The 230686-nt window shown below is 57.5% G+C and carries 196 protein-coding genes, 2 tRNA genes and 1 pseudogene (1 of these 199 cut by a window edge); 108 read left to right on the top strand and 91 right to left on the bottom strand.

Annotated features, from left to right (window positions below; all coding sequences use genetic code 11):
* From HMJ29_RS13785 to HMJ29_RS13775, 3 genes are all read left to right on the top strand, one after another.
* Nucleotides 1-650: the 3' portion of a glycoside hydrolase family 113 gene (locus HMJ29_RS13785; RefSeq protein ID WP_171592042.1), read on the top strand. It extends 475 nt beyond the left edge of the window; 650 of the gene's 1125 nt are visible here — the last part of the coding sequence; its start codon lies off the left edge, out of view; it ends in the stop codon at nucleotides 648-650.
* 283 nt (nucleotides 651-933) lie between these two features.
* Complete coding sequence (gene sucC, locus HMJ29_RS13780; RefSeq protein ID WP_171592041.1) at nucleotides 934-2136, top strand: ADP-forming succinate--CoA ligase subunit beta; 1203 nt, start codon at nucleotides 934-936, stop codon at nucleotides 2134-2136.
* A gap of 124 nt (nucleotides 2137-2260) precedes the next feature.
* Nucleotides 2261-3142, top strand: coding sequence for a transglutaminase-like domain-containing protein (locus HMJ29_RS13775; RefSeq protein ID WP_171592040.1), 882 nt, complete (start codon nucleotides 2261-2263; stop codon nucleotides 3140-3142).
* 108 nt (nucleotides 3143-3250) lie between these two features.
* On the opposite strand, the gene HMJ29_RS13770 is transcribed toward HMJ29_RS13775, so the two are convergent.
* On the bottom strand, nucleotides 3251-3742 hold the full coding sequence (locus HMJ29_RS13770; protein ID WP_171592039.1) for an Ohr family peroxiredoxin: 492 nt from the start codon (nucleotides 3740-3742) through the stop codon (nucleotides 3251-3253).
* Between the two features lie 149 nt (nucleotides 3743-3891).
* Between HMJ29_RS13770 and HMJ29_RS13765 the strand changes: the two genes are divergently transcribed.
* The 6 genes from HMJ29_RS13765 (at nucleotide 3892) to HMJ29_RS13740 (ending at nucleotide 11210) form a co-directional block, all read left to right on the top strand.
* A tRNA-Arg gene (locus tag HMJ29_RS13765) sits at nucleotides 3892-3966 on the top strand.
* 234 nt (nucleotides 3967-4200) lie between these two features.
* Nucleotides 4201-4707, top strand: a complete 507-nt coding sequence (locus HMJ29_RS13760) for a hypothetical protein (protein WP_171592038.1) — start codon at nucleotides 4201-4203, stop codon at nucleotides 4705-4707.
* Between the two features lie 37 nt (nucleotides 4708-4744).
* Nucleotides 4745-5551, top strand: coding sequence for a hypothetical protein (locus HMJ29_RS13755; protein WP_171592037.1), 807 nt, complete (start codon nucleotides 4745-4747; stop codon nucleotides 5549-5551).
* Nucleotides 5552-5645: 94 nt separating this feature from the next.
* Entirely contained in the window at nucleotides 5646-6668 is a 1023-nt protein-coding gene (locus HMJ29_RS13750; protein WP_317241657.1) for a sensor histidine kinase, read from the top strand.
* 396 nt (nucleotides 6669-7064) lie between these two features.
* Entirely contained in the window at nucleotides 7065-8057 is a 993-nt protein-coding gene (locus HMJ29_RS13745; protein WP_171592035.1) for a YitT family protein, read from the top strand.
* A 60-nt stretch (nucleotides 8058-8117) separates the two neighbouring features.
* Nucleotides 8118-11210, top strand: a complete 3093-nt coding sequence (locus tag HMJ29_RS13740) for a cyclic nucleotide-binding domain-containing protein (protein ID WP_171592034.1) — start codon at nucleotides 8118-8120, stop codon at nucleotides 11208-11210.
* Between the two features lie 24 nt (nucleotides 11211-11234).
* On the opposite strand, the gene HMJ29_RS13735 is transcribed toward HMJ29_RS13740, so the two are convergent.
* The 3 genes from HMJ29_RS13735 to HMJ29_RS13725 are packed head-to-tail and all read right to left on the bottom strand — an operon-like array spanning nucleotide 11235 to nucleotide 14900.
* Complete coding sequence (locus HMJ29_RS13735; RefSeq protein WP_171592033.1) at nucleotides 11235-12281, bottom strand: adenylate/guanylate cyclase domain-containing protein; 1047 nt, start codon at nucleotides 12279-12281, stop codon at nucleotides 11235-11237.
* Nucleotides 12282-12288: 7 nt separating this feature from the next.
* Nucleotides 12289-12672: a response regulator gene (locus HMJ29_RS13730; protein WP_171592032.1), complete on the bottom strand. Its 384-nt coding sequence runs from the start codon at nucleotides 12670-12672 to the stop codon at nucleotides 12289-12291.
* Nucleotides 12669-14900, bottom strand: a complete 2232-nt coding sequence (locus HMJ29_RS13725) for a sensor histidine kinase (protein WP_253805644.1) — start codon at nucleotides 14898-14900, stop codon at nucleotides 12669-12671. Before HMJ29_RS13725 ends, HMJ29_RS13730 begins: the two co-directional genes overlap by 4 nt.
* Nucleotides 14901-15129: 229 nt before the next feature.
* Here HMJ29_RS13725 and HMJ29_RS13720 point away from each other — a divergent pair, with 229 nt between their 5' ends.
* Together HMJ29_RS13720 and HMJ29_RS13715 are read left to right on the top strand one after the other, a co-directional pair.
* The gene (locus HMJ29_RS13720; RefSeq protein ID WP_171592031.1) at nucleotides 15130-16605 is read left to right on the top strand and encodes a sensor histidine kinase; all 1476 of its coding nucleotides are present in this window, start codon (nucleotides 15130-15132) and stop codon (nucleotides 16603-16605) included.
* 386 nt (nucleotides 16606-16991) lie between these two features.
* Nucleotides 16992-17492 carry a fasciclin domain-containing protein gene (locus tag HMJ29_RS13715; RefSeq protein WP_244679338.1) on the top strand — a complete coding sequence of 167 codons (501 nt, stop codon included), beginning with the start codon at nucleotides 16992-16994 and terminating at the stop codon, nucleotides 17490-17492.
* A gap of 123 nt (nucleotides 17493-17615) precedes the next feature.
* Here HMJ29_RS13715 and HMJ29_RS13710 read toward each other — a convergent pair whose 3' ends face one another.
* Nucleotides 17616-17891, bottom strand: a complete 276-nt coding sequence (locus tag HMJ29_RS13710) for a GNAT family N-acetyltransferase (protein ID WP_171592029.1) — start codon at nucleotides 17889-17891, stop codon at nucleotides 17616-17618.
* A 161-nt stretch (nucleotides 17892-18052) separates the two neighbouring features.
* Here HMJ29_RS13710 and HMJ29_RS13705 point away from each other — a divergent pair, with 161 nt between their 5' ends.
* The 3 genes from HMJ29_RS13705 to HMJ29_RS13695 all read left to right on the top strand — a co-directional run bounded on the left by HMJ29_RS13705 (nucleotide 18053) and on the right by HMJ29_RS13695 (nucleotide 19965).
* Nucleotides 18053-18583: a hypothetical protein gene (locus HMJ29_RS13705; protein ID WP_171592028.1), complete on the top strand. Its 531-nt coding sequence runs from the start codon at nucleotides 18053-18055 to the stop codon at nucleotides 18581-18583.
* Between the two features lie 31 nt (nucleotides 18584-18614).
* Complete coding sequence (locus HMJ29_RS13700; RefSeq protein ID WP_171592027.1) at nucleotides 18615-18896, top strand: hypothetical protein; 282 nt, start codon at nucleotides 18615-18617, stop codon at nucleotides 18894-18896.
* A gap of 250 nt (nucleotides 18897-19146) precedes the next feature.
* Nucleotides 19147-19965 carry a universal stress protein gene (locus HMJ29_RS13695; protein WP_171592026.1) on the top strand — a complete coding sequence of 273 codons (819 nt, stop codon included), beginning with the start codon at nucleotides 19147-19149 and terminating at the stop codon, nucleotides 19963-19965.
* 82 nt (nucleotides 19966-20047) lie between these two features.
* On the opposite strand, the gene HMJ29_RS13690 is transcribed toward HMJ29_RS13695, so the two are convergent.
* The 3 genes and pseudogenes from HMJ29_RS13690 to HMJ29_RS13685 form a co-directional block, all read right to left on the bottom strand.
* On the bottom strand, nucleotides 20048-22516 hold the full coding sequence (locus tag HMJ29_RS13690) for a T9SS type A sorting domain-containing protein (protein WP_244679252.1): 2469 nt from the start codon (nucleotides 22514-22516) through the stop codon (nucleotides 20048-20050).
* Between the two features lie 90 nt (nucleotides 22517-22606).
* Nucleotides 22607-23353: pseudogene (locus HMJ29_RS20695) on the bottom strand (SprB repeat-containing protein); the annotation flags it as partial.
* A gap of 638 nt (nucleotides 23354-23991) precedes the next feature.
* On the bottom strand, nucleotides 23992-26112 hold the full coding sequence (locus HMJ29_RS13685; protein WP_171592024.1) for a TonB-dependent receptor family protein: 2121 nt from the start codon (nucleotides 26110-26112) through the stop codon (nucleotides 23992-23994).
* Nucleotides 26113-26425: 313 nt separating this feature from the next.
* Here HMJ29_RS13685 and HMJ29_RS13680 point away from each other — a divergent pair, with 313 nt between their 5' ends.
* The 34 genes from HMJ29_RS13680 to HMJ29_RS13515 all read left to right on the top strand — a co-directional run bounded on the left by HMJ29_RS13680 (nucleotide 26426) and on the right by HMJ29_RS13515 (nucleotide 79826).
* Nucleotides 26426-29263 (top strand): substrate-binding domain-containing protein, encoded by a 2838-nt coding sequence (locus HMJ29_RS13680; protein WP_171592023.1) that lies wholly within the window; start codon nucleotides 26426-26428, stop codon nucleotides 29261-29263.
* A gap of 181 nt (nucleotides 29264-29444) precedes the next feature.
* A complete protein-coding gene (locus tag HMJ29_RS13675) occupies nucleotides 29445-30296 on the top strand; it encodes a carbohydrate kinase family protein (protein WP_171592022.1) in 852 nt (283 codons plus the stop codon).
* Between the two features lie 110 nt (nucleotides 30297-30406).
* Nucleotides 30407-33601, top strand: coding sequence for a SusC/RagA family TonB-linked outer membrane protein (locus HMJ29_RS13670; protein ID WP_171592021.1), 3195 nt, complete (start codon nucleotides 30407-30409; stop codon nucleotides 33599-33601).
* Between the two features lie 19 nt (nucleotides 33602-33620).
* Nucleotides 33621-35102: a RagB/SusD family nutrient uptake outer membrane protein gene (locus HMJ29_RS13665; RefSeq protein WP_171592020.1), complete on the top strand. Its 1482-nt coding sequence runs from the start codon at nucleotides 33621-33623 to the stop codon at nucleotides 35100-35102.
* Nucleotides 35103-35313: 211 nt separating this feature from the next.
* Nucleotides 35314-36579 carry a sugar MFS transporter gene (locus HMJ29_RS13660; RefSeq protein WP_171592019.1) on the top strand — a complete coding sequence of 422 codons (1266 nt, stop codon included), beginning with the start codon at nucleotides 35314-35316 and terminating at the stop codon, nucleotides 36577-36579.
* Nucleotides 36580-36637: 58 nt separating this feature from the next.
* A complete protein-coding gene (locus HMJ29_RS13655; RefSeq protein ID WP_171592018.1) occupies nucleotides 36638-38074 on the top strand; it encodes a glycoside hydrolase family 30 protein in 1437 nt (478 codons plus the stop codon).
* A 208-nt stretch (nucleotides 38075-38282) separates the two neighbouring features.
* Entirely contained in the window at nucleotides 38283-40409 is a 2127-nt protein-coding gene (locus HMJ29_RS13650) for an RICIN domain-containing protein (RefSeq protein WP_171592017.1), read from the top strand.
* A 162-nt stretch (nucleotides 40410-40571) separates the two neighbouring features.
* The gene (locus HMJ29_RS13645; RefSeq protein WP_171592016.1) at nucleotides 40572-42032 is read left to right on the top strand and encodes a glycoside hydrolase family 30 protein; all 1461 of its coding nucleotides are present in this window, start codon (nucleotides 40572-40574) and stop codon (nucleotides 42030-42032) included.
* 19 nt (nucleotides 42033-42051) lie between these two features.
* Nucleotides 42052-43536, top strand: coding sequence for a glycoside hydrolase family 30 protein (locus HMJ29_RS13640; protein WP_171592015.1), 1485 nt, complete (start codon nucleotides 42052-42054; stop codon nucleotides 43534-43536).
* Nucleotides 43537-43678: 142 nt separating this feature from the next.
* On the top strand, nucleotides 43679-44698 hold the full coding sequence (locus HMJ29_RS13635; protein ID WP_171592014.1) for a LacI family DNA-binding transcriptional regulator: 1020 nt from the start codon (nucleotides 43679-43681) through the stop codon (nucleotides 44696-44698).
* Nucleotides 44699-44924: 226 nt separating this feature from the next.
* Nucleotides 44925-47996 (top strand): SusC/RagA family TonB-linked outer membrane protein, encoded by a 3072-nt coding sequence (locus HMJ29_RS13630; protein ID WP_171592013.1) that lies wholly within the window; start codon nucleotides 44925-44927, stop codon nucleotides 47994-47996.
* A 29-nt stretch (nucleotides 47997-48025) separates the two neighbouring features.
* The gene (locus HMJ29_RS13625; protein ID WP_171592012.1) at nucleotides 48026-49447 is read left to right on the top strand and encodes a RagB/SusD family nutrient uptake outer membrane protein; all 1422 of its coding nucleotides are present in this window, start codon (nucleotides 48026-48028) and stop codon (nucleotides 49445-49447) included.
* Between the two features lie 184 nt (nucleotides 49448-49631).
* Entirely contained in the window at nucleotides 49632-52052 is a 2421-nt protein-coding gene (locus tag HMJ29_RS13620; protein WP_171592011.1) for a glycoside hydrolase family 3 N-terminal domain-containing protein, read from the top strand.
* Between the two features lie 114 nt (nucleotides 52053-52166).
* On the top strand, nucleotides 52167-52985 hold the full coding sequence (locus HMJ29_RS13615; protein ID WP_171592010.1) for an SDR family oxidoreductase: 819 nt from the start codon (nucleotides 52167-52169) through the stop codon (nucleotides 52983-52985).
* Nucleotides 52986-52997: 12 nt separating this feature from the next.
* Nucleotides 52998-54194, top strand: coding sequence for a mannonate dehydratase (gene uxuA / locus HMJ29_RS13610; RefSeq protein ID WP_244679259.1), 1197 nt, complete (start codon nucleotides 52998-53000; stop codon nucleotides 54192-54194).
* Nucleotides 54195-54484: 290 nt separating this feature from the next.
* Nucleotides 54485-56947: a glycoside hydrolase family 2 TIM barrel-domain containing protein gene (locus HMJ29_RS13605; protein ID WP_244679260.1), complete on the top strand. Its 2463-nt coding sequence runs from the start codon at nucleotides 54485-54487 to the stop codon at nucleotides 56945-56947.
* Nucleotides 56948-59704, top strand: a complete 2757-nt coding sequence (locus HMJ29_RS13600; protein ID WP_171592008.1) for a glycoside hydrolase family 2 TIM barrel-domain containing protein — start codon at nucleotides 56948-56950, stop codon at nucleotides 59702-59704.
* A 222-nt stretch (nucleotides 59705-59926) separates the two neighbouring features.
* Entirely contained in the window at nucleotides 59927-62173 is a 2247-nt protein-coding gene (gene bglX, locus HMJ29_RS13595; RefSeq protein ID WP_171592007.1) for a beta-glucosidase BglX, read from the top strand.
* Nucleotides 62174-62394: 221 nt separating this feature from the next.
* Nucleotides 62395-63576, top strand: a complete 1182-nt coding sequence (locus HMJ29_RS13590; protein ID WP_253805643.1) for an alginate lyase family protein — start codon at nucleotides 62395-62397, stop codon at nucleotides 63574-63576.
* 237 nt (nucleotides 63577-63813) lie between these two features.
* Nucleotides 63814-65043: a glycoside hydrolase family 88 protein gene (locus HMJ29_RS13585; protein ID WP_253805642.1), complete on the top strand. Its 1230-nt coding sequence runs from the start codon at nucleotides 63814-63816 to the stop codon at nucleotides 65041-65043.
* 382 nt (nucleotides 65044-65425) lie between these two features.
* The gene (locus HMJ29_RS13580; protein ID WP_171592006.1) at nucleotides 65426-66586 is read left to right on the top strand and encodes an alginate lyase family protein; all 1161 of its coding nucleotides are present in this window, start codon (nucleotides 65426-65428) and stop codon (nucleotides 66584-66586) included.
* A 264-nt stretch (nucleotides 66587-66850) separates the two neighbouring features.
* On the top strand, nucleotides 66851-67528 hold the full coding sequence (locus HMJ29_RS13575; protein WP_171592005.1) for a hypothetical protein: 678 nt from the start codon (nucleotides 66851-66853) through the stop codon (nucleotides 67526-67528).
* Nucleotides 67529-67630: 102 nt separating this feature from the next.
* Complete coding sequence (locus HMJ29_RS13570) at nucleotides 67631-68182, top strand: hypothetical protein (RefSeq protein ID WP_171592004.1); 552 nt, start codon at nucleotides 67631-67633, stop codon at nucleotides 68180-68182.
* A gap of 284 nt (nucleotides 68183-68466) precedes the next feature.
* Complete coding sequence (locus HMJ29_RS13565; protein ID WP_171592003.1) at nucleotides 68467-68781, top strand: sll1863 family stress response protein; 315 nt, start codon at nucleotides 68467-68469, stop codon at nucleotides 68779-68781.
* Between the two features lie 276 nt (nucleotides 68782-69057).
* On the top strand, nucleotides 69058-69999 hold the full coding sequence (locus HMJ29_RS13560) for an alpha/beta fold hydrolase (RefSeq protein ID WP_171592002.1): 942 nt from the start codon (nucleotides 69058-69060) through the stop codon (nucleotides 69997-69999).
* Nucleotides 70000-70091: 92 nt separating this feature from the next.
* Nucleotides 70092-70676, top strand: a complete 585-nt coding sequence (locus tag HMJ29_RS13555; protein ID WP_216634056.1) for a DUF7010 family protein — start codon at nucleotides 70092-70094, stop codon at nucleotides 70674-70676.
* Between the two features lie 30 nt (nucleotides 70677-70706).
* Nucleotides 70707-71807, top strand: a complete 1101-nt coding sequence (locus tag HMJ29_RS13550) for a sensor histidine kinase (RefSeq protein WP_171592001.1) — start codon at nucleotides 70707-70709, stop codon at nucleotides 71805-71807.
* Nucleotides 71808-71824: 17 nt separating this feature from the next.
* The gene (locus HMJ29_RS13545; RefSeq protein ID WP_171592000.1) at nucleotides 71825-72571 is read left to right on the top strand and encodes a LytR/AlgR family response regulator transcription factor; all 747 of its coding nucleotides are present in this window, start codon (nucleotides 71825-71827) and stop codon (nucleotides 72569-72571) included.
* A gap of 112 nt (nucleotides 72572-72683) precedes the next feature.
* Complete coding sequence (locus HMJ29_RS13540) at nucleotides 72684-72944, top strand: hypothetical protein (protein WP_171591999.1); 261 nt, start codon at nucleotides 72684-72686, stop codon at nucleotides 72942-72944.
* Between the two features lie 227 nt (nucleotides 72945-73171).
* Nucleotides 73172-76009 (top strand): S8 family peptidase, encoded by a 2838-nt coding sequence (locus HMJ29_RS13535; RefSeq protein WP_171591998.1) that lies wholly within the window; start codon nucleotides 73172-73174, stop codon nucleotides 76007-76009.
* Between the two features lie 160 nt (nucleotides 76010-76169).
* Nucleotides 76170-77642: an aspartate ammonia-lyase gene (gene aspA / locus HMJ29_RS13530; RefSeq protein WP_244679265.1), complete on the top strand. Its 1473-nt coding sequence runs from the start codon at nucleotides 76170-76172 to the stop codon at nucleotides 77640-77642.
* Between the two features lie 242 nt (nucleotides 77643-77884).
* Nucleotides 77885-78580: a ferritin-like domain-containing protein gene (locus tag HMJ29_RS13525; RefSeq protein WP_171591997.1), complete on the top strand. Its 696-nt coding sequence runs from the start codon at nucleotides 77885-77887 to the stop codon at nucleotides 78578-78580.
* A gap of 405 nt (nucleotides 78581-78985) precedes the next feature.
* Nucleotides 78986-79234, top strand: coding sequence for a hypothetical protein (locus HMJ29_RS13520; protein ID WP_171591996.1), 249 nt, complete (start codon nucleotides 78986-78988; stop codon nucleotides 79232-79234).
* A 181-nt stretch (nucleotides 79235-79415) separates the two neighbouring features.
* Entirely contained in the window at nucleotides 79416-79826 is a 411-nt protein-coding gene (locus tag HMJ29_RS13515) for a hypothetical protein (RefSeq protein WP_216634055.1), read from the top strand.
* 4 nt (nucleotides 79827-79830) lie between these two features.
* Here HMJ29_RS13515 and HMJ29_RS13510 read toward each other — a convergent pair whose 3' ends face one another.
* From HMJ29_RS13510 to HMJ29_RS13500, 3 genes are all read right to left on the bottom strand, one after another.
* Entirely contained in the window at nucleotides 79831-80808 is a 978-nt protein-coding gene (locus HMJ29_RS13510; protein WP_171591995.1) for an AAA family ATPase, read from the bottom strand.
* 25 nt (nucleotides 80809-80833) lie between these two features.
* Nucleotides 80834-81793: a DMT family transporter gene (locus HMJ29_RS13505; protein WP_171591994.1), complete on the bottom strand. Its 960-nt coding sequence runs from the start codon at nucleotides 81791-81793 to the stop codon at nucleotides 80834-80836.
* Between the two features lie 134 nt (nucleotides 81794-81927).
* Nucleotides 81928-84222 carry an aconitate hydratase gene (locus HMJ29_RS13500; RefSeq protein WP_171591993.1) on the bottom strand — a complete coding sequence of 765 codons (2295 nt, stop codon included), beginning with the start codon at nucleotides 84220-84222 and terminating at the stop codon, nucleotides 81928-81930.
* A 231-nt stretch (nucleotides 84223-84453) separates the two neighbouring features.
* On the opposite strand from HMJ29_RS13500, the gene HMJ29_RS13495 reads away from it, so the two are divergent.
* Nucleotides 84454-85791, top strand: coding sequence for a peroxiredoxin family protein (locus tag HMJ29_RS13495; protein WP_171591992.1), 1338 nt, complete (start codon nucleotides 84454-84456; stop codon nucleotides 85789-85791).
* Between the two features lie 210 nt (nucleotides 85792-86001).
* On the opposite strand, the gene HMJ29_RS13490 is transcribed toward HMJ29_RS13495, so the two are convergent.
* On the bottom strand, nucleotides 86002-86568 hold the full coding sequence (locus tag HMJ29_RS13490) for a GNAT family N-acetyltransferase (protein WP_171591991.1): 567 nt from the start codon (nucleotides 86566-86568) through the stop codon (nucleotides 86002-86004).
* A 205-nt stretch (nucleotides 86569-86773) separates the two neighbouring features.
* On the opposite strand from HMJ29_RS13490, the gene HMJ29_RS13485 reads away from it, so the two are divergent.
* The gene (locus HMJ29_RS13485; RefSeq protein ID WP_171591990.1) at nucleotides 86774-87235 is read left to right on the top strand and encodes a hypothetical protein; all 462 of its coding nucleotides are present in this window, start codon (nucleotides 86774-86776) and stop codon (nucleotides 87233-87235) included.
* Nucleotides 87236-87476: 241 nt separating this feature from the next.
* Nucleotides 87477-87776, top strand: coding sequence for a hypothetical protein (locus HMJ29_RS13480; protein ID WP_171591989.1), 300 nt, complete (start codon nucleotides 87477-87479; stop codon nucleotides 87774-87776).
* 92 nt (nucleotides 87777-87868) lie between these two features.
* Here HMJ29_RS13480 and HMJ29_RS13475 read toward each other — a convergent pair whose 3' ends face one another.
* Nucleotides 87869-88849, bottom strand: coding sequence for a polyprenyl synthetase family protein (locus HMJ29_RS13475; protein ID WP_171591988.1), 981 nt, complete (start codon nucleotides 88847-88849; stop codon nucleotides 87869-87871).
* Between the two features lie 159 nt (nucleotides 88850-89008).
* Here HMJ29_RS13475 and HMJ29_RS13470 point away from each other — a divergent pair, with 159 nt between their 5' ends.
* Nucleotides 89009-89881, top strand: a complete 873-nt coding sequence (locus HMJ29_RS13470) for an alpha/beta hydrolase family protein (RefSeq protein ID WP_171591987.1) — start codon at nucleotides 89009-89011, stop codon at nucleotides 89879-89881.
* A 4-nt stretch (nucleotides 89882-89885) separates the two neighbouring features.
* Complete coding sequence (gene folK, locus HMJ29_RS13465; RefSeq protein WP_171591986.1) at nucleotides 89886-90377, top strand: 2-amino-4-hydroxy-6-hydroxymethyldihydropteridine diphosphokinase; 492 nt, start codon at nucleotides 89886-89888, stop codon at nucleotides 90375-90377.
* A 71-nt stretch (nucleotides 90378-90448) separates the two neighbouring features.
* Here the strand turns inward: folK and fabD are convergent, their stop codons facing one another.
* From fabD to HMJ29_RS13450, 3 genes are all read right to left on the bottom strand, one after another.
* Entirely contained in the window at nucleotides 90449-91336 is an 888-nt protein-coding gene (fabD, locus tag HMJ29_RS13460) for an ACP S-malonyltransferase (RefSeq protein WP_171591985.1), read from the bottom strand.
* 88 nt (nucleotides 91337-91424) lie between these two features.
* Nucleotides 91425-91733 (bottom strand): hypothetical protein, encoded by a 309-nt coding sequence (locus HMJ29_RS13455; RefSeq protein ID WP_171591984.1) that lies wholly within the window; start codon nucleotides 91731-91733, stop codon nucleotides 91425-91427.
* A 67-nt stretch (nucleotides 91734-91800) separates the two neighbouring features.
* Nucleotides 91801-94689 (bottom strand): T9SS type B sorting domain-containing protein, encoded by a 2889-nt coding sequence (locus tag HMJ29_RS13450; RefSeq protein WP_171591983.1) that lies wholly within the window; start codon nucleotides 94687-94689, stop codon nucleotides 91801-91803.
* 245 nt (nucleotides 94690-94934) lie between these two features.
* On the opposite strand from HMJ29_RS13450, the gene HMJ29_RS13445 reads away from it, so the two are divergent.
* From HMJ29_RS13445 to HMJ29_RS13410, 8 genes are all read left to right on the top strand, one after another.
* Nucleotides 94935-95702 carry a succinate dehydrogenase cytochrome b subunit gene (locus HMJ29_RS13445; RefSeq protein WP_171591982.1) on the top strand — a complete coding sequence of 256 codons (768 nt, stop codon included), beginning with the start codon at nucleotides 94935-94937 and terminating at the stop codon, nucleotides 95700-95702.
* Nucleotides 95703-95727: 25 nt separating this feature from the next.
* Entirely contained in the window at nucleotides 95728-97662 is a 1935-nt protein-coding gene (locus tag HMJ29_RS13440) for a fumarate reductase/succinate dehydrogenase flavoprotein subunit (protein WP_171591981.1), read from the top strand.
* Between the two features lie 102 nt (nucleotides 97663-97764).
* A complete protein-coding gene (locus HMJ29_RS13435) occupies nucleotides 97765-98520 on the top strand; it encodes a succinate dehydrogenase/fumarate reductase iron-sulfur subunit (protein ID WP_171591980.1) in 756 nt (251 codons plus the stop codon).
* Between the two features lie 117 nt (nucleotides 98521-98637).
* Entirely contained in the window at nucleotides 98638-99165 is a 528-nt protein-coding gene (locus HMJ29_RS13430) for an NADPH-dependent FMN reductase (RefSeq protein WP_171591979.1), read from the top strand.
* Nucleotides 99166-99330: 165 nt separating this feature from the next.
* On the top strand, nucleotides 99331-100101 hold the full coding sequence (locus HMJ29_RS13425; RefSeq protein WP_317241667.1) for an MbnP family protein: 771 nt from the start codon (nucleotides 99331-99333) through the stop codon (nucleotides 100099-100101).
* 26 nt (nucleotides 100102-100127) lie between these two features.
* A complete protein-coding gene (locus HMJ29_RS13420) occupies nucleotides 100128-101237 on the top strand; it encodes a cytochrome-c peroxidase (protein WP_171591977.1) in 1110 nt (369 codons plus the stop codon).
* Nucleotides 101238-101256: 19 nt separating this feature from the next.
* On the top strand, nucleotides 101257-102381 hold the full coding sequence (locus HMJ29_RS13415) for a cytochrome-c peroxidase (protein ID WP_171591976.1): 1125 nt from the start codon (nucleotides 101257-101259) through the stop codon (nucleotides 102379-102381).
* A 216-nt stretch (nucleotides 102382-102597) separates the two neighbouring features.
* Nucleotides 102598-103119 carry an acyltransferase family protein gene (locus HMJ29_RS13410; RefSeq protein ID WP_171591975.1) on the top strand — a complete coding sequence of 174 codons (522 nt, stop codon included), beginning with the start codon at nucleotides 102598-102600 and terminating at the stop codon, nucleotides 103117-103119.
* A gap of 385 nt (nucleotides 103120-103504) precedes the next feature.
* On the opposite strand, the gene ftsZ is transcribed toward HMJ29_RS13410, so the two are convergent.
* The 13 genes from ftsZ to mraZ all read right to left on the bottom strand — a co-directional run bounded on the left by ftsZ (nucleotide 103505) and on the right by mraZ (nucleotide 120142).
* On the bottom strand, nucleotides 103505-105022 hold the full coding sequence (gene ftsZ / locus HMJ29_RS13405; RefSeq protein ID WP_171591974.1) for a cell division protein FtsZ: 1518 nt from the start codon (nucleotides 105020-105022) through the stop codon (nucleotides 103505-103507).
* A gap of 119 nt (nucleotides 105023-105141) precedes the next feature.
* The gene (gene ftsA / locus HMJ29_RS13400) at nucleotides 105142-106536 is read right to left on the bottom strand and encodes a cell division protein FtsA (protein ID WP_171591973.1); all 1395 of its coding nucleotides are present in this window, start codon (nucleotides 106534-106536) and stop codon (nucleotides 105142-105144) included.
* An 84-nt stretch (nucleotides 106537-106620) separates the two neighbouring features.
* Complete coding sequence (locus HMJ29_RS13395) at nucleotides 106621-107313, bottom strand: cell division protein FtsQ/DivIB (RefSeq protein ID WP_171591972.1); 693 nt, start codon at nucleotides 107311-107313, stop codon at nucleotides 106621-106623.
* Between the two features lie 54 nt (nucleotides 107314-107367).
* Nucleotides 107368-108837 (bottom strand): UDP-N-acetylmuramate--L-alanine ligase, encoded by a 1470-nt coding sequence (gene murC / locus HMJ29_RS13390; RefSeq protein WP_171591971.1) that lies wholly within the window; start codon nucleotides 108835-108837, stop codon nucleotides 107368-107370.
* Nucleotides 108837-109961, bottom strand: coding sequence for an undecaprenyldiphospho-muramoylpentapeptide beta-N-acetylglucosaminyltransferase (gene murG, locus HMJ29_RS13385; RefSeq protein ID WP_171591970.1), 1125 nt, complete (start codon nucleotides 109959-109961; stop codon nucleotides 108837-108839). Before murG ends, murC begins: the two co-directional genes overlap by 1 nt.
* Before the next feature lie 56 nt (nucleotides 109962-110017).
* A complete protein-coding gene (locus tag HMJ29_RS13380) occupies nucleotides 110018-111196 on the bottom strand; it encodes an FtsW/RodA/SpoVE family cell cycle protein (RefSeq protein ID WP_171591969.1) in 1179 nt (392 codons plus the stop codon).
* Between the two features lie 77 nt (nucleotides 111197-111273).
* Nucleotides 111274-112638, bottom strand: a complete 1365-nt coding sequence (gene murD / locus HMJ29_RS13375; protein ID WP_171591968.1) for a UDP-N-acetylmuramoyl-L-alanine--D-glutamate ligase — start codon at nucleotides 112636-112638, stop codon at nucleotides 111274-111276.
* Nucleotides 112639-112737: 99 nt separating this feature from the next.
* Nucleotides 112738-113958, bottom strand: coding sequence for a phospho-N-acetylmuramoyl-pentapeptide-transferase (gene mraY, locus HMJ29_RS13370; RefSeq protein ID WP_171591967.1), 1221 nt, complete (start codon nucleotides 113956-113958; stop codon nucleotides 112738-112740).
* A 125-nt stretch (nucleotides 113959-114083) separates the two neighbouring features.
* Nucleotides 114084-115559, bottom strand: coding sequence for a UDP-N-acetylmuramoyl-L-alanyl-D-glutamate--2,6-diaminopimelate ligase (locus HMJ29_RS13365; protein WP_171591966.1), 1476 nt, complete (start codon nucleotides 115557-115559; stop codon nucleotides 114084-114086).
* Nucleotides 115560-115613: 54 nt separating this feature from the next.
* On the bottom strand, nucleotides 115614-117953 hold the full coding sequence (locus tag HMJ29_RS13360) for a penicillin-binding protein (protein WP_171591965.1): 2340 nt from the start codon (nucleotides 117951-117953) through the stop codon (nucleotides 115614-115616).
* Nucleotides 117937-118680 (bottom strand): FtsL-like putative cell division protein, encoded by a 744-nt coding sequence (locus HMJ29_RS20355; RefSeq protein WP_216634054.1) that lies wholly within the window; start codon nucleotides 118678-118680, stop codon nucleotides 117937-117939. The genes HMJ29_RS13360 and HMJ29_RS20355 overlap by 17 nt, the downstream gene beginning before the upstream one ends.
* A 59-nt stretch (nucleotides 118681-118739) precedes the next feature.
* Nucleotides 118740-119672: a 16S rRNA (cytosine(1402)-N(4))-methyltransferase RsmH gene (gene rsmH / locus HMJ29_RS13350; protein WP_171591964.1), complete on the bottom strand. Its 933-nt coding sequence runs from the start codon at nucleotides 119670-119672 to the stop codon at nucleotides 118740-118742.
* The gene (gene mraZ, locus HMJ29_RS13345) at nucleotides 119669-120142 is read right to left on the bottom strand and encodes a division/cell wall cluster transcriptional repressor MraZ (RefSeq protein WP_135434042.1); all 474 of its coding nucleotides are present in this window, start codon (nucleotides 120140-120142) and stop codon (nucleotides 119669-119671) included. Before mraZ ends, rsmH begins: the two co-directional genes overlap by 4 nt.
* A gap of 401 nt (nucleotides 120143-120543) precedes the next feature.
* Between mraZ and HMJ29_RS13340 the strand changes: the two genes are divergently transcribed.
* The 3 genes from HMJ29_RS13340 to HMJ29_RS13330 all read left to right on the top strand — a co-directional run bounded on the left by HMJ29_RS13340 (nucleotide 120544) and on the right by HMJ29_RS13330 (nucleotide 123888).
* Nucleotides 120544-120993 carry a hypothetical protein gene (locus tag HMJ29_RS13340; protein WP_171591963.1) on the top strand — a complete coding sequence of 150 codons (450 nt, stop codon included), beginning with the start codon at nucleotides 120544-120546 and terminating at the stop codon, nucleotides 120991-120993.
* A 101-nt stretch (nucleotides 120994-121094) separates the two neighbouring features.
* Nucleotides 121095-123383 carry a TonB-dependent receptor gene (locus HMJ29_RS13335; RefSeq protein WP_171591962.1) on the top strand — a complete coding sequence of 763 codons (2289 nt, stop codon included), beginning with the start codon at nucleotides 121095-121097 and terminating at the stop codon, nucleotides 123381-123383.
* Between the two features lie 115 nt (nucleotides 123384-123498).
* Entirely contained in the window at nucleotides 123499-123888 is a 390-nt protein-coding gene (locus HMJ29_RS13330; protein WP_171591961.1) for a heavy-metal-associated domain-containing protein, read from the top strand.
* Between the two features lie 81 nt (nucleotides 123889-123969).
* Here the strand turns inward: HMJ29_RS13330 and HMJ29_RS13325 are convergent, their stop codons facing one another.
* Nucleotides 123970-124539: a hypothetical protein gene (locus tag HMJ29_RS13325; protein WP_171591960.1), complete on the bottom strand. Its 570-nt coding sequence runs from the start codon at nucleotides 124537-124539 to the stop codon at nucleotides 123970-123972.
* Nucleotides 124540-124802: 263 nt separating this feature from the next.
* Between HMJ29_RS13325 and HMJ29_RS13320 the strand changes: the two genes are divergently transcribed.
* Nucleotides 124803-125537: a LytR/AlgR family response regulator transcription factor gene (locus HMJ29_RS13320; protein WP_171591959.1), complete on the top strand. Its 735-nt coding sequence runs from the start codon at nucleotides 124803-124805 to the stop codon at nucleotides 125535-125537.
* On the opposite strand, the gene HMJ29_RS13315 is transcribed toward HMJ29_RS13320, so the two are convergent.
* From HMJ29_RS13315 to HMJ29_RS13250, 14 genes are all read right to left on the bottom strand, one after another.
* Entirely contained in the window at nucleotides 125521-127482 is a 1962-nt protein-coding gene (locus HMJ29_RS13315) for a tetratricopeptide repeat protein (protein ID WP_171591958.1), read from the bottom strand. The genes HMJ29_RS13320 and HMJ29_RS13315 overlap by 17 nt on opposite strands.
* A 266-nt stretch (nucleotides 127483-127748) precedes the next feature.
* Nucleotides 127749-128495 carry a fatty acid desaturase gene (locus HMJ29_RS13310; protein ID WP_171591957.1) on the bottom strand — a complete coding sequence of 249 codons (747 nt, stop codon included), beginning with the start codon at nucleotides 128493-128495 and terminating at the stop codon, nucleotides 127749-127751.
* A gap of 48 nt (nucleotides 128496-128543) precedes the next feature.
* Nucleotides 128544-129392: a 4-hydroxy-3-methylbut-2-enyl diphosphate reductase gene (locus HMJ29_RS13305; protein ID WP_171591956.1), complete on the bottom strand. Its 849-nt coding sequence runs from the start codon at nucleotides 129390-129392 to the stop codon at nucleotides 128544-128546.
* Between the two features lie 169 nt (nucleotides 129393-129561).
* On the bottom strand, nucleotides 129562-130755 hold the full coding sequence (locus HMJ29_RS13300; RefSeq protein WP_171591955.1) for a carboxypeptidase-like regulatory domain-containing protein: 1194 nt from the start codon (nucleotides 130753-130755) through the stop codon (nucleotides 129562-129564).
* Nucleotides 130756-130939: 184 nt separating this feature from the next.
* Nucleotides 130940-131467, bottom strand: a complete 528-nt coding sequence (locus HMJ29_RS13295) for a hypothetical protein (protein WP_171591954.1) — start codon at nucleotides 131465-131467, stop codon at nucleotides 130940-130942.
* 18 nt (nucleotides 131468-131485) lie between these two features.
* Nucleotides 131486-132328: a phytoene/squalene synthase family protein gene (locus HMJ29_RS13290; protein ID WP_171591953.1), complete on the bottom strand. Its 843-nt coding sequence runs from the start codon at nucleotides 132326-132328 to the stop codon at nucleotides 131486-131488.
* Between the two features lie 113 nt (nucleotides 132329-132441).
* Nucleotides 132442-133914, bottom strand: a complete 1473-nt coding sequence (gene crtID, locus HMJ29_RS13285) for a bifunctional phytoene desaturase/3,4-desaturase (RefSeq protein ID WP_171591952.1) — start codon at nucleotides 133912-133914, stop codon at nucleotides 132442-132444.
* A gap of 357 nt (nucleotides 133915-134271) precedes the next feature.
* Complete coding sequence (locus tag HMJ29_RS13280; protein WP_171591951.1) at nucleotides 134272-134787, bottom strand: sigma-70 family RNA polymerase sigma factor; 516 nt, start codon at nucleotides 134785-134787, stop codon at nucleotides 134272-134274.
* A gap of 279 nt (nucleotides 134788-135066) precedes the next feature.
* Nucleotides 135067-135990 carry a MerR family transcriptional regulator gene (locus tag HMJ29_RS13275; RefSeq protein ID WP_171591950.1) on the bottom strand — a complete coding sequence of 308 codons (924 nt, stop codon included), beginning with the start codon at nucleotides 135988-135990 and terminating at the stop codon, nucleotides 135067-135069.
* Nucleotides 135991-136009: 19 nt separating this feature from the next.
* Nucleotides 136010-136516: a sterol desaturase family protein gene (locus HMJ29_RS13270; protein ID WP_171591949.1), complete on the bottom strand. Its 507-nt coding sequence runs from the start codon at nucleotides 136514-136516 to the stop codon at nucleotides 136010-136012.
* A gap of 197 nt (nucleotides 136517-136713) precedes the next feature.
* On the bottom strand, nucleotides 136714-137517 hold the full coding sequence (locus HMJ29_RS13265) for an enoyl-CoA hydratase/isomerase family protein (RefSeq protein ID WP_410780029.1): 804 nt from the start codon (nucleotides 137515-137517) through the stop codon (nucleotides 136714-136716).
* 189 nt (nucleotides 137518-137706) lie between these two features.
* Complete coding sequence (locus HMJ29_RS13260; RefSeq protein WP_171591948.1) at nucleotides 137707-139938, bottom strand: ComEC/Rec2 family competence protein; 2232 nt, start codon at nucleotides 139936-139938, stop codon at nucleotides 137707-137709.
* A gap of 334 nt (nucleotides 139939-140272) precedes the next feature.
* The gene (locus HMJ29_RS13255; protein ID WP_171591947.1) at nucleotides 140273-140710 is read right to left on the bottom strand and encodes a GNAT family N-acetyltransferase; all 438 of its coding nucleotides are present in this window, start codon (nucleotides 140708-140710) and stop codon (nucleotides 140273-140275) included.
* Between the two features lie 219 nt (nucleotides 140711-140929).
* Entirely contained in the window at nucleotides 140930-142048 is a 1119-nt protein-coding gene (locus HMJ29_RS13250; protein ID WP_171591946.1) for a PhoH family protein, read from the bottom strand.
* A gap of 195 nt (nucleotides 142049-142243) precedes the next feature.
* Here HMJ29_RS13250 and HMJ29_RS13245 point away from each other — a divergent pair, with 195 nt between their 5' ends.
* The 5 genes from HMJ29_RS13245 to HMJ29_RS13225 all read left to right on the top strand — a co-directional run bounded on the left by HMJ29_RS13245 (nucleotide 142244) and on the right by HMJ29_RS13225 (nucleotide 145819).
* Nucleotides 142244-143020: an SAM hydrolase/SAM-dependent halogenase family protein gene (locus tag HMJ29_RS13245; protein ID WP_171591945.1), complete on the top strand. Its 777-nt coding sequence runs from the start codon at nucleotides 142244-142246 to the stop codon at nucleotides 143018-143020.
* A 133-nt stretch (nucleotides 143021-143153) separates the two neighbouring features.
* A complete protein-coding gene (locus HMJ29_RS13240; protein WP_171591944.1) occupies nucleotides 143154-143468 on the top strand; it encodes a putative quinol monooxygenase in 315 nt (104 codons plus the stop codon).
* A gap of 222 nt (nucleotides 143469-143690) precedes the next feature.
* Nucleotides 143691-144227 carry an iron-sulfur cluster co-chaperone HscB C-terminal domain-containing protein gene (locus HMJ29_RS13235; protein WP_244679267.1) on the top strand — a complete coding sequence of 179 codons (537 nt, stop codon included), beginning with the start codon at nucleotides 143691-143693 and terminating at the stop codon, nucleotides 144225-144227.
* A 16-nt stretch (nucleotides 144228-144243) separates the two neighbouring features.
* Nucleotides 144244-144325, top strand: a tRNA-Leu gene (locus tag HMJ29_RS13230).
* A 174-nt stretch (nucleotides 144326-144499) separates the two neighbouring features.
* Nucleotides 144500-145819 (top strand): site-specific integrase, encoded by a 1320-nt coding sequence (locus HMJ29_RS13225; protein WP_171591943.1) that lies wholly within the window; start codon nucleotides 144500-144502, stop codon nucleotides 145817-145819.
* A gap of 154 nt (nucleotides 145820-145973) precedes the next feature.
* On the opposite strand, the gene HMJ29_RS13220 is transcribed toward HMJ29_RS13225, so the two are convergent.
* Nucleotides 145974-146174 carry a hypothetical protein gene (locus tag HMJ29_RS13220; protein ID WP_171591942.1) on the bottom strand — a complete coding sequence of 67 codons (201 nt, stop codon included), beginning with the start codon at nucleotides 146172-146174 and terminating at the stop codon, nucleotides 145974-145976.
* A gap of 167 nt (nucleotides 146175-146341) precedes the next feature.
* Between HMJ29_RS13220 and HMJ29_RS13215 the strand changes: the two genes are divergently transcribed.
* Entirely contained in the window at nucleotides 146342-147088 is a 747-nt protein-coding gene (locus HMJ29_RS13215; protein ID WP_171591941.1) for a hypothetical protein, read from the top strand.
* A gap of 126 nt (nucleotides 147089-147214) precedes the next feature.
* Nucleotides 147215-147661: a hypothetical protein gene (locus HMJ29_RS13210; RefSeq protein WP_253805641.1), complete on the top strand. Its 447-nt coding sequence runs from the start codon at nucleotides 147215-147217 to the stop codon at nucleotides 147659-147661.
* A gap of 90 nt (nucleotides 147662-147751) precedes the next feature.
* On the opposite strand, the gene HMJ29_RS13205 is transcribed toward HMJ29_RS13210, so the two are convergent.
* From HMJ29_RS13205 to HMJ29_RS13170, 9 genes are all read right to left on the bottom strand, one after another.
* Nucleotides 147752-152371 (bottom strand): NACHT domain-containing protein, encoded by a 4620-nt coding sequence (locus HMJ29_RS13205; protein ID WP_171591940.1) that lies wholly within the window; start codon nucleotides 152369-152371, stop codon nucleotides 147752-147754.
* A gap of 186 nt (nucleotides 152372-152557) precedes the next feature.
* A complete protein-coding gene (locus HMJ29_RS20635; RefSeq protein ID WP_301339234.1) occupies nucleotides 152558-152686 on the bottom strand; it encodes a hypothetical protein in 129 nt (42 codons plus the stop codon).
* 37 nt (nucleotides 152687-152723) lie between these two features.
* Complete coding sequence (locus HMJ29_RS13200; protein WP_171591939.1) at nucleotides 152724-153404, bottom strand: PD-(D/E)XK nuclease-like domain-containing protein; 681 nt, start codon at nucleotides 153402-153404, stop codon at nucleotides 152724-152726.
* A 379-nt stretch (nucleotides 153405-153783) separates the two neighbouring features.
* The gene (locus HMJ29_RS13195) at nucleotides 153784-154485 is read right to left on the bottom strand and encodes a hypothetical protein (protein WP_171591938.1); all 702 of its coding nucleotides are present in this window, start codon (nucleotides 154483-154485) and stop codon (nucleotides 153784-153786) included.
* A 42-nt stretch (nucleotides 154486-154527) separates the two neighbouring features.
* The gene (locus HMJ29_RS13190) at nucleotides 154528-154686 is read right to left on the bottom strand and encodes a hypothetical protein (RefSeq protein ID WP_171591937.1); all 159 of its coding nucleotides are present in this window, start codon (nucleotides 154684-154686) and stop codon (nucleotides 154528-154530) included.
* Between the two features lie 122 nt (nucleotides 154687-154808).
* Complete coding sequence (locus HMJ29_RS13185) at nucleotides 154809-155123, bottom strand: DUF3846 domain-containing protein (protein ID WP_171591936.1); 315 nt, start codon at nucleotides 155121-155123, stop codon at nucleotides 154809-154811.
* On the bottom strand, nucleotides 155116-155436 hold the full coding sequence (locus HMJ29_RS13180; protein WP_171591935.1) for a hypothetical protein: 321 nt from the start codon (nucleotides 155434-155436) through the stop codon (nucleotides 155116-155118). The genes HMJ29_RS13185 and HMJ29_RS13180 overlap by 8 nt, the downstream gene beginning before the upstream one ends.
* The gene (locus HMJ29_RS13175) at nucleotides 155433-155756 is read right to left on the bottom strand and encodes a hypothetical protein (RefSeq protein ID WP_171591934.1); all 324 of its coding nucleotides are present in this window, start codon (nucleotides 155754-155756) and stop codon (nucleotides 155433-155435) included. The genes HMJ29_RS13180 and HMJ29_RS13175 overlap by 4 nt, the downstream gene beginning before the upstream one ends.
* Nucleotides 155749-156072 carry a hypothetical protein gene (locus tag HMJ29_RS13170; RefSeq protein ID WP_171591933.1) on the bottom strand — a complete coding sequence of 108 codons (324 nt, stop codon included), beginning with the start codon at nucleotides 156070-156072 and terminating at the stop codon, nucleotides 155749-155751. Before HMJ29_RS13170 ends, HMJ29_RS13175 begins: the two co-directional genes overlap by 8 nt.
* 165 nt (nucleotides 156073-156237) lie before the next feature.
* Between HMJ29_RS13170 and HMJ29_RS20485 the strand changes: the two genes are divergently transcribed.
* The 9 genes from HMJ29_RS20485 to HMJ29_RS13130 all read left to right on the top strand — a co-directional run bounded on the left by HMJ29_RS20485 (nucleotide 156238) and on the right by HMJ29_RS13130 (nucleotide 161259).
* Nucleotides 156238-156447, top strand: a complete 210-nt coding sequence (locus tag HMJ29_RS20485) for an SLOG family protein (protein WP_253805640.1) — start codon at nucleotides 156238-156240, stop codon at nucleotides 156445-156447.
* Nucleotides 156429-156563 carry a hypothetical protein gene (locus tag HMJ29_RS20630; protein WP_301339233.1) on the top strand — a complete coding sequence of 45 codons (135 nt, stop codon included), beginning with the start codon at nucleotides 156429-156431 and terminating at the stop codon, nucleotides 156561-156563. The genes HMJ29_RS20485 and HMJ29_RS20630 overlap by 19 nt, the downstream gene beginning before the upstream one ends.
* An 840-nt stretch (nucleotides 156564-157403) precedes the next feature.
* Nucleotides 157404-157676, top strand: a complete 273-nt coding sequence (locus HMJ29_RS13160; RefSeq protein ID WP_171591932.1) for a hypothetical protein — start codon at nucleotides 157404-157406, stop codon at nucleotides 157674-157676.
* The gene (locus HMJ29_RS13155) at nucleotides 157660-158082 is read left to right on the top strand and encodes a M15 family metallopeptidase (protein ID WP_171591931.1); all 423 of its coding nucleotides are present in this window, start codon (nucleotides 157660-157662) and stop codon (nucleotides 158080-158082) included. The genes HMJ29_RS13160 and HMJ29_RS13155 overlap by 17 nt, the downstream gene beginning before the upstream one ends.
* 188 nt (nucleotides 158083-158270) lie before the next feature.
* Nucleotides 158271-158732: a LexA family protein gene (locus HMJ29_RS13150; RefSeq protein WP_171591930.1), complete on the top strand. Its 462-nt coding sequence runs from the start codon at nucleotides 158271-158273 to the stop codon at nucleotides 158730-158732.
* A gap of 114 nt (nucleotides 158733-158846) precedes the next feature.
* A complete protein-coding gene (locus tag HMJ29_RS13145; RefSeq protein ID WP_171591929.1) occupies nucleotides 158847-160142 on the top strand; it encodes a Y-family DNA polymerase in 1296 nt (431 codons plus the stop codon).
* A 26-nt stretch (nucleotides 160143-160168) separates the two neighbouring features.
* On the top strand, nucleotides 160169-160465 hold the full coding sequence (locus tag HMJ29_RS13140) for a hypothetical protein (protein ID WP_171591928.1): 297 nt from the start codon (nucleotides 160169-160171) through the stop codon (nucleotides 160463-160465).
* 76 nt (nucleotides 160466-160541) lie between these two features.
* Complete coding sequence (locus HMJ29_RS13135; RefSeq protein WP_171591927.1) at nucleotides 160542-160871, top strand: hypothetical protein; 330 nt, start codon at nucleotides 160542-160544, stop codon at nucleotides 160869-160871.
* 127 nt (nucleotides 160872-160998) lie between these two features.
* The gene (locus tag HMJ29_RS13130) at nucleotides 160999-161259 is read left to right on the top strand and encodes a hypothetical protein (protein WP_171591926.1); all 261 of its coding nucleotides are present in this window, start codon (nucleotides 160999-161001) and stop codon (nucleotides 161257-161259) included.
* A 62-nt stretch (nucleotides 161260-161321) separates the two neighbouring features.
* On the opposite strand, the gene HMJ29_RS13125 is transcribed toward HMJ29_RS13130, so the two are convergent.
* The 18 genes from HMJ29_RS13125 to HMJ29_RS13040 form a co-directional block, all read right to left on the bottom strand.
* Nucleotides 161322-162209, bottom strand: coding sequence for a nucleotidyl transferase AbiEii/AbiGii toxin family protein (locus HMJ29_RS13125; protein WP_171591925.1), 888 nt, complete (start codon nucleotides 162207-162209; stop codon nucleotides 161322-161324).
* Nucleotides 162181-163230 (bottom strand): type IV toxin-antitoxin system AbiEi family antitoxin, encoded by a 1050-nt coding sequence (locus HMJ29_RS13120; RefSeq protein WP_171591924.1) that lies wholly within the window; start codon nucleotides 163228-163230, stop codon nucleotides 162181-162183. The genes HMJ29_RS13125 and HMJ29_RS13120 overlap by 29 nt, the downstream gene beginning before the upstream one ends.
* Before the next feature lie 123 nt (nucleotides 163231-163353).
* Nucleotides 163354-164472, bottom strand: a complete 1119-nt coding sequence (locus HMJ29_RS13115; RefSeq protein WP_171591923.1) for a DUF3298 and DUF4163 domain-containing protein — start codon at nucleotides 164470-164472, stop codon at nucleotides 163354-163356.
* Nucleotides 164473-164488: 16 nt separating this feature from the next.
* A complete protein-coding gene (locus tag HMJ29_RS13110) occupies nucleotides 164489-166111 on the bottom strand; it encodes a WG repeat-containing protein (protein ID WP_171591922.1) in 1623 nt (540 codons plus the stop codon).
* A 234-nt stretch (nucleotides 166112-166345) separates the two neighbouring features.
* A complete protein-coding gene (gene grpE, locus HMJ29_RS13105; RefSeq protein ID WP_171591921.1) occupies nucleotides 166346-166933 on the bottom strand; it encodes a nucleotide exchange factor GrpE in 588 nt (195 codons plus the stop codon).
* Complete coding sequence (locus HMJ29_RS13100; RefSeq protein ID WP_171591920.1) at nucleotides 166920-167204, bottom strand: molecular chaperone DnaJ; 285 nt, start codon at nucleotides 167202-167204, stop codon at nucleotides 166920-166922. Before HMJ29_RS13100 ends, grpE begins: the two co-directional genes overlap by 14 nt.
* The gene (locus HMJ29_RS13095; protein WP_171591919.1) at nucleotides 167201-170032 is read right to left on the bottom strand and encodes an ATP-binding protein; all 2832 of its coding nucleotides are present in this window, start codon (nucleotides 170030-170032) and stop codon (nucleotides 167201-167203) included. The genes HMJ29_RS13100 and HMJ29_RS13095 overlap by 4 nt, the downstream gene beginning before the upstream one ends.
* 12 nt (nucleotides 170033-170044) lie before the next feature.
* On the bottom strand, nucleotides 170045-170410 hold the full coding sequence (locus tag HMJ29_RS13090) for a LysM peptidoglycan-binding domain-containing protein (protein WP_171591918.1): 366 nt from the start codon (nucleotides 170408-170410) through the stop codon (nucleotides 170045-170047).
* Between the two features lie 143 nt (nucleotides 170411-170553).
* A complete protein-coding gene (locus HMJ29_RS13085; RefSeq protein ID WP_171591917.1) occupies nucleotides 170554-172824 on the bottom strand; it encodes an Hsp70 family protein in 2271 nt (756 codons plus the stop codon).
* Between the two features lie 139 nt (nucleotides 172825-172963).
* A complete protein-coding gene (locus HMJ29_RS13080; RefSeq protein WP_171591916.1) occupies nucleotides 172964-174121 on the bottom strand; it encodes a cysteine desulfurase family protein in 1158 nt (385 codons plus the stop codon).
* Between the two features lie 5 nt (nucleotides 174122-174126).
* On the bottom strand, nucleotides 174127-175620 hold the full coding sequence (brxL, locus tag HMJ29_RS13075; protein ID WP_171591915.1) for a BREX system Lon protease-like protein BrxL: 1494 nt from the start codon (nucleotides 175618-175620) through the stop codon (nucleotides 174127-174129).
* Between the two features lie 18 nt (nucleotides 175621-175638).
* Nucleotides 175639-177951, bottom strand: coding sequence for an amino acid adenylation domain-containing protein (locus HMJ29_RS13070; protein ID WP_171591914.1), 2313 nt, complete (start codon nucleotides 177949-177951; stop codon nucleotides 175639-175641).
* Nucleotides 177952-177960: 9 nt separating this feature from the next.
* Nucleotides 177961-182298, bottom strand: a complete 4338-nt coding sequence (locus tag HMJ29_RS13065) for a coiled-coil domain-containing protein (protein WP_171591913.1) — start codon at nucleotides 182296-182298, stop codon at nucleotides 177961-177963.
* Between the two features lie 66 nt (nucleotides 182299-182364).
* Complete coding sequence (locus tag HMJ29_RS13060; RefSeq protein ID WP_171591912.1) at nucleotides 182365-182898, bottom strand: hypothetical protein; 534 nt, start codon at nucleotides 182896-182898, stop codon at nucleotides 182365-182367.
* A 30-nt stretch (nucleotides 182899-182928) separates the two neighbouring features.
* Entirely contained in the window at nucleotides 182929-183762 is an 834-nt protein-coding gene (locus HMJ29_RS13055; RefSeq protein ID WP_171591911.1) for a DUF4007 family protein, read from the bottom strand.
* Between the two features lie 12 nt (nucleotides 183763-183774).
* Nucleotides 183775-184605: a phosphoadenosine phosphosulfate reductase family protein gene (locus HMJ29_RS13050; RefSeq protein WP_216634053.1), complete on the bottom strand. Its 831-nt coding sequence runs from the start codon at nucleotides 184603-184605 to the stop codon at nucleotides 183775-183777.
* A gap of 17 nt (nucleotides 184606-184622) precedes the next feature.
* A complete protein-coding gene (locus HMJ29_RS13045; RefSeq protein WP_171591910.1) occupies nucleotides 184623-187973 on the bottom strand; it encodes a DUF6079 family protein in 3351 nt (1116 codons plus the stop codon).
* A gap of 5 nt (nucleotides 187974-187978) precedes the next feature.
* Nucleotides 187979-188956: a DUF4007 family protein gene (locus HMJ29_RS13040; protein ID WP_171591909.1), complete on the bottom strand. Its 978-nt coding sequence runs from the start codon at nucleotides 188954-188956 to the stop codon at nucleotides 187979-187981.
* 327 nt (nucleotides 188957-189283) lie between these two features.
* Between HMJ29_RS13040 and HMJ29_RS13035 the strand changes: the two genes are divergently transcribed.
* The 6 genes from HMJ29_RS13035 to HMJ29_RS13010 all read left to right on the top strand — a co-directional run bounded on the left by HMJ29_RS13035 (nucleotide 189284) and on the right by HMJ29_RS13010 (nucleotide 194662).
* Entirely contained in the window at nucleotides 189284-189682 is a 399-nt protein-coding gene (locus HMJ29_RS13035) for a hypothetical protein (protein WP_171591908.1), read from the top strand.
* A 428-nt stretch (nucleotides 189683-190110) separates the two neighbouring features.
* Nucleotides 190111-190572 carry a hypothetical protein gene (locus HMJ29_RS13030; protein WP_171591907.1) on the top strand — a complete coding sequence of 154 codons (462 nt, stop codon included), beginning with the start codon at nucleotides 190111-190113 and terminating at the stop codon, nucleotides 190570-190572.
* Nucleotides 190573-190622: 50 nt separating this feature from the next.
* Entirely contained in the window at nucleotides 190623-192341 is a 1719-nt protein-coding gene (locus HMJ29_RS13025) for a hypothetical protein (protein ID WP_171591906.1), read from the top strand.
* 27 nt (nucleotides 192342-192368) lie between these two features.
* Nucleotides 192369-192566, top strand: coding sequence for a hypothetical protein (locus HMJ29_RS13020; RefSeq protein WP_138080312.1), 198 nt, complete (start codon nucleotides 192369-192371; stop codon nucleotides 192564-192566).
* Entirely contained in the window at nucleotides 192563-193084 is a 522-nt protein-coding gene (locus tag HMJ29_RS13015) for a hypothetical protein (protein ID WP_171591905.1), read from the top strand. The genes HMJ29_RS13020 and HMJ29_RS13015 overlap by 4 nt, the downstream gene beginning before the upstream one ends.
* A gap of 21 nt (nucleotides 193085-193105) precedes the next feature.
* Complete coding sequence (locus tag HMJ29_RS13010; protein WP_171591904.1) at nucleotides 193106-194662, top strand: ATP-binding protein; 1557 nt, start codon at nucleotides 193106-193108, stop codon at nucleotides 194660-194662.
* 185 nt (nucleotides 194663-194847) lie between these two features.
* Here HMJ29_RS13010 and HMJ29_RS13005 read toward each other — a convergent pair whose 3' ends face one another.
* The 6 genes from HMJ29_RS13005 to HMJ29_RS12980 all read right to left on the bottom strand — a co-directional run bounded on the left by HMJ29_RS13005 (nucleotide 194848) and on the right by HMJ29_RS12980 (nucleotide 199058).
* The gene (locus HMJ29_RS13005) at nucleotides 194848-195528 is read right to left on the bottom strand and encodes an Abi family protein (RefSeq protein WP_171591903.1); all 681 of its coding nucleotides are present in this window, start codon (nucleotides 195526-195528) and stop codon (nucleotides 194848-194850) included.
* 100 nt (nucleotides 195529-195628) lie between these two features.
* Complete coding sequence (dnaB, locus tag HMJ29_RS13000; protein ID WP_301339232.1) at nucleotides 195629-197023, bottom strand: replicative DNA helicase; 1395 nt, start codon at nucleotides 197021-197023, stop codon at nucleotides 195629-195631.
* 6 nt (nucleotides 197024-197029) lie between these two features.
* Complete coding sequence (locus HMJ29_RS12995) at nucleotides 197030-197914, bottom strand: DUF1376 domain-containing protein (RefSeq protein ID WP_171591901.1); 885 nt, start codon at nucleotides 197912-197914, stop codon at nucleotides 197030-197032.
* A gap of 1 nt (nucleotide 197915) precedes the next feature.
* Nucleotides 197916-198488: a hypothetical protein gene (locus HMJ29_RS12990; protein WP_171591900.1), complete on the bottom strand. Its 573-nt coding sequence runs from the start codon at nucleotides 198486-198488 to the stop codon at nucleotides 197916-197918.
* Between the two features lie 15 nt (nucleotides 198489-198503).
* On the bottom strand, nucleotides 198504-198815 hold the full coding sequence (locus tag HMJ29_RS12985) for a helix-turn-helix domain-containing protein (RefSeq protein WP_171591899.1): 312 nt from the start codon (nucleotides 198813-198815) through the stop codon (nucleotides 198504-198506).
* Between the two features lie 3 nt (nucleotides 198816-198818).
* Nucleotides 198819-199058, bottom strand: a complete 240-nt coding sequence (locus tag HMJ29_RS12980) for a hypothetical protein (RefSeq protein ID WP_171591898.1) — start codon at nucleotides 199056-199058, stop codon at nucleotides 198819-198821.
* A gap of 108 nt (nucleotides 199059-199166) precedes the next feature.
* Here HMJ29_RS12980 and HMJ29_RS12975 point away from each other — a divergent pair, with 108 nt between their 5' ends.
* Both HMJ29_RS12975 and HMJ29_RS12970 read left to right on the top strand, forming a co-directional pair.
* On the top strand, nucleotides 199167-200063 hold the full coding sequence (locus HMJ29_RS12975) for a S24 family peptidase (protein ID WP_171591897.1): 897 nt from the start codon (nucleotides 199167-199169) through the stop codon (nucleotides 200061-200063).
* A 664-nt stretch (nucleotides 200064-200727) separates the two neighbouring features.
* On the top strand, nucleotides 200728-201360 hold the full coding sequence (locus HMJ29_RS12970) for a hypothetical protein (RefSeq protein ID WP_171591896.1): 633 nt from the start codon (nucleotides 200728-200730) through the stop codon (nucleotides 201358-201360).
* A gap of 117 nt (nucleotides 201361-201477) precedes the next feature.
* Here HMJ29_RS12970 and HMJ29_RS12965 read toward each other — a convergent pair whose 3' ends face one another.
* A complete protein-coding gene (locus HMJ29_RS12965) occupies nucleotides 201478-201903 on the bottom strand; it encodes a BLUF domain-containing protein (RefSeq protein ID WP_171591895.1) in 426 nt (141 codons plus the stop codon).
* A 148-nt stretch (nucleotides 201904-202051) separates the two neighbouring features.
* On the opposite strand from HMJ29_RS12965, the gene HMJ29_RS12960 reads away from it, so the two are divergent.
* Nucleotides 202052-202207: a hypothetical protein gene (locus HMJ29_RS12960; protein ID WP_171591894.1), complete on the top strand. Its 156-nt coding sequence runs from the start codon at nucleotides 202052-202054 to the stop codon at nucleotides 202205-202207.
* Nucleotides 202137-202763, top strand: a complete 627-nt coding sequence (locus tag HMJ29_RS12955; RefSeq protein ID WP_171591893.1) for a M48 family metallopeptidase — start codon at nucleotides 202137-202139, stop codon at nucleotides 202761-202763. The genes HMJ29_RS12960 and HMJ29_RS12955 overlap by 71 nt, the downstream gene beginning before the upstream one ends.
* A 92-nt stretch (nucleotides 202764-202855) precedes the next feature.
* On the opposite strand, the gene HMJ29_RS12950 is transcribed toward HMJ29_RS12955, so the two are convergent.
* Nucleotides 202856-203164 carry a hypothetical protein gene (locus HMJ29_RS12950; protein ID WP_171591892.1) on the bottom strand — a complete coding sequence of 103 codons (309 nt, stop codon included), beginning with the start codon at nucleotides 203162-203164 and terminating at the stop codon, nucleotides 202856-202858.
* A 673-nt stretch (nucleotides 203165-203837) separates the two neighbouring features.
* On the opposite strand from HMJ29_RS12950, the gene HMJ29_RS12945 reads away from it, so the two are divergent.
* From HMJ29_RS12945 to HMJ29_RS12890, 12 genes are all read left to right on the top strand, one after another.
* On the top strand, nucleotides 203838-204155 hold the full coding sequence (locus HMJ29_RS12945) for an ArsR/SmtB family transcription factor (protein ID WP_244679268.1): 318 nt from the start codon (nucleotides 203838-203840) through the stop codon (nucleotides 204153-204155).
* A gap of 68 nt (nucleotides 204156-204223) precedes the next feature.
* Nucleotides 204224-205039, top strand: coding sequence for a sulfite exporter TauE/SafE family protein (locus HMJ29_RS12940; RefSeq protein WP_171591891.1), 816 nt, complete (start codon nucleotides 204224-204226; stop codon nucleotides 205037-205039).
* Between the two features lie 90 nt (nucleotides 205040-205129).
* Nucleotides 205130-206485 carry an MBL fold metallo-hydrolase gene (locus HMJ29_RS12935; RefSeq protein ID WP_171591890.1) on the top strand — a complete coding sequence of 452 codons (1356 nt, stop codon included), beginning with the start codon at nucleotides 205130-205132 and terminating at the stop codon, nucleotides 206483-206485.
* A gap of 62 nt (nucleotides 206486-206547) precedes the next feature.
* Nucleotides 206548-206886 carry a rhodanese-like domain-containing protein gene (locus HMJ29_RS12930; protein ID WP_171591889.1) on the top strand — a complete coding sequence of 113 codons (339 nt, stop codon included), beginning with the start codon at nucleotides 206548-206550 and terminating at the stop codon, nucleotides 206884-206886.
* Between the two features lie 106 nt (nucleotides 206887-206992).
* Nucleotides 206993-207553: a YeeE/YedE family protein gene (locus tag HMJ29_RS12925; RefSeq protein ID WP_171591888.1), complete on the top strand. Its 561-nt coding sequence runs from the start codon at nucleotides 206993-206995 to the stop codon at nucleotides 207551-207553.
* 25 nt (nucleotides 207554-207578) lie between these two features.
* Nucleotides 207579-208202 (top strand): class I SAM-dependent methyltransferase, encoded by a 624-nt coding sequence (locus HMJ29_RS12920; protein WP_171591887.1) that lies wholly within the window; start codon nucleotides 207579-207581, stop codon nucleotides 208200-208202.
* A gap of 21 nt (nucleotides 208203-208223) precedes the next feature.
* Nucleotides 208224-208634, top strand: a complete 411-nt coding sequence (locus tag HMJ29_RS12915; RefSeq protein ID WP_171591886.1) for a DUF6691 family protein — start codon at nucleotides 208224-208226, stop codon at nucleotides 208632-208634.
* A 46-nt stretch (nucleotides 208635-208680) separates the two neighbouring features.
* Nucleotides 208681-209739 carry a c-type cytochrome gene (locus HMJ29_RS12910; protein WP_171591885.1) on the top strand — a complete coding sequence of 353 codons (1059 nt, stop codon included), beginning with the start codon at nucleotides 208681-208683 and terminating at the stop codon, nucleotides 209737-209739.
* Nucleotides 209708-210544 carry an OprD family porin gene (locus HMJ29_RS12905; RefSeq protein WP_171591884.1) on the top strand — a complete coding sequence of 279 codons (837 nt, stop codon included), beginning with the start codon at nucleotides 209708-209710 and terminating at the stop codon, nucleotides 210542-210544. Before HMJ29_RS12910 ends, HMJ29_RS12905 begins: the two co-directional genes overlap by 32 nt.
* An 81-nt stretch (nucleotides 210545-210625) precedes the next feature.
* A complete protein-coding gene (locus tag HMJ29_RS12900) occupies nucleotides 210626-210931 on the top strand; it encodes a hypothetical protein (RefSeq protein ID WP_171591883.1) in 306 nt (101 codons plus the stop codon).
* 67 nt (nucleotides 210932-210998) lie between these two features.
* Entirely contained in the window at nucleotides 210999-211184 is a 186-nt protein-coding gene (locus HMJ29_RS12895) for a hypothetical protein (RefSeq protein ID WP_171591882.1), read from the top strand.
* A 42-nt stretch (nucleotides 211185-211226) separates the two neighbouring features.
* The gene (locus tag HMJ29_RS12890; RefSeq protein WP_171591881.1) at nucleotides 211227-211751 is read left to right on the top strand and encodes a DsrE family protein; all 525 of its coding nucleotides are present in this window, start codon (nucleotides 211227-211229) and stop codon (nucleotides 211749-211751) included.
* Between the two features lie 518 nt (nucleotides 211752-212269).
* Here HMJ29_RS12890 and HMJ29_RS12885 read toward each other — a convergent pair.
* The 7 genes from HMJ29_RS12885 to HMJ29_RS12855 all read right to left on the bottom strand — a co-directional run bounded on the left by HMJ29_RS12885 (nucleotide 212270) and on the right by HMJ29_RS12855 (nucleotide 221696).
* Entirely contained in the window at nucleotides 212270-212539 is a 270-nt protein-coding gene (locus HMJ29_RS12885) for a YgaP family membrane protein (protein ID WP_171591880.1), read from the bottom strand.
* A 152-nt stretch (nucleotides 212540-212691) separates the two neighbouring features.
* The gene (locus tag HMJ29_RS12880) at nucleotides 212692-212940 is read right to left on the bottom strand and encodes a hypothetical protein (RefSeq protein ID WP_171591879.1); all 249 of its coding nucleotides are present in this window, start codon (nucleotides 212938-212940) and stop codon (nucleotides 212692-212694) included.
* A 345-nt stretch (nucleotides 212941-213285) separates the two neighbouring features.
* Complete coding sequence (locus tag HMJ29_RS12875) at nucleotides 213286-215355, bottom strand: RICIN domain-containing protein (protein WP_171591878.1); 2070 nt, start codon at nucleotides 215353-215355, stop codon at nucleotides 213286-213288.
* Between the two features lie 126 nt (nucleotides 215356-215481).
* Nucleotides 215482-215679, bottom strand: coding sequence for a hypothetical protein (locus HMJ29_RS12870; RefSeq protein ID WP_171591877.1), 198 nt, complete (start codon nucleotides 215677-215679; stop codon nucleotides 215482-215484).
* 544 nt (nucleotides 215680-216223) lie between these two features.
* Nucleotides 216224-216889, bottom strand: a complete 666-nt coding sequence (locus HMJ29_RS12865; RefSeq protein ID WP_171591876.1) for a response regulator — start codon at nucleotides 216887-216889, stop codon at nucleotides 216224-216226.
* A gap of 292 nt (nucleotides 216890-217181) precedes the next feature.
* Nucleotides 217182-218492 (bottom strand): amidohydrolase family protein, encoded by a 1311-nt coding sequence (locus HMJ29_RS12860; RefSeq protein WP_171591875.1) that lies wholly within the window; start codon nucleotides 218490-218492, stop codon nucleotides 217182-217184.
* 144 nt (nucleotides 218493-218636) lie between these two features.
* Nucleotides 218637-221696, bottom strand: coding sequence for an amidohydrolase family protein (locus tag HMJ29_RS12855; protein ID WP_171591874.1), 3060 nt, complete (start codon nucleotides 221694-221696; stop codon nucleotides 218637-218639).
* 185 nt (nucleotides 221697-221881) lie between these two features.
* Here HMJ29_RS12855 and HMJ29_RS12850 point away from each other — a divergent pair, with 185 nt between their 5' ends.
* Nucleotides 221882-222091 (top strand): hypervirulence associated TUDOR domain-containing protein, encoded by a 210-nt coding sequence (locus HMJ29_RS12850; protein ID WP_135433972.1) that lies wholly within the window; start codon nucleotides 221882-221884, stop codon nucleotides 222089-222091.
* Between the two features lie 154 nt (nucleotides 222092-222245).
* Here the strand turns inward: HMJ29_RS12850 and HMJ29_RS12845 are convergent, their stop codons facing one another.
* The gene (locus tag HMJ29_RS12845) at nucleotides 222246-223799 is read right to left on the bottom strand and encodes an amino acid permease (RefSeq protein ID WP_171591873.1); all 1554 of its coding nucleotides are present in this window, start codon (nucleotides 223797-223799) and stop codon (nucleotides 222246-222248) included.
* 221 nt (nucleotides 223800-224020) lie between these two features.
* Between HMJ29_RS12845 and HMJ29_RS12840 the strand changes: the two genes are divergently transcribed.
* From HMJ29_RS12840 to sbcD, 3 genes are all read left to right on the top strand, one after another.
* Nucleotides 224021-224461 carry a DUF4890 domain-containing protein gene (locus HMJ29_RS12840; protein WP_171591872.1) on the top strand — a complete coding sequence of 147 codons (441 nt, stop codon included), beginning with the start codon at nucleotides 224021-224023 and terminating at the stop codon, nucleotides 224459-224461.
* A gap of 287 nt (nucleotides 224462-224748) precedes the next feature.
* Entirely contained in the window at nucleotides 224749-226125 is a 1377-nt protein-coding gene (locus tag HMJ29_RS12835) for an MBL fold metallo-hydrolase (RefSeq protein WP_171591871.1), read from the top strand.
* Nucleotides 226126-226286: 161 nt separating this feature from the next.
* Nucleotides 226287-227513 (top strand): exonuclease subunit SbcD, encoded by a 1227-nt coding sequence (gene sbcD, locus HMJ29_RS12830; protein WP_171591870.1) that lies wholly within the window; start codon nucleotides 226287-226289, stop codon nucleotides 227511-227513.
* A 40-nt stretch (nucleotides 227514-227553) separates the two neighbouring features.
* Here sbcD and HMJ29_RS12825 read toward each other — a convergent pair whose 3' ends face one another.
* Together HMJ29_RS12825 and HMJ29_RS12820 are read right to left on the bottom strand one after the other, a co-directional pair.
* The gene (locus HMJ29_RS12825; RefSeq protein WP_171591869.1) at nucleotides 227554-228057 is read right to left on the bottom strand and encodes a GNAT family N-acetyltransferase; all 504 of its coding nucleotides are present in this window, start codon (nucleotides 228055-228057) and stop codon (nucleotides 227554-227556) included.
* 2 nt (nucleotides 228058-228059) lie between these two features.
* Entirely contained in the window at nucleotides 228060-229337 is a 1278-nt protein-coding gene (locus HMJ29_RS12820; protein ID WP_171591868.1) for a glycoside hydrolase family 2 TIM barrel-domain containing protein, read from the bottom strand.
* Nucleotides 229338-229488: 151 nt separating this feature from the next.
* Here HMJ29_RS12820 and HMJ29_RS12815 point away from each other — a divergent pair, with 151 nt between their 5' ends.
* Nucleotides 229489-229728: a hypothetical protein gene (locus HMJ29_RS12815; protein WP_171591867.1), complete on the top strand. Its 240-nt coding sequence runs from the start codon at nucleotides 229489-229491 to the stop codon at nucleotides 229726-229728.
* 159 nt (nucleotides 229729-229887) lie between these two features.
* On the opposite strand, the gene HMJ29_RS12810 is transcribed toward HMJ29_RS12815, so the two are convergent.
* Nucleotides 229888-230649, bottom strand: a complete 762-nt coding sequence (locus HMJ29_RS12810) for a hypothetical protein (RefSeq protein WP_171591866.1) — start codon at nucleotides 230647-230649, stop codon at nucleotides 229888-229890.
* Nucleotides 230650-230686: the final 37 nt, after the last annotated feature.

The following is a 230686-nucleotide window of genomic DNA, read 5'->3' as shown; positions in this document are numbered from 1 at the left end:
ATTGGCAGGCGTGGTTTGCCAGCTACTCTACCTTTATTCTGCACTACGCTCAGCTAGCCGAAGCTAATGACTTAGAAGCCCTGTGCATCGGGACGGAGCTGGAGCACGCCAGCGTAGGCCACGAGAAGGAATGGCGTGTCCTGATCAAGCAACTTCGGAAGGTGTACCACGGCCCGCTTACTTACGCGGCCAACTGGAGCGGTGAGTTTGAGCAGATCAAGTTCTGGGATGCCCTTGACTACATTGGTATTCAGGCATACTTCCCCCTCAGTAAAACCACGGCCCCGGAGAAAGCGGCGCTGCTGGCTGCCTGGCAAGAACCACTCCGCCGCATTGAAGCCGTGCACAAACGCTTTAAGAAGCCGGTAATTTTCACAGAGGTTGGGTACAAAACCACGCCCGACGCGGCCATTGAGCCGTGGGCCTGGCCCGACCGGATGGCCGTGGTAACCAGCGTTGATGAAGCCACCCAGCGGGTGTGCTACGAGGCCCTCTTTGAAACCTTCTGGACGCGACCTTGGCTGCGCGGCCTGTTTATCTGGAAGTGGTACCCTGGCCTACGGCCCGATGGCCCCGCCCGCCGCCACCTCGACTTCACGCCCCAGCACAAGCCCGCCGAGCGAGTACTGGCGGAGTGGTACGGGCGGTGAGTTGATTAGAGATTATTATACAACAGATAAGTTTGCCGCTTTCGCTACTCAATTGTTGGGCTACGCATGCTGCCAGCTGTATGTATTATTCACCTCATCAAACCGTAGCTTGCCAGGCCAAGGCTGAGCTAAAGCCAACCTGCTGCGCGTAGTTGAAGCCTGGCTCTATGGCCGATCTTACGCATAAGAGTATTTACAATACCACGGCATGACGCTGCACAACCGATTATTACCTACTTTCGCGCCTAGTAAACCACCCCGTAACCCCTCTTAACTGACCTCTATGAATATTCACGAGTATCAGGGCAAAGACATTCTGAAGCGCTACGGCGTACGCGTGCAGGAAGGCATCGTGGCCGATACGGCTGAGGAAGCCGTAGAAGCTGCCAAGAAGCTGAACGCCGAAACCGGTACTAGCTGGTACGTTATCAAAGCCCAGATTCATGCCGGCGGACGCGGCAAAGGGGGCGGGGTGAAACTCGCCAAAAACCTGGAGCAGGTACAGGAAATTGCCGGCCAGATCATTGGCATGCAGCTCGTTACCAAGCAGACCGGCGCCGAAGGCCGTAAAGTGCACAAAGTACTGGTAGCTCAGGACGTGTACTACCCCGGCGAGTCGGAAACCAAAGAATACTACATGAGCGTGCTGCTGGACCGTACCACCGGCCAGAACGTTATCATCTACACCACCGAGGGCGGCATGGACATCGAAGAGGTGGCCGAGTCGCATCCCGACAAGATCCTGAAGGAGCACGTTGATCCTCGCGTAGGCCTGCGCCCCTTCCAGGCGGCTAAAATTGCTTTCAACCTGGGCCTGACCGGCGCAGCGCAAAAGGAAATGGTGAAGTTCGTAATGGCCCTGTACAAAGCCTACGACGAAACCGACTCCAGCATGTTCGAAATCAACCCCGTGTTGAAGACCTCGGACAACAAGATCCTGGCCGTTGACGCCAAAGTAACCCTCGACGAAAACGCCCTCTACCGTCATAAAGACTTCGTAGAGCTGCGCGACACCAACGAGGAAGATCCCCTGGAAGTAGAAGCTTCGGCCTCGAACCTGAACTACGTAAAGCTCGACGGCAACGTAGGCTGCATGGTGAATGGTGCTGGTCTGGCTATGGCTACCATGGACATCATCAAGCTCTCGGGTGGCGAGCCTGCCAACTTCCTCGACGTAGGGGGTGGAGCTAATGCCCAAACCGTCGAGGCTGGTTTCCGCATCATCCTGAAGGACCCGAACGTGAAAGCCATCCTCATCAACATCTTCGGCGGCATCGTTCGTTGCGACCGGGTTGCTAACGGTGTAGTAGAGGCCTACAAAAATATCGGCGACATTAAAGTCCCGATCATCGTTCGTCTGCAGGGCACCAACGCCGAGGAAGGCGCTCGTATCATCGACGAGAGCGGTCTGAAAGTATTCTCGGCTGTATTACTGAAGGACGCTGCCCAGAAAGTGAAAGAAGTACTAGCTTCCCAAGTAGCTTAATTTAGCTTTTACTAAGGTAAAAGAGCCCGTTTGGTTATGCCAAACGGGCTCTTTTGTGTTTATTTCAACCCACATTGTTGCTCTTCCGTTAAGGCTCGAGCAAAGCTTAACGGAAGTCGACGATATGGATAAGAAGTTTACTGTCTTGGTAATAGGTATGGCCCTGGGTATAACGCAGGCAGTAGGCCAAGCGAAAGGAAAAGCTATAGCCGCCGATCCGGAGCATATCACCTACCTCACGTCACCTGATCCAGTAGCTTACGCGTTTCAGTACAGCCCGCCGAGTACTGCTTATCTAAACCGCTTCCGGGAAATGTATGGGCTGGATGCCGTAGTGGCGCAGGAAACCACGGACCTGGGGCGGGCACGGGCCCTCTCGCTGTGGGTGCACAACCGCCTGGAGCACGACGGACACAAGCCGTTTAAATCGACGGACGCATTTGCCATTCTACACGCCGCTATGCTAGGCCACCCCGTGCAATGTGTAGAATATGGCTTAGTGCTAACTACCGCTTTCAATTCCTTGGGCATTCCGGCGAGGCCACTTTACCTAAAGGCGCACAACGTCCAGACGAAAGGCTCTGCTGCTGGCCACGCTCTCACCGAAGCCTGGCTTCCTGACTTAGGAAAGTGGGTGATGGTGGACAGCCAATGGGATATTATCCCCCTGCTCAGCAATAGGCCGCTCAACGCACTGGAGTTGCAACAGGCGTTGGCAAACGACGAACCCACCCTAAGCGCCCTTACCTCTACCGACGCCAAATCCAAGCCCTATTTTCGTTGGTTGAAGCAGTATTTATTCTATTTTGATACGGTAATGGATAACCGTTATGGTGTCAGATCTGCACGTACAGGTTTGATGCTGGTTCCGGTGGGTGCCCATAAGCCTGTACTATTTCAACGGGCAGAAGCTATTCACAACATGCGGTATACTCACTCGGCCGCTACCTTTTACTCCTCCCCAAGTGGAGCTTCCTGGCTGACTGAAGGTATGGCTGGAAAATAAAGGCTTCGGCTTAGTGCCTGCTCTAACCGCTAAAAGCCCCAACGGTAGATACCATTGGGGCTTTTAGCTGCTAACTATTTAGCAATGAGTTGTAGCTATAAGCTACTCCTAGGATACGCCGCCATTAGCCGCAACACCGGCATTTTCTTCCGCTTCTACCGGAACGGCTTCGCCTTGCACACGGAGTTCTACTTCCATGTTGCCGCGGGTGCCTACCGAATAAGGACAGATTTTATGCGCCTGCTTCACCATGTCAATGGTCTTTTCACGGTCAAACGCTTTCAGGTCAACATCAAGAATTGCCGACAGACCGTAGGCCTCCCCTTCCTGAAACAACGATACCGAGCACTTTACCTCGGTTTGAGGGTCTAGCTTATCACCGGCGCGCTGCGCAATTACCAGCAGAGCTTGCTGAAAGCAGGATGAATAGCCCGCTGCAAATAGCTCCTCGGGGTTGGTGGCGCCTTTTTTGCCGCCTAATCCTTCCGGCACCGACATATCCATGTCAATTACCCCGGTTGCGGAACGTACGTGGCCGCTACGACCACCAACGGCCGTAGCATCAGCAGTATACAGAGTCTTTTTTTCAGTGCTTGCCATAAGAGAATAGGTTCAGAGTGTGGTGGTATCATCCGTTAACTGTGCTGAGGCTTCGAAGGTTACTTCTCAGCAGTATAGGATTTTGCTGAAAATGCGGTTTGTGGTTTGGCAGCGCCATATTTTCTGTCTAGTTTTGCCACCCACTACCGGGTCGCGTAGTACAACGGATAGTATGGGAGTCTCCGAAGCTCTTGATCTAGGTTCGATTCCTAGCGCGACCACCATATTCAACCTCTTGCCTTAGTAGGCAAGAGGTTTTATTTTTTCAGTGGTGAACTGTGCCTCTGGTTCTATTAACAACTAGCCATTCCAAGCAGTGTGACCAAGTTCAATTATTTATATTTTACTATTTAAAATAATTTATCTACCATTATATTTCTTTTAAATCCTTCGGTCTGTGCTTTTTACTGTATCACAGGCAATGACTTAGGTATCCTCTCATATCTTTTTGTGCTGATATGAAAAACAAACGACTACTGGTAGCAGCGCTCATGCTGGGAGCAGTGATAGGCCGCTTATCGAGCCCAGGGGCTACTCCTATTGCCGCAGCAAAAGCGGCCATCATGCTACAGGCCAACCCACCGAAACCACCCAGGTACCCAGGCGGGAAAGGGCATACAGATCCGGCAGCAAAGCAGAGGGTAAAGGATGAAGCCCGTAAGTATCAGGCAGTTCGCCGTAGTAACAATGATACTATTCGGGCCTACTACATTAATCGTGAGGTGGTAACCGATATTCTCAAGCAGAAAGGCTGCATAGGCCTCCGCATTTACCCTGCTTATGAGAACACGGTGGCTCCACTTGAGCCCAGTATGATCATCGTGGGAGTAGAGAATACGGGGAAGGTGCCCCGTCAGGATCAAGTCAACAACTACCAGGATATTAGCTCCCTGGCCCTAAAAGAGTACATTGTAGGACAAACAGACGACCGTTGCCCATCGAGCTGCGAAGGCACCGCATTCTAAAGCAGACGAAGAAAAAGTCCTCGGACCGCATTGAGATATGAGCAATTGGTCTGAATTGAATATCATCAACCGAACGCTGGAAGCAGCGCCACTGATACCTTTTGCCTGCGCCTGGGTGCGGCGGCACCACATTCCTTATGTCCTAAGGCCCGTTTACTATTTCGTAGGCATTAAGTCGGTTCTGTACTTCCTGAATATCCTGAGTCGGTTTGCGTTTCGCAACGACGTGTATCTCTACCACCTGGCTACGGTGGTACTGGTGGTGCTGCTGGCCCAGACGTACCGGCGCCTACTTCCTGAGCGCTTTAACAAGCATATTATACTTGGAGTGTGGGCGTTTGCAGCAGTAGCCGTATTAGATGCTGTTTGGCTGGATGGGTTGTTCAAGGATGTCAACGCGTATTCTCAGGCTACGGGCTGCACGTTGCTGGTGCTGCTGGCCATTCTGCACATTACGCACATAACCAGCGCAGTACATGAGCAGCCGCTTGAAAAGCAGCCTGAGTTTTTTCTGAGCTTAGCCGTACTAGCCTATTGCTCATGCTCAGTAGTCAGCTACCTAGCGCTCAGCATTGTGTATAACATGGGCTACAGTACTACCACCACTATCCGGCTTGATAGAATTATTACGAGCCCCGAGATGGTGCTACTGGCCACTCAAATGGGGTTGCTGGCCTGGATGTTCTGTTTTTTTCCGCTGAACGTTGCCCCAACTCAGGCCCTACCCCGGTGGCTGCACTACAGCCATTGGCACCTGCGGCCATTTCGGCTGCTAGGCCAGGCGCTGAGCAGTAAGGCGGGCAAGCTCAAGCCGCGACAAGCGCCAGCCAGGTTACCCCACTAAAGGCTCGGCGCCTGAGAGTAGTAGCCACGGTAAATTACTCATAACCCCCTTTTTCCTGCCAAGCCAGTAGCCAGCCATGCCAGCCCTCCTAAAGATGCTTCTGCTGATTGGCCCAACGCTATTACTGCTGGCCCTGGCAATAGTCATTATTGTGGTACGGGGGCAGCACCGCCGACTTACGCAGGAGCGGGAAAAACAACAGCTGCTGGCCCACCAGAATGAGCTGCTAGAGCAGCAGGTAGCTGCCCGCACCGCCGAGATTGTAGCTCAGCGCAACAGCCTGGAGCAAGCTTTGCTGGAGCTGCGCAACACCCAAACCCAACTCGTGCAACGCGAAAAGATGGCCTCGCTAGGGGAGCTGACGGCTGGTATTGCCCACGAGATTCAAAACCCGCTCAACTTCGTGACCAACTTTGCGGAAGTATCGGGAGAGCTGATCAGTGAGCTGGAAGCTGAACAGCAGCTGACTAACCGTTCAGAAACCGAAACTGAGCTGGTAACGGACCTAAAACAGAACCTGCTGAAAATTACTCAGCACGGGCAGCGCGCCGCCGCCATTGTGCGGGGCATGCTGGAGCACTCGCGGGCCAGCACTGGCACCCGCGCCGCCACCGACCTTAACCTGCTGGCCGAGGAGTACCTGCAACTGGCCTACCAAAGCCTTCGGGCCAAAAACAAAACCTTAAACCTAACCCTCACCACCCACCTCGACCCGGCATTGGAGCCGGTACAGGTAGTTCCGCAGGAAGTGGGCCGGGTGCTGCTAAACCTTATAACTAATGCCTTTTACGCCGTGCAGCAGCGCCAGCAACAAGAGCCCGACAGCTATCAGCCGGAGGTAACCATCAGCACCACGGCACTAACGGGCAGGGCGCTGCTCACCATCACTGACAATGGCGTGGGCATTCCTGAGGTCATCCAGCAGAAAATCTTTCAGCCCTTTTTCACCACTAAGCCCACCGGTGAGGGCACTGGCCTAGGCCTGTCGTTGAGCTACGATATCATTACTAAAGGCCACGGCGGCACGCTCACAGTGCACTCAGAAGAAGGCCGCTTTACAGAGTTCAGCATAATCCTGCCCTACGAGGCCTCAGCGGCTGGAAGGTCAGTTGCTTAGCGCTCATTACTGCGTTTATACAGGGCCCCAAGATTTTATTTCGAGAAAACTCAAGCTCATCGAGTATATAAACTTTTTTATCTTTATTTTTACTTTACAAATAAAGCGAACCATAGAAAGCCGAGTAGAGCTTTGCTTAACGCCCTTTTTCTGGGGGCAAGAAATCGGCTTGTGAGATGAACGGGGGCCGGCCAAAAAGCAGCAGACCGGAGACGAGTTACTACCTATTACCTGTAGTAACGGAGGAAGAATAAGCAGATAGCCCGCTTGCCGCTACAGGCAGCAAAACAGCTTCTGAAGAGCGCGTTACCAGCCTGCCAGCCGTTTTTTTGCGCAACGCAGCTAGTAGCTCGCTCGGTATCAGTAAGCGAATAGTTTCTTAACTGGTTGATTCTGATGCTAATCGAACAACTGCTTTCGCCACGGCTCCGGAACCGGAAGTTTACCAGCCCGGTACTAACGCCGCCCCCAGATGCTTCGCCCGCGGCGGAAGATCCGATAAAGTATAGGCTGCTGTACCGTCTCTCCAGCCGGTGGGTGCGCAACTCCTTGGTAGAGGGGGCACTGCTGCTGGCTGGCATCTTTTCGGCGGCATTAGGTCTGAAAGCGTTTCTGCTACCCAATGATTTCATTGATGGCGGCGTAACGGGCATTTCCATGCTAGTAAGCCACGTTACCGGCATTTCGCTGTCCATTTTAATTGTGGTAATCAACATCCCATTCATTGTGCTCGGCTACTTTCAGATGGGTCGGCAGTTTGCTATCAAAACCCTGCTCACCATCTTGCTGCTGGCCGTAGCACTGCTCGTGGTATCGTTTCCGCCGCTCACTCAAGATAAGCTGCTGATTGCCGTATTTGGAGGGTTCTTTTTAGGGGCGGGCATTGGCCTGGCTATGCGCGGCGGTGCCGTGCTTGATGGCACTGAGATTCTGGCCGTGTATATCAGCCGGAAACTACCGGGCTCCATCGGCGACATTATCCTGATCATCAACATCATCATCTTTGGGGTGGCAGCGTGGGTGCTGTCGGTTGAAACGGCTCTGTACTCGGTGCTGGCGTATCTGTCGGCTGCTAAAACCGTCGATTTTGTGGTGTCGGGCATTGAGGAGTACACGGGTCTCACCATCATCTCGGCGCAAAGTGAGGCCATCCGGCAGCTGATTACCGACAAGCTCCGCCGCGGGGCCACGGTATATGAGTGCACACGCGGCTTTGGCTCACATGGGCACCAGCACATGCGCATGGAAACAATTTACACGGTGGTAACGCGGCTGGAAGTGCTGGCCATCACCGGCGAGGTACACAAGATTGATCCGCATGCCTTCATTGTCATGCAAAGTGTGAGCGACATCCGGGGAGGGCTTATCAAAAAACGGCCACTGCATTAGGCGGCTGTCTTGCGAAAGCTCAGGCAGTTTTCTGCTGAGTACCAAACTTCATTCCTATCTATGGAAACCTGGCAACACTTTCTGGGCATTCGCTCGCGCGAGGTGAAGTCTGTGTGGCTGTTTTTCCTGCACAACTTTCTGCTGGGCATTGGTACCATTCTGGTGTATGTGGTAGCCACAGTGCTGCTGCTCGAGCATGAGCCGGCCCGCAGCCTGCCCCTGGCCTACGGCCTGAGCGCTATATTGCTGATTGGCGGAGGAAAAGTTTACGGCTATTTTGAGCATCAACTGGCTCTTACTACGCTGGCTACGCGCACCCTACTGGTAGTGGCTGGATTTGCGCTGCTTATGGGCCTGCTGCTGGCCGGGGGCCCGGCCGTGGGCACTGCCATTGCCCTTATGCTGGTGTACCGCCTTATTTACCTGCTCACGCACCTGGAGTTCTGGGGCGTATCGGCGGTGGTGTTCGACGTGCGCCAGGGCCGGCGGCTCTTCGGCCTCATCAGCGCCGGCGACTTGCCTGCCAAGGCTCTGGGCGCCGTGCTGGCTATTTTTGTGCACGGCAGAACTGAGCTCCTGAACCTGGTGCTACTAGCCTTTGGCGCCTATGCAGCTGCCCTTTACGTGCAACGGCTCACGTTCCGCTTTCACGTGGTGGAGGCTAGGCCAGTAGCACCGCGGCCCCACCAAACGCTTGGCTCTCCGCTGCTCCGCCAATTGCTGGGCAGCAGCCCCCTCATCCTGACGATGGGCCTCAGTGCGCTGGCCGTAGCCGCGGTGGCCACGAGCGTAGAGTATCTGTTCCTGATTCAGGTGAAGGAAAAGCTGCAAGACCAGAGTAGCATACTGGTGTACGTAAGTAGCGTGCTGGCTTTTCTGTACCTGCTGGCCACGCTGGGCAAGGTGCTGCTCACGCGCCGCGGCCTTGATGTGCTAGGCCTGCACCGCACGCTGCTACTGTTGCCAGCCGTTACGCTGGGGGGCCTGGCCCTTTTTGGAGCGTTGCAGCTTACCTCTTTTGGGCCCGGCACTTACTTAGTATACCTCTGCGGGCTATACCTGGGGCTGGAGGTGTTGCGGCGGGCAGTATTTGAACCCGCGTTTCTGGTGCTGTTTCAGCCTCTCTCGCCTCAGGAGCGCCTGCACGGGCACACCCTGGTGAAGGGTTTTTATGAACCCCTGGGCATGGGCCTTACGGGCTTGCTGCTCTTTGCGCTGTATGACTCTCCCCTGCTAGGCCAGGGCCTGCTGTTCCTCTGGATGGCCCTATTGCTGGTGGGCACGCTGGTAGTGCTGCGGCACACTCACCACCGCTACTTGGCCGAACTGAAAGCCGTGCTTTCCCGGCGCTTTCCAGCTTCTCTGACGCCCGCAGAAACAGTCCCGCCCCCTACTACCTGGCTCACCACTGATTTGCTGCGGGTGCGAGAAGACTTAGATAACCGTGAGGCCCAGGCCGCAGCCGAAGTTGCTCCCCAGGAAGCCGACTCTACGCACACGCCCGCGGTGCCCACCAGCCCCTCAGTGGCCGATGCCCAGTTGCACCACCCCGACCTGGCAGTACGCCAAACGGCCATCTGGAACCGCTTGTCGGTGCAGCCTACGCATGCGTTTGCCTTGGCTAGCCTGCTTGACCTGGCTACTGCCGATGAGCCGCAGGCCCGGCGGGCAGCACTAACGCTCATTCAGTTTCTACCTCCTGCGCACCAGGTTACACTCATTCACACGTGCCTGCACAGCACCGACCCCGCCCTGATGAAAGCCGCCTCCGAGGCTGTAACCCAGGCTCCTTCCCCCGAAATTGTTAAACTACTAATTGCCACAGTGAAGGAAAAAGCCCTGCGCAAGTCGGCGGCTGATGGGCTGATGCGGCTGGGTGAGGCCGCATTGCCTGCCCTCGAGACGGCCTTGCACAGTGAGAAAGACTACGCCATGCTGCGCCGACTGGCGGCTATATGCGCGCACCTGGCTACCCCCGCCAGCCGGCGCGTACTGGTTTCGCTTGCCCAACAGCCGCACCTACGGCGCCGGGCAGCCGCGCTGCAGGCCCTGAGTAGCTTCCCGGCAGTGCAGGCCGAAGCACCTCTGTTTCAGAACCTGATGCAGAAGGAGATGCGGCTGGCTCAGCAACTGCTGCACGGTATGTTGGGGGCCAACGTAGAGTTGCGCGCCTGCCTGAAGTATGAGCTAACGAAAGTACAGCAGCGCCTGTTTAGCCTTTTGCTGCAGCTCTATGACCGGCAGCCCATTCTTGATGCCCAGCGCAGCATTGCCCGCACCAGCCATGAGCGGCAGGCCAATGCCCTGGAAATGCTCGATAACCTGATTCCTAGGCCACTGTACCAGGGCTTGCAGGCCCTCGTGGATGTGGGCCGGCTCACCAAGAAAGTGCAAACCTTTGATACCCTGCTGGGGCCTATTCCCCCGGAGTCTATTGTAGCCACCATTCTGGAGCGCGGCGACGAGGTGTTTTCGCCCTGGACGATTAGCGTGGCCCTGCGCCAATGGCAACCCACTCCGGCTACGGTTTCGTGGCTGCAAACGTACCTGAACGCCTCCAACTCGCTGGTGCACGAAAGCGCCGAGGATGTTCTGCAGCTGCTGCCCGCCCGCTACCCCGCCGTGTATGAGCACTGGTTGGTGCTGTACCCCGCCCCGGAAGCGCTGAACAGCCCGCCCCCACCTCTTACGCACGTTTCCACTATTGATCGGTTGCTGCTGCTTAAGCATACTACCCTGTTTGCCGAAACCGTAGAAAACGTGCTCAGCAATATTGTACCCATCATGCAGGAGGTGAAATTCCAGGATGGGGAGTCGATTTTTGCGAAGGGAGATTTGGGCACCTCGCTCTACATCATCTACGATGGCGAGGTATCCATCATGAACGAGGAGCACCACCTGGCCACGTTCCGCACCGGCGACTTCTTTGGCGAGCTGGCCCTGCTGGATGCGGAGCCCCGCTCCGCTTCTGCAATGGCCCACGGCGAAGTAACCGCTTTCCGCCTTGATCAGGAAGATTTTTACGACGTGATGGAAGAATGCAGCGAGGTGCTCCACAACATACTACGGGTGCTTTGCCAACGCCTCCGCCTCCAGAACGAGCGGCTAAAGCAACTCTCTGAGCCTCATCATGCTCAGCACATAGTTGAATAAACCCATCGAGAGTGAGCCCCCTTCCTAGGCCAGCACTTCGTACGTCACTACTGGCTGGGCCTTGTTTTTGAGGGTCATCTCCTGAAGCAGGCGGCACTGAAACGACTCCTTCACCCGCTCATACGTGGCCTCCGTGATAACGATTTGACCGGGCTGAGCGGCGGCCTGTAACCGCTGTCCCAGGTTCACTGCATCCCCAATAACGGTGTAGTCGAGGCGTTTGAGGGAGGCCGAGCCGATATTACCGGATACCATTTCACCACTGCTGATACCAATGGCCACATTGGGCAGGTACTCCAGGCCGTTAAGCGAAACGTTGCAGGTGGTTTGCAGCAGGCTCCGCACCGAAAGAGCCGCATCAATGGCACGGTCAAGATGGAAGTCGCCCCGGAACACGGCCATCACGGCGTCGCCCATAAACTTATCTACATACCCTCCCTGCGTGATTATCTCCTTCACCATCTGGTCGAAGTAAGAGTTCAGTAAGTTCACGAGCTCCTCCGCGCGCATCTTTTCAGCCAGGGCTGTAAACCCGCAAATGTCAATGAATACTACGGTGGCCTCTACGGTTTCGCTGGCCATGAGCTTGTTCTCAAAGCCGGGCCGACCCATAAAGTTGAGCACCGTTTCATCCACGTACATCTTCAGGATGTTATTTTCCTGAATAGCGCGCAGGGTTTCGCGTAGCTGCACCACATGCGCGGCCGTTTTCTCGATGGTCAGTTCCAGATCCTGAAAATCTACGGGCTTGCATACAAAGTCAAACGCCCCGCGGTTCATGGCCGTCCGGATGTTTACCATGTCCGTGAAGGCCGATACCATTACTACTTTAATGACCGGGTTCAGGTCTCTAACCTGAGCTAGCAGGGTCAGGCCATCCATCACCGGCATCTTGATGTCACTGAGCACTATGTCGGTATCGGGGTGCTGGCTCAGGCACTCCAGGGCCTCCTGCCCATTGTGGGCAAACTTAAACTCGTAGGCCCCTTCCCGAATTTTGCGGCGGAACTTCTGCTTGATCAGCAGCTGCAAGTCTACCTCATCATCTACTACCAGAATCTTCGTTTTCATAGCGGGGTTATTGTTCGTTCAGGGGCAGCAGCATTTGCCGAAGGGCAGCAAAATCAAGTGGTTTGGCCAAGAAGTTGTTGGCCCCCAGCTCCATGGCTTTCTGGTAACTGGCATCGTCGCCGTAGGCGGTTATCATCATTACCTGGGGTGGCGGGTTGGGGTGCTCCTGCTTGATGCACCGCAGCAGCTCTAGGCCACTCATGCCCGGCATGTTGATGTCGGATAAGATCAGGACCACCTCAGAGTAGTGCCCCTGCTGCAGGTACGCCAGGGCCTCCTCCCCCGAGAAGGCAAAGGCAAAGGAGAATATCCCCTCGCGGATTTCGCGGCGGAAGCGCTGCTCAAACAGCAGCTGCACATCGGCTTCGTCGTCTACTACCAGAATTTTCATCGGATGGAGTGTTCTGCTGGTACCTCGCTGCTCTGGCCTACGGGCAAGCTCACGGTAAACTTGGTGTACTGCCCTTCTTTCGTGTCAACGCGCAAAGTGCCCCGGTGAATTTTAGTGATGATATCATAGCTCAACGACAGGCCTAGGCCAGTGCCCTCGCCGGCGGGCTTGGTGGTAAAAAAGGGCTGGTAGATTTTTTCTACCACGCTGGCCGGAATGCCGGTGCCGTTGTCGCGCACTACTACCTCCACGGTGTTGGCGGTGCGGCGCGTTTTTACGCGCACTTCGGGCCGATACTCTTTCGTTTCCTGCTGTTTACGCATTTGCACGGCGTAAAAGGCATTGTTGAACAGGTTCAGCAGCACCCGTCCAATATCCTGGGGCACGAGCTCAATAACACCCATGTTATGCTCAAAATCAGTGGTGAGAGTGGCGCTGAAGGTGGGGTCTTTGGCGCGCAGGCCGTGGTAGGCCAGGTGCAGGTACTCGTCGCAGAGGGCGTTGAGGTTGGTGAGCTCGCGCTGGCCGGTGCCGGCGCGGGAGTGTTCCAGCATACCTCGCACTATGGCATCTGCGCGGTGCCCGTGGGTCTGAATTTTTTCGAGGGTTTGGGCCAGCTCACCGGCCAGCTCATGGGCGTACTCCTTATCGGGAGCCGGCAGGGCCTGCACCGGCCCCTCTTTCAGCTCCAGGAGCAGCTCCACGGCTACATCGGCAAAGTTGTTGACGAAGTTGAGCGGGTTCTGAATTTCGTGGGCAATGCCGGCCGTCAGCTCCCCCAAGGAGGCCATCTTCTCACTCTGCACCAGCTGGTCTTGGGTGGTTTGCAGGTGTAACAGGGTGCGTTGCAGGGCGGCCGTGCGCTGCTGCACCTGTTGCTCCAGCATTTCGTTTTGCTGGGCCAGCAGCACCTGTTTCTCCCGCTGCTGGGTAAGGGTTTGCTCTGAAAGGAGCCGCACTTGGTTTAGCTTGATCTTGAGCAGCCGACTATCGAGGGCAAACTGCCGAGCCAGAAACAGTGAAATAGCCAGCACCGGACTCAGAAAAGCCGGAAAGGTGAGCAGCGTATGCACCGGCACCGATAACAGCTCCATTTGGAGCACCGGCTGATGAAAGCGGGCCAGAAAGCCAAACAACACCAACAGCACCAGCGCAATAGCAAAACCCACCGCAATAATACCTACTGCCCGCCGGGTTTGCTGCATGGCCCCTACCGTAAGGCGCAGCTGCTCTGCCGATACCAGTACCATAAAGGCCACCGTGGGATACCAGCTTAAGCCGTGGCCATAGGTCAGCAGAGCCAGGCTCAGCCCATTTACCAACCACAAGCCGTAATACACAGCTGTGCGCCGCACACTAAACAGGCAGTACAAGGCATGCACCGCCAGTACCCCGCCGGTTTGTAAGGCTACGTAGGATAAAATATCCAGGCCCAGGCGCACGTCGGAGCGCTGCACCTCATCCAGAAACCCCGTGCAACAAAAGCTGGTGGCCACGGCCAGCGTATAGAGCGTGAAGTAGAGGTTAGCGCGCTGGGCAGGGTTGTAGATGAAAAAGGCCAAGTGCAGAGTGCTTAGCAGCAGGAACAGGCCAAACAACAGCATATCGGAGGTTTTATAGGTGGCCTCCCGCTGGTTGAAATCCACTACCTGGCGCAGCCCATCCAGGTGAGCCTGGAAGAATACAGGCACAAAAAAGTCGCTGAAACGCCTGAAGTTTGGCCACTGCGCATAGTGCACTGCCAGCACTTGCTCAGGCTGCTCGCTTAACGTTAGCTCAATGGGCTCTCCGTTAGGCCAATAGGGCTGCACCTGGGCCGGGGGGCCATTGAGTTTGCCGTAGCGCCGCACCAGTTGCCCATTGAAGTAAATTTCGGAGGCGGCGTACTGGTACACCCGCAGGGCCAGGGCCTGCTGGCGTAGGGCCGGCGCCACCCGGAAGTGCAGCCGCAGCCAGCCCGTATTGGCCAGCTGCGGAAGCTGATATACGCTGTGAGTGGGAGTTATGGTGGGCCAGTGGTGGTCGTCAAACTCAGGGCGGGCCCAGGCCAGGTTATGACCAGCCTGATATTTCCAGCCGCTGTCAAGCAAGAGCCCATCGGGGGCAGCTGCCGAAACGTTATGAGGGAGCCAGCCGGGGTTTGCGCCAGCACTACCTGCGCCCAAAAGGCCAACAACAGCAGAATACAGGCTTTCATCGACAGGTAGAAACTGAAATTCAGCCGACATGGCCCCACGAACACAACACACTTCTACACCCCCTGAAGACTGACTCTAAACCCAGCTTCGAAGTGACCTAACGGCCCAATGCTTTTCATCTATAAATATACTATTATTATATATGATTTTATTTTATCACACATTCCCTTCATCCACCCTCCACCTCGGGCTTTAGGCTATGTAATTAACTGGTAGCCAGCTATGCTGACAACGTAGTAGTGAGCAAACTATTCCTGTTATGTCGTTTCTGTCATCCTTCCATCACAAGCATGCAGCTCGGCCTCTGCTGGGCCAGCTGGCCAGGGGGGTGGCAGTGCTGTGGCATAGGGCTATCAACCTGGGCGCTCTGCCCACCCTCACGGTGTGGCAGCTTAAGCGGGTGCACCTGCTTAATGGCATCTGCTGGATTACCATCGGCATTTACGCCGGCTATGTGCTGGTATTTTTCAATTCCCCCGACTGGCTCACGTTTCGGATTTGCGTGTGCGGGCTTTGCCTGCACTTGCCGCCGCTGCTGCTCAACTACCACCACCGCTACGATGCCGCCGCTTACTACAACATTCTGAGCGTTACGCTGCTATGCTCCTTTATTGCAGTGGCTAGGCCCTATGATGGGGTAGAATACTTCCTGATTACCAACAGCATTGTGGGCATGCTCTTTTTCCGCAGATTCTGGAAGCTGGCCTGCCTGTTCCTGATTAACCTGGGGGCATACTTTGGGGTGCGCTACGTTATGCAAACCCTTGACCTGCACCTGTACGCCCCCAACAGTGCCCACTTTTATAACGTAAATGTGGTGCTGTTTTTCCTGACGCTGTTTTTGGTGGTGTACTACTTCCGGATCGAGAACTTCCGGCAGGAGATGCTGCTAACCCATCAGAATAAGTCGTTGGCTCAATCACTGGAACACCTGCAGGCCACGCAGGCACAGCTGGTGCAGCAGGAGAAGCTGGCTTCCTTGGGCGCCCTCACAGCCGGCATTGCCCATGAAATTCAGAACCCGCTCAACTTCGTCAATAACTTCTCGGAAGTAGGGCTGGAGCTGGTGGAGGAGCTACGCGAAGCCCTGAACCAGGAAACCGCCCCAGCAGAGGCCCGTGCGGCGGCTATGGCCGTACTGCACGATTTGGCCCAGAGCCAGCAGAAAGTACATGAGCACGCACACCGGGCTGGTACCATAGTACAGGCCATGCTGCAGCACTCCCGCGCCAGCACTGGCCAGCGCGAGCTTACTGACCTCAATGCTCTCTGCAATGAGTACCTGCACCTGGCCTACCACGGCCTGCGCGCCAAAGACCCCACCTTCAGCGCCACTCTCACCACTGATTTTGCCCTGCAGCTGGGCCAGGTACGGGTAGTGCCGCAAGACATTGGGTGGGTGCTGCTAAACCTGTTCAACAATGCCTTTTACGCTATTCAGCAGAAGGCCGAACAGGAGCCCAGGGGAGCTTACCGCCCTACTCTTGCGGTTAGCACCTGCCGCGTGGGCTCCGAGGTGCTCATACTGGTTCGTGATAATGGCACCGGGATTCCGGCCGCCGTGGTAGATCAGATTTTCCATCCCTTCTTCACCACCAAGCCGCCAGGTGAGGGCACTGGCCTAGGCCTGTCGTTGAGCTATGATATCGTTACCAAAGGCCACGGCGGTACGCTTACGGTGCACTCAGAGGAAGGCCAGTTTAGTGAGTTTACAGTGCGCCTACCTATAAGTTAGTGTTCCTTTCTTGGGGGGGCAGGAGTGCCATTGTTCACTCCTACCGCCTGAGGTGGGCTGCGGCGTATATAGCCGTAAGCTCATCTTTTCCGTATAGGCTCGGCAAAGGCGTTCCAATAGTGAAATGCCCACCCAACCCTTTCCTCTTACTCATGAAAAAGCAGCTGTTTTCTACCCTCGCCCTGGCCGCCCTACTTGCCGCTGGCACTACCACTACCAGCCTGGCCCAAACCAAGTCGAAATCCGACAGTGAAAAAACCAAAGTCACTGAAGATGGCACCATGGTAAAAACCAAAGTGGCCGACGACGGCAAAGTTAAAGTGAAGGGCAAAACTGATAAAGGGGCTAAAATGAAGGCCACCACCAAGCCCCGCGAAGGCGCCGACATGAAGAACATGAAAATGTCGTCGGAGTCGGCTAGCAACGGTGTAATGGTGGGCGGCGCCATGATGACGCCCGACAAAGACATTGTAGATAATGCCGTTAACTCTACTGACCACACCACCTTGGTGGGGGCAGTAAAGGCTGCCGGTTTGGTTGAAACCCTGAAAGGCGCCGGACCCTTCACGGTGTTTGCGCCCACCAACGCGGCCTTCAGCAAGCTGCCCGCTGGCACCGCCGAGGCCCTGATGATGCCCGAAAACAAGCAGAAGCTTACTACCATTCTTACCTACCACGTAGTACCCGGCCGCTTGCTGGCTGCTGACCTGCGAGATGGCCAGACGCTGACCACCGTAGAAGGCGAAACCCTCACGGTGCACCGCAGCGGCAACATGGTAATGCTGCATGACGCTAAGGGCGGCATGGCCAACGTAACCATTCCAAACGTGGTGTCAAAAAACGGCGTGACGCACGTGATTGATACAGTGCTCATGCCTACCAAATAAATTGGTCTGCAAGGTGGCCTAGGCAATCTGACACCAGCAAAAAGCCCCGGTTTCCTGCAGGAAACCGGGGCTTTTTAACTTAAAGCTGAGCTGCTCAGCTGGGGCAGTACGTGCAGGTGGCTGCTAGGCCAGAATATCCTGGTACTCGGGGTGTTGTTGCACGTAACCGGCCATGAACTCGCAGCTGGTGCGCACTTTCAGGCCTTGCTCGCGGGCGTAGGCCAGCCCAGCTTTAGCCAGCGTTTCGGCCAGGCCCTTGCCTCGCAGTTCTTCCTCAACGAAGGTGTGCGTAAAGTCAATGGTGCCACCATCTTGGCTGTAGGCCAGTTCGGCGCCAGCGCCATTTTCGTCAATGGTAAATTCCTGATCTTCGGGATGATGCTGTACGTGCGCGGCCATGAGGGTAATGATGAAGTAAACGTATTGCGGGCGCCCACCGGGCGCGGGAGCGTACGGGGGGTAGCCTTTTTCAGGGCAGTTTACGTATAGTACTTCAGGCCGGCCACCGTGCCGGCACATTTCTCCCGTTTCCCACCTTACTACTCTTACTTTCTTTCTGTATGGAACCTACTCCTGAGCATATCCAGCCCACTCCTGAACATACGCCTGCCACCGACCCCCGGAACGCTTCCGACGACCAGCAGCAGAACAACCGCTATAATACCGGCGAAGCCCCGGAGCCCACGGTAGGCCACGGCCATAAGTCGCCGGACTATGGTGACTTTGGTAAGGCTCCCTCCACGGAAAACGCTGCTCACTCTGAACATAGCCAAACTCAGGGCGGCAAGGTGGCACCATCAGTTGCCTATACTGAGCAGCGCGGTAGTACCCCACAAAACCTTGACCCCGCCCTGGCGCACGAGGTAGCCGACCTGGAGTACCAGGAGCAGCGTGAAGGCTGGGCCGCGGATGACCCGCGCTATGGTGGCGGCACCCGCAACTGGGCCACCGCTGAGCCGGCTAACCATAGCACTGGCCCCGCCGTTGATGACGAAGACAAGCCCCTGAACCCCAACGTGGGCAAAAATGATAACCCCGACGAGTTCAGCTCTTTACGCCCTGATGGCGGCGCCGGTATTCCCGGTAAATAAGCTTTCTGAACCGCATTTCTTTCTTGAACCCATGGCAGATCAGCAAAAAGACCAGCAGCAAGACCCGGCAGACGCTCTCAACCCAAACTCGGGAGCCAACCTAACGGAAGAGCAGCGCAAGCACCGCGAAGAAGTGTACGGCTACGCCCGCGATGAAGAAGGCACCCTCGATACCTCGGCCCAGTTGGAGCAGGAAACGCTGGGGGTACCCACCGATAGCAAAACAACCGGCCCCGACGCCGACATTGCCAACCGCCCCGATAACCTCCTGATTCCGGGTTTTAACAACCCCATCGACGACAATAACCGCTAGGCCTCTCACACCTGGCCTCGCACTAGCACTTTAAAAGGCTTCCTGCAGTAGTAGGAAGCCTTTTTGCTTATTGGCCTCTGGTGTTAGTAGTTGCCCATTTCGTAGCTGGTACTATGGGAGCTGGGTAAGTAAGGGCATTTGCTGCATTTTGCAGTTGCCGGCCCCTGCTGCATGTGCGCGAACCGGCACCCCCAGCACAACTCACCCGCGTATACAATTTATAGGTTCTCCCACTCCTTACCTGTTGTTTATGCCTGCTCCTTTCCTGGTACTGACCGATTTTACTGCTCCCGCCGATGATGCCTTGCGTTATGCGGCAGCACTGGCCCAGCCATTGGGCGCCGCGCTGGTGCTGCTGCACATCCGCCGCGAGTCGTTGCTTGATCCGGACGCCTTCATGGGCAAGATCCGGCATCTAACGGAAGGCGAGGTAGCCGCCGCCCTGGCTGAACGCACGCGGGAGCTTGCCGTGCCGGTAACCGTTGAAATGACGGCCGATAGCATAGCCTCAGCCGTTGCCGATGCCGTAAAGCGCCACCGGCCCAGCCTGCTGATACTAGGCAAGCCAGACACCCAAACCACCCCCGATGAGCTGGTGAGTAGCACCACTCTCACGCTGCTACGCGCTACCCGTACGCCCCTGCTGGTAATTCCGGCGGGTAGCCCCATGGCCGTACCTCCCCAGCGCGTCAGCATTGCCGCCGACGGCCACTCATTCTCCTTAAAACCCCAAACGGAAGCCATCCGGGATTTACTAGGCCAGTTGCAACCCACCCTCACGGTAGTGCACGTAGTGGAGCCCGAAGACCGTGACGACTGCACGGCCGCTCGTCAGGCCGTACTTCAGAGTGGGCTTACCACTGAAGTGCCGCAGGTGGCTACCCACGGCGTGCGGCATTTGCGCATTTACCAGGGCATTTTGCAGGGCGCCGCCGAAACCCACGCCGATTTGCTGCTGGTAGTTGCCCGCCGCCGCAGCTTCCTGGGCCAGTTGTTTAACCGCAGTATTACGTCGCAAGTGATTTTGCATGGCCGCCTGCCCCTGCTGGTGCTGCCAGCCCTGGAGTAAGGCCAAAGGCCTAGCGTATTTGTAGCACACAAAAAACCCCGCAACGTAGGCTGCGGGTTTTTTGCGTACTACTACGGCCTGATTACTTACTGATAATCATGCGGTGGTTCTGCACCGACTTTGCCGTGGTGAGGCGTACCATATACACGCCTGTGGGCATCTCATTGGCTACTACCTGGAAGTTGTAGGCTTTGCCAGCCTCGGCCATACCTTCGGCTACGCGCAACACCATGCGGCCACTCACATCATACACCTGCACGCTGTAGCGCTGGGCTTCAGCCAGCGTAAACCCAATGGAAGCGTTATGCGCAAATGGGTTAGGATAGATATTCAGGGCTTTCTCACCCTGCTGGAGCTGAGCCCCCTGTAGCATACCATTGCCACTCAGTGTTGAGTTAGAAGTACTAGTGGCTGCAGTAGTGGCCCGAGTTCCGCCCAAGGGGCAGCCGGCATTGTTGTACGTATCAAGAGCAGAAGCCAGCGAGCTAATGGTACCGTTTTTGTTGCCTCTGTACGCGGCATTTACATCCCGCTGGAGCGTTGCTATGTCAGGATAAGTGCTGGTGTAGGCCACTTCGGAACTGCAGATGTTGAGCAGCGCTGCCGTTGACTGCCGGGCCAGGTTATAGATGCCTCCCCCTTGCAGGTTCAGTGCTTGCAGCAGCGTGAGGCCCTGCAATTCACGAGGTGCATTTACAAATATACTGCTGTACGGTGTGGAAGTTGAGTAGTTGTTACACCACCGATTGGTGTGGTTTTTCCAGTAGCCCAGAGTACACCCTTCAGCGAAGCAGTTGGTTGGCACGGCATTTACCGTAATGGGGCTACCACCTGAAGTGCAGGTGCCGTTGCTGGCCGTAAGGCTATATTGGCCCGGAGCTACATTGTTGAATGTGCCCGCACTCGTTACGGCCGCCCGCACAGGGTTGGTGCCCGTAAGCGTATAGGTATAGCCCATTACGGCTCCCGTTATACTTATTGTTCCGCTGCTAGCCGTGCAGGTGGGCTGCGTTACAGTAGCCATTGGAGTGCCAGGCGTGCCAGGTTGCTCATTGATGGTAATGGGGGTGCCACCGGAAGTACAAGTACCATTGCTGGCAGTAATACTGTACTGTCCCGCTGCCAGACCCTCGAAAACGCCTGTGCTGTTAGTTACAGCGGCCCGAACCGGGTTAGTGCCCACCAATGAAAAGCTTAGGCCGCTAGTTGTTGAGGTAACGCTAGCTGTACCAATTGCGAGAGCACAGGTTGGCTGAACTACAGCAACCTCAGGAGCAGTAGGATTACCAGGCTGTGTATTAATGGTAATGGGAGTACCACCAGAAGTACACGTACCATTGCTGGCGGTAAGGCTATACATACCAGGCAGCACCCCCATAAACATTCCCGTAGTATTAGTAACAGGGGCTCTGGCGGGGTCAGTGCCTGTTAGTGTAAAGCTCATACCAGCGGTGGAGGAGCTAACTGTAACTGTACCAGTAGCTACTGAGCAGGTTGGTTGGGTTACAGAAGCAGTGGGTGCCGTGGGGGTATTAGGAGCCGCATCAATGGTGATTGTTCTTGCCTCAGAAGTACATGTGCCATTGCTGGCCGTGAGGCTATAGATGCCAGGCAGCACGCTCGTAAACTGACCATTGGTGTTTGTAACTCCTGGTCTGGCTGGGTTGGTGCCCGTAAGCGTATAGCTCAGTCCACCTACCACCGGATTTACAGTTACCGAGCCTGAGCCTTCGGTGCAGGTGGGCTGCACCAGAGTAGCCGCCGGCTTGTCAGGAGTAGATGGCTGCGGATTCACGGTGACAACCCGAGGGGCCGAAGTACATGAGCCATTGCTGGCCGTGAGGTTGTACGTACCTGGAGCAACTCCCATAAAGGCGCCCGTACTATTTGTTACGCCAGCTACTACAGGGCTAGTCCCGGTTAGCGTAAAGCTCAGCCCAGTAGTTTCTGAAGTTACGTTCACACTACCTGTGCTCGATGAACACGTGGGCTGAGTTACAGAAGCAGTGGGGGTGCTTGGCGTACTGGGTGGCGACATGATAGTTATGGGGGTGCTGCTAGAAGTGCAGGTACCATTGCTAGCCGTGAGGCTATAGGTGCCCGGTGCCACTCCCATGAAGACGCCCGTATTATTCGTCATGCCGGCCACTACGGGATTGGTGCCGGTGAGTGTAAAGCTTAGGCCAGTAGTTGTGGAAGTAACACTCACGCTGCCCGTGCTTGTGGTGCAGGTGGGTTGAACCAATGAAGCCGAGGGCGCATCCGGGGTAGACGGCTGAGGATTAACCGTTACCGTACTGCCTGGAGAATTGCAGCCAGCAGTATTCGTAGCTATGAGGCTATAGGTGCCCGGAGCTACTCCTGTAAAAGTGCCAGCATTGTTCGTCACGCCCGCCCGAACCGGGTCGGTGCCAGTAAGCGTGTAGGTGTAGCCAGCCACGGGCCCGGTAACATTCACCGTTCCGGTGGCTGTAGAGCAGGTAGGTTGTACTACGGTAGCAACGGGTGCCGTAGGAGCAGGCAGAGCCTCCAGGTTGATGGATGCGGTCACTGTGCAGTTCTTAGCATCTTTAACTGTAACAGTGTAATTACCAGCTGCAAGCCCCGTAAAGGTGGCTGATGCCTGTGGCGCTCCACCATTAAGGCTATAGCTATATGGGCCTGTACCTCCAGAAGCACCTACCGTTATGCTGCCACTAGACTGGCCTTCACACGGCCTAACGCTACTAGTGATAGAAGCCGATAAGAGCGAGGTGATGTTGATATCCAGCGGTGTTCCGCATTTAGGAGCAATGTCACAAAAGGTTAGAGGGCACTGCCGGCTGTCGCCGCCTGAGGCATCAGTGTAGGCGATATAAACCTTCGTGAGTTTTAACGACGAACCGCAAACGAAAGTAATAGGGTCATTAAAGGCGATGGTAGAAACAGATCCAGGAGGCACCCCTGATTTGCACCGCTCTATATATTGACTTGAGATTAAGTTTCCGCCCGAGTCATAAGCATTTAACACCGCAAAAACAGCGAAAGAGGTTCTAAATGAACCAGTTTTATTGGTAAGCTGAAAATTTAGAGTAGCTGTTGTAGTCTCTCCCGCGGTACAGGAGCAGCTATTACCGGTGGTCAGGAACGCTCCCGTCACTTCTAGATCTTGCGCTGTACACTTGGGTGCTCCTTTGCTACAGGTAGGCAATGTGGCCTCTGTAACCTGGGCCGATGCTTTGCCCGCGAGCAAAAGGCCGGCTAGTAGTAGTGCGTAGAAATACCCATTCAGAGCAGAAATAGCCTCTACAGCGTACTTAGTCACTTTCTGGCCACTTGTTCGTGTTGTGGCATTACCGGGAGAACCGGAATTATAGGGGCATGTGTGTTCATTGGAAAAATTTTCCATGACTCATTACTTGAAAGTGAAGGGGAGGTTGTGGAAAAGTCAGTGTAGCTGCAAAACAGCTCACTAAGGCAAAGCATAGGGAATAGCCAGCCTTAGACCCAAGGGCACATTACTTAGCTCTGTGAGCTAGAATTACAGGAAATGCAAGAGTTGAGTGCTTCTACTTCGAGGAAAAACTACCTACCAACTAGGCGCTCCTGTAGCGGAAAGCTCATACACGTGTACTCCGGGTCCATAGCTAGCCCGGCCAGAAGTGCAGAGAAAAAGTAGAGCAGATATCTAACGCCAAAAACCGCCTAATATCTCAATAGCCTCATAGCTATACGCCTGAGTAGTATATCGCTGGGTTGCGAGCCTAAGAACTCACAGCAAGATATCTTCCTAATCCGGGTTTCCTTTTGCGCACTTGGCTCCCACTCAGCCGTTCATCAGACCCTTACCCGAATTAGAATAACCTAAATTAATATATAAATAATAATAAACAACACATAGGTGTGCTTTATTTTTGAAACTCACCGTCAGCCGCTTCTGGCGTGGTTCCAGCCTGTTTCTTCAGGCTATCAATTTCTCTCCTGTTACAGTTTTTAGCTCGCTGTTTACCAATCAAGGAATTATTTACCGGTATAAGGTCAGCCAGTTTACCACTTCCAGCCGGCTTGCACACCAGCATACCCACTGCGCCCAGGGGCTGGCTGAAAATAGCGCCCCCCAAAGGCATTCAGGTCGTTGCCGAGGCTATAACGGCGGTCGGTAACGTTCTCCACTCCCCCAAATACATCCAGCGCCAAGTGGCCTAGCACCGTGCGGCGCCAGCCGGCACGGGTGCCAAACGTCCAGTAACCGGCGGCATATTGCGTATTGGCATCGGTGAGCGGAATGCGGGCCTGATGGTTTACTGTGGGGTTGAGGTAGAAACCCAAGGACTCGCTAAAATCAAGGCCGGCACTGAGGGTATGCGGGGCGGTACCGGTGAGGCGGTTGCCACTGTAGTTGTTGCCGCCCGACTCATAGCTCCCGAAGCGGTAGTGGTTGTAAGCGTAGCTGGCCCAGGCCCGGAGGCCACTCTGCACCTGGCCTAGCGCCGTAGCCGACGCGGCGAGTGTACCGGTTTGCTGCCAGAGCCAGCCACTTATGGCCGCCTCCAGGCCGCGCTGGCGCGTGTTGCCGGAATTGGCAAACAGTTGCGTGCCCTGTTCATCACTGCGCGTCACAATGGTTTGGCGCAACCTAAAATCATACACTGCCATATCAAACAGGATGCGCTGGTGCAGCATTTTGCCCCGCGCGCCCAGCTCGTAGCTCGTGCCCCGCTCCGCTTGCAGCCCCCGGTTAAGGCTGCCATCAGAAGGCCGTATTTCCTCCTCCGTGGGCGGCGAGAAGCCGCTGCTCACGTTTGCGTAGGCGGATATAAGCGGCGTCAGCTCTTTGAGCAGGGCTACCCGTGGTGAAACCTGGGGCCGGAAATCACGCTGGAAGCGGTAGTTACCAGGCTGGGTAGCCGCATCTGACACCCGGGTGATGCGGTAGCGCAGACGGTTATAGCTTGCCCCGGCCGTGAGCAGAAACCCGGCGGGCAACTCATAATCGGCCTGAGCGAAGACAAAGCCCGTTGCCGTTCTAATCTCATCATCGTAGCGCAGGGTGCCAGGAGTGCCTGCCCGGTTCTGGTAGTTGCGGGAATCCTCAAAGCCACTCTGCACTTCTCCCCCACCCTGCAGCCGGAGCGTACGGCCCACCAACGCAGTGCGGTAGCGCACCACGGCCCGCCCCCCCAGGCCCAGCAGCGTGTTGCGCTCATAATCTATTAGGTAGGGGGTCCGGATGGCGCTACCCGTACCGTACAGCGTGGCGGTGGTGCTGAGCCGGTCCGTGAACTGCATTTCGTGGGTGGCACCCAGCAGCACTGAGCGGGTGGCGTAAAACGTGCGCTGGGCTACGGTGCCGGGGCTGGTGGCCGTACCGGGTCGGGCCTGCCGGGGGTTTTGCTCAAACTGGGCCCTGGTCAGGCCGCCGGGCAGCTGGTAATTGAGGTCGGTGTAGAGGGCGTGCAGGCCCAGCGTGCCTTTATCGGAGGTCTGCATTTCGCCGTCCAGCGCCACAGTTTCGCGGCGCAGGGCGCTCTGCTCCCGGTAGCCATCCAGGGTTTGGCGCGAGTACTGAGCCCGCACGTAGCCGGTGGCCGAACCGGTTTCGGCGGCTACGGTATAGCGCCGCAGCCCAAAGCTCCCTATTGTAAAGCCCGTCTGCACCTGAGAGACGCCCGGGAGTGGCCTACGGTTAGTGAGCAGCACCGCTCCGCCGGTTCCGGCGCCATACACGCTGGCAGTAGGCCCTTTGATTACTTCAATACCACCCAGCTGACTGGGGTCTAGCAGGTTAAGGGAAGTGCTACCGCTGGCCTCCGTAAACGGGATACCCTGGTAATACACCTTCACGTTGCGTACCCCAAACGGTGAGCGGAGCGTACTGCCCCGCACGCTAAGCCGGTAGCTACCCGTGGCCCGCTCTTCCAGGCGCACGCCAGGCAGGGTGTTAACTGCCTGCGTGAGGGCCGTTTGCGAAAAGCGCTCCAGCACGGCAGCATCCAGCACGCCCACGGCCGCGGCAGTACGCCGCAGCGGCAGCCGCTGGCCGTAGCCGGTTACAGTAGCTTCGGGCAATGCCTGCACAGTGGCCGTATCAGGCTGAGCGGCGGACTGGGTTTGAGCAGCGGCAGCAACGGGCAGCACAACCAGCGCCGCGGCGTAACGGTGAATCATTCGGGTAAGTCTAAAGGCAGTAGGCGCTGGCAGGCAACCAGTGGCCTAGGCCTCGTGGTTTCTGCACCGCCAGAAGCTATACCGCGTTTCGCTGATTTCGTTTTGAATATTTCTGCCAACCGGGTTCTCCGAGTATGCAGCCGCGCGTGGTGTTATAGTGAAAACCAGACGAATGACTACTTCTTTTTATGCCTAACGCTTAACCACACCCCGAGGCAGGGCGAAGCGGTGAGGCTATCTACTGCAATAATTTATGCGCTATACCGGAAACCGGTATCTTTGATATGGTGCAGGAAAACCTTCCTGCTGTACTATGTCTCCCAAACATTACGTGAATAAAATGCCCGTCCTTCGTTTTGGCTGGCTCGTGCTAGTACTTTCCAGCTTCCTAATGCTGGGTAGTTGCGCACCGCAGAAAAAGACAGCGGGGTACCGAATTGGCTTTTCACAGTGCAGCATGGCGGGCCCGTGGCGCAAGGAAATGCTGGCCGGTATGGAGCGGGAGCTGAGCTTTCACCCGGAGGTGCAGCTGCAGGTGCTGGATGCCCACGACGACAGCCAGAAACAGCAGGAGCAAATACGGGAGTTTGTGCAGCAAGGCGTTGACCTGCTTATCGTTTCGCCTTATGAGTCGGAGCCGGTAACGCCGGCCGTGGAGGAGGCCTACCGGCGCGGTATCCCCGTTATTCTGCTCGACCGCCGTACGGCCTCCCAGCAGTATACTGCCTATGTAGGCGGCAACAACGTGGAGGTAGGCCAAACGGCCGCCCGCTACATTTCCCGCCTGCTGAAGCAACGAGGCAACATTCTTGAAATTCTGGGTACTCCGGGCTCTTCGGCCACTTCTGAGCGCCACCTGGGCTTTGCCCAAGGCTTGGCCTTGCACCCCGGCCTGCACGTGGTAGCACAAGTAACCGGCGACTGGACCGTGCGCACCCTGAAGCCCGAGCTGACCAAGGCATTGCAGGCTCACCCGGAGGTGACCATGATTTTCTCCCACAACGATGGGATGGGCCACGGCGCTTACGAAGTGTGCCAGGAATTGGGCCTCACCAAGCGCGTGCGCATCATTGGGGTAGATGCGCAGGCAGGCCCGGGCGAGGGCCTAGATTTGGTGCAGCGGGGTGTGCTCGATGCGTCCATTCTATACTCGCCTGGGGGTGAAGAAGCTATCCGGACGGCTCTGAAAATCCTCAGAAAAGCGCCTTTCAACAAGGAGAACATCCTGGGTACCATCGTTGTTGACTCAACCAACGTGCTCACGCTACTGCAGCAGAATGAAAAGATGCGCACCCAGCAGCAGGATATTGAGCGCCAACAGAGCCTTTTGCACCGGCTGCAGCAAACCTACGCCAGCCAGCAAGTCGTATTAAACTGGCTGCTGGTTACCCTGCTGGGCGCTGTGGCGCTTGGGGCAGCGGCCTGGCGCTCCGCCCGCAAAAACCGTCAGATAAATCACCTGCTGGCCCTGCAAAATGCGGAGAACGATAAAATCAACCGTCAGCTGGTACACCAGAACGAGGAGATTCTGCAGCAGCGCAATCAACTGGAGGTAATGGCGGAGCAGGCCCGCACCGATACCGAGGCCAAGCTGCGATTCTTCACCAACTTCTCGCACGAGCTACGCACCCCCCTCACCCTCATTCTGGGCCCCGTGGAGGAGCTCCTGACCAGTAGCCCCGACCTGACCGCTCCCCAGCGTCAGGATCTGGCACTGGTGCGCCGCAACACGCAGCGCCTGCTACAGCTGGTAAATCAGCTGCTCGACTTCCGCAAGATTGAAGTGGGTAAAATGGCCGTGCGTGCCACCGAGAGCAATCTGGTAGCCTTTGTGCGCGAAATCGTAGACGCCTTTGAAAAGCCCGCTCACCTGCGCGGCGTAGATCTGCGCTTTCAAGTAGCGCAGCCGGTGCTCATGGCGTGGTTTGATGGCAATATTCTGGATAAAGTCTTCTTCAACCTGCTCTCCAACGCCCTCAAGTTTACGCCTGAACAGGGCCGGATAACTATTAGTCTGCAGCCAGCTGATGAAGGGCGCTCCGTGCGGGTTAGCGTCGCCGACACCGGCCACGGCATCAGCCCCCAGGACCAAAGCCACATCTTTGAGTGGTTTTACCAGGGTGAGCAGGGTGCCGTAGCCAAAGGCTCCGGCATGGGCCTGGCATTGGCCCAGGGTCTGGTTAGGCTGCACCAGGGGCAGCTCACGTTTAGCAGCCAGCCCGGGCAGGGCAGCACCTTTGTGGTAACGTTGCCCCGGGAGCTGCCCGAGGAACTACGCTCCCACAGCCCTACCGCACCCCTGCAGCTTTCTCTGGATGAGCCCGAGCCTATTACCTCTGAGCTAGGCCACCACCTGGAACAGGAAGGCCCTGAAAACACCAGCGAAACGCTGGTGCTGGTGATTGAAGATAACAGCGAGGTAAACGACTTTCTGACGCGCAAGCTCCGGACAGATTTTAGGGTGCAAAGTGCCAGCGACGGCCACTCGGGCTTCCGGATGGCTACCGAGCTCATTCCGGATTTGATTGTGTGCGATGTGATGATGCCCGGGCTGAGTGGCCTAGAGGTGGTTACGCAGCTGCGAGCCGACTGGCGCACCTCCCACATTCCGGTGGTGCTACTCACGGCTCGCACTGCCCCCGAGCAGCAAGTGGAGGGCGTACAGGCCGGCGCCGACTTGTACCTGACCAAACCCTTCAACCCCACCTTCCTGCAAGAGAGCATTCGCACCCTGCTCTCAAACCGGGCCCGGCAGCGGGAGCACTTCCGGCGGGAGCTCTCCATTGATACCGCCACGGTAGCTACCACCAACCCCGACCAGAAATTCCTGGCTGACCTTACCGCTATTGTGGAAGCCAACCTCACCCGCTCCAACCTGAGCGTGGAGGATATTGCCCGCAGCCTGGGTATCTCCCGGATGCAGCTGTACCGGAAAGTGAAAGCCGTGCTGGGCACCGGCGTTACTGACTTCGTGCAGAACCTGCGCCTGACCAAAGCCCGGGAACTGCTGCTCGATGAGTCTCTCACCATTGCCGAGGTGGCCTATGAGCTGGGCTTCTCCTCGCCCTCTTACTTCTCGGCCAGCTTTAAGGCCCATTACCAGCTGGCTCCTTCTGAGTTCCGGACCCTGCACATCGCGCCTCACTACTGATGTATTTCTGATATTGTTGTTACAAATGTGCTACCGGACCCCCATGGGGTTCGGTTTTTTATTTTATTAACTATATAAAAATCAGAGCATTACAACTTTTTCATAGATTGAACACATTTTGAAAGAATCGTGCATGCCTTGCGGGGCGCTGCGGTAGAATTTTGCTAGCACTACTACCGCCATGAATCCTTCAACCGCCATCGTTTGCATAGGGGAATTCCTCTGGGATATGCTGCCCGCCGGCCGCCAACCCGGCGGGGCGCCCTACAACGTGGCCGTGCAGCTGCAACGGCTAGGCCACCCGGCCCAGCTTATCAGCCGGGTGGGGGAAGATGAACTAGGCGCCGGCCTGGTAGCAGCCATGCAGCAGCAGGGCCTCGACTGCCACCTGATTCAGCGCAGCCAGACTCACCTGACGGGCGTGGTGAAAGTAAACCTCACCTCCGGCCCCCGGGTGTATAAAATTGTAGAGCCGGTTGCCTGGGATTACCTCCAATACACTGAGGAGGTCCGGGCCGCAGTGGCGGAGGCACGCATGGTAGTATACGGCTCCCTGGCCGCCCGCAGTGCCGCCACCCGCGAAACCCTCTACCGCCTGCTGCAGGTGGCCCGGTTTAAGGTGTTTGATGTAAACCTGCGCCCGCCTCATTATACCCGCACGGGTATCAAGTACCTTCTGCGGCAGGCTGATTTGGTAAAGCTCAGCGAGCAGGAGCTAAGCGAGATAATGGGGTGGCTAGGCCAGCCAAGCGACGAGGCCACGGCCCTGCCGTGGCTGGCAGCCCACTTCAAACTGGAGGCCGTGTGCCTAACCAAGGGGGCAGCCGGCGCCACACTCTGGTACCGCAATGAGCTGATCAGCGAAGCAGGCCACCCGGCCGCTGCCCAAGACAGCCTGGGCACCAGTGATGCTTTTCTGGCTACTCTGCTTACGCACTGGGGTACCCACAGTCCTGCAGAATGCCTGCGGGCAGCGCTGGCTGCTCGTCCCCAAGGTACCGCACCGCCAGTGCATGCCAGCCTTTCGCCCTAGGCCACTTTACAGCTCAATTTCTTTAGTGCTTTCCCCAATGGCGGCCCGGCATCAGGCCCGTGGCCGCTCCCAGATTCCTCTTTAGTCCCACTTCTTAATCCCCCTCTTCTATGCCGCTTTCATTACAATTCCCACACGGCTCTGGCTTCCGCAGCCGCCTTTGGCTTACGCCAGCGGTGGGCGGTGTGCTCCTCTCGGGCCTAACCCTTGCCCTGCCGGCCGCTGCAACGGCCGCTACCCCCAGCGCCAAGCGTACTGCCGCCGCGTTGGTAAACAGCCCCGTGAGTGGCCGTGTAGTTGATGCCAAAGGTGAAGGCCTGCCCGGCGTTACGGTACTGCTGGAAGGCACCACGCTGGGCAGCGCTACTGATGCCTCGGGTGCTTACACCATTTCTAACGTACCCGCAGGTTCTTACACCCTGGTCATCTCGTCGGTGGGCTTTACCACCAGCCGCCAGGCTATTACCGTAGTTGACGGCCAGCCCACGCAGGTGAGCAGCATTACCCTCAACGAGGACACGCAGGCGCTGAAGGAAGTAGTGGTAGTGGGCTACGGCACGCTGAGCCGCCAGGAGCTGACCACGTCAGTAGCGTCGGTATCGGCGCCGCAGATTGAGCGGCAGCGGGTAGCCGGCTTCGATCAGGCCCTGCAAGGCCAGGCCCCCGGCGTACAGGTAACGGCTCCTACGGGAGCTCCGGGTGCGGGCATTAACGTGCGCATTCGGGGTAACAGCTCTATTACCGGCAGCAACTCCCCGCTGTATGTGATTGATGGCGTACCCGTGCTGCCCACCTACGACCGTGAGCTGAGCGTAGGCAACCAGAAGCCCAACCCCCTCAACTCCATCAACCCCGCCGATATTGAGTCGATTGACGTGCTCAAGGACGGTGCCGCCGCTGCTATTTACGGTGTGCGCGCTGCCAACGGCGTAGTGGTGGTTACTACCAAGCGTGGTAAGTCGGGCAAGCCGCAGGTAGGCCTCAATGCTTACTACGGCGTGCAGCAGCTCCGCAAGAAGCTGGACGTGCTCAACGCGCGTCAGTTTGCAGAGTACTACAATGAGTCGCAGATTAACGGGGGTGCTGCTCCTGGCTTCGCTGATGTCAATAACCTGCCCTACGACACCGATTGGCAGGATGAGGTGTACCGCACGGCCGCCATTCAGAACTATCAGCTGAACGTAAGCGGCGGCACCGACAAAACCCGTTACTATGTGGCGGGTGGCTACTTCAAGCAGGATGGTATCATTCTGAACTCGGGCTTCGACCGCTTCAACTTCAAGCTGAACTTTGATCAGCAGGCGGGCACCAAGTTCCGGATTGGCACCAACATGAACATGAGCCGCACCAATACTAATGGTAGCGTGCGCAGTGAGCTGGGCCTGGGCAACTCAGGCACCGTACTAGGTACGCTGGCTCAAATCCCGACCATTCCCGTGCGGGATGCCAACGGCGTATACGCCACCAACCCCTTCTCGCTGTCAGACAACCCCGTTGGCAACCTCCTGGAAACCAACAACAAGGCTATTACCAACCAGGTAATTGGCAACCTGTACGGGGAGTACGACATTCTGAAGAACCTGAAGTTCCGCTCGTCGCTGGGCATCGACTTCCGCACCCAGCTGGAGAATGAGTTCATCACCCGCAACTACCCCGGCACCTCGCGGGCTGATGCTTCTACGCGAGGCAGCGGCCGCACCGGCACTACCCAGCAAACTATCTGGCTCTGGGAAAACACGGTAACCTACAACCCCAACCTGGGTGAGAAGCACAGCCTGCAACTGCTGGCGGGCCAGTCGGTACAGGAGTCTAACCGCTTTGCCTCCAACGCTTCAGTGCGGGGCTACGCTTCCAACGCAGTGCCGTACCTCTCGGCCGGTACTGAGCGCCTGGGCACCAGCAGCTACGAGGAAGAGTGGGGCCTGACTAGCTTGTTTGCCCGCGCTATCTATAGCTTCGATGACCGGTACCTGGCCACGCTGAGCTTGCGCCAGGATGGCACCAGCCGCTTTGACCAGCACTACGGCTACTTCCCGGCCGTGGCTTTGGGCTGGCGCATCTCCAAGGAGTCTTTCTTCCCCCAGAACACCCCTGTTTCTGACCTGAAAGTGCGCGGCAGCTTTGGTATCAACGGTAACCAGGAGCTGGGCTACACTTACCAGCGCTTTAGCGCCTACAGCGCCGGCTCCAACTACGCAGGCAGCGCCGGCACCATCCAGGGTGGCATTCGCCCCGACCGGATCGGTAACCGCGACCTGAAGTGGGAAACGTCTAAGCAATATGACCTGGGCCTCGACTTGGGCCTGTTCAACGACCGTCTCACGTTTAACTTTGATGCCTACCGCAAGCGCTCAAACAACCTGTTGCTGAGCGTGCCCCTGGCCCCCAGCACGGGTGCTGAGCAGCTGAGCATCATCCAGAACGTGGGTACAGTAGAGAACAAGGGCCTGGAGTTTGCCCTAGCTACTACCAACGTGCAGGGCGAAAACGGAGGCTTCAACTGGAGCACTAACCTGAACGCCTCGCTGAACCGCAACAAGGTTATTGACCTGGGCACGCTGGTAAACGACCAGAACCAACTGGTGGACCGTACCATCATCAACAGCAACAGCATTACCAAGAAGGGCCAGCCGCTGGGCGTGTTCTACGGCCACCAGGTGCAGGGCATCTTCCAGTCGGCTGATGAAATTAAGGCGGCTCCTACGCAACCCGGCAACCCTAAGCCAGGAGATATCCGCTTCGTAGACGTGAACGGTGATGGTAAAATCAACAATGATGACCGCACCATCATCGGCAATCCTAACCCCAAAGTTATTGCGGGCGTTACGAACACGTTCACCTTTAAAGGTCTCGATCTGAGCGTGTTCTTCCAGGGCAGCTTCGGCAACGACATCTATAATGCCAACCGCCAAGCGCTGGAGTCGCTGACCGGCCCGGTTAACCAGCTCACCACGGTGCTCGACCGCTGGACGCCTTCTAACACCAACACCAACATACCACGGGCGGTGTTTAATGACCCGAACGGCAACGGCCGCTTCTCGTCGCGCTGGATTGAGGATGGCAGCTACGTGCGCCTCAAAAACCTAACCCTGGGCTACACACTGCCCACCACGCTCATCAACAAGGCCCGCATTGCCAGCCTGCGCGTGTACGTGAGCGGTCAGAACCTGATTACCTGGACGGACTACTCGGGCTACGACCCGGAGGTAAGCGCCGACCCCTTCTCTTCCACTAGCATCGGTCGCGACTTTGGCGTGTACCCCCAATCCCGCACTTATACCGTTGGTCTGAACGCCAACTTCTAAGCTGAGCTCCGCTATTCCCATGAAAAAGATACTAATCCCCGTTTTTGCGCTGGTTCTGCTGGGTAGCTGCGATGTTCTTGACAAGCAGCCCCTGCCCACTATTGCGCCCGAAAACTTTTACCAGAACGCCGATGACGCGGAGGCAGCTATTACGGCCGCCTACGACGCCCTGCAGGCTACCGGCCTCTACAGCCAGGACTTGGTAGTAGTGGGTGAAATGCCCTCTGATAACTGCACCAGCACCAACGGCGACGTTACCACGCTGGACCGGATTAACTGGACGCCGACCACCAGCCAGGTAACCAACATCTGGCGCGCTTGTTACATTGGCATCAACCGCGCCAATGCCGTGCTGAAATACGTGCCGAACGTATCGATGGCCGCGGATCGGAAAAACCAGATTCTGGGCGAAGCCTACTTCCTGCGGGCCCTGCACTACTACAACCTGGTGAAGCTGTACGGCGCAGTGCCGTTGCGCCTAGACCCCACCGAAACCGGTGACCCCGCAGTAATTGCCCTGCCCCGCACATCGGCTGAAACCGTGTATGGCCAGATTGTTACTGACCTGACCGCGGCCGATGGCCTGGCCCCGGCCAGCAACACCAACCGCGTAACGAAAGGAGCCGTGAATGCACTGCTGGCCAAAGTGTACCTCACGCAGCGCCAGTGGGCCCAGGCCGCAACGGCCGCCAACAAGGTTATCAACGCTGGCACGTACTCGTTGCTGCCTAATTTCAAAGGCCTTTTCCCGGCTGAGAACAAGGCGCCCGAAACCATTCTGGAAGTGCAAAACCAGGGCAACGCCGATGGCAACAACATCCTGCCCGACCTATTGCTTCCTTCGCCGCCGGCCACGTACTCCTTCCCGAAGTTCAACATTCCTACTGCCGAGCTGCTCCAGTACGCCGATACCTCATCGGTGCTGGCGGGCGGCGTGCGCAAGCCCAATGCTGACAAGCGCTGGACGCTCATTGGCCGCACCAATGCCGGCCGCGACTACGCCAGCTTCGTGTACAGCACCAGCAGCACGGCCAACGATAGAGGCGCGTTTGTGTACAAGTGGCCCGGTGCTCCCAATGCCTTCAACAGCCCCGACAACACCTACATTCTGCGCTACGCCGATGTACTGCTGATGTACGCGGAGGCTGCCAACGAACAGAGTGGCCCCTCAGCCGATGTGCTGGCTAAGCTGAACCTGGTACGTACCCGGGCTGGGTTGCTCCCGCTCACGGCTGCCTCGCCGCAGTACGCCAGCAAAAAGGCCCTGCGCGATGAAATTGACCGTCAGCGCCGCTTAGAGCTGGCCTTTGAAGGTGAGCGGTGGTATGATCTTCTGCGCTACGCCCGCCACAACCAGGCCGAACCCGGCGCGCATGCGGTAACTGCCCTGGACCTGATTCAGGAGAAGCTTACCCGTCCGGATGTGAACTACCTGTTGTTCCCCATTCCGCAGAACGAGATTAACAACAACGCACAGCTCCAGCAGAACCCTGGTTATTAATGACTTTTCGGCCCGGCGGTCTGCAAGCTGCCGGGCCGATGTAGTTAGTACGGCTAGCAGGTGGCCTGGCGTCTTCTGGGCCACCTGCTGCTTGATTTCGCTCCGCTGAATCCGCTAGAGCCAGCGGAGTTCCTGGGCCGGCCCTGCGATTAGGGGACGCGGGCCGGCCACTCGGGAACCATCTTTTTCCCTCATTTCCCTACCCTTTTGTATGGCTGCTCCCATTTCCGCATCCACAGTATCCCGGCCGGAGGCCACCACTGCTGAAGGGCAAACCCCGCGCTATACCTCAGCGCTGGCGTCCCTCACGGTGCTGTTTTTCATGATGGGTTTTATCACCTGCCTGAACGACATCTTAATTCCGTATCTCAAGGCTATTTTCGGCCTCAGCTATACTCAAGCTAACTTTATCAACCTCTGCTTCTTCGGGGCCTACTTCGTGATGGGCATTCCGGCGGGCATGCTGGTGAAGCGCATTGGCTACAAGGGCGGCATGCTCGTGGGCTTCCTGATTGCGGCTCTAGGCGCTTTCCTGTTTTACCCCGCAGCCGAAAGCCGCTCCTACGGCCTGTTTCTGGGCGCGTTGTTTGTGCTAGCTACCGGCGTAGTGCTGCTGCAAGTGGCCGGCAACCCGTACGTATCCATTCTTGGTCCGGCCCGCTCAGCGCCGGCCCGCCTCACGCTCACGCAAGCGTTTAACTCCCTGGGCACCACGGTGGCTCCCTTGCTGGGTGCCGCCCTGATTCTGTCGAACCTGCCCGATCTGGAGTCGGCCTCTACTGCCGCCATTGATGTGCGGGCTGTGCAGGTTCCTTACCTGTGCATTGGGGCCGTGCTCATTGTCATCAGCGTGCTGCTAGGCCTGCTTAAGCTGCCCAAGATTACTCTCGAGCATACTGAAGAAGCCCCCAACCGCCGCGCCTGGCACTACCGCCATCTGGTATTCGGGGTGATTGGCATTTTCGCCTACGTGGGGGGCGAGGTAGCTATTGGCTCGCACATTGTAAGCTACTTAGGCCACCCTGATATCATGGGGCTGTCGCCGAAACTAGCCGGCGACAAGGTGGCCTACTACTGGGGTGGCGCTATGGTGGGCCGCTTCCTGGGCGCTTATCTGCTCAACAAGTTCAACCCTGGCCGCCTGCTGGCTTTCAATGCCGTCGGGGCCGTGGTGCTGGTGCTCATCTCGATCAGCACCAGCGGCGACGTAGCCATGTGGAGCCTGCTGGCCGTGGGCCTGATGAACTCCATCATGTTCGCCACCATCTTCACGTTGGCCGTAGCCGGCCTGGGCCGGCACACCGAGGAAGCCTCGGGCCTGCTTAACGTGGGTATTGTGGGCGGGGCCGTGGTACCACTGCTCTTTGGGCTGGTAGCCGATTCCAGCTCCCTGCGCTGGGCCTTTGTGCTGCCCATTCTGTGCTACGTGTACATCATGTGGTATGGTCTCCGAGGCCACCGCCCCAGCCAAGCGTAACTTTCTTGCATACCCGGAGCCGTTTAGCTCCTCTATTGTCTCCTTCCACCCGTTCTGCATGTCTCTGCTCTCCAAACAAACTCTCTCCCTGGCCCTACTGCTAAGCCTAGGCCTGGGCACCAGCTGCCAGCGCATGCCCCAGGCCGGCGCTTCGGCGGCGTCCGTTAAGAAAGGCACCGCGGCTTTCTGGCTCACTAACCCCGATAAATCGGCCCTGTTTCAGGCGCAAATGGCTCCGGCCTGGACCACCAATGCCGCTACGGGCGCGGTCATTGAAATCGACGACCAGCAGACCTTTCAGACCATTGATGGCTTTGGCTACTGCCTCACGGGCGGCAGCGCCGAGCTGCTGCACCGTATGACGCCCGCCGCCCGGGCCGCCATCCTGAAAGAGCTTTTCGCTACCGATGGCACCAACATTGGCGTGAGCTACCTGCGCCTGAGCATTGGTGCCTCTGACCTTGATGCCACCGTATTCAGCTACGACGACCTGCCTGAGGGCCAGACCGACCCCACGCTGGCTAAGTTCAGCCTAGCTCCCGATAAGCAGCACCTGATTCCGGTGCTCAAGGAGATTTTGGCCATCAACCCCAGCATCAAGATTCTCGGTTCGCCCTGGTCGCCGCCCACCTGGATGAAGACCAACGGCAACTCCAAAGGCGGCTCGCTCAAGCCCGAGTTTTACGATGCCTACGCCCGCTACTTTGCCAAGTACGTGCAGGGTATGAAGGCCGAGGGCATCCGGATTGATGCCATTACGGTGCAGAATGAGCCCCTCCACCCCGGTAACAACCCCAGCCTGCTCATGCTGGCCGAGCAGCAGGCCGAGTTTGTGAAGAACAACCTGGGCCCCACGTTCAAGAAGGAGAAAATCGACACGAAGATTATCGTGTACGACCACAACGCCGACCGGCCTGATTACCCCCTGACCATTCTCAACGACCCGGAGGCCCGGCAGTACGTGGATGGCTCGGCATTTCACCTTTACGCGGGTCCTATTGAGGCCCTAAGCAAGGTGCACGATGCCTACCCCGATAAAGGCCTCTACTTCACGGAGCAGTGGGTGGGCTCAAAGAGCAAGTTCTCGGAGAACCTGCCCTGGCACGTGCGCACACTCATTATTGGCGCTACCCGCAACTGGGCCCGCACCGTGTTGGAGTGGAACCTGGCCGCCGACCCGCAGCAGAACCCCCACACGCCCGGCGGCTGCACGGAGTGCCGCGGCGCCCTTACGCTGGACGGCAACAACGTGACCCGTGAAGATGCCTACTACATCATTGCCCACGCCAGCAAGTTTGTGCGGCCCGGCTCGGTGCGCATCGGCTCCACTACTTCTGAAACGCTGCCCAATGTGGCCTACAAAACGCCCAGCGGCCAGCGCGTGGTAATTGTGCAGAACAACTCCAAGGAAACCCAGGCCTTTAGCCTCCGCCACGCGAGCAAAACCCTCAGCACCACGCTCAACGCGGGTGCTGCCGGCACCTACGTGTGGTAAACCCGCTTCCCCCTTTATGGGCTAGGCCACTGCTAGTGGCCTAGCCCATAGAAATAGTACCCCCGCTCTGATTACCTCTTTCTGGCCAGCTCCCCGCTGCGGGAAGAACCAAGCGCTTAAAGCGGAGACACCTACTCCGCTCTCCCCGCTGACTCTCCGGCCTCCCAAGGGCCTGTTAGTAATTTTTCACAACCAAAACCCCACCATCATGAACACCAGTACTTTTTGGAGCACCCAGGTGCCACGCGCCCTTAAATGCCTCGCGCTGCTGACTGGCCTAGGCCTAGGCCACTCCGCCGACGCCCAAAGCTTCCTGCGGACCGACGGCCAGCGCATTGTGAATGCCAGCAACCAGGAGGTCATTCTGAATGGCATGAACCTCGGCAACTGGGCCGTGCAGGAAGGCTACATGATGAAAGTGGGCTGGCCCGGCCTCGATGGCAAGCAAACCCAGGGTAAGGTGAAGAAGTCTCTCTACAACGCGGGCATGAGTGACGCAGCCGTGGAGACCTTCTACCAGAACTACCGCAACAACTTCATCACCAAGCCCGACATCGACTACATCGCCTCGAAGGGCTTTAACTGCATTCGGCTGCCGCTGCACTATGAGCTGTTTCTGACGCCGGCCCAGCGGGCCGTGCGCAGCAGTGTAATGCGCGGTACCGTTACCTACGACTCCTACGTGAGCCAGCTGACGAGCTGGTATAACAACAATCAGCTCTTCACCGACCCCAACAACATGGCGGCGCTGGGTATGATTGACAATGTGCTGGCCTGGGCCCAGGCCAACCAGATGTATGTGGTGCTGGATATGCACGCCGTACCCGGCTCCCAGGGCACCGACGCCAACATTGCCGACCAGATTGTGGCCAACGACCTCTGGAACCGCCAGATAAACCAGGACGTGCTCAACCGGCTGTGGTCCTTCATCTCGAACCGGTACAAGAACGATTCGCGGGTGGCCATGTACGACCTGATTAACGAGCCCAACAACTACCCCAACAACCAGAAGATTCACGACGTGCTGCAGCGCCTGATTACCACCATCCGGGGGCAGGCCGACAACCACCTGATTTTGGTGGAGGGCAACGGCTGGGGCAACGACTATAACTACATGGAGCCGTTTACCTTCCCCAACCGCTCTAACCTGGTGTACAACTCGCACCGCTACAGCGGCACGGGCTACGAGATGGACAACGGCGTAAACTCTACCGGGGGCGGGGCCAACGACCTGCGCTTCATTGGCAACCTGCGCAACTTCCGCACCACCCACAACGTGCCTATTTGGGTGGGTGAAACCGGCGAAAACTCTGACACCTGGATGCGCGATGCCGCCAAGAATCTTAACTCGGTGGGCATTGGCTGGTGCCACTGGACCTACAAGCGTTTCGAGGACCGCAGCAACCCGGCCTTTATGCACATCAACCCACCTTACGTGGTAGATGGCCCCGCCGGCCTGAACCAGGTGCTGACCAACATTCAGTTTGCTAACTGTGTGCCCAACACTACGGTAGCGGCTGTCTCTCCAAACCAGAACGGCATCGTTAACTACCCCGGCGGCGGCAACTACAACGGCACTGGCGGAACTACCAGCAGCGGCCCGGCCATTGGCCGTATCTACGAAATCAGCTCCAAGAACGGCGGCAAGGCCCTGGAGGTATCGGCCAGCTCCCAGGCTAATGGCGGCCGGGTGCAGCAATGGGGCTGGGTGAGTGCCGCTAACCAGAAGTGGAAGCTGGTAGACGCCGGCAGCGGCTACGTGCGCATTGTGAACCTGAACAGCAACAAGAGCCTAGATGTGGCCGGCCCGAGCACTGCCGACGGCGCTCTGACCCACCAGTGGGACTGGCTGAGCCAGGACAGCCAGTACTGGCAGATCATCAGCAATGGTGATGGTACCTACCGCATCATCAACAAGTACAGCGGCAAGGCTCTGGATGTGCAAAACAACTCCACCGCCGACGGTGCCGCCGTGCAGCAGTGGACTTACGGCGGAGGCAACAACCAGCGCTGGTACTTCTCAGACCAAGGGGCGGCAGCCCGCGTGGCCCTGGCCTCAACCGCCAGCGCTACCACTGAAGCTCGCCTGCAGGTGTACCCTACGCTGGCCAACTCTGAGCTGAACCTGAGCTACAATGCACCGGCTGGCCAGCGCCTGCAGCTGCGCCTGATTGACTTAACCGGCCGGGTAATCAGCAGCCAGGCAGAGCGCCCCGTAACAGCGGGCCAGAACCTGATTACGTTGCCAGTGACGGCAGTACGGGCTGGCACTTACCTGTTGCAGGTTAACACCCCCGAGGGCCTGCTGGTCCGCCGGGTAGTAGTTGCTCATTAAGATGAAACCCGTCAGCCCCGGCCGTGGGTCGGGGCTGGCTTATCTGCCTTCGCTATCGATTAAAACCTGTACATACTTATCACCTCTTCAGCTGCCACTGGCCTAACCGCCTGGGTGTTACTCTGGAGAAATTCCTTGTTCTGTTTCTTCCCCTATCCTGTCATGAGGCTCCTTTCTTTCCAATTACCACAAAGTGCAGCGGCAGTGTTGCTGCTAGGCCTGGTGGCCAGCTGCGGGGGCAACAGCTCCCCCGACCCTACTCCTACGCCGCCGCCCCCCGTGGTGCCGCCGGTAACCACAGGCCCGTCGCAGGTGGCTACCTGGACTACTACCTCTGACCGGAGTACCCTGTTCTATAAGAGCACCCTGCCCCTGAACTTCCAGGCCCCCGTAGGGCAGAACCCCACCATCACGGTAGACACCACGCAAACCTACCAGACCGTTGATGGCTTTGGCTACACCCTCACCGGGGGCAGCGCCCAGCTGATTAATCAGATGAGCGCCACCGACCGGGCGGCGCTCCTAAAAGAGCTGTTTGCCACGGATGAGAACAACATCGGGACCAGCTATTTGCGCATCAGCATCGGGGCTTCAGATCTGGATGCCAACGTGTTCACCTACGACGAAACCAGCACGCCTGACCCTACGCTGGCCCAGTTCAGCCTGGCCCCCGATAAGGTGAACCTGATTCCGGTGTTGAAGCAGATTCTGGCCATCAATCCCACTATCAAAATCCTAGGCTCACCCTGGACGGCGCCCACCTGGATGAAGACCAACAACAGCTTTGTGGGCGGCTCGTTGAAGCCGGAATACTACGCTGCCTATGCGCAGTACTTTGTAAAGTATCTGCAGGGTATGCAGGCCGAAGGCATTCGGGTTGACGCCGTAACGTTGCAGAACGAGCCGCTGAACCCCTATAACAACCCCAGCATGACCATGTCGGCCCAGGAGCAGGCCACGTTCATTCGGGACCATGTAGGGCCGGCGTTTAAGGCGGCCGGCCTCACCACCAAAATCATCCTCTACGACCACAACCTCGACCGCGCCGATTACCCGGTAACGGTACTGCAGGATGCTCAGGCGCGGCAGTACGTAGATGGCTCGGCTTTCCACCTCTACGCTGGCAGCATCTCGGCCATGACCAACGTGCACAACGCCTACCCCGATAAGGGCGTGTACTTCACGGAGCAGTGGACTGAGGGGCCAGGCAATTTTGCCGGCGACTTCAACTGGCACGTGAATAACCTCATTATTGGTGCTACCCGCAACTGGAGTCGCAACGTGCTGGAGTGGAACCTGGCCTCTGACCCCAGCTACGGGCCCCACACGCCGGGCGGCTGCACCAAGTGCATGGGCGCCATTACCATCAGCGGCAACACCGTAACCCGCAACACAGCCTACTACACGGTGGCACACGCGGCCAAATTTGTGCGCCCAGGCTCCGTGCGCATTGACACCAACGTGCCGGGTGGCCTACAAAACGTGGCATTTAAAAATCCTGAGGGCAAGAAAGTCCTCATTGTACTCAACACGGGCGGTGCCCAAACCTTCGACATCAAGTACCGGGGCAAGGTAGCCACGACTCAGCTAGCTAGCGGAGCCGTGGGAACCTACATCTGGTAGCTCATTTTACTTCTTACGCATGCACAAGTTTCTGATTGCCGCGGCGCTGGCTTCCACTCTCGGCACCACTGCCACGGCGCAAAAAGCCTCTTCTTCCAAATCCAAGGCTTCCTCCTCCTCTTCCTCCTACTCGGCGGTGGGCAAACAGGTGCAGGTCTACACCACGGCCGCTAACTCGGAGCTGCGCCTGTCGGCCACTGATAAGCTCAGCTTCTCGGCCCAGCCCCAGCCCCTGGAAACCCAGCCCACGGTCTTCGTCGACCCCAACCACTCGTTCCAGACCCTGCTCGGCATCGGCGGGGCCCTGACCGATGCCGCGGCCGAAACCTTCGCCAAGCTGCCCACAGCCCAGCAGCAGGAGTTGCTGCGCGCCTACTACAGCCCCACCCAGGGCATCGGCTACACGCTGGCGCGCACCACCATCCACAGCACCGACTTCTCCACGGCCCCCTACACGTACGTGGCCGACGGCGACAAGACGCTCCAGACCTTCAGCGTCAAGCACGACGAGCAGTACCGCATCCCCTTCATCAAGCAGGCCATTGCGGCCGCCGGCGGCCAGCTGACGATGTACGTGAGCCCCTGGAGCCCGCCGGCCTGGATGAAGACCAACCAGAGTATGCTCAAGGGCGGCAAGCTGCTGCCCGAGTACCGCCAGCTCTGGGCCGACTACTACGTCAAGTTCATCAAGGCGTACGAGCGCCAGGGCATCCCTATCTGGGGCCTGACGGTGCAGAACGAGCCCATGGCCGTGCAGAAGTGGGAGTCGTGCATTTTCACGGCCGAAGAGGAGCGCGACTTCGTGAAGGGCTACCTGGGCCCCACCCTGAAGAAAGGGGGCCTGGGCGACCGGAAGCTCATTGGCTGGGACCACAACCGCGACCTGATGTACCAGCGCGCCGCTACCTTGTTCGATGACCCGGAGGCCAGTACGTATTACTGGGGTCTGGGCTACCACTGGTACGAGACGTGGACCGGCTCGGGCATGCAGTTTGAGAACCTGCGCCGCGTACACGAAACCTACCCCGACAAGCACCTGATCTTCACGGAGGGCTGCATCGAGAAGTTTGACTTCTCGAACGTAAATGACTGGCAGCTGGGTGAGCGGTACGGCCACTCGATAATCAATGACTTCAACGCCGGCACCGAGGCCTGGACCGACTGGAACATCCTGCTGGACCAGACCGGCGGCCCCAACCACGTGGGCAACTTCTGCTACGCCCCCATCATCGGGGACACGCGCAGCGGCCGGCTGCTCTACACCAACAGCTACTACTACATCGGCCACTTCAGCAAGTTCATCCGGCCCGGGGCCCGGCGTATTGCCACCACGGCCAGCCGCGACGTGCTGCAGACCACGGCCTTCCGCAACCCCGATGGCACCGTCGCGGTGGTGGTGATGAACCAGACCGACCAGCAGCAGCCGTTCCAGCTCTGGATCAGGGGCCAGGCGGCTCCCACCACCTCGCGCCCTCACTCCATCATGACCCTGCTCGTGAACTAGCCCACCCTAGGCCAGTCTTGCATTTTGTTCGGCTGCCCCCCTCCCCTTGCCGCGGAGAGGGGCAGCCGAATTTGTAAGGAGTCACTGCTTTGGCCCCAGACCTGGCCGCGGCCACCTCCACGCCCACCCTTCACGTTGTCTTATGCCCCCAGTTAGCCTGAAAGTACTTGCGCGGGAACTCAACCTGTCCGTTTCGGCGGTGTCGCGGGCACTCAACGACCGCAGCGACATTGCCCAGCACACCAAAGACCGGGTGCGGGCGCTGGCCAGCAAGCTACAGTATGAGCCCAACCCCTACGCCAGCAGCTTGCGCGGGCACAAAAGCAAAACCATTGGCATTGTTATTCCGGCCGTGCACAACCACTTCTTCTCCTTGGCCATTAATGGCATTGAGGAGGTAGCCCGGGAAAATGATTTTCATGTGCTGATTTCCCTGACCCACGAGGCGCCCGAGCAGGAAGCCTCCATTATTCAGGTATTGGCCGCTGGGCGTGTAGATGGGGTACTGCTCTCCATGGCCCGCAACAGCCAGGCCAGCACTCACCTAACCGTACTGCGCGACCGGGGCATTCCGGTGGTGCTTTTTGACCGGGTATATGATGACTTGCCCACGGCCACCGTCACCACCGACGACTATGCCAGCGGGTATCAGGCCACCCAACACCTGCTGGAGGCGGGTTGCCGCACTGTGGCTCACCTCACTATTTCCGATACGCTTTCTATTGGCAAGCGCCGGCTGCAAGGCTACATGGCGGCTTTGCAAGACTGGGGCCTGCCCTATGAGGAAGCCCTGGTAGTGCAGGGCCACACCAATGAGGCCCTCAACACCCCACTCATTGAGGAGCTGCTGCGCAACCGGCCCGAGATTGACGGCATTTTTGCCTCCGTAGAAACGCTGGCTATGAGCAGCTACGACGCCTGCCGTAACCTGGGCCTCTCCATCCCTGATGACGTGAAAGTAATTGGGTTTTCTAACCTGGAAATTGCTGCCCTGCTCAACCCGCCCCTCACCACTATTACGCAGCCGGCCTACGCAATTGGCCGCGAGGCCGCCCGGCTGCTGTTTCGGGCCCTGCAGGAGAACGTGCATCTCTTACCCGCTGATAGTCTGGAGTTAAAATCGGAGCTGAGCGTGCGGCGCTCTACGGCCCGCACCCGGTAAAGTGGCCTAGCGGCCTGGTTTGTGGCTCCGGCTGGCCCCTACTCCCTGCTGGCGCTGGCCTAGCCCCTCGGTTGCTGGGCACCAGCGGCTTGCCGCGCACCGGTAATGGTGCACCTGCTGGCTGTTTTCCGTAATCGTTTCCGTAAATAAATCCCGTTTACGGCGTCCTGGGCACGGCAAGTTTGTGGAGATTACACTCACTAATTCCCCACCAGCCCTGAGCCTTATGCGAAAATTTACCCACCTATTGCTGCCCGCCGCGGTAGTAATATCCGTTTCGGCACACGCCCAAACCAGCCAGGTAACCGGCACGGTGCTGAGTGCTACGGATAACTCTCCCCTCCCTGGGGTATCAGTTGTTATCAAAGGCACCACCACCGGCGCCTCCACTGACCCCGACGGCAAGTTCAGCTTGCCCGTTCCCGCCACCGGCGACCCCGTGTTGGTGTTCTCCTTCATTGGTTTTGAGCCCCAGGAAGTGCGCGTGGGCGGCCGCAGTTCCATTGGCTCGGTGAAGCTTGGGGAGAAGGCCACGGCCCTGAATGACGTGGTGGTAGTGGGCTATGGCACCCAGCGCAAACGCGACATCACCGGCTCGGTAGCGTCCATCTCGGCGGAGCAAGTGGCCGAAACGCCCATTACCCGCGCCGACCAGATTCTGCAGGGCCGCGTGAGTGGCGTGCAGGTTACGCAAACGAATTCGGAGCCGGGCGGAAACGTTTCCATCCGCATTCGGGGCACTAACTCCATCAACTCCGGCAACGAGCCGCTATTCGTGGTAGATGGCTTCCCCGGCGCCGGCGACCTAAACTCCATTAACCCCAGCGACATTGAGTCGATTGAGGTGCTGAAGGATGCTTCTGCCACGGCCATTTATGGTAGCCGGGGTGCCAACGGGGTAGTTATCATCACCACCAAAAAAGGCAAGGCTGGCCGCAACGCCATCAACTTTGAGGCCTACACCGGTGTGAGCAACGTGCGCAAGAAGTACGACCTGATGAACGCCCCTGAGTTTGCGCGCTACCTCAACGACGTGCAGACGCTCAACAACCTCGAAAACAAAACCACCACGCCCCTGCCCTACACGCAGCAGCAGATTGATGCCATGGGTGAGGGTACCGACTGGCAGGATGAGATTTTCCGGCAGGGCCGCCAAAGCAATTACCAGCTGGGGTTCAGCGGCGGCACCGAAGACACCCGCTATAACCTCAGCTTCAATTACTTTGATCAGGAAGGCATTATCCTGAACTCCGGCTTCAAGCGCGGCTCCGTGCGCCTGAACCTGGACCGGAGGGTGAGCAACAAGATTAACGTGAGCTTCACCAGCCAGCTTTCCCGCACTCAGCAGCGCCTTACTACCGTAAACACCAACGGCGGTAGCAATGGGGGCGTACTGCTCGATGCCCTGCGCTTCAGCCCCATTCAGCCGGTGCGCGATGCGAATGGCAATTACACTTTCCAGAACCAGCCCCTGCCGGCCGTAGAAATTGCTGGCAACCCAGTGGCCTACGCTGAAAGTGCCAAAGACAACCTCACCACCACCCGCGCCCTCATCAACGTAGCCGGCGAGTATCAGCTACTGGAAGGCCTGAAACTGCGCATTTCGGGCGGCACCGACCTGTTTGCCAACCAGCGCAACCAGTTTATCCCCTCTACGGTGTATGTGGGCCAGAACACCAACGGCTCGGCCACTAAAGCCTCCAACAACAACTACAGCTGGCTGAACGAGAACACGCTGACCTACGACCGCAAGCTCAACGAGAACAACGCCCTGAATGTGGTGGCGGGTTTGAGCTTCCAGGAGTTCGTGAATGAGAACTACAGCGCCTCGGCCAACAACTTCTTCACCAATGCTCTGGGCTCCGATAACATAGGCCTGGGCGCTAACGTGCTGACGCCCAGCTCGGGCAAAAACTCCAACCGCCTGGCCTCTTACTTTGGGCGGGTAAACTACCGGCTGTTCGAGAAGTATCTGTTCACCTTCACGATGCGCGCCGATGGCTCCTCGCGTTTCGGGCCGAACAACAAGTGGGGCTACTTCCCTTCAGCCGCCTTCGCCTACCGTCTGATTGATGAGAACTTCATGAAGGGCTTTACGTCCCTGAGCGACCTGAAGCTGCGCGCCAGCTACGGCATCACGGGCAACCAGGAAATTGGCTCGTATCAGTCATTGGGGCGGTATGGGCTGAGCGCCTACACCTCGGGGGCCACGCGCCTGGTAGGCCTGTCGCCTTCTAACGTGCCCAACCCCGACCTGAGCTGGGAGTCTACGGCCGCCGCCGACGTGGGGATAGATGTGGCTTTCCTGAAAAACCGCATCAGCGTTACGGCCGATGTGTACTACAAGAAAACCACCGACCTGCTGCTGCAGGTATCCATTCCGCAGACAACGGGCTTCTCCAACATTCTGCAAAACGCGGGCAGCGTGCAGAACAAGGGCTTGGAGTTCTCCTTGAACACGGTCAACTTCGACTCAAAGAAGTTCTCCTGGAATACCAACCTCAACTTCTCGCTCAACCGCAACAAAGTGCTTGACCTCAATGGCGAGTACCAGCGCTTCGTAGGCCAGTCGAGTACGAGCCTGTTTCCCGGTGCTACGGCTGCCACCAGCGTGCTGCGGGTTGGGGAGCCCATTGGCTCTTTCTACGGCTACGTGTTCCAGGGCATTTGGCAGACCCCGGAGGAAATTACAGCCAGCGGCCTGACTACCACCGTGCGCCCCGGCGACCCCCGCTACGCCGATCTGAACGGCGACAAGAAGATTGACGGCAACGACCGCACCATCATTGGGCGGGCCCAGCCGAAGTTCATTTACGGCTTCACCAACGGCTTTAGCTACGGCCCCGTGAGCCTGAACATCTTTATTCAGGGCGTGCAGGGAACTGATGTGCTTAACCTCAACCGCTACGAGCTGGAGTCGGGCTTTACTACCACCAACAAGCTGAGGTCGGTGAATGACCGTTGGACTGGTCCCGGTACCAGCAACACCATTCCGAAGGCTAACAGCGTGGTGCGCCGCAGCACCGGCATTGTGAGCGACGTGGTGGAGAACGGCAGCTTCGCCCGCCTGAAAACCGTGACGGTTTCTTTCAATGTGCCCCTGCCCGAGGCCGTAACCAAAACCATTAAATCGGCCAGCGTGTACGTGACCGGCCAAAACCTGATTACGATTACGAAATACTCCGGCTACGACCCCGAAGTAAACTCGTTCGGTAACTCCGGCCTGAGCCTGAACACCGACTACAACGCCTTCCCCAGCACGCGCACCTTCATTGGCGGCGTGAAGATTGGCTTCTAATCGAACGGGTATTTCTACTTACTACTGACATGAAAAAGAAGCTCCTTCTTCTCGGCATATGTTCCCTTGGCTTCTTCTCTTCCTGCGAGTCCTTCCTGGAAGAAAAGCCTTATGATTTCCTTACCGCCAGCAACTTTTACCAAAACGAGGGCGACGCCATTGCGGGCCTGAACGGGGTGTTTAGCCTCATGCAGGCCCAAACCTACTACGGCCGCACGGTGTGGCTGGTAACGGAGCTGCCCGGCGACTACATGGCCGTGGTGGGCGCTACCACCGGCGACCGGGCCGAGCTAAGCCGCTTCACCTACACCGCCAACAACGGCGAAATCGGGAACTGGTGGGTGAACAACTACCGCCTGATTGGCCGCGCCAACGATCTGATTGACAAGGTGCCGGCCGTGAGCATGAACGAGGCCAGCAAGAACAACATCCTCGGCAACGCCCGCTTCCTGCGCGCCCTGGCCTACTTTGAGCTGGTGCGCTCCTACGGCGACGTACCCCTGATTACCTCGCCCATCAAAGGCCCGAACGACGACCTGCGCCCCGCCCGCACACCCAAAGCGGCGGTGTACGAGCAGATTATTGAGGACCTGCAGTTTGCCGAAGCCAACTGCCTGAAGGAAAACCAGATTCCGGCCGGCAACAAAGGCCGCGTTTCCAGCGGGGCCGCGGCCAGCCTGCTGGCGAAAGTATACCTCACCCGCGCCAGCTCTTCCGATGCCAAAGGCACCGACAACCAGGATGCGCTGGCCGCTTGTAACCGCGTTATCAACTCCGGCTTGTATAGCCTGATGCCAACCTACGGCGACGTTTTTCTGCCTGACCGCGAAAACAACGCCGAGCACATTTTCTCGGTGCAGTTTGATTTGCCCCCAAACGTGGGCAACATCATTGTGCGCCAAAACCTGCCGGCGGCGCTGGGCGGCTTCGCCTCGTTCACGGCCGAGGATTGGTTTGTGAAATCATACGCCGCTACCGATGTGCGCAAAGACTGGAACCTGAGCAACAAGGCCAATACCACCACGCTGCCCCAGTACTACTTCAACAAGTTCCGCGACGACAAGCGCATCGGCAACGACTCGCGCGTTAACTGGCTGGTGACCCGCTACGCCGATGTGCTGCTGATGCAGTCGGAGGCACTCAACAACCTCAACGCCGCTGACGTGACCAAGTACCAGGGCATTAACCGGGTGCGGCAGCGGGCTGGCCTGGCGGCTCTGCCCACTACCGCCACCACCAAAGATGCCTTCGTGGATCTGCTGGTGCTGGAGCGCGCCTGGGAGCTGTGTGATGAAGGCCACCGCCGCTACGACCTGATCCGGCTGAACCGCCTGAAGCAAGTGGAGAAAACCATCTTCAACCGCGACATCAGCGACAATTACCTGCTGTTCCCGATTCCGCAAACGGAAATAGCCCTCAACCCCAACCTAACGCAAAACCCTGGCTTCTAGTCAGCGCCTCTGAGCAGGTTGGGTTAGCCCGGCCTGCTCAGAGTATTTGTGCCCATTGCTTGCAATTCCTGCCCGGCGAAGTAGCCTGGGCCACGTTCAGGGCGCACTCAACACCCATTCTAGGTTTCTGCTGGCAGCTACCTGCCACTGGCCTAGCGCTTTGCAACCGCCTCCCTTCCAACTGATGCGTACTCCCACCCTCCCATATTGCCTGTTATTTCCTGCCCTGCTGTTGACCTCGGCCGTGCAGGGACAAAGCAAGCAGAACATTTACCGCAAAGGCTGGATTGACTTCAATAAGAACGGCAAAAAGGACGTGTTTGAGGATGTCGCGCAGCCAGTAGAGCGCCGGGTAGCCGACTTACTCTCGCAGATGACGCTGGAGGAGAAAACCTGCCAAACGGCCACGCTTTACGGCTACGGCCGGGTGCTGAAGGACAAGATGCCCACGGCGGAGTGGAAGACCATGGTCTGGAAGGATGGCATTGCCAACATCGACGAAGAGCTTAATGGCCTAGCCTACCACCCCGGCGCCGCCACCGAGTTTTCCTATCCGTTCAGCAAGCATGCCACTGCCATTAATGATGTGCAGAAGTGGTTTGTGGAGCAAACGCGCCTGGGTATTCCGGTTGATTTCACAAACGAGGGCATCCATGGCCTCTGCCACGACCGGGCCACGCCCTTGCCGGCCCCCATTGGTATTGGCAGCACCTGGAACAAGGCCCTGGTGCGCCAAGCCGGCGCCACCGTGGGCCGTGAGGCCAAAGCCCTGGGCTACTCCAATGTGTATGCCCCCATCCTCGACCCGGCCCGCGACCAGCGCTGGGGCCGGGTGGTAGAGTGCTACGGCGAAAATCCCTTCCATATTGCGGAGCTGGGCAAGCAAATGGTACTCGGCATTCAGGAGCAGGGCGTGGCCTCTACGCTCAAGCACTACGCCGTGTACAGCGTGCCCAAAGGTGGCCGCGACGGCGACGTGCGCACCGACCCGCACGTGGCGCCCCGCGAGATGCACCAGCTCTACCTCTACCCCTTCCGGCGCGTGATTCAGGAAGCCAAGCCCATGGGCGTGATGAGCAGCTACAACGACTGGGACGGGCAGCCGGTAACCGGCAGCCACTATTTCCTGACGGAGCTGCTGCGCGAGAAATTCGGCTTCGATGGGTACGTGGTGTCGGATAGTGAGGCCGTGGAGTTCCTGTTTACCAAGCACCACGTGGCCGATACCTACAAGCAGGCTGTGCAGCAGGCCATTGAGGCGGGCCTGAACGTGCGAACCAACTTCACCATGCCGGAGGTGTACATAATGCCCCTACGCGAGCTGGTGAAGGAAGGCCGCGTATCCATGAAGACCCTGGACCGGCGCGTGGCCGATGTGCTGCGGGTGAAGTTCCGGCTGGGCCTCTTTGACCAGCCCTACACGAGCAACCCCAAAGCCGCCGACAAAACCGTGCACACCGCGGCCGATGAAGCCTTCTCATTGCAGTTGAACCGTGAAACCATGGTGCTGCTGAAGAACGAGAAAAACCTGTTGCCGCTTGATGACAAGGCCCTGAAGTCGGTGCTGGTGACTGGCCCGTTGGCGGCGGAAAAGAACTACACCACCAGCCGGTATGGCCCCTCCAACAACCCCGTTACCACGGTGCTGGATGGCATCAAGAGCTACCTCGGGGCAAAGGCCACGGTGCACTACGCCAAAGGCTGCAACATTGTGGATGCCAGCTGGCCTGAAAGCGAAATCATTCCGACGGCTTTAACCAAAGAGGAGCAAGCCAGCATCGACGAAGCCGTGGCCCAGGCCCGGCTGGCCGATGTGGTAATTGCGGTGGTGGGTGAGGATGAGAAGCGCGTGGGCGAAAGCCTTTCGCGCACAGGCCTAGGCCTGCCCGGCCGTCAGCTGCAGCTGCTACAGGCACTGCAGGCCACTGGTAAGCCCGTGGTAATGGTATTAGTAAACGGCCAGCCGCTCACCATTAACTGGGAAAACCGCTATGTGCCGGCCATTCTGGAGGCCTGGTTTCCGGGACCTCAGAGTGGGCGCGTAATTGCAGAAACGCTGTTCGGCGACAACAACCCCGGCGGCAAGCTGCCCATCACCTTCCCCAAATCAACGGGCCAGATCGAGTACAATTTCCCCTTCAAGGTGTCGTCGCAGGCGGGCCAGCCCAGCGCGGGGCCCAACGGCTACGGCAAAACCAGCATCAACGGCGCGCTCTACCCCTTTGGCTTCGGGCTGAGCTACACCTCCTTTGAGTACGGCAACCTGGTAGTAAGCCAGCCCAGCCAGCACGCCAACGCCAATGTGCAGGTAACCATGGAGGTAACCAACACCGGGAAGCGCCTGGGCGACGAAGTGGTGCAGCTCTACCTCAAAGACAAAGTCAGCAGCGTGACCACGTACGAGTTTGACCTCCGTGGCTTTGAGCGCGTGCGGCTGCAGCCCGGCGAGAAGAAAACCGTCAGCTTCACCCTCCACCCCAACGACCTGGCCCTGCTCGACAAAAACATGAACTGGACTGTGGAGCCCGGCGAGTTTGAAGTGCTGCTCGGTAGCTCTTCCGAAGACATCCGCCTTCGCAAATCCTTCACCATTCAAGCTGACTAAGCGCCTCACAAAATAGGCCCAGCCGGCTTCCATCCTGGCCTGGCACCCTTTTAAACCCCATTTCAGATCCTTACCGGTGGCGCTCCACAACCGCGCCCCATTTTACCCAACTGCATGAGTGAGAATTTTTCCCTGGAGGGCAAAGTAATCGTGGTTACCGGTGGCACCGGCATCCTAGGCCAGTCGTTCATTGATGGCATTGTAGAAGCCGGCGGCACCGTGGGCATTCTGGGCCGCAACGCCGCCATAGCGCACGAGCGGGCCGAGGCTATCAAGGCCCGCGGCGGCCAGGCGCTGGCCCTGGTAGCCGATGTGCTGGAAGAAGACCAGTTGCGCGCCGCCTGCCAACAGGTAGTACAGACCTACGGCCGCATTGATGGCCTGGTAAACGCCGCCGGCGGCAACGGCGCCGATGGTGTGCTTGACCCTGAGCACGACGTATTTAAGATGAACCTTGAGGGCATGAAGCGGGTGATGGACCTGAACATTTGGGGTGCCATCCGGCCAACGCAGGTGTTCGGTGAGGCCATTGCGCAATCGGGCCGCCGCGGCAGCATCGTGAACATATCCTCCATGAACTCCAAGCGGGCCATTACTAAGGTGCTGGGCTACAACATGGGCAAGGCCGCCCTCGACTGCTACAACCAGTGGTTTGCGGTGGAAATGGCCAACCGCTACGGCGACAAGCTGCGCATGAATGCCCTGGCCCCCGGCTTCTTCCTGACGGAGCAAAACCGCAACCTGCTCACCACTCCCGATGGCGGCTTCACGGCTCGTGGCGAGTTGGTTATCCGCCAGACGCCCTTTAAGCGCTTCGGCCACCCCGATGAGCTGAAAGGTGCCCTGGTATGGCTGCTCAGCGACGCCTCCCAGTTTGTAACCGGCTCCATGATTTGCGTGGATGGCGGTTTTTCCATCTTTGGCGGCGTGTAACAGCTGAAACCCATGAGCAAGCAACAACCCTATTCAATGGAGCAAACCATGCGCTGGTTTGGCCCTCAAGACCCCGTAAGCCTCTCCGATTTGCGGCAGGCCGGCTGCACCGGCGTTGTCACGGCCCTGCACCACCTCCCAAACGGGGTGGTGTGGCCGGTAGCCGAAATCAGGGCCCGGCAGGCCGAGATTGAGGCCGCAGGCATGCGGTGGAGCGTGGTGGAGAGCGTGCCGGTGCACGAGCACATCAAAACCCAAACCCCCGGCTTCGAAACCTTCATTCAGAACTACCAGCAGAGCCTGCGCAACCTGGCCGAGTGCGGCATCCGCACGGTCACCTACAACTTTATGCCGGTGCTGGACTGGACCCGCACCGACCTGGCCTACGAGGTAGAAGACGGCTCCAAAGCGCTGCGCTTTGAAATGGCTGCCTTTGTGGCCTTCGATGTGCTGCTGCTCCAGCGCCCCGGCGCGGAGCAGGCCTACCCGGCGGAGGTGCTAGAAAAGGCCCGCCAGCGGTTTGCCGCCATGAGCGACGAGGACAAGCAGTTGCTGCAGCGCAACATCATTGCTGGCTTGCCCGGCAGCGAGGAGAGCTTCACGCTAGGCCAGTTTCAACAAGCCCTGGATGCCTACCAGCACATTGATGCCAACCGGCTGCGCGCCCACCTCATTCACTTTCTGCAAGAAGTGGTGCCGGTGGCCGAAGCCGGCGGCATTCACCTCGTCATCCACCCCGACGACCCGCCCTACCCCATTCTGGGCCTGCCGCGGGTGGTGAGCACTGCCGCCGATGTACAGGCGCTAGTTGATGCCGTGCCTTCGCCCAGCAACGGCCTGTGCTTCTGCACCGGCTCGTTCGGCGTACGCCCCGACAACGACCTGCCCGCTATGGTGCGTCAATTCGCTGACCGCATCAACTTTATTCACCTGCGCAGCACCCGCCGCAACGCCGAGGGCGACTTCTTCGAGGACAACCACCTGGAAGGCGACGTGGACATGTATGGCGTGGTGCGCGAATTGGTACACGTGATGCAACAGCGCCAGGTAAGCCTGCCCATGCGCCCCGACCACGGCCACCAGATGCTCGACGACCTGCACAAGAAAACCAACCCCGGCTACTCCGGCATCGGCCGCCTCCGCGGCCTAGCCGAGCTACGCGGCCTGGAACTAGGCATCCACCGAAGTCTTTCGGAAAGCAAAGGCTAAAGTCTGGTTCCTCTCCTTGAAAAGGAGGGGTTAGGGTTGGTTGACTGGCCTAGAGCAATTACCTGAACGTCCCACACCCACCCGTCATGTCGAGCGAAGTTAAGACATCTCACCCGCTGACATTGCCAAAGTATACACTCCCCCTCTCCCTGAGGAGAGGGGGCCGGGGGGTGAGGTCCAACGATGCGAGCGAGATGTCTCGACAAGCTCGACATGACGGGCTTTTGAATCGTTCTGGGCCGCTCCCACCTCATCCTGCCTCCTCACCCCTACCTGAAAACAACACGAGTTTGAGACTGAATTATAAGCTGATACTGATTTCCCTGTTCCTGACTGGCCTACACCCGGCGTTCAGCCAGCAGAAAACCCGCCTGAACGCCGGCTGGGAATTCGTGCGCCAGGATTTGGGCGGCGTATGGGAGGCCGTGCGCCCCGTAGTGGCCGGCAACCCCGAAAGCGTGCCGCTCTGGGACAAAGTGACGCTGCCGCACTGCTTTAACGCCCGCGACGCCGTGGACCCAGATGTAAACTACTACCAGGGCCCCGGTTGGTACCGCACGCAAGTGGCGGTGCAGAACCCTTACCCCGGCGGCCGCACCCTGCTGCACTTCGAAGGTGCAGGCCAGAAAACCGACGTGTACATCTACACCACCAAAGTAGGTAGCCACGTGGGCGGCTACGATGAGTGGACCGTGGACATCACCCAGGCCGTGGCCGACTTCCAGAAGACGGAGGTCTACCAAAAGCAGTTCAAAGGCCAGATTCCCATTTCCATCCGCTGCGACAACTCCCGCGACCTGGAGATGATACCCTCCGACCTGTCGGATTTTAACGTGTACGGCGGCCTGTACCGCTACCTCAACCTGGAGTACCAGCCCGCGGTGGCACTGAGCCGGTTGGTAGCCAAAGCCGAGGTAGATAAGGCGGGCAAAGCCGGAACGCTCACGGTGAAGGCGGTGCTGCCGGAAACAGCAGCGGCAGGCTCTGCGCCTTTTGCGGTGCGGTTGCTGGACCCACGCGGCAAGCAGGTGGCCCAGTACAAAGGCACCCTGGCCGCGAAACCCGGCGAGCAGGAGTTGCACCGGTTTGCCGTGAAAAGTCCGCGCTTGTGGTCACCAGATGCGCCCCAGCTGTACACCGTGCAGGTGACAGTGGGCACCGGCGCTCAGGCGTATCAGCACAGCGAGAAAGTTGGGTTCCGCCACATTGAGTTTGTGGAGAAGGGCCCCTTTATGCTGAACGGCAAGCGCCTGCTGCTGCGCGGCACGCACCGCCACGAAGACCACGCTGGCGTAGCGGCCGCCATGACCGAGCCCATGATCCGGCAGGAAATGGTGATGATGAAGCAGATGGGCGTGAATTTCATTCGGCTAGGCCACTACCAACAGTCGCGCATTGTGCTGAACCTCTGCGACTCACTGGGCATTACCGTGTGGGAAGAGATACCGTGGTGCCGGGGTGGCCTAGGCGGCCCGGTGTACCAGGCCCAGGCCAAGCGCATGCTCACCAACATGATTGAGCAGCACTACAACCACCCGGCCATCATCATTTGGGGGCTGGGCAATGAGAATGACTGGCCCGGCGACTTCCCCGAGTTTGATAAGCAGAAGATCCGGGCGTTTATGACGGAGCTCAACGACCTCTCCCACCGCCTCGATGCTTCCCGCTACACCGCCATTCGCCGCTGCGACTTCTGTAAGGACATTGTAGATGTGTACTCACCCTCCATTTGGGCGGGCTGGTACCGCGGCATCTACACCGAGTACAAAGAGGTGAGCCGCAAAGAGTTTGAGGGCGTGAAGCGCTTCCTGCACGTGGAGTGGGGCGGCGACAGCCACGCCGGCCGCCACTCCGAAAATCCCGACAACGCCCTGGCCAAAATCACGGCCGGCAAGGGCGCCGATGAGCGGTCCGGCGACGCCTCCCTGTTTGGGGGCAGCGCCCGGGTATCCAAGGATGGCGACTGGAGCGAAACCTACCTCTGCAACCTCGTGGATTGGCACCTGAAGGAGCAGGAAACCATGCCCTGGCTGAGCGGCACGGCCTACTGGCCCTTCAAGGATTTCTCCACGCCCGTGCGCCCCGATAACCCCATTCCCTACATGAACCAGAAGGGCGTTGTGGAGCGTGACTTCACGAAGAAGGAGGCCTACTACGTGTTCCAGTCGTACTGGACGACGCAGCCCATGGCCCGCATTTACGGGCACTCCTGGCCCGTGCGCTGGGGCGACGAGGGCGAGCTGAAACTGGTGAAGGTGTACTCTAACTGCGAGCAGGCCGAGCTGTTTGTGAATGGCAAAAGCTACGGCGTGAAAAAGCGCAACAGCCAGGATTTTCCGGCCGCGGGCCTGCACTGGAACGTGCCCTTCGTGGCCGGTCAAAATCAGGTGCGCGTGGTGGCTCGCCAGGGCAAGCAAACCGTGCAGGACGAAATCAGCTTCCGCTACCAAACCCAGAAATGGGGCAAGCCCACCAAGCTAACCCTCGAAAAGGTAAGCACTGCCAATGGCCTGACCACCGTAGAGGCCAAGCTCTTCGATGCTCAGGGCGTGCAGTGCCTGGATGCGGCCAGCTGGGTAGAATTCTCCCTGGCCGGCGCCGGCAAACTCCACGACGACCTGGGCACCAGCAGCGGCTCGCGCAAGGTGCAGGCCTATAACGGGCGCGCCCTCATTCAGCTGGAAGGCAAACCCGGCCAAACCGTAGTAGCGGTGCAGTCGCCTGGCCTAGAACCCGTATTACTGACGTTGTAAATGAAGTTGATTAATAGAAGCCTTATTAACCGCAGGCCTGATAGCTACCCACGCTCATTATGGCGCGGAGTACTGCTAGGTCTGTGGCTGGCCCTGCTTACGGTTCCTGCTGTGGCCCAGCGCGTAGTACAATCCATCAATAGCAACTGGCTTTTCCGTAAGGATGACGCTGGCCTGACGCCCGCGCAAGCCGCTGCGGCCAAAGGCTGGGAAGCCATTTCCCTGCCCCACACCTGGAACGCTGCCGACGTGCTCGATGATGAGCCGGGCTACTACCGTGGCGTGGGTTGGTACAAGAAAACCCTGTACGTACCCGCCGCCTGGCAGCAGCGCCGCGTGTACCTTTACTTTGAGGGTGCTAACCAGGAAGCCGAAGTATACGTGAACGGGCAACTAGCTGGCCGCCACGCGGGCGGCTACACTGCTTTCCGGGTGCCCCTCAGCGGCCTGCTGAAGTTTAACGGCTCGGCGCCGGCCGCTACCGAGGTGCTGGTCCGCCTCACCAACCGCCACAACCCCGACATTCCGCCCCTCTCCGCCGACTTCACCTTCTACGGCGGTATCTACCGAGACGTGTACCTGGAAGCCGCCGCGCCCGTGCACTTCGACCTCGACAACTACGCCTCCAACGGCACGTTCGTCACCACCCCGGCCGTATCGGCGGAGGCGGCCGACGTAGTAGTGGCGGGCGCCCTGACCAATGAATCGGGTACGGCCCGGAAAGTCACGGTGCTTACCCGGCTGCTAGACCGAGATGGGCGCACGGTGGCGAAGCAACAAACGGCGCTTACCCTCAAAGCGGGAGAAAAGCGCACGTTCCGCCAGCCCCTGCCGCGCCTACGTCAGCCGCAGCTGTGGTCGCCGGATGCGCCTTACCTGTACCGGGCCGTGTCGCAGGTGTTGGAGGGCAAGCAGGCTCCGCCGCTGGATGAAGTAACCAACCAGGTGGGGTTGCGCTGGTATAAGTTTGATGCGGCTCAGGGCTTTTTCCTGAACGGGAAGCACCTCAAGCTCATTGGCACCAACCGCCACCAGGACTACCCTGGCCTAGGCAACGCCTTGCCCAATGCCCTGCATGAGCGCGATGTGCAGCTGCTCAAGCAGCTGGGCGGCAACTTCCTGCGCGTGTCGCACTACCCCCAAGACCCCGCAGTGCTGCAGGCCTGCGACCGGCTGGGCATTCTGGCCTCGGTGGAGATTCCCATTGTGAATGCCATTACCGATTCCAAGGGCTTCTTTGCCAACTGCCTCACCATGCAAACCGAGATGATCCGCCAGGGCTACAACCACCCCAGTGTCATCATTTGGGCCTATATGAACGAGGTGCTGCTGCGCCTGCCCGCCGGTATCAAGCGCGACAACGAGCCGGGCAAAGTGTACCTGCGGCGCGTAAACCGCCTGGCCCAGGAGCTCGACAGCCTGACGCGTCGCGAAGACCCAGCCCGCTACACTATGATCGTTAACCACGGCGACTTTGAGCTGTATCAGCTGGCGGGACTGCCGGCCATTGCCCAGCTCGTGGGCTGGAACCTCTACCAGGGCTGGTACTCCGGTGACCTGGAAGGCTTCCCAAAGTTTCTGGACCGACACCGCCGAGAGCTGCCCACCAAGCCACTGCTGGTAACCGAGTACGGGGCCGACTCCGACGTGCGCCTGCACTCCTTTCAGCCCCAGCGCTTTGATAAAACCTCGGAGTACGCCAACCGCTACCATCAGTTCTACCTGAAAGCCATGCTGGAGCGGCCCTTCGTGGCGGGCAGCACAGTGTGGAACCTGGCCGAGTTCAACTCTGAAACGCGGCAGGAGGCGGTGCCCCACATCAACAACAAAAGCCTGCTCACCGGCGACCGGCAGCCTAAGGATGCCTACTTGTTTTACCAAGCGCACTTAGTTAAATCGCCTTTCCTGAAGATTGGTAGCCGCTCCTGGACGCTCCGCGCCGGCCAAGCCGTAGGCCCCGATTCGCTATTCTGCCGCCAGCCCGTGGAGGTGTACACCAACCAGCCCGCCGTGCGTCTGCTGCTCAATGGCCGCGACCTGGGCACCCGTCCCGCTGAGTTTGGCGTGGCGCGCTTTACCGTGCCGTTTGGCGCGGGCCTGAACCAGCTCCGCGCCCAGGCGCAGGGCCAAGCCATGGAGGACTTCACCGACATCGAGTTCCAACTCCTGCCCACCCGCCTGGACTCTCCGCAGCTGCCGTTCACGGAGCTCAACGTGAGCCTGGGCGACGCGCGCTATTTCACCGATGACAAGCTGCACCAAGTGTGGGTACCGGAACAGGCCTACACGCCCGGCAGCTGGGGCTACGTGGGCGGACAGGCCTACAAACAGCCCGGCGACCGGCTCCCCTACGGCTCCGACCGCGACGTTCTGGGCACTTCCTACGATGCCCTGTACGAAACCCAGCGTCTGGTCCTCAGCCAGTTCCGTCTCGACGTGCCCGACGGTGAGTACGAGGTAGTACTACACTTTGCAGAATTGGAAGCCGCGCCCCAGGGTGAGCAGCTGGTTTATAACCTCTCGGGAAACAGCAACGCCACGGGGGCCACAGCTCTGGGGCAGGCTCGCTCCTTTTCGGTGCTGGTGAACGCGCTGCCGGTGCTGCCCGAGCTGAGCACGGCCACGTATCTGCGGCCGTTGCAGGCCGCGAGCTTTACGGTGCATGCGTCGGCCAGGGAGCACCAAGGCATTGTCGTTGAGTTTACACCCGGGCAGGGACAACCCTTCCTGAACGGCATTCAAGTAAAGCGGCTGTAGCCCGCCGTGGCCGAAAGTCAATCTGCCTGACTTCCGGCTTCCATCACAACTGAAGGACGTGCTTTTTGGTGGCTGCTGGGGCCGCCCACCGGCAGGCAGGTGGTAGGGTGTGGGATTCCTACCGCCGCCGTCGGAAGCAGGCTAGGCCAGGTGGCGCCGAAAAGCACGGCCCTTCAATCCTTTTACTACCCTCTGATTCGGCCCTAGGCCACTTTTTGCTTCATGTTCTCATTTCCTTCCAAATCAGTTCTTCTCCTCGGCACCTTACTGCTCCCGGCCGTCGGGCTGCAAGCCCAACGCACCCCGGCCGGCCCGGCCGCCGTGGAGCAGCGCGTTACGGCCCTGCTAGGCCAGATGACGCTGGAGGAGAAAGTCGGTCAGCTGGTGCAGTACTCGGGGCGGGAGCTGACTGGCCCGGCCAGCAACCGTAAAACCGACCTTCTTAACAGCATCCGGAGCGGGCAGGTGGGCTCCATGCTGAACGTAAAAGGTGTGGCTGACACCCGCGCCATTCAGGCGGAGGCCCTGAAGTCGCGCCTGCACATTCCGCTGCTTTTTGCTCTCGATGTCATTCACGGCTACCAAACCGTATTTCCCGTGCCCCTGGGTGAGGCTGCCTCCTGGGACCTGAAGGCCATCCGCCTGTCGGCGCATATAGCGGCCAAGGAAGCGGCGGCCTCCGGCATTCACTGGACGTTTGCGCCCATGGTAGACGTGGGCCGCGATGCCCGCTGGGGCCGCGTGATGGAAGGCGCCGGCGAGGACACCTACCTCGGCTCCCAAATTGCCAAGGCCCGCGTGCTGGGTTTCCAGGGCGAGAAGCTGGGCGCCACCGATGCCGTGATGGCCTGCGCCAAGCACTTTGCGGCTTACGGTGCTGCCATTGCCGGCCGCGACTACAACGCCGTGGATATGAGCGAGCAGCAGCTCTGGGAAACTTACCTGCCGCCCTTCAAAGCCGCCGCCGATGCCGGCGCGGCCACCTTTATGAACTCCTTTAACACCCTCAACGGGGTGCCCGCCACGGCCAGCAGCCACCTCCAGCGCGACATCCTGAAGGGCCAGTGGAACTACCAGGGATTTGTGGTCAGCGACTGGGGCTCGATTCGGGAGATGGTGCCCTGGGGCTATGCCCCCACCGTGGCTGATGCTGCCCAAAAAGCCATAACGGCCGGCAACGACATGGACATGGAAAACGACGCCTACGGTCCGCACCTGGCCCAGCTGGTACAAAGTGGCCAGGTACCCGTAGCGCTGGTAGATGATGCCGTGCGCCGCGTGCTGCGCAAGAAGTTCGAGCTAGGCCTGTTCGATGACCCCTACAAATTCTCCGATGCCAAGCGCGAGCGAAACGTGCTCCGCGACCCGCAGCACCTGGTAGCCGCCCGTGATGTGGCTCGCAAATCAATGGTGCTGCTCAAAAACGAGAACCGCCTGTTGCCCCTGGGCCAGCAGCGCACCATTGCCGTAATTGGGCCGCTGGGCAAGTCGAAGCGCGACCTAGCCGGCGGCTGGACGGTTATTGCCGATACCGCCCACATTGTGTCGGCGTTTGAGGGCGTAACCCAGCGAGCCGGTAAAAAGGTGCGCCTGCTGTATGCCAAGGGTTGTGAGATAACCGGCAACTCACGCGCGGGCTTTGCCCAAGCCGTAGAAACGGCCAAAGCCGCCGATGTGGTAGTGCTGTGCGTGGGCGAGAGCTGGGACATGAGTGGCGAGGCCAAGTCTCGGGCCGACATTCACTTGCCCGGCGTGCAGGAAGAGCTGTTTCAGGCCCTGAAAGCCACCGGTAAGCCCATAGTGGCCGTAGTCATGGGCGGACGCCCGCTCATCTTCAACACCATGGCCGACCAGGCCGACGCTATTCTCTACGCGTGGTTCCCAGGCTCGGAAGGCGGCCATGCCTTAGCTGATGTGCTCTTCGGCGACTACAACCCCTCGGGCAAGCTTCCCTCCTCTTTCCCCCGCTCGGTAGGCCAGTTGCCGCTCAGCTACCAGCATTACAACACCGGCCGACCCGTCACCAAGCCCACCGATACTCGCTATAAGTCGGCCTATATTGATGAGCTTAACACGCCTCGTTACGCCTTCGGGCACGGGCTGAGCTACACTACCTTCCGCTATGCTGATCTGAAGCTTAGTCAGCCCACCATGCTGCCTTCGGAAACGGTGCAGGTGCAGTTTACCCTGACCAACACCGGCCCTGTAGCCGGCGAAGAAGTGGTGCAGCTGTATCTGCGCGACCTGGTATCGTCGGTGGTGCGGCCCGTGAAGGAGCTGAAGGATTTCCGCAAGGTGATGCTCAAGCCCGGCCAAAGCCAGACCATCAGCTTCACCATCAACCAAGACAAGCTAGCCTTCTACAACTCCCAGCTGCAATGGGCCGCCGAGCCCGGCGACTTCCAGCTCATGCTTGGCAGCGCCTCCGACGATATCCGCCTGGAAAGTAAGCTGGTGCTTGCGCCTTGATGTATGGGGCTGTTGTCTTCTGCCAACCGAAGAATCGTCATGCTGAGCGGGGGAGCCTCAAGCAAAGGACTGAAGCATCTCTACTTCTGGCTAACGAACTGGCCTACGCCTCTCGCTACAAGGCGGTAGAGCTGCTCCGGCTCCGCTCAGCATGCCGAATTGCGTAACCAACGATTATCAGTCATAAGTATTCCCCCCCCCCTAAAGTAGAGGCCCCTTCCATGTCGATGCCCCCCAAGGTCCTTTTCCTCTTCCTGCTTCTACTTCTGCTTGGGTGCTTCGTTGCCCGGGCCGGAGGGCCCGACCGTAAGCTGCAGAAACAAGCGGTAGCAGTACTACGTGCCCAGGTGTTGGCGGAGGCGGCCTGGGCCCTGCAGCAGGCTCCTGGAACCGTTACCAGTGCCCACTCCCCGCGTAGCGCCGGTGGCCCCCACGATTTCTTTTCGGAAGGCGACTACTGGTGGCCCGACCCTGCCACCCCCGCTGGCCCCTACGTGCAGCGCGACGGCCAAACCAACCCCGATAACTTCGTAGCTCACCGAGTGGCCATGATTCGCTTTAGCCGCATTATAGGGGCGCTGGCCTCGGCCTACCAGCTCACCCATGATCCTACATACGTGCGGCACGCCCTGGTGCATTTGCGGGCCTGGTTTACTGATCCGGCCACGCTGATGAACCCTTCCCTGCTTTACGCTCAGGCAATTTCCGGTCGTTTTATCGGGCGTGGCATCGGCATCATCGATACCATTCAGCTGATGGAAGTAGCGCAGGGAGTGCTGGTGATGGAGCCGGCTCTGGGCGCCAGTGATCTGGCGGGAATAAAGAGCTGGTTTGCGCAGTACCTGACCTGGCTTACCACGCATCCTTATGGCCAGGATGAGATGAAGGCAGCCAACAACCACGGCACGTGCTGGGTGATGCAGGTGGCTGCGTTTGCTCGCCTTACTGGCAATCAGGAGCTGCTCACGTTCTGCCGGGAGCGGTACAAAACCGTGCTCCTGCCCTCCCAGATGGCCGCTGATGGTTCTTTCCCCCTGGAAACCAAGCGCACTAAGCCCTACGGCTACTCCCTGTTCAACCTGGACGCCATGACCATGATCTGCCAGATTCTGAGCACCCCCCAGGACAACCTCTGGACCTACCAAACGGCTGATGGCCGCAGCATCCGGCGCGGCATTGAGTACCTCTACCCCTACGTGAAGGACAAAAGCGCGTGGCCCTTCCCCAAGGATGTCATGTACTGGGAAAACTGGCCGGTGGCACAGCCCTTCCTGGTATTGGGCGCTGTGCAGTTCGCCAACAAAGACTGGTTTGCCACCTGGCAGCACCTAGACCACCAGCCTGAGGTACCCGAAGTAGTGCGCAACCTGCCCGTGCGCCACCCGCTCCTCTGGCTGCCATAACTCTACTTAGAAATAGAAAAGCCCGTCATGCTGAGCTTGTCGAAGCCTCTCTACCGCTGGCTAACTACTACTGGCCTAGAGCTATGCAACGAACAGTATAGATGCTTCGACTGCGCGGACGGCAGATAAAGCATGACGGCCTAAGCTAAGCACACCAGTTCTCACTCTTACTTCAGCCTCTAGGCCACTTCATAGGCATTACGAGCCGCGTCAGTTTTCTCCTACTAAAGCCCATTCATGATGAAACTTCATACGCTTGGCCTCGGCCTTCTGTCTCTGCTCGCGGCTCCGGCCCTAGGCCAGTCGGCGCTTACAAAGAAGACGCTTAAGCTGGCCGAAACTCAGGCGGCCCTACTGCTGGAGCAGGTGCCCCTGGCAGTGCAGCAGAAGGCTGTGGCTCCGGGTAAGCTTCCTCCGGTTTCACCCCGTTCGCTCACCCCTACGGGGGAACTGGCAGTAGTACCTTCCAAGGACTGGACCAGCGGCTTTTTCCCCGGCTACTTATGGTTGCTTTCGGAGGCGACGGGCCAGCCCAAATGGCAAACCGCCGCCAGAACCTATACGGCCAACATTGAGCGGGAGAAGCTCGACGTTACCAGTCACGACGTGGGCTTTAAGGTGTACTGCAGCTTCGGCAGCGGCTACCGGCTCACACATGACCCGACTTACCGCGAGGTAATTGTGCAGGCGGCACGCACGCTCAGCACACGCTTTAACCCCAAGGTAGGTGCCATCCGCTCCTGGGACCACCACCGCGAAACCTGGGGCTACCCGGTCATCATCGACAACATGATGAACCTGGAACTGCTGTTTGCGGCCACTCGCCTGTCCGGTGATTCCTCGTTTTACAAGATTGCCGTCAGCCACGCCACCAAAACCCTCAACAACCACTTCCGCCCCGATTTTAGCTCCTACCACGTAGTAGATTACGACACGCTGACGGGCAACGTGGTGAAGCGCACTACTCATCAGGGTGCTGCCAATGAGTCGGCGTGGGCGCGGGGGCAGGGCTGGGCGCTGTACGGCTTCACTATGTGCTACCGCGAAACCAAGAACAAAGCCTACTTAGCCCAGGCCGAGCAGGTGGCTGCATTCATCATGAATCACCCTAACCTGCCCAAAGACCTGGTACCGTACTGGGACTTCAATGCTCCCGGCATTCCCAAAGAGCCCCGCGATGCTTCTGCTGCCGCCATTATGGCCTCGGCACTGTATGAGTTGAGCACCTATAGCCCTGCTAGCGCAGCTCTGTACCGCCGTACGGCCAATAAAATCATGGACAGCCTAAGCAAGCACTATACTGCCAAGCCCGGTGGTAGCCGTGGCTTCCTGCTCCTGCACAGCACCGGTCACAAACCCGCCAACAGCGAAATCGACGTGCCTATCATCTACGCCGACTACTATTTTATGGAAGCGCTGCTGCGCCGCCGCAGCCTGGATACCGGCAAGCAACTATCGTTGCGCTAGAATCAGTTGGCTTGCTGGATCAGTGACGGCTAGGCGTACTTACTCGCTCAGTAGCAGCACAGGCCTGTTGCCGGATAGTAGGCTGGCTTGCTGTTTTGCCACCTCACACGTCCGCACACTCTGAGGTAACGTTGTTAGCAGGCAATATAATTGCCTTACCTGGGTTATGCGGATCGTAAGAAACCTGGTACAGCCAGATTTTGCGCCGCTGGCAGCTACTTCAGCCCTGCGGCATGCTAAGGGGGCAATACCTTGATCCGAAATCGTTTACGCAAATAAAGTGGTGGGTTAGCGCACGGATGCCCGTAAAAAAGCAGGACTTTTTCATGCTTTCCTGACGGAAGCAAAGAACTGTTCTTCTCTACCTAACCCACCAAAACACATGTCGTACACCACTCTGCTTGCTGGTCTTTCCCAGCTGGGCCTCGCCCTCGTACTTACTGCGGTTTCTGGCTGTCAGAAGCCCGAGGCCGCTACTCCGGCCACTAGTGCTACGGGCAGCGCCAACTCTACTATCACCACGTTTCGGCACCCTGGCGTGCTCAACAGCAAAGCCAGCCTTGATTTGGTGGCTTCGCAAGCCAATGCCAGCGATGCCACCCGCCTGGCCGGCTACAATAAAGTGATTGAGTACATGAATCAATACCCGGTGCCTACCTCCTTCCCGGCGGTAGTGTACGTGGTGGGCAGCGGCGGCAGCCCCACCGAAGACCAGATCCGGCGGGATGCGGTGCTGGCCTACGCCTGTGCTTTGCGATGGGTGAAAACCGGCAACGCCACCTATGCGGGGCAGGCCAAGCAAATCCTCAATGGCTACGCCTACAACTTTCAGCGCTACTCCACCTCTCCTAAGCCCGACGGCAGCCCCACGGAGTTTCGGCAAACGTACCTGGAGGCCTCCTGGGTGGCGCCCAACTTTGTGGCGGCGGCTGAAATTATTCGTTACTACCAGGTAAATGGCACCACGGGCGCGGGGTGGTCGGCCACGGATATTGCCAAGTTCAACGACTTCCTTAACAACCTCAAAAACAACTACGTTAATAACGTACCAGGCTCCATCAGTGACATCAACAACTGGCAGGTGTCGTGCGCGTACGCTAAAATGGCCCTGGGCGTGTGGTTCAACAGCACCACCGTTTACGACAACGGATATAATTACCTCCTGGAAGTGATGCCCCAGGTGTTCTACTCCGATGGAGCGGTAAAAGAGCAGCGCGACCGGGACTGCGTGCACCCTCAGTACACCCTGACGGGCCTAACCTACGCCGCCGAAATTGCCCGCATTCAGGGCAACAACACCATTTATGAGTACAACGGCCAACAGATTAAGAATGGATGGAATCGGTTTGAGGACGCTGTAGCCGGCAATTACACCCGCAACTGTAGCGGCAGCCAGATTTTCCCCGGCATTGAAACGGCCTACAACTATTATGGCACGGCCAAGCTAGCCTCGCTGCGCGACCGGCAGGACCCCTATGGGACGCCCGGTGACAAAACCTTCGTGGGCTTCACCTCCTTCACGCACCGCAGCATCGGCCGCTAGGCCTGCTTACCTCTGCAAAAGCAGGCTGGCTACTGAAAAGCCGCCGCTCTACTCTATGTAACCAGTCCGCTTCGGCAGACCGAGAGGCCTACTGCGCTACGCGGGGCTTTTTGGTCTGCCGAAGTGCTTTTGGCCGCCTAACCGCAGGAAAGGTTTTAAGCGTTACATTCTCTAGGCCAGTGCACTGCCTGTGGTGTTGCTAGCGTTATAATGAGGCCACTATATTCCTGCCGCGAGGCGTTAGTACTATCTTACCCAGCAGCTATGCTACTCCGGCTTGTTCGTCGTCTGCCACGCCTGCTCTTCGCCCCCGCCTTGTTGCTTGACTTAGCCGCTCTGCTCCTCATTAGCGGCATTTTACTTGGCAGTTTACCCAACAAGCAGCAAACGATACTGCAGATTACGATGCCTCTCAAACGCCAGAAGACGCGTCTAGACGACTATGGTATGCGGTTCGAATTACCCTCCCCCGCAGAGTTACGCCAGCTACGCCAATGGCAAACCGTAATGCTTGTGGGTAGTCAGCCCGCCGATAGCTTAAATCTTGAGCTCTTCAGACGGAAGGTGGAACACATGCTGCAGTTCCCTGATAACACTAGGGGAATAGCACTACGCTTTGGTTCGCAGGCACGCTTTGGCCGCATTGTTGACGCGCTAGACTGCGTTCAGCAGCTTGATGCCAAGAAATACCTGCTTGATATTCAGTCGCCGGCCCCAGCATTGTATGTGTTAACCGACGCCCGCCAGCAGCCTAAGCCACTCACTACCTTCGCTTCCCCTATTACGGCGCCAACGCCTGATTCTGCCTCCTCTGCCACCAGCCGTTGGGTGCAACAAGTAGGCGCACCTTTGCATCATCCGGCCTGGGGTACAGCCTTGCTCGCCTGCTTCGGCCTGGCGGCCCTTGGCACCACCATTTACCTTATTCGTGAGTTATCTTGACCCGATATACTACGCACTTCCTGCTCCCTTACTTGCAGCCGGAATACTCTTACTTAGCGTAAATCACGGAATCTGACGCGCTGAAATTGCGTTCTTCCTTCTATGCCTGCTCTCTCCCCCGACCTGCGTAAAGCGCTTCTTAACCTCCCCCAGAAAGAAAAGGACCAGCTACTCACCCGCCTCGTGAGCCAAGATGCCGTACTTACGGAGCAGCTCAGCTACCGCCTCTTAGAGGGTGATGACGCGCTGGAACAGCGCCGCTTGCGCCTGCGCACTCAGGTAGACGACCCCGTGCGTGGCTACCACCAAACCCCCAACGACCTGCTCCACATTGTGCGGCAACTGCAAGGCCGCCTGGCCTACCACACCCGCATCACCGGCGACCTGTTTGGCGAGGTAGAGCTAACTCTTCGGCTGTTAACCAACGTGTTGCGCCACCAGCCCGAGGCGGTGAGCCGCTTGCACGGTCCCACTCAGCCCTTGCTGCAGCACCTAGCCCGCCGCACCCACGAGGCCCTAAAGCAAGCCGCCAAGCTCCACGAAGACTACCACGTAGAACTAGAGCCTGCCACCAACGAACTGCTTACCTTACTCTACGCCTCCGCCGCCGCACCCCTAGCCCGCGAGCTAGGCGTACCCATGGTGAAGTTGTGACGTGTCATTGCGAGGAGGTACGACGAAGCAATCTTTCCTTGTCCGTGCGCTAAACTCTAATCTACTCAAAAGCCCTTACCACCTGCGTGGACCTAAGGGCTTTTCTTTTTTCAGGCTCGTGCAACGACGCAGGAAGAATTGCTTCGTCCTGCGTCCTCGCAATGACACGTCACAACTTCACCAGTTCACCGTGGGTACGCTATGTATCTTTTCTGGCGCGAAAACAGTACGCTAAGTGTTGACTGCCCTATTACGCGGTTGCCTCTCACTAATTACTTTTCGCTATGTCTGCTACGCCTTCTCCTGAGCACGTGCGCATCCCTACGCACCTGTCTGCCGCCGAGCTTCACCAAGCCCTTGATGAGTTGGATGCCAAAATCCGCACCCTGCAAAACCGCGCCCACGCCACTACCTCCAACTCCCAGCACACCTACCACGAGCACATTGCCGCCTTGGAAACCAAGCGTGCTGGGCTAGCAGCCCAACTAAAGGATGCCCCCGCCGCTCAAACCCCACCCTCCGATTCTGACCGCAGCACCTGGGACGAAATCTGGCGTGGTATTGAAAACCTGCGCAACGATTTGCGCAACATCATTTAGCATACCACTACTTTCTAGGCCAGTAAATAACGCCCTTGCCGGTGGTTTACTGGCCTAGCTGTTTCCGGCCGCAACTGTAAGCCCTGCCTTTGGTGGGGCTTTTTAGTTGCCTGCTTTTTTGCTGTGCCAGGCCAGTAGCGGTTAAGCAGCCCCGCAGATCAGCGGGCCAATCCAGCAGTTCGGCGGGCCAATTTACCGTTCACTGAAATTCAGTTCTTAAAGGGCTAGGGGTAGGCTAGGTTTGAATCATCAATCAACCACCAACTGCCTTACCCCATGAACCTGACTGCCTCTCTCCGCTCCTGCTGTGCCGCCATTTTGCTCCTGAGTGCTACCACTACGGCGGCCTTGGCTACTTCACCAGCATTGGCAACATCTGCCCCAACCGATACCCCGGCCGCGCATCCTGCTTTCACGGTGCAGGTGGTGGGTAAGGGCCAGCCCATGTTGTTGATTCCGGGCCTTACGTGCCCTGGTGCCGTGTGGGAGGCAACCGTAGCCCACTACCAGAAGCAGTACCAGTGCCACGTGGTGTCGTTGGCGGGGTTTGGGGGCACACCTGCCCTGCCTAACACGCAGCAGTTCCTGCAGCAGGTCCGCGACCAGCTGCTGGCCTACATCAAAACCCAGAAACTGAACCGCCCCGTGGTGGTAGGCCACAGCCTGGGCGGTTTCATGGGCCTGTGGCTGAGCGCCACCCAGCCCGAAGCCGTAGGCCCCTTGGTTATTGTAGACTCGCTGCCCTTCCTGGCCGCCATTCAAAACCCTTCGCTTACGGTTGAGCAGGCCAAGCCCATGGCCGAAAACATGCGCCAGCAGATGAGCCAGGGCAAGATGTCGGCGGCTATGGCTCGCCAGACCTCGGCCTCCATGATGACCGATACCGCCCGCATTTCTCAGGCCACCCGCTGGTCGTTGGCTTCTGACCCCGCCACCGTAGCCCAGGCCTACTACGACCTAATGACCACCGATCTTCGCCAGGATGTAACCCGCATTCAGCAGCCCGTACTGGTGCTGGGCGCCTGGGCCGCCTACAAGGCATATGGCTCTACCAAAGAGGGCACCAAGGCCGTGTTTGAGCAGCAGTACGCCAAGCTACCCCAGCACCGCGTTGAAATGTCGGAGGCAGGCAAGCATTTTCTGATGTGGGATGATACGCAGTGGTTTTTTGCCCAAACCGATGCCTTCCTGAAGCAGAACAGTGTAGCCAAGAAGTAGCAAACAGCTTTACGAGCACGCTCAACGGCAGGGCCGCCCCGGCAGCTCTGCCGTTTTTCCTCAACATCTCCCACGAAAAACACCTGGTGGTTATGCTTCTGCAAAAAGACTTCATGGCCCTGCGGCTTGAGCTGTCGGTGAAGGCTAAGAATGGGCTTGATTTCATAGTGGCCGCAAGCGTGGTCTGGGCCGCAATTGCCTTCATCTGGATGTTGCCGCACTCACCCGCGCACAAAGCCTTTATTACCTTCTTGGTAGGGGCCGCTACAATGCCCCTGGCCTGGCTTTTCTCCAGAGTGTTGCGCACCACCTGGCGCCTCCCGCACAATCCGCTCCAGCCCTTAGGCCTATGGCTGAATGTTGCGCAGCTGTTTTATTTCCCCTTTCTTATGTTCATTTATAGCAAGTACCCCTCCTCCTTTATCATGACCTACGGCATAATCACGGGGGCCCATTTCTTTCCGTATGCCTGGTTTTACTGTGCCCGCCCCTATGCGGCTATGGCGGGCGTAATTCCGGTGGGCTGCCTGGTGCTGGGCCTGCGGTTGGCCGTAGCGCAGCTGTATATGATTCCGGTTTTTATGGTTTGCTCTTTATTGGTGCTGAGCGGATTATTAATCATTTCTTACCGCCACAACAGACAGGCCTACGCTAGCCTAGCGGTGCCGGCCCATTAGCCTGGTTTACTGCTGTCATCCGTTTTTACTATGTTTTCCTACGCCGCCGTTCCTCCTCCTACCCGCTTATATTGGCGCTGCCAACTAATTGGCTGGAGTTTGTACTTCGTCATCTGCCTGGTAGCCTTTGCCTTCATGGGTGCGGCCTCCGCCGACATGGTAAAGATTACCCTGGCTATTGCGGCTACCATGCTGGCCATTACGCACTGGCTCCGCTACCACCTGCGAGCCAATAAGTGGGAGCAGTTGCCGCCCCTGCCGCTGTTGGGGCGCCTGCTGGTTGCTCACGCCTTGTTATCATTACTCAGCCAGGTAATTATCGGGGCGCTGATTATAGTACTGATTAAACCGGCCCCCGATGGGAATCCGCATGGCTGGGCGCAGTTTTTCGGGTATGCCATCAACGTAAATATTCTGTTGTGGCTGTGGGCTGGGTTTTACTTCGGCTGGCACTACCTCACGCGCTACAAACAAGCAGAGGTAGATAAGTGGAAGCTGGCCACGTCGGTGCAGGAAGCTGAAATGCGCACCCTCAAGGCCCAGATCAACCCGCACTTCATGTTCAATGGGCTCAACAACATTAGGGCCCTGGTGATGGAAGACCCCGGCCGGGCCCGCGACATGATAACCCACCTCTCCGACCTGTTGCGCTATTCCATTCAGCTAAACAGCGCTGAGCAGGTGCCTCTGGGCCGGGAACTGGAAATTGTAGAGCACTACCTGCAACTGGAGGCGCTGCAGTTGGAAGAGCGCCTGACCTACTCCCTCGACGTTGACCCCGCGGCCCTACCAGTCCAGATTCCGCCCATGACGCTGCAGCTGCTGGTGGAAAATGCCATCAAGCATGGTATTTCTCCGCGGCCCGAGGGGGGCTTCATCCGGCTGCGGGCGCAACTGGCGCCTGCGGCTCACAACCTGCACATTGAAGTACGGAGCACGGGGCAGTACCAGCCCCAACCCGGTCACGAGGGAGTGGGCCTGCGTAATGCCCGCGAGCGGCTGGCCCTATTATATGGGGCCAGTGCTGCGCTGCGCATCACCAACGACCCTGCCCAACCGGAGGTAGTAGTGGCGGAGCTGCAGCTGCCCTTCATTGCGGCACCGGTTCCCTCCCTCGCAACTAGCTATTAATCTGTCAAGATACCTTCATGAACGTTTTACTGGTGGATGACTCCCGCCTGGCGCGCGCTGAACTGCGCCACTTACTACAGGCTTTTCCGGACGTGCAGATTGTAGGGGAAGCGCGTCATGCGGCTGAAGCGCGCACCCAGTTGCGGCAGCTCCAGCCCGATTTGCTGTTTCTTGATATTCATATGCCCGGCGAAACGGGGTTTGAGCTGCTGGCTACGCTTGATCAGGCTCCGCACGTCATTTTTACCACGGCCTATGATGAGTACGCCCTAAGAGCCTTTGAGGTAAATGCCCTGGATTATTTGCTTAAGCCAGTGCAGGAAATGCGGCTAGCTGCGGCGCTAGAGAAGGCCCGTACCAAGTTGGCCGTTCAGGCCGTACCGGAGCTGGTGGGCCCGGGCCCCACCGATGAGCCGGCCCCCACCCCGCTTACTGCCCAGGATCAGGTGTTTGTGAAGGATGGGGAGCGATGCTGGTTTGTGCGGCTGGCCGATATCAAGCTGTTTGAAATCAACGGGAGCTACACCCAAATCTACTTCGACCAGCACCGCCCCCTTATTCCGCGCACCCTGCAGCACCTGGAGGCCCGCCTCGACCCAAAGGTTTTTTTTCGGGCTAATCGACAGCAAATCATTAATCTGAAGTGGATTGCGGGCATTGAACCTTGGTTCAGCAACACGCTTAAGATTCAGCTACGCGATGGGCCGGAGGTGGAAGTTTCGCGTCAGCAGTCGGTGCGGTTTCGGGAGCTTATGAGCCTGTAAAAAGAGCAGTAAATCAAGTATTTTGCATCTTTTTTGGGCTTGTAATAGTACAATGAGGAGAGCTTGTTGCTCGCTGCCCGCCGGCAGAACCTCCCACCGAGACTCTCTTCCCATGAAAGCATTTCTCTATATATCCGCCATAGGCCTAGGCCTGCTCAGTGCCTCCTGCTCGCAAGAAAAGATACTTCATAACCCTAAGAGCAGTTATGGGTCAGTAAAGATGAAAGGCGCTAAGCGCGGCAACGACAAGTCTCAATTCAAGAAGAACCGCAACCCAATTGGCTTGGGGCTTGATATGAATGGTAACAATCCTTACAAGTTCCGCATGGTAGATTCCGGTAAGCCGTATAAGTACAGCAACAAGCCTAAATAACGCTCCTACTTCCATTCTGGAAACACAAAAAGGCTGCTCTGATAAAGGGTAGCCTTTTTGTGTTTTAGAGAGACTCTCAACCCAGCTTCCTTGATTAATGAAAACCAGTAATGGCTAAACACTACTTAATATCTGCTGAAAAATTTGGTTAACCATCCGCACTCCTTTCGGAGTCCGGAAATGTTAATTTTACGTACTTAAACTTTGTTGCTTGCGGATTCTGCTGGATGGCTAGATTTTTACTCTGTTCCTTACTTTTCTGGGTAACTCTAGGCCTCCTGGCTCAGCCCGGTACGGCTCAGGTGCCGGGTGCCCCCACGCCCGTAGGGTCCGGCACGACGCTAGAGCCCGGCCGACTGATATTCCGGCTCAAGCCGGCTTACGCAGCCCAGGCCCGCGCAAACGGCGTGGCTGTAACTGCCCTGCAAACGGCTCTTGCCGGGGTAGGAGCCACTTCTGTGCAGCAAAAGTTTCCGCAGGCGCAGGAGGTAGCTTCTAAGCGGCCCGGTGCCGTTGACCTAAGCCTACTCTACCAAGTGGAGTTTGACCGCCGCCTGGCTCCTGAAAAGGCCTGCCAGCAGCTGTTGCTCAGTGGCGCCGTAGAGTATGCAGAGCCCCGCTACAGCCGCCAGCCACTATACCTCCCCAACGATCCCCTGGCCGATTCTACTACTGCCAGCGGCCAGTACTACCTTAAGAATATCAGGGCTTACAGGGCCTGGGATGTTACCCAGGGAGATACCAGCATGGTTATCGGGATTATCGACGGCGGCACCCGCTACACGCACGAAGACCTGGCGAGCCAGATTCAGTATAACCGCCTCGACCCTATTGACGGAATTGACAACGACCACGACGGGTACATTGACAACTACCGGGGCTGGGATTTTGCCGACAATGACAATGATGCCACCCGCGAAGCCAATAGCGTGCACGGCATTCTGGTTGCGGGGTGTGCCGCCGGAGCCGTTAATAACGGTAAGGGCATTGCCGGAGTAGGCTTCAAATGCCGTTTCATGCCCCTGAAGATATACCCCAGCACTCCTGCAGGCAGCTTTGGTGGCTTTGAGGCCATTGTGTACGCCGCTGATCATGGGTGTCAAGTCATTAACCTTTCGTGGGGCGGCGAAGGAGGCCGCTCGCAGTTTGAGCAGGATATCATCAACTACGCGGCCATCAACCATGATGTAGTAATTGTGGCTGCCGCAGGTAACACCAACGATGATCTGGACTTCTACCCTGCCAGCTACAACAACGTTATCTCGGTGGCCTCCTTACTGCCCTCCGATGAAAAAGGCACCAATGCCACCTATAGTCGGCGCGTAGACCTCTCTGCCCCTGGCCTCCAGATTCTGACTACCTTCGGCAACAACGATTCTGACTATATCGCCGTGGGTGGCTCTTCATTCGCGGCGCCTCTGGTTGCCGGGGCGGCGGCGTTGGTGCGGGTACGGTTTCCGCAGTTTAACGCGGCACAAGTAGCCGCGCAGCTGCGCCAGACCGCCGATAACATCTACCAACTGCCAGGCAACACCGCGTATGCTGGCAAACTGGGTGCGGGCAGGTTAAACGTGCTGCGGGCCGTAGCTCTCACCGATCGGCACTCCGCCCGCATTATGAGCAGCACCATCACCCCGGCCCGAGCCGCATTCTTACCCGGTGATGCCCTACAACTTACCGCGGAGGTGCAAAACCTGCTTTTGCCGGTAACCAACTTACGCATTACGGTCACTTCGCTCTCGCCTTACCTTGCAGTGCAGCAAGGTACATTTACAGCGGGCGCCCTGGCTACGTTACAGCGGGCTACCAACAGTGCCACTCCGTTTCGGCTGGATGTGGCCGGCACGGTTCCACTGAATACCTCGGCGGTGCTGCGCTATCATTTGGAGGATGCCGCCACCGGCTACCAGGAAGACCAGTATACCACGGTGCTGCTGAACCCCGATTATGTGGTGCTGGATGCTAATAACCTGCGCCTCACTTTAACCAGCCGGGGCAAGCTAGGCTACGTAACCCTCAACAACAGCATTGGGGAAGGTGTACGCTACAAAGGCGGGGCACCGCTACTATATGAAGGGGGCCTACTGGTAGCCACCTCGCCTACCCGCGTTTCCAACAATCTGCGTAACAATTGGCCTAAAGCAGACCAGAGCTTCTACTCCCTGGCGCGCGCCACCTTGCGCGACCAGACCGTGCGCGCCGATCAGGAGGCCTATGCGGTGTTCCGCGACTCCTTGCCCGGCGATACCCGCAGCCGCACGGTGGGCGTACAGGTAAGGCAGGTGGCCTACGCCTGGGCAGCTGATCCGCACCGCGACTACGTAATTCTGGAGTATCACCTCACCAACCTTACTCCCGACACCCTCCGCCCCTTGCACGCGGGCCTGTTCATGGATTGGGATCTGGCGCCGGATGCTACGCGCAACACCGCCGGCTGGGACTCTACCCGAGCCTTGGCTTACGTGTATGCGCCCGCTTCTCCGAACCTATTTGTGGGGGTTAAGCACCTGGTGGGTGGGAAGCCCAGCGTATACTCTATCACCGATGCCCCCACGGCCCCAGTGTATTTGGGCAATGGGTTTACTACTGCCGAGAAATTCCTGAGCCTGAGCAGTGGTACTCGCAATGCCACCGCTGGCTTCCCGTTGGGTGCCGATGTAGCGCAGGTTACGGGAGCTGCCATACCCCGCTTAGCCCCCCACGACTCAGTAGTGGTAGCGTTTGCGGTACTGGCGGCCCCCTCACTGGCCCAGCTACAGACTACTGCCGAGGCGGCCCAGTCACGGTACTCCCTGCTCCTGCCAGTACGGGCGCCCCTGGCCAAAGCGGGCATCCAGCTATACCCCAACCCCAGCAACGGGCGGGTGCAGCTGGTGCTGCCAAGTAGCCTGGGCTCGGCTAGGGTGCAGGTAATTTCTGCGCTAGGCCAGGTTGTGCTGAGCCAAAGCGTAACGTCCGGCGCTTCTACCCTGCTCAACCTAACCCAACAGGCCGCTGGCATATATGTGGTGCAGGTTGCCACAGCGGCGGGCGTATTTAGCCAGCGCTTGGCCGTGCAGCAGTAAGTATTAGTGCGATGATACCTAGGGTAACCCAGGCAATTCACATGGCCCTTGCTGCCCGTGCTACACGGGGCACGTTAGGTTGCAGCTGAATTTGCTCAGACAAGGCAAAAACAAGGTTGAGCTAAAAGGCCGGTATCTTTGTAGTGCATTCCTTTTCCCCTTGAGCATTCTTCGCGTAGAAGATGCATCCCACCCTGAACAATTCCCCATGGAAACTACCCAGCTTGAACGAGCTTCGCGGCTTGAACACGACTTTCTAGGCGAGCGGCCCATTCCCGAAAACGTGTATTATGGCATCCAGACGCTGCGCGCCATGGAAAACTTCGATATCACGGGCATTCCACTGAAGGCCGAGCCGCTGTTTGTGCAGGCACTGGCCTACGTGAAGAAAGCCGCCGCTCTGGCTAACCGCGACCTGGGCGTGCTTGACGCAACCATTGCCGACTACATTGCCCAAGCCTGCGACCGGGTGATTGCGGGTGAGCTAGACGATCAGTTTCTAACGGACATGATTCAGGGCGGAGCAGGCACCTCCGTGAACATGAATGCCAACGAGGTTATTGCCAATGTGGCGCTGGAAATGATGGGCCACTCAAAGGGCGACTATCATTTCTGCCATCCCAACAACCACGTCAACTGCTCCCAATCAACCAACGACGCCTATCCAACGGCTTTCCGCATTGCGCTCAACAACAAGCTGGTAGGTTACCGCCGGGCCCTGGAGCAACTAGCCGATGCCTTTGCTACCAAAGGCGAGGAATTCCGGAACGTGCTGAAAATGGGCCGGACACAGCTGCAGGATGCTGTGCCCATGAGCATGGGGGATGAATTTCGGGCTTTTGCCACCAACCTGCGCGAAGAGCTACTTCGTATTGATGACAGCCGCCAGCTGATTCGGGAGATTAACATGGGCGCCACGGCCATTGGCACCCGGGTAAATGCCCCTTCCGGCTACGCCGAGCTGGTTACGGAGCACCTGCGCACCCTCACTGGCCTAGACTTGGTGCTGGCCGGCGACCTGATTGAAGCCACTTACGATACGGGCGCTTACGTGCAGCTCTCCGGGGTGCTCAAGCGCACTGCCGTAAAACTCTCCAAGATCTGCAACGACCTGCGCCTGCTTTCCTCGGGCCCCCGCGCTGGTCTGAATGAGATTAACTTACCGCCCCTGCAGCCTGGGTCCAGCATCATGCCTGGTAAAGTAAACCCCGTAGTGCCGGAAGTGGTAAACCAAACGGCCTTCTACGTAATTGGGGCCGACCTCACTGTGACCATGGCTGCGGAGGCTGGCCAGTTGCAGCTCAACGTAATGGAGCCCGTGATTTCCTTCGCCCTATTCACATCTATCTCCTACATGACGCGCGCCTGCCATACCCTGCGCGAGAAATGCGTAATAGGCATAACGGCTAATGCGCAACACACTGAGCAGCAAGTGCGCAACAGCGTGGGAATTGTGACGCAGCTTAACCCCGTGCTAGGCTACGAAACCTCCGCCGAAGTTGCCAAAGAAGCCCTCCGGACCGGCAAATCAGTGTACGATGTAGCTGTGACGGAGCGCCAATTGCTCACGCAGGAGAAATGGGATGAGATTTTCACCTTCGAAAACCTGATTCGGCCTCACTTCATTCAGTAACCTCCCGTTGAGGCCCACCGCCAGAGTAACAAGCCGGCCTATCTGCAAGCCTCGCCTCACCAGCGGTGCCTCTGCAGTTGGGGCGGCTTGTTGCTTTATGTGTAGTCAGGAATAGCTTTCAGCGTGAGTGGTCTACGTTTAATGGAAACACCTTTTCAGCTCCCACTTTGTAAGCTCAGCTTAACTAACCTCTTACGCTGGTCGTATGCAGTAACACTTTTCACTGCTAATACTATTGCTGTATGGACCAGAACTCATCTAACACCTCCTCTGCTACTTCCTCCACGGGCGGCCCTCTGGTAAACCAAGCGCTCCAGTGGCTCAACCAGGATAATCTCGGCGACCTGTTCTCGAAACTGTCTCCATCACTCAAAAATGCTGGCACTCAAATAGCTTCTCGTTACAATAGGCTCAGCACCACTCAAAAAATAGTGGGTGGCGCACTGCTGATATTGGGGGCTACGTACCTTAGCCGCCGTGGCTCGTCTGGCAATACAGGTAGTACCAGCCAGGCCGATACTTTGAACGAGCTGCTCTATTTTGTAAACGACCGGATTGAAGGCTATCAGCGCGCCGTTGATGAAAGCACCAACCCTGAACTGAGCGGTTACTACAAACAGCTCGTCAGCCAAAGCCAGATGTTTGCCAACGAACTAAACAAAGCTCTGCGTGAGCAAGGCGGCGAGCAGCAGACCAGCACTACCCTGAAAGGCAAGCTCTACCGCAGCTGGATGGACGTGAAAGCGGCCATTACGGGCACTGACGAAAAAGCCATTCTTGGCTCCAACGTGTACGGCGAAGAATGGGCCATTAAAGCCTATGAAGACGCCCTCAGCGACAATACCCTCACTGGCTCCTTGCGGCAAGCAGTTGAACGCCAGTACAGCACTTCTAAAAAAACCTATGACCGCTTAAAAAAACTGGAAGAGAAGCAATAGCCTGGTTTCTGCTTCACCACGCATAGCATCCCCGTCGGCAACCAATGCTGGCGGGGATGTTGCATGTCAGCCTTAGCCAGACATGTGCAGGAAGTTGCACGAAGCTACGTTGCCGTTTCAGCAGACGTTGGTTTGCTTACGCGTCTTTCCTTCAGGTTCCCCTGAGCCATTCAGTTGCCTTATCAATACGCGCAGTATATCTACTAAAATATTTAGCATATCTAGCAACCACACTAACGCTCATTAGCCAAACACAGAGTAGCCTAAACCGTAGATTAGGTAGGTCTAACTTTTATTAAAATTTGATTAAAACCTTCAATATGGAGCAGTTACTCTAATTGCTGTACCAACTCATTTTATTCCAATATTTTTAGTTTTTATGTCGCCATATTTGTATCTTTGGATATGTCGAAAGTCAAGCTTCCTGTTCCGATTCCCGTCCAGCAGTATGCCCGATGCGTGGACGCCAGCCGCCGCCCCGCCGACCACGTGGGCGATTGGCCAGAGGCCGGCCACGTGTATCCCGTGCAAGTACGGCGCAACGCTCGCACCGGCGAGCCTCAGATCCATGTACTCGGCTTCTATGCTGAGCGCCCTTACGGAGCATTTGCCCGTTACCGCTTCGAGACGGTAGCTAATGTGTGGCTCAACTAGCCCACTACTCTTCTTTTCCGCCACTCTTATCCCGGCTGTTTCCGTTTTACCACGCGGAAACAACCGGGTTTCTTTTTGCCTATTAGCCAAGCTTCTTATTGAGTGGCCTAGCTAAAAAGCAGAACTAAATAGAATTTCGCTAGCTGTTACGCCTGATATCTTTGTAGCCTTATACTGCCTCATGGAACACGTTACCGAAGAGACGTACAGCATCCCGGCCCCCTACCGCCGGATGGAAAACATGCACATCCTGTTCTGGCTGCTCAAAGACATTGGGTGGTGCATGATTTGGAAGCCGCTAGGCCTCTCTATGATCATTCCAACGCTGAGCATTGCCGTGCTTATTACCTGGCGCACCCGCGATATTAAAGCCGAGTTGGCGCACAATCTGGCCATCGTATTCTGGATAACCGCTAACTCTTACTGGATGATCAGTGAGTTCTTTGGCTTTGATACTGTGCACGTGTGGGGCAGCATTACTGGTAAGCATATGGCGCTACTACCCTTCCTGAGTGGCCTAGCGATTCTGCTATATTATTACCTAGTTCAGAAACCGCAGGAACTTCGGGCCGCGCAGGTAGCTACGCTGTAACCGCTCAGTGTAGCATCTCTTCAATTAGCTGCACTGCCTGAGCAAACCGCTCTGCCCAGCTTCCGCCTATTTCCTGGTACTCAATACCAAAGTGAGCCAGCGTGAGTCGGTGCGCTTTGTCTAGGCGCTGGCGCTGGGTAGCTGACAGGCGGGTACCATCCTGCACGAAAGGCACATCCGGTAGCAAATACAGATACAAGTCGGCGCGATTATGAGCGTACACTTCTGAGGGAAGATCCAGCCACTCATTGCTAGTGAAACGCGCGTAAGATTGCGTTATATGCACATCCGTATCAAGTAGCAGCAATGGGCCTGCTATTGGCCGGAGTAGCTCAATTCTGCGGGCGTGCTCCGCTGCCACTGCGTAAAGATCAGCGGTGCTGAACTCCGTAGAATCAGCAATCAGCTCCCGGGCAGTTTCTATCACGCAGGACGCACCAAAGTGAGCCGCCAGTTGCTGGGTAAGCGTGGTCTTGCCAGTTGACTCCGTGCCCAATATGGCCACCGTGCGCCGATAAAAAGCTTGCACACTTGCAGGCAAATATGACCAGTTGCTCCTCACGTTGGCCCGGATAGCAGAGCCCGAAATGGGTACCTGCGCCCGCTTCACGTCAAAATCCAGGTGCCGAATGCCAAGGTACTGCGCCACCAGAGCGCCGTAGGACTCGGAGGTTACCACCAGAGAAACGGTTGGCACTAGCCGCTGAAACACGTGGGCCCAGAGCTGCGCTACTGCTGTTGAAGTTTCAGAGGTATTAGGTAACTCGGCTTCCTTGTACTCGAACACTTGCACTTGAATACTCTCCACATTCTCGTACGTTGTGCTGATCCAGTGTGCCCGCACTGCACCCGATACGTTTTCTTGGTCACTGGCGCACACCAGCACAGTTAGTAGGTCGCAGTGCTGCCGCGCAAAGTCAATGAGGGCCCGATGACCGTGATGAAAGGGCAGAAACTTGCCAAAAACCAGCGCGTGCGTCATGTGGTGTAGCTTTCTATACAGTTCGCTACCCAACCTCAACTGCCGTGGGCTTTTGCTCCCCTGCTTCCTTTCCCTTATCTCGCTTCCAGCCAATCAGCAACACCCCTACCACCACCAGCAGAGTACCCACTATTTGCTCCGTGAATATTTTCTCTCCTAGCACGTAATGAGCCTGCAGAATAGTGGATACCGGCCCGATTCCACTGATAATGGCCACATTGTTAGAGCCTATCTTCTTCATACCCTGCGAAATCAGGAAGGAAGGCAGCACGGTAGCCAGAATAGCCAATAGTAACCCGTATACCCACATCCCCCGGCCTAGCTCTACCTGCCGGATATCATGCGTGAGCAGGAAATGCACGAACACCCCGGCGGTTGCTGCCAGCATGGCGTAAGCAGTAAACTTATTGGCTCCTACCCGCGGAATAACCCGCCCACTCCCAACAATATAGACAGAGTAGGTAACTGCACACAGGAACACCAACCCGCTCCCCAGATAGAAGTTGGGATTTTGTGAGTCGATGGATAGCTCACCAAAATACGCCAAGGCAATGCCCAAGTAAGTCAGCAGCAAGGCTACGCGCTGTATGCCGGAAATACGCTGTCTGAAATACACGGCATTGATAAATACCGCAAAGCTTGGATACAAAAACAGAATCAGCCGCTCCAGCCCTGCCGATATGTATTGCAGGCCCAGGAAGTCAAACAGGCTACTGAAGTAGTAGCCCAACAGGCCTATGGCCGTTACCAGTAGCCATTCGCGTCCGGTCATGCGCACGTTGCTCTTATGCGTGCTCACCAGAAAGGCCGCTGCCAGGTAAAATGGCAGCGAAAACATCATGCGCAGTGCCAACAGCGTCACGGCATCGGCGTGCGTATGCCCGAAGGCCAGCTTAACAATGATGGCTTTGGTGGAAAATAAGATGGCTCCTAGCAGGGTAACCAGAAAGCCAACGAGGGAAACGGCTTGTTTAGTGGGGGCCATTTAGATTGCAGAGAAGAAGTTGTGCTACTAATAAGCACTGGCCTACGAACAAAGACTTGGCGCGTATCACTTATCAAAAACAAAGAGCCGCCTCTTACGAAGCGGCTCTTTGCCTAGTTAGCTCAAATGCAGAATTACTTCTGCGACAGCTGAGCACCACCCGCTTCCTGCAGACGAATCAGGTTCAGGGCCGAGCCGGCTTTGAACCACTCAATCTGCCCCTCATTGTAGGTGTGGTTCACCGTGATGAGGTCGGTGTCGCCGTCGGCGTGGTGCAGGCGCACCTGCAGGGGCTGACCGGGAGCGAATGACGTGAGGCCGAGGATGTCAATGGTATCGTCCTCTTCGATCAGGTCGTAGTCGGCCTTGTTGGCGAAGGTCAGGGCCAGCATGCCCTGCTTCTTCAGGTTGGTTTCGTGGATACGAGCGAAGCTCTTCACCAGGATAGCGCGCACGCCCAAGTGGCGGGGCTCCATGGCAGCGTGCTCCCGCGACGAACCTTCTCCGTAATTCTCATCACCTACCACAATAGAGCCAATGCCCTGCGCTTTGTAGTTACGAGCTACCTGCGGCACTGCCGAGTACGGCGTACCCTGGGTCATACCGTCTTTCACAGCGTTAGCCTCGCCGTTGAAAGCGTTGGTAGCCCCAATGAGCATGTTGTTGGAGATGTTATCCAAGTGACCACGGTACTTCAACCATGGGCCAGCCATGGAGATGTGGTCGGTGGTGCACTTGCCCTGCGCTTTGATGAGCAGACGCAGACCAGTCAGGTCGGTGCCTTCCCATGGCTTGAACGGGTCGAGCAGCTGCAGACGGTCGGAGCCTGGATCAACAAGTACCTGCACTCCTGAGCTATCAACGGCCGGAGCTTGGTAGCCAGCATCCTCTACGGCGTAGCCCTGAGGAGGCATTTCGAGGCCGTGGGGCTCATCGAGGCGTACCTGCTGACCGTCTTTGGTGGTCAGGGTATCAACTAGGGGGTTAAAGGTCAGGTCACCGGCAATAGCAAAAGCCGTTACAATTTCGGGCGAAGCCACGAACGCGTGCGTGTTCGGGTTGCCGTCGTTACGCTTAGCAAAGTTGCGGTTAAACGAGGTGATGATAGAGTTGCGGCGCTTGGGGTCATCGGTGTGGCGGGCCCACTGGCCAATGCACGGACCGCAGGCATTTGCCAGCACCACGCCGCCCATCTGAGCGAAGGTATCCAGCAAACCGTCACGCTCTACGGTGTAGCGCACCAGCTCCGAGCCAGGCGTTACGGTAAACTCAGCGTTTACCGTCAGGCCTTTCTGTACGGCCTGCTCCGCGATGGAAGCAGCACGGGTAATGTCTTCGTAGGAAGAGTTGGTGCAGGAACCAATGAGGCCTACTTCCAGCTTCTCGGGCCAGCCGTGCTCTTTTACGGCGGCAGCGAACTGCGAAATGGGCCAGGCGGCGTCTGGCGTGAACGGACCGTTCACGTAGGGCTCCAGCGTGTTCAGATCAATCTCGATCAGCTGATCGTAGAAGTTCTCGGGGTTAGCGTACACCTCGTCGTCGGCGCGCAGGTGCTGGGCTACAGCAGCAGCAGCATCGGCAATTTCGGCGCGGTCGGTACCACGCAGATAGTCGCCCATCTTTTCGTCGTAGCTGAACACTGAGGTAGTAGCCCCAATTTCAGCACCCATGTTACAGATGGTGCCTTTACCGGTAGCGGAGAGGCTGTTAGCACCTTCGCCAAAGTATTCTACAATGGCGCCCGTACCGCCTTTTACGGTCAGGATACCCGCTACGCGCAGGATTACGTCTTTAGCCGAAGTCCAACCGTTCATTTTACCGGTCAGCTTCACGCCAATTACTTTCGGGAACTTCAGTTCCCAGGCCATACCGGCCATTACGTCAACGGCATCAGCACCACCCACACCAATCGCAATCATGCCTAGGCCACCAGCGTTGGGGGTGTGCGAGTCAGTACCGATCATCATACCGCCGGGGAAGGCGTAGTTCTCAAGTACTACCTGGTGAATGATACCCGCGCCCGGCTTCCAGAAGCCGATGCCATATTTATTGGATACCGAAGCCAGGAAATCATATACTTCCTTATTCTCGGAGTTGGCAATGGCCAAATCCTCGTCGGCTCCTTCTTTAGCCTGAATCAGGTGGTCGCAGTGCACGGTGCTGGGCACCGCTACTTTAGCTTTACCAGCCTGCATGAACTGCAACAGCGCCATCTGGGCCGTAGCGTCCTGCATAGCAACGCGGTCCGGGGCAAAGTCGACGTAGGAAACGCCCCGCTCATACGCCTGCGAAACAGAGCCGCCGTACAGGTGAGCGTACAGGATTTTTTCAGTCAGGGTAAGCGGGCGGCCAACGGCGGTACGGGCGGCTTCAATGCGGGAGCCCATGCCATCGTACACGGCCTTGATCATTTCTAAGTCAAACGCCATAATGCGAAAGTGAAAATAGTGGAGAGAACGAACCTGCCAGCGGCAAGTCCGCAAATATACGTATCGGTCGGCCCGCGGGCCAACTTTTAGGGGTTTTGCTACCGTCCTAAATCCTCATTTAGAATCATTCTAACGAATAATCACAGAATAGGGGCAGCTTATGTAGCCTTTGATTATAAACTAATAACCCTCGGCAGTAGTTTAGCCTCGAATTCACTTAACCTTTTCATCATGCCCGTAGCCATTGCAATACGCAAGGCCGTAGCCGGGGCCGGACTCGCGCTGGCCGCGGTAGCCTGTCAGTCCAATTCGACGACTTCCGAAAACCAAGCCGCTGATGCTTCCGGCGCGGCCTCTTCTCCGCTTACCGCCGGTACCTGGCGCGGCGTACTCAGCACCCAGGGCCAGGAAATCCCCTTTCTGTTTGATGTAGCCACCAACGGCGGCAAGCCCACCGTAACGCTGCGCAACGGTGAGGAGCGCCTCAAACTCGACGAAATTACCACTACGGGCGACTCCACAACCATCCGCTTAGGTGTGTTTGATGCCGCGCTAGTGGTGCGGCCCGATGGCACCGGCAAAGTCACAGGAGCTTGGGTGAAGTACGATACCGGCAGCCCCTACCGCATTCCTTTTGTGGCAGCAAAAGCAACCGAAAACCAAGAGCTGTTCTCTGGCGGCACTAAAAAGGCCGAAGTATTTGGTGATTTAAAGCAAGGCGCAACGTTCCGCACTGAGTTCAAGGACGACGAAGGCAACACATACCCGGCCGTAGGCATAATTCAGCAAGACTCCACCGGGGGCTCTGGCATTACGGGCACCTTCCTGACTACTACCGGCGACTACCGTTACCTGGCCGGCAACCTGGTTACCAAAGCCGATGGTGAGCACGTGATGCTCTCTACATTCGATGGTAGCCATGGCTTCCTGTTTGATGGCAAGCTGGATAAGCCCGGCAATATCAACCGCATTCAGGGCGACTTCTACAGCGGCAAAGCGGGCCACGAAACCTGGACCGCCGTGCTCGACGGCAATGCCAAGCTACCCGATGCCAATGCCCTCACCGGCATGAAGCCCGGCCAGAAGAAGCTGAGCTTTAAATTCCCCAGCATCTTCGAGGGCGGTAGCATCTCCCCTTCTGACCCCAAGTACGCGGGCAAAGTAGTGGTGCTGCAGATTCTGGGCTCCTGGTGCCCTAACTGCATGGATGAAACCAACTTTCTGGCGCCTTGGTACGAGAAAAACAAAAGCCGCGGCGTAGAAATCATAGGCCTAGGCTACGAGCGCACCGAAGACCAGAAGCTGGCCTCGCAGAAGCTCCTGAAAATGAAGCAGCGCATGAACATTGGCTACGACCTGGCCGTGGCCGGCGTGGCCGACAAAGATGCCGCCAGCAAATCATTGCCACAGCTAGCCAAAGTGCTGGCCTTCCCCACCACAATTTTCTTGGACAAGAAGGGTGAGGTGCGCAAAATCCACACGGGTTTCTCGGGCCCCGGCACGGGCAAGTACTATCAGCAGGAAATTGCTGAGTTCAACAAAACGATTGACCAGCTGCTAGCGGAATAGTCAAGTCCGTAGGCCACTGCCTATAGCATTTCAAGCAACAGGCCTGCTCCCTTAAAGGGGCAGGCCTGTTGCTTGAAAACCTGCTGCTGAGAAAACGGTTGCTTAGCCAAAACCTACTGTGGCTCTACTCCCAGACATCACTCTGCCAGTCGCTTAGCTCCGTGCACTGTTAGCAGCTTTTGACATTCTATATACGGGCGCTAAGCTGGGCTATTTATTTCCTTTAGACCTCTCCAACAACAGAACGGGCCCATCGTGGTAAGTGGTGCGGGCAATTTCCTGGAAGCCAAACTTGGAGGCCACTTTGAGGGAGGCAACGTTATCAGGGTCGATGATACAGGTCATGCGGGCGGTGGGGAAGTGCGCATCGGCCCACTGCAAAGCAGCTTCAACCGCTTGGCTGGCGTACCCCCGGCCGTGGATGCGCGGTGCCAGCGCCCAGCCAGCCTCGAGCGTACCCTTGATGGAGGGCGTGAGGTCGCGCTGAAAATCAAAGAACCCCACGGTGCCAATGAAGCGGCCCGTGGCTTTTTCCTCTACTGACCATGCTCCGTATCCCAGCAGCGTCCAGTGGCCCTGCTGGGCCAGCAACCTGCGCCACGCATCCTCCTCAGTTTGCGGTTTGGCCCCTACATACCGGTAGAAATCGGGGTCGGCGGCCATGGAGGCAAACTCCGGCAGATCAGTAATGCGGGGGCCACGCAGAAGCAAATCAGGGGTTTCGAGTTGAGGTACTACCGCAGATGGCGCCGGTAGCAAGCTCAGGGGGTGTGTCATGCGGCCAAAGTACTAAAATAGCGCAGTAACATTCCAAACCTGCTTTCAGGGTTGGCAGAGTAAACGAGAAGGTTAATCCGATTTATTGAGGCGTTAGTGGATAATGCGGGTTGAGGCCTGGAATGCGGCATCTGGTTTGAAATAGGCCTAGGCACAATGCAGCGTCATTTCTTTACAAACCTCCACTTCCCCATTCCATACAGCCATGAAAAAGCAACTGTTTAGCCTCGCCCTCCTGCTTAGCCTGGGCACTTCTTTCATAGCCAGCGCAGCCCCTGTTTTACCCGGCCAAGACCACGACAAAACCAGCCGCCACCATCAGGGCTGCCGGGCCGATAACACCCAGGACCGCCAGCGTCGGCAAGACGAAATGGCCCGTGACCTAGGCCTCAACGCCAAACAAAAAGACAAGCTGGCAAAGATTTTTCAGGACCGGCACCAGCAGATGCAGGCGTTGCACAACCGCAAAGACCTCGACCGCAGCAAGATGATGAGCGAGGCCAAAGACATTCGCAAGAAAACCGATAAGCAGCTTAAGAGCACCCTTACTAAAGCGCAATACGCTAAGCTGGAAGCCAAGCGCCAGGAGCGCCAGCACAATATGAGCCAGCGCAACGGCCGCCAGGACCACAACCGCCGCGACTTAGGAGACCAGCGTCGGAGCTAGGCCAGTGCGGCCGGTGGCCTAGCGCCACCGGCGTAGCTCAGGCAGCATAGTCACCACTGCGCCCCGCGTAACATTACGCGGGGCGCGGTGTCGTTTTAGCCTTGTCAGGTTACAGCACACTGGCCTGGCGCTGGCAGAGCGGCTACCTTTTTGGCGCCGCCTGCGTACTTCCTTATGCGGCCGCATCTGGCGGCCGCATTTCTCGCTCTGATTTCCTTTCCGTAACCAAACTCTCTTCCCTATGTGGATCCAACAAAAAAGCACTCCCGCTCCACTCGATGAACTGCAAGGCCATACCGTAGGCCTCAAATTTGAGTGCAACCAGTGCCACACCGAAGTATTCACCGACTCGCTGGGCGTACCCGCCGCCGACCATCTGGCAAACTCTATCGAAGATGACGGCCAATTTGAAACCGAAGAAATTAAGTGCCCCGGCTGCGATATGACGCACGCCATTACCGTTAAGAGCACTTTTGAAGGGGTACACTTTGATGTTTCTGATGTGCAGCCCGAGAAGGTAGCCTACCAAATCAACCACTAAGTAATAACAGTGGTATTTGACATAAAAAGTGCGCCGCTCCAGCTTGGGGCGGCGCTTTTTATGTCATTTAGAGCGGAGTGAGAAATGAGAGCTTATTTCTCGCGCTCAATGGTATAGTTGATTAGCTGCTCCAAGGAGTTGCGCGAGGCCGACTCGGGAAAGGTTCTAAGGATAGTCAGCGCCTCGTCGCGGTAGCTTTCCATCACTTTTATGGCATATTCCAGGCCACCTGATTTCTTCACGAAGTCAATAACAGCCTGCACGCGGTCTTTGCGGCCATCGTTGTTTTTCACGTTAAAGATGACGCGCCGCTTGGTAAGCCAGTCGGCTTGTTGCAGGGCATAAATGAGCGGTAGGGTCATTTTTTTCTCTTTGATATCAATACCCACGGGCTTACCCACTTCGTCGGTACCAAAGTCAAACAGGTCATCCTTGATCTGGAAAGCCATACCCACTTTCTCCCCGAAAAGGCGGGCGCGCTCAATAACCTCTTTGCTGGCCCCCGTAGAAGCGGCCCCCACGGCGCAGCAAGACGCAATGAGAGAAGCGGTTTTCTGTCGGATGATATCAAAATACACATCCTCGGTAATATCCAGGCGGCGGGCTTTCTCAATCTGCAGCAGTTCCCCTTCGCTGAGCTCCCGCACGGCGTTATTCACAATCTTGAGCAGGTCAAAATCGTCGTTTTCCAGGGCTAGCTGCAGGCCTCGTGCCAGCAGGTAGTCGCCCACCAGCACGGCAATCTTGTTTTTCCAGAGCGCATTGATGGAGAAGAAGCCCCGGCGGTAGTTGCTCTCATCCACCACATCATCATGCACCAGAGTAGCCGTATGCAGCAGCTCAATGAGCGCCGCGCCCCGGAAGGAAGCCTCCGGTAATGGGTCGCCGCCGCTGATTTTGGCCGTGAAGAACACAAACATGGGCCGGATCTGCTTGCCCTTGCGCTTCACAATGTACCCCATGATTTTGTCAAGCAGCAACTGCCGTGTTTTCATGGAGGCCCGAAACTTGAGTTCGAACTCCTCCATTTCGGCGGCAATGGGCGCTTGTATCTGGTCCAGCGTTACGTTCATGCGGGTATTTTGGGCGGTGCAATGATACGGTGAAAAGGTGAGTAGTAAGACAGTAAACTGCTAGGGTTGGCTTTCTGGTAACCAAGCTGCGGCAAATACTACCGGTCCCTCATGTTTAGCGTTCATCATCTCCCCACTTTCAGCCCGTACCTTAGCGGTATGCCAATCCAGCCCATTCGCCTCGACTTTCTGCTTTCCTCCCCTCATCACGCCCGGCCATTTGAGGCCGATGCGCGCTACCTTCCCGACGGGCAGCCCAAGCCCATGATAGTGTTTGTGCATGGTTTTAAGGGGTTTAAAGACTGGGGTCACTTCAACCTGCTCGCCGAGTACTTTGCCCGGCAGGGCTTTGTGTTTGTGAAGCTCAACCTCTCTCACAACGGCCTGGTAGTAGGTGGCACCGGCGACCTGGAGGACTTAGAAGCGTTTGGCCGCAACAACTTCAGCCTGGAGCTCAACGATATTGGAGTTCTACTTGACACTCTGCTAAACCCGGAGGTTTCTCCCCTGCCCGCCCCCGAAACCGACCTGACGCGCCTTGCGCTTATCGGCCACAGCCGCGGGGGTGGCCTAGTGCTGCTCAAAGCGGCCGAGGATACCCGGGTGAAGGCTGTAGTTACCTGGGCCGCCATCAACAATGTAAACCCCGGCTGGACGGAGGAGCTCATGCAGCACTGGCAGCAGGCAGGAGTATTTCATGTAGAAAATAGCCGCACCAAGCAGCAGCTGCCGCTCTACTTTCAGATAGTAGAAGACTACCACCAGAACCGCCTCCGCCTGGATATTCCGCACAACGTGCGCCGCAAGCTGCGCAACAGGCCTACGCTGATCGTGCACGGCGACCAAGACGAGACCGTAGCCGTGCAGAAAGCGCATGAGCTGAAAAGCTGGCACCCAGATGCAGAGCTAGCCATTTTACCGGGCGTAACACACAATTTCGGTGGTGGCCACCCCTGGGCGCAAGCGTTGCTCCCTCCCGATGCTCAACTGGCCGCCGACGTGACTATAGAGTTTCTGCACCGCTTACTCTAGGTCTATGCCCGTTGCCTACCTCCTATTGGGCTCCAACCTCGGCGACCGAACTTCTATCCTTCAAGATGCCGTGCAGCAACTAGCCGCCTCGGCTGGGATAGTGGAAGCTGTTTCGGGGCTGTATGAAACGGCCGCTTGGGGCTTGGAAGATCAGCCACCCTTTCTAAACCAAGCCATTCAGCTGCGTACTTCACTTCTGCCCGAAGCCCTGCTCGACGTCTGCCAGCAAGCAGAGCAACTAGCGGGCCGGGAGCGGCTGGTACGCTGGGGAGCCCGCACGCTGGATGTGGATATCCTGCTTTATGATGATCTGGTCCTCGATTCGCCCCGGCTGCAGGTGCCGCACCCGCGCCTGCCGGAGCGGCGTTTCGCGTTGGTACCACTTACTGATATTGCCGCTCATATAGTGCACCCGGTACTCGGCCAGTCAGTAACGGCGCTACTGGCTCAGTGCCCCGACTCATTAGCTGTTCAGCGGGTTTCGGGCGGGCGGTAACATATGGGCACCATAGGCAAAAAAGCCCGTCAGAAATTTCCTGACGGGCTTTTTTAAGTTTAGGCCACTACTTATACCGTAGCCGAGCTAACAGCGGCCTCTGCGGCAATTTTCTTAACCAAGCCTTGCAGCACCTTGCCGGGGCCACACTCTACAAACTCAGTAGCACCATCCTGCACCATGCGCTGCACACTCTGGGTCCAGCGTACGGGAGCCGTGAGCTGACGCACCAGATTCTCCCGAATTTCATCAGCATCGGTGTGGGGAGCGGCATCCACGTTCTGATATACGGGGCAAATGCCCGCCGAGAAGGTGGTAGCGGCAATAGCCTGCGCCAAGGCAGCCTCCGCCGACTGCATCAGGGGTGAGTGGAAGGCACCACCTACGGGCAGCGGCAATGCCCGCTTGGCCCCAGCAGCCTTCAGTTGCTCACAAGCCAACTCAATACCGCGCTGCGAGCCCGACACTACCAGCTGACCAGGGCAGTTATAATTGGCAGCTACCACCACGTTGCCAGCCGCAGTAATCACCTGGCAGATGCGGGCGGTAGTGGCATCATCGAGGCCCAGAATGGCGGCCATGGTACCGGGTTGCTCCTGACAGGCGGCCTGCATGGCCTGTGCCCGCTGGGCTACAAGGCGTAAGGCATCCTCAAACTTCAACACCTTGGCAGCCACCAGCGCCGAAAATTCGCCGAGAGAATGGCCAGCTACCATATCGGGGCGCAGGTTGGGTATTACGGCCGCCAGCGCCACTGAGTGCAAGAAAATGGCAGGCTGCGTTACGTCGGTACGGCGCAAGTCTTCCTCAGAGCCAGCAAACATAACATCGGTAAGCGAGAAGCCCAGTATCTCATTGGCTTGGTCCATCAGGCGTTTGGCCTCGGGGTGCTGCTCGTACAAGTCGCGGCCCATGCCGCTGAACTGGCTACCCTGGCCAGGAAAAATTACTGCTTTCACTAGAAGGAGGTGGATTTATAGGTTGGAGAACAGAAAGATGGTTCCTGCTGTAGGTGGCCTGGCGGCCAACCAAGGCAGGTAGCCACAACTACTTTACTTTAAGCGTAGTAACGGCGCCCGTTTGCTTGTCAACTTCAAATGCGGCGGCGTTGGGCATTCGTCCGGCCCAGTCGGTGCGGGGCACGAGCACCTGCCACTTGGTTTCTGCATCAACTACCCGCGCTGAGTCAGACTGATAGAGGGCCGCGCTGGGCTGGGTTTTGACGTAGGCCGCTACGGCTGCCCGGGCCGCATCCTCGGTGGTAGCAGGCTGGGCAGTGGTCATGGGTGTGGCCTGGGGTTGGCAGCTGATCAGGCTTCCCAGCCCCAGCAGCAATACAAGACAGAGCTTTATCATGGCACAAATAAAAGGAGCGAACAGCAACTGTTCGCTCCTTTTATTCTGAAGGCCTAGGCCAGTAGTCTTAGCGGTTTACCTGAACCCACCCTTTGAAGGTGCGCTTCGTACGGTTGGCATCCCCAAATTCCACTTCAGCCTGATAGAAGTACATGCCCTCCGAAACCTTACTTCCTGAGCCAGATTCGCCGCTGCCGCTGCCACTCCAGTTAATCAGCGGGTCTTTGTCGCTTTCGTACACCTTCACGCCCCAGCGGTTGAATATCTGCACCTTGGTGCGCCGGATGGGGCTAAATACCTTCGGCCGGAACGTGTCATTCTTACCGTCGCCGTTTGGGGTGAATATGTTAGGCAGCAGGAACAGTAGGCAGTTATCCTTGCACTCTTTGTTGCTGAGCAAGCTGCGCGTTCCGGCGGCATCCACGGCCCGTACCGCATAGCACCCCTCTGCTGAAGCAAGGTTCTGGTGGGCGTAGGTGGTTTGTGAGCCAGGAACCGTTGTAAGTACCCTTAGAGAATCGTTGGCTGTGGGAGCGTAGTAAATAATGTAGGAGGCTACATCGCGGCTACAGTCAGCAACGGGTTGAGCACTGAGTGTCCAGCTGAGGTAGTTGGTGTATACCTGCCCGTTCACTGGCGTGGCAGGCAACTCAAAGAGCCGACTAGCCAGACTATCACAATTGGTAGGTTTCAGCGTGAGCACCGGCGTACACAGCACGGGCGCTAAGGCCACACACCGCTCTTGGCTCAGGTTGATGAGAGAGTCGTTGGGGGCGATGGCGTAGGCTCCTTTGGTTTTTATGTAGTAACAGTACGTGTTGCCCTTCACGAGTGGCTTAGCCGTGGTACCCCGGTCTAGGTAGGTGCCATTTGTTGCGGTACCCGTCACTTTGGCAATAGGCACGAAGGCTCCTGTTAGCCCATCACGCCGGTAAATTGTGGCCGGATATCGAGTATTATCCCACGGCACGTTATACGTCCAGTTCAAAGAAATCGTATTTGCCAGCGGATCGGCAGTGGTATTTACCCGCACACTAGAGGCCGGCTCGGCCGTTTCAACAGATACCGGCGAGTTAGGAGTAGGCAACGTGTTGCTGAAGAACTCCAACTTATATGAATACGCATTGTCGGTGGTGTTCAGGCCAGTGTCAACAAAAACGGTATCGTTAAGATTAGTAATGGTGCGTAGCGGTACGGCTGTTGGGGAAAACGTTGGGTTTTGGCCAATAGCCCGGTACAAACGGTAACCGAAGGGAGCATTAAAGCTACCCAGCGGTGCCGGACGCGTCCAGCGCACCGTAATTTGGCCGTTCACGGCATCCGTCCGATCTACGGTTACATTAGTGAGGCGTGGGGAGCGGCCAACCAGAGTGAGACAGGCTTCATTGGAAGCAATACTAGCGCCACCAGCTGGCCGGGCAAACTGCACGTATATGCGGTAACAGTAGTTTTTGCCGCGCTCTAGGCCCAGGCCATTACGGTCATCTACGAATGTGCGGCTTCCTACGCTTACTGAGCCTATTTGAGTATAGCCTGCAGAGGCTGGTATACCTGTTTCGCAGGTGCCGGGGGTAAAGCTGGACGGGTTTTCCTTGCGAAAAATCAAGATTTGAGCGCCCGGGTTCTGGCAGGCGTAGCTGTCCCAGCTTAGCTGCGCGGTGTTGCCGGAAGGTGCTACCCGTAGGTTTTGCGGTGGTGGGCCTACCACCGTAATACGCCATACACGCTCATCAATAAGTGAAGCGCCACAGTTATTGGCTGGTCTGTCTTCGGCCTTGAATAGAATTTGATGGGGCTCCGACTGAATATTGGAGCAATCCGGCGACCAGGTGAAAGTACCACGGGCCGTAGGCGGGCCGGTTGTGTTCTGCACAAAGGTTGCTGGCCGGGGGAGTACTCCACCATAAGCACTAAGGATTACTTGCTGGTTATCAGGATCAGTTGCCGTTATTAAACCAGTAACAGGAGTACCCGCAATTACGCACAAGTCGGTAGGTACGGTAATAGTAGGCCGTATATTGTTATTGTTACCAACTGTCACCTGCATATCCCGGATATACTCCCCTATCAGGCGGGCCCTGGCCCCTGGCACCCGACGCCACTCCCGCACTTTAAAGGCAAAATTGTAATCACCTGCGTCTAGCGGAGCATTCCAGACTATTTGCCCGGTTAATGGGTTCTGGTCAAAAATGGCTGGTACCCCAGGTACTCCCACCGGCGGCCCCACATAAGGAACCTGCACTGCGTTCACACCAGCTACCGCGTTTGGAAACACGAAATTGATGCAGGGCAACGGCTTGGGAGTGTTTTTGTCATTACCTGTTTGAGCCAGTACGCCCTCTACCCCATTCGGTACATACTGGCTGGGCAGTAACTCATACGATAGGGAATCACCATCTGCGTCGGATGCAGCCGGGTTGTGCAGAAACACCTGATTCCGGCTGGCCCTGTCAAACGCGGGGGCATTCAGTATGGGTGATTGGTTTATCCCTAATGCGGGGTCAATGGTTATTCGAGAATTTATATAAAAAGTCTGTTGGTTCGAGGCAGTCATGTTCCTCACCCCAGTACTTCGAAACTCCCCTATAAAGTGTACGGTGTACTGCCCGACAGCCGGGTAGGTATGATCGAAATAAAATACCAATCGAAACGTGGTGCCATCACACCCAACGGGGGTTCTGCTGGCCCGCGGGATTTTTTGGGCAACTGTGCCGTCTCCGAAAAAAATAGTCGCATCAGTTTGCGACACACTCGTGTTTACGTTGCTTTCATAAATCACCATCTTAAAGAAGATGCGCCGCGGGTTGCGGGCCGCGGTAGTATCCGTCTTGGCTTGGATGTCGCCGGCGCGCAGGTGAGTTGCCTGGGCCGCGGGCGTTAATCCAAAATATGCCAGCACCAATACTAGTAGTACCAACCCTAGCCGGGCGGCACGGTTAAGTAAGGGAAGCTTCATAGAATCAGCGTATTGAAAGTCAGGAGAAGTAAGGAGAGAATGTCAGTAAAAAAGTGTCAGGAACCTAACAAATAACCAGGCAGTTGGGTTAGTATAGAGGTACTACGGTTCTAACGGAGCTGGCAGTAGATAGATTCAAGATTGTTTCTTACTAACGTGAAAGGTAAGCGCAGATTGTTTCCTACCGGGTTGGACCCTACCTTTGACCAGTACAACCGACCTACCCAAACCTTTCAGTAGCTCTTATGAGTTGGATAACAAAAACCTTCTCCAGCAGCATCGGCCGCAAGTTTATCATGGCTGTCACGGGCCTGTTTCTCTGCTCCTTTCTGGTGGTGCATTTGCTGATTAACCTCCAGATGCTTCGCCATGACGGCGGCGCATCTTTCAACTTCTGGGCCGAATTCATGGGTACCAACCCTGTTATCCGGTTTATGGAAATAGTGCTGATGCTGGGCCTTCTGGCTCACATCTACCAAGGCTTAGCCCTGGCCGTGAAAAACAAGAAGGCCCGCGGCGGACAGGCCTACGTGGTAAACCACTCAGAGCAGAATTCACAGTGGGCTTCCCGCAACATGGCTCTGTTGGGCACCTTGCTGCTTATCTTCCTGATTGTGCACCTGATGAACTTCTGGATCCGCTCCCGCTTTGATGCCATGGGTGGCCTAGCCGAAGTACGCGTACCCAACCTCGACCATCCCGTGGGCGACTTGTATTCGGTAGCCGCCGCTTCCTTTAAAATACCGTGGTACGTGATACTATACGCACTGGCCCAGGTTGCCCTGGGTTACCATCTCTGGCACGGCTTCCGCAGTGGTTTCCAGACCCTCGGCCTCAACCACCGCAAGTACACCCCTGCTATTTATGCAACGGGTTACGGCTTCTCGGTTATCGTTTCCGCCCTGTTTGCCCTGATTCCGTTGGTTATGTTCTTCAGCGAGGCGTATCAGCCCCGTCCTGCTACCGGCAACACCGTAGAGCAGTCCCTCACCACGGAGCCGGCCCTTCGCTAGCCCCCCACCATTTTCATTTTAGCGCATGATACTGGATTCCAAAATTCCCGAAGGGCCCTTGGCCGAAAAGTGGGACAAGCATAAGTTCAATGTCAAGCTGGTAAACCCAGCTAACAAGCGTAAATACGACGTTATTATTGTAGGTACCGGCCTGGCCGGTGCTTCGGCGGCGGCTTCCCTGGCCGAGCTGGGCTACAACGTAAAGGCGTTTACCTACCACGATTCTCCCCGTCGCGCGCACTCCATCGCTGCCCAGGGAGGCATTAACGCCGCTAAGAACTACCAGAACGATGGCGACTCCGTGTACCGTCTGTTCTATGATACCATCAAGGGTGGCGACTACCGTGCCCGCGAGGCCAACGTGTACCGCCTGGCCCAGGTATCAGTTAACATTATCGACCAGTGCGTGGCCCAGGGCGTTCCTTTTGCCCGGGAATACGGCGGACTGCTGGCCAACCGCTCGTTTGGTGGGGCCCAGGTAAGCCGTACGTTCTACGCCCGCGGCCAAACCGGACAGCAGCTGCTGCTGGGTGCCTACTCGGCTCTCTCGCGTCAGGTGGCCTACGGCAAGGTGAAGCTGTATACGCGCAGCGAGATGCTGGACCTGGTAATGGTAGATGGTCAGGCCCGCGGTATTATCACCCGTAACCTCATCACCGGCGAGATTGAGCAGCACGCCGCTCACGCCGTGGTACTGGCAACAGGTGGGTACGGCAACGTATTCTACCTGAGCACCAACGCCAAGTACTGCAACGCCACCGCCGCATGGCGGGCACACAAGAAAGGCGCCTTCTTCGCTAACCCCTGCTTCACGCAGATTCACCCCACCTGTATCCCCGTATCGGGCGACTACCAGTCGAAGCTGACGCTGATGTCGGAGTCGTTGCGTAACGACGGCCGCGTATGGGTGCCAAAGGAAAAAGCTACGGCTGAGCGCCTGCGTAAAGGCGAAATCCGGGTGAGCGACATCAAAGAGGAAGACCGCGATTACTTCCTGGAACGTAAGTACCCTGCCTTCGGTAACCTAGTACCCCGCGACGTGGCTTCGCGCAACGCCAAGCAGATGTGCGACGAAGGCCGTGGTGTGGGAGGCTCCGGCTTGGCCGTGTACCTCGACTTTGCCGATGCCATCAAGCGTAACGGTGCCGAGTGGGTAAGCCAGAAGTACGGCAACCTGTTCGACATGTACGCCAAGATTACCGGCGAAAACCCCTACGAGCAGCCGATGCGCATTTATCCGGCGGTTCACTATACCATGGGTGGCCTTTGGGTAGACTATAACTTGCAGACCACCATTCCTGGCCTGTACGCTACCGGTGAGTGCAACTTCTCCGACCACGGGGCCAACCGCCTCGGGGCTTCGGCTCTGATGCAGGGCTTGGCTGATGGTTACTTCGTGATTCCCTACACGATTGGTGATTACCTGGCCCAGACGGCTCCTAAGCCCGTTACCACCGACCATCCGGCCTTTAAGGAAGCCGAGGCGGAAGTGCGCGCCCGTGTACAGAAGCTGATGAGCATCAACGGTACTCGTACCCCCGATGACTTCCATAAGGCTCTTGGCCACATCATGTGGGAGTACTGCGGCATGGCCCGTAATGCGGAAGGCCTGCGCTTTGCCAAGGCAGAAATTCAGAAGCTCCGCCGTGAGTTCTGGAGCGACCTGAAGCTGGCGGGCACTGAAGCCGAAATGAACCAGGCACTGGAAAAAGCGGGCCGGGTGGCCGACTTCCTGGAACTGGGTGAACTCATGATTGACGACGCCTATAACCGCAACGAAAGCTGCGGTGGTCACTTCCGTGAGGAATACCAGACACCGGAAGGTGAGGCCCTGCGCGATGACGAGAACTTCACTTACGTGGCTGCCTGGCAGTTTAACGGCGAAAACCAGCCTGAAATCCTGAACAAGGAGGAGCTGCGCTTCGAGAATGTGAAGCTCACCCAGCGTAGCTATAAATAAGGTAGCAGTGGCCTAGCCATAGAGGCTAGGCCACTCAATCCAGTTTTCAAGACTTTATACCCTAGAAATACAATGGCTGGAAGTAACCCCAATGCCAAACCAATGAACCTCACCCTGAAGGTGTGGCGGCAGCGTAACCGCAACACGGCAGGTCGCATTGTGGATTACCAGGTGAAGGACATCTCCCCGGATATGTCGTTCCTGGAAATGCTCGATGTATTGAACGAGGATTTGCTGCGCCAGGGCGAGGAGCCCGTAGCGTTCGACCATGACTGCCGCGAGGGCATTTGTGGTTCGTGCAACCTGTTCATCAATGGCCGTGCACACGGTCCTGAGGCTGGCACTACCACCTGCCAGCTGCACATGCGCAAGTTCTCCGATGGTGACACCATCACCATTGAACCTTGGCGCTCAGCTGCTTTCCCCGTAAACAAAGACCTGAGCGTAGACCGCTCCGCCTTTGACCGTATCATTCAGGCTGGCGGATATATCTCCGTTAATACGGGTGGTACGCCGGATGCCAACGAGATTCCGATTCCGAAGGATATTGCTGACCGCGCGTTTGAGGCAGCTACTTGCATCGCCTGCGGTGCTTGCGTAGCCTCTTGCAAAAATTCCTCGGCCATGCTGTTCGTGTCGGCTAAGGTAAGCCAGTTGGCCCTGCTTCCCCAGGGTCATGTGGAGCGCAAAACCCGCGTAGAAAACATGGTAGCTCAGATGGACAAGGAAGGGTTTGGCGCCTGCACCAATATCGGTTCCTGTGCTGCTGAGTGCCCTGTAGGCATCTCGCTAGAGAATATTGCCATTCTGAACCGCGAATTCATCAACGCCAAGGCTACCTCCAATAACCTTGCGTAAGGTTTTCAGTTACTAGCGTAGAAAAAGCGAACCGGTTATCCGGTTCGCTTTTTTATTGTATGCCAATCACCGAACCGAATAGGCATTGGCTGTGCTTCTAACTCCTTGCTCACTTTCATGATAACAATTGTTGCTGGTACCAACCGGCCTAACTCCCGCGCCCGCAGGATTGCTGAAGTTTACGGCACTATCCTATCGAAGCAGAAAGTAAATTTTCAGATTCTTGACCTGACGGAGCTTCCCGTTGATTTTACTACTACTGCCCTATACCACAACACAGGCACTCATGACCACTTCAACAACCTAGTGGCTATGGCAGAAGCGGCCGAGAAGCTGGTATTTATTGTACCAGAGTACAATGCTTCTTTCCCGGGAGTACTAAAGGCTTTTATTGACGGCCTCCCCTACCCAGGAGGCATTAGGGGCAAGAAAGCTGCATTAGTAGGCCTATCATCAGGAGGACAGGGGGGGCTACTTCCTATTAATCACCTAACAGATGTGCTTATGTACCTCGGTACGGCGGTGCTTCCTCAGCGCGTAAGGCTCCCTTTTATTGATAAACACCTCACTGCGGAAGGCCAACTAACGGAGCCACTGTACCAGCAATTGCTGCAAGAGCAAGTAGAGGCCCTCTTGGCGTTCTAACCCACCTGTTGGCATTAAATTCTTATCTTGATAGAACAGCGCTGAGCTTACGCTCACGCCTTATTCATCTGTTAGCCTTATAGTTGCTGACGCTCACATTGCGCGTAGTGGCCTAGCGTGTGGCAGGCGCTCCAATAAATATTCGTCAGAAACCGTTTTGCTTCCATGACTATTCCTAAGCTTCCCCTGCTTTTGCTGTTACTGGCTGCAGCACTCTCATTTACTAGCTGTACCAACAAGGAGGCCGAACCTAGTAGCAATGTACTTCGGCTTGAAATAAGCCATGTGGTGGGCACTTCGGCTCTTAGCCTGAACGCCGCCACGCCTTACACAACGCCAGCCGGTGATGCCTTCACTGTGTCTGCGTTTAGATATTACCTCTCCAATTTTAAGCTAAGAAAAACCGACGGCACTGAGTATGCTGTTCCCGAAAGCTACTTTTTAGTGGATGAGGCCAAGGCTGATTCCAAAACAATTACCCTACACAACATTCCGGCCGGCGAGTACCCGTCCTTCTCCTTTATGGTAGGAGTGGATAGTACGCACAACGTATCAGGCGCTAAAGCCGGCGCTCTTGATCCAATCAATGCTATGTTCTGGGATTGGAACACAGGCTATATTTTCGCTAAGCTCGAAGGCTCCTCTCCTCAGGCTCCCGGCAACCATGGCCTGCTTTTGCATGTGGGTGGGTTTAAGACGCCTAACAACGCCATCCGTACGGTATCCCCGGCACTAGGCGCAGCCACAATCCAGATCCGACAAGACCGCACGCCTACTATTAAGCTGCAGGCCGATGTGTTGCGGATGCTCACTGGCCCCCACACCATTCGTTTTGCTCAAACATACAACGTGATGGGCGCCGGTACCGCCGCAATGTCATTAGCCGATAACTATGCGGCCGGTATGTTCACCGTGCAGCAGGTGCAGGAGCAATAGCACTAGCCATGTGGCACTCCCGGCAAATGCTCGCATATTGGTTTCTAGGCCTAAGCAGTAGCCTGGTGGCCTGCGCTTCTCCTACCGGTGAGCGCAGCCAGTTGGAGCAAGCAGTACCGGGCAGCGCTATTCCAGGCAACTTTCCGGTGCCGGAGTACACTACTGCCCAAAACCCTCCTACAAAACAGGCCTTTGAACTAGGGCGCAGCTTGTTTTATGATGCCAGCCTTTCACGCACCGGAGAGGTTTCTTGCGGCAGCTGTCACCGGCAAGCTGCTGCCTTCTCAGATGGTGGCCAACGTTTCAGCCAGGGCGTGCTAGGCCACCGGGGCACGCGCAATTCCCCAGCTCTGCAAAACTTACGCTGGAAAAGAGAATTGCTGTGGGATGGCGGTGCTAATCACATTGAAACAATGCCGCTAGCACCCCTATCTAACCACCTAGAGATGGGTGAAACCTTAGCTGATGTGGTGCGCAAGCTTAACGCCAGCGCTGAGTATCGGCAACGATTTGCGCAGCTCTATGGCCGCCAGCCCATTGACTCCTATCAGTTTCTGCGGGCCCTAGCGCAATTCACAGCGGCACTCACCTCTGCTAATTCCCGCTACGACAGATATATGCGGCAAGAAGCTGGTGGTGAGCTATCGGACGGGGAGTTGCGCGGCTTGGCCGTGCTACGCAAGAACTGTGCGCCCTGCCATGCCGGAGAGCTATTCACAGATGAGTCTTACCGTAATAATGGCCTCGACCACGCCTTTCCGCTTGACTCCGGCCGGGCCCACATCACGGGCCGTCGCTCTGATGTAGGTCGGTTCAAAGTACCCAGCCTTCGCAATATTGCTCTTACGGCTCCATATATGCACGATGGCCGCTTCAAAACGTTGACAGAAGTGCTAGACCATTATGACCATGGCCTTGCCGCATCTCCCACCCTCGATACCGTATTTCACCAACTGCAAGGCCCGCCCGGAATAACGCTTTCTGCCCAACAGAAACAAGATTTACTGGCCTTCCTTGGCACTCTCACCGATGAGACGTTTCTGCATGATAAGCGCTTAGCTGCCCCAGCCTCGCACTCTACTGGAACCACTGCTCTTACTGCCGGCGTTGCCACTGGCAACTCAAAATCATATTAGCTCCTTGAAATTACCTTCTATGCCTGCTTCCTTACGTCTTCATCTGGCGGCTTTGCTGCTGCTGTGCCTATGGCTGATTGGTTGCGGAAGTAAAGGTGGTGATGAGGAAACTGGCGAGAACCCATATGTTACCACTCCTTATACTTTAACGCTGCCCAGTAACCTGCCGCAAAACGTTGGCGTACCGGCCTCCAACCCTCTCACGGTAGAGGGAGTTGACCTGGGTCGAAAGTTGTTTTATGAGCCGCGCTTGTCACGCACGGGCACTCAGTCTTGTGGGAGCTGCCACCAGCAGAGCAAAGCCTTTACGGATGGGCTCACCAAAGCTATAGGGGTAGATGGGTTGCCACACTCGCGCAACACCATGTCGCTGACAAATGTGCTTTGGGAAACTACCCTCAACTGGGATGGGGCAGCTACCAGCTTGGAGCAGCAGGCGCGCCTACCCATCGAAAACCCAGTAGAAATGCACCAGCTACTAGCCGATGGGGTTAGAAAGCTACAGCAGAGCGAACTATATCCGCCGCTGTTTCAGAAAGCATTTGGCACAAGTACCATTTCGGAGGAGAATGTTCTGAAGGCACTGGCGCAGTTTGAGCGTACCCTCATATCCGCTAATTCCCGCTATGATCAATACCTGCGGAAAACCGGTACGCTCACTCCTACTGAAAGGCAAGGCGCCGCTCTGTTCAATAACCACCCCGGCGAGGTAGGCGGCGTATTCATTCGGGGTGGCGCCTGCCACCATTGCCACTTCAGCGAAACGGGTTTATTTTCCTCGCCTGACTTTTTCAATAATGGCCTCGACGTCACGTTTCAGGATGCTGGCCGAGGGGGAGTTACTGGCCTAGCCTCAGAGCGTGGCAAATTTAAAGCTCCTACGCTGCGCAACATTGCCCTAACAGGACCTTACATGCACGATGGTCGCTTCAAAACCCTGGAAGAAGTGCTCGACCATTACAACGAACACGTGCAAACCACCAGCGCCTTTGTTGACCCTAACGTACTGTTATCTAATACCCCAAACGGCACCCACCTCGACCTTACAATTACTGAAAAAACGCAGCTACTGGCCTTCCTACGCACACTTACTGATTCCGCCTTCGTAACTGACAAGAAATTTTCGGATCCGTTCAAGCCCTAGGGTGCTAGGCCACTACCGGTTGGGCTGTTGACAACCAGCTTGTAGGTGCCATTAGCTGGGATAGTTATTTTTACCCAACTGATAATCGTAGGTTTGCAACGGCGCATACACTTGTGGTTGCAGCCATTTGGCTGGCTTAGTCTGGGGAGCCTTTTAGTGTTCATCTGCACTACTGGAGCTGCACAACTGCATGGACTTTTGGGGAGCTTAAAGTTTATGCTTCTCTACACTTTTTTTGGCCGCAGTATTGAGTTCTACGCGGGCATACAGCTGGCGCTATGGTACCGCCGGGGCCAGCTTCCTATCTATAAAATGCGTGGGTTATTGACGGTGCTAGGCTTAATAGTGATGGCCGTGGCTCTTACTGGCATGGTCTGGACCCGGGGCGGGTACACTTTTGGCCAAGAGCATCCGTTTGGTGTTGCCCTGAACAACGTGATGTTACCCGGCGGAATTCTCTTATTTTTCGCTGGTCTGCTCACGGAGGATACTTGGTTGCGTCGGGTTCTGTCTTGTGCGCCAGCTCAGTTGCTAGGCAAGAGCTCGTACGCCTTCTATCTTATTCATTTAGGCATCATCCGGAATTGGCTAGCCGAAAACCTGACCGCTCACAATGGCTTGCTCTTTGTGCTACTGAACCTGTTAGCCATAGCGCTGTACGTTGGAGTTGAAAAGCCCGTTAACCAATGGTTCCGGCGGCGTGCCAAACCAATACCACTTCAGGTACAGCCTGCTTAATCTCGCAAGCGTATACATACCCTGCTCATGCACAACCATTTACTTTCTTTACTTGCTCTCGCCAGCCTTGCGCTAACTGTTAGCTGCAACACGGCCGCGCCGCGCTCATCATCCAGGGGCCGCACGCTTAGCCCCGACCGTGAACTTGGTGAACCCGCACGCATGCCTACTGACTCAGTTGACACAACAGTACCAGACTCTTTACAAAGCCGCCCTTGAGCAAGATCTTTTAATGGTGCTCATCATTAGTGTACAGCTTAAACCGCTGGTGATGTTACTCTTTTTGGTAACCTAATTTTCGCTTTCCAAGCGTATTGACTTCAGAGATGAATAAAAAGGCCGCAATGGGATATCCATTGCGGCCTTCTTGCAAAGCTAGATGTACTTAGTCCACGTTGTCGTGCAGGAAGCGGTTGTCACCGAGCAGTTCGTTATCATCGGAGAGATTGAACCGACTGATATTTTGTTCAGAGGAGGGCACTACATTCTCCAACTTCACTTGCCGCCGCAGGTAAGCGGGGGTCTCGAGCTGGTCCTTGATGGAATCATTGGTGAGGCCGTTGCTTAGCTCCTGCAAACGACGGCGGCGCTCTTCAGCCCGAGCATCGAGTGATGGCCGGCTCAGTGAGTGTTGCACAGTAGAGGGTGCTACCTGCTGTGGTACGGGTTGCTGGTAAAGCACCGGATCAGCGGCTGGGGCCGATGGAGCCGATACCACGGGGGGCACATAGCCTACAGGCGCCGGTGAGGTTTCCAGATCGAACTTTACGGGTTGCGGCTCAGGGGCAGCGGGCGCAGTGGGCATTCCAAACGTAGGAATAGCTGGAATAGCCGGAGCCTCTTGGCTGTCCTTGTCAAATATGCTGATCTGCGACTCAGGTGAAGGCGAATAAGTATTCTCAGAACCCCGGGGCACTACCGAAGTAATGTTGTGCGCTTCGCGCGCAAAGCCGGTAGCAATAACCGTTACGCGGATGCTTTGGCCCAAGGTGGGGTCAATGCCGTGTCCGAAGATAACTTCAGCGTTCTGGCCAGCTTTTTCCTGGATGCACTCGGTGATTTCCGTGAGCTCATCCATTTCCAGTTCGGCCTGGTCGCCAGACATGATGCTGAGCAGGATACGCTGAGCTCCGTGGATATCGGTGTTGTTAAGCAACGGCGAAGCCAGAGCCTCCTCCGCCGCACGCTGGGCGCGGTTTTCACCCTCGGTGATGCTGCTGCCCATTACGGCCGCACCCGAGTCTTTCATAACCGTTTTCACGTCTTCAAAGTCGACGTTAACATCGGCCGTGACGGTGATGATTTCGGCAATGGATTTGGCCGCAGTGCTCAGCACGTTGTCCGCTTTGGCGAAGGCAGAGCGAATAGGTAGGTTGCCGTAAATCTCGCGTAGCTTATCGTTGAGAATAACGAGTACCGTATCGCAGTTATCGCTCAGCTCCTTAATGCCTTGCTCTGCCTGCTGGCGCTTCTTTTTCCCCTCGAACATGAATGGAGCCGTCACGATACCTACCGTGAGAATACCCAACTCCTTGGCTACTTTGGCAATAACCGGCGCGGCACCGGTGCCGGTGCCGCCGCCCATACCAGCGGTAATGAACACCATTTTGGTGCCATTGCTGAGGAGTTCCCGGATTTGCTCGCGGCTTTCAATAGCTGCTTGCTTACCACGCTCAGGGTTAGCCCCTGCCCCTAGCCCTTCGGTTAGGTCGGCGCCAATTTGAAGGCGATTAGGTACGGTTGACGAAGCCAAAGCTTGCTTATCCGTATTACAGATCACGAACTCCACGTCCTTGATGCCTTGGCTAAACATGTGGTTGACAGCATTAGAGCCGCCGCCACCTACGCCAATCACCTTTATGATGGACCTGGACTGTGCCGGAATATCAAATGTAAAATTCATGAGTTAAGATCTTAGGGTCTTGGGGACTTGAGGTCTTGGCTGATGGGTACTTGCAGCTTGGTCAACTTCATCATTCCAACGAAACAGCCAAGACCCCAAGTCCCTAAGACCCCCATCACCTAATATTGCTTGTCGTCAAAATCATCAATCAGCAAGCCTTTCGTCCGGCTGATGATATCCTGGAAGAATTTCCCGGCTCCCGACGACTTTTTAGGAGCTTCAGGCTGGGCAGGATTTTGTGGCTGCTGCGCGACGGCAGACTGCGGAGCAGGGGTAGCTACGGGCCGCGCTTCTGGGGTAGCTGGCCGATGATACACCTGCTGCTCAGGCTCTTCAAAGCCCCGCTGTGCCAAACGGTCATCCAGCGAGCGGTAGCCCGCCAGTACCAGGCCTACAGTAGTAGCATACATCGGCGACTTCACAGCCTCAATGCGGCTCTTGCCCAGGTGCTCATTGGGGTAGCCAATACGGGTATCCATGCCGGTTACGTACTCCGTGAGCTGCACCAGGTTCTGCAACTGCGAGCCGCCACCGGTTAGCACAATACCTGCCGCCAGTTTTTCCTGGAAGCCCAAGCGCTGAATCTCGGCGTATACCAGCTCCACAATTTCTTCCATCCGGGCCTCAATGATGTAGGCCAGGTTCTTAAGAGAAATTTCCTTGGGAGCCCGGTCGCGGAGCCCCGGAATGCTTACGATTTCGTACTCGCTGGCTTCTTCGGCAATAGCTTTTCCAAACTTTACTTTCAGCTGTTCAGCCTGGTTTTGCATCACCAGGCAGCCCTGCTTGATATCAGAGGTTACAATGTTACCACCAAAGGGCAATACCGCCGCGTGACGGATAATACCGTCTTTGAAAATAGCCAGGTCAGTAGTGCCACCACCAATATCAATGAGGGCCACGCCAGCCTCCTTCTCCTCGTCGCTCAGCACCGACATAGAAGATGCCAGAGGCTCCAGAATCAGGTTGTCGATTTCCAGACCGGCCTTGGTAACGCACTTGTTGATGTTGTTGATAGCAGTGCTCTGGGCCGTGATGATGTGAAAGTTGCCCTCCAGGCGTACCCCCGACATCCCCACTGGGTCCATGATACCTTCCTCGTAATCCACCTTGTAGTCTTGGGGCATTACGTGAATGATTTCAGAGCCGGGCGGCGTCACTAACCGATACATATCGTTGGTGAGGCGGTTCACGTCATCCAGAGTAATCTCGTTATCGGAAGAAGCGCGCGTGATGCTGCCGTTATGCTGTAGGCTACGGATGTGTTGGCCCGCAATGCCTACGTTTACTACTCCAATGTTAATCCCAGATTGCTCCTCTGCCTGACGGATGGCTTTCTTGATGGCGTCAACGGTCTTGTCGATATTCGACACAATACCGCGCACTACGCCCTCCGACACAGCTTTCCCCATGCCAAGAATTTCAAGCTTGCCAAACTCATTTTTTCGCCCTACCAAGGCGCAGATTTTGGTGGTGCCGATGTCGAGGCCGACTACAATTTTATCGTTTTGCATGAGAAGGGAGGGCGAGAGTTGGAGTTGCGTGCAGGTAGGTTGTGGTCGAAAAAGTGCCTTTTTCGGCTAAATAAGCGGATATTATTACTCGCAGATGATTTGGTCCTTGAACTCAACGTTGACGCGGTGGTACGTGTCCCAGCCGAGAACTGGAGGAATTTGACGGTAAAATACCATCAGTTTCGCAAATTTTTCCGAAATATTCTCAGGAAAGCCAAATTCTACTCGCTGGTCTCCTACTTGCTGCGTGAAAGAGAGCTTGCCATTAGGACTGATAAACACTTCCGCGACCTGGGCCCGCCAGAAAGGTTTCTCGTCAATATAGCGTAGAAATTCGAGGTATGCTCTACCGGTAGAGTCCTGAAAAAAAGCCGCCGTAAGTGGTTGCCCACCCTGCCGGGCAATTGGCACAACGCGCGCCGTAAACAGCGGCGACAAAGGCAGCTTTTCACCGGCGGCATCCAGGTAGAAATCTTGGCGTGAATCTGAGTGTACCAAGCGGGCAATTGGCCGGTTCTGGCGCACATCAGCGTGCAGGTTTCCGGATAAGTCGCGGTATACCTGAGCGTCTTTCACAAAGCTATGCGCTTTCAACCGGGCTTCCAGCGACTTCAAATTCAGTTCTGATGGGTCGGTACCCTCCAGCCGGTCGCGGCCCTGGCGGGTGAGCAGGCTGGTTACTTCCCGTTCACTGATAAAGAAGTTGTTGAACTCATTGCTTATGCGCACAATTACACCACCCACCGGCCGATGAGCCTGCCGTACGCCGGCAAACACCCCAAGCCCCCCAGCAAAATGAGGCAGGCAGTGGCAAATAGCAGATGGTTGGCTTTACGCTTGAGCTCCATTCCAGCGAATATTCAAAATATTCTTTAAACGAGGAACAAGTTGATCAATATCTCCTGCTCCTACAGTGGCTAATACGTCAAAATTCGTATCAGTTTCGGCATTTGTCAAAATTTGCTCCCGCGACTGAATCGATTTTTTTGGCGCGGTTATTTGGGATAAAATTAATTCCGACGTCACGCCGGGCATCGGCAGCTCCCGGGCGGGGTAAATATCCATCAGCACTACTTCATCAGCAAGGCTCAGACTCTCAGCGAATCCTGGCGCAAAGTCGCGGGTCCGAGAGAACAGGTGAGGCTGAAAAACCACGCGTAACTGCCGACCCGGATACAGTGCCCGCAGGGAACGAAGAAAAGCCTCAATTTCGCGTGGATGGTGGGCGTAATCATCCACGTATACATGATCGGGATGCGTGGCACCCGCCGTTAGAATAAACTCAAAGCGACGTTTTACACCTCGATAGTCCGCTACTGCCGCTTGTAGTTGCTCCGGAGTAAGCTCGTATAACTGGCCTACGCAGGCTGCCGCCAACATGTTTTCTACATTGTGATAACCAGGCACAGCTAGTTCCAGGCCACTTACTATGCCCTGTGGGCCACACATGTCAAAACGGAACTGGTGGCCCTGGGCAGTTATATTGCTGGCGTACAGCTCTGGCCCCTGCTCCGGAGAAAGCCCATAGCGGATAACGCGCACCCCTTCCGGCGCCGCCTGCGCCACGCTAGAGTCGGCGGTATGGTTAAGAATGAGTGTGCCGCCCGGCTTAATTTGGCTTACAAACTGACGGAACGACTCTACCAGCGCATCTTTATGCCCATAGATGTCAAGGTGGTCAGCATCGGTGCTGGTTACAATGGCCACATCAGGGTAAAGCGTCAGAAAGCTGCGGTCATACTCATCGGCCTCCACTACTACCGGCACTGATTCGGCAGTCATTGGGGAGTTGCGAGTGGCCAACTCCAATGCAGTGGGTGGCAGGAGCAGATTGGAGCCCAGGTTTACCGAGATGCCGCCCAGGAACGCGGCGCTAGGCACTCCGGCGTGGTGAAGCAAATGTGCTACCATACTGCTGGTGGTCGTTTTGCCGTGCGTACCGGCTACCGCAATAGTGGGCCGGCCCTGAGTGAGCAGGCCTAGCACTTGGCTGCGCTTGCGAATATCGTAGCCCTGCTCCCGAAGCCAGGCCCATTCCTGATGGTCTTTGGGAATTGCCGGCGTGAGCACCACGAGCGTTTGCGCGCGGTTTTCCCGCACTTCCGCCGGAATGCTTGCGACGGCATCCTGGTAATGCACGGCAATACCTTCAGCGGCCAGGGCTTCCGTTAGGGGCGTAGAGGTTTTATCGTACCCACTCACGGTGTGGCCGTTGGCCTGGAACCAGCGCGCCAGTGCCGACATGCCGATGCCACCAATGCCCAGAAAGAATACGTAGGGAGTTGCTGCTACCGGATTCATTAGTGTTCCATGAGGGCTAGAAGTTCATCCACGATGGTAACCGTAGCATCGGGGCGGGCCAGGGCCCGTATATTGGTGGCCAGGCGCTGCTGCTGGGCAGTGTCCTGTAAGAGTTCTAGTGCTTCATTGTAGAGGCGCGTTCCGGCTTCCGCATCAGGGACCAGCAGCGCCGCCTGCCGCGAGGATAACGCCAGCGCGTTCTTGGTTTGGTGGTCTTCGGCCACGTTAGGTGAGGGCACCAGAATGCTGGGCTTACCAGTGAGGCACAGCTCTGACACTGACAGGGCTCCGGCCCGGCTGACCACCACATCGGCGGCGGCGTAGGCCAGGTCCATGCGCCGCACAAACTCCAGAGCCTGCAAGTTATCAGAAGCATAGGGAGCGGCTTGTTTCTCGGCTTCCGGGAAATAGAGCTTGCCCGTCTGCCACAGCAGCTGCACCCCTGCCTCGCGCAGACGGGGCAGCGCAGCGGCAGTAGCTTGGTTTAGCGTACGGGCTCCCAAGCTGCCTCCAATAACTAGTAGCACTGGTTTGTCTGGCGTCAGGCCAAAGAACTTCAGGGCCTCTTCTCGCTGGCCGCTGGCAATTTCAGTGCGTACGGGGTTACCGGTCAGCACCAGCTTATCAGAGGGGAAGAAGCTTTGCATGCCTTCGTAGGCCACACAAATGCGCTGTACCCGCCGGGCCAGTAGCTTGTTTACAAGACCGGCATAAGAGTTCTGCTCCTGAATAAGGGCTGGAATGCCACGCGAGGTTGCGGCCATAAGCACCGGAGCCGAAGCATAGCCCCCTACTCCTACCACGGCATCGGGCCGGAATTTTTCAATGAGCTTACCGGCCTTACGTACGGCGCGCATCACCTTAATTGGAAAAAGCAGGTTTTCTGCCGTCAGGCGACGCTGCAGGCCACTTATATCTAGCCCCAAAATCTCGTAGCCCGCTTCGGGTACGCGCGTCATTTCCATGCGGCCGTTGGCCCCCACAAACAGAATCTCTGCGTTGGGCTGGCGGCGGCGCAACTCGTTGGCAATAGCAACGGCCGGGAAAATATGCCCGCCTGTGCCCCCGCCACTGATAATGACGCGATAGGGAGCCGGGGCAGATGTAGACTTAGTTGTGGGCATTCAGTAGAAAAGGCAGTGAAGCGGTGTAAGTACAGCGGCTTCTGAAAGCAGTTGTTTTAGGCGTAAGACGAGACGCGCGGAATGCGGGCGGTATCTTCTGGCTCACCTACCATGGGGCGGATTTCCCGTTCTCCCCGGCTCACGGCCAGAATAATCCCAATACTAATGCCCGTGAAAATCAAAGAGGTACCACCCATGCTTAATAGCGGTAATGGCAGGCCGGTAATTGGGCCCAGCCCTACGGCCACGCCCATATTTACCATGGCCTGCAAGACCAGACTAAAGCTCAGCCCCGCCGACAGCAATCCGCCAAAGGCCCCGTAGCTATTCATTACCGTTTTTAGCCCTCGATAGAGAAAAGCCAAGTACAGAAACAGCACAACTACGCCGCCAAACAGACCATACTCCTCAATAATGATGGCATAGATAAAATCGGAGTATGGGTGGGGCATGATGTTGCGCTCCGTGCTCTTGCCAGGGCCTTTGCCAAAGATGCCGCCTGTGGCCTCAGCAATGTAGGCATGCTCCAGCTGGAAGGGCACGGGCTTGCTCTTGTCGGTGAAGCTTTCCAGGCGAGAGAGCACCGTTTTGTAGCGCTGACCGGCAGTTAGGCCTACTCCGCCAACCAACACCCCAATGGCCACCATCACGGCCATTTGCTTCAGGGGTACGCGGCCAATGAACATAAGCAGCAAGCAGGTAGCAAACAGCAGCAGTGCCGTAGAGGCGTTTGAGAGAATGATCAGGCCGCAGATAATGCCTACCCACAGCATTACAGGCAGTAGCGTGGTCTTGAAGTCATCAACGTGCTGTTGGCGCCGGCTGAGCATGGAGGCCAGGTGCGAGATCAGGGCGAGCTTAGCTAAGTCGGAGGGCTGGAAGGTTTGGTTGATAACCGGAATGGTGAGCCAACGCGAGGCCCCATTTACCGAGGGGCCCAGCATATAGGTAAACAACAACAGCGGTACCGAGAGCAGCAAGGCATACAGCGAAAGGCGCGAGTAGTAGCGGTAATCAATGCGGTGGGCCAGCCACATAAAGGCCAGACCGAAGAAGATCAGGCCCGTGTGCTTCAGCAGGTAGTACTCGGTGTTGCCGCCCTGCTGCTTGTAGGCCAGGGTGCCCGTAGAAGAGTATACTACCGCAATGCTGATGAAGGAGAACAGCAACACAATGCCCCACAGAATGGGGTCGCCCTTCAGATTTTGCCGCAGCCAGTTGGTTATCGGTTCCATATCGTAGTACTGAGAAAAATGACGGGTGAGTACTGAAACGACTTAGTATGAGGTGGAAAGCGAGCTAGCGTAGTGACCTAGGCCTCCATCAGGCTTTCTACTTGTTCAATGAATTGCTGGCCTCGATCTTCGTAGTTACGAAACAGGTCGAAGCTGGCGCAGGCTGGTGAGAGCAGCACCACGTCGCCTTCCGAGGCAAGCTCGGCGGCCCGCCGCACGGCCGCTTCCATGCTCCGGGTTTCCTCCAGGTGGGGCACCACGGCCCCGAAGGCCGCTTTCAACTTCTCGTTATCAACGCCCAGGCAAATCAGCGCCTTTACGCGGGCTTGCACCAGCGGAACCAGAGAGCTGTAGTCGTTGCCTTTATCAGTGCCACCGGCTATCCAGACAATGGGCTGACGAATACCATCGAGGGCAAACCATGCCGCTTCCACGTTCGTGGCTTTGCTGTCATTGACAAAGCGGGCGCCCTTCACCTCTCCCACGGGCTGCAGACGGTGTTCCGCGTTGCGGAACGAAGCCAGCGCAGCCTCAATCTGGGGCTTGCTGATGTCGGCTATCCGGGCCGCCAGTACGGCGGCCATGGTGTTCTGCCGGTTGTGCTGGCCAATGAGCGGAGACGCCGAGGTATCAATTTTCTCCGTTTTGCTGTAGTATCCCGGCAACAGGTCCACGCAGATTTCGTCTTCGGAGGAATAATAGGCCGCCAGCTGATAATCGGGACGGTCATGCAGGCTGAATGGCATTTGTACTACCGTCCGGAAAGCAGCCTGGAAATACCGCTGAATCACCTCATCATCGGCGTTATAGATGAAATACCCCGAGCTGTCCTGATTGCGCATAATGCGCAGCTTAGCCAGCGCATACTTCTCCATGGAGTACCCATACCGGTCAAGGTGGTCGGGGGTGATGTTGAGCAGTATGGAAATCCAGGGGCGGAACTCGTAGGTATCATCCAGCTGAAAGCTGCTTAGCTCTACCACGTAATACTCGTGCTTATCCTCAATTACCTGCTCGGCCAGGCTATAGCCTACATTGCCCGCCAGGCCTACCTTAAAGCCGGCTTCTTTCAGCAAGTGATAGGTAAGCAAGGTAGTAGTGGTTTTGCCGTTGGTGCCGGTAATGCAAATGCATTTGGCTTTAGTATAGCGGCCCGCCAGCTCTATTTCAGAGATAATGGGAATGTTACGCTCCCGCAGGGCCTGTATAACTTCTGTCTTCTCCGGAATGCCGGGGCTCTTTACTACCTCATCGGCCAGCAACAGCTCATCTATGCTGTGCTTGTTTTCCTCAAAGCGAATTCCGGCCGCCGTGAGCTTATCCTTGTAAATCTGCTGGATGGGTCCCCGATCCGACACGAACACGGTGTACCCCTTGGCCCGGGCCAGCAGTGCGGCCCCTACTCCACTCTCAGCAGCTCCTAGTATTACAATTTTAGCCATGGGAAGTAAACGCTTAGAACTTAGAGGTAATAGGTGCAAGTGGTCTGTGGAGAAAGCAGAGTCTAAGTTCTACGCTCTACCTTTTCACATTTGAACACGCTAGCGGAGTTTCAGGGTAACCAGCGTGAGGACCGCCAGCATAATGCCCACAATCCAGAAGCGCGACACGATTTTGGACTCGTGGTAGCCGAGTTTCTGATAGTGGTGGTGCAGGGGCGACATGCGCAGGAGGCGGCGACCTTCGCCGTACTTGCGCTTCGTGTATTTGAAGTAGCTGACCTGTACCATTACAGAGAGGTTCTCTACCAGAAACACCCCGCACAGTACCGGAATCAGCAGCTCTTTGCGCACGATAATGGCCAGCACGGCAATGATGCCGCCAATAGCCAACGAGCCCGTGTCGCCCATGAATACCTGCGCCGGATACGAGTTATACCACAAGAACCCTACGCAGGCCCCCACGAAAGCGGTACAGAAAATTACCAGCTCACCCGAGTTCGGAATGAACATTACGTCTAGGTAGTCGGCCAGGAGCGCATTACCACTCACGAAGCAGAAGATTGCCAGCGTGATGCCGATAATAGCCGAGGTACCAGCCGCTAGGCCATCTAGGCCATCCGTAATGTTAGCACCATTGCTAACGGCCGTGATAATCAGGATGACAATAGGAATGTAGAAGAAGGCGTAGTACTCGTTGAAGAAGTCACCGGCGGTAGCGAACAGGTCGCCGTAGTTCAGCTCGTTGTTTTTCAGGAAGGGCACCGTGGTAATCATCAGCTTCACATCCTGATACACGCCGCTGGCATCAACCGCCGAGAAAGAGCCGTTGGCTAGGGCGTACTGGCGCACCGTCACGTCATTTGAGAAAAACAGCACCCAGCCCACCGTAATGCCTAGGCCTACCTGGCCTAGCACCTTAAACCGGCCGGCCAAGCCCTCTTTATCCTTCTTAACTACTTTGATGTAGTCGTCAACGAAGCCGATGATACCCAGCCACACGGTGCTCAGCAGCATCAGCACGATATAAATGTTATCGAGCTTAGCGAACAGCAGTACGGGCACCAGAATGGCCAGCAGAATAATCAGGCCGCCCATGGTGGGGGTACCCTTCTTCTCCATCTGCCCCTGCAAGCCCAAGTCGCGCACCGTTTCCCCAATTTGCAGCATTTGCAGCTTCCGGATCAGGGGCTTACCAAAGAATTGCGCAATAATGAGCGAGGTTACAACGGCCAGCGCCGCCCGAAACGAAATGTATTGGAATACACCCGCGCCCGGCAGGTGATGAACTTTGTAGAGGTAATTAAAGAAGTAATAGAGCATGGGCGCGATGGTGAGCAGGTAGGAGTCAGGAGTATTCCAAGCTGCAAAGGTTCGGGTTTTTAGCTTGAGGTCAAATGTTGCGTTTTCGCAGATTTTAGGCTATTCAGTGGTAAATGATGTTACTATCACTTACCCAGCAGGTTGAACATCTCTATCAGCACTTGTTTGTCGTCAAAATCAGACCGGACGCCCTTAATTTCCTGGTAGGCCTCGTGGCCTTTGCCGGCCACCAGCACAATGTCGCCGGGCTGGGCCAGCGCTACTGCGGTTTTAATGGCTTCGCGGCGGTCCGGAATGGTAAGCACCTTCCCTTGATCGGCGGCGGGCACCCCGGTCTGCATCTGCTGCAGAATATCGTTGGGGTCCTCGAAGCGAGGGTTATCGGAGGTTAACACCGCCCGGTTGGAAAGCTGGCTGGCCAGGCGCGCCATAATGGGGCGCTTGGCGCCGTCGCGGTTGCCGCCGCAGCCTACTACCGTAATTACCTGCTGGCTGGGCTGGCGAATTTCGGCAATGGTTTGCAGCACGTTTTCCAGCGCATCGGGCGTGTGGGCGTAGTCTATAATGCCAGTGATGCGGGTTTTCTCGGCCAGCACCGGCTCAAAGCGACCGGGTGCGGAGGTCAGGCCCGATAGTACCGTTAGTACTTCCGTGGGCTCCTCTCCTAGCAGCACAGCAGCGCCGTAAATAGCCAGCAGGTTGTAGGCGTTAAACACGCCAATGAGCCGAAATTGCGCTTCCCGGCCATCTACCTCCAGGTGCAAACCATGCACGGCATTTTCAATCAGCTTGCCCCGGAACGTAGCCGGCCCACGCATGGAGTACGATTCCCGGCGGCCCACCACGTTCTGCAGCATCACGGGGCCCCGCTTGTCGTCGGCGTTGGTGAGGGCGAAGGCCGACTTCGGCAGCATATCGAAGAAGCCCTTTTTCGCCTTTAGGTAGGCGTCGAAGGTGCCATGGTAGTCGAGGTGGTCGTGGGTGAGGTTGGTGAAAATGCCCCCCGCGAACTGCAGGCCAGTCACGCGGTGCTGCACTACGGCGTGGGAGCTTACCTCCATGAACACGTGCGTGCAACTAGCCTGCACCATGCGCGCCAGCAACTCGTTCAACCGAATGGCGTCGGGCGTAGTGTGGGTGGCCGGAATTACTTGCTCATCAATCTGATTCTGCACCGTGCTCAGCAGGCCGCAGTGGTAGCCCAACTCCCGGAATAGCTTGTGCAGCATGGTGGCACAGGTAGTCTTCCCATTCGTACCCGTAATGCCCACTAGCTGCAGCTTCCGGGAGGGGTGGCCATAGAACTCAGCGGCCATGTAGGCCATAGCCTCGGCGCTATCCTTTACCTGTACGTAAGCGGTGGCTGGGTTGAGGTCAGTGGGTAAGTCTTCGCACACAACAGCTGCGGCGCCCAGTTCCACGGCCTTCGGAATAAACTGGTGGCCATCGTTAGCGGTGCCGCGCAGGGCAAAGAACACCACTCCCGGCCCGGCCTGGCGCGAATCCAGCGTTAGGCCAGTCACCGGTACAGTGGTGGGACCTGACTGCGCCGTTACGCGGACAGCCGTGAGAAGAGAAGCAAGGGAAGTAGACTGATTCAAAGCGTAATACGGAGAGCTTGCGCGGCACGCGCAGGTGTAACATGTGGCCTGGAGCTAGGCCCGAGGCTTGGACTTGGGTTTGGCCACCGCCGCAGCTTTACCAGGAGCCGAGACTTTAGGCCTGGCAGCCGGAGCAACGGGTTTGGGCACTACCGTAGGCTCGTCATTGAGAGTAGCTGCCTCAGCCCTTACTCTGCGGCCTTCAGCCAGGGTGGTCATACCCTGCGTTGGTGGTGGCATGGCCGGTACGGGCACCATGGGGCGTCCACCAATTGGCTCCATCTGCAGCACTACCAGAGCACCGCGCTGGGCAGGGCTACCGGCAGCTATCGACTGCGCTTTCACGCGGCCCGAACCCAGAGTCCGGACGTGTAGGCCACGGTTCTCCAGCAGGAATAGGGCATCGCGCAGGGTCATGCCCGTTACATTGGGCACGCGGCCGGGGCGCACAGCCATAGGTTTCAGGCTAAGCTTACCAGCGTTAGAGTCGGCTTGGGTGCGCACCCAGTCGTCGGCGTTGGTAGCCCCCTCGTGGGTCACGCCCAACTGGCCAAATACCATGGTGAGTTCATCCTGCATACCTACCTGCACGAAGGGCACCCGAGCTTTGGTAGTAGATGGCGCCCGGGCCAGCAGGGGGCGCAGGCTAGCTGCGTCGCGGGCCATGGCTTTGTCGGCTACCTCGCGGAAAACCGGCGCTGCCACTTCAGCCCCCGACCATCCGCGACGCTTAGGCGAGTCAACCACTACAATGCAGCTGTACTTGGGCTGGTCGGCGGGGAAGTAGCCGCAGAAGCTAGTGGAGTACATGCGGGTGTAGGCGCCGTTCTTAAACTTCCAGGCGGTGCCGGTTTTGCCGGCAATGCCGTAGTCGTTGGTCCGGATGCCGCGGGCGGTGCCTTCGTTTACTACGCCCTCCATCATGGCCTGCACTTTCTCCAGGGTTTCGTCGGAGCAGATCTTGGGGTTCAGCACTACGGGCTCAAAACGCTCTACTACATTATCAGCCTGCTTAACCTCTTTCACAATCATGGGCTGCACCTTCACGCCGCCGTTGGCTACGGCGTTGTAGAAAGCCAGGGTTTGCAGGGGCGCCAGCTTCAGCTCATAGCCAATGCACATAGTGGTGAGCGAAGTACGGCTCCAGCTCCGGTCATGGGGGTCCTTCACATAGGGCCGGGCCTCGCCGGCCATCTGAAATCCCAGGGGCTTATCGAGGCCGAAGCGCTTGAGGTAGTCGGTGTATTTGTCGGGGTTTTTGCTGAACTGCCGGTCCACGAGCACGGCCACGCCAATGTTAGACGACTTCTCAAACACCTGCTTAATGGTAATCCAGCCGTTGGCGTGGGTATCCGTCTTCACGGCCCCGCCGATGCGCATGGCACCGGTTTTGCCGGTGTTCACGGAGTCTTCCAGGGTCAGGTCGGGGTTCTCCTCCAGCACGGCCATCAGGGAGGCCAGCTTAAACGTGGAGCCTGGCTCAGTACGGCCCTGGTCGGCAATGGCGTAGTTGTAGTCTTCACGGTACACGCCGTCGGCGGCACGGCCCAGGTTAGCTACGGCCTTAATTTCGCCGGTTTTCACCTCCATCAGTATCACGGTGCCATACTGGGCATCGTTATCTACCAGCGCCTTATACAGAGCATTCTCAGCTACGTCCTGGAGGTTGATGTCGAGGGTGGTTTTGATGTCGTAGCCCGGTTGTGGCTTTACTTCCGTACCGTCGTAGATGGGCTTATTACCGCCGGGCAGGCGCTCAAACAACGCTTCCCCGTCTTTGCCAGCCAGGTGGCGGTTGAAGGTAAATTCCAGGCCCGCGCCATTTTTGTCTTCGTTCACGAAGCCAATGGTGCGTTGCGCCAGGCCTCCAAAGGGCCGAAAGCGCTTATCCACTTTCTCGAAGATGACGCCGCCCTTGTTTTTGCCCTCCCGAAAAATAGGCCACTGCGCCAGCTCCTTTTTCTCCTGGAAGTTGATCTGCCGGGAATTCAGGCGGATATACCGCACATGCGCCTTGGGGTTCTTGGCATTTTTGAGCTTGCGTAGATATTCCTGCGGGCTTCGGTCGCCGAAGAATTTCGACAGCAGCAGCGCCAAGGAATCAGCCTTAGCGTCAAACGTAGCCTTTTCTACCACTGAGGGGTCCCAGGCCACCCGGTAGAAGGGCAGCGAGGTAGCCATGATGCTGCGCCCATCGGAAGCGAAGATGTTGCCTCGCGTGGCAAAAACCGGCTGGTACACAATGCGGCGCTCCTGCTCCAGGGCTTTCCAGCGGGCACCTTCCTTGAACTGGATCTGCGAAACCTTCCAGACGATGGCGCAGGAGAACAGGCAGACGCCCAAAAACGCCAGCCGGATGCGGGTTACAATACTTTTTTTAACGTTTCCTTTCATTGCGGCGGGGGGCTGAACGATTGGAAGATGATTCAGTGGTAGGTACGGGGTTGCCGTTTACGTCTAGGCCTATGGGCATGGGCGGTGCGGCTTCCGCCACGGAGTCGTCGGCGGTAAGCGTAAGGGCAGCCGCCCGGCGGATAGAGTCGGCTTTGGCGCGGGCCGACATGGCCGACACAGAATCGGCGGTCAGTAGCGGCACCTCATCGAGCTTAGCCTCATCAAGGCGGCCGGCGGGTACAGTAATCCGGAACGGCGGCGAGGAGCTTTCTACCAGGCCGTAGGCCGCTACTTTACGGGCTACCTCGCTCTGCTTGCTGGCTTCCATGTAGTCAGATGACAACGTGGTGTAGTCGGCGCGCAGGTCCTCGGTTTCCAGCTTCAGCTTCTGAATGCTGCGGTTCATGCGGGTAGCGTAGTGCGTGTTACCGATGTACACCAGTGTCAGGAACATGATAAACAGCAGGTGGGGAAGGTAGCGCACTGGCAGGCCCTCCTGGAAGAAAACATCTACGCGGGTTATGCGCTCCAGCAACGTAAATACACTCCAGGTACTGCGTGACCGGGCAGGCTGCGCGGCGCTAGGTTTGGGGGCCCGGGCAGTGGGCCGGGGTGCAGGCGCCGGTTCGGGCGTGTGCACCGGCTCGGGCGCCACCGTTTCCACCACCTGGCGGGGAGCATTGGTGCGCGGCTGGTTAGCGACGGGTTTGAGTGTATTAGTTGCCACTGGTGTGTTCTTTAGAAGGTTCCTGCGGAGGAGGCTGAATGGGTAGCGGAGAACCGGTACTACTCCTTCTTTACCGCCACCCGAAGCTTGGCGCTGCGGGCCCGGGGGTTGAGGGCTACCTCTTCCGCTGAGGCTTCCACGGGTTTTCGGGTGAGTACCTCGAAGGGCGTGTTGGTGTGGCCAAACAGGTTTTTCTCGGCTTCACCAAAGAATTTCCCCTTGGCCATAAAGTTCTTAACCAGCCGGTCTTCCAGGGAGTGGTAGCTCATTACCACCAGCCGGCCGCCGGGGCGCAATACTTGGGCCGTTTGCATGAGCATTTCCTGCAAAGCGGCCATTTCATCGTTGGCCTCAATGCGCAAGGCCTGAAATACCTGGGCTAGGTACTTATTTTCCTTGCCGCGCGGGGTGCAGGTGCTAATAGCCTTTTTGAGGGCTGCAATGGTGGTAATACTCTGCCCACGGCGGGCGGCTACTACGGTAGCGGCCAAGGTGCGGGCATTGGTTACCTCTCCGTACATCCCGAAGATACGGTGTAGCTCCGCCTCAGAGTAGTCGGCAATGATATCGGCGGCGGTGGTGCCATCTTCGGCATTCATGCGCATATCCAGCGGCCCATCAAAGCGGGTGCTGAAGCCGCGCTCCGGCGTGTCAAACTGATGCGACGACACGCCCAGATCAGCCAGCAGGCCGTCCACGGGCAGGGCGTCGTGGCGCTTTAGCTCGGTGTACAAGTCGCGGAAGTTGCTGCGGATAAAGGTGAACTGCGGGCGCGCCAGGTTGCTGGCTTCCCGCTCGGCGTCGGCATCCTGATCGAAGCTGTAGAGGTGCCCGGTGGTCAGGTGCTCCAGAATGCGGGCCGAATGGCCACCGCCACCGAAGGTTACGTCTACGTAGCGGCCGCCGGGCTGCAGGTCGAGGGCTTCGAGACACTCGCGCAGCATCACGGGGCGGTGGTAGGCAGTATCGTTTAGGTAGTCGTTCACGCTCATGCGGCCAGGGGGCCGCCGGGGCCAGGTTCAGTGGTGAGAAATTTCTGGGCGAGCTTGGAGAAGCTTTGTTGATCTTTGATCAGGAACTCATCATAGCGCTCAGGATCCCAGATCTCGCACCGGTTACCCAAACCCACAATGATGGCCTCCTTTTCAATGCCCGAGTAGCGCAGCATGGTGCGTGGCAGCATAAAACGCCCGATGTTGTCGAGCTCTACTTCTGTCATGCCCCGGAAGAAGTTGCGCTGAAACTGCCGGTACTCCTCATTGAACTCATCCAGTGCCATCACTTTCTCATGGATCACGCGCCAAGCGGCTCGCGGGTACAACACGAGACAGGGTTCAAAGCCCCGTACCAGCACCAGTTGGTTTCCGGAAGCCTCGGGCAGGTTCGCCTTCACTTTGGCAGGGAGTACCAGCCGCCCTTTGGGGTCGAGCTTGCACTCATATTCGCCGGAGAGAAGGTTCATAGCTGCGCAAAAGGCGTGGGAACGGGATATAGCAAAAGTACGCAATGCCCTAGAAAAGGCAACCACGATTTACCATTTTCTACCACCATTCCAATACGCTGTTTCGTGCAGCTGGATGCAGTTTTTCTTCCTTTTTCTCTTGCTCAGTGGTAAGAAGTGGTAGAAGCAAGGGTGAGCTTTGACAGAATGTCAGTACTCTCGCACCCTGGCTTTTACTTCGCTACTTTACCTAATAAACACATCAAAATTGGCCCCTAATAACGCGTGAGTGGCGAAGCCCCGCAGGAGTTTGGCAAGCCTGTGCGCTAACCGCTGGCTCAACGGTACGGACAGGAATTTCGCACCTTCCGGGCCACATCCTGCACCCTTCGTTTTGCGGCATTCGTTGTATCTTTGCAGCAATGAAACGTCCACTCACACATCGGCTCTTCAGTGCCTGGCTGGCCCTGCTCGTGCTCACCGCTTCGGTGGGCCTGACGGTGCAGCAGCATACCTGCCGGGTGAGTGGCACGCATACGGCGGCCGTAATTTTTTCGCCTGCGCACCATGGCTGCCCGCCTCCCGCCACTGAGCAAACTGGCTCGCACGCTACGCACAAAGCTCAGGTGAAAAATAGCTGCTGTGAGTTTGGGGCGCATTTTCACAAGCTGGATTCCCCTTCACCAGAGCTGACCTGGGTTAAGACTCTGGTGCCAGCGGTATTGCCAACTTGGCTAGCTGCGGCAGAGTGGCCTAGTGCGCCAGTTGCTCCATTGCTCACAGGTGCTGCCCGCTGGCACGCCGGTGACGCTTCGCCCCCACTTCGCGCGGGGCGTGTGCTGCTTACGTTCGTCTGCACTCTTATCGTCTAGGCCACCTTTCCACTGGCTACTCTATAGTGTAGAGTGGCCCGGAGCTGGCTAACCTTTGCTGTTGGCTCCTTTTTTGGAAAGATAGCCTAACCCCCGACGATATGTATCCTTTTTCCGGGCTCCGGCAGCTGGCGCTGGCTAGTTTCCTGCTCTACGCTGCTACAGCGTCAGCCCAAACCACTGACCCCTCCGTGGCCCCCGTACGCGGACAGGTGCTTGATGCCAACTCCAATGCTCCTCTTCCGGGCGCTGTAGTGCGCTGGCTCGGAGCAGCCACCGAGGCTACTACCACCGACGACAAGGGCACTTTCTCCTTGGTGCGTCCTGCTCGCCCTACTACCCAGCTTATCATCAGCTTCCTGGGCTACAGCCCCGACACCGTGCAGGTGAGCGGCAACAGCTACTTGCGCCTGCCTCTGCGCCGTGCGGCGGAACTGGGTGAGGTGAAAGTGGAAGGGCGTGCCCCCTCCTACTCCGGCCTCACGCCTACCAATACCCAGGTTATTACCAGCCGCGACCTAACCAAATCGGCGTGCTGTAACCTGGCCGAGAGCTTTGAAACCAACGCATCCGTAGAGGTATCTACCACCGATGCCGTGTCGGGGGCGAAGCAGATTCAGCTGCTAGGCTTGGATGGAGCTTACTCCTTGCTGACTATTGACAACCTGCCGGCGCTGCGCGGGCTGGCTACCCCCTACCGCCTGGGCTACCTGGCAGGCCCCTGGATCGAGAGCATCGATATCATCAAGGGAATGGGCTCAGTGGTAAATGGCTACGAGAGCATTTCGGGTCAGGTGAACATCCGTTTGAAAGAGCCTGATACGGCGGAGCGCTTGCTGTTCAACGCCTACGGCAACGACCTCGGCAAATTCGACCTGAACCTGAACCTGGCCACGCCCATCAGCGAGAAGGTGAGTACGGCACTGCTCCTGCACTCTGACCACTTGGGCAACCGCGTAGACCGGAACAAAGACGGTTTCCTCGACCTGCCGCTGGCCACGCAGTACAACGTGTTCAACAAGTGGAAGTATAAGTCGGGCACGGGCCTGGTGACGGAGATAGGCCTGGGAGCACTGCGCGAAACGCGCCAGGGCGGGCAAGTGGCCTACCGCGAGGAAAACCCCGGCGGCTATTACGGCACCACCCAAAACACCGACCGCTACAACGGTTACGCCAAAACCAGCTATACCTGGCCCGGCCGCCCCTACCAAAGCCTGGGGCTGCTGCTGACCGGTACCAGCCACGACTTTAACTCTACCTATGGGCTGCGCACCTACAACGGTAATCAGCAGACTGGCCTAGCAACCTTGCTTTTCCAGAGCGTAATTGGCACCACGGCCCACACCTACCGGACTGGCCTAAGCTACCTGCACGACGACTACCGCGAAGTGTACAAAACGGGCTTCAGCTACCCCACTGAAACAGCCGCGCAGCGCTATGCCCGTGAGCACCGCAACCGCCTGGAGCGGGTGCCGGGTGCTTTTGCGGAGTACACCTACCAGAATGCCCGCAACCTCACAGTAGTAACTGGCCTACGCCTCGACCGACACAACCTCTACGGCTGGTTCCTGACCCCACGTCTCAATGTGAAGTATGATGTGGCCAAGAACACTGTGCTGCGCGTAGCCGCCGGCCGGGGCTTCCGGACGGCTAACCCCATTGCCGAGAATAGCGGGATGCTGGTTAGCTCGCGAGAGTTCGTGATTGCGCCCAACCTGCAGCCTGAAAAGGCCTGGAACATGGGTGGCAGCTTTACGCAGTACTTCAACGCTTTCGGGCACCCGGCTACCTTCATTGCCGACTATTACCACACCGAGTTCCAGAACCAAGTGGTAGCCGACCCTTACACGCTGGCAGACCGGCTCATCATCAGCAATCTGGCACCTGGTGGCCGCTCTTTCTCGCGCAGCTTCCAGGCGGAGGTGCAGGTAGAGCCCGTAAAAGGTCTGCAGGCAAAAGCCGCTTATAAGTACCTCGATGTACGGACTACTTATAATGGAGACCTGCTACCCAAGCCGCTCACGCCGAAAAACCGCTTGTTCCTGAATGTGGCCTACGCCACGGCCTTTGATAAGTGGCGGGCCGACTTCACGGTGCAAGGCTTCGGGCAGCGCCCCCTGGCTCACTCCCCCGGCGAGAGCCATCAGCATGGCACCACCACGGAGCCGTTGCCAGTAGCGCCGCGCTACGCCCTACTGAATACCCAGCTGACGCGCGCATTCAAACGCTGGGACCTGTACGCCGGGGTAGAAAATCTGACCAATTACCGGCAGCCCAACCCCATTGCAGGCGCCTACGCCCCCTTCGGCCCCGACTTTGATGCCGCCATGGTGTGGGGCCCAACTTACGGCCGCCTTACGTACCTGGGCGTCCGCTTTAAGCTTGATTAGTCAGCTGTAGTGCCAGCTGCTATAAATGGCACAGTTTTTCTGTTTACCGAACTAGGCCTAGGCCACTCGTGTTTTACCTACTCAAGGGTTTCGGCCCATTTACTTCCTTCCAGATATGAAACTCCTTTCATCCTTAGTAGCCTCCCTTTTCCTGCTGGTTTCTTCGCAGAGCGCTTTCGCTCAGCAGTCTACTCCTAAACTTAAAGGGGGCGCCACCACTGAGCAGGTGCAGTTTAAGACCTCCGCCGTGTGCGATATGTGCAAGGCCCGCCTGGAGAAAAGCATGGCCTACGAGAAGGGCGTGCAAGCAGCTAACCTCGATGTGCCTTCTAAGGTGTTAACTGTTACGTACCGCCCCGAGAAAACTACCCCCGCAGCTTTGCGCACCGCCGTGCAGCGTACCGGCTACGATGCCGACGAGCTAACCGCTGACACTCGGGCTTACAATAAGCTGCCCGACTGCTGCAAGAAGACCAATAGCGTACATACTGACAGCAAGCACTAGTTTCGCTGCTCTCTTACCAGAAAGCCCCACGGCAGTTCATTTGCCGTGGGGCTTTCTGTTGATTAACAAGTTGCGCCGAAATCAGGCCGAAGCGCCGGCGGCTAGCTGTACCTCAAAGGAAAGAACTACGCTGAAATTGAGAGGGCGCGTGAGGCGGCGGCGGTTGGTGCCCGATACTTCCAACGTGAAGGTATCGGCGCGCAGAAATTCCAACAAATTAAGTTGGCCTTGCTTCTCCATTTCTACGTGCGTAGGAAATACCATCCGGGGCGTGAAGGAGGCAATGAGGACTTTGCGATTATTGGCCATGAGAAAGCAGCTGCCGCTTTCCAGCGCGCCCAGAGTGGGCGTGCCCCGGCCAATGGCCTGCCCCGGCTCAGGGGTCCAGGTTAGGTGGGCATCACGCAGCCGCACTGCCGTAACATTAGCGCGGGTAATAGAGGCCAGACATGGCAACGAGCTGGAAATAGTAGCTTCACTTAAAAAAATCAGATCCATCCCCGGATCAATGCGCAAGTTGATGGCGCGGGTACTCACTCCAAACGCTGATTTGAGGGAGCGGCGCAAACCTTCATGATTGGCAATAGTTAACTCGACTCCCAGAACTACGGGAGACCCGGCAGGTGGCGAAGCAACAATTGTTCGGTTCATAGCCAAAAAGTTTGCCGGTAGGTGCCAGCACGGGGAACAACAGCACAGAGCAACAGAGCTCCTTCCTAAGTGAATACTCAACTGATAGAATATTACATAACTTATCAAAGTATTCTATACCAAGATATTAAAGTATAGCGAGCCAGCTTATAAGTCGACTAATCGGGTTTATTAGCAGTCTAACATTGTTTTCTCATTATAAATTATAGGAGATTTCAGGTTAATATTTTTATATTGACCATTACCATCCAGCTCCTGTTTGTATGAAGATTACGTGTGTGCTTCTTGATGATGACCCTCTGGTATTGGATTTGCTCCAAGCCTACGTGGCCATGACGGACATCCTAGATGTAAAGGCAACGTTCACTGACCCATTAGACGCGCATCGTTACCTGATGACTAATCAGGTACAGGTGTTATTCTCCGATGTGACCATGCCGCACCTAAGCGGCATTGACCTAGTACGCTCCTTAAAGCAGCCCCCGCTGGTGGTTCTGATGACGGCTTACCCCCAGTACGCCATGGAAGGCTTTAACTTGGATGTTATTGATTTTCTGCTCAAGCCTATTTCCCTTGACCGGTTTCTGAAAGCCGTTAACAAAGTGGCCAGCATCCTGCGCGCAAACTCCACCGACCAGGAAATGCAGACTGATATTATGACTGGCCTAGGCTCGTTTTTTATTCGCACCGACGCGCAGTTTGTGCGGCTGCACTACCGGGAGATACTCTACATAGAAGCCCTGAAGGATTTCACCAAGATCAATACTGCCGACGGGCGCACGCACGTAACACTGGTAAATCTTAAGAACTTAGAGGAACAGCTCCCGCCCGGCCTTTTCGTTCGCACGCATCGTTCCTATTTGGTTAACGCAGCGCACATTGAAACGGTGAGCAACCTTGAAGTGAAAGTGGGCGGCCATGCGCTGCCTCTAGGCCAGACTTACCGCGAACGGGTAACGGAGCGCATAGTAAACCGCTCACTTATCCGGCGACACTAGCTGGAGCGGGTGGGGCATCGGCATCATCCTGTGGCAGCACTCGCATTGAGAGCTTAGGAGTTTTAGACTCTGCCGCTGGCAACGTAAAGCGAAAAGTAGTGCCTTTACCTACGGTGCTCTCAAAGGAAAGCTCCCCATTATTCAGCTCCAGAAATTCTTTGCACAGGCGTAGGCCTAGGCCTACGCCCTTCTCATGGTCGGTGCCAGGCGTAGAGTAGCTTTCCGTTTGCTCCAGAATTTTGTGCTGGCCAGCGGGCGAAATGCCCACGCCCGTATCCCGCACTGAAACTTCCCAGGAAGTAGCTAACCGCCGCGCCGAGACCGTGATACACCCTCCGGCAGAAGTGAACTTCAAGGCGTTGCCCAGCAAATTGCGCAAAATAAGCCGCGTCATGTTCAGGTCAGCTCTGGCGCTACAGGGCTCCAGTATCTCGCTCAAAAGTTGCACCTCTTTGCGCTCGGCTTCGTCAGCTATTTGGCTGAAAACCTCCTCAATGAGGATGTCAAGGCGCAGCCGCTCGGGTTTGGTGCCACTGTCACCCTGCATCTGCGACGCTGACCAGTTCAGCAGGTTGTCAAGTAGGCGCGATGTGCTATCGAGGGTTTGCGACAGCCGTGCGGTATGCGCTGCCAGACGGGCTGGCGGCAATGCCCCTAAACTGATTAACGACAGCAGCGAGTACAAAGAGCTCAGTGGACTGCGCAAGTCATGAGAGATAACTGAGAACAGAGTGTTTTTGGTTTGGTTCAGCCGATCTAACTTCTCCTTTTGCTGGCTAATAGCCGCATTTTTTTGCGTGAGAATCTGGTTGATATTCTCCTGCTGCTTGCGCCCCCGATACAAGGCGGCTACCGTTATTAATAAAAGGACTGCTCCGGCCGCCAGCAGATTACCTAGCAGCTTCTGCCGGCGCAAGTTGGCCTGCTGCAACTGCTGGTCTTTAGTCAGCAGTTGAATTTCGCGCTCCTTCTTCTCCGATTCATACCGTAGCCGAAGCTCAGCAATTTGATTTTCGCGCTGCTCTGCCAAAGCACTATCCTGGAGTGCTACATACCGCCGTAAGGCCCGCAGAGCCGCGCTAGGTTGCCGGTTGCGTTGGTACAGGTCAGCGAGGGAGAAGTATATACCGCTGAGTAGTATACTGGAGCCTGTTTGCTGGGCGGCTACCAATGCCTGATGAAGCGCAGCCTGCGCCGGCCGGTGTTGCCCAAGCGAATCTTGCATGGCAGCCAGCACCCAAAGCGTGTTGGCCCGCACGGTAGGCGAGGCCGCCCGGGGCAGGTTTTCCAGCGCGCGAGTGTAGAATACCGCGGCTGTTTCAAAGTTGCCAAAGTCCTGGTATATCTGCCCAATGCTTCTGAGCGCCTCCCCCACCCGCACGCTGTCGTGGAGCTGAAGGGCAATAGCCTGGCTTTGCTGCAAATAATATAGGGCACGGCTGTATTGCCGTTGGTGCTGGTGGGCCATGCCAATGTGGTGGAAGGCCTCCGCAATCTTGGCAGAATCGTGGGCAGCGCGCCATACTTCTAGGGCCTGCTCCTGACTGCCCTGGGCGCGGCGCCATTTGTTTTCACTCCCATACAGCTCGCCTAGCTGCTGGTAAACCTCGCCCTTACCAAGCAGGTTGTGCTGGTGCTGGTACATAGCCAATGCACGCTGATAAACCTGCCGGGCATTGCCGGTGTCGCCTTGGTAGTAGAGGGCCTTTCCCAGCAGAGGCAGTGCGGAGGCTTGCCAGCGAGTGTTTTTAGAGGACAGCTGCAGTGCTCGCCGAAAGTGATACACGGCAGAACCATAGCGCCGCAGGCGTTGGCTGGCCTGCCCCGCCACCACGTGCGCCTGCATCCACTGCACAGTATCCAGTTGCTGGCGTGCCTGTAAAATTTGCTGGGTTGCCTGCCGCAATAGAGCCAGCTGGTAGGTGCGCCTGTATTCCGGCAACACACGTGCAGTGGCTCCCTGAGCAGCTGCGAACTGAACTGCTCCTAATAGGAACAAGGCTACTATTCCCCCCCATTGCAGGAGCTGGAGCATCCGGCGTAAAATAAGGCGGACATCAGGAGGCATGGGGAGGCAATAGGGCACTGCAGCAACCGCTTTAAAATGCTAAAGCCGCCATTGCTGCAGTGCCCAATATACAAACATCCGGGTAGTAGCCTCCTATATTGGGCGCCGCTCCTAACAAACTATTTTTCTACCTGTTAAGGCGGCTACTTAGCCTGCCAAAGGCGCCACCAGGGCAGGTAAGGCTGGTCGTGGTGCTCGTAATGATAACCGAAAAAGTAGCAACTGATAAAGGCCCAGGCATGATGCCGGAACTGGCTACCTGATTTGTGAGGATTATCAGGGGCATGCTCGCCACGGTGGGGCAGATAGGTGCCAAAGTAGAAGAGCTGCAGCGTAGCTAACACGGCCGGAATCATCCAAAACGCAATGATATTCTCCATCGGGAATACCAGCTTGAGCAGGTTGTAGGTTAGGGCCATGAGCGCTACCTGCCACCACGTTACGTAGTTCCAGGCAAAGCGCGCAAACCAAAACAAAAACCCAGGGTGCTTGCCATCATGAAAATCGGGGTCGTCCTCGGTGGCTACGTGGCGGTGGTGCGCATGATGCTTAGGCAGCATCCGCGGAAACCAGTTGAAGGCAAACAGCAGGGCCGTTACTAGGCCCAGGCCATTATTAAGGCGCTTGTTGGGGCTTACCACACCGTGCATGGCATCGTGGGCAGTAATAAACAGGCCGGTATATAAGTGCGTCTGCAGCAGGGCCAGCAGGTAGGGCCACGGCGTATGCCAACTGGGCTGGTAGTAGGCCAGCAGAAACGTAAGCAGTCCCGCCCAGGCCCCGATAATCAAGAGTGCCGCCACCACTCCCTTGTAGGCCAGGGGCGCAGGCTTCACCCGCCGGGTAGAGTAGCTGGGCTGCAGACGTGCACTGGGATGTACTGATGCCATGGACTCAATTATAACCTACTGAACTGCGTGTTTTCCGGCTGCAAACGGCTACAAAGCCAGCAGCACATCACGCACTTGTTCCATCAGCCACATGGGCGTGCTGGTGGCTCCACAAATCCCCACTGACTGCCCCGGCTGAAACCAGCCCGCAGAAATTTCATCTACTTTAGAAATAAAGTGAGTGGCGGGGTTAGTGTCTTTGCAGACCTGATACAACACCTTGCCATTGGAGCTCTTGGTGCCCGATACAAATACAATCTGATCGAACTGCTGAGCAAATTTCCGCAGGTCTTTGTCGCGGTTGCTTACTTGGCGGCAAATGGTATCGTTGGCATTCACTTGAAAGCCGCGGGTTTCCAGCTCGTTTTTGATGCGATAGAAAGAGTCTGTGCTTTTAGTAGTCTGGCTGTAGAGCGTGATGTTAGCCGGCAACTCGTGGCCTAGCAGCTCCTCAATGTTCTCAAACACCACGGCCTCTCCGCTGGTCTGGCCTAGCAAGCCCCGCACTTCTGCGTGACCGTGCTTCCCATAGATGAAGATTTTATCCTTCTTATCGAAGCTGGTTTTGATGCGGTTTTGCAGCTTCAATACCACAGGGCACGAAGCATCAATCAGCGTCAGGCGGTTTTGCAGCGCAGTTTGGTAAGTGCTTGGTGGTTCCCCATGAGCCCGGATGAGCACTGCTTCATCGCGCAGGGCAGCAAACTGGTCATAGTCAATGATGCGCAGCCCACGTTGCTCCAAGCGTTCTACCTCCTCATCGTTGTGCACAATGTCGCCGAGGCAATAGAGGTAGCCTTGTTCATCGAGAATGTCTTCGGCCATTTGAATGGCATAAATCACGCCGAAGCAAAAGCCGGAGTTGGGGTCAATACGGACGCTCAGGTGGTACGGCATAGCTAACGGAGTAACCACAACAATAACGGGAATGTTGCAATTGGTTAAATATACGCAGCCTTCTACTTTCTAACTTCATGAATGTAAAGTGCTATGCGTGGGCGCAGCTTCCTTAAACCGAGGCAAATAACCAGACCACTACCACGTAGTACCTGGCCGGTATGGGTACTTAAAACGAGCCGAAAGCCTTCCGCTGTTCCATGTCCTGAATCACACGTTCCTCTACCGGACTAGCGCGCAGTACTTCCCGGTTCAGCCAAAACGAGGAATCGTACCGTTGCTTCATTACCTGCTTAAGGTCGTTGTAATTTACGCCCACACTCTTATACGCTTTTCCGGAGGGCTTGCCGGTGTACTGGTAAAAAAATAATTGGCCGGCTATCTGGGTGGTATCGGGCTTGTTCTGGTAGCTGAGCACAATGGTCTGCTCGGCGCGTACTGATTGCAGGCGGCTAAGTGAGTCGGCTACGGGCGAGAAGTCAGAGACCATGTGAAACGTTTGGGACTGCAGCGTGGTGCCGGCCCCAAACTGCAGGCTCATCAAGTCACCGATGGGTACCCTCGTTTCCTGTCGGCGCAATGTCGCTTTTTCCATGTCTATGTAGAGGGTGCCTTCAGTACCGGGCTGGCCTAGGTCGGGGCGCGGGGCGTAGTCGATAACGGCCGTTTCCTGGTCTTTATCCTGCAGCACTTCTCGCAGGTGGAAGGTAAACTGCTGGGCAGCCAGCGGGCTCAAGGGCACCGCCAGGGTACGGCGGCTGGGCTTGGGCTCATACACCGGAATCAGGCGGATAGCGGCGGAGAAGTTGGTCATATCCACGCCTGAATTATCTGGCACCAGGCCGTATCGGGCCTGCTCCACTTCCCAGCCAACTACTTCCTTGTTGGTGAAGCGCACGTTGTAAAACGCATCCAGAAACTCGCTGTATGTAGCATTGTGCCGCTCCTTTTGCCGGTAAAAGGCTTTGCCAAACTGCTCAGTACGGGCATGGCGCTGCAGTTGCGCAAAAGTCCGTTGCACGAGTTCAAGTGCTACCTGATCGGGGTTACGCACGCGTACTTCGGGTAGGGCAACGTTGCTGGTGGGCAGCACCACGGTTTGGGCAGCAATAGTTGTTACCTCAATGGTAGTAGGCGTGTAGCCCATGCTTACTACGGTTAGCTTTTGCGGCAGAGAGGGCACCCGCAGGCTAAATTCGCCGGCTTCGTTGGTAGCGGTACCGGGCTCATTACCGGGCAGCCCTATGTTGGCGTAGGGCACTGGCCGTTTCTGTTCATCCACTACCTTCCCTTTCACAATTACCTGCTGGGCCTGCGCCGCCGTGGCCAGGATACACAATACCGGAATAATCAGTTGTTTCATTTGACGTAATAAGTGGACTGGCCTAGGACTATTTGGCCAAACCAATTTTGTGCCGAGAGCTAACAAACAGGCAAAATCATGTGCAGCTACCAGTACTCCGTAAAGCCGCAAAGGGCTTAAACCCAAAGAAGCTCCCAACCTGGGAGCTTCTGTAGTACATGGCATTCATCAGATATTCTGAGGCTTACAACTCCGTCAGTTGCTGGGCTTCGGCGTCAGAAACGTGGCCCCGGTCTACCATAAAATTGCGCACAATACTGAAAGTTTCCGCATCGAGGCCCGATTTAGGGTGCTGCAGGAGGGTTTGAACCAAAAACTGACGGTCGTCTTCAACGTGCTGGCTTAGGCCCAAAAACGAGGGCAGGTTGCTTTCCACGCTCAGGCGCAAAAACCTGATTTCGGGGTTTGAGGCATCCAGCTTCACGGCCTGATCAAACAGCTTGCTGGCGTTCTGCACGTACGTGAGCTTATTGAGCATAGAGGCATCACGGGCCCGGATAGCCTCAGCAGCAGCTTTGTAGGCCAGCACTACGGCTTCTTGCTGCCCGTAGGCTGCCATGAGCTTATAGAATTTCTCCCCACCCTCCTTGCTGGCGGCAGCCTGCTGGTATTGGCGGCGAAGATTTGAAACGGAATAAGGTGATACGTCGGCTGACACGGGGGCGGAATAGGAAAAGAGCAGGGTAAGAAAAAAGGCAAACAGCAGTTTCACGAGCAATGGTATTCGTGATCAAATAGCCCGAAGGCGATATCGAAAGTACGAACCCAGCAACAATAAGATCTTAGTATTATTGGGAACGCGCACCCGCTCACCCAATATTCGTGCCGCGGGTAGCTGCCGAATCTTATGAAATAGCTTTAAATAATATACGTAGGCCAGGTATACGCCCAGTCGTGCGGCCCGGGGCAGCTGCACAATGCCTGCGTAACCCGCCTCAAAGTCTGCCCGAATGTCGGCCTCAATCTGGCGCTTCACCTCGTCGGTAAACCGCTCGTACTGCACGCCGGGAAAGTAGACGCGGCCCCGGTCTTCGTAGTCAGATCGGATATCGCGCAGGAAGTTTACCTTTTGAAACGCGGAGCCCAGGCGCCGGGCCGGTTCGCGCAGGCGCTCAAACTGCGCTTCATCGCCCTCACAAAAAATGCGCAGGCACATGAGCCCCACTACCTCGGCTGAGCCATAGATATACCGCTCATACAACGACTGGTTGTATGAGCGGTCATCGAGGTCCATTTCCATACTGTAGAGAAACGCATCAATAAACTCCCGATCAATGCTATAGTGGCGCGCTACGTGCTGGAAGGCGTGCAGCACCGGGTTTAGGCTCAGACCAGTAGCCAAGGCCTCATCAGTCTGCCGCCGGAAGTCGGCGAAGAGGGTTGCCTTGTCGTGGTCGTGAAAAGTATCCACGATTTCGTCGGCCCAGCGCACCCAGCCATACACCGCATACACGGGCAAGTGGAAACGGCTGTCGAGGGTGCGAATACCGAGCGTAAAGGAGGTGCTGTACCTGGTGGTAATAAGCTTGCTACACGCGAGGCTGGTATCCGTAAAGAGGGCAACGTGGTCCACTGCGGAGGGTTGAAGGTTAAATATTAAGGGCTTGGTTGAGGGATAGGCCTACAAGCTGACGGGTTGAGAAGCCAGCTGACATCTACTGCCGGCAATATCCATCGGTCTCTCCCCTACTGAACTTCCTTTTCGATTTCCTGAGCTACTACCTGGCCTGAGATAAGGGAAGGTGGCACTCCGGGGCCGGGTACCGTGAGTTGGCCCGTAAAATACAGATTCTGGACCTTTTTGCTTTTGAGGCCTGGCTTTAGGATAGCCGTCTGGCGCAGAGTATTGGCTAGACCATAGGCGTTGCCTTTGTAGCTATTGTAGTCCTGCACAAAGTCTTGGTGGGCATAGCTGCGCTTATATACTACGGCGTCGCGGATGCTGGTGCCGCAATGGCGCTCCAGCCGCTCCATGATCAGGTTGTAGTAATACTCCCGGGTTTCCTCGGGGTCTGGGAGGTTAGGAGCCACGGGTATGAGCAGAAAGAGGTTCTCGCAGCCTTCGGGCGCTACGGAAGAGTCAGTCTGCGAAGGCGCCGACACGTAGAAGAGCGGCCGGCTAGGCCACTTCGGCTGCTCATAAATTTCCTCGGCGTGCAGGGCAAAGTCCTCGTCGAAGAACAGGTTATGGTGGCGCAGCTTGGGCAGGCGCTTGCTTACGCCCACGTAGAACAGCAAGGATGAGGGCGCCATAGTCCGGCTATTCCAGTAAGCCTCATCGTAGCGGCGCCACTGCGGCGCCAGCAGCTTCTGCTCAGCGTGGTGGTAGTCGGCCCCGGCCACTACTACATCGACGGGGCGGAATCCGGCAGCGGTCTGCACACCCGTAGCTAGGCCTTTTTCCACCACTATTTCCTGCACGGGCACATTGTACGCTAGCTGCACGCCTAGTTCCTGGGCCAGCTGTACCATGCCCTCCACAATTTTGTGCATGCCGCCCATTGGGTACCAAGTGCCCAAGGCCAGGTCAGCGTAGTTCATGAGAGAGTATAGGGCGGGCGTATTCTCAGAAGTGGCCCCGAGAAACAGAATGGGAAATTCCACCAGTTCCAGCAGGCGCGGGTCTTTAAAGAATTTGCGCACGTGCTTGTGCATACTCTGGAGCAAATCAAGCCGCACGGCATCAACCAGCAGGCGCGGGTCGGCAAACTCCAGCAGGGATCGGCCCGGCATGTGCACAAACTTACCAATACCCACCTCATACTTGTAAGCAGCCTGGCGCAAAAACTCATCGAGGCGGGCGGCACTGCCGGGCTCGTAGCGCTCAAATAACTCGCGCAGCTCGCTCATGCGAGCCGGAATGTCTACGGCTTCGGGGCCTTTGAAAATTACCTGGTAAGAAGGATCCAGCCGAACGAGGTGGTAATAGTCGGATACTTTTTTGCCGAAGCGCGCAAAATACTTCTCAAAGATATCGGGCATCCAGTACCAGCTTGGGCCCATATCAAAGGTAAAGCCTTGGGCCTTGAATACACGGGCGCGGCCGCCTGGGCCTTCGTTTTTCTCCAGAATGGTAACACGGTGGCCCTGCTGTGCCAGCGAGGTAGCAGCGGCCAGACCGGCAAAACCGGCCCCAATCACGATAATATCTTTACTCACAAACGGTACAACTTGGACAATGAGTGGCCGGTATAAGCGGCCTTCAAAAGCACGAAGATGAAAAGTATCCTGATAGTGGTAGGGCCTGCCTAAGGAACTACTATTAGACCATTGGTATTTGCCAGGCCACTCCCCTACCATTACCTGACCTTACCTAACGGCAAAGCACTTCAACTTAGCCTTCTCATCTACTATACTGTTGAGTTGGACAGAAGTTATAATGCCTTTGTAGATAAATGCCAAAAAGTTGTTCAGGGTGAGCCCAAAAAGACGGGCCGCGAACCACGCAGCTAAAGCTAAGCGTGAGTCCGCGGCCCGCTATACGCCCGGGGCGGGTCTGTACTCTCTCCCTATTCCCTACACGCCGGGGGCGTATGTCTTCAACGCCTGCTTAAGTTCCTTGCGGGCGATGTGAATACGGTTCTTGACGGTGCCAATGGGAATTTGCAGCTTCTCAGCAATTTCCAGGTACTTGTAGCCAATGTAGTACATCATGAACGGCGTGCGGTAATCCGACGACAGTCCGGCAATAGCTTCATTGATATCTGTTACTACGAAATCTGAGGTAGCACCGTTGTGGGTAATATAGTTTTCGTCGGTATTAAAATATTGGAAATACTCTGTGCTGTCAATATTGCTATTGCGCTTGGTAATCTTGTTGTAGTTGTTAATGAAGGTGTTGCGCATGATGGTGTACAACCATGCCTTCAAGTTAGTGCCCGCTTTGAACTTGTCCTTGTTGAGCAGCGCTTTGAGCAGGGTTTCCTGCACAAGATCCTTTGCATCGTCGGCGTCGCGGGTCAGGTTCATCGCCACGGGCTTTAGAGAGTAAGAAATCTTCTGTACTTGGTTAGTGAATTCCAAAGAGGTCATACTGTTTAGCTTTTCGTGGCAAAAAGTTAAACAAATATACGAGGGTTTTTGAAAGTCGTCTTCCCCCCACACATTTATTTTTCCCTCCCACCTAATACCGGTGGTTACAAGACCACTGATTGTTACAACATTTTGACTATCAGAACACAACGATAGCACACACCTGTCTTCCGCGCAGGAATACTCAGAGTATTAAAACGCAACATAAGCCAACAAAAAAGCCTGACCTAAGCCTTGCAAGCTTACGGTCAGGCCGTGACTTCGTTGAACAGAAGTGTATTAAGTTTTTGCTGCCTCAAGAGTATAGTTACCTGGCGATGAAGCCATTTCCTCGACCAACGCGATAAAATCAGTCATCAACCTTACTTTTATCGCGTTAAATGGCAACCGTACATTTTCTTGTTGTACCAGAGAGCCGTACAAAACCAAGGTACGCTCAGGGCAAATCTGGTGCAACTCATCAATGAACTCCTGCACCCGGTCGCGCTCGGGCACGGCCGTCATCACGGTGCAGAGGGCGTCAGGCTGATACGTTTCGTTGATGGTCTTCAGCTCAGAAATGGGAAGGTTCTGGCCCAGGTACAGCACGTGGTGTCCCCGTACGCGCAAAACGTAGTTCATAAACAGCAAGGCCAGCTCGTGCATCTCCCCTTCAGGCAAAAACAGCACCCAGCGCTTTACGTCTGCGGGTTGGACAGGTGGCAGGTTATCAATACCTGCCATAATTTTTTGACGCAGCAAGTTGGTAACCAAGTGTTCGTGCGCCGGATTTACGTTGCCAGCCTGCCACATTACGCCAATGCGCTGCAAAAAAGGATAGGCCACGTGCAGAATAGCCCCTTCAAAGCCCATGTTGCACACGGCCCGGTTCATCAGGCAGCTGAGCTGAGGCTCATCCATGCGCAGCATGGCAGCCAGTAGCCCGTTTACCTGCTGGCAGCAGTTATTCGCATCTTCATCGCAGGAGATAACAGCCTTAGCCAACTCATGCTCTGAGAGACGGGCAATCTGGGAAATACGCTGGCCACGGTTATACAGCGTAGCCACATTCAGGAGGCGCCGCAAGTCATCGTCGCAGTAGGTGCGGATGTTGGTAGCCGTGCGTACGGGCCGCAGAATACCATATCGCTGCTCCCAGATTCGGATGGTGTGCGCCTTAATACCGGACAGCTGCTCTAAGTCGCTGATGGAAAAATGTCCCACAATAGCTCTCCCTCTCTGCTTAAACTTTACTTACTGAACCAGACCGCTGGCGAAGTACCCGAGTGGGGGCAGGCTTACGCCAAGCCAGCATAAAATATTTGGGAGACACCCACAACAACCCAAACTCCTCAGAACCATCGCGGCGGGTGGCCTTATGATGCACCTTGTGCGCCATGTTAAGAGCCCGCAGGTACGCATTGCGCGACTTACGCCAGAACCGCATCCGGCCATGAATCAGGACATCATGCACGAAGAAATACAACGTGCCATAGCTGGCAATGCCTATTCCCATCCAGTACCGAAAGTCCTTGGTGTCGGAGCCGTAGATAATCAGCAGCATCGACAGCGAACCGTAGAATAGAAAGAAAAAGTCGTTGCGTTCAAAGGTGTGCGGGTGGCGTACATGGTGCGAGCGGTGCAAAAACCACAGTGGCCCGTGCAGCACAAAGCGGTGCATAAACCAAGCCACAAACTCCATCCCAAGAAAGGTAGCCGTCGTAACGGCCACGGCTGCCAGCGTTGTCATACAGGTCTAACTACAGAGGAACTTAAGAAGTTTGAAAAATTTTAACGAGGAAAGATAGAGAGCTTAGGCCACACCATTGTTCTGTTTGCGGCTGATGCCAGGTAAATAGGTAGCTGATCAGCAAAGCACAAGCCCCGTTCAAAGTCAGCGGTTGCTAACTTCGAGCGGGGCTTAGCTCATCAGCAACCAAGCGAGGCTTAGTTATCCCAGGTGATTTTTTCCTTGCTAAGGAAAGCGGCAATTCCCCGGCGGCAGTCAAGTGTACCACGGGCTTCAGCGTTGAGCTGGGCGGTGTAGCGCAGGCTTTCCTCCAGGGGCATTTCAGGAATGCGCGCCAGCATTTCTTTGGTTAGCTCCATGCTTTGAGCAGAGTTTTCCACGCACAGGCGGCGGGCAAACTGGTACACTTTAGAAGAAAGCTCCTCGCGCGGCACCAGATAGTTAATCAGGCCAAACTCCTGTGCCATGTGCGCCGAGATTATGTCGCCGGTGAGCAGGAGCTGCTTAGTGCGGGCTTCCCCAATCTTGCGGAGCAAAAACACGCTAACGATGGCTGGTAAGAAACCGATTTTTACTTCCGTATACCCAAACCTGGCCTCAGGAGCCGCAAAAGCAAAGTCGCAGATAGTGGCCAGGCCGCAGCCGCCCGCCAACGCGTGGCCCTGAATTTCAGCTACCACCACCTTATTGAGGGTGTAAATCTGGTGGAAGAGCTGCATCAGGTGGGTAGAGTCGGCGAGGTTATCGGTGTAGCCAAAACCCTGGAGCTCCTGAATGTAGGCCAGGTCGGCGCCGGCGCAGAATACATCGCCCTCGGCCCGGAGCACAATTACTTTGCAGGTTTCATCCTCTTCAGCAAACTCGAAGGCCTGCTTAAGTTCCGTCACCACCTCGGCGTTGAGTGCGTTGCGCTTATCGGGGCGGTTAAGGGTTATGTAGCCAATGGAGTTCTGGGCCTCGTAGCGGATGTAGCGCAGGTCTTCCAGTTCCTGAGTAGGCATGTTATCCATGGTCATGGGCGTTGCAGAAGCGGTGAAAGAAGGCAGCACCAAGCAAGCTACACGAGCCCACTACTTGCGCTGATATTTAGAAGCGTACACGCTAATAATCAGCAAAATTTCTCTTACTAATAAAGTCTATAGCGTAGGGAATGGCTTAGAAGTTTCGGCAAACGCGCCATCTGGCCCCACTCACCGCGGTACCTGCACGACGAAAGCACCCCGTGCAGTTACATCATATGTCTGAAAACCAGCTTGCTGCAGAACCGAATCTTGTTGAGCTACATACCAGCTTTTGCAGGAAGAATCAAACACTACCGGCGCCGCAGTACCGAAAATTTCGGCCAGCTCCCCGGCCCGCACCCGGGCGTTACGGCGCACCACCACCACATCAACCGGCGTGGGCTGGCGGGCCCCACTGAGCCGGCCGCTGACAATGGCCAGCCGCACCCCGTGCCAGGAGGCCAGCGTGAGGCCCGGCTCTCCTACCTGGACCGGCATTGGGGCACCTTGCCACCCCGGATGATAACTTACCCGCCGGGCATCACGCAGGATGCTGCCGGGTACAATGCGGTAGGTTCGCTCCGTTTCGGTGAGGGGCAAAGAGTCGAGGGGTACAATGTCGGCGGAGGCGCCGTGCCAGAAGCCGAGCACGGAGCGGCGCGGTATGCTATACACTAGTACTCGCTCATCGGGGGCCAGCTGACGGGCGGCCCACACCCGGCTGCTGGCAAACAGGCCCAGCAGGCTACATGCTACTCCCAGCCAGGCTAGTCGCTTCACAGCGAAGAAAACCAGCAGGACCAGGATCACGCCAAAAATCAACCAAGCCTGCGGGGCCGTTACATGAATGCCCGAGATGAGGGCGCCGGGCAGCTCGCGGCCAACCCAGAAGATATACTCGTTGAAAAACCAGATCATGTGCTCAAACACGTAGGCCACTGCGCGCGGCGCCCACTCCAGCAGCGCAGCTAAGTTGCCGGAAACAAGGCTTAAGCAGACCACAACCCCCTTCAGCAGCAACAGCAGGAGGCCTACGTACACGGCGGCGCTTGAAACGGGTACCGCTATCAGGTTGGAAAACAAAAAGCCCAGCGGAAACTGGTGGAAGTAATAGAGCCCGAGCGGAAACGTGGCTACCTGCGCCGCCAGGGAAAGGGCCGTCGCCTGCCAGACTTTATCGGTTGCCCAGCCCATTGCCGCCCACAGCCGCTGCACCGGTTTAGGCTGCCAGGGCCGCTGGCGGTCCAGGAAATACTCGCGCGGCTCAAACCAGGCCACCATTTTCGGCTGCAGATACACAATGCTGAGCACCGCCAGAAAGGAAAGCTGAAAGCCTACGTCGCAGAGCAGATAAGGGTCGTAGCACAGCAGCACGAAGGCCGCCAGCGCCAGCGTATTGAACATGTTGGCCCGCCGCCCCACTGCCTGGCCTAGAATCACGAATGTGAACATCACGGCGGCTCGCAGCACCGAGGCCGATAGCCCCGTCAGGAAGGCGTAGCTCCAGATAACGGCCAAGCCCAGCAGGGCAGCTACCATCCGAAACCACGGCCCCCGCCGACCCGGCAACAGGCCTAGCAGCCACGTGACGGCCGCAAACAGCAGTCCCACCTGCAACCCTGATACCGCCATGATATGCGTGGTGCCGGTATTGGCGTAGGCCTGTTTGGTGGCCTGGTCTACCTCGTCCTTAATACCCAGTACCAGCGCGGAGGCCAGCGCATACTCTCGCTTCTCGTGCACATACTCCCGAAACACCCCATCCAGCACCCGCGCCGCGCGCATGGCAATGGCCCTAAGTGCGCTAGGTGGCTGCAGCGCCAAGAGTCGATACTGGTCGGGGTGAATGAAGTGCTGGTGGTACACCTGATGGTACTCCAGGTAGCGACGGTAGTCGAACTCGCCGGGGTTAAGCGGCGGCTTGCTGAGGGAGGGTGCCCCGCGCACCAGCCATACGTCGCCGTACTGCGGGGCGGCTACGCTGGAGTCGCGCGGAATAGATACCCGTATGCCGCCCACGGCCGGCTGCCATTTCCCTCCTACCCGCACCGCCGATACGCGCACGGTGGTAGCGTAGGTGGCGGGGCGCACCACGGTATAGTCGTCTACCACGGCGCGGTAAAACTCCACACTTCTTCCGTAACGATTCAGGTGGTTAGCGGCGCGGCTTTCGGTGGCCTGTTGAGTTAAACTGGCGCCAGCCGCATACAAGGTGAGTATGGCTAGCAGGCCGGCGGCATCAGTGGCCCCTGGGGTGGGCTGGCGGGCAGCCCAGAGCTGCACAGCCATAAACAGGGCGGCTAGGCCAGTTACAGCCCACAGCATAGGCGGCAGCGCACTACCAAAGTAGAGGTACGTCAGGATGCCCGCCATCAGGGGCAGCACTAACCGCACGAAGGCATACGGAGCCCACTTAATCATCTAATCCGCTTGCCCTAAACACTCCTATATCTGCAGAGCTGGCTGTGTTTCAGCCAGCCCCAAATAGCTTAAGCAAAATGCAGAAAAGCGGATGAAATACAAAAAGCCCGCTGGGCGCGGGGCATTTATACAAGAGTATTGCACGACAACATGAAAGAAGTCCTGGCGAGCCGGTCGAGGTATCTCGCGTGCTGAGGCCACCAAACTTACTCACCGATGCGAGCAAGACGTCTCGACAATCTCGCCAGGATGCTCTTGGCACACAACTATTATCACCCGCCCCCGCATTTGAGGGAGGGAGCGGCGTTCTTATTCTTTATTCAAACCTAGGCCACTAGGCGGGGCGTTTCCACTCCATTTTGTAGTGCTCGATGCCCGCCTCTGTGAACTGCTCCCCTACCTTCTCGAAGCCATGGCGCTCATAGAAACGCACGGCTGGCAGCTGTGCATTCAGGTACACTGTGGCCTGCGGGTGCGCCGCTTGCACATCCTGGAGCACGCTGGCGAGCAACGCAGCTCCCACCTGCTGGTTACGGAACTGCTCCAGCACCGCAAAGCGCTCCAGCTTAACGCCGTTTTCGGTGGGGCGCCAACGGGCGGCCCCACAGGGCGTACCGTCGGGAGTGCGGGCCAGGTAGTGGGTAGCGTCGGTGCGGTCGTGGGCGTCGTTCTCCAAGTCGGCGGGCACGTTTTGGCCCTGCACAAACACGATATTGCGAATAGCCAGGGCGGCGTCGAGGTCCTGGGGGGAAGTGATGCGCTGGACGTTCATGAGCTGGTAAATTATAGAATGGTAACAGCCGGACAGCCTAGTAGACGCAGGCTAGGTGAGCGTGCGAAAGTAGGGCGGAAAAGAAAAAAGCTGCTTCCCAGGGGAGCAGCTTTTTTCAGGTATAGTGGCCTAGGCTGGCCTACGAGTATTACGTCAGGCTCCTCCTCTCCCGCGGAGAGGGGGCCGGTGGAGTGAGGCGCACCGCCTGCACAGCAGAGCTTAGAGCTGCTCGTGGTTTACGGGCAGGTCCTGCATGCCATCGTCTTCGCGGCGGGCATCGGGGTGCTTGCCGGGGTCAGAACCGGCGTTGCCGGGGTTGTTGGGCCGGCGGTAGGGCTGATATTCCCGGATTGGGCGGTTTGCCTGGTTGGCCTGATCCTTCTGCAGCTCCACGTCGAACTTATCGTAGGCCTGCACAATCTGCTTCACGAGACGGTGACGCACTACGTCGTCGGCATTCATTTCTACGAAGCCGATGCCGTTCACATCCTTCAGAATGTCCAGCGCCTGAATCAGCCCCGACTTCTGCTTGGTGGGCAGGTCAATCTGACTCCGGTCACCATTCACCATCACTTTAGCCGAGGGACCCATCCGCGTCAGGAACATCTTGAGCTGCGAGGGCGTGGTATTCTGGGCCTCATCCAGGAGTACAAACGCATTGTTCAGCGTCCGGCCACGCATGTAGGCTAAGGGCGCAATTTCAATGGTCTTGTTTTCCAGGTAAAGCTTGAACTTCTCGGCTGGCAGCATGTCTTCCAGCGCGTCGTAAATCGGGCGCAGGTAGGGGTCTACCTTCTCCTTCATGTCGCCGGGCAAGAAACCCAGGCTTTCGCCGGCTTCCACCACGGGGCGGGAGATGATAATTTTCTTGACCTCCTTGTTCTTAAGTGCTCGCACGGCCAGGGCCACCGAAATATAGGTTTTACCCGTACCAGCCGGCCCGAGTGCAAACACCAGGTCATTGCGCAGCACGGCATCCACAAGGCGCTGCTGGTTGGCAGTTTTGGCCTTTATGATGCCGCCCTTGGCGCCGAACAGGATTACATCAGGGGAGGCCGCCAGTAGACGGTCCTGCTGGTCTTCGTCGGCGGAGCTCAGGTACTGCGATACCGTTTTGTCAGTTATCTGCCCGTACTGGTGGTAATGCTCCAGCAGCGCCGACAGAATCTCGTTGATGCGGATAATAACGGCCGGTTGGCCCTGAACTTTAATCTCATTGCCCCTGGAGATAATTTTACTGCCGGGGAAAGCAGCCGCCAACTGGCGGATGTTTTGGTTATCGGGCCCCAGAAACTCAACCAGGGACACGTTTTCGAGCGTGATGATTTTCTCGACCAATCTGAGGGAATTTTGTGACGAAAGAAATAGAAAGTGGCCGGTATCGACGTAGGAACTGGCGCTTTGCCTGGCCGCGCAACAAGAGAACAACAAAAGTCCGGCCGACTTTATTTCTCCCATTTCGCGGCAAAACGCCTACTTTTGCCGCCTTACACGGCCTCTGGCAATAGTACGAATAACTGAGAATTTTAGGCAATGGGGTTGATTACGTTTCTGTCTGACTTTGGCTACCGCGACCACTACGTTGCGGCCGTAAAAGCTCGGATTCTGCAGTTGGCCCCCGCCATTCCCGTACTGGACATTTCGCACGCCATTGAACCCTTTAACATCGCGCACGCCGTTCACGTTCTATCGGCGGTATTTCGCGACTTCCCGGTGGGTACCGTACACCTGATTGGGGTGAACGATTTGGGGGCTCCGCGCGCCGCCTGGCACGCCGCTCAGTACGAGGGTCATTTCTTTGTCTCGGCCGACAACGGCATCCTGCCCCTGCTCTGCGACGGCAAGCCCGAGCAGCTCGTGAGCCTGGGGGCCGGCACCACTGCTACCGCCTCCCCTACCCGCGACCTACTGGCTCCCGCCGCCGTGCACCTGGCCAAGGGTGGCGCCCTCGTGGAGCTGGGCCCCATCACCACCGAGGCCTACCAGCTCCTCAACCGCCAACTCCGTCTCCAGGACCACCGCATCACGGGCCACGTGGTGCACGTGGATCACTACGGCAACCTCATCACCAACATTACCCGCACAGCCGTGGAAGTGCTGGGCCGCAACCGCCCCAGCACCATCCATTTTGCCCGCGAAACGGTGCGTGATATTGCCCCCCATTTTCAGGCTGCACCTCCCGGCGAAGTGGTGTGCATCTTCAACAGCCAGGACCAACTGTGCATTGGCATCAACCAGGGCAACGCTTCCGAACTGCTAGGCCTCTACTTCGATTCGCAGGTAGATGTGCGCTTCCCTACCGAGGCTTAATCCACGGAAAGCCTGCTTTATTTAGCTGTTTAGCAGAATATTATACCGTTTTTATATTATGTTAAGTAAATACTGCCACCGTGTCAGTAGGCTTTCTCTTTCCTTTGGCTCTGAAATTTAGCAGCTTCTTCCTATGCTGATTCGAATTGTGCGCATGACGTTTGCCCCGGAAAACGTGCCGGCTTTTCTGGAGATATTTCGCCAGTCGGAAAACCAGATTCGCCAGATGCCAGGGTGCCGGTTTCTGGAGTTGTGGCAAGATGCGGAACTGCCTCACGTGTACTGCACCCACAGCCACTGGGACTCCGCCGATGCCCTGAATACCTACCGTCGCTCCGAGCTGTTTGGGCAAGTGTGGCCCGCCACCAAGAAACTGTTCTCAGCCGCCCCCGTCGCCTTCTCGGTACACCGCGTTGAAGCCGCCACCCTCCCGGTTGACCTGGCCTAGCGTGCCTGTGAGTAGTGCGTGAACAGCAGGTAAAGAACCACTGAAAACCACCGTCATATCTCGGCAAGCTCGACATGACGTTCTGTTTGCCAACTCTCCTTCTAGGCCTCTCTGTGTGCTCACGTCAAGCAAACCGTCGGTCGCTGGCTGCTACAACTCAGCCTAACCCGGCCGAAACCCGTAGGCCACTCTAGCGGTTTTGCTTCCTCTCCCCGACTGATTATGACTCCCAATTACTTCGAATTCTACGAGCTGCCCGAGACCTTCCGCCCCGATGAGGCCACCCTCAAGCGTAAGTACTACGCCCTCAGCCGCGAGTATCATCCCGATTTTCACGCTACGGCCACCCCGGAGCGCCAACAGGAAATCTTGCACCTGGCCACGCTCAACACCAACGCCTATCGCACCCTCTCCAACCCCGACCAGTGCATGGCCTACATCCTGGGTCAGCACGGGCTCATGGAGGAAGGCAAGCAGGAACTGCCCCCCGATTTCCTGATGGAGGTAATGGACCTCAACGAGCAGCTCATGGAGCTGGAATTTGAGCCTGACCCCGAAATCATGCAGCGCGTAGAAACTGACGTGAAAGATTTGTCCGACACGCTCGACGCGGGCATTGAGCCGGTTCTGGCTGGCTATGAGGGACTACCCGTGGATACGCGCCCCCAGGCCCTCCAGCAAATCCGAACGTATTATCTGAAAAAGCGGTATTTGTTGCGCATTAGAGAAAGTCTCACTAAGTTTGCCACCCGTTCCTGAGTTGTAGGAACGAGATGCCCAGATGGCGGAATCGGTAGACGCGTCGGTCTCAAACACCGATATCGAAAGATGTGCCGGTTCGACCCCGGCTCTGGGTACTTGGAAGCGTTAAAAACTTCCGCAAAAACTAGCCTCAAAAGCTGTAAATCTGTTCGCAGATGCAGTTTTTGAGGCTAGTTTGCGTTTAGGCCGGTCGGGTTCTACCAATGGGTTTACCCAGACTTACCAATGCTTTTACGCCACCTCTTACGCCACCTCTTTTTTCAAACCCTATGAAAGTATTGTTTGAGTTGCGGCACGACAAGCAGGACAAGGCAGGCACGGTGCCGGTCTACGTGTCGGCGTATTTCGATGGGCTGCGGTTGCGCTGCTCCACTAAAGAGCGGTGCGAGCCGCGGCAGTGGAACGAGCGGGAGCAGGAGTTCCGGCGCTCCTTCCCGGGCTATCAGGCAGCTAACGACGGGCTGGAAGCCTTGGAGCGGCGGTTGGAAGACCGGTATCGGGAGTTGCGGGCGATGAACGTTGCCCCTACCGTCGCCCTGATGCGCGAGGCCGTAAATCCGGCGGCCGTGGTAGTGAAGGAAGAACCATTGCTGGTGGTGCGTTTCGCGGCGTTTCGGGAGGTACTGCACGGGCGCGGATATGCTTTTCACACTCTGCGGCACTACAAGACGGCCGAAAATCACTTGACGGCCTTTCTAGCCAAGACCCGACGTAAGGCTCTGGTGCTAGCCGACTACACGCTGGCGGTGCATGATGAGTTCGTTGGCTACCTGCGGGCTTGCGGGCTGTCGGCCAATGGGGTCTATACCGTGCTGAAAGACCTAAAGACCTTTTTGCGGCATGCGCAGGATGAGCGGGAGCTACGGCTTGGTCTGGACTTAAAGCGGCTGGAAGTACGCTACACCGACCAGGCCAAAACCTACCTAACCGGCGCTGACCTAGCAGCCCTGGTGGCGGCGAAGCTGCCGGCTACGCTGGAGCCAGCGCGGGACGTGTTCTTATTCTGCTGCTACACGGGCTTGCGCTACTCGGATGTGGCAGCCCTGCACGCGGGCAACGTGTACGCCCTGGGCGCCAACGGCGACGGGGACCGGGTGCTTCGATTGGTGCAGACTAAAACCCGGGCTACAGTGAGCATTTATCTGAGTCGCATGGCGGCCGAGATTCTGGACCGGTATGCCACGGCTGAGCGGCAGTTTGAGGGCGCGCGCTTGTTGCCAGTGTTGGCTAATCAACCCCTGAACCGCTACCTGAAAAAGGCGGCGCAGTTGGCTGGCCTCACCCGCAAGGTCGAAGTAATCAACTCGGTGGGCGGACAAATAACGAAAACAGCGGTTCCGCTGCATGAACTGGTGACCATGCACACGGCCCGCCACACCTTCGCCGTGCAAAGTTTGCTCCGGGGCATGCCCGTGACGGTGCTACAGCGGGTGATGGGGCACGCCAAAATTCAGAATACCATGCGCTACGCGCAAGTAGTAGAGGAACTGCAGCACCAAGCTATGCGGGCAGCCTGGGACGGTCCAACCACTGCTCCTACGACTACCCTTGCAACAGATAGTGCTGTATGCAATGTACTGGCAGCGTAACCCTTTATAGTGCGCCTACTGCGCCCGGTGTAGAACAAGTTCTAGCCGGGCGCGCTAGTGTCTGTCAGGCAGCCGCTACGGCAACTCCGAAATAGCTCCGAATAGGCTCCATCCTGCCTCCGAGTACGGTCGGCGGTGGCTGGGTGGGAGCTGTTCAGGTGGATTTACGGTCGAGGGCCTGTGCCACTTCGGCGGCATCGAGGCCGGTGAAGCGGCAGAAATCCTGGACGGTAACAAAAGCGCCGGTAGGTTTGCCGGCGGCCTGGCGCACCCGGCGCATCAGCCGCTTGGCCACGTCGTAGCTGCGGCCGGTGAGGGCGGCTACGTCTTTGGGATAAATGCAGATGCGGGGCACAGGGCGGAGTATGTGGGGTCGAACCGGGCTGATTGGGGCGCCTTACTATAATTGTCAAATTTAGTTGATGTATTTCAGCCCTACAACAGCTCTCTGGCTACGGGCGCGGGTTTGGGAGTTGGCCAATAGTGGCAAACAGGGCGCGTTCCAACAACTTACTTTTCACAATGGCACAACAAACAGGTATCCTGGGGTTACAGGGCACGGTAGGTGGGCTGGTCTTTCGCAAGGATGGCTCGGTGGCCCAAAAGCCGGCCAGCAACAAAGCGGCCTTCGCCTCGGCCCCGAGCCGAGCCCGAACGAGGGAAAACGCGGCTGAATTTGGCCTAGCCGCCAGCTACAGCAAGGTGCTGCGCGACTCATTGCGCGTGGCCATTGCCGCGGCCAGCGACAGCCGGGTGGCGGCTCGTCTTACGAAGGTAATGCGGGAGGTAATCGGCCTCGACGACACCAACGACCGGGGTCAGCGTGTGTTTGACGCCAGCAACTCGGCGCCGTTGCTGGGCTTCAACTTCAACGCGGGGGCCGGCATTGCGCAGAGCATGTACTTCCCCTTCGAGGTGACGGGCAGCGGCGCACAGGTGACGATGAGTATTCCCAGCATAAACCCGACCTCCGACATTGCCGCGCCGCAGGGCGCTACGCACTTCGAGGTGGTGTTTGCGGCCTCGGCGCTGGACATGGAGGCCCTGACCTTCACCAACGCCACCGTGGCGGCTCCACTGGGGGTGTTGCCCATCAACAACGCGCCGCTGCTGAACCAGAGCGTGGTGGCCACCTTTGCCACGGCCCCAACTGACGCGGAGCTGGTAGTTGGCGTGGTCGGCATCAACTTCTATCAGCAGGTGAACGGCAAGAATTACCCGCTGAACAACAACAGCACCAACCCGCTAGCTATCGAGTACGTGGCCTAGTGGTAGAAGGGAGAGGTGAGAAGCGAGAAGTTAAAGCCGCTTACTGGCTTTCTTCCGCTTCTCACCTCTCTGTTTGTCTGCCTTGCATTTGTCTCACTTCTCATCTCTCGAATCTCTCTTCTACAGATGGCACTCACTTCTTACCAAGTACAGTTTAAGCGCCGCATGAAGCGCGCCATTCGTCTGCGGGCCCGCGCCGACCAGAAGGCCCGGCGCTATGCTCAGCTCCTGGCTGACGCTCTTGGCGTGGCAGAAGACGCCGCGGTGCAGATGAACGCCCTGAATCAGCTCTACAACGTAGATGTAAGCACGCAAACGTTGTTGATTGGCGACCTGCGCAACCTCGTCACGCAAAGCCAGCTGACGGATGCCCTGGCGCAGAGCACACCGGGCGAGGAACTGGTAATTTTTAATCAGATTCCGGACGGCAACGGCGGTCAAGCGTTGCCAGCTAATGCGCTCTTCGGAGAGGACGTTACTACGCCCCCACTTGTTATTGTGGTGCCCAGTCCGCCGCAGGTGATTGATAATCCGACTCCGCAGACTCTAACGCGGGAGCAGGTAGACGGGTAGCTAACTTAGCTATTGAAGCATCAAAAAGGCCAGCCTTGCAATTAGGCTGGCCTTTCTGTTTTTTATCAGCTTAGATGGTATAAATACCATTTAGGAAGTCATCACTTCACTCATTACTTTCTTCAGGTCGTCGTTGCGCACAGTAGGATCCTGCAATAGTTCGTCAAATAAATCTAAAGCGGTCTGTACAGCCGGGTAGTGGGCATTTTGATGCGGCAGACGGGTATAGGCTTCCACAAGTACTTTCAGGATGGTGCGCTTAAAGTCGTAGCGCTTGTAGGTTTTGTTAAGGTGAGATAGCAGCAGTGCCAGCAGTTTGATGCACACTTCGGGATGCTGCGTAACGCATTGAGCTAGGTAATCAAGCAAAAAGTGCTCGTACTCAATATGGGGAGCACAAGTAGAAATGTATTGTTCAATTAAACTGATTGCGCTGGGCAACTCATCTACTGACAAGTGCCGGAATACGTCATCTAACTCCCGGACTAGCTCTTTGGTCATTTCAGTGGATAGGAAATAACTCATGGCGTCAAATACTACTGCCTGCCTTGACCACCGATTGTATCCCGTTAGCAGTTGATCCAAGGTAATTGGCATCATGGCCGGGTTTAGTGCCCAAATTTCCCGCAACAACTCGTGAGCTCCGGGCACGTCATGCCCCCACTGCACGGCCAGAATGCGGGTAATGGTTTCGTGGGCGGCCGGCTCTGCCATTCCCTCCCGCAGCAAACGGAAAATAGTGGGCTTACCCCGCCACACCAAGTATTGCAACGACCATTGACCAGGAGCTAATAAAATGTACTCCCTACCGATAAGCTGTTCAAAAATTCCCACCACGCTTTCCTCAGGCAACGAGGTGCGCAACAACATAGCGAGGTGCGCCACGGCAGCAGCACGAATAATCAGGCTGCCTTCGGTAGCGACGGTACCCAGCAGTTTTACGACCTCCGGAACCTCGGATTCAGGCAGTCGTTCAGTCAGGAGATTATACAATTCACTGGCTCCAGGAGTATTCAGAGCAGCATTTAGTAAATCTTGACGCGCACCCCGCTCACTCGGTCCCTCCTCTAGTTTGAAATTACACTCGGCATTAAGATTCTGCCGGATGGTTGCCAGATCGTGCTGCACAAACTCTGCAGCCAGCGGCTGGTCCTGGTCTGCTGTTTTAGAAGACGTCTTTCGCTTGAGGCGGCGATAATCCTCTTGATTCAGCAGTTGCTTTTCGTAGGCTGATTCTACCAACGGGGCGGCCATAACGGAAGCGGCCTCGCACAGCTCAGGCAATAGCATGGCAATGCTTTCATCCCGATTATCTAGCAGGTAGGTCAACAGGCCCACGTGGTCAGCGGGACGGTCTTTGATTAGTCGGTTGATATGGTGACATAGGCCCTCATAAGTACCCTCATCAGACCACACGTCAGGCTCACCTTTCAATCGATATTTACGCAGTGCGCGCAACCAATTGACGGGGGTTAACTTTTCGACGTTCCACTGACCAGCCGGGCTGGGCTCTGCAGCCCGAGTATATCCTTTTATGCCAGGCTCCTCTTCTATCAACCGTCCCCACCGGCGGGCAAGTTGCGTGAGTAAAGCTGCCTGTGGTGCGTAGCCGTCCTTCAGACGCTCATGACCTAATACCTGCAGATTACACAAGGCATCTCGGCCATGGCGGCTTAAAAAGCGACGTTTTTCTTTATCATCAGTATAAACTCTGAAATTAGCTACAAGCTCACGGGCAGATATAGCATGTGCCAGCTGTATGCGCTGATCGTATAGTACTTCATCCCACAAATGAGGCAGCACTTTACGGGTAAAATAACCAACATAACCACTGCGAGCGGCTTTAATAAACCAGCCGTTTTTCAAAAATAGTTTAATTAACGCAGGAGCAAATACTGCTGTATTATGCGAAGCTGCAGCCAATGCCATATTCACCAACAAATTTGTACGACTGAATAGCCACTTGCGAACCGTATGCTCGTAGCTAGGCTGCTGTGTGTTTGTTGGATCTGTCAGATACTTCCATGTGTAGTGTATAACCGCGCTATAAGATGAATGCGGCTCTTGGTTTCGATCATCTAGAGCACGGTATTCAAGAAAATAAGGTGCTGGTAGAAGTGTATATCCTGGTCGGCTCCACGCATGCTCCAAAATTTCGGGCGCTCGATAATGATTACCCCGACGAATCCAAGTACGCAGCAATCGGCTGCTTAAGCTGAATGCTATCTGTGGATCAGCTTTCCAGAGCCCTTTGAAAATTTCTGCTTGCACGTATTCTTCGTGCCTAAGTCGCTGCTTGTGGTCATTATCGAACGGGGCATCAGCCAACTGAGCAAAGACCTTCTCTGCCACCCACTCAGGTCTAGTTGGTGCTTGATCCTGCAGAATTTTCCAGTACCAGAATTGTTGCCGTTCGCTCACTTCCCCTGCGAATGCCACATTAAATAGCTCAGTGAACCCGGCAGCGCTGGTGGCACCGGCGTCATCCAGCACTTTGGCAATCCAGGTAGTCAGGTGGGGGCCGGCCGGCAGAAGTGGGATTCTGGGAAACAATAATTCCGGGCCACGACGAGCCAATACCCACAGCAGCGTGCTGGGCACCGATGACGCCTGCCCCATTTCTAGGTGCTCTACGCCGGCCGCCAACTGCAAAAACAACGTGGGTTCAGTTAGGAACTCAAGCCAGGGCCGATGACTTGCGGTTTCGATGAAAGGCTGAACCAAGCCAGGGTTAGGTACTATGCTGGTGCGAACCAACTCTATTTCGGCAGCTTCGGGCGCTGTTTGCGTTGCCAGAAATTGGGTGATGAGCAGCTTGATATGGAAACGACAAGCCGAAGAGTTCAGGAGTTGACGGACCTGCTGCAGGTAGGCGTCAGGATCCTGCCCGCGCAGAAATACGAGAACCTGCTGAATTAACGAGCGAAAAAATAACCCCTGACCAGAGGTCAGCACGAAATCTGATAATGCCTGGCCTTTGGCAACAAATTGCTTGGCAAACAGATACTCGTAGAAGGTTTGATGAAAAAACGTAATCTGTTGGCCATTGGGCCCTACCAGGTTTACAATAGCCTGCGTGTTCAGATAGTTGAATACATCGGTATCCTCTTCTTCCCAAAATAGGCGGGGCAGCGTGAGCTGCTGCTTTTGGAACATGGCATCGGCCAATTGGTAGAGATACTTTCTTACTTGACTGATACCGACATTGCCCGGCAGACGCTTGGAGTTGAGCAGGTATTGTTGCAGCAGCCTGTCGTACAAGCCCTGCAAGCTGGTAACTGGCTCCCCGCTGCGAGACTCAGGATCTAATGCGCAATAGATAGCCAGATGCAAGGGCGTCTGCAGCAGCTTTATTACCGCCGGATCCATACCCTCGACGGTACCCGCGTCAGCGGCCTGCAGTGCTTCATTAACCTGTTCAACCGTTAGGTGGGCTATTTCCACCTGCTCCGCTGCCCGAAACGGGGCCAATTCGGGGTCGTGCCGCAGATCGAAGGTGCGACAGGAAAGAATGAAGCGGACATGCGGCAGCTGCTGCAATTCATTGAGCAATTCGGTATAGCTGGTGAGCAGGCCCCGTTCGGCTCCTAAACACATGGATAAGGCGTCCAACTGATCCACCAGCACTACGGCTGGCCGCTCAGCAGATGCGACAATTGCCAGGGCTTGTTTCAAGGGAAACTGCAACCCGTTGGCTCTGATGTCGTCTAGCAGCTTCCCCTTGGTTTCGCCTTTAATGCGGTCGGCCTTCAGGGCCAGAACCGGAATACGACGTCGCGTCAACTCCTGATAAACATCCCGTAAGACTACGGTTTTGCCCAAACCTGCCCCACCAATAACAATCCGACTGGCAGTGGTTGCTTTCGATTGCTCGGGCTTGGCCCTGGGTAAAGGCTCCTGCACCCAGTCAGCCAAGATTACCGCTTCCGAACGGGTAATATGGTGCCCAGGCAGATTACCAATGTTAGCCGGCACGGCCCTCAAAGTTGCACCAACGGCTTCGAGCTGAGCTAGTATTTCTTCCTGCCTAGGCGGTAAGATGAAGGGCTGATGCTGACTGATTAACTCCTGACGGATGGTTTCAGGCGTTACTAAGAGTTGCAGTTTGCCGGCACGCATTGCATAGCTGTAGAGCACATTCAGGGCTGCCTGCGCGTCTTGGGTGTGCGGCTGCAGTCGGAGCAAGATGGTTTCCGTGAGCATTTCAGCGGGCTGCTCCAGCACCTCGACCTGCCCCAGAAACCTCAACAGATGCTCATCGTCCGTAGCCGCGTCAGGGTAATGCTGGCGGATGTGCTCCGCAATTTTCTGGTACACTTCTAAGGGAGCCTTCCCCAGAGCGGTCAGCGTTGCTGGTGTCGTTTGCGGCACTCTTTCCAAGCAGTCACGGAGTGCCTGGTCCATGGGAGACTGAGACAGAAGCCGGAGAATCCCGGAAGCATCCTGCTGATGCTGTTGAAAGAAATCATCGATAATTCCCCGGCTCAGGAGCTGCTGCACCGTCCAGAAAGGCTGGCCGGCGCGGTGCTTTAGGCTGATATATTCCGTTGGGCCACCACGGTGGGAGATAGTAAGGTCATCAACCGATGGGGCCTCGATCATTCCTTCCTCGCCCCTATCCGGCACTGCTACAGCCTGTCCTGGCAAATGAGCCTCAGGCCGTAAGGTTGTAATGCTATCCTCGGTTACCGCCTCGGCGAACCGCTTCACTGTGTATAGGAGTTGATAATCTACTCCCGTCAATGTTGATGGTCCTCCTCGACGAGCCATGTTGGTATAAATTGTATTGCTCTAAAGTTATCGAGAGGGCCAGTGGGTTCCCATTTATACATCTAAAAAAAGGCTGGTTCTGCGACTACAGAACCAGCCTTTATGCTGCGTTTCTTTAATGTGATCTTACTTTCTCACCCGCTCCTTTTCGGTGGTTTTCGGGTTTTCTTCGGCGTATTCCTCAGTGGTGATGCGGCCGGTTTCCGAGTCGCGGTAGATGGTTTTTTTGCGCTTTGGTTTGGGGTTTTTGCTCATGGCATTATGCGTAAGAAAATGAGGAAAAAGAGTGGAATCAGGCTGCCAGTCGGGTTTCCATTGGAGCAAAGCCATCAGTGGTAAGGCTTGCGGTGTAGGCACGTAGCAGGCGCTGGTACTTCTTGCGGCCCTGCTCAATGAGGCCGGGCGTGGCCGTTAGCTCTACCCGCCACACGTTATGCGGGGCGCGTTTCTGCACGCCGATGATGAGAAAGCGGGTGGCGCCCAGCGCGTCGAGGTAGAAGGCGGCCTGGCGGTCGTAGTCGTACTTCTCAATGGTGGTAAGGAAATGGGCCAGGTCGGGGGAGCTGGTGGTTTTGAAGTCGATGAGGGTGAGGCGGCGGCCGGCACGGCTGCGCACCAGCAAGTCGGGGCGCACCTTCACCCCTACCCCCGTGGCGGCGTGAGTGGCGGTGTAGGACTGCTCGGGCTGACCTCGATACAGCAGGTCGCGGCAGTAGCGTTGGCGGCGCACCTGGCGGGCCAGGGTTTCGAGGTCGGCCCAGCGGATGCCTTTTTCGGCAGTGCGAGCGTAGTAGGCGGGCTCCAGCACGGCGGCGTGAAAGTGGCTGCCAAAGGCCAGGGCCACGGGGTTGGGCTGGCGGGTCAGGCCCAACAGTTCGTGCTTCAACTGGCTCAGGCCGGTGTTGCTGATACCAGGTAGGGCGCGGTGCTGGTCCTGCGTGAGGCCAGGATGATGGGTGAGGCTGTGAAACATGGCTATTGTGTTCTTGGGAAGTTGGAGGCTTAGGGTCTTGGGTTCGGGCGGACGAGCTGAATTCGCGGATGATGGCCAGGCGCTCGGGGTCGGTGGCACGGTGCAACCAGATGTGGGCGCCCCCACAACCCACTTGGTAAGTGGGTTCAGGAAACAGCCGGCGCACGGCCGGGGCCAGGGTGCGCAGGTCAGGGAGGGGTGCGGTGGCAGCTACCAGTTCGTTTAGCTTGTCCAGGTCGGCGGCTTCAGCATCGTTGCGGGGCGGCTGCTCCACGGTGAGCTGCGGTTGGTTAAGCAGGTCGGGGCAGTGAGCGTGTAGGACGGACCTGAACATGGGCGTAGGATGGCCCCCGCGCCGGGTGGCGCGGGGGCCGGGCTATCAGGCGGCTTGTTGGGCTAGCTCGGCTTCTTCGACTCCCTCCGGGGCTGCATCCTCGGCGGGGGCCGTGTAGCCGTGGCTGATGCGCACCTCAGCCCCGGTTGAATAGGTTTCCTGGCGCCAGATGGGAAAGTCGCGGGCGAAGTCGCGGCGGGCGGCTACTTCCTGGGGGGCGGCGGCTTCGTAGCTAAAGCCGGCAATGAAGTAGGTAGCTTTCTTGCCATCTTTGACCGTCTCCTTCTTTTCGGCCGTCACTTTCACTACCACGTCGGCTAAGGTCAGCTCGTCGTAGAACAGGGGCTCGATCAGGCGGTAGAGGTTTTCGACGCTGTAGCCGTGAAAGAGCACGGCGCAGATGGCGCCTTTCTCATCGGCAAAAAACAGTTCGGCCCACAGCTTGCGGCCCATGTTCAAAATGTTGTCGGAGAATACGCGCCAAGCCAGCGGAATAAAGCTGATGGCGGGGCCCAGCGGCGTAATGCCACCGATGTTGAACTGGCCGGCTTTGGCATCGAAGCGAATTTGGCGCGGGTGGCCGGGCAGGTAGCGGAAGCGCGGCACCTGCATGACTTCACCGCTGGCCTCGTCTACCTTGTCCATCAGGTAAGCGGGGCTAAGTGGCCCTAGGGTTAGCGTGGTTTCGGGGGCGGGAGTGGCGGGCTGAGCGGCTTGCAGCTTGGTGGTTTTCGTGGCAGTGGCCATAATACTAGAAGTTAGAAATGAGAGATTAAGAGGTGAGAAAGGTTAGGGCCGATGGTTGCGGCGGGCCCCTGCGCCGTGGCAATGGGAGCGGAAGTAGGCGGCCCCTATGGCGGCCGGCAGCGGCGGCAGGTGCTGTTGCAGCGGGCGCGGCAAGCGGCCCGCAAGGCGGCGCGAAGGCCGGCGGCCCGGTTCCCGAGCCATAGCGCGGCCCAGGAGGTGCCGGGGCACTTCATTAGGGTGAGGTAGGTGCCGGCGCCCAGCGGGCTGCCGGGCACGGGCCGCTGCACAATGCGGCAGACGGGGGCGGGTGTTTTGCGCACGGCTTAGCGGAATTGCTTGTCGTGGCACAGAATGACGCGGCCGACTACTACATCTACTCCGCGCGCCTCTGGAATATGCTGATGGTAGAAGTGCGTGGCCAGCACGTTGAGGTAGCAGGGGTTACGAAACTTGCCTTCGTCGTCGATTATCAAAATCAACTCGGAGGAGAGGCGCACCACGTCTACCGTGCGGCAGTCGAGCAGCTGGTAGAGTTCGGCCAGCTTGAAGCTGCGGCCGTTGCGGGGGCTGACCGGCTGCGGCTGGGCGCTGTGCGGGTCGAGTAGTTGGGCTTGGTAGGAAGTAGCGGGTTTAGGCATGAGAGTAGACAGGTAAAGGTTCTTGGAGGTCCCAGGGGTGCGGATGGTAGTCATCGGCGGGCGGGGGCAGCTCGCCGTAGCGGTCGGCCGGGCGCAGGCGTAGCAAGGCGGGGCGGTTCAGCTGCTCCGCGGCGGCCTGGGCTAGCTCGTGGGTGGCGTAGGCGCCGGGGGCGGCCTCTTGCTGATACAGGCCAGGGCCGCCGGGTATGGTGCCGGGCTGGGCGACGTCGCGCACCACGGCCCAGCCGGGGCCCGCGGCGTACAAGCAGGCCGCGTACCAGCAGCCTGCTTGTGAGGTGGTGCCAGGGCTCATGGGCGCGGACCCTCGTGGTAGAGTAATTCTGCCAACTGCTCGGCTAGGGCCTGCTCCTGGGCGCGGCCGACGTAAAGCGGGCGGCCCGTGCGCCGGCAGTACACGCCCCGTAGGCGCACATGGGGCTGCCTGTTGCTCGACCAGCTGAACTCATCCGCGGAAACCCACTGCACGTAGTAGGTCACGGCAGCTACCACCTCCCGCAGCCCGCCGAACAGCAACACGGCTAGCTCCCGCTCGTGGAAGCAACGGCGGCGGGTATAGCTACCCGCCCCTGCCGGGGCGGATGCTACGGGGGCCAGCGTAGCGACGCTAGACATGGGCCGGAACGTGGGCGTACTCGTCCTCGGCCTTTATCACCTCCCACACGGCCACGAAAGCATGGGCAGGGGCCACGGCGCGCAGAGCGCGGAAAGCAGCTTTGAGGGCCTCAAAGGGGCAGCGGCCAGAGCCAGCAAAGTTACCGGCAGGCTGACAAGCCGGGCGCTCGGCCAGCGAGAAGCTGACGTACCAGCGCGGGCCGCTGCCCTGGTCATAGGTGGCGGCAGACTGGGCGACGTAGATGCCTTGGAACGGGCAGAGGGCAGGGCCTTGCCAAACGGCAGCGGCGAGCTGCAAAAGCTGATGGGGTTGCATGGCTGTAGAAGTTAGCCGTGGGTGCCCGCGCCGTAGGCCTCCGGGGGGCGGTAGCCAGGGCCTTCCCGACTACACACCTAAAGTACAAACATATTTCCACTATAACAACTAGTTTGACAAATAATTTTGCTTTTATATCAACTAAATTTTACATATATTGAATGCATGGAAAAACACAAAAATAAGACGGTAGCAGTAGTGGGTAGCCGAGGCATAACTACTTGCGCTGCCCTAGCGGAGCGGCCGGCTGAGTTACGCCCCGCCGAAGTGGTGAGCGGCGGCGCGGCGGGGGTAGATGCCCTGGCCGCCAGTTGGGCCCGCGCCCACCGGGTGCCCCTGCTGGAGCTGCGCCCCACGTGCGCAACGCCGATATAGTACGCCGGGCTGACCTAGTGCTGGTGGTGTGGGACGGCCGCAGCAAAGGGACGTTGAGCGCCCTGCGCGCCGCCCGCCGCTTGGGCCGCCCCGTGGAGCTGCTGCCACTGGATTAGCGCCTAGCCCCGGCTGCCGCGCTGGCACGCACCACGGACCGGCTGCCTGCCTTGAAAGCCTTGCCCTGGGGGTTTGGGGGCCGGGCTGAGGGCCCCCAACAGACCGGCCCGAAGGGCGCCTTATGAGGGTGTAGCAACCTTTTTTCGGGCTGCGGAACCCGAGGCCATGCAGCGCAGCGCGGAGCATACTACGGGGGTTTGGGGGACTCCCCAATGAACACTCCGCAAAGCGGACCTTATCGTGCGGGGGAAGAGGCGCGGGCGGCTGCGGGGCAGGCTGTGGGTTGGGAAGCAGCCGCTGGCGCCGGGGTGGGGGCTTGGGGTACGGACAGGCGGCGTGGGGCCTTTTTCGGCCCGGCGCGGCCTGGAAGCGGTGCGTTGGGCAGGCGGCTGGGTTGACACGCTGATGTCTGGAGCAGCAGTCGGAATGGTGCGGTAGGTGGAGGCCGGGCCCTGGAGTGCAGTGGCGCAGGAGTTGGTGGGAGGGCAGAACGCAGGGGCTGGGCCGGGCGGTGGGGTTCGGTAGCCGACCGGCGGCGCCTTTTAGGGGCGCGGCTGGGCAGCGTGGGACGGTCAGCTTCAGGGAGTAGCAGCTGTTGCGGGAGGAATGGCTGAGGGATGGCAGCCAAGCCGACGCAGGAGGCTGCCCGCAGGGCCGTAGCGAAGTGGCGTACAGCCCGACCCCGGACCGCAGCAGAGCGGAGGGACGGGGGCAGCCCCTACTTAGAATACAGCAAGTAAAAGTTCAAAAACTATTATATCATTTCAACTCATCAACCATAAAACAAAGTTGACGTTTAGTAGATTTGTCAAACAAGTTTAACCAAACATCAGCTAGCCATGTTCAGCAGCACCAAAGCCGGGCACATCACCCACATTGTAACGACGGCCTTACTAGGTCAGGTTGTTACCGAACGTCTTACGCCTCCCGACCCGTCGACCATTGAAAACTACGGGCACCTGATTATTCAGGCGTTGGTGGCCATCGTAACCATCTGGGCTACCGTGCGGAAGGCCTTGCAGAAGCCGGAAGCGGTAGTAAAAGTACCGGCCGAAGCATTACCGAAAACAACTGAAGTTCGCCAGGATTCGCTGGATGGTAACGCTCAGTAGTGCCCAGGCCGGGCGGCAGGCGGCCCGGTTGGCGGGGGTGCATCTAACGCTACGCGCAGCCTATGCCAAGGCCTTGCTGGCGTGGCTGGCCAACCCACAATTGGCCCGACTCGGGCGGCCGATTGTGACAACGGGGCATAGGAGCGTAGATGAGCAAAATGCCCTGTACGCACAAGGGCGCAACAAGCCAGGGCCCATCGTGACATACAAGCTTGGTGGGGAGTCGAAGCACAACGCCAAGCCAGCTAGGGCTTTGGATGTGGCCTTTCTGCTCGACAACGGGCAGGTAAGTTGGTCGGCGGAGTTGCTGGCCCGATTTGCGCAGCTAATGAAAGCGGCGAGTCCGGCCGTCCGGTGGGGCGGCGACTGGCAGAGTTGGAAAGACCGGCCACACTTTGAAGTGTGAGCCGGTCTTCGGCTTTCCAAGCAGACTGGAATGGCTGCTTCAGCCGGGAACATGTTTGCATAGCAGCAAGCTATTTTGACAGTGTCAGCGCATTTTTACCAATTTTTTTGACAATACATTAACTAATTTAATTAGCAAGGCCGTATACTTGCCATCGTAAGCTGTTTCAACCCAACTAAAACGCACCGATGGCAACTGCAATCATACTAGGCAAAGTCCGGCAGGACCTGACCTTTCTACCCTTGCTCGACAACCGCTTGTCGTGTGGCTTTCCGTCGCCGGCGGCGGACTATGAAGCGGAACTGGTCGACTTGAACCGGCTGATGCTGCGACACCCGGATGCCTCGTTTCTGGCGCGGGCCACGGGCAACAGCATGATGGGCGCAGGCATCCATGATGGGGATGTGCTGGCGGTGGACCGCAGCATGCAGGCCCAGGACGGGGACGTGGTGGTAGCCTGCGTGGAAGGTGAGTACACCGTAAAGCGGCTCAAGAAGCTGCCAAATTCGGCTATGCTAGTGGCGGAAAACGCCGACTACTCCCCTATCGTGGTGCGCAATGCTGACGATTTGCGGATTTGGGGCGTGGTAGTGGCCGTGTTGCACCCGCTGGTGAAAGAAGGCCGGCACGGGGTGTCAATTAAAAATTAGGAATTAGGAATTAAGAATTGGAGGGTGAGGCTGTAAGCGACATGGCTTCTTCCCGCTGGTCTTACTCTTTATTGGCGGTCAGCTACTGGTCACCATTTACCTATTACCTCTCCTATGTTCGGCTTAATTGACTGCAATAATTTCTACGCCTCGTGCGAGCGGGTTTTCCGGCCGGAGCTGGAAGAGCGGCCGGTGGTAGTGCTCAGCAACAATGATGGGTGCGTTATTGCCCGGTCGCAGGAGGCGAAGGCGCTGGGCGTGAAGATGGGGGCACCCTATTTTCAGATGCGGGAGTTGATGGAGCGGCATGGTGTGGTGGTGTGCTCCTCGAACTACGAGCTGTACGGGGACATGAGCCGGCGCGTGATGTGGTATCTGGAGCAGGTGACGCCGGCGGTGGAAGTGTATTCCATTGACGAGGCATTTCTGGATTTGCGGGGCATGACGCGCCACTATGACCTGCCCAGCTGGGCCGCCGAGCTGCGCGGGGCCGTGCGGCAGCGCACCGGCATTCCGGTGTGCGTGGGCGTGGCGCCAACCAAGACGCTGGCAAAGGTGGCCAACCGAGTGGCCAAGCAGGAAATGTTGCGCGGCCAGGGACCGGGCGTGCTGCTGCTCGATGACGAAGCCCAGCGCCGGAAGGTGCTGGCGCAGGTGGCCGTGGAAGATGTGTGGGGCGTGGGGCACCGGTCGGCTGCCAAGCTGTATGCTGCCGGCGTGCGCACAGCCGCCGAGCTGGCAGGAGTCAGCGACGTCTGGGCGCGTAAGAACCTGGGCGGCGTGGTGGGAGCCCGGCTGCTGCTGGAACTACGCGGGGTGCCCTGCGCTAGTGTGGTAGTAGAAGATGAAGCCCGCAAGTCGCTGGCCTGCACCCGCTCGTTTGGGCAGCCCCTGAGTGAGCTAACTGACCTGGCCGGGGCCGTGGCCACGCACGTGGCGCGGGCCGGCGAAAAGCTGCGGCAGCAGGGGCTGGCCGCGCGCCTGCTCACCGTGTTCGTGGAAACCAGCCGCTACGCCGGGCCGCCTCCCCCCTACTCGTTTTCCACTCAGCTGACTTTGCCGGTGGCTACCGACGACACGCTGGTGCTGGCGGCCTGGGCGCGGCGCGGGCTGGAACGGATCTACCGGCCGGGCCGGCGCTACGTGAAGGCCGGGGTGGTGCTGGACGGGTTGGAGCGGGCCGGGCAACAGCAGCAGGGCAGTCTGTTTGCGCCATTGGCAGCCTCTCCCGAGCGGGCGGCCCTGATGCGCACCTTGGACGGTCTCAACAGCCGCTATGGCAAGGGGACAGTGCGGGTGGGCACGATGGTGGCCGCGCCGGGGCAGCGCGAGGCCTGGGCTATGCGGCGGGAGGCGAAGAGCCCGGCGTTTACTACCAGCTGGCAAGAACTATGGAAAGTACGCTGCTAATGGCAGCTGCATCAACTGTGACATACATGGCAACCGCACGTTTTTTACTGGAGGCCCACGTTCGGGCCGTCTTTGACGATTCCCACGTCATCGAACTTCTACGCCCCGGCCGGCCGCCGTGGCAACTGGCGCTGCCAGTGGAAGTGGAGCAGGGCCGCGTAACCGTGGCGCTGGTGGACTACGTGACGGCGCAATACCTGGTGGAACAACCCAAGGAAGGTGTCCGGCTGGGGTGGGAAACAGTGTATTCCCTGGTGCGCACGGCCCTGGAAGAAGCATATACTCACCCCGGCAAGTCCCCGAATACGCCACTCAGCACGTGACGACACGGGCCAGCCCCGCCTGCGCTTTGATTTTCCCCGAAACTCTTCACTTCAACCAGTTCACTTGCAAACCGATATGACCCATTTACCCGAACTTCTTGCACCAGTGCACCAGCCGGTTAGTCTGGAGAAGTACGAAACCCGCCGGGGCGTAGCGCTTCGCCTGCATAATCAGCGCATCGGCATGCTGGTGACGCCGGAAGGGTATTATCAGCTCCAGCTGGCCCAGGCGCTGAAGGCAGGCGAAGCCGCCGAGCTGCGGCGCCTGGGCTACCGGGATACGCCTGGCGACTTTATCCTGCGGGACCGGGTACGGTACTCGGTGGTGCAGTTCACGGCGGAAGCGTTTGACGCCGCGGTGTGGTGCTGGCAGGAGCTGCAGACCCGGCAGCGGCGCAAACGGTAGCAGAGCTGGCAAGCCGCTCAACCAAGAAACGTCCTGCTCGGCGTCTCTATGCCATACAAGCAGCCTGGCAACCAATTTAACTGGCGGCCTCGTTTTCTTCATTTCCTCTCTCCTACCTTCCACTGTCATGCCCCATTTTGTACCGGACGCGGAGTCCATCACTGAGTTTTTTGGCGAGTTTGAAGCGCGGGGCTACTGCATAGAGCTAATACCGGCGCCGCGGCTGGGTGGCTACGCTTTGCGGATGCCGTTAGGGCCAGGTAACGACGTAATACCCTTGTTTCCGCTGCCGGCAGCCGAGATGCAAACGGCGGAAGATGCCCAGCGCTGGATGGAGAAGCTGCGGGATAATCAGCTCAGCCAGTATGCTTTTTTGCTGGACAAATAAAGACTGTAACTCCTCCTAGGGCTTAGTCCATTCGGCGGCACTCAGGCGTCTCTCTGTAGACGTTATTCAGGAAGCGGCCAGGTTTCTCCTATGCCCGTCCGCAGGGCCGCCAGCGTAGCCAAGCTGATGCCCAGTTCCGGGCCGCTGCGGCTGATGACCCGCGCTAAGGGGCTCCGTTCTCCCAGGGCGAGCTGGTCGGCCAGGAGCGTCAGCAGGCGCGTTTGCACCGGGCGGCCGGCAATCAGCTCCTGGACTTGTCGGCCTAACACCCGGGCGCCGACCAGCAGCATCAGATGGGTGCTATCGGCGGCGGCGTCCTCCGAGAACAAGTCCAGGTGGTGCGTGTATATCTCGTCGGTTATCAGATGGAAATATGCCTCCAGCAGGTTCCAGACATCCACGGCGTCCTTGCCGCGCAGCTCGGGACGGTCCTGCCAGGCCACCAGCTTCAGCACGACGATGCCGGGTAGCGTTACTACCCGCCACTGCTCGCCGGCCGGGGTGGCTACCGTGGCGGCCTCGGCCAGCACCTCCGAGAAGCCAACGGTGGAAATGTGCTCCATGCCCCGCCCCGAAAAATACACGTCGCCGGCTTCGTCAGCAATGGCGCCGAAGGGCATCAGGTCTACTGTCACGTTGCCGACTGAAGCGGGATACAGCAGGCAGAAAGCACTGCTCGGAGCCCGAATGAAGCCCTCGTGCTCCATTAGCCAGGCCTGCAGGGCCTCGTATTGGCTCGTATTGTTGATGAACACGGCCAGGTCCAGGTCTTTGGTCATGCGCCGGGCCGGCTCGTGGTAGATCTGGCTCAGCCAGATGTCGCGGGCCACCGCCCCTACTAGGTAGAAATCAACGCCGAACTGCCCGAAGCCGCGCTGCAGGGCGGCCATTGCCTCGCTCAGGCCCGCGGGCTGCAGGCTCTCAGGCGAGATAGGGTAAATAGTGCTCATGCAGGCGTTGGGCTACCTCCCGGTTGCGCGGGTCGGTGGTGATGATCAGGTCGGCGTAGGCCAGCAGCGGATGTACTGCCTGAGGCTGTGGCCGTTCCGGGTGGAAAATGGTATCCATGGGACGAAGCACCTCCACCGGGCCGTGGGCATCGGGCACCAGCCGCAGCTGCTGCATGATGGCGGCCCGGGAAGCGGTGGTATAGAGGGTGAAGTATTCGGGCAGCAGATACCCATCGAGCAGCAGGTGGGCCGCCGGCTCTCCGCCCCAGAGCATGTCGGGCCCCAGCGGCAGGTCCTGCCAGCCTTGCCGGGCCACGCCCGGGTCGAGCCAGCGGTAGCGCTGGGCGGCCAGCCGGGGGCGAACTACTTCGCCGTAGGCATCGACCCAGCGGCGGAGCACCTGGGCCGGGTCGGTCCACCGGCGGCGGCCCGCTTCCTCGCGCAACAACCCTAGCTGTTGCAGGCTCCGCAGCAGGATACTCACGGAGCCCAGCGCCACTTGGGCCTGCTCGGCCATGACGCGGTAGCTGGCTTGCAGCAACGCGGGGGTGCTGAGCAGATGGTAGAGCAGTTGCACCCCTGCCGGCTGGAAGGCACGGTGCTGGGTAGGCGGATCGGCCAGGGGCTGCCGCTGCCCACTCACTAGAACAAAGAAGCTCTTATCAGCCGTGTACAAGTAGGCGTTACCGGCAGTGTCGAGGTACTGAATATCGTGCTGGCGCAGTTTCTCCCCCTGCTGGCTACTCACGTACGGCACTACAAGCACGACTGGCTCCCCTGCCTGGTCGTTGATGGAGCGCAGATGCCCTATCGTGCCGGATTGTATTCGCTGCTTGGCTTCGGCCAGGAACAGATGCCCTTGCGGACCGATACGAAGGCATCCGTCGGCCTGATAGTGGCTCCCAGCTGTTAGTGCCAAGTGCTTTTCGGGCAACGGTACCGGATGCGCGTTAAGCTGGGTGCTCGTCTCGAATGCCTGGCAAGCTAAGGTCAGTATCTCTTGCTCTACTTCTGCGTTCATTTTTATATGATGTTCACTAATAATGAACAAGCTAAAATAATGAACAAAGCACTCAAAAGCAAGAAACAAAAGTGGCCAGCTTCTACCCTGAGAAGCTGGCCCTTGTTATAAAACTTTCACTTCCTAGAGTTTGCCATCCATGAAGGAGCGAGCAGGGTTGTTCTGTTTCAGCAACGTACCCAACTGCTGATACGAGATAAACACTGTAGGGTCGCCGCCGGCGTAGGCAGCAGCTTCATAGGGGTTGAAATGAAACAGAAGGCCCTTGGGGGTGATGAGAAAATTCCCATTCATCTGAAACTCGTCGGCGTCGTTGAGCATGGTATTCTCTGCGTTTTGCTCATAAAACAAACGACGCCCCAATTGGTGGAGCCGCTGCTCGTAGCCCGCAACGAGCAGGTCTTTGAGCTGGATGGGCCGGTCCTGCCGTAGGTCGTAGTTGATGTAGTGAGTAGAGTGATTGGGATGGGCACCGCCGCTGTCGGTGTTGTCGTCTATTTGCAAAGACAGCAAATGGTATTCGTTGTTTACCTCCGTTACACTGATATCGGATTGAATCGGGCCGTCGGCGACTTGCTTTTTCATCCAGGCCGCCAAGTCCATTTTCAGGTAGTCGGTATTACCGCTCCCATCGTCCATGATTACTTGCCGCACTTGTTGATTAAGCTTATCATGGCCCTCAACGAGGGGGATGCTGACCGAAATTGAAGAGCAGTTGTCCATATCGTCGGGCCGGTTTTCAAATCGTACAGCGCAGTCTCGTTCCTGTTTTTCGCCGTAGCTCAGGGCGGCGGAGCCGTCGTAGTTTTCGCGGAGCTGGAAGGGCAATGGTGCGCCGGTGCGCGGGTTGGTCCAGGTGCCCATCCAGCCGGCGGCCGTGAGCTGGCCTTTTAGGCGGCCGGTAATCTTGCCGTTCTCATCCTGCTCATCTACCTCAGCCTCCGCGCCCCGCAACCGGCCCGTCAGGCTCAGGGGCAGGCGGGTACGCTGGTAATAATAGCTGCCGTAGAGGGCTCCGCTGCTGTCTTTGCGCAGGGTAAGGACAACGGGCGACTTGCCGATGGTGCCCAGGTAACGCTTATGGAACGTAGCCAGGCGGGCCGGCTCAGGAGCTGGCGCGGGCGCTGCCGCTGCCGCTGCGGATGGGGCGTTGGTGGCGGTAACGGCGTTATCGGACTGGGTTTGGCAGGAGGCAAGCAAGGCGCCCACCGCAGTAAGCGCGGGTAAAAAACGAGAATACATATTGTATGAGAAGCTGCTATTTATCGAGGCTGACTGATTTCTCGGATTTGCCGTTGTTGGCAGTCCAGGTACCGTAGGCGTGGTTGATATTGAGAGCCCCGCCCTCTTTAGACGTGACCTGCAGCTCAAATTTGCCGTCCCATTTGTCGTCGCCGGGCTCATTGAGCTTGAGGCCATAGCCACAGCCGTCGCCTTCCACCCAGGCCCAAAATGTACCGGACACCGGGCGCTTGTTGCTGCCTACCTGATTCCAGCCGGATACCTGGTCGCCGGCTACTTTATCAATGTGCAGCGTGAAGGGCTTGTCGTCGAGTTTGCCGCGCCACGTACCAGTTAAGTAGGCCGGGGCCCCTTCCCGAACTTGTTCTTCGGTAGGCAATGCCGATGAGCTGGCGGCGTCGCTGGCCGCTTCCATAGCGTCGGCCTTCGCCTCTCCTTCAGCTCCTACATCTTCCATACCAGCAACAGGTGTATATGAATTCGCAGAAGCAGCCTCGGAGGTGACGGCCATTTCCTCGGAATCTGTCACGTCGCGGGTTAGAGCGGTGACACTACCGTCCTCCTCTACCAAGGCCGAGCCGTTGAGCTTGGGCTGATAGACGTCATCATAGGTGGGGTTTTCCAGGAACTTGCCCTGCTTATCAATCACACCCCATTTACTGCCTACTTTAGCAAAGGCAATATCGGCGTAGAAGGGAGTGGCCTCCTCGAATTGGGCGTTTATAGCCCATTTGCCCTCCCGGTCCAGATACCCTATTTGGCGGGTGGCGTTGTCGCCGGCCAGAGCCAGCCCGTTGGCAGAAAAAGGTAGTACCCCCGCGTAGCTCGGATTGATGGCAATTTTGCCGCTCTCATCAATAAATCCCCAGTTATTGCCCAGACGGACTGGCGCTAATCCTTGCGAGAACATACCGGCTTGGTCGAACTGTGGGTTGATGACGTACGTGCCTTTATCGTCCAAGTAACCGTACTTCTCCTGAACTTTTACCACGGCTCGATTCTGGCTGAAGTAACTGACATCGGCGTACTCTAGGGGAATAACTATCTGGTTTTGCTTGTTGATAAACCCAGCTTTCGACTCGAACGGGCCGCGCTGCTGCTCCACGCGGGCCTGGCCCTGCACGAAGGAAGATGCCTTGCTGTACGTAGGAGTAATCACCAGGCGGCCTTCGGGATTGACATACCCCCACTTCTCGCCTATGCGCACTGCCGCCAGGCCCTCGTGAAAACTGCGTGCTTCCTGGGCGTTGGCAAGGGTGAACTTCACAGCTCCTTTGGTATCAACATAGGTGATTTGGCCGCTAGCGGGCACTACGCAAGCCAGACCCTCGGAAAAAGCCAGACCCGCCTCATACGCCGGGGCAATGATGAATGTCCCCTTCGGGTTAATGTAGCCTACTTTATGGGCAGTGTTTTCAACCCGGGCCAGCCCATCATGGAACAAGTCAGCTTCGGCAAATTGGGGGTTGATAGCGGCTTTGCCCTGCTGGTTTAGGTAACCCCAGCGGTCAGCCATCTGATAGGGCAGCAGGTCGTATTGGTCGGCCGAGTTGCTACTGTTACTACCAGTAGAAGTACAGCTTACGGCTGAGACGGCGAGGGTAAAAGAAACAGCAGAGCGTAAAAGTGTTCGATTCATTTGTGAGTTATCGAAAAAAGAGGAAAGGTATTCATGCCGTGGTAAATAGTGCTTGACTTAGCAGACATATCGATGGTGCCGATTCGCCGTGTATTGCAGCTGTGAAGTATAGCCGGAAAGACTACAGGTACACAGTACCACCATTATCACCCGCGTATGGACGCCAGACGGTAGTAGCTACACGGTTCTTAAATCTGCTGTAGTGAGAAAAGCAGTCCCACAGGCGAACAAGCACTAATTTTTTACCACAATCAATTCCGCTTCGCGCAGCACTGTGCTGCCACGAACATAACCTTGGCTGACAATGCTGATAATTGATTCATTGGGTTTGCCAGAATCAGGCATAGTATCTACTACTTTGGATAAGCCTACCAACAGCTTTCCTCCAGGAAAATCGATACGTTTTACTCCATAGCGTTCCAACTGGCGCCACAGCCTTTTCTGCAGCGAAGTATGGTTGGTAATGAGTTTGAGAGCATCAGCATCTCCCTCGTAACGCTCACGCAGACTGGCTTCCTTCTGCTCCATGGCATCTAGCAACTCAATTTGCCCTAACAGGAATTCACGAAGCTGATCCTGTTTTTCCTGTTCTTTGGCAGCTAACTGCTTTTTTAATTCGTGGATAAGGGTAAGCTTCTCCCCCACGTATTGCTCAAACTCAGCAGTAGCACTGTTTATTGAATCATCTACCGACCATGCTTGATCTGACGTGAAACGTCCTGTAAAGGACTTCCACCATGCACCAAATGCAGCTTTGTAACGAGACCTAGCCATGGGTTTATCCCTTACCTGTGAGGAGGCTTGGGAATTAGAGGGAATCATGGGCATCACTGTTGAATAAGTCAAGGTTGACTTCGGCCAGAGTGGGCCAAGTCAACTTGCGTGGGCGTTTGGCTTTGGGACGGACCGGGTACAAAAAGTCGGCTGCCAACCGGCGAGCTGGGCTTAGCAACTGCTGACGGGCGGTCATTAGCTCTGCCTGCGTGTGCAGCCGGGATTTTATGTTTTGCTTCACAGCTTCTTTGAACCCAAGATTGATTTCTTCATTGGAAGCTTCTTGAGTGAGACCTAATACTTCGTAAGGGTTCTTCATAACGCGCTTACTGGTTGTGTGGTAGCGAGCTTAGCTAAGTCCCGCATAAGAATGAGTTTCATTCCCATTGAAATGCCTTTTGCTGAGAACTGCCCAGAAAGACTTGGCTTTGTTGCTGCTAGCATAAGTGCATCAGGGTCGATCTTAGAGGAGGATAACATAGCTCTATACTTCTGATATACGGGCACTAGGTGTTCTGCAACTACTTGTCGAATAGTGCGATTCTGAGCTGATGATATTTGCTTGTAGGCCTTCTGCAACGCTGGCAGTTCCTGCATAATACCGTTGTTATCTGTGATGGCAGACCTACATATGATTCCGAAGACAATGACCAGATTAGCCGCGACACGGTCGTCATCGGGACGCCATGACCAGGCCCGGAGCAGGTGCTCTAACCCGGCAGTCTCGGTCATCTGCTCCTCGTTGAGCGCACCGATACACCAGTCGCAAAGATGATTGGCGCCGAGTACTTTGAATGTCTCTGTATTCGGGAAAGCTTCGATCAAAACCTGAAACGTGTCGGCTAAGCTTCCCTCTACTTCCTCCTCGTTTGCCGCACGAACCTGGGTAGTGAGTTGATTAATGAGTCGGTTTCGCAGCTTAGGATACGCATTGAACAACGCTGCTTGCTTGGGCAGTAATTTGGGAAGCTGGCGCAGGCTGGTGGTACGGGGCTCAGCAAAACAGGCCATAATCTGCTTTTCTGCAGTCAATGCTTCTTGGTAAGAAAGGAGTTGTGGGTTGGCCAGCTTGCCGTGATAGGGCAAGGCACAGTCCAGCAGTTTTTCCTCCTGTTCGCGGAGGTACTGGGCTGTCAGCTTTAGGACGATTGTGCGATTGGCCCCATAAGTTTGAGCTGCAAACGGAGTGGTAACTGCCAGCACTTTAGTCGTAATTCCCCCCATGCGGTCGAACTCCGCTATCAAGTTGACTAGCGCATTTCGCTCATTGCTGTAAAACTCTGCCGCCTGTGCCTGTAGCTGGGGTGGATCGATTTCGCCTAGGGCAGCTTCTACTACCCGCATCAGCTCGCGTTGAGTGTCGCCCAAAGATATGTTTTGGTCATCAGCAGGGTCGTGGTTGACGTTATCCGGTAAGTCGGGTAACGTGCAGACGCCTAGTGAATCTTCTAATGTAAAGGCCAGTTCATCATCCCAGCTGGTGCTTTCTAGTGAAGCGACCAGCACTGTGTTGGAATAGAGAGCCGTCAGCCAGAGAGACAAGATACGCTGATAATTGCTGGTGGTGAGGCCACCGGCCAGGATGATTCGAAGGCAAACAATACCAACATTTTTAAGCGTTTCGGGCGATGTCAAAAACCCCGACTTAGCCGTAAGCACATCAAGCAGGGGCAACAATTGCTGCTGTGTTAAGCCAACGGTGAGCAACCGTGACAAAACGTAAGGCTCCAGAGCAGCGACTTGCCGGCCTAATTGCACATCGGTAGCAGAAGTGCGCTTAGCTAATCCAGGAATAGCCTGATACACCTCTTGTAGTTGGACGAAGGTGGCTTGATCGTGCTGAGCAGTGGCAATAGCTACTTCCACTTCTTTGGCCAAGGCATCAAGTTGAGCTTGGGTAATAGCTGCAGCCAAAGCTGAAGCTTCCGAAATTTGTCCAGCTAAGTGAGGCAGGAATAGTTCAGCGGTTTCTACCCTTCCGGCTCTTAGGTAAGCTAAAGCAGCACGGTAAGCTAAGTCTACGCGTACTGCCGGTTCAGCCCGGTCAAGGGTTGCAGCGTCCGTGATGACAGTACCAACTCCGGATTTCAGAGCTATGATGCTGCGCCGCAGCTGAAGCGTAGCCACAGTTTGTAGCTCGCCCCGCTGTTGATGAATAGCCTGCGCAGCCTCGTAGTCTTGACAAGCGGCCTTCCAATTCGCCTGCGCCTCGTACTGCTCGCCTCGATTACGCTTAAGCCGACCGGTAAACAGCGAAATTTGACTTGGCAGTGCTGCTGCGGCCTCGGGCAGTTTGGCCTTAAGCGCACTGGCCTGCTCCAGCATACTGGTAGCTTGTTGCAGTTGAGTCAGCGCCGAGGTTTGCTCCTGTATAGATGATTTGCGTCCAGCTCCAGACACGGCTTGAGCCAGGACAACCAAGCGCATGGCTTCCGCGACACACCGCGCTTGTTTTAAATCGGTAAGCTGACTAATCACCGTGGCACGAACCAAAACGGCTGCCTGCTCTTTTAGTCCGGTGAAAGGCCCCTGCAGCTGTTGAAGTGCCGTGTTGAACTGCAGCTCAGCCGCATCGTATTGTTTTTGCGCCAGCAAAACAGCTCCCTGGTTTACATTAACCTGAACCCCAGCGGTAAGTAAACGTTGGTGGCATGCCACGGCACCGCTACGGAATTTGGTAACCGGCGCGCCTGTGCTAAGAGCATGCACCTTTTCCGTGCGGCCAAGGGCCTGCTCGAAGAGTTGAAGTGCGGCGGACCAACTACCAGCTTTTTGCAGCGGAGCCACCAATCCTTCTGTGCAACGCAGCAGTATATCGGCGGATTCTTGCTCTACCGCTGTGAGCTTGTGATGATCAGCAAATGCGTGGCGGCTGCGCACCCCATACAGATAGTCTAGCTCAGCCAACGCGGGTTGGTACTCCGACTTCTGAAGTGCCCGTTGTGCTTTGGTTAAGTGTAGCCGGGCCTGTACAGATGGAGCCCCGGCGTGACGCTTTTCCAAAAGGGCAGTCAGCAACTCCTGAGCCCGCTGGTAATTGCCGGCGCCAATGGCGGCTCCAGCCTTTTCAAGCTTCTTATCAGGCGTGTTGCTTAGGAAATAGATGCCCAGCCCAGTAGCTAGCAGTACGAGGATAAAGAACCACATAGTGCATTCGAATTACAACGTGAATAAGCGTAGCCGGCGGCCAATCGGCAGTCGGCGTGGGTCGTGTATATTGTTTTCCTGCTGCAAGCGGCTGGCCAAAGCTGCCCGACCATACAGTCGCCACGCAATACCACGTAACGTGTCACCGCGCCGCACTACGTAGGTGAATTCGGTAGGCGCAGCACCTGGACTAGCTGCTGAACGCGCTTTCAGGATTTGTAGAGAGTCGCGCAGGGCCTGTAATTGCGTATTGGCGGCCGATGTTACGATGTTGGATACCGCGACAGGAGGTGAGGTTGAGATAGCCGGGGCTAAGCCCCAGCCCACTATCAACCCACCACCGAGCAAACCAAAGGCGGCCAAGACAAGCGGCCACATTGGTTTGGATTTTGGCGGGGCCACAGGGGTATCTCTGAACTTGGCAACCAGATGCAGGCCACGCAAATCGGCGTCACACTGGGGACACGTTTGGGTTTCAGCGGGAATATCCCGCCGTTGACATACCGGGCAGTTCATGAGCACTAACCGATGATGTTCTTAGAAACCGTTTTGCCGATCGTACCCTTGTCCATGTACTTGTTGGCCAATACCTCAGCTTCCTCCATCGTGCTAAATGCGCCATTTCGGTCTCCTCGCTCGAAACAGGCCACGGCCTGATCGTGTAGGGAACGAATACGGCTGCCGTCAGGCGAGCCTAAGGTGGTAGCTTCATTGCTAGCCAACTTGATAAAAGCCAAACTGAGCAGCGACCAGTAGCCGTCAACCAATTCGGTGAGTTGTTCGCGGGCCTGTGCCCCGGCTATGCCAGAAACTTTGGCTTGCGGTATGAGCGCGCGCATCTGACGGAGGTCGTTAGGCTCGATGAGCTGCGGATAGCTGGCGCAATATATTTCGGCCAGCATAGTATCCGTATTCTCGTCGTTGCTGGGTTCAGTGATGCGGTAATAGTCGCCCCAGACACATTCACGTAGTTCGGGCCAGCGCGTATCCAGGCCCTTATCATTCCCAATTGATTCGGCTACGCGCAGATAGCGCAACAATGCCTCTGCCAATTGCTGGCTTTGATTAGCGCTGAATTCTCCGGCGTTGAAATCATCAATCATCTTGTCAATACTCTGCAAGGCCTCTTCATCTTTCTGGCCTCGGCCTAGAATAACCTGCTTAGCTTTATTCGAATACCCTTTAGGGTATACTTTACAGCTAATAGTCTCGTCAGCTGACAAGGCAAAATCGAACACGAACTCGCTGCCGGCAGGCAGGTTTTCTTCAATGGTGGCAAAGCCGAACGTCTGACGCTCCCGGCGCCCTCCTTCCACGTCGGATTGGACGTCAACTTTCATTAGCCGTTGTTGGTCGCCGGAAGTACGGAAGATGCGTGAGGTACTGGCAGGCATGGGGGTCTGCTTCTCAAACAGCCGCTCAGGGCGCTCAAGACCCGTATGCCGGTCCGTCACCATCATGTACAGGTCATGCTTGGTGGTGAGCGTTACCTCGCCTACGCCGCGTTCTTTCACCTCGGCAGCCACGTTATAGTCGCAGCTAGGGCATTTGCTGGCAGATTGCGGTACCGCTGCGCCGCAGTTAGGGCACTCGTAGGTTTCGCCCATGCTCTGAGCGAGCATAGCGGCACCTTCAGCAATGGCCAGCATCGGCTTTTTACCCACTTTAACTTTATCAACTCCAAACCGCTCAGCCATTAGCTGCCGGACCAGCGGGATGCAAGAAGAACCTCCCACCAGCAGGAACGCGTCAATCATGTCCGGGGTGTAGCTCATTTGATTGAGCAGTTCCTCGGTGAGTGCTACGGTGCGCTCCACGAATGGGCGGATGATTTTCTCAAACTCAGCCCGGGTGATGGTAAGGTCTATATCAATGGCGTTACCGTCCTCATCCTCTAGCAAATCCTCGATCAGTAAGCTCTGCGACTGGCTGCTGCTTAAATCGACTTTGATTTGTTTGATTCCCGAGCGCATAGCAAACAGGAATTTGTGACGCTTTTTGTCAGGCAGGTTATCAACTAAGTCCTGCAAGCTGGACAGACCATATTCCTGCTCAACTTTCTTGAACACATAATTATGGAGGGCCTGATCCAAATCATCGCCTCCCAGCCATCGGTCGCCCCCAGCGCCCATTTCCAGGCATTCCCGGTCCACAATATTTAATACAGACAGGTCGAAGGTCCCTCCGCCAAAGTCGTACACCACAACCGTGCTCAGCTCACCCGCTTTCGTGTTGTCCACCCCATAGGCAATGGCGGCGGCGGTAGGCTCAGCCAGCAGGCGCAAAACTTTAAGGCCAGCATAACTAGCCGCCAGGCGAGTGGCATTTTTCTGCTTCTCCGTAAAGTAGGCTGGCACCGTAATAACGGCGTGGGTTACTTCACCATTCAGTTTTTCTTCGGCATCGGCTTTTAGTTTTTTCAGAATTTCGGCGCTGATTTGCTCCGGCGTGTACTGCCGTCCGCCCATCACCACAGCTACAGCATCACTGGTCCCGCCTTCCATAGGCACAATGCCGTACTGGTAATAGTTTTTCTTGCTGAGCATGTCCTGCACCATCGGATCGTTGATGGCGCCGCCCATGAGGCGTTTTACCGATACAATTGTATTTTGAGGATTGGCACCCAGCATATTGTACGCATGCTTGCCTACCAATATTTCCTCATTGCGTAGGGCCACGCACGAGCGGGTTAGTTCTTCGTTTTCACGGTTACGGAGCACTTCTACATCTCGGGTCTTAAATGCCACCACAGAATTGGTGGTACCCAAGTCGATACCAATAATGTTTTTCATAAAGGTGTTTGCAAGCAAAAAGGGTTGAGGTGAAGTGACCAATTTACGACTTGGCCGTGTCGGGGCAAATGAGGTTTATCAAACCGAAACAAAAAATACAGTGCTTCCTACCATAAGCAGGGAAGCGACTAATGCTAGACTACGAAGCTTGCAGCGCGGAAAGCTCATGCAGTTGTTTAACCAGCAGCAAGTAAGCGTGCCGCAGCTCCTCGTCCACATTAAACCGCCCCAACCCCACCCGCACCGTAGCGCGGGCATTGTCGCGGGATAGGCCTAGAGCGAGCAGCGTAGCAGAGGGCTCCACGGTACCGGCGTCGCAGGCGGAGCCGGTGCTGAGAGCCAGGGTGGGGAGGCGGGCCAGCAGCGCGTCGGCTTCGAGGCCCGGGAATGTGAGGCTGGTGTTGTGCGGCAGCCGGTGGGCGAGGTTGCCGTTACGGTAAGCCGTGGGTACGGCAGCAAGCACGGCGGCTTCAAACTCGTCGCGGAGGGTAGCAAGCCGGGCGGATTCAATAGGCAGTAGCTGCTGAGCGCGGGTGCAGGCGGCACCCAGGCCTACAATGCCGGGAACGTTGAGAGTACCGGGCCGCCAGCCCCGCTCCTGCCCCCCACCTAAAGCCAGCGGCTCAAGCTGGGTGCGGCGAGGGTGACGGATGATAAGGGCACCAATGCCCTGGGGGCCGTAGAGCTTGTGGCCACTGATGGAGAGCATGTCTGCGCCCCAATTCAGCATGTCAAGGGGAATTTTGCCGACAGCTTGCGCGGCGTCAGTATGCAGGAGGGCACCGGCGGCGTGGGCTAATTGCGCCAGCTGCGAAATGGGCTGGATGGTACCCACTTCGCCATTTGCGGCGTGGACCGACACCAATAAGGTTTGGTCGTTGATGACTTCCGCTGCAGCAGCTAGGTCAACTGTGCCTTGTGAGTCAACAGGTAGCGTTATTACTTCAAACCCTTCACGGGCCAACTGCTTGGCCGGATTAGTAATGGCTTTGTGCTCGAGGGCGGAAATAATGATGCGCCGACGCGAACTAGTGGTGCGAGCGGTGCGGGCGTAACCTAGCAGAGCTAAGTTGTTGGCCTCTGTGGCTCCGCTGGTGAAAATTACCTCGCCGGGTTGAGCACCTACCAGACTTGCAATCTGCTCACGGGCTTGCTGCACAGCATCGGCGGTGCGCGTGCCAGCGAAATGCGGGGAGGACGGGTTGCCGAACTGGCCTTGGAAAAAAGGCAGCATGGCTTCCAGCACGAGCGGGTCGCAGGGGGTGGTAGCGTGGTGGTCGAGGTAGATGAGAGACATGGATACTAAGACCGTTCGACAGTGATGTAGCGGCCGTATTTACGGTATTCAGCGTCGAGGTTAAACAACTGGTCCCACACGCCCTGGCGGAGTTTGATGGCGGGTTCCACGCAGTATTTTTGGAAGTCGGCAGGACTGACTTCGCCGTGAGGAAAAAGCAGCTTCATGTAGCCACTAGCCAGAGCCCGCACACTTTCCTGGTTGCGCTGGTAGGCGTCGGGCCCGAGGTTGATGTGACGCGCACAGTAGGCGTCGGTGGTTAGCTCCTGGCGCAGGTGGAGCAGAATGTCGCTGAAGTAGTCGGCTTTCAGCCCACTTTGCTCCGCGAAGCTGGCGGGGGAAAGCTTAGGCACTTCCCAACCGGGAATCATGCCCTTGATACGGTCAAGGAAGGCGGTTTCCTGCAGGAATACGGGCAGCTCGCGCACAACTATGGGCTCGTTGGCTGGGCGCTGGTTGGCGTCGAGGGTGATGTTGGCCAGCAGCACGAAGCCGCAGTCGGAAGCCATTTCGTGCTTGCCGCCGCGGGAGATTTTGCCGTTGGCCAAGTAGCCTTTCAGGCCGCCGACGATTTCGGCGGGGTTGTCGAATTTGAGCGTTTGTACCTCATCCAGTACCACTACGGCGTAGCGGGCGAGGATGCCGGGCTGGTTGGTTTGGTTGTTGACGAATAGCACCGAAGGCGAAACATTGCCACCACTGATAAGGCGGACGAGCGGAGAAATATTTTCATAGATGTAGCTCTTGCCCGTGCCCTTCGGAGCCAATTCCATCAGATGCACGTTCTTCTGCACCAGCGGTAACAGGCGGGCCAGCACCAACAACTGGGCCTCGGGGCTGTAGGCGGCAGGATTGTAGCCCATGGTAAGCAGCAGCAGGGCCCGCCACTCTTCCAGCCGGAATTCATGCCGGGCCTCGCGCCACCGGTCGAGGCTGACGGTGGCTTGCATAGGTTGAAACTCGGTGATGACAATGCCTTGGTCGCGGATATAGAGCAGTTGGGCCACGCCCCACATTCCCTGCTGGAGCAAGGCCGGGTGAGCTTCGAGCAAGTGCTCGGCAATTTGAGCACGCTCTTCTCCAATCATCGGCAGTTTGGCTACTCGCTCGGCTTTTTTACCCGACAGCACCACATCTACCTGCACGGGGGTAAGAATACGCACGGCCTCACCGTTTAGGAGACGGTTGCGGATAAGGTTGCCCTCATCGGGCTTGGGCACTACGCGCGCGGCCCAATCGAGCACCTTAGCAGCATCTTCGGCTGAAAGCGGGCCCCGGCCGGGTACTTTGGACTCCAGTACCCACTCGGCAACGTAGCCGGGGATACCACGGCTTTGAAGCTTGGAAGCGGGCAAACGGCGCTTATCAATGGAAACGCTGCCAAACACGCGTTCCACTTTGGCCTCCAGGGCGGCTAAATCAACCCCGTTGACCAACGGAGTCAGCGTGGGAGCTGCAGGTTCAAATAAACTAAACAGGTCGTCCGGGTTCGTATTCATGGTATAGGCAAAGATAGATTACAGGTCGCCTAGCAGGTCGACCTGCTGCGTTTGGAATTCGTCGGTGCTGAGCTGGTTGATTAGCTGGAAGGTAAGCTCCTGCCCATCAGCCTGCTCAACTACGATGCTTACTTCCGCTGAACTGATTCGCTGGCCGGCGGGCCAATCGGCCAGGGGTAGCGTCAGCGTGGTGGTTTGCTTGCCCGGCAGCGTAGCTGCGGCGGGTAGTTCGTGCACGGTGCCGGTGGTGGGCCAAGCCAGGACCAAGCGGCGTACCTGCACGGTATGGTCGCCGTGGTGGGTAAGCTGCACGGTAACGGAGCCGGTGGCTCCTACCCTACCCCGGCCCGCGGCGCTACCCGACAGGCGAGCGGGCGACACGTGGCGGCTTAGGCTGAGCCAGGGCACTACTACTTCCTCGGGCCAGAGGCCGCCGTGGGAGAAATTATCAGCACCGCTAGCTTGGCTACCGTCGGAACGGCGCACCCGGAAGCTACGCTCGTCGCGCACGACGCCCACCCAACCGGGCAGGTTGAACCAGGTGGATGGGTTGAGCCAATGAATATCGGGGGAAGGAGTGGGCGCGGGGCCATCCCCCAGGCGGTAGGCGACGCGGCCGTGGGCCTCAAAGCCTTCGGGCACCGTGATTTCGCGGGTGCCAGGGCCCATCATACGCCCGTGGTCGGTGGTAAGCATGAGGCGCAGCGCGTAGGTGCGAGGTACGGCACGGGCTATTTCAACGATGGTTTCAGCCAACTCGCGTAGCGCCGAGCGTGCCGAGCGGCGCACTACACTCAGCTCCCCTTTTTCGTGGTAGGCTTCGTCGGGTTGCAGGGGTTTCCAGACGAGCATCTGGCCACCCTGCAGCTGGTGGGCGCGGGTTACCGGGTCTTGATGGTCACGCACATCCGTATCGGCGGCGGCAGTGTGCTGCGCTAGGTGCGGTACCAACTGCTGGTAAGGCAGACCAGCCCGCACGGCGGCTTTTGTGAACCGGGTAATGGTGGGCAGCAACCCAAAGCAGGGCGTGGCCTGGGTGGCGGCTACGTCGCCGTGGGACAGCTCGGACACGTGACGAGCCAGCAAGCGGGCATCATTCCACCCCAGGCCATCGGCTATCACCCACACCACTATCTCCTGGGCGTGTTGAGGCTTTACTCGCGTAGATTGAGCCCAATATAGCTGTTGGTAGGGATGAGAAGCACCGGTGAGTTGGGCAGGGTAAGATTCCAATAACCATTCGCCAAATGCCAGAGCGTGAGTGCGAGCCGTGGCGGCCGCTTGAGGGTTATGAGGCTGCTCGGCCTGCCAGGCCCGATACGGCAGGTACTCGTCCGTCACCCAGCGCAGCATGGCTTCGGGCTCAGTGGGCAGGGTACCGGGCTCCGGGGGCGGAAGCTGCTTATGCAAGCAGGCGTATTCGGTGGCAGGCAAGCTACCGCGCAGGGCGCGGAGCAAATCTTCGGACAGAACGGCAGGCTGCTCATCCAGAAGGCGCAACACCACATCGAGAGCAGCTGGTACCAGCTCGGAGTGGCGCAGGGCGGCGCGGGTTTGTCCCCACCACGCGGCGGCAGTTAAGCCTGCTTCGGTACCGGCGGGGGTAGCCGCTACCTGGGCGCGCAGGTCGTCATCCCACTGCTGTTTGGCCTGGGGAATCCAGTCGGCGGGCAGAGGCAATGGGCATTCTGCCAGTTGAGCCAGGGCTTGGTATTCCGGGTAGCTGATGGCTACTTGGGGGAGCCCGCACCAGGCACGTAGCAGCTCTCTACCACTATCGGGCGCAAGGGGCAATAAGTAGTGCGCCGCGGCCGTTTCAGCTTGCCAGCGGCTTACCCAGGCCCGTAGTACCGGCGCAGGAACCGAGGATACGCCGTCGGTGGCTAGCAACCAGGCCAGCCACTGCGCAGTGGCCGACGTGAGCGGCGCTTGTTCAGCGCTGGGCTCAGCGTGCCAGAGGGGGCCAGCTTCGGGGTACAGCGTTTCCAAGATGAGAGGCAACGTCAGGGGAGCCGGCCACGCGGCAGTACCCCAGGCAGCCAGGAGCTGCTGCGCCAAGGCTTGGGCATCTGGGGTAGCGAGGGAAGGCACGGCCTGGCGAACTTTCTCGCCGGGAGAAACGAGCGACTGACAAGTACCGCCGGTCTGCTCCCACCACGTACCGGCCCAGTGGCCCAGGGCGGCTCCGCGCACGACTACGGGCGTGACCGGGCCCTGCGTGGCCTGCACGGTATAGCGCAACCACTCCACTTCGGAGGAGATGAGCGAGTGACCGGCCGGCACGGGGGCGTCGCCGTGGGGGTCGAGCAGAAGAACTGGGGAGGCTACCACAGTAGAGGATTAGGCCGGTTGAAGTTCGATAAGCTGTTGCAGGCGGGCTAACAGCGCCTTTTGCTCGGAGCGGTTGTCGATGTCGAGGAAGGCTTTTTCGGCAAAGCTGGCTTTATCCTGGGTTACGCGGCGCTGCAAGGCTTTTTCAAGGGTGTCGCGGGCGGCTTTCTCCTCATCGGGCAGAAAGTCCAGCTTACGCTCCAGCTCGGCCAGCAACAGGGCGGCCCCTTCCCCACTGTTATTGCGCTGGGTTAGCTCGGCAAGCTTGGCGCTGGCGGCCCGACGCTGCTCCTCGAACCGCTCCTCTAGCCGGGCCCGCTCTTGCTGTACCCGCTCGATTTGGGCCGGAGTATTGGAGGCTTTAGCGGCCAGCGAAGTGTAGTCTTTCAGAACCTTGCGGAGCGCTTCGGCCGTTTTGGGCTTTTGCCCACGCAGCTCGTCCAGGTCCTTTACAAACCGGGTTGCCAGCTCAGCCTGCTTTTGGAGCTGGTCGAGCACTTCGGCCTCGGGGGTTCCCTTGAACTCGTTGGTGCGCTGGTCCAGGGCTTTTTCGAACGACTTGATAACCTGCGCGTCGGTGAGGGTTGCCGCACGTACTTGCATGGCTACTACCCACTGTTCGGATTCGTGCTGCCGGCTGGTGAGCTTATCTACTGCCTCGGTAATGGCGGTGCGAGTAACGTCGGCCTGGGGTTCGGCCGTGCTGAAATAGGCCAATAGCTCGCGTAAGTCGGCCAGGGTGGCCGCACGTTTGGCTTCCGTGAGCTTTTCACGGATGGGGGCGTCCTGCTCGAGCTGGCTATAGGTGGCGTGCTTTTCTTCCAGCTGCTGCTCGGCATCCTTGATGCGGCGTTCCAGGTCAGGTTCGCCCAGGGGAGCAACGAGGTTGAGCAAGGTAGCGAGTCCTTGTTTTGACAGGTCGTACCCCTTGATGGAACTGATATTTGCCAGATTGGTGCTGACCTCGGTTAGGTGCTGACGCAGCTTGCTGCTGACTTTGCGCTGGGCCAACGGCAGAATCGCTTGAGCCGGTGGCACGACGCGGCCGAGAGGAAAGCCTGCTTGGGTAGGATTCGCAAACAGGCTTTGCAGTCCAATCAAGGAACGAATGCCGTTAAAGTTGGCTGTCGTCGTATCCAGCGACTCATACGCTGGCTCTATTTTCTGCTCAAATTCAATGGCCTGCTTTAGCTCGAACTCCAGTTGTTTAGCGGCTTCTAGGGCTTCGTCCTGGAGCTGGGGCTTGGTGGCATCGGGGGCGGCGGCAAAGTCGCGCAAGTCGGCCAGGGCTTTTTCGGCTTCCTCTACCGTCATGGCATCATGGAAGCGCAGCCGGGTAACCAAGTCCTGGGCGCGGCTCTCACTGCCGGCCGCGTCGCGGCGGGAAACACGAATATCCAACGCATGAAGCATGTGCTCCAGAATCTGCCGGAAATCGTTGGTATTGCCCAGCCAGTCTTTAGGCTCTAACTTCTGGCCTTTACCGCTGATAACTGTGAGTTGATGACGGTTGACCCCGTACCAAGTGGCAAAGAGTAGTCCCAGCGAATACGGGTCGTAGCCGAAGGGCGGGTTGAGCAGTTGCAACAACACCGAGCGCAGGCGCACGGGTTCGGCACCAGCAGGCACGGCCTGGTCCAGCAAGTCCCAGGCGTGCTTCACTTGCGGCAGCTTGGGCGCCATCACGCGGGCGCTGGTGTCCACGACTTTCCAAGAGGCCGCTGGCCCCTCACGCAGGACTTTGCTGTACAGATCACGGGCCCGGCCCAGGTTGCTAGGGCGGGTAGCCTCGTCCCAATCGAGGAAGCTGCCTTTGTAGAGGCGCACGGCGGCCATGCCAACAGCTGTGCGGATAGAGTGCTGGCGAACAGGCGAGTCGCCAAGGAAAGGGGCAAACCGGTAGTATACCGTCTCGTAGCTGGCTTCGAGAATGTGATTGAGGCGGGGGGATTTTTTAGCCCGCAGTCGGTCCTCGATACCGGGGCGCTGCTGGGCGGGCACTACCCATTCGGCTGCTTGGTTTAGCTCCTCCTTCAGCGCCTGAGCGGCGCTCTGGAAGTTGGCATTCAGGGCAACGCGCCGCTGCTTCACGGCCTCTTCACCCAAGTTACGCACTAGGTTGGGCTGCTGCATTAGCTCGTCGAGGACGTGCAGCTCCAGCAGGTTATTGAGCAGCGCTTCGTGGGGCTTTTTGGGCAAGACAATAACGACCGGGGGGATGCGCTGCCGCTCGGAAAATGCGTTCAGCGCCTGTTCCAGGTCTTGGGCGGCGTGTTGGCGGTAATGCTGCACGTCGGCGTCGCTGGCGGCCAGCGGCAGCAATACGTACCCGCGAGCTGCGTCCGTGAGACGGCCATTAGCTTCCAAATTCTGGGCCTTTAGCACCTCGGTCAGCTGCGCTACGCTCCACTGCTCGCGGGGCAAGAGAATAACGCGGGCGGCCCACTCGCCGCCGGGGGTGTTGAGGAAACCGGCCTCTTCCCACTGGGGCAGCTCAGCCCGGCTGAGGCCGGCTTTGAGAGCAGCTTGCAGCGCCGAGGAGTTGCGCTTAAGCTGGGCCAGGTTGTCGAGCAGGGTTTGCTTGACCTTGGAGCCATCTTGGCCAGCGGCCCAGAAGCGGTAGGTTTCGCTCACGGCGTCCTTTTCGATGTAGCCCCCTACTTCGCAGAGGGTATCGAGAGTACGCTCCACGGCGGGACGGGGCAGGCCGGTAAGGATGGCCAAGGCGCCTGGGTATTCCGTGGTGGACGTGTCGCCGGGGCGGAAGCCCGCTGACTCGTACAGCAACATACCCTGCAGGATGGCTTCAGCATCCGGAATATTAGCGGGCGTTACCTTGCGCAAGGTATCCTCGTAGCGTTTCCAGGCGTCGTCGGAAACGAGCTGGTGCTGGTAGTATTTCACCAGCTCGACGGGGCGCACCCAGCAGAGCCGGCCGTCGGAAGCCAGGGCCGGCCGGCTACCGTAGTGCTGCATGGTGTCCTTCACAAAGGACAACACGGTACGGGCTGCGGTGCCCGCGCGCAGGGTAGCAGAGCAGAGCAGGGCCGTGGTGAGTGGGTGCAGGGGGTGGCAGCCGTAGGCCAGGGTGACGCGAATTTGGTCGAGCGTCCAGCCGGCGGCGTCCGTGTAACGCAGAGGGAAGAAGTTGCGCACCGAGTCAACGGCGTCAATTACGTCGTTGTCGGCCGGGGAGTCGTCGGGGGTTAGCGCGTCCCACACGGCTACATCCTGCTTCAGGTAGGCGTCAAGCACGGCCTCCATGGGCGAGTAGAGCGGGTTACGGCCCTCGTTGGGTAAACGCGTCAGCTCCTTTTTGAGGTCGTTGAGGGAGGCCTGCACGGTACCCCGCTCTTGCATAGCCAGCTCGGCTACGTCGTCGGGGTCCTGCTGGGCGAAAGCCAGGAACACGGCTTGCTTGGACTGGCGCAGGGCACTGACGCCATCGAGCAGACTTTGCAGGGGTAGGCTTTCGGTATGCAGGCCATACTGCTTGGCGTAGGCCTCTACGAAGGCGGCAAACTCATCGAACAGGACCAGAATACCGGCGAAGGGCTTATCGGGGCCGCAGAACTTAGCGGCAGTTTTGAGCAGCAGGTCACGGGGCGAGAGGGCCGCATCGAAGTGCGGGTACACCTTGCGCACGTGCTGCACTACTTTGTGAATGAGCTGGCGGTGGCGGCCGTCGCGGTGCTGCACGTCGAGGGTAGCGCGCAGGGCCCCGAAGTCGAGGTTAAGGTCGGCAGCGTAAGCGTCGAGGTAGGCGTTGGTGAGGGCGCGCTCTTCGGGGCTGAAGGAGTTGAGCACGGCCAGGGCTTCATCGAACCAGAGGCCTAGCTCGGCATCCTTGGTAGCAGGGTTTTCTTCCAGGGCAGTTTCGAGGCCGCGCACTACGGCGGCGGAGAGGCTGTCGGTCTCACCGCCGGCCAGGCGCAGGATGAGGTAGGGAGCCCGGTTTTCCTTGAAGTTGCGCAGGCGCTGGGCAATGCCGGGGGCTACGTGGTCGACGCCGCAGAGAATAGCTTCTACCTCGGGGGAGCCGGTGGGCTGGCCGAAGAAGTTGGCCAGGGCCAGGGCCAGGTGGGATTTGCCGTGGCCGTAGGTGGCCTGGAGCACCCGGCGGTTCTCGATTTCCTTGCTCTCAAACTCAAAGGCATCACAGAGCGACACCAGCACCTGTACGGACGGCAGCTCGCGGCCAATTTGCTGGTTGGTCCACTGATAGGCTTTAGCCAGAGCCAGGTTGTCGGAGTGGTCGGGATATTGGTCGAGCCGAACGTCATAGACGAAGCGGAACTCGGGATTGGGCACGGTAACGTCGCCGATGGTGGTAGAAGTTGCGACCATGGGAAAGCGGTAAACTAGAAGATGGGGACTAGGACTAGGGAAATCAGAAAACTACAAGGGGGCACACTAGAGGTGCAGCCCCCGGGGGGGCTCGGCGGTCAGCCAGCGGCCGGGGTCGGTAGGGCCCACGTCGCGGAAGGCCTCGGGCAGGGCCAGCAGTAAGGGAGGGCGCTGGCGCAGCTCCCAGAGCCTATCCCAGAAAAAGCCTCGTTCGGCGGTGGACAAGCGCACCAGCAGGGCATCAAGCCCAAACAGCCAGGTGCCACCGGGGCCAGTGGCATTGTGCACGGTGAGCACGTGCTTATAGAGCATGGGGCCTACACTGGGTACGCGCTGGGTGCCCTCGGCCTCGCAGGCCGCCACTACCTCCCGGCCCAGGTGGCGCGGGGTGAGGCCCAGGGTGTGCGCGGCCCAGTGCGGACCGGCGGCATAGGCAGCAGGCGACAACCAGAGCACCGCAGTGCGCAGAGTGGTGCCGGCGACAAGATTGGCCTGCAAGGCCGATAGTTCAGTGGGTACCGGGGGGGCTTGGTATAAGGGCGCCTCCGGTTCGAGCCAGCCCCCCGAAGCGAAGGACGACGAAGCAGCAGAATGGGACACGAACAATACGGGCTAATGGGTGGCGGAAACTCAGCGGTAGAGATGGGTTTGCCAGAGGGCAGCCGCATCGAGGCCGGCTTGGCGGATGATTTGGTAGGGCAAGTGCTTGCGCTGACGCTTGATGAGGGCCATATCGGGGGCGGCCAGGGCTCCTAGCAAGTCATTGACCTTGTTTTCGCTGAGCAGCAGCACCTGGGCCAGCTCGCCGCGGGTGATATCCTCCAAGAGTACGTCGTCACGGTCGGGCCAGTGTCGGTCCCAATAGTCAGCCAGCAGGCAGGCAAATACGCCTATTGACAAAGCACGGGGCTGACGAACAGTGTATTGACTGCGGCCCGCATCCTCCAAAATTCCTATTGCACCTAATCCTTCTTCTTTACTATAGGTGCTTATAAATGCTGTTGCACCAGCCTTAACTGTTCTTTCGGAAGGTTCCCAATTAGAAGCATCCTTGGCAAAACCCAAAATGGCATTGGCTAAGTCTGACTGACCAAATTGTCTGGTGAAACTAAGGTGATTCAGTGCAAGTGATGCCCAATAGTTGGGTGATGCGACAGAAGGGCTTGCCAAAAAATAGTGCATAGCCCACTGAGTTGCTTGCTTTGAAAGGGAGGTGTCGTGTTCTAATACAGCTTCCCCAAAGGCAGTAATTTTCTCCCGTATTACTAAACCGCTTCGCTCACAGTAGCTAATTGCTGCCGTTAACTGGTCAGGGCCAAGTGTTAATTCTTGTTCCATCTGCTTGCGGCTTTTGCCTTCTGCGAAAAACCGCAATACAGATGATAATGCTATCCTGTTAAGGCCGAAACCTCTGTGGTAGCTAATAGCAACTTTCTCTTCTTTAACGGGTAATTCCTTTTCCATATAACAGCTATTTTATAAATGGCATATTAGGCAACCCTCTTCACTATCATCCTCTTCTCCAAGAATATCGAGCAAGCTAGACGGAACGAAGTTTTGTTGACGCTCACGACGTTTTTGAAGGTCGTCTTTGATTTGCGCCATACGTTCTGGCTGCTCAAGCTCATTCAAACTTTCTCGCTGATTCCAAGTGTAGCGAGTTCCAGTCTGTTCGTCGAAGCGCTCAAATTCTTTCGACTTTTCAAACAAGTCAGGATGACGCTCTTTGAGGCCGACCCACTCGTTACGTTGCTGATAGAAGCAGAAATAACAGCCAGAGCGGCTACGCCATTCGTAGTACTTAGGTAGACCCAAACCAGATTCGTCCAGAATCTGCATCACATCGTCATAGCCTAGACCATCATCTTTGAAAGGCAGAATAGGGATGATGTTTTGTTTGCTGGAAATATAGCCCGAACGGTTTTCGTCAGCTCTGATACCGACATAAGAGTAGACCAAATCATCGCCTACGAAAACTTCGAAAGGCTTGATTTTCAATAAATCTGTGCACCAACGCTGGCGTGCAGAAGGCAGAAAACCGTTCCGGATATCGAGGTGATGCTGAAACGGCCTATCTGGATTCAGACGGGTTATTTTCTTGCCGAGCTGGGCTTCGAGCAGGGCGAGGTAGTCGTAGGTTTCGGGCAGCTCTTCACCGGTATCCGCAAAGGCGTACTCCATTTCGGGCACTTTGTCGCGCATATACAGAGCCAGGGCGGTGGAGTCTTTGCCTCCAGAGAGGCAGAGAATATGGCGCACCTTTTGGCCTTCGGGATGCAGGGGGCCGGTATAGTTGGGTAGGTTCACGACGCGTTGATAACAGGTTACGATTCTTGGTCCAGCTCTTCGAGCCACTGGAGCACGGCGGCCCGCAGCACGTGCGGGGCCACGGCGGACGCCCCGGCTGGGCGGGCTACGGCGGCAAACCGTTCGCGCAGCTGGGTAGCTTGCTTACGTTCGGCTGGGGTGAGAGACACCCTGCGAGCCACTGGGGCTGCAGGCGCAGCCTCCGTGCCCCAAGCAGCTTTCAGGGCCGCCGCGAAAGGAGCCAGGTAGCTGGGTAGGGCGGCTAGTTCCACGTCGCGCCACCGCTCCAGGGGGCGGTTGGCTACCAAGGCCAGCACCCGGTCGAGGTCGGCCTCGGCATCGTCGGAGGCACACCGCGTAACGAGGGGCACGAGCACCTGCGCGGGGTGCGGCAGCTGCCGCAGGCGCTGGTGCAGCTCCTGCCAGCTTTCGGCGCCGGCGGGTAGGCCACAGGCGTGCAGGAAGGTGTCGCGTCCTTCGGCCCGCACGGCAGGATAGGCCATGGACCAGGCCTGCAACGCGGTGTTGAGGCCGGTGAAGAAATGCTCCAGGCGGGCGGGGTCGGCGGGGGCGTCGGCAGCCAGGGGGGGCAGGCCTAGGGCCACGGGCGCGGCGTGGAAGAGCAGGTGCTCGGGCGCTTTGCTTTCCTGGAAGGCGTCGCGCAGGGCCAACGCTGCTTCCGGCAAGCGGCGGGTTTGCTTGGTATAGTCGGGCAAGCCATCGAGCATGCGCAGCAAGCGGCGCACCACGGGCACCAGCTGGGGCTGTACTCCGGTGGATTGGGCAATACGCTCGACCACAGCCCGGCGGGCGCCGCTCACGCGGCTGTCGGCTAGGGCAAACATATCGGGGCGGCGTAGCAGCAGCTCCCAGTCGGCTTCTTTTTCGTCGCCCAGGAAGTTGCCTTCGCGGTAGAGCGAGGTGTCGCCGGCGTACACACGCCGAAACAGGGCCACCAGTACCGGCAGCACGCCCTCGGACACGCCATACGGAGCCGCGCGCAGGTGAGCATACACATCAGGCAGCGCGACGGGGCGGCTCGATTCAAATACCAGCCGCTCTAAGGCCTGCCACACTGGGCGGAGCTGGGCCCGGTCGTCGGGGGCATCGGCGGGGCTACGCCATGCCCAGGCGCCCTCTTCGGTTTGATAATGCAGGCCTGGGGCATGAAGTACGGAGGCATACATGGCGTACTCGGGCGGGAAGCCAACAAAACCCAGGCGAGCCAGCTCGCCCCGGTCGAGCATGGCCTTGACGAGGGCACCGCGGGCAGCGGCGCCAGCCGAAGAAAGCTGGCGGCGGTTGAGCAACTCATTGCGCAGCACCGGCGTGTGGCGGAAGGTAGCATCGGCAAGCGTGGACAGCTGGCGGCTAAAGGAGCGTGCGTCGGGCAGTAGCAGCCCCCCCCCCTGGCTATACCAGCTGGCAACAGCATCTTCCTGATTAGGGCCCGATTCGGCACCCATAGCCGGCCCAAATAAACGGCTCCACTCGGAGCGAAACAGCGTTTCGGCCTCGTGGCGGCGCAGCGCCAGCTCGCGCCGGGCAGCCCGGTCGCCGTGCAGAGCCGGCACATGCTCGAGTACTACGCGGGCGGCGGCCAAATCGTGGGCAGCTTCGCGCAGGGCTTCGGTTTCGGTGGCTACGGCTACCAGCAAATTGGGCTGGGCCAGGGATTGAGCTGTGGCCAGGGCGTAGAATTCAGCGGTGTCGTCGGGGGCCAAACAGAGCAACACGCTCAGGTCGGCGGGGCGCTCAGTACCGCGTTTGAGCAAGGTATCGGGGCGGAGCACTTCTACCCCTACCGGGCGTAGCGTGCCAGTTCGGAAGGCATGGCGGCGAGCTACTAAACGCGGCAGAGCGAACAAGGCAGGGTCGTTGGCGGCTGAGAGCAGCACATCGCCGGTGAGGGCAGCGCGGGCAGCGACCAGCTCGGCAGCCACGTCCACGTCGCCACCTTCCCAAAGGCGGAAGCTGCCGCGGGTGCGGCTCCACACGATGAGCGAGCGGCGCTCCAGCTCGGCAATAGCATCGGGCGTTTCGGGACCCAGGGCGGCAGCCAATACGCTAGGAGAGGCTGGGAGGCGCGACTCGCGCAGCCAGCTCAACAGAGCTACGCACTTGAGCACGCGCACCGCCGATTCGTCCAGGGGTGGGTTTTTCGCGACGCTCTGCTCCACGATTTCCACGGCCTCGTGCCAAGGCCGGGCCGTAGGGCCGGTGTAGTGGGCCAGCAGCACGTCACGGCCGTAGTCGAAGAGGCGGTCGAGGCGGAAGAAAGCCGGGTCCGCGTCGTTGTAGGGCTGCTCCTGCAGGAAGCGGCCGAGGGCGCTACTCTCCTGCCCTTCCAGGAAGTTGAACACGCTGCGGTGGCTTTGGCCGGCGCGGCGGAACAGGGCGGGCAAAGCCAGCAGCGTAAGCGGGTGCAGCGGGTAGGCAGCCCGGGCCAGGTCGGGGAAACGCTCGGCCAGCCCGACCGGCAGCAGGTGTGCAGCCGGACTCATCACGGGGGCGAGTTGGGCCGAGAACGTGCCGTTCAGATGCAAAGCCGGCTGGTGCTCGAGGGCGCGGCCGATCAGGTCCATGCGCTCTACGTCGGACGGGAACAAGGGCAGCTGCCGGAAGCGCTGAGCAACCTTGGCCCACTCGCCCTGCTGGGTGCGGCCGAGCCGGTGCGCGTAGGCCTCGGCGTTCTGGTGCATGATGGTAATCACCCAGAGCTGCCCGTGTTGGGGGGCGCGGGCAGCGGCTTCGGCCAGCTCCTGCAGCACGAATATGTCGCCCTCCTGCGGGTGGTTGGCGGCATATTCCAGGAACTTGCCAGCTTCGTCGACGAGCAGCAACAAGCCCTGGAAGGGCGTGTTGCCGGCTATAACCTCGGCCACGGCCAGGTAGGCGTTGGCGACGTTGCGGGCGGTAGGCTTGCTTTCGGCTGTTAGTAGGGCAGCGGGTACGTCCAGGGTTCCGGCCGCCGTGGCCAGGGCATGGTGCAAGGCCGCCAGCAGCGCGGGGGCCAGCGCAGAGCGGGAGCCCACAACCGGTACCGGCAGCAACTGGGGCACCTCAGTACCCACGGTGGCGGGTAGCTGGACCGTGGCACGGAAGGCTGCGTCGGATGAGAGACGGGCCAGGAAGGCGGCGAATGCACTTTTGCCAGCGCCGTAGGGTCCAATTAGGAAAAGGGCGCGGTCGGCGGGAGTAGCCTGGGCCCGGAGCACGCCTTGCAGGGCTTCCAGGGCGGAGGTAGTTAGAAAGTAGCCGTCGGAACTGGCGGGCACGGCCAAGTCGCGCTCCAGGTGTACGGAACGTCCAAAGCGGGGCTTGACGGAAACGTAGTCAGCCAGCAGCGGCGAAGAGAAAACAGGCATTGAGATTAGGCGACGTGCTGAGCAGCGTAATGAGATTGAAGCAAGACCTCGGGGGTAAGGGCCTGGCCGGTAGTGCGTACTACCTGCCGCACGAGTGGGGTATCCTCGAAGCGCAGCTGCCCCCGGGTGAGCTCGTCGAGCTGATCGAGGTAGAACAGCACGGAGTCTTCATCAAGCTTGAATACCACGCCCGGCGAGCCTTCGGCGTGGGCTATGTCGCGGGCGGCAATGGTGCTGGTGCCAGGATATTTCCAGTCCCAGAACTTAAGCAGGGCCCATCCAAATAACGCGGGGGGCAAGCTGGGCTTAGGACCAACAGCGAAGGTGTAGTGCTCCTGGTTGCCGAAACCGGCCCGGATGAGGCCTAGCTCGCGCAGCGGACAATCGAGACCGTCCTCGGCGTTTTGGCTCCGCTCGCCTGCTGCCAGGTAGGTGAGCAGGAATACGTTGACGTCTCGTTCGATGGTATCGGCGGAGGACACCTTGGATGCGGTAGCACGGGCAGCAGCCAGAATGGAGGCCGACAGCGCGGCGCGGGTCCACTCCCACTCCCGCCATACATTGAAGGCATAGGCCCAGGTGTAGGCTTGGCTGCCGGGGCCACATAGGTTCCAGTGCAAGAGCCAAAGCGTGGCGGGGTCTTCCAGGTAAGGATCAGCGCCCTCATCGGCGAGCAAGTATATGCCTAAAGCAGTGGGCAACAGCTTAGGGCTACGGTCGGAGATAGGCGCAGCCATGCCAGTAGCCAGCAGCCAATGGCGGATGGCGCTAACCATGTTTTTACCGACCCCAAGCGTAACCAGGGCATCCTCGGACGAGAATAACGTGGGGTCCTGCAGCAGCGCGTCTACTCCTTTTTTGAGCCAAGAAGAGCGTAATGCGAAAGTCTGGTGCCCAGCAAAGCTGGGCGGGTGGGGCAGCAAGGATTGCGGAAGCGGGTCGATAAAACCTAAGGTAGCGCTATCGTTCAATGAAACAGACATATAGACAAACCAACTGAGTAACGTAGGCGGCAAACAGTAGCAACTCAGCGGGAAATATCGGCAAAGAATGTGGGAGATGCTAAGGCATTTTTTAGTGTGCTACGGAAGAGCTAGCGAGTCAGCGAGATATTTATCTACCAAGTTATTACATAGAACTTAAACTATATATTTCATATTTAGTGCATTTTCCTTACGATTACCTGAACTACTTTACCAAACCTTTAGTGAAGAGCAGCATCTTACTGCAGACGAGGTAAGACCCTATTGTTATAACCTGTATAATTGCCTGCCTAAGGCTAATTTATAACCACTGCTTCACCTGATCCTATGGAAATTACAAATCCGCAGCTCTACGAAGAGATGCAGGGCGAATTTTTAGCGCACTTGCGCGACTGTGTAGCCCTGCGACTTGTAGACGATGCATCCGACCGCTCGACCTACGAAGTGGCTACCCAATGCGTAACCGACATCATGGCGTTGGGCTTCAATAAAACGAAGCAGGCAGCAGCCGCTGATTTGCTCGAGGAACTGGAAAATAATCCGTTCATCGAAGAAGCATATGAAGAAGATGTATGGCAACGGATTGAATTCTCAGCCGCCAACTTCTCAGACGAAATTCAGCTGTTTCGACAGTTTATCCAATCGGTGAATCAGGGTAACAAGCAGGAAGCACTGGTGCCAGTGCAGGCCCGGTTGAGTTTGCTGAAGCTGAGAAAAGGACGTTAAGAGCCGGTCCGGAAAGTCCAGCCCGCCATGCTTCATCTGACGTCCACTTGACGAGGCAACTCTATCAAACAACGAAGCGGTAGAGATGCTTCGACAAGTGGACGTCAGATGAAGCATGATCGTTCTTATCACGCTTCTTTCTTTGCGGAAATGAAGTTTCAACGGAGCGGTTATTGGGCACAATGAGGGCAACGGGTGCGGCCGGACGGCCGGGTTAGCCAAAATTATTATTCCGGAGGTATTGGATATTGCTAAGTAAAAACATTACCTTGGTCATGCTGCTGCGGCAGATAATTCATAGTCTTAGTTAGCTGTTTCTTTATGCTTGACGCTATTTATTCATAGCTACCCGTGTTTAGCTGACTAGCAGCATTCTAATCTGGTATTAGCTTTTTCCTGGCACCAGCCTATCTTTTTTCGGCACTATCATGCCCCGCATTATTCTCACACCCGGTGCCTCGGTAAGCGCCGTGACGGCCCCCGCCGCGCCGCGGGCCACCACCCAAACCTCTGCTACCCCGCGCTTGCACCTGGGCCGCCGTTCGGCCGCTTACCTGAAGCTGCTGGCAGGCCTGGACCACGGCACGCTGCCAGGCACGCGCGGCTGGGAGGAGCTGCTGGCGGCCATTCAGCAGGAGTTTGGCACGGCGAGTTTGGCCGATGTACCGCTAGGCATTGTGAGCAAATGCTTTCTGGGGCCGCCCTACGAGGTACACACCCTCGACCTGAGCGCTCACGCCATCATTGAGCATTATAAGGCGGGCCAAGCCATGCCCGCCGATTTTGAGCGGGCCCGCCAGTTGGCCCGGCATAACGCTTACGCGCTGGTTGAAGTGTATGCCACCAAGTTGCTGCTGATTGCTGAAGACGGCTCGGTTACTCACCTATAAATCTTCCCATCACCCAGCTGCCTTTGACTTAAACCCTTACCCGCTACCCTATGAGTACCCACCACATTTCATACGCCGATTTATCCGGCATCGAGAACAAGTTTAGCCGCCTCCGCGAGGACGTGCGGGAAGTTGCTGCTGACGTAAACCACATTGGGCGCGAACAGTCGCAAATGAAGAGCCAGCTGGAGCAACTGATTGACGACTTCGCTGAGTTTGTGGACGCGGACCGCAAGCAGAAAGCGCTGCAACTGGCCGAAACCCGGGTGGGCGTACTCAGCCAGCAGTTGCAAACCGAGTACGGATACTATGCCGAAATCCGGCGGTTGGCAGTGGGTATGCTGCAGGGAGTAGACGTGGGCGTACTCAGCGACGACACGTTACGGGCCAGCACCGAAGAGGTGATGATGAAAGCGCCCGGTTATTGGCTAGCCCCGGTACTGGTGGCACTGGCCGCCTGGATTCGGCAGGACCAGACGACCATGCAGCGTGCCTTGGCCGAGGCGCTGCGTCGCGACGATTACAAGACCACCCTATTTCTGGTGCTGGTAATGCGCCGCCTGGGCCGGCGAGAGGCCAGCCTGCAATGGCTGCAGCGTTATTTCCGCCACCAGGACCCACGCCACCTGGACCGGGAATTCGTGACGCTGCTGGAAGGCATTGCCACCGGGCTATTTCCGCCGGCAGCCCGCCAGCTGATGCAGGACCACCTGCGACAGTGGTTAAACCAACTGACCGAAGGCGGCGGCTTCGTGGAGAAACAACGCCGCAAGTGGGACGAGTTTATGGAGGCCACGGCCGGGATGGTAGGGCCGGCGGCCACGACGTACCCACAACTGAGTGAGCACGCTACCAACTGGGCGGAGTTGAACCTGGGCTATAACCGCGCCCACGTGCACGAGTTGATGCGGCAGCACTTTGACAATATCACATCGGGGGCCCACGACTTTTCGACCTCGCTGAAAACACAGTTGGATGAAACGCTAAGCCGCCTGGTATCCAACTTCGATGACGAAGAACTACCCCTGCGCCATGAGGTACACCTCAACCAACTTATCGTGCGCAACGAAGGCGACAAGGCGGCCGCACAGGCGCAGCTAGCCGCCCAAGATGGCCTGTTTGACCAGCAGGTAGATCTGCTGCAACTGCTCACCAACGCCCTATTTGACTCTGAGCTGGCTGGTACTACTCGCGTTACACAGGCATTGGCCTTGTCGGTCAGCCAAAGCTGGATTCTGGAAGCGCACGGTACTTTCACAGCCCGCGCCCGGCAGCAGGTACCAGCCCAGGCCCAGCTGGCGCTTGATGGCTGGCAAGGTCAGTCGGCCGATGGGCAAAACGAAACGGCGCTGCTGGACAGTCAGAGTAGCCACTATGCTGCCATCATGCAGACGGAACTAGCCAAAGTAGCAGCGCCGGTAGGACGTTTTGTCGGCGCCGGAGTGTTGGCTGCCTTCGGTATTTGGGCAGCGTCTAACGGCGGCGGTTTGGCTCTGCTGGGCGCTGTCTGCATCATTCTGGCTGGGGTGCTAGGTTACACCGGCTGGACCGCCTTTACCAAAACCAAGCAACAAGTGCGCGACGCGGTGAACGAGCGGCACCGCCGGGCGCACGAAGTGCTACGGGGCTGCCTAGCCGAACTAGTTGATTTCCGCCGCGACTACAACCGCCGCGACGTACAGGCTGCCGACCTGCAGCAACTGCTGGCCAACATCACGCCCGAAAGCTTTAGCTCGAAAACGTACGAAACATCGCGCGCCCTGGCTTAATCTTCTACCACCTTATACTTCCTAACTATGCCTAAGATTCACTTCTCCGACCCCGCCCAGGATGGCGGCCATGCCGCCGGCACGCCGGCCCAGGCCGCTACTGCTGTGCGCCAGCCCAACATTTTCCAAGGTCGTGCCGAAGGCACGCCGGACCACGCCAAATTTCCTGATTGGGACATTCTGCCGCCGGAAGGTGCCATCATTAACCCCCGTCTGAAAAAATGAATCAGCTGCCGCGCACCTACGCCGCCTGGGCAGACTTGCTGGAGCGCTGCGGGCAGGGCGACGATGCCACGCTTGAGCTGTTGGGGCAAGGTATCTGGCAGCCCGACGCGGGCACGGCCATCCGGTTTGCCAACTTGGTGAATGCGGCCTATACAGCCCGTAAGCAGCGCTGGCTGGACTCCTTCAGTCGCAGCCAACGGGTGGGGCCGGCTGTACGCTCGCCCCAAGATTTTGCCCAACTGCTACGCCAAGCTACTGCTAACTTAAGCCCACTCTACCGGCTGATTGCCCTGCCAGCGCTGCCGGCTGATTTGCGCCAGACCCTGCAAACGGATTTGACCAAGTTTGTGCAGGACGTGGCAGCTACCCTGCGCGACAACGTGCAGCGCGAGGGCGGCAACCGCCGTGAGGAGCTACTGCTGGCGCTACGAGGTTTTGGTGCCCCGCCGGCCGCCTTGGTGGCTTCTACACCAGCAGCCGTGCACCCGCCGAGCGGAGGCCGGCGCATCGTTTTTTAAGCTTTTACCCCCTTCTACTACATGGCTGCAGTTGCGGAGTTTCGCCAAGGCCTGCTGCGGATGCTTAAGGCCCGCATTCCATTTATTTCCATTAAAAGCATCGAGCGGGCCCGGGTACTAAAAGTGCTCGAAGAGCTGGCTGGCGAAATCGGGATTCCCATGTACGTGCATGGTCTCTCGCACGGCACCCGCGACCTAAAAACGCTTAAAACTGTGCACGATGACCGGTCAGTAGCTGGGGGACTGGACTTTGCAGTTCAGAATATCGGGCAGCGCCAGAACCTGACATTTGTCTTCACTGAAATCAGCGACATTGAGGATGACGGCATGCTGGCTCGTCACCTCTACGACTGCGTGTTGCAGGCCATTGAGAGGGGCGGCTCGCTGTGTGTGCTTAGCAACGGGCGCGGCATCTGGCCGCAGCTGCAGCGCTTGGGCATGACGCTCACGCTGGACCCGCCCGGTGAGGAGGAGATGCTGACGGTGGTGCGCGAGTGCGTGGAGCCGTACCGCGGACAGATTCCAATAGAGTGGAGTGAGGCTGACTTCCGGCTGGCCGCGACCATCCTGGCCAATATGACGCTGGTAGAAGCCGAAAACGTACTGGCGACTCTCATGGCGAAAGGATCACTGGTGAAGGCCGATTTGCAAGAATTGAGCCGTACGAAAGACCGGCTATTCAGCGACATTTCCGGCTTAGAAAAGGTACGGGCCGAGGCTGATACGCTCACCGTGGCGGGGCTTGATGGCATGCGACACTGGTTGGGCCAGCAGCGGCAACTGCTCACGGCCGACTTGAAAGCGCGCAAGCTGCGGCCACCGCGTGGGATGCTGCTAGTGGGCGTGCCAGGCTGCGGGAAGTCGCTGTCGGCAAAATTCGTAGCAGCCTCCTGGAACCTGCCGCTATACCGGCTCGACCTAGCTTCCATTCATGGGCAGTACCTAGGACAAAGCGAAAATCGACTCAAGGAAGCCTTGGCCTCGGCCGATAATGCCGCGCCGTGCGTGCTGTGGATTGACGAAATCGAGAAGGGCTTGGCTGGGGCCACAGGTGGCAACGACGGAGGCACCAGCACCCGCATGGTAGGGCAGTTTTTATTCTGGCTGCAGGAAAGCTCGGCGAAGGTATTCGTGGTAGCCACAGCCAACGACGTGAGCCGCCTGCCTCCAGAGTTGTTGCGCCGGGGCCGCTTCGATGAGTTGTTCTTCGTGGATCTACCCAGCGAAGCCGAGCGCGCTGATATTATTGACCTGTACATCCAGCGCAATCAGTTGCCAGTGCCTTCGGCCAGCATGCGCGAGCAGCTAGTAGATATGACCGAGGGCTTTGCTGGTGCCGACTTGGAAAGCGCCGTGCGCGAAGTAGCGGTACAGGCCGTTATCAACGGCGACGCGGCCGTGACGGATGGGCTGTACGCCAAGAGCTTCAGCAACGTGGTGCCACTAAGTCGTACCAGCCCAGAGCAGATTGAGGCTATCCGCCTCTGGGGCCGGGAGCGGGCCGTACCGGCCTCGGGCCAGCCCATTGCCGTTTCCACTGACCGGCCGGTGGGTGCCCGACGGGGAATTCTTATTTAAGCTAAACCAGCCAAAGTGGGACGTCTGTATAGTCGTCGCGCTTTGATTGGTTTGGTAAGAGTATTTAAACAAGCGTATCGACGTTTCCTGAAAATCTGCGTATATTTGGGGGCAGTCCCGGTACTCCCTCTCCCAGATTTATATGCTGGTGATGGAGCCGGGTTTTTTGCTTTTAAGACGTGTGGTTATTGGTTGTCCGCCAACTTTGCCTGATATGCCGCCCGGCGTGCCTGCTCCGCTTGTAGTACCGCGGGAAAACGGTCGATGGCTGACAGCCAGGGCAACAGCTGTGGCTCAATCCACCCAATGAGTTGTAGGGTTTGGGCATGCTGCTCCTGCAAGGTGCGCAGCTGCCAGCAGATAGGTTCGTTGTGGTACACACGGTTACGCAGGATGCGCACGGCGTTAACGACGGCTGATACGGTGCCCCGCTGGCGCTCGGGCTTGGGCAAATGCGGAAAAGCCAAGCGTAACTGCTTCCACAGGGCAGTTTCGTAGGCTTTGTTGAAGAGCGTGACCCAGAAGCCAAAATTCAGCTCGGCCACTACTTTGTCGGCGGACACCGTTTCCCGCCGGTCGCGAATGTGCTCTTGTGCTTTGTCGATGCTAGACTGCAAACTGCTCAGGCCGGGTTGACGACCAATCGACTGGTACCAATCGGCCGTTTGGAATAAGTAGGTGAGCTGGCGGTGAATGGTATTGCGCAGCGTAACCTCGGCTACGGCGAGACTGGGGTACAAGCTTTCCGACAGCTGGATATTGCCCGCATACAGGGCTGCGGCTTCGTCAGTATCATGGCGAACCACCTCATAGAAGCGTGCCAGCCGCCCGGCAGAAAATAGCCGCTCCATGTATTTCTTATCCATTCAGTAAGCTATCAGGGCTGTGTAGGGCTGCGTGAGTAATTGCCGGCACAAAGATGGGAACTGCAAAGCTGGCTTTTGTCTGACCAACCAGATGGCCGATTTAACGGCTGCCCAAATCAGCGAATAAGCCGCGCCGGAGGTTGCAGGCAGCTATGACCTCGTCAGTAGCTCCGTTGCGGTGTTTGGCCACGTCGAAGAGGACGGTGTCGGCGGTGGGGGTGCCGTCGTCGTACTCGCGGATGTCGTAGTACTCGCCGCGCCATAGGAAGATGATGCAGTCGGCATCCTGCTCAATGCTGCCGGATTCGCGTAGGTCAGATAACAAGGGGCGCTTGTCCCCTCCCCTTTTCTCCACGTCGCGACTGAGCTGACTGAGAGCAATGACGGGAGCGTTTAGCTCTTTGGCTAGCTCTTTCAGCCCGCGACTAATGCTGCCTACCTCCTGCTCCCGGTTGCCTTTTTGGTCTCCGCGCATAAGCTGAATATAGTCGACCAGCACCAAGCCCAACGGGTGCTGACTGTGCAGGCGGGCGCATTTGGCGCGTAGCTGCTGAATGCTCAGGCCGGGCGTGTCGTCGAGGTGGAGCCGGTGGCCGTGGGTGTGCAGGCGTTGGGCCTGCTGGCGGACGTGGGCCACCTGGTCAAGTCCGCCAGGCAGGTTGCCACGGCGCAGGTCGGAATTGCTGTAGCCGGGCACTTCACTGGCTACCAGCCGCTGCATGAGCTGCAGGGTGGGCATTTCCAGGCTGAAGACAGCCACGTGGTGGCCATGGTTGAGGGCAGCGGTGCGGGCGAAATGCAATAGAGCCGCAGTTTTACCCATAGCCGGCCTAGCGGCCAAGATGATGAGGTCGGAGGGCTGCCAGCCGCCGGTGAGACCGTCGAGTTGGGTGAGGCCGGTAGGAATGCCGGTGAGGCCCTGCCGCTGCACGGCTTGGGCGAGGCGCTCGAAAGTAGCCTCAAAGGCATCCGCTGCGGTTTTGGGAGGGCGATTTTCGAGGCTACGATGCAGGCTGGTCAGCTGGATTTGAGCCTGGGCTAGCAGCTCCAGCGGGTCACGGCCCTCATCGTAGCCGTAGGCTGTCAGCTCGGTGCCGGCCTGAATAACAATCCGGCGGGCGTAATGCTGCTGGAGGATGCGGCAGTGCGTTTCGACGTGAGCAGCGGAGCCCACACGCTGCGTGAGGCCGGCCACGAAGGCCGGGCCGCCAATGCGCTGGAGAGTGCCGCGCTGGCACAGCATCTGCACGACGGTTAGCAGGTCGGCGTGCTGGCCGGCTTGCAGCAAGTCGCGGATGGCCAGGTACACTTGCTGGTGCGGGGCCGAGTAGAACACCTGTTCCGTCGATAGAGTGGCAAGCAGGGTGCGCTGGGCTCCTACTTCCAGCAAGGCCGCACCCAGAACCACGGATTCCAAGTCCAGAGCTTGTGGGGGAACGTGGCTGCTGCGAGGTACTGAGACGCTACGGCTGGAAGAAATGGGTCGTGCGGACATAGCAAATTAACTCCAACGGCTGGGGTCGGCGGGCTTGGGGGCGGTGCGGGCGCGGGCTGGGGTGGCAGACGCGGGCGGCACCGGCTGAAACTGCGGACGCCGGCGCATCCAGTTGCGGAAGGCCGCGCGCCAGTCAACCATAGGGGTTTTGCCACCTACCCGCCAGCCGTTGCTTTCAAAGTGGTCGAAAAAGGCCGCGGCCTCCTCGCCGGCCGCCGGATGGCCGGGGTGCTGGTAGGCAGCATACGCCTGCACCTCAGCCAGCGTGGGCGGGCAAGACTTCCTCTTAACTGAACCTGGCGCGGGAGCGGAGGGGGCCGCGGCCCCCTCTCCCTCTGAACGTAGTGAAGAGGGTAAGGACAAGGAAAAGGAAAGGTTGCCCGTCTGTTGGTCGTTTTCTGAACACGTGTTGGCGGCAAGGCCAACATGTGCTGCTTTTCTGTTGGCCAGCTGTTGGGGCGCTGTTGAACTGGCGGTGTCAGAATCATTTGCGCCAGTAATTGAGGCAACAGGTGTTGGCGTGGGGGCAACACCTGTTGCCTGGGCCGCCCGCTTGGCTGCTGAGGCGAGGCCCGCTTTAGTCTTCAGTTCCCGGTGCTGGGCCTGGCGGTGGGCCTCGGCGAGTAGGCGCGGGTTGTAGCGGGCGGTGCCGTCGGTGGTCAGCGGAAATTTGCCCAAGAGCAAGTCCCGGCTCTCGGCCCACTGCTCGACCGTCAGGCGCCCCGTGCGGCGTAGGCGGTCTTCTGCGGCGGGCAGATAGCCGGGGCGGTCGGATTGCCAGGAGTTGAACAGCAGCAAGCAGTAGGCTCCCACCTCGTGGGCTCCCATCAGCTGCACGTCGGGGGAGCTGAGAAAGTCGCCGGTATACAGAAGGAAAGCGGGGGGCTTCATACTAAGTTACTGGAGCAAGCTGGGCTACTTCTGGCTGCTCGAACAAGTCAAGCTGGCGGTAGGTGGTGCATTTGCCGCGCAGGGCGGCTTCCACTTCCTGCAAAGCATCCTGCAGAGCCGCTTCCAGCAGGCCGGCGTAGGCGTAGGTGGGCTGCTCGTCTTCGAATGCCACGTAGGGACTGGTGAGGTTAAGCACCTTGCCGCCGCAAAGCGTGCGTTGGCCGATGAGCGTAACGCCTCCCCCATTCCCGGCCACACTGAAGCGCGTGACAGTAAACGGTTCGAAGTGCGTGGGCAGAACCTCGGCCACATCCTCCGGCCAGTAGTCCGGGGTTTCGGTGAGCTGCTCGGTAAGCAAACACAGGTGCGGCACGAGTTGGGCCAGGCGGTGGAGCAAGTCGGGATGCACCAGTTCCTGGCAGGTGAGCGTAAAGGCGCGTGGGGGTGCATCGTCGGTGCGCTGCTCCGTGAACTCGCAGGTGAGCTGCTGATTCTTAATCCTGGCCTTCTGAACGCGAATAAGAGAGTAAGTCGCGGGGGCATCAGGCCCGACAATGGGAAGTAAGTAGGACATGGCAAAGAAATTGGCTTAGGAACCAGATGGAAAATCGAGCGGACGCCGATTGTAGCGGGACAGGTAGCGGTTCAACTCCGACAAGTGGAAGCCCCACTCCTTTTCGTTGAGTCGCAGCCCTTGGAGGCGGCCGGCCCGGCGGGCATTGCGGACGCCCTCGGGCTTGAGGCGCATGTAATGGGCGGCCTCACGCACCGTCAGAATGCGGTCGGGTGGGGCGCTGGGCGCGGGCAGCATTTTGGGGGCGGCCTCGGTTTCTTTGAGGCGCTGCACGTCAGAGAGCAGCTGCCGCCACTCTTGTTCGGGCACTAGCAGGGCTACTTGCATGGCTTAGGCCGGCAGCGGCTGGTTAGCACGGGCTTCGAGGTGGGCCCGGCGTTTAAGTTCAGCTTCCAGCTCCTCGAAAAAAGCCTCGGCAATGTCCATATTGAAGTAGCGCCCCGTCACGACGTTGTACACCTGCTGCCGGGTAAACGCCTTGCCCTTAGCGGCTAAGTTGGCCGTGATGCGGGCAGTGTAGTTACTGCGTTTACCAAATAGGTGCCGCTGCTCTGAAATTTTCTTTGCCACATGTTCCATTTTGTTTGCCGGTTGGTTATCTTTGGTTCGTTAGACAAACAAGTTTAGCACAACTTATTTGAACTAACAAACAAATTTTAACAACCTGGTGACTGCCCAATGGAAGAGCAAAAGCAGATAGGTGACCGTTTATCGGCCATTATTGAGCACTACGGGGATTCGGTGTACGGCGCTGCAAAGAAGCTTGGACATGATCGGCCCACGAAGCTTTACAACTTTATTGGACACAAGTTTAAGCCAGGCTTCGATACGTTGGTAGAAGTGCTCCAGACCTACCCGGAAATTAACCCCGGGTGGTTGCTGCTGGGCGAAGGGCAGATGCTATTGCCCAAGGCGCTGGCTGAACCTGCTCCGACGGCGAAGAAGGCCCCAGAGCCGGCGCCCGGTCACCGCTACGGAGGGCTGAATGCTCCGGCGGTAATTACCTTGGACATGGCTGGGGAGGAAGGCATTATGCTGGTGCCGACACCTGCCCAGGCGGGCTACCAGCTTTCCCGCGAGAAGCCGGCGGTGCTGAAAGAAATGGACCTGGAGTTGCTGGCGTTACCGCAGTTTTCGGGCAAGTCGCACCGGGCCTTCGAGGTGGAGGGTTCCAGCATGGAGCCGACGCTGTGGACCAGTGATGTAGTCATTGCCCGGTGCATGGACGACTGGCGGATGGTGAAGCCCCGACACGTGTACGTGGTGGTGACGGACGACTCGCTGATGGTGAAGCGCATTCCGCGCCCCATCCGCAACGAGGACCAGGAAGTGGAATTGCTTTCGGATAACTCGTACTTCTCCCCTCACATTGTCCCGCGGGAAACCATCTGGGAAATCTGGGAAGTGCGGGGCGTGCTGACCAAGCGGGTGCCCGCCAACCGGGAGGAAGCTATTGAGCGCGTAGCCGGGCTGCTGGAAGTTATGGCGCGTGACTCTACCGACGTACGCGGCCGTTTACAGGAAATGATGGAGCGGATTAGCAGCCGCGCCAGTGAGCAACTGCGGCTGCTGTAGATGCCACCCGGAAACAGGAAAAATGGCAAGCTCGGACCCTACGCGCCCTGCTACGCCACCTGTTGTTTTTCAAAGCACATTTAATTGAATAGTACCCACAGAAAATCAAACGGTTAGCATCTCGTTTTTGAGGCTAGATGCTACCCCGGCTCTGGGTACTAGTAGAGGTTAATACCTCTACCTAAATCAAGCCTCAAAAGCTGTAAATCTGTTCGCAGATGCAGTTTTTGAGGCTTGTTTGCGTTTATGCTGGTCTGCTTTTCAATTAAGCATTTTTATAAGTCAAAAGAGAAGCTCCTTCTCTATATGCGTTGCAACCCTTGCCGCAGAGCCTGCAGCCAGCTTAGAATTTGCATGACAGGAGGAGCGATACAGTCAGCGGCGCTCCAAAGGTTGAAATATGGCTTGTGCCAACCGGCTCGCCGGTTGCTGCTGCAGTTCAGCACGACTGCTAATAGTCGCTCGCCGATGGTAGTATCGTCAAAGTGATGAGCAGAACCCGAGTAGGAACCCTTACGAACCTTATAGACCAAGTCTGGCCGAGTAGAGTTACAGGTCGGGAGGAGGCAATGCGAATAAAATAATATATTTCAGGGACTACTACCCCGGCCTAATCTGAGGGGCGATAACTTGGAGTGAATTGCTTCGTATCTTATTTGGGAGTATGATTATACCCACAATTCACTATCACATCATCCGGTACTTATTGCTGACCGCTGGCAGTTGGCTTCTGTCCATGCACTACCTCGTAGGCCAGCCCACGCCGCAGCTTTTCCCTCTACATACCTTCTTTCAGGCTAATTACGACAGCACCATCATCTATCAGAGCAGCAGTACCCGGAACAACTCTCCCAACTATCTGATACTGGCTAAGTACCAAGACAAGGTGTACTTTTTCATGTACACCAGTCCTTACCGGGTAGCGGAGGGCCGATATTTTCCCGGGGAATTGAGTAAGAAGTTTGCGCAGGGGGAATTGGCGTTTAGTAGAATGCCTCCCGACACCAACCGCTACCTGCTGCCCACCACAGCGGCTCCAACGACTCTGGCCCACTGCTGGCGTAACGTGGCGCCTTCGCAGTTATGGCAAGTACGAGATGACCAACGCAGGCTGAATCCACAAGGCAACTGCATCCTAGAGGACGGAGATGAAAACATGTTTTATCTGATTGATAAACGAGCTATCAGGACGGCGTACTTCTATGCTCCTGCCTACTTTGAAGAATGTGAGGGAAAGAAGCTGAACCGACAGCTGGCTATCAAGGCCATAACTGCTCTACGTGCGCTCACGCAGTAGGCGGGCATATAACTCAACTGTACAAAAAGAGGCGAGCAGACAGCACTAATAGCTGGCGGCTCGCCTCGTGGCTTATTTATGGCATCCTTGTATTACTCCAAGGAATGGCTAGAGTGCTTAGTCCTTCAAGGGAGTCAGCACGAATACTTTCATCATCTGCAGCAGCAGGGCATCGGCAGCGCTCAGGCCGGGCAAGCATAGGTCAAGCTCGTTGGGTTCTACGTAGCCAGCTAACTCAGCAAAGCCTTCTGCCGACATCGGCCGGAAGCCCATGGACCACTCTCCGAAGCTGCGTTGCCCCACCTGTTTATCAGCGAGCTTTACCACGTTCATGTGCCGCGAATCGGTGAGTAGCTTGGCGTACAGGGCCGCCAGTACTGACTCTTCCCCCTCAATAACTTGCATGAATTGGCCGTCGCCGTACACCAGAGCACCCGTGATGTTCTGCTCCTCATTGGTAGCGCGGGCCTGTTGCAGGAGAGTGCGCAGCTCGTCGTCGGTCATGGCCTGAGTGCCCCGACTCATATAAATGATATGATGCATACTAGATAACAGAACAAGGATGGAAAGGTGGATGACTACGAAAGGTAGGCACTAGCTCCCACTCTCCCCCACCACCAAGTGGCCTAGCAACTCTGTCCCAGCCCTTCCACATTTGGCCGGCCAGAAAATAGTTAGCAGATTGCTACGCATGCCTGAGTTACAAATTGACGATCTGCGGGTGGAAATCATCCGTAAAAACATCCGCACCCTGCGTCTGACGGTGTACGCCCACGGTGGCCGCTCCCCTGCGTACCTCCGATGCCGCCATCAGGGAGATGGTAGTGGCCCGCCGCGCCTGGATTGAGAAACACCAAACCCGTTTTGAGGCCCGCGAAAAGCCCACCACTCTGGCATACGTTTCCGGCGAAACCCACTTTTACCAGGGCCGAGGCTACGCCCTGCATGTACTCCCGACTACTGGCCGGCCGCGCGTGGAGCTGCAGGAAGCAGAGCAGAGCCTTACCCTGTGGGTGCGCGAGGGTAGCACCACAGAGCAGCGCGCCAAGGTGCTAAACGCCTGGTACCGGGAGCGGCTGAAGGAGCAGCTCTCGACTATGGTGGCCTACTGGGAACCCATTGTGGGCGTAACGGTACTAGCCTGGAGCACCAAGCAAATGAAGACGCGCTGGGGCACCTGTAATATCCGCGCCCAGCGCATCTGGCTGAATTTAGAGCTGATTAAGCACCCGACCCACTGCCTGCAGTACGTGGTGGTTCACGAGATGGTGCACCTGCACGAGCGCTACCACAACGCCCGCTTCTGGGGCCTGATGGACCGCTTCCTGCCGGGTTGGCAGCTGGCGCGCCAGCAGCTCAACCAAGTTTCCCTGGGTGCTGCCGCCGGCCCGGATGCCTGCTAAGTGCAGGCTGGCCTAGAAACAACCCCGGCCCTACCTCCCAAGCATGATTTGAGGCAGCAGGGCCGGGGCTCGTTTTTACGGATAGTGAAAGGCTAGGCCACCTGGGCTATGGGCAGTGTCTTGGCTACTTCAGCGGCCAGAATTTCCACTACAAAGCCCGCATCAGAAGAGTACGTTTTGCGGTAGTGAATGACCAGCTGACGGCCGCGCGGCGAGAGTACGCTTGTAGAATAAACTTCACCGTAAGCCTTTTCCTTCTCCAGAAATGGCCGTAGCGCGGCGATACTTTGCAAAAACTCAGCGGGTAAAATCCCCTCTTCTTCCTGAAGCCGAACGGCACTTACGGGATATAGAAAACGAGTCTCGAAAACAATCATGTGGGAGATAGTAACGGAAAGCATGATGGGTGAAAGCTGCCCTTCCAGCGCAACAACAGCACTGGAAGTGCAACAGATAGTACACGGACAGCAAGTTGCTCTCTGCTTTGCTTATCCAACAGCAAAAGCTGTATTTCCATTCCCGTTTACCTTAGAGTTTGCCAGTAGAATTCCCAGCCGATTCATGCGTAAGCCCTCCCTTATCGCGCTGCCTTAAACTATCAGGAGAGCGGTTACCGCAGTAGAGCCGCCCAGGTCGTCGTTGGTGACCAACAGAAGCCCCAAGGTGCGCGCCTCCCCGGCGGCGCACCAATACACTTGCTACTTTGCCCCGGTAAGCCTGTCTGGTGGGCCGCGCCAAGCGGGTTATGCACAAGCGGGTTATGCAGTTAAGGTGGTAGCACTATCATGGCTCACCTGGAAAGGCTAGGGTTGCCTATGAATATTCTTAGTGTGCAGCATGGTGAATGAACTGCTGGCCGCCTTGGCATCCTGCCGGGAGGTGGAGTCCTTGCACCCACTCAGGCCGTGACCACAGCGCCCAGTACCAGTTATTGTCTGGGGCCTTAAAAGTGAAGTGAAAAGGCAACTGAGCCGGTATTTGCGGAAACTTGCGTGCGGTTATGAAGTATGTTGGAACCAAAACAATCGGCAAACTTGTATACATGAACAAATGATCATACATTTGTAACATCTTATGACCCCGAATACCACCTCCGCCGATCTGAACCTAACCACCGAAAAGATGGAGAAGGTGGCTTTTATCCTTAAGACCACGGCCCATCCCACCCGCATTGCTATTGTGCAGTTGCTGGCCAATCAGGAGAGCCTGTCGGTAACGGACATCAGTGAGAAGCTCAACGTTGAGCAAAGCCTGCTCTCCCATCACCTCACGGGCATGAAGCTGAAAGGTATTTTAAGCTCTCACCGCGACGGCAAAAACATCTTCTACTCGCTGAAGATGCGCGAAGTAGTCGACGTAATTCAGTGCTTGGCTGGCTGCACGTTCCTGTAGTGGGAGCCAGCTTTTTTGCCAAATACATGAACAATCTTTCATGAATTCATACGTTCACCCGTTCATCCATGCTACACTATATCGGCTACTTCGCGGCTATTTTCATTGGCCTCTCCCTCGGTATTATGGGGGGCGGGGGCTCCATCCTTACCGTGCCGGTGCTGGTGTACCTGATGGGCGTGAGCCCGGTGCTGAGCACGGCCTATTCCTTGTTTGTGGTGGGCTCCACCTCCGTGGTGGGGGCCTCGGGCTACTTTCGTAAAGGGCTGGTGTCGTTAAAAACGGCTATTGTGTTTCTGATTCCTTCGCTGCTGGCCGTGTTTGCGGTGCGCAAGCTGCTTATGCCCGCCATTCCGCACGAGCTGTTCACCATCGGTAGTATTGTCTTTACCAAAGACCTACTGGTTCTGGTGGCCTTCGCGGTGCTGATGGTTGTTGCGGCTACCTCCATGATCCGTAGCAGGCAAGCGGAGGAGGTGCTCGACGAAGAACTGCACCAGCAGCATGCCCTCAACTACCCACTGATTCTGGGCATTGGCCTGGTTGTGGGCACGCTCACAGGCTTCGTGGGCGCGGGTGGGGGCTTCCTGATTATTCCGGCCCTGGTGCTGGGCGCCCGCCTGCCCATGAAGCTGGCCGTGGGCACTTCCCTGGCCATTATCGCCCTAAACTCCCTCATTGGCTTTACGGGCGATTTAAGCGCCGGCACTCCCATTGCCTGGACTTTTCTGCTCGGCTTTCTGGCCTTTGCCCTAGTGGGAATTGTGCTAGGCACGTACCTAGCTCGCTTCATCCCAGGCGCCAAGCTTAAGCCCGCTTTCGGCTGGTTTACTCTGGCCATGGGCACCTTCATCCTGCTACGCGAACTGGTATTCACCCCTTAAGCAGCTGATCCTTACCCAGTAATTCTCGTTTCCCAGTTTACCTCTCCTGAGATTTTTTTTGTTTCCACCCACCTCCCAACCGCTTTGGTCATGAAAATCGAACAGTTTGAAGACAAGGGCCTGGCCCATTTCTCCTATGCCATCCTCAGCGAGTGCGCCCGTGAAATCGTGCTCATCGATCCGGCCCGCGACCCACAGCCATACTACAACTACGCCAAGGCCAACGACGCTACAATCGTGAGCGTCATCGAGACCCACCCCCACGCCGACTTCGTGTCCTCGCACTTAGAAATTGCCCAGACTACCAGCGCCACCATCCGGGTGAGTAAGCTGCTGGGGGCCGATTACGCCCATGAGGCTTTCGATGAAGGTCAGGAGTTTACCGTGGGCAAGCTCACCTTCCGGGCCCTGAACACCCCCGGCCACTCGCCCGATTCCATCAGCATTGTGCTCAGCCGCGAAGGCAAAGATGAAGCCGTATTCACTGGTGATACGCTCTTTATCGGGGACGTAGGCCGCCCCGACTTGCGTGAGAAGGCCGGCAACATGACGGCCAAGCGCGAAGAGTTGGCCCGGCAGATGTATCACTCGCTGCGAGACAAGCTGATGCCCCTGGTCGGTACAGTGTTGGTGTACCCCGCCCACGGCGCGGGATCCCTCTGCGGCAAGGCCCTGAGCGGGGCTAACAGCAGCACCATAGCCGACGAGAAGTTCGGCAACCCAATGTTACGCGAGCTGAGCGAGGAAGAGTTCGTAAAAGAGCTGCTTGCTGACCAGCCCTTCGTTCCCAAGTATTTCGGCTACGACGTGGCCCTGAATAAAGCTGGCGCCCCCAGCTATAAGCCGAGCTTGCTGCAAGTGAACCGTTTGGCTTCAGGCACTGCCCTGGAAGCCGGTACCATTATCATTGACACCCGACCCGAAGCCGAGTTCAAAAAAGGCCACGTGAATGGCGCCATCAACATCCAACAGGGTGGCAAGTTTGAAACTTGGCTGGGCTCGATTGTTGGACCCGAAGAGCAGTTTTACCTAATTGCGGCCGACGAGGCCACACGAGAGGATCTGATTCAGAAAACGGCCAAAATCGGATACGAAGCCTTGATCAAAGGTGCGCTGGTGGGTACGCCGGCCATTGAGGTCACCATGCCGAAGCTGGATGTGGAGCAGTTCCGCCAGCACCCGGAGCAGTACACTATCGTGGACATTCGCTCGGCTACCGAGCACCGCAATGAGCCCATCTTCGCCGGTGCCCTTAGCGTGCCGCTGCCCGAGCTGCGGGAGCGGGCCAGCGAGATTCACACGGATAAGCCGGTGGTAGTGCATTGCGCCGGTGGCTACCGCTCGGCGGCGGGCTCCAGCATCGTGGCCGACACGCTGCCTGGCACCGAAGTGCTGGATTTGGGCGAAGCCGTGAAATCCTTCCAGTCGGCTTCGGCCGCTCACTAATATTGCCGGAGAGTGCCGCCCTTGGCTACACTTTTGGTTCAATTTTAACCGCTGTTTACACCATGTTTGGTCTCTTTAATTCTGCTTCCAAAGCTTATCAGGATTTGAAGCCCGCTGAGTTTTCCGCTGCCCTACGCCAGCCCGGTATCGTTCTGCTGGACGTGCGCCGCCCCGATGAGTTTGCAGGCGGCCACCTGCCCGGGGCGGTCAACATCGATGTTACTGCCCCCGACTTCGCGCAGCGTGTGGCGGCGCTGGATAAAGCCAAACCTACCTACGTGTACTGTCGCAGCGGGGCACGCTCAGCCACTGCCGCCGGCCAGCTCTCCAAGGTCGGATTTGAGCATGTATCCAACCTACTAGGCGGGGTGCTGGACTGGCCCGAACAACTGGTTCGGTAAAGTCTCTACTCCTTATGCTTTCAGCATATTTCAGGAGCTCCAGCCAGCCGCCGTTACTAGCAGGCTGAAACCCTTTTCGCTCCATATTTCTTTCTGATTCCATTTTATGCTTGAGTTACTTCGCCAGCCCTGGCCCTGGTACGTGGCCGGTCCCTTGATTGGGTTGACCGTCCCCGCTCTGCTGCTCATCGGCAATAAGGCCCTGGGCATCAGCTCCTCGCTGCGCCACGTATGCGCCGCTTGCGTGCCCGCCGGTATTCCCTTCCTGACCTACAACTGGCGGGCGGAAATCTGGAACCTATTTTTCGTGCTCGGCATCGGCATCGGCGGCTTTATCGGCTACCAACTCCTGGGCCACGCCGATGTCATTGCTATTTCTCCGGAAACAGTGCGCGACCTGAAAGCGCAGATGCACCTGACTGACTTCTCTGGCCTGCTTCCTAAAGAGTTGTTCGCCCTCGAGAATCTCTCCAACTGGAAAGGTTGGGTATTCTTGGTGCTGGGGGGCTTCCTCGTCGGCTTTGGTACGCGGTACGCCGGGGGCTGCACCTCAGGACACGCCATCTCGGGCCTCTCCAACCTGCAGTGGGTGTCGCTGGTGGCCGTGATTGGCTTCTTTGTAGGCGGTCTGCTGATGACTTGGGTGTTCTATCCGTTGCTATTTTAACTGGCTTACTCTCCACCATCCTGCCATGCATACCGTCCCCCACCCCGCGGCCGCCGAGTTCTGGGATGCCCGTTACGAAAGCGAGGCGTACGCCTACGGCACTGAACCCAACACGTACTTCCGCCAGCAGTTGGATAAGCTGCCGCCCGGTCGGCTGCTGCTGCTGGCCGAGGGCGAGGGCCGCAACGCGGTGTACGCCGCTCGGCACGGCTGGCAGGTAACGGCCGTGGACTTCAGCGACGAGGCCCGCGCCAAAGCCCAGCGCTTGGCCGTGGCCCAGGGTGTGCACCTGGACTACCAGGTGGACGATGTGACCAGCCTGCGCTGGCAGCAGCCCGGGCACTATGACGCCATCGGCCTGATTTACGCCCACCTGCCGCCCGTAGCCCGCTGGGCCGTGCATGCAGCGGCGGCCCAAAGCCTGGCGCCCGGGGGGCAACTATTTCTAGAAGCCTTCAGTCCCCGCCAGCTGGGCCTGCCTTCCGGCGGCCCCAAGTCGGCCGAACTACTCTATACCCCCGACATTCTGGCCCAGGACTTTATGGGGCTCACGGTGCGGGAAAACCACGAGCTGGGCGTAGTCCTGCACGAGGGCAGCTTCCACTCGGGTCCGGCCAATATCGTGCGCCTGCTGGCCACGCGCTCCTAATCTTTTCTTCTGTTACTTGACATGAAAAATCTGAAATACCTGGTGCTGGGCGTACTGTTTGGCATCGTCCTGACTAAAAGCGAAGTGGTAAGCTGGTGGCGCATTCAGGAGATGTTTCGCTTCCAGAGCTTCCATATGTATGGCATCATCGGCTCAGCCATTGCAGTGGGCCTGATTTCCATTCAGCTCATCAAGCGCAACCACCTCAAAACCATCAACGGCGAGGAGATAAAGCTGGCTAATAAGAAGTACAACCACGGCACGTGGATCGGGGGCACCATTTTCGGGCTGGGCTGGGCCCTGACTGGGGCCTGCCCCGGGCCTATGTTCGCCCAGCTGGGCAGTGGGGTATCCGGTGCGGCCGTGCTGATTCTTGCGGCCCTGGCCGGCACCTGGACCTACAGTGCTCTGCGCGAGAGGTTGCCCATGTAGGGCTAACTGATTATTGTCCTCCCCTATCTTCTAGCCTACGCCTGTCATGGAGCCTTCTGAGGAACCCATTGTTGCGCGCCTCTCGGGGCTGGTACAGGTGCTGCTGCTGATTACAGTCGCGCTGGCGCTGGTTGTGACCACTGTGCTAATCCAGCTTTACTGGCCCAACACTGCTGCTCCGGCAGTATCCGTGGCGAATGAAGCCAGCCAGGGGCCACCCCCACCCGGCAGCTACCACCGGCCGGCTACCCCGGCCCCGGACACGGCGACCATTCCCCGAACCGCCGCCGGCTGGCAGATCCGCTACGGCCGTAACCTGATTGCCCACACCGCCCGGTATCTGGGGCCGCAGGGTTCCGTAGCACACCTGACTAACGGCATGAACTGCCAGAACTGCCACCTCGATGCCGGCACTAAGGGCTTTGCCAACAACTACTTGGCCGTGGCTGCTACCTACCCCAAGCTGCGGGCCCGCTCGGGCACTATGGTCACAACCCAGCTGCGGGTGAACGACTGTATAGAGCGCAGCCTCAACGGCCGGGCGCTAGATGACAGCAGCCGGGAGATGTGCGCCATCGTGGCCTACATCAACTGGCTGGGCCACGACATTCCAAAGGGAAAAAAAGTGTACGGTACCGGGTTCACGAAGCTGGCCTACCTGCCGCGGGCTGCTGATCCGATAGTGGGCAAGGCGGTGTTTGCCGCCAAGTGCCAAAGCTGCCACGGCCCCAACGGAGAAGGCAAGCCGCAGGCCGACGGGCGCGAGTACCAGTACCCGCCGCTCTGGGGAAGGCATAGCTACAATGACGGTGCGGGCCTGTACCGGGTCACCAACCTAGCCAAGTACGTGAAGGCCGCCATGCCCTTTGGCACGACCTTCGACCACCCCCAGCTCACTGACGAGCAGGCTTGGGACGTGGCCGCCTTCGTCAACTCCCAGCCTCGGCCGCACCTGAACACGCCCAGGGACTGGCCTAATATCAGCAAAAAGCCCGTGGACCATCCCTTCGGGCCATACACCGACTCCTTTTCGGCGCGCCAGCACAAATACGGGCCGTATCAGCCCATCGAAGATGCCCACCCGCAGCTGGCCAAGGCCAACTAGTTTGCCCGCGGTGCCGCGTACCCAGCGCTTCTTACTGACTAGCCTGCTGTCGGTGGTGGCCTGGGCGCAGCACGCCGGCCCGGATATAATGGGGCACACGCAGCTGCCGCTATACCCCACCCCGGTGGCGCCCGATACGGTGCGGGCCCGTTCTCTGCCGGAGGCTTTCCCTCGGGGATGCTGGCACGGGCGGGTGCGCAGCTACACGATGGGTAGCGTGAATGAGGGCTCTTACCCCGATTACTATGCCAGTGGCCTAGGAGCCGGAGCCCGTTTTAAAACGGCTTCCTTCTATGGGCTGCAGGTAAGGATAGGCGGCTTTTTCTGGGCCAACCTGGCTTCCAATGATCTGGTGACGCCGGACTCACTGGCAAGTGCCGTGAGCCGCAACAAAGTGGGCCTGTTCGACGTGACGAACCCCACGCGACGCCGGCTTACCGGGCGGGCGGAGGAGCTGTTTCTGTGCTACCGCTGGCGGCATTCCATCCTTACTCTGAGCCGGCAGCTGCTCACTACCCCGCTGCTCAACCCCCAGGATGGCCGCTTGAGCCCTAACTACGCCGAAGGGTTGTGGCTGGAAATAAATGAAGTGCCCCGCACCACCGTTTCAGCCGGCTGGCTGACTGGTCTGGCCGTGCGCTCTACCATTGAGTGGACGTCCGTTGCCGGTTCGGTGGGCTTCTACCCGACGGGCGTAACGGAGTCCGGCCAGCGGGCTCAGTACGCGGGCAATCTCCGCAGCTGTGGGCTGGGGTTTGCGGGCGTCAGCCGGCAGCTTAGCCCGCGCACTATGGCCCAGGCCTAGAGCTACTATGCCAACAACCTGTTCAATGACTGCTTCGCAGAGCTGACCACCGGCCGGATCCTGGGCACGGGCCAGCTCACGTTGGGTGCTCAGTACCACTACCAGCGCACGGTGGGCACCGGCGGCAACACCAATTCGCAGCCGGCCTACAGTGCCCCCGGCCGCCAGGCCCACGCCTTAAGCTCTCGCCTGAACCACCAGCGCGAGGCCTGGAGCGTGAGCGGCAACTACACTCACATCACCCGCACCGGGCTCCGGCTGTTCTACCGCGAGTGGGGCCGCGAGCCATTTTACACGTTTCTGTCCCGGGAGCGGGAAGAAGGCTTGGGGGCGTGCACGCCGCCTCCCTGCTGGGGAGGTACACCTTCGCCCGGGTGCCAGGTCTAAAGGCCGAAGCCGGCTAGGCCACTATTACTTACCCGACGTAAAAAACACCCGCCTGAACAAGTATAGTATGCCCTCGTATCGCCAACTGAATGCCTCCCTGACGTATGCCTTCCCGGGCAGGGCCACAGGGCTGCGCGGACAGTTGCTCTACGTGTACAAAGGCCGCCTGGGCAACCCCTACGGGGAGGTGCGCTACGCCGTCAACAAGGTAGGCCTGCACCTGCTAAATGCTCAACTGAATTACGACTTTTAAGGCCGCCGGCCCGTTTCTACCCACCCATAATTCTTTGCCTCCATGCTAACTCTTCGCCCCTTACTTACCACGCTGCTACTCATCGGCGCGGCCCTTACCGCCACGGCTCAAACGTCCGCAACGAGGCCCACCACACCCGTCACGCCGCCCGTCCTCTTGCCGCCCAATGCTATCTTTGCTGCCAAAGCCGCTAGCTACGCTGGCGCGCCAGCTACTAAAGGCCACTACCGGGCAGTATATCAACTCGATAGTAGCGACCCCAAGCTCATTAACCAAACCCTACACAACATGAAGAACGCTCTGGAAGACCCGCGCCTGCAGGGCCGGCTGGAGCTGGAGCTGGTAGTGTTCAGCGGCGGCACGGTAGTGTTCCGCAAAGACCAGCCTTATGAGGCCGACGTGTTGGCCCTGCAGCAGGCGGGCGTAATCTTGGCGCAGTGCGCTAACTCAATGAAGGCCTATAAGCTGACCAAGGATGACATGCTGCCTTACATCTCTATTGTACCTACCGGTAACGGCGAGCTGATCATTCGCCAGGCCGCTGGCTGGGCGCTGGTGCACCCGTAACCATTTTCTAGCGTATCTCCGTGTGGCTTAAAAGCTCGGCTTGCGCGAAAACTGGCGGCGGTTCAGCCCGTTGGTGTTCGTCAAAGCCTTCGTGGGCGGCATGGTGGGCTTGGAACGCAGCACCTACCCCCGGCTGTCAGAGCAAAAATGTTTGAGAAGAACCTCAAAGGCACCTATGGCCAGAACCAGCTGCACCAGATGGGCAGCTACACAAAGAGTGCTCTGAGCCTGAAAGGGTATATTAAAGCCGAAAACTCCAGGAACAGCCACCAGCATACTGTATTTGTGCAGGGCCAGCCTCTGGAGCTGCAACGTATGTACCAAACTGGCTTCATCACTTCGCAAGGAGTGCTACCCAGGTAGGGCCCTAAACGCCGGAAAGCCGGCTGCCCCCCTGTGGCTGTTATGCTGGCCTACCTGAGCCAGCATGGCAGCCACAGGGGGGGTACCCAACCATACATTTATCTTGGTGTAGTAACTTGGGCAGCCGAGTTTGCGGGCAGCAGGAGAAAGGGTAGCTATTTATGGCTGCCCGGGGAATGCACACCGGCGGTTTTGGGTACGGGCCCGAGCACCGTGCGCAGCTCCTGCCCCTCAAAGGGTAGGCCTGCCAGTGGAGAGAGCAGGCACCAGTCGAAGGCGCCCATAGCCAGCGGCAGCAAGCCAGCTGCGGTCAGGCCCCAGCTTTGGCGCCCCTTCGCCAAGCCTGTACCAATGAGGATGGTGCCGACGGCAATGCGAGCGACCCGGCCGCCAGGGGAAGCAATTAAGCGCAGAAGCTTGTCCATAAATCGCGGAAGAAAACAACCAATATTATTACCCAAGACTATACGGCAATCGGGGCGGCGTGGCCATCGCCAGTAGGGTAACCGGCGCTGCGGGCCCTGCCTACCGGGCCAGAAAGGGGCGGAGTGCTAGCGCAAGGCGCCGTACAACGCGCTCAATGATATCCTGGGTACACTATATACCCCGCGCTTTTAGCCAGCGTTAGCCAAAAGCCCTGCTCCCGTACTGGCGTAGCCCCAGAACCCATCAGGGGCAAGCCTGTTCCGCCAGCGGCTAGAGAAGCTGCGTTGAGTTGATATAGCAAGAGAGAATCATAGTCGTCTATGATGTAGGCCACCTCCCCCACTACTTGAATGCCGATAGCGGAAGGCAAAACGGCTTCGCTCTGAATAAGGGCCTGCATAGCAACTATACTAGTGGCAGTTAGGGAAGGTCAGGCAGCAGATCTAGACCAGCTTACCCCCATGCAGGCAAGCTTAGCTGGCGCAGGCTCAGGCGTGCTACACGCAAACCAGGCGCGTAAGGCAGCTGACGCTATGCAGGGCTAGTGCAGGCAGAGTCATCTCACTAAGCTCTACATCAAACTACTATGAAGCTTCAGGTACGCAGAGCTCACTTCATCTGTTTAAAACGAGTCAGCTCCTGCCTGGGGCTGCGCAGTAGGTAAGAGTACTACACGGCAGGCCTAGGCAGGAGCTGAAAACGGACAGAAGAAACATGGCGGCTAACTTCTGGCCTACGGAGTGTGCTACTTAGTTATGGTAAACTCTACCCGCCGATTAAGCTTGCGGGTTTCCTCCTTGTCGTTGCTGGCGCGGGGGCGACTGCCGCCGTAACCAACAGTAGTAATGCGGTTTTCAGTAATGCCTCGCGTTACGAGGTAGCGCTTTACCTCCGCCACACGCGACTCGGAGAGCTCCTGATTAAGCTTGGCATTTCCCTGGTTATCGGTGTGGCCTTCCAGGCGAATGTTCACGGTGGGGTTATCCTGCAGAGTACGGGCCAGGCGGTTCAGCTCTGTGTAGGAAGCAGGCAGCAGGCTGTACTTGCCTTGCGCAAATATGAGCGTGGGCAGCTCCAGGCTAGAGCCCACGGCGGCAGGTACCAACAACAGCTCCCGACTCAGGGAGCCCGTGGTAAGCGTTACGGTATCAGTAGCGGTGAGGTAGCCGGCGCGAGTGGCCTGCAGGCGGTAGCTGCCGGGTGGTAGGGTCATCTGGAAGGCGCCGCCCGTGCTTTCAGTGCGAGCGGTGGCATTAAACGCCAAATCATTACCCAACCGAATGGCTTTCACCTCGGTACCTAGCCCCTGCCGGGTTTTGGCGTCGAGGGTGCGGCCGGTAAGCAGAATCCGGGCGGCCACGGCGGGGTTAGTGGGCGCAGCGGGTTGTGGAACCGGCACGGTGTCGGGGCGAGCTACGCTCGCCGCCGTCCGGAACAGGTCGGCGGGGCTATTGGGGGTGGGTGCTGAGGCGTAGAAGGCCTGCTTGCCATCGGCGGAGAGAGCCAGGTAGGCATCGAAGCCCGGGCCATTCAGCGGCGCACCCACGTTGCGCGGCTCCGACCACCGCGTCCAGGAGTCATCGAGCCGCTCACTCACGAAAATATCGGCGTTGCCGAAGCCCGCATGGCCGTAGGAGCTGAAGTACAGGGTTTTGGTATCAGCCGAAAGCCAGGGCGCAAAGTCATAGCCCGGTGAGTTTACTACGTTGCCCAAGCTCATGGGCTCACTCCAAATGCCGTCGCCGGTGGGGCGGCAGAGGTATAGGTCGTTGCCCCCCTGCGAATCGCCGCGCTCTAGTGAAAGGAGCAGGAACTGCTCATCGGGGGTCATGTAAAACGAGGTGGCGGGCCCCGCGGAGTAGTAGTTAGGAATGATGAGAGCCGCCGGGCGCACATTCTTACCCTGCAGGTTCCGGGCTACTTTGCTGGCACTTTCATCGCGGTAGCTGCCGTCGCGCTCATAGCGCCCGCGCACCAGCAGCGATTCCCCGCTGGCCCCCACTACGGCCATTACGCCATTGTGCTGAGGGGTATTCAGAGCATCGAGGCGGGTGGCAGGAGCCCAGTTAGAGTTAGCTGCCGGGGCGGTGCTTACCCAGATGTCGCCTGATTCGGCCACCCCTTCGGTATTGCCGGCGTAGCGCGTCCTTACAAAATAGAGGGTCTTGCCATCGGGGGTGGGCACGGGCTGAAGCTCGTTGCCTCCGGGCGTGTTCAGGCTCATCAGGGGCTCGGGCTGGCCAAAGCCAGGCTTGCTGGCGTCTACGTTCAGGCGAAGCTTAAATAGCTTCCACTGCTGCGAAGCCCGGTTGAGAACGCGCTGGCCTACGATAGGCGTACCGTTGAATTTATCGGCGGCTGCCAGGGCCACGCACTTATCATTGCCACGGCTCACCAGCATGAAGCTGCCCAAGGGGCCCGAAGGAATTAACTTCCATTGCTGGTAGAAACTGCCGGTCCAGGGGCGCTGCACCAGCGGGGCATTTTCGTCGGGGCTTTCCAAGGTAAGGCACTTGCCACTGTGGCGGGCCTCAATCCGGTAGAAGTCGCTGCCGGTGGCAGCGGGTACAAAACGCCACTGCTGACTATTAGAATGAGTAAACTCCCACTGCACCGCCGCCGCTCCCGCTTCAGTTGAGGAGTTGGCAATATCCAGGGAACGGCCGCTACTCCGGGGAATTAGCCCGTACCAAGCGGATGCATCGGGCACGAAAGCCGCCTGACCAGCGGCTGAGAAGGTAATCAACCACACTGCCAGCAAAGGCAGCAATAAGCGAGTGAGGGTGTTTGTCATGCACGCTGAACGGATGGACATAAGCGCAAGTTAGCCGAAATCTACACCACAGCCGGCTAAGCACACGAAAGCGCCGCTTTTTCACCCAAGGAAAAAGCGGCGCCTGATAAGTAATAATGTCTTTGTAGTGTTCTATCAATAAGCAGATTAGCTAGCGTTGTTGATATACTTGAAACGCACGAAGCGCTCATTCTCATAGATAGCGGTAAAATGACCACCAGCAGACTTGGGTTCTGCTTTACGGTCGGCATTGCGGCTTGCAGAGGTGGAGGCAGGCATGGAAGGGTAAGCACCGGGCATGCTGGCGGGAACGTGACAGATGAAAGACAGGATTTTAGAAGCCATGGTGTGATACGGTTAGTAGTTAAAAGAGCTGACTAGAAAGCGTGTTTTCAGTGGAAGTTGAACCAAGACAAGTCCATTTAGTAGGAGGATACTTGCATTTGATTGAACGATGCTAAGGTATACTCTTTCACCGCATAATGTAAATCCGTAGCAACCCGTATTTTCGTCTCCGTGCCAGCACGGATAGAGTTAGGCTCACTATCAGACGCTTTTCACCCGGATTATTTGAATAGTTATTCTTCTATTTTTCAGGTATTTGCCTATCAATTAACTGAAATTACATCCTCTATCAAGCTATGGCGGTTTACGCATATATCATTACAGCCATATATACTATAGAATTATCCTACTTTTCGAAAGCGCACAAAAAGTAACACCCACAAACAGGCCTAACAGCTGCTTGCGGGTGTTCGTCGTTTATGCAGGCAATTTTACCGGTCTAATTTCGCAGCCCAACTCCATCAGGTAGGGTTTAGTGGTGCCGGCTACTTACTGGGTTGCTCGCTTGATATGCTGGTATGATTATACTTCACGCTGTGCGTGCTTAAGAAATCAACCGGTTACGCAGGGCATACTGAATGAGGCCTACCACAGACTTCGAATTCGTTTTTGTGAGAATATTCTTCCGGTGGGTTTCTACCGTGCGCTCACTTATAAACAAGGTCTCGGCAATGTGTGAGTTTGAATACTCACGGGCAATTAGCTGCAGTATTTCTCGCTCCCGGTTGGTTAGCTCCGAGGCCCGAGCCTCCTTCATCTGCTCTCGTGAGGCCGGAATTTGAATGTTTTGCAATACCGTGGCGGCTACTTCGCTGCTGAAATAAGTGCGGCCCGCTGCCACTTCCCTAATGGCCCCTGATAGCTCAGCTTTCGAGGCCGTTTTGAGCACATACCCCGCGCAGCCAACTTCCAGCACCTCGGCCACCGAGGCATGGTCGTGGAACATACTCAGAATCAGAATTCTAATTTGGGGATAGGTCTGGCGGATGGTGTAGGCCAGTTCTACGCCCGTCATACCGGGCATGTTCAGGTCAAGAACGGCCACCCGAATCTCAGGGTGCTCCGCTAATACCTGCAGGGCCTCGTCGCCACTGTTGGCTTGGGCGGCTACCGGCAAATCTACTTCAGAGCGTAGCAATGCCTTCAGTCCTTCCACCACTACTGGGTGGTCGTCAACAAGCAACAGCGGAATTTGATTAGAAGTGGGCATAGGTGTAGTCATAGGCGGCTGAAACCCGAACATTTTGTACCTCTCAAGCGCTGCCTGTAATCTGAACAATGGGCCTCAACAGGCTGGTAATGCGCTTTTGCTGCTCTGGTTAGGTAGAAAGTTACTGTTTTCCCCAAGGGCACCAAGAATGCAGAATATTATATATTCCAGCATTTGTCCCCTAACCCCGTTGTATTCAACAAAGTTCTATCTCAATGCAGTCAATAAGGAAAAAGGAGCGCCCACAGATCTTCTCCGTAAGCGCTCCTTCTTTCTTGGCCAACTACTTGGCCTAGCGCTGGCCGTACTTAGCCTTAAACTTATCGCGCAGGTAGGTTTGCTTGTTGTTGAGGTTAAAGGCGCGCCCATCAATGTAGGCCTGGGTCACGTCGTTGGTGCGCATGTCCAGCAGGTCGCCACGGCTAACTACCAGCGTGGCGCTTTTGCCGGCCTCCAGGGAGCCATAGTCCTTATCAAGACCCAGGATACGCGCGGGGCTAAGGGTAATAGCCGTAAGAGCCTGCTCTTTGGTGAGGCCGTGGCCCGCCGCGGTACCGGCAATGAAAGCCAGGTTGCGGGAGCCCGAGGTTTCTTGGTCGCCTTCATAATCAAGGCAAAACCGCACGCCTGCCTGTTGCAACAGACTGGGCAGCTTGTAGGGCAGGTCGTAGTCATCGCCCTCGCGGCGGGGCAGAGCATGAATGCGGGAAAGGATTACGGCCACATCGTTCTGCTTCAAGAAGTCGAGCATCATCCAGGCATCGCGGGCCCCTACCAGGGTTACTTTCTGCACGCCCAGCCGCTTGGCAAACCGCACCGATTCTACTATCTCCTTGCCATAGTCGGTGTGGATGAACAGCGTTTTGCTGCCATCGAACAGGCCAGCCAGCGCCGTCAGGCGCAGGTTTTCCTTGCGCGAGGCGGGCTGTTGGCGGTAGGCGCTGGCCTCTGAGAGCAGGCTCTCTAGCTGACGGAGTTGCTCCGTGCGGTTTTTCTCGCGGGTTTCTACTTGCTTCTGGTCCTCAGCAGGGTTGGTTTTGATAACCATTTGGGGCCAGTTCAGGTGCAGGCCATCGTCGGCCTTTACGGCGGCGTCCTGCCAGTTCCAGGCATCAAGCTGCACCACGCTGCTCTGGCCCGAGAGCATACCCCCGCGGGGGGTAACCTGCGCCAGCAGCACCCCATTTGTGCGCACGGTGGGCAAAATATCTGAGTCGGTGTTGTAGGCAATGATGCTCCGAACGTTGGGGTTCAGAATACCTACCTCCCGGGCATCTACGGTAGCTCGAATGGCCTCTACCTCGGTGAGGCCAAGCGTGGTGTTGGGCAATATCAGGCCGGGGTAAATCTCCTGGCCCTTTACGTCGACCACTTCATAGCCGGCTTTATCCTGGCTGAACCCGCTTTGAGCGCCAGCATAAGTTATTTTGCCTTTGTCGAAAGCCACGGCGGCGTCAGGCACTACGGTGCCGTTACCTACGTGCAAGGTGCCGCCCACGAGCAGCATGGGCTTGCTCTGCGGCGGGGCCGGAGCCGGTACCTGCGCCAGCGCGGGAGCCGCCGTGAGCAGGCCCAGCGAAAGAAGTAATGCGGAAATTCGCATGTGTTATATGGGTTATCCTGGAGCCACCCTACCTGCTGAAAGAGCTACTACAGCGGAACGACTGGCCTAGCGGCGCTCCTCGTTTAGCGGTAGTAAAATCCTTCTTGCTTTAGGATGACGTGCGGTTATGTTTACCTAATTGAATTACTGGTCCAGCTCTTTTTCCTCCCCCAGGGTGTCGCAGTGGAAGTGTTTGGTCGGGCGCGCGGTGGGCATTTGCGTGGGCGAGCCGCCTTTCTTGGCTTCCAGCATTTTTTGCACAATGCGCAGGCGCTCCTTCTGAATGTCCAGGCGCATTTGCTGGTCGCTTTCCACGTCGAAGAACAGGCGGCCATCCACGTAGGTGCGCTCAGGGTGGGCGTAAATGCTCAACGGATTGTCGCTCCAGAGTACCACGTCGGCATCTTTGCCTTCCTTAATGCTGCCCATGTTCTTGTCGAGGTGAAGCATTTTGGCGGGGTTGATGGTCACTAGCTTCAGCGCATCCTCTTCCGATAAGCCACTGTACTTCACAATTTTGGCGGCTTCCTGGTTGAGGCGGCGGCTCATTTCGGCGTCGTCGGAGTTGATGGCCACGTTGAGGCCCGCGTTGTGCATGATGCCCGCGTTGTACGGAATGGCGTCGCGCACTTCGTTCTTATAGGCCCACCAGTCGGAGAAGGTGCTGGCATTCACGCCGTGCTGCTTCATTTTGTCGGCCACTTTGTAGCCTTCCAGAATGTGGGTGAAAGTGTTCACCTTGAAGTTCATGCGGTCGGCCACGTTCATCAGCATATTAATCTCCGACTGCACGTAGCTGTGGCAGGTGATGAAGCGCTGCTCATTCAGGATTTCCACCAGGGCCTCCAGCTCCAGGTCGCGACGTGGAGCCTCCCCTTTCTTCTGCTTGGCCTTGCTCAGCTTATTCCAGGCTTTCCATTCCTGCTCGTACTCCTTGGCCCGCGTGAAGGCATCCACAAACACCTGCTCGGTGCCCATGCGGGTTTGCGGGAAGCGCAGGGTATTAGCCTCGCCCCAGTTGCTTTGCTTCACGTTCTCACCAAGAGCAAACTTAATGAAACCGGGCGCACCTTTAATCTGCATCTGCTCGGCGGTTTGGCCCCAGCGCAGCTTAATCAGCGCCGATTGGCCCCCAATGGGGTTGGCGGAGCCATGCAGCAGCTGGGCAGCCACCACGCCGCCGGCCAGGTCGCGGTACACGTCCACGTCCTCGGCGTCTACCACGTCGCCAATCCGCACCTCACTGGTTACCGATTGGGTGCCTTCATTTACGCCTTCGGAAATGGCAATGTGGGAGTGCTCGTCAATAATGCCGGGTGTGAGGTGCTTGCCAGTACCATCTACGGTACGGCCCCCGCTGGGCACGGAGAGGTTGCGCCCAATCTTCACAATTTTACCGTTTTGCAGCAGCACGTCGGTATTTTCCAGCTTGCCCTGGGCCTCACTGGTCCACACGGTGGCGTTCTTGATCAGCACGGTTTGCTGCTCCGGTACCGCCGGGCGGCCGTAGGCCACAAAGGGGTACTGCAACTGGCCTAGCTGCACCGGCTCGGGGGCCTTGGCTGAGTCGCGGCGGGCGGCGCGGCTGGCCTGCTCCTGCCGCTGGGCGCTCCACTTAATGCTGGTTGCATCAGGGAGCTGCCCGTCGCCCTGAAACATGCGGGTGTCGGGGGTGTAGTAACCGCTGAGGCGCACGGCACCGCTGCCTTTCGTTTTGGGGGTGGGGTTGTATACCACGGTTGCCAGCTCGCCATTCACGCTAAGGGTACCCTTCACAGTGTCGGCGGGGGCTTTCACAATTTTCAGCTCCGGCGCCTCCGGCTTACCAGCCAGCAGCATCTTTATTTCCGGCTGATTACCAATTTTCAGGGTGTACACGCCGCGGTAGTCGCTGGGCACTTCACTGAGCTGATACCGTTGGCCTTGCACCCAGTTATCCAGCATCACGCTCTCAGGGGCGAAGAGGCGAGTGGAACACACCAGAAAGTTGGCCTGCATGCCCGGCTTTAGGGCCCCTACCCTATCCTGGGCTTTCACCAGCATGGCGGGTGTAGCCGTGAGGGCTTGCAGGGCCTGCTCCTCGGTAAGGCCGTATTGAATGGCTTTGCGCAGGTTGGGCAGAAACTTCTTTTTGTCTTTCAGGTCGGCGGTGGAAAGGGCGAAGGGGACACCGGCTTTGGCCACCAGGCCAGCATTGGCGGGCGCCATTTCCCAGTGCTTCAAATCCTGCAGGGGCACCCGAATGGCATCGTACACGTCATCTACCTGGTAGGCGTCGGGGAAATTCAGGCTCAGGATGAGCGGCGCTTTGGTAGCCTGAATGTCGGGTAGGCGCTGGTACTCATCACCGCGGCCTTTGATGATGTACTGCACCCCAAACTCATCTCCTACCTTATCGGCGCGCAGCAGGCTTTGCTTGTCGCGCACTTCAAAAATGGCGGGCAAACTGCGTTGCTGGTTCAGGGCCCGCAGTGAGAGGTTCTGCTCGCGGGTGGGGTTGCGCTGGTTCCAGTCGGCATCGAGGTAGCTCTGGCGCAACAGGGCAATGCTGCCCATCAGCGAAGAGGGATAATCCTGGGTGCTGGTGCCTTTATCGAAGGAATAGGCTGCCGCGGCGCGGTCTTGCAGGATTAGCTCGGTTTCGTTGCGGTTGGTATTCAGGCTTACCAAGGCCGCCGTGCCGCGCACAATGCCATCGGGCTGGTGAGTGAGCACGGCCCCAAAGCCAAGCTTGCGAAGCGCATCGGCCTGCTCAGCATTTACCTTAAACAGCTCAGCCGCATTTACCTCGGGGTGCACAGCCTGGTTCCAGTCGTAGGCGCCGGGTTTCTGACTATCAAACTGGGGGCCACCGCGGCGGCCCTGGCGCTCCGGGGCTTTTACCTCGGGCACGCCGTAGCTGGCATACAGGTCCACGAAGCCGGGGTAAATGAACTTGCCCTTCAGGTCCTGCACTACTGCCCCGGCCGGAATTTTAACGTTGGGGCCCACCGCCTCTACTTTCCCATCTCTGATGACGAGAGTAGCATCGTTGAGCCGGGTTTTGTAGTCGGTGTAGATGGTGGCGTGGGTGAAGGCGTACAGCCCCGGGCGGTCGTCGTAAACGCCGTTGCGCGGAAATGTGCCCGACTGTGCGTAGGCCACCGAAAGGCTGCTCACGAGCAGGCTACCCGCCAGCCCAAGCCGGCGCAGGTCAATGTGCATAAGATTGCGGAAGTAGAGTTGAGAAATACCGAAGGGGCTAGGGTTAGATAATCGGCTGAACCGACCTCATCAAATGTAGCTAAAGAAACTGCGCATAATACTATAGTTGTTGCTTGGCCACCTCAACCTTGCTGCCGCCGTCACAGTATGTTGCAGTATTCCCCACCTTATCAACTACTTCAGGTATGCGCAAAGGCACTAAAGTGAGCTGGAAATACGGCACTGGCACGGCCACCGGCAAAATCGAAGAAACCCACAAAGAGAGCGTAACCCGCAAACTGCAGGGCTCCGAAATCACCCGCAATGGCACCCCCGAAAACCCCGCCTTCCTCATTGTGCAGGAAAACGGCGACAAGGTGTTGAAGCTGCAGAGCGAAGTAAAGGAGGCCAAGTAGCTGCTCCATCACCACGCAGACCCACGGCTGCTGGCACTTGCTTTGGGCAGCGTAGGACAGGCCCGCTACTGGGCGCTACCGCTCAGGAATGCCACAAAAAAAGCCCCACCGGTGTTTTCGGCGGGGCTTTTTATTTAGCTAGTGGCCTAGCAGACTATTTCTTGTCGATGGGCTCGATGAAAAATTCCTCCTCCATCTCTTTGGGTACCACCACAATGCCTTGCTGCAGCTTGGAGTTGTTCTTGCCGTAGATGAAATAGACAATGAAGCCCAATACCATCCAGACGATGGCCACCTGCAGGGTGAACAGGTCGAGGGCGGCAATCATCAGCAGGCAGATAACGGCTCCCAGAATTGGCACTAGCGGGAAGCTAGCCGAAGAAAGCGGCGAGCGGAATGGGCGGTGCTGCTCGGGATTAGACTTGCGCATCAGCCATACACCAATGGACACCAGTACGAAGGCCAGCAGCGTACCGAAGGAGGTTAGGTCGCCGGCTAAAGAGCCGGGCACGAAGGCGGCAAAAGCTCCCACAAAAACCAGCAGCACCAGGTTGGACTTATAAGGAGTACGGAACTTGGGGTGCAGCTCCGAGAAAGCCTTCGGCATCAGACCGTCGTTGGCCATGGAGAAGAACACGCGGCTCTGGCCCATGAGCATTACCAAGATTACCGACGAGAAGCCGGCCAGGATGGCCACCGTAACGGCCGTAGATAGCCAGCCGTAGCCGGGCATGTGCTCCCGGATAGCGTAGGCCACTGAAGCCTCGCCGCCCTTGGTGGGGTCAGCAAACTCACGCCAGTTGGCAACACCCGTCAGCACGTGGCCGAACAGGATGTAAAGAATGGTGCAGACAGCCAGCGAGCCAAGGATACCGATGGGCATGTCGCGCTTGGGGTTCTTGGCTTCCTGGGCGGCGGTGCTCACGGCATCAAAACCAATGAAGGCGAAGAACACAATGGCCGCGCCCCCGAGAATACCACCGTAGCCGTGCTTGTTCCAGTTAGTGTACTCGTGCACTACTTTACCAGCGGCGTCGGTTACGGGCGCAGCATCGGCCGGAATCAGGTAAGGCGTGTGGTTGGCGGGGTCAATAAACTGCCAGCCTACTGCAATGAATACCAATACAATAACCACTTTCACTACCACAATAATGGCATTGAACGTAGCCGACTCCTGAGTGCCCTTAATGAGCAACAGGCTTAGGGCAATAATAACCAACAGGGCAGGCAGGTTAAGCCAGCCTCCTTCGCTGGGCGCGTGGCACAGCTCATAGGGTATTCGGGTGCCAAAGACTTCTAAGAGCTTATTGAGGTATTCGCTCCAGGCAATACTAACTGTGGCTGCCCCCAGGGCATATTCCATAATCAGGGCCCAACCAATTACCCAAGCTACAAACTCACCCATGGTGGTGTAAGCGTAGGTGTAAGCTGAACCGGCAATCGGAATCATGGCCGCAAACTCGGCGTAGCAAAGACCAGCAAAGGCGCAGCCAATGGCCGCTACAATGAAGGCCAGCGTAACACCAGGCCCGGCAGCCTGCGCGGCGGCGGCGGCGGTACGTACAAACAAGCCAGCCCCGATGATAGCGCCCACGCCCAGGGCCACGAGGTTAGCTGCACCCAATGTGCGCTTCAGCGACCCTTCACCCGAGGTGTTGGCTTCGCCCAGCAGCTGGGACAGCGGTTTTTTGGCGAAAATATTTGCCATATGGATTGTGAGAGAGGAAAGAAAAGGGTAAGTGAGGTGAAGATTTTGCAAGTAAAGCTGCCTGCAAGCAGCAACGTGGCCCGAATATAGGCCTTTCTGTTGATTGCTGGCGTTGGCAGGGATGTTGCCGGTATGTTTTGAGCTAAGAATTAAACCTTAACGAAGTTTGGCTCTCTAACCCGCCGTAACTCTTCCACACAGACTCTACAATTATGAAAAAGATGCTCGTTCTCCTGGCCGCGGTTGCTCTTACTGCCGGTTCGGTCTCTGCACAAACTGCTCCCACCCAAGACCGGGTACTGCGCCAGGGCCAGAAAGGCCAGGGCCGTATGAACATGACGCCTGAGCAGCGCGCTGACCTGCAGGCCCAGCGCCTCACCAAACAGCTAGGCCTCTCTGCTGACCAAGCTACCCAGGTAAAAAGCATAGCGCTGGCCGAGGCTCAGGAGATGCAGTCGATGCGTAGCAACGTTATGGCGGGCACTGACCGGCGCGCCGCTATGCAATCTATGAAGGCTACCCGCGATAAGTACGATACCCAACTGAAGGCGGTACTCACCCCCGACCAGCTGACCAAATACACTCAACTGCGCGAACAGCAGCAGGAAAGGCGCCAGGATGGCATGGAAAATGGTAAGATGAAGATGAAAGTTAAATCGTAGTTTTTCAGAATTCCTAGTGAAAAGCTCTGGCTCACCGCCAGAGCTTTTTTTTGTGCAGTGTAGTGGCCTAGCCAGGCAGCCAGTATCAAAAAAGGCCAGACATTCATCAATCGCTCCCACTATCGCGGAGGATTTAGTAGCTTCATAGTACTCAGCAGCTTACACCTTACGTCCTCTGACATTATGAGCTCAACCAGTAGCATAGCAATTGTGGCTGCGTATATTTGAAAACGTGCACCCCGCTACGGCTTGCTCCCACGGTGGCGCATTCACCACATCCTACACCCATGAGTCCTCTGCCCAGTAGTACCACGTCGGTACAAATTCAGCAGTTCTACGACAAAGGCCTGGCCCACGCGAGCTACGCCGTCCGTTGCGGCCGCCAAGTGGTCATTATCGACCCCGCCCGTGACCCCCAACCATACTACGATTTCGCCGACGAGCACGAGGCAAACATTATTGGGGTTATCGAAACTCACCCCCACGCCGACTTTGTAAGCAGCCACCTGGAAATTGCCCAGGAAACCGGCGCCACCATCTACGTCAGCAAGCTGGTAAAGGCAGGCTACCCCCACCAGCCCTTCGATGAGGGCGACCGTATTTCGCTCGGTACCGTGGAGCTGCACGCTATTAACACCCCCGGCCACTCCCCCGATTCTATCAGCATTATCCTGATGGATGAACTCGGCCAGACCCGCGCCGTATTCACCGGCGACACCCTTTTTGTAGGCGATGTGGGCCGCCCCGACCTGCGCGAAGACGACAACGTGGGTGGCCACAGCCGCGAGGAGCTGGCGGCCCAACTCTACCAGAGCACGCGTCAGAAGCTCATGACCCTGCCTGCCACTACCCGCGTGTACCCGGCCCACGGCCCCGGCTCACTCTGCGGCAAAACCACCAGCCCCGACCTGGACAGCACCATTGGCAAGGAGTTGAAAACCAACTACGCCCTGCAGCCCATGTCGGAGGAGGAGTTTGTGAAAGTGCTGCTTGAAGATCAGCCCTTCATGCCCAAGTATTTTGGCCACGATGTGCTCCTGAACAAGCAGGGCGCACTGCCTTTTGAAGACAGCATCAGGGCGGTGCCGCGCTTGTTTAGCGAGAAAGAAATGGAGCCCGGTGTATTGATAATTGATACGCGCCCGGCCGCGCAGTTCCGGGAGGGCCACTTGCCCGGCGCCATTAACCTGATGGATGGCGGTAAATTTGAAACCTGGCTGGGCTCTGTTGTGGGACCTAACGAACCCTTCTACCTGCTGGCAGACTCCCAGATAGGCCTGGACACGGTAATCCGCAAAACGGCTAAGATTGGCTACGAGGGCAACGTGCGCGGTGCATTGCTGGCGCCTCAGCAGCTGCCCGTAGCCAGCCCCGAGGTAGCCGTAGACCACGTTCGGGAGCGGCCCGAAGACTTCACCATCGTTGACATTCGTAACCGCACCGAGGCTAGGCAACCTATCTTCGAAAACGCCCTGCTGATACCGCTGCCAGAGCTGCGCGAGCGAGCCCACGAAGTACCCACCAACAAGCCCGTGTTAGTACACTGCGCCGGCGGCTACCGCTCTGCCGCTGGGGCCAGCATTCTGCAAGCGGCTTTGCCCGGCACCGAGGTGCTTGATCTAGGCGAGGCCATCTCTACGTTTCAGACGCAGTCAGTGCATTAATTGCTCACACAGCTGCTACTCGCTCAACCGTGGCGCGGAGGTTCAGGGAGGTTATACTCTTGAGGCCTCCGCGCTTTGTTTGCGGGCTGCCCTTCCCTCCTGCCGATCTTCCTCTACCCCTGCAGTAGAAGTTCAGGCAGAAGAACCGTATTTTTGTGGTCATGCGCGTATTACACACCGCCGACTGGCACCTGGGCCAACGCTTCATCAGTGGCCACGAACGCACCGAGGAACACCGTCACTTTCTGGAGTGGCTGGTGGAAACAGTGCGCGAGCAGCGAGTGGAAGTGCTGGTTATTGCCGGTGACATCTTCGATACCGGTTCGCCCTCTAACCAGGCACTGGAGCTGTATTACTCCTTCCTGCTGAACATGCGGGGCACCGGCTGCCGTGATATTGTGGTAGTGGGCGGCAACCACGACTCGCCCGCTACGCTCAATGCCCCGGCTCGTTTGCTGCGCCACTTGCGGGTGCACGTGGTAGGATGCGTGCCGGAGTGTTTTGAGGATCAGGTGCTGGTGCTCGATGATGCCGCTGGCAAGCCTGGCCTGGTAGTGTGCGCGGTGCCCTTTCTGCGCGACCGGGACGTGCGCCTCTCGGTGCCCGGCGAAACCGCCGAGGAGCGCGAGGCCCGCATCAAGCAAGGCATTGCCGACCACTACGCCCGCCTGGCCGCCGCAGAGCAAGTGTGGCAGCTCAAAGACCTGGGGCTCCCTGTGCTAGCCACCGGCCACCTATACGCCGCCGGCGCCGCGCCTTCAGATTCAGAGCGCACCATTCATGTGGGCAACCTGGGCCAGATTACCGCCGACCATTTCCCCGATGTGTTCGATTACGTGGCGCTAGGCCACTTGCACCGCCCCCAGCGCGTAGGTGGCCGCGAGCATATCCGCTACTCTGGCTCCCCTATTCCGCTGTCGTTCTCTGAAATTGGCCACCCCAAAGAGGTGTTGCTGTTGGAGTTTGCATCGGGCAAGCTGCACACCCTGGAAACGCTGGAAGTGCCCGGCACGCGCCGCCTCATTCGTTTCCATGGCACCCTAGAGGAAGTTATGACTGGCCTACAGGCCTATGATAATACCGGTTTCCTGCTGCCAGCATGGGCCGATGTGCAAATTCACTCCGAGCTTACTCAGCTGGAAGTTGCCGATGCCCTGCTGAAAGTGATTCAGGAGTTGGACCGCAAGCAACTGGAGGTACTAGCTCGCCGCCACTTCCGTTTGGTGAAGCTCCGGGCGCTCGGCGAAGAAGACACGGAAGAGCCTCTCACCCGCAGCCTCCACGATTTCACGGAGCGCGAAGTATTTGAGCAGCGCCTGGAAACTGAGTCTGCAGAAGGCCGCGCCGAGTTGTTACGCACGTTTGATGAGTTGCTGGAAAGCCTCTAGGCCACTTTTCGTCTGTACTCAAACCAGCAATACCCTTGCTTTACTCAGGGCGCCGTACGGCATATACCAACTCATCCAGATACTCCCCGTTCTTGATGAACGTTTTCTCGAAGCGGCCTTCCAGCTTAAAGCCGGCCTTCTCCAGTACGCGTTGCGAGGCCAGGTTGGTACCGAATGGGCGCGCGAAAATGCGGTTAATATCAAAGGTCTGGAAACCGTAGGCCACTAGTTGCTTCACCGCCTCGGTGATGATGCCCCGGCCCCAGAACGGTTCTCCAAGCCAGTACCCCATTTCGGCGTTCTTGCGCTCAATATTGGTGCGCGGGTGGATGCCAATACCACCTACGGCTTCGCCTTCGACCTCAATGGCGAAGATGTGCAGCGGACTTTCCTGGCTGGCCATGGCAATGAAGTTCCGGCCCGTTTCCTTCGTGTAAGGATGCGGAAACTGGTCATTCATGAAGCCAGCAATTGCCGGGTTGTTAGCATTACGAACGAGGCTGGGCAGGTCGTCGGGTGACCACGCGCGGAGCTTGAAAGACATGGTTACTTCTCCTTTACATAAAACGGAATGTTGGCCGTGGCCACGTTATCGTGCCCATCATAGGCATAGATAAACAGGCGGTAAGCGCCTTCCTTGGCGGGAGCTTTGAGGTTAGTTTGCGCTTTGGCATTGGCCGGAATCAAGCCGGTAACAGGTTTGGGGCGCTCCTCCCGGTCACCGCCCGATTTGAGGTCGGTGCTTTCCGGTAGCAACTCATAGCGGTACGTAATTAGGTCTTTATCGGGGTCCGTCACGGCGGTTGCTACGGGCACGCTCTGGCCGGGTTGCAGGTAGATGTTGTCGGTAGCCTTTTGCCCATTCAGCAGGAACGACGCCAAGTGCGGCGCCCGGTTCGTAGGCCACTTGCCACTCCACAGGTACTGCATCACATCCACCACTTCTGACTCTTTACCGTCTTCCGTGAACAGGCCGTACCACGTGGGGGTGCGCTCCTGCTTCTGGCCCCACAAAAACACGTAAGTACCCAGGCACTGCGTTTTGTCTTTGGCCACTGAGGCCTCGTAGCGGCTCTGATACACGGCGGCCTTCTGGCTGCTGGTTTCTTCTACTGAGGCTTTCCAGGGTGTAACGGGGCTTTCCCAGTGCCCGGTGGGGCCCCACTCCGCTACCACGTAGGGGCCAGTCCAGCCAGTGGTGCGCACCTGCTGCGGAATAGAGGCCAGCCCGGCGTAGGTGTTAATGCTGAGTATATCCACGGCGGTGCATTTGGCCTTGATGTAGTCAACCTCTTTCTGGTTGAGGCCGGCTAGCACCGTGCTGGTAGGGTGGTTGGGGTCTACCTCATGAATCATTTGGGCAATCTGCTGCACGGCATCCCACACTTTGGGGTTGGTATACTCCAGATTCAGCTCATTGCCAATGCCCCAAAACAACAGGGCGGGGTCGTTTTTGTACTTCAACACTTCGGTGCGCAGGCGCTGAAGCTGGTCGGCTACGGCTTTGGGGTCGTTGTAGTCGAAGCCGTGCCGCTCCCGGGCCACATCCAAGCCCATCATTACGGTGAGGCCGTTTTTGTTGGCCTCCGCCAGGGTTTTCTCGGCCCCATAGGTGCTCCAGGTACGGATGGAGTTGCCCCCGTACGCTTTCACGCGCTCCGGAAACTGACCGCCACCGGCTCCTTTGATGAAGTAGGGCTTACCGCCACGCAGCAACTCATAGCGCCCATTAACTTTTTTAACCTCCACCTTAACGGACGAGGTGGGTTGAGCACAGGCGGCCAGAGAAAGTGAGAACAGGGATATGCAGAGAAGTAATTTCATAGAGCGGATGGGTTGGAAGGTATAATCAGGACCGAATCTAGTACGAGTTTAGCGAAACTTACTTTTCGGCGCCTATTAAATGCCTGACAACTCACTTGACCCAGACGGCTCAAAATCCGTAGTATGTTCTTCACTGTCTTCCTTTTCAATCATGAGCATATTTGGTTCAGACCGCAAACCAAGCGGCACAATGGGTGGCCTGTTGTCGGGCCTGTTTGGAGGTAATTCAGCTCGAAACACTTCCGCTAATCCTAGTACTGTCAGCCGGGGCGGTGGCTTTAACCGCAAGCTGATGGGTGGCGCGCTCCTGGCCGCAGGCGCTGCGTACTTGTATAACCGCAACAAAAACAGCAGAGATACCAGCACGCAGGGCTTTAACACTTCCAATTAGTAAGCGCTGCTGCGAACCTGCCTGAACCTCTCCTTTGGCACACCATTAGCCTGAGAAGAGGTTAAGGCAGATTTGGCAGTTTTAATATGGCGCTCCTGATTGAAGTGTGTGAGCCTTCCCCCAGAAGCAAAACCAGATGCGAGAGGCTAAAACAACCTATTAGCCGGCTATTTCCGGACTGGTGAACTGTATAGCTGGTCCAACCCATGGCGTGGTGTTGCCCGAGGCATCCAGGAGGCTGAACGTTACCGAAAAGAGCTTGCCCTTCTCCAGCATAAACGCGCCAGCGCACATGCCGTGGCCTACCGAAACTAACCCGGCCTTGTCGGGCTGTAGATAGTACTGAGTGGTTTTGCCAGTGTGCAGGTCTTTCACTGTGGCTTTCACCAAGTACGTTGACTGGTCATAGACCACGCCCGCAAACTCTACTGCTACTTCAGGGCCGCAGCCCATTTCAACATAGTGCTTGCTTTTTTCTCGGAGCGGTGCCACCCAGGTTGGGGAAGTTTGATCTAGGCCTGCCTCAACTGTGTAGATAACCCTGTCTCTGCCAAACCCAGAGGGGCTTTCAATGGCATTGCCTGATTTGGCGCCTTTTCCGCGAATAATCAGCTCGTACTGCTCACCTACTGTCAAGCTTGTACGTGGCTGCAACACAGCCTGCGACAACCCATACTGGCCTACCAGTATTTCTTTTACCTGTAGCGGCACACGCTGCGTGCCTACCTGAAAAAACGCCTCATAGGAAGTGCCGAGCCCCTGAATGATACGTTGACTATTCGCGAAGCCGTCAATCAGTATGCAGGAGTTTGCCTGAATCCTTTTGCTGGTGGGCCAGAACGCTAAGCCTTCGGTGTAGCATTTAGCTTGCGACGCGTGTACAACCCCCAGGGCCAGCAGGAAAGCCAGAATAAACCTCATAATAGGATAAGCCAGAGAGAAATTATAGAATACCTGT

Origin of the sequence: Hymenobacter taeanensis, from assembly GCF_013137895.1 — a bacterium.
Taxonomy (GTDB): Bacteria; Bacteroidota; Bacteroidia; order Cytophagales; family Hymenobacteraceae; genus Hymenobacter; species Hymenobacter taeanensis.
This window is presented reverse-complemented; position numbering and strand designations above follow the sequence as displayed.

Coding starts and splice junctions, on each gene's coding strand:
- sucC (WP_171592041.1), top strand. CDS start 934: ATGAATATTCACGAGTATCAGGGCAAAGACATTCTGAAGCGCTACGGC.
- HMJ29_RS13775 (WP_171592040.1), top strand. CDS start 2,261: ATGGATAAGAAGTTTACTGTCTTGGTAATAGGTATGGCCCTGGGTATA.
- HMJ29_RS13770 (WP_171592039.1), bottom strand. CDS start 3,742: ATGGCAAGCACTGAAAAAAAGACTCTGTATACTGCTGATGCTACGGCC.
- HMJ29_RS13760 (WP_171592038.1), top strand. CDS start 4,201: ATGAAAAACAAACGACTACTGGTAGCAGCGCTCATGCTGGGAGCAGTG.
- HMJ29_RS13755 (WP_171592037.1), top strand. CDS start 4,745: ATGAGCAATTGGTCTGAATTGAATATCATCAACCGAACGCTGGAAGCA.
- HMJ29_RS13750 (WP_317241657.1), top strand. CDS start 5,646: ATGCTTCTGCTGATTGGCCCAACGCTATTACTGCTGGCCCTGGCAATA.
- HMJ29_RS13745 (WP_171592035.1), top strand. CDS start 7,065: ATGCTAATCGAACAACTGCTTTCGCCACGGCTCCGGAACCGGAAGTTT.
- HMJ29_RS13740 (WP_171592034.1), top strand. CDS start 8,118: ATGGAAACCTGGCAACACTTTCTGGGCATTCGCTCGCGCGAGGTGAAG.
- HMJ29_RS13735 (WP_171592033.1), bottom strand. CDS start 12,281: ATGAAAACGAAGATTCTGGTAGTAGATGATGAGGTAGACTTGCAGCTG.
- HMJ29_RS13730 (WP_171592032.1), bottom strand. CDS start 12,672: ATGAAAATTCTGGTAGTAGACGACGAAGCCGATGTGCAGCTGCTGTTT.
- HMJ29_RS13725 (WP_253805644.1), bottom strand. CDS start 14,900: ATGTCGGCTGAATTTCAGTTTCTACCTGTCGATGAAAGCCTGTATTCT.
- HMJ29_RS13720 (WP_171592031.1), top strand. CDS start 15,130: ATGTCGTTTCTGTCATCCTTCCATCACAAGCATGCAGCTCGGCCTCTG.
- HMJ29_RS13715 (WP_244679338.1), top strand. CDS start 16,992: ATGAAGAACATGAAAATGTCGTCGGAGTCGGCTAGCAACGGTGTAATG.
- HMJ29_RS13710 (WP_171592029.1), bottom strand. CDS start 17,891: ATGGCCGCGCACGTACAGCATCATCCCGAAGATCAGGAATTTACCATT.
- HMJ29_RS13705 (WP_171592028.1), top strand. CDS start 18,053: ATGGAACCTACTCCTGAGCATATCCAGCCCACTCCTGAACATACGCCT.
- HMJ29_RS13700 (WP_171592027.1), top strand. CDS start 18,615: ATGGCAGATCAGCAAAAAGACCAGCAGCAAGACCCGGCAGACGCTCTC.
- HMJ29_RS13695 (WP_171592026.1), top strand. CDS start 19,147: ATGCCTGCTCCTTTCCTGGTACTGACCGATTTTACTGCTCCCGCCGAT.
- HMJ29_RS13685 (WP_171592024.1), bottom strand. CDS start 26,112: ATGATTCACCGTTACGCCGCGGCGCTGGTTGTGCTGCCCGTTGCTGCC.
- HMJ29_RS13680 (WP_171592023.1), top strand. CDS start 26,426: ATGTCTCCCAAACATTACGTGAATAAAATGCCCGTCCTTCGTTTTGGC.
- HMJ29_RS13675 (WP_171592022.1), top strand. CDS start 29,445: ATGAATCCTTCAACCGCCATCGTTTGCATAGGGGAATTCCTCTGGGAT.
- HMJ29_RS13670 (WP_171592021.1), top strand. CDS start 30,407: ATGCCGCTTTCATTACAATTCCCACACGGCTCTGGCTTCCGCAGCCGC.
- HMJ29_RS13665 (WP_171592020.1), top strand. CDS start 33,621: ATGAAAAAGATACTAATCCCCGTTTTTGCGCTGGTTCTGCTGGGTAGC.
- HMJ29_RS13660 (WP_171592019.1), top strand. CDS start 35,314: ATGGCTGCTCCCATTTCCGCATCCACAGTATCCCGGCCGGAGGCCACC.
- HMJ29_RS13655 (WP_171592018.1), top strand. CDS start 36,638: ATGTCTCTGCTCTCCAAACAAACTCTCTCCCTGGCCCTACTGCTAAGC.
- HMJ29_RS13650 (WP_171592017.1), top strand. CDS start 38,283: ATGAACACCAGTACTTTTTGGAGCACCCAGGTGCCACGCGCCCTTAAA.
- HMJ29_RS13645 (WP_171592016.1), top strand. CDS start 40,572: ATGAGGCTCCTTTCTTTCCAATTACCACAAAGTGCAGCGGCAGTGTTG.
- HMJ29_RS13640 (WP_171592015.1), top strand. CDS start 42,052: ATGCACAAGTTTCTGATTGCCGCGGCGCTGGCTTCCACTCTCGGCACC.
- HMJ29_RS13635 (WP_171592014.1), top strand. CDS start 43,679: ATGCCCCCAGTTAGCCTGAAAGTACTTGCGCGGGAACTCAACCTGTCC.
- HMJ29_RS13630 (WP_171592013.1), top strand. CDS start 44,925: ATGCGAAAATTTACCCACCTATTGCTGCCCGCCGCGGTAGTAATATCC.
- HMJ29_RS13625 (WP_171592012.1), top strand. CDS start 48,026: ATGAAAAAGAAGCTCCTTCTTCTCGGCATATGTTCCCTTGGCTTCTTC.
- HMJ29_RS13620 (WP_171592011.1), top strand. CDS start 49,632: ATGCGTACTCCCACCCTCCCATATTGCCTGTTATTTCCTGCCCTGCTG.
- HMJ29_RS13615 (WP_171592010.1), top strand. CDS start 52,167: ATGAGTGAGAATTTTTCCCTGGAGGGCAAAGTAATCGTGGTTACCGGT.
- uxuA (WP_244679259.1), top strand. CDS start 52,998: ATGAGCAAGCAACAACCCTATTCAATGGAGCAAACCATGCGCTGGTTT.
- HMJ29_RS13600 (WP_171592008.1), top strand. CDS start 56,948: ATGAAGTTGATTAATAGAAGCCTTATTAACCGCAGGCCTGATAGCTAC.
- bglX (WP_171592007.1), top strand. CDS start 59,927: ATGTTCTCATTTCCTTCCAAATCAGTTCTTCTCCTCGGCACCTTACTG.
- HMJ29_RS13590 (WP_253805643.1), top strand. CDS start 62,395: ATGTCGATGCCCCCCAAGGTCCTTTTCCTCTTCCTGCTTCTACTTCTG.
- HMJ29_RS13585 (WP_253805642.1), top strand. CDS start 63,814: ATGATGAAACTTCATACGCTTGGCCTCGGCCTTCTGTCTCTGCTCGCG.
- HMJ29_RS13580 (WP_171592006.1), top strand. CDS start 65,426: ATGTCGTACACCACTCTGCTTGCTGGTCTTTCCCAGCTGGGCCTCGCC.
- HMJ29_RS13575 (WP_171592005.1), top strand. CDS start 66,851: ATGCTACTCCGGCTTGTTCGTCGTCTGCCACGCCTGCTCTTCGCCCCC.
- HMJ29_RS13570 (WP_171592004.1), top strand. CDS start 67,631: ATGCCTGCTCTCTCCCCCGACCTGCGTAAAGCGCTTCTTAACCTCCCC.
- HMJ29_RS13565 (WP_171592003.1), top strand. CDS start 68,467: ATGTCTGCTACGCCTTCTCCTGAGCACGTGCGCATCCCTACGCACCTG.
- HMJ29_RS13560 (WP_171592002.1), top strand. CDS start 69,058: ATGAACCTGACTGCCTCTCTCCGCTCCTGCTGTGCCGCCATTTTGCTC.
- HMJ29_RS13555 (WP_216634056.1), top strand. CDS start 70,092: ATGCTTCTGCAAAAAGACTTCATGGCCCTGCGGCTTGAGCTGTCGGTG.
- HMJ29_RS13550 (WP_171592001.1), top strand. CDS start 70,707: ATGTTTTCCTACGCCGCCGTTCCTCCTCCTACCCGCTTATATTGGCGC.
- HMJ29_RS13545 (WP_171592000.1), top strand. CDS start 71,825: ATGAACGTTTTACTGGTGGATGACTCCCGCCTGGCGCGCGCTGAACTG.
- HMJ29_RS13540 (WP_171591999.1), top strand. CDS start 72,684: ATGAAAGCATTTCTCTATATATCCGCCATAGGCCTAGGCCTGCTCAGT.
- HMJ29_RS13535 (WP_171591998.1), top strand. CDS start 73,172: ATGGCTAGATTTTTACTCTGTTCCTTACTTTTCTGGGTAACTCTAGGC.
- HMJ29_RS13525 (WP_171591997.1), top strand. CDS start 77,885: ATGGACCAGAACTCATCTAACACCTCCTCTGCTACTTCCTCCACGGGC.
- HMJ29_RS13520 (WP_171591996.1), top strand. CDS start 78,986: ATGTCGAAAGTCAAGCTTCCTGTTCCGATTCCCGTCCAGCAGTATGCC.
- HMJ29_RS13515 (WP_216634055.1), top strand. CDS start 79,416: ATGGAACACGTTACCGAAGAGACGTACAGCATCCCGGCCCCCTACCGC.
- HMJ29_RS13510 (WP_171591995.1), bottom strand. CDS start 80,808: ATGACGCACGCGCTGGTTTTTGGCAAGTTTCTGCCCTTTCATCACGGT.
- HMJ29_RS13505 (WP_171591994.1), bottom strand. CDS start 81,793: ATGGCCCCCACTAAACAAGCCGTTTCCCTCGTTGGCTTTCTGGTTACC.
- HMJ29_RS13500 (WP_171591993.1), bottom strand. CDS start 84,222: ATGGCGTTTGACTTAGAAATGATCAAGGCCGTGTACGATGGCATGGGC.
- HMJ29_RS13495 (WP_171591992.1), top strand. CDS start 84,454: ATGCCCGTAGCCATTGCAATACGCAAGGCCGTAGCCGGGGCCGGACTC.
- HMJ29_RS13490 (WP_171591991.1), bottom strand. CDS start 86,568: ATGACACACCCCCTGAGCTTGCTACCGGCGCCATCTGCGGTAGTACCT.
- HMJ29_RS13485 (WP_171591990.1), top strand. CDS start 86,774: ATGAAAAAGCAACTGTTTAGCCTCGCCCTCCTGCTTAGCCTGGGCACT.
- HMJ29_RS13480 (WP_171591989.1), top strand. CDS start 87,477: ATGTGGATCCAACAAAAAAGCACTCCCGCTCCACTCGATGAACTGCAA.
- HMJ29_RS13475 (WP_171591988.1), bottom strand. CDS start 88,849: ATGAACGTAACGCTGGACCAGATACAAGCGCCCATTGCCGCCGAAATG.
- HMJ29_RS13470 (WP_171591987.1), top strand. CDS start 89,009: ATGCCAATCCAGCCCATTCGCCTCGACTTTCTGCTTTCCTCCCCTCAT.
- folK (WP_171591986.1), top strand. CDS start 89,886: ATGCCCGTTGCCTACCTCCTATTGGGCTCCAACCTCGGCGACCGAACT.
- HMJ29_RS13455 (WP_171591984.1), bottom strand. CDS start 91,733: ATGATAAAGCTCTGTCTTGTATTGCTGCTGGGGCTGGGAAGCCTGATC.
- HMJ29_RS13450 (WP_171591983.1), bottom strand. CDS start 94,689: ATGAAGCTTCCCTTACTTAACCGTGCCGCCCGGCTAGGGTTGGTACTA.
- HMJ29_RS13445 (WP_171591982.1), top strand. CDS start 94,935: ATGAGTTGGATAACAAAAACCTTCTCCAGCAGCATCGGCCGCAAGTTT.
- HMJ29_RS13440 (WP_171591981.1), top strand. CDS start 95,728: ATGATACTGGATTCCAAAATTCCCGAAGGGCCCTTGGCCGAAAAGTGG.
- HMJ29_RS13435 (WP_171591980.1), top strand. CDS start 97,765: ATGAACCTCACCCTGAAGGTGTGGCGGCAGCGTAACCGCAACACGGCA.
- HMJ29_RS13430 (WP_171591979.1), top strand. CDS start 98,638: ATGATAACAATTGTTGCTGGTACCAACCGGCCTAACTCCCGCGCCCGC.
- HMJ29_RS13425 (WP_317241667.1), top strand. CDS start 99,331: ATGACTATTCCTAAGCTTCCCCTGCTTTTGCTGTTACTGGCTGCAGCA.
- HMJ29_RS13420 (WP_171591977.1), top strand. CDS start 100,128: ATGCTCGCATATTGGTTTCTAGGCCTAAGCAGTAGCCTGGTGGCCTGC.
- HMJ29_RS13415 (WP_171591976.1), top strand. CDS start 101,257: ATGCCTGCTTCCTTACGTCTTCATCTGGCGGCTTTGCTGCTGCTGTGC.
- HMJ29_RS13410 (WP_171591975.1), top strand. CDS start 102,598: ATGCTTCTCTACACTTTTTTTGGCCGCAGTATTGAGTTCTACGCGGGC.
- ftsZ (WP_171591974.1), bottom strand. CDS start 105,022: ATGAATTTTACATTTGATATTCCGGCACAGTCCAGGTCCATCATAAAG.
- ftsA (WP_171591973.1), bottom strand. CDS start 106,536: ATGCAAAACGATAAAATTGTAGTCGGCCTCGACATCGGCACCACCAAA.
- murC (WP_171591971.1), bottom strand. CDS start 108,837: ATGAATCCGGTAGCAGCAACTCCCTACGTATTCTTTCTGGGCATTGGT.
- murG (WP_171591970.1), bottom strand. CDS start 109,961: ATGCCCACAACTAAGTCTACATCTGCCCCGGCTCCCTATCGCGTCATT.
- HMJ29_RS13380 (WP_171591969.1), bottom strand. CDS start 111,196: ATGGAACCGATAACCAACTGGCTGCGGCAAAATCTGAAGGGCGACCCC.
- murD (WP_171591968.1), bottom strand. CDS start 112,638: ATGGCTAAAATTGTAATACTAGGAGCTGCTGAGAGTGGAGTAGGGGCC.
- mraY (WP_171591967.1), bottom strand. CDS start 113,958: ATGCTCTATTACTTCTTTAATTACCTCTACAAAGTTCATCACCTGCCG.
- HMJ29_RS13360 (WP_171591965.1), bottom strand. CDS start 117,953: ATGAAAGGAAACGTTAAAAAAAGTATTGTAACCCGCATCCGGCTGGCG.
- rsmH (WP_171591964.1), bottom strand. CDS start 119,672: ATGAGCGTGAACGACTACCTAAACGATACTGCCTACCACCGCCCCGTG.
- mraZ (WP_135434042.1), bottom strand. CDS start 120,142: ATGAACCTTCTCTCCGGCGAATATGAGTGCAAGCTCGACCCCAAAGGG.
- HMJ29_RS13340 (WP_171591963.1), top strand. CDS start 120,544: ATGAAACGTCCACTCACACATCGGCTCTTCAGTGCCTGGCTGGCCCTG.
- HMJ29_RS13335 (WP_171591962.1), top strand. CDS start 121,095: ATGTATCCTTTTTCCGGGCTCCGGCAGCTGGCGCTGGCTAGTTTCCTG.
- HMJ29_RS13330 (WP_171591961.1), top strand. CDS start 123,499: ATGAAACTCCTTTCATCCTTAGTAGCCTCCCTTTTCCTGCTGGTTTCT.
- HMJ29_RS13325 (WP_171591960.1), bottom strand. CDS start 124,539: ATGAACCGAACAATTGTTGCTTCGCCACCTGCCGGGTCTCCCGTAGTT.
- HMJ29_RS13320 (WP_171591959.1), top strand. CDS start 124,803: ATGAAGATTACGTGTGTGCTTCTTGATGATGACCCTCTGGTATTGGAT.
- HMJ29_RS13310 (WP_171591957.1), bottom strand. CDS start 128,495: ATGGCATCAGTACATCCCAGTGCACGTCTGCAGCCCAGCTACTCTACC.
- HMJ29_RS13305 (WP_171591956.1), bottom strand. CDS start 129,392: ATGCCGTACCACCTGAGCGTCCGTATTGACCCCAACTCCGGCTTTTGC.
- HMJ29_RS13300 (WP_171591955.1), bottom strand. CDS start 130,755: ATGAAACAACTGATTATTCCGGTATTGTGTATCCTGGCCACGGCGGCG.
- HMJ29_RS13280 (WP_171591951.1), bottom strand. CDS start 134,787: ATGACCTCTTTGGAATTCACTAACCAAGTACAGAAGATTTCTTACTCT.
- HMJ29_RS13270 (WP_171591949.1), bottom strand. CDS start 136,516: ATGACAACGCTGGCAGCCGTGGCCGTTACGACGGCTACCTTTCTTGGG.
- HMJ29_RS13265 (WP_410780029.1), bottom strand. CDS start 137,517: ATGCCTACTCAGGAACTGGAAGACCTGCGCTACATCCGCTACGAGGCC.
- HMJ29_RS13260 (WP_171591948.1), bottom strand. CDS start 139,938: ATGATTAAGTGGGCTCCGTATGCCTTCGTGCGGTTAGTGCTGCCCCTG.
- HMJ29_RS13255 (WP_171591947.1), bottom strand. CDS start 140,710: ATGAACGTCCAGCGCATCACTTCCCCCCAGGACCTCGACGCCGCCCTG.
- HMJ29_RS13245 (WP_171591945.1), top strand. CDS start 142,244: ATGGGGTTGATTACGTTTCTGTCTGACTTTGGCTACCGCGACCACTAC.
- HMJ29_RS13240 (WP_171591944.1), top strand. CDS start 143,154: ATGCTGATTCGAATTGTGCGCATGACGTTTGCCCCGGAAAACGTGCCG.
- HMJ29_RS13235 (WP_244679267.1), top strand. CDS start 143,691: ATGACTCCCAATTACTTCGAATTCTACGAGCTGCCCGAGACCTTCCGC.
- HMJ29_RS13225 (WP_171591943.1), top strand. CDS start 144,500: ATGAAAGTATTGTTTGAGTTGCGGCACGACAAGCAGGACAAGGCAGGC.
- HMJ29_RS13215 (WP_171591941.1), top strand. CDS start 146,342: ATGGCACAACAAACAGGTATCCTGGGGTTACAGGGCACGGTAGGTGGG.
- HMJ29_RS13210 (WP_253805641.1), top strand. CDS start 147,215: ATGGCACTCACTTCTTACCAAGTACAGTTTAAGCGCCGCATGAAGCGC.
- HMJ29_RS20635 (WP_301339234.1), bottom strand. CDS start 152,686: ATGAGCAAAAACCCCAAACCAAAGCGCAAAAAAACCATCTACCGCGAC.
- HMJ29_RS13200 (WP_171591939.1), bottom strand. CDS start 153,404: ATGTTTCACAGCCTCACCCATCATCCTGGCCTCACGCAGGACCAGCAC.
- HMJ29_RS13195 (WP_171591938.1), bottom strand. CDS start 154,485: ATGGCCACTGCCACGAAAACCACCAAGCTGCAAGCCGCTCAGCCCGCC.
- HMJ29_RS13190 (WP_171591937.1), bottom strand. CDS start 154,686: ATGGCTCGGGAACCGGGCCGCCGGCCTTCGCGCCGCCTTGCGGGCCGC.
- HMJ29_RS13185 (WP_171591936.1), bottom strand. CDS start 155,123: ATGCCTAAACCCGCTACTTCCTACCAAGCCCAACTACTCGACCCGCAC.
- HMJ29_RS13180 (WP_171591935.1), bottom strand. CDS start 155,436: ATGAGCCCTGGCACCACCTCACAAGCAGGCTGCTGGTACGCGGCCTGC.
- HMJ29_RS13175 (WP_171591934.1), bottom strand. CDS start 155,756: ATGTCTAGCGTCGCTACGCTGGCCCCCGTAGCATCCGCCCCGGCAGGG.
- HMJ29_RS13170 (WP_171591933.1), bottom strand. CDS start 156,072: ATGCAACCCCATCAGCTTTTGCAGCTCGCCGCTGCCGTTTGGCAAGGC.
- HMJ29_RS20485 (WP_253805640.1), top strand. CDS start 156,238: ATGGAAAAACACAAAAATAAGACGGTAGCAGTAGTGGGTAGCCGAGGC.
- HMJ29_RS13160 (WP_171591932.1), top strand. CDS start 157,404: ATGTTCAGCAGCACCAAAGCCGGGCACATCACCCACATTGTAACGACG.
- HMJ29_RS13155 (WP_171591931.1), top strand. CDS start 157,660: ATGGTAACGCTCAGTAGTGCCCAGGCCGGGCGGCAGGCGGCCCGGTTG.
- HMJ29_RS13150 (WP_171591930.1), top strand. CDS start 158,271: ATGGCAACTGCAATCATACTAGGCAAAGTCCGGCAGGACCTGACCTTT.
- HMJ29_RS13145 (WP_171591929.1), top strand. CDS start 158,847: ATGTTCGGCTTAATTGACTGCAATAATTTCTACGCCTCGTGCGAGCGG.
- HMJ29_RS13140 (WP_171591928.1), top strand. CDS start 160,169: ATGGCAACCGCACGTTTTTTACTGGAGGCCCACGTTCGGGCCGTCTTT.
- HMJ29_RS13135 (WP_171591927.1), top strand. CDS start 160,542: ATGACCCATTTACCCGAACTTCTTGCACCAGTGCACCAGCCGGTTAGT.
- HMJ29_RS13130 (WP_171591926.1), top strand. CDS start 160,999: ATGCCCCATTTTGTACCGGACGCGGAGTCCATCACTGAGTTTTTTGGC.
- HMJ29_RS13125 (WP_171591925.1), bottom strand. CDS start 162,209: ATGAGCACTATTTACCCTATCTCGCCTGAGAGCCTGCAGCCCGCGGGC.
- HMJ29_RS13120 (WP_171591924.1), bottom strand. CDS start 163,230: ATGAACGCAGAAGTAGAGCAAGAGATACTGACCTTAGCTTGCCAGGCA.
- HMJ29_RS13115 (WP_171591923.1), bottom strand. CDS start 164,472: ATGTATTCTCGTTTTTTACCCGCGCTTACTGCGGTGGGCGCCTTGCTT.
- HMJ29_RS13110 (WP_171591922.1), bottom strand. CDS start 166,111: ATGAATCGAACACTTTTACGCTCTGCTGTTTCTTTTACCCTCGCCGTC.
- grpE (WP_171591921.1), bottom strand. CDS start 166,933: ATGATTCCCTCTAATTCCCAAGCCTCCTCACAGGTAAGGGATAAACCC.
- HMJ29_RS13100 (WP_171591920.1), bottom strand. CDS start 167,204: ATGAAGAACCCTTACGAAGTATTAGGTCTCACTCAAGAAGCTTCCAAT.
- HMJ29_RS13095 (WP_171591919.1), bottom strand. CDS start 170,032: ATGTGGTTCTTTATCCTCGTACTGCTAGCTACTGGGCTGGGCATCTAT.
- HMJ29_RS13090 (WP_171591918.1), bottom strand. CDS start 170,410: ATGTGGCCGCTTGTCTTGGCCGCCTTTGGTTTGCTCGGTGGTGGGTTG.
- HMJ29_RS13085 (WP_171591917.1), bottom strand. CDS start 172,824: ATGAAAAACATTATTGGTATCGACTTGGGTACCACCAATTCTGTGGTG.
- HMJ29_RS13080 (WP_171591916.1), bottom strand. CDS start 174,121: ATGTCTCTCATCTACCTCGACCACCACGCTACCACCCCCTGCGACCCG.
- brxL (WP_171591915.1), bottom strand. CDS start 175,620: ATGAATACGAACCCGGACGACCTGTTTAGTTTATTTGAACCTGCAGCT.
- HMJ29_RS13065 (WP_171591913.1), bottom strand. CDS start 182,298: ATGGTCGCAACTTCTACCACCATCGGCGACGTTACCGTGCCCAATCCC.
- HMJ29_RS13055 (WP_171591911.1), bottom strand. CDS start 183,762: ATGGAAAAGGAATTACCCGTTAAAGAAGAGAAAGTTGCTATTAGCTAC.
- HMJ29_RS13045 (WP_171591910.1), bottom strand. CDS start 187,973: ATGCCTGTTTTCTCTTCGCCGCTGCTGGCTGACTACGTTTCCGTCAAG.
- HMJ29_RS13040 (WP_171591909.1), bottom strand. CDS start 188,956: ATGTCTGTTTCATTGAACGATAGCGCTACCTTAGGTTTTATCGACCCG.
- HMJ29_RS13035 (WP_171591908.1), top strand. CDS start 189,284: ATGGAAATTACAAATCCGCAGCTCTACGAAGAGATGCAGGGCGAATTT.
- HMJ29_RS13030 (WP_171591907.1), top strand. CDS start 190,111: ATGCCCCGCATTATTCTCACACCCGGTGCCTCGGTAAGCGCCGTGACG.
- HMJ29_RS13025 (WP_171591906.1), top strand. CDS start 190,623: ATGAGTACCCACCACATTTCATACGCCGATTTATCCGGCATCGAGAAC.
- HMJ29_RS13020 (WP_138080312.1), top strand. CDS start 192,369: ATGCCTAAGATTCACTTCTCCGACCCCGCCCAGGATGGCGGCCATGCC.
- HMJ29_RS13015 (WP_171591905.1), top strand. CDS start 192,563: ATGAATCAGCTGCCGCGCACCTACGCCGCCTGGGCAGACTTGCTGGAG.
- HMJ29_RS13010 (WP_171591904.1), top strand. CDS start 193,106: ATGGCTGCAGTTGCGGAGTTTCGCCAAGGCCTGCTGCGGATGCTTAAG.
- HMJ29_RS13005 (WP_171591903.1), bottom strand. CDS start 195,528: ATGGATAAGAAATACATGGAGCGGCTATTTTCTGCCGGGCGGCTGGCA.
- dnaB (WP_301339232.1), bottom strand. CDS start 197,023: ATGTCCGCACGACCCATTTCTTCCAGCCGTAGCGTCTCAGTACCTCGC.
- HMJ29_RS12995 (WP_171591901.1), bottom strand. CDS start 197,914: ATGAAGCCCCCCGCTTTCCTTCTGTATACCGGCGACTTTCTCAGCTCC.
- HMJ29_RS12990 (WP_171591900.1), bottom strand. CDS start 198,488: ATGTCCTACTTACTTCCCATTGTCGGGCCTGATGCCCCCGCGACTTAC.
- HMJ29_RS12985 (WP_171591899.1), bottom strand. CDS start 198,815: ATGCAAGTAGCCCTGCTAGTGCCCGAACAAGAGTGGCGGCAGCTGCTC.
- HMJ29_RS12975 (WP_171591897.1), top strand. CDS start 199,167: ATGGAAGAGCAAAAGCAGATAGGTGACCGTTTATCGGCCATTATTGAG.
- HMJ29_RS12970 (WP_171591896.1), top strand. CDS start 200,728: ATGATTATACCCACAATTCACTATCACATCATCCGGTACTTATTGCTG.
- HMJ29_RS12965 (WP_171591895.1), bottom strand. CDS start 201,903: ATGCATCATATCATTTATATGAGTCGGGGCACTCAGGCCATGACCGAC.
- HMJ29_RS12960 (WP_171591894.1), top strand. CDS start 202,052: ATGCCTGAGTTACAAATTGACGATCTGCGGGTGGAAATCATCCGTAAA.
- HMJ29_RS12950 (WP_171591892.1), bottom strand. CDS start 203,164: ATGCTTTCCGTTACTATCTCCCACATGATTGTTTTCGAGACTCGTTTT.
- HMJ29_RS12945 (WP_244679268.1), top strand. CDS start 203,838: ATGACCCCGAATACCACCTCCGCCGATCTGAACCTAACCACCGAAAAG.
- HMJ29_RS12940 (WP_171591891.1), top strand. CDS start 204,224: ATGCTACACTATATCGGCTACTTCGCGGCTATTTTCATTGGCCTCTCC.
- HMJ29_RS12935 (WP_171591890.1), top strand. CDS start 205,130: ATGAAAATCGAACAGTTTGAAGACAAGGGCCTGGCCCATTTCTCCTAT.
- HMJ29_RS12930 (WP_171591889.1), top strand. CDS start 206,548: ATGTTTGGTCTCTTTAATTCTGCTTCCAAAGCTTATCAGGATTTGAAG.
- HMJ29_RS12925 (WP_171591888.1), top strand. CDS start 206,993: ATGCTTGAGTTACTTCGCCAGCCCTGGCCCTGGTACGTGGCCGGTCCC.
- HMJ29_RS12920 (WP_171591887.1), top strand. CDS start 207,579: ATGCATACCGTCCCCCACCCCGCGGCCGCCGAGTTCTGGGATGCCCGT.
- HMJ29_RS12915 (WP_171591886.1), top strand. CDS start 208,224: ATGAAAAATCTGAAATACCTGGTGCTGGGCGTACTGTTTGGCATCGTC.
- HMJ29_RS12910 (WP_171591885.1), top strand. CDS start 208,681: ATGGAGCCTTCTGAGGAACCCATTGTTGCGCGCCTCTCGGGGCTGGTA.
- HMJ29_RS12905 (WP_171591884.1), top strand. CDS start 209,708: ATGCCCACCCGCAGCTGGCCAAGGCCAACTAGTTTGCCCGCGGTGCCG.
- HMJ29_RS12895 (WP_171591882.1), top strand. CDS start 210,999: ATGCCCTCGTATCGCCAACTGAATGCCTCCCTGACGTATGCCTTCCCG.
- HMJ29_RS12890 (WP_171591881.1), top strand. CDS start 211,227: ATGCTAACTCTTCGCCCCTTACTTACCACGCTGCTACTCATCGGCGCG.
- HMJ29_RS12885 (WP_171591880.1), bottom strand. CDS start 212,539: ATGGACAAGCTTCTGCGCTTAATTGCTTCCCCTGGCGGCCGGGTCGCT.
- HMJ29_RS12880 (WP_171591879.1), bottom strand. CDS start 212,940: ATGCAGGCCCTTATTCAGAGCGAAGCCGTTTTGCCTTCCGCTATCGGC.
- HMJ29_RS12875 (WP_171591878.1), bottom strand. CDS start 215,355: ATGTCCATCCGTTCAGCGTGCATGACAAACACCCTCACTCGCTTATTG.
- HMJ29_RS12870 (WP_171591877.1), bottom strand. CDS start 215,679: ATGGCTTCTAAAATCCTGTCTTTCATCTGTCACGTTCCCGCCAGCATG.
- HMJ29_RS12865 (WP_171591876.1), bottom strand. CDS start 216,889: ATGCCCACTTCTAATCAAATTCCGCTGTTGCTTGTTGACGACCACCCA.
- HMJ29_RS12860 (WP_171591875.1), bottom strand. CDS start 218,492: ATGCGAATTTCCGCATTACTTCTTTCGCTGGGCCTGCTCACGGCGGCT.
- HMJ29_RS12855 (WP_171591874.1), bottom strand. CDS start 221,696: ATGCACATTGACCTGCGCCGGCTTGGGCTGGCGGGTAGCCTGCTCGTG.
- HMJ29_RS12850 (WP_135433972.1), top strand. CDS start 221,882: ATGCGCAAAGGCACTAAAGTGAGCTGGAAATACGGCACTGGCACGGCC.
- HMJ29_RS12845 (WP_171591873.1), bottom strand. CDS start 223,799: ATGGCAAATATTTTCGCCAAAAAACCGCTGTCCCAGCTGCTGGGCGAA.
- HMJ29_RS12840 (WP_171591872.1), top strand. CDS start 224,021: ATGCTCGTTCTCCTGGCCGCGGTTGCTCTTACTGCCGGTTCGGTCTCT.
- HMJ29_RS12835 (WP_171591871.1), top strand. CDS start 224,749: ATGAGTCCTCTGCCCAGTAGTACCACGTCGGTACAAATTCAGCAGTTC.
- sbcD (WP_171591870.1), top strand. CDS start 226,287: ATGCGCGTATTACACACCGCCGACTGGCACCTGGGCCAACGCTTCATC.
- HMJ29_RS12825 (WP_171591869.1), bottom strand. CDS start 228,057: ATGTCTTTCAAGCTCCGCGCGTGGTCACCCGACGACCTGCCCAGCCTC.
- HMJ29_RS12820 (WP_171591868.1), bottom strand. CDS start 229,337: ATGAAATTACTTCTCTGCATATCCCTGTTCTCACTTTCTCTGGCCGCC.
- HMJ29_RS12815 (WP_171591867.1), top strand. CDS start 229,489: ATGAGCATATTTGGTTCAGACCGCAAACCAAGCGGCACAATGGGTGGC.
- HMJ29_RS12810 (WP_171591866.1), bottom strand. CDS start 230,649: ATGAGGTTTATTCTGGCTTTCCTGCTGGCCCTGGGGGTTGTACACGCG.